Genomic DNA, 170,570 nt, shown 5'->3' with positions numbered 1-170,570 from the left:
AGTGCAGCCTCTCGGCTCAACCGCCCCTCCCGCCCCGCAATAACAGGAATACAAAATCAGCATGACTCGCTATGAAACAGGGCGAAACGCTCAGTAAGGCCCTGTCGGGGAAGCGAAGACGGCCCGCCCCACCGGACCGCACCGCACCACCCGACGCCACTCCGCTCCCCGAGCAGGTACGGGGACGGAGCCAGACACACTGATGGGGCGCACATGCCAGTACCAGACTCCACCTCGCGCGGCTTCTCCCACGAGGCAACCCAGTCCGCCAGCAGGATCGTCGAACTCCTCGACGTGATGTGGGAACACGCCAGAGGATCCGCCACCATCGCCCCCGCATCCACCTCGCAACTACGCCTGATGTACCTCGTCGACCGCGATGAGGAGATCCGCATGCGATCCCTGTGCAAACGGCTCGCCACTTCCCCTCCCTCCGTCACCCGTATGTGCGACCGCCTGCAAGCCATCGGCTTCCTGGAGCGGCGACCGCGCCCCGGCAACGGACGGGAAGTCACTCTGCGGCTGACCCTCGACGGCAAGACACACCTGCGACGCATCCGCGAGCAGCGCGAGAACACGCTGCACCACGCGATCAACGCCCTTCCCCACGCCGATCGGCGCGCTCTGGCCAAGGGACTCTCGGGACTCCACACCCAACTCACCGCCGACGCCGACGCCGACGCTGACGCTGACGCCGACAAGGGCAGCAGACCCGGCTTCGTCCCCGCAGCCTGAACCTCGGCATGTGTGACTCCGGTGTTCAGGATGTCGCCGGAACGGGCTCCTGCTTCTCCTGATCCTCGGCCGCCAGTCGGCGGCGGCGCGTGGCCGGGGCGAAGATGGCCAGCACTAGCGCTCCGACGATCCAGGTTCCGGCGATGAACATGAAGACCGCCTCGTAGCCGACGCCGTTGTAGATGCCGGCGATCATCAGCGGTCCTGCCGCGTTCGAAAGGCGGCCCAGGCCGTAGGCGATGCTGGTGCCGAGCGATCGGCCCCGGGTGTCGAAGAGTTCCGGCGAGTACGCGTAGGCCAGGGCGGTGTAGCCGCGCTCGAAGAGGTTGACCAGGAACCCGAAGACGACGATGAGGACCGGGGTGAACGTCAGTCCGTACAGCAGACCGGACGCGGCGATGATCAGCCCGAAGACCACCAGGCACCATTTGCGCTCGAACCGGTCGGTGACCATCGCCGCGAGGAAGGAGCCGAGCGGTGCGCCGACCGTCGTCAGGGCCACGTAGAAGATCGAGTCCTCCACGCTGACGCCCTCGGCGGCCAGCAGGGTCGGCGCCCAGCTGGAGTAGCCGAAGAAGCCGATGGTCTGGGTGATCCACAGGACCGACAGGAGGATCGTGGGGAACAGGAACTTCCTGTCCTTGAGCATGCCCGGACCGGTCCTGCCGACCGGCCCCTGCGGACGCGGTTCTTGCGCGGCGGGCAGCTCACCGTGCTCGGCTGCCGCGCCCGCCTCGATGCGCTTCAGGACGACGTCGGCCTCCTCGTGGCGGCCGCGGGACTCGAGCCACTGCGGAGACTCCTCGAGTTTCCGCACGAAGAACACGAACAGCACGCCGATCGAGCCCCACAGGTAGACCAGGCGCCAGGACCAGTCGGACATCGGCACCACCGCGGAGGCGATGAGGTTGGTGACAGGGGTGCCGCAGATGCCGATGACGATGGCGTACGCCTGGAACTTGCCGCGCTTGGCTCGCGGGTAGAGCTCGCTGATGTAGACGACGGCGACGACGGTCATCGCGGAAAGACCCGCCGAGGTCAGCACGCGGAAGGCGCCCAGGGACCAGATGTCCCAGGCGAAGACGCACGCGAAGGACCACACGGTGTACCAGAACGTGGTCACGATGAGCGTGCGCCGGCGTCCCAACCGGTCGGCAAGGCCGCCGGCGACCACGGCACCGAAGAACATGCCGACGAAGGACAACGAGGTCACGTAGGCGATGTGGTTGACATCGGCACCCCACTGTTCGCGCACCACCGGGGCCGTGATGGCGAAAGTGTTGATGTCCGCGAACTCGAAGAAGTAGGCGAACGCCACCGCGTAGAGAGTGGTCTTGTGGAATTTCGATATGGGCAACCGGTCGAGCCGGTTGGCCGCGTTGGTGGCGGGGATGTGCTGCACTGCACGCTCCTGGAAGGGGGACGCGGCACCGTTGCGGGGCCGGCGGTTCACGGTCAGCCGGCCTCTTCGGGCCAGTACAGACGCCGGGGGTTGTCGACCAGCAGGGCCTGCTGCCGAGCAGGGGTCGTGGCGGCGTGCGGGATGTGGTCGACGAGCAGACCATCGTCCGGCATGTGGTTCTTGAGGTTGGGGTGGGGCCAGTCGGTGCCCCACAGGGCCCGGTCGGTGAACTCGTCGACGACCTTGCGGGCGAACGGCACGACGTCCCGGTAGGCGTGGCGCTCGCCGTCCAGGGCGGGCGGTCCGGTGACGGTCAGGCGCTCGGGGCAGGAGACCTTGACCCAGACGTCGTTGGTCTCGACAAAGCGCAGGAAGCGGGCGAACTCGGGGCCGTCCGGGCTCCGGGTGACGTCGGGACGGCCCATGTGATCGATGACGAGCGGAACGGGCAGGGAGGCGAAGAACGTCTCCAGGTCGGCCAGGTCCGGAGCCTCGAAGTAGAGGACGACGTGCCATCCCAGGGGTGCGATCCTGCGGGCGATGGTCGCCAGGGCCTCGGTGGGCGGGGCGTCCACCAGGCGTCGGACGAAGTTGAAGCGCACCCCTCGCACTCCCGCGTCGTGCAGGCGCCGCAGTTGCTCGTCGCTGATGTCGGGGCGCACGGTCGCCACCCCCCGGGCCCGGTCACCGGCGCTGTGCAGGGCGTCCACCAGGGCGCTGTTGTCGGCGCCGTGGCAGGTGGCCTGCACGATGACGTTGCGCGCGATGCCGAGGTGGTCGCGGAGGGCGAACAGGTCGTGTTTGGAGGCGTCGACAGGCGTGTATTTGCGTTCGGCCGCGAAGGGAAACTCGGCGCCGGGGCCGAACACGTGGCAGTGGGCGTCCACGGCCCCCGCGGGCAGGGCGAAGGCGGGCTCGGTGGGGCCTCGGTACCAGTCGAGCCAGCCGGGGGTGACGGCGAAGGCCTGGTCAGGGTCAGTCATCGGGAGTGCTCCTCGTGCCGTGCCGTCAGTCGACGTAGGTCAGGCCGTGCTCGGCCAGGCGTCCGCGCATGGCGTACATGTCAAGGCCGAGCTCGCCCGCCTTGAACCGTTCCCGCTTGTCCTCCTCGGCGGCCTCGCGCCTTACGGCCGCCTCGGCCACCGCGGCGGCCCGGGCAGCGGGGACGACGACGACGCCGTCGGTGTCAGCGACGATCACATCACCGGGGTTGACCAGCGCGTTGGCGACGACGACGGGAACGTTGACCGAACCGAGTGTGGCCTTGACGGTTCCCTTGGCGTTGATCGCGCGGGAGAAGACGGGGAAGTCCATCTGCCGCAGCTCGTCGACGTCGCGGCAGCCGCCGTCGATGACCAGACCCTCGGCTCCACGGGCGCGGAGGGAGGTGGCGAGCAGCTCGCCGAAGAAGCCGTCCTCGCTCTCGGTGGTGCAGCCGGCGACGACGACGTCGCCTTCCCGTACCTGCTCGGCGGCCACATGCAGCATCCAGTTGTCGCCGGGCTGCAGCAGTACGGTGACGGCGGTGCCGCAGAGCTTCGCGCCCTCGTAGACGGGCCGGATGTACGGACGCATCAGGCCGAGTCGGCCCATGGCCTCGTGGACCGTGGCGACCCCGAACCGGGAAAGGGCCTCGACCGCCGCGCGGTCGGCGCGTTCTGTGTTGCGGTGGACGACTCCGAGTTCGTGCATGGTGTGGCTCCTTGCGCTGTCGTGGGTGATCGGATCGAGTGCGGACCCCGGCCGCATGGGGCTGGGCCGGGGACGGGGAGGCTCAGCGGCCCTGGGCGGTCAGGCGGGCGTCCAGACGGGGATAGACACGCCTGGCGTTCCGTTCCTCGATCGCGGTCAGTTGTTCGTCGGACAGGCCCGCGTTCTCGACGTAGCGGCGGGTGTCGTCGAAGTGGTGGCCGGTGTGCGGGTCGATGCCGCGGACGGCTCCGATCATCTCGGAGGCGAACAGGATGTTGGAGTGCGGGACCACTTCAAGGAGCAGGTTGATGCCGGGCTGGTGGTAGACGCAGGTGTCGAAGAAGACGTTGCGCATCAGTGACTCCACCGCCTCCGGCTTGCCCAGCGCCTGCGCCAGGCCCCGGAATCGGCCCCAGTGGTACGGCACGGCGCCGCCGCCGTGCGGGACGATCAGGCGCAGCTCGGGGAAATCGGCGAACAGATCCCCGGTCAGCAGCTGCATGAACGCGGTGGTGTCGGCGTTGAGGTAGTGCGCCCCGGTGGTGTGGAAGGCCGGGTTGCAGCTGGTGGAGACGTGCACCATGGCCGGCACGTCCAGCTCGGTGAGCTTTTCCCACACCGGGTACCAGGACCGGTCGGTCAGCGGTGGTGCGGTCCAGTGGCCGCCGGAGGGGTCCGGGTTGATGTTGACGGTGACAGCGCCCAGTTCAAGAACGGCGCGTTCGAGTTCGGGTATGACGGTGGCCGGATCGGTTCCCGGTGACTGCGGCAGCATCGCACCGGGGGCGAATCGCCCGGGGTACAGCTCGGCGACGCGGTGGCACAGGTCGTTGCAGATGCGGGCCCACGCGGAGGAGGTGGCGAAGTCTCCGATGTGGTGGGCCATGAACGAGGCGCGGGGGGAGAAGACGGTGACGTCGACGCCTCGCTCGTCCATGAGACGCAGTTGGTTGGTCTCGATGGACTCGCGGATCTGGTCGTCGCTGATGGCGGGCCCTACGGGGTCGGGCACCTGTGCCCGGTCGGTGAGCGCGGCGGTCTGGGCCTGACGCCACTCCCCCAGCGGGGCCGGCGCCGTCGTGTAGTGGCCGTGGACGTCGATGATCACGCGGTGTTCTCCAGAGCGGTGGGGGCGGGGTCCCAGAGGGAACGGGGTACCAGCAGGTCGCCGGCCATGATGAGGCGGGCGGTGCGAAGGAGCGCGGAGCGCGTGACCCGCCGGGGAACGTCAGGGGCGAGGCCGAGGGTGACGCTGAACTCTCCGGACGGGTGCTCGACGGAGACGGTGGGTTCCGTGCCGGACACATCGGCGGCGACGTCGCGGGCGACGCTGCCTTCAAGTACACAGGCTGTCGCGGCCGTTACAGCGGCGAGCACGCCGATGGACTCATGACACACCCGTGGGATGAGGCTGCGCGTGGCGAGGGTGCCTCCGTGCCGCGGCGGCGCCACCAGCGTCATCTTCGGGTAGTTCTTCTCCGTGACGTCGCCCAGGCCCATGGCTTCGCCGCAGATCAGGCGCAGGGCCTCGACACGGGCCTTGAGCCCGTCGTCGGCGTCTATCTGTGCCGGTGTCTCGTAGCCGGTGACGCCCAGGCGCTCGGCTGCCACGATCACCAGGGGCTGGCCGTTGTCGATCAAAGTGACATCGACGTCGCCGCTTCCAGGGACCTCGACGGTGTCGCGCGTACGCCCGGTGGGCAGCAGGGATCCTGCGACGGATCCTGCCGTGTCCAGAAAGCCGATCTCGATCGGAGCGGCGGTGCCGGGGACACCGTCGATACGGGCCTGCCCCCGGTAGTCGACGTACCGCGCCCCGTCCCTGCCCAGTGGGGTGGCGACGGTGATCTCGGCAACCATGCCGGTGTTGCGGGTGCGCACGCGAGCGGTGGTGCGGTCGGCGCCGGGGACGACCATGCCGGTCTCGACGGCGAACGGCAGCACGGCGGCCAGCATGTTGCCGCAGTTGGAGGAGGTGTCGGCGGTGTCCCCGCCGGGCTGCACCTGGACGAAGGTCCACTCCACGTCGACGCCGGGTTCCGTGCCAGGACCCACGATGCCGACCTTGCTGGTCAACGGATGCCCGCCGCCGATCCCGTCGATCTGGCGCGGGTCGGGTGATCCCATGGCGGCCAGCAGTACGGCGTCACGGAGCCCGGTGTCCTCGGGCAGCGCTCGCACATCGAAGAACGGCCCTCGCGACGTTCCGCCGCGCATGAACAGGCACGGAATCGCGGTCTGGGAGCCGTGAGGGCGCGCCCCGCGGGTCCGGGCCACTGCTTCGGCAGGCATCAGCACTCCTTCGTCGACTGGGGATACGCAGAGGAAGCTAGATCATCAACCAGATTGTTGACAAGATGTTTGAAGAAATTACAAAAGAAGTCCCCCCACGGCACGACCGGAGTCCCCACCGCTCTAGGCTTCACCTGCACAGGCCTGCCGATGAAAGAGGTCGAACGAGTTGACGGACAAGCTGACGGGCGCCGCCGCACGCCAGTACGTGGCCGACGCCATCAGGCATTCCTTGCGCTCCGGGGACCTGGTACCCGGGCAGCGACTTGTGGAGAACGACCTCGCCGAGTCCTACGGAGCGACCCGCAGCGCCGTCCGCGAGGCCCTGCAGGACCTCGCCGCCGAGGAGATCGTCGAGATCGTCCCCCGCCGCGGCGCCCGCATCCGGGCGGTCTCCGTCGACGAGGCCGTCCAGATCACCGAGTGCCGCTCCGCGCTGGAGCAACTGTGCGCCATGAAGGCCGCCACACAGGCGAACGAGGCGCAGCGTGCGGAGCTGCGCCGGATCGGCACGGAGATGCGGCAGGCCGTCGCGGACGGAGCGGTGCACACCTACTCCGCCCTCAACCAGCGCCTGCACGAACTGGTGGTCGAGGCCAGCGGTCAGGAGGTGGCCAGGCGCCAACTCGAACGACTCAACGGACCGATGGTGCGTTTCCAGTTCCGCCTTGCCCTACGTCCCGGCCGTCCCGCCCAGTCCCTGCAGCAGCACCTCGACATCATCGACGGAATCGTCAGCGGTGACGCCACAGCAGCGGCACGGGCTGTTGCCGCGCACTTGGGCGACGTGATCGAACAACTGCGGTCGTCGGCCACCACATCGTCCACACCGGTACCGACCCGCACGTGACCCCCCGGCGGGCGTGTGGGACGGGCGCGCTGGTCAATGAATGGCTGGCCAACGCAGATGACCCGCTCGACCCCGAGGAGCTGGCCGAGCGGGTCCTGCGCTTGTCGATGGTCATCGTGCGGGGCCGCCCCGCAACCGACGCGTCGTAACCGTCAGGACCACGGCACCACAAGGGCACCCCAGGCGACCACGGGGCCTGCGGCGACGATGCCGCAGGTGTAGCCGAGCACCTTGCGGTAGAAGCCGCGCCGTTCCACGCCTCGCGCGTTGCTCAGCACCAACGCCCCGTTGGTGGAGAACGGTGAGACATCGACGATCGTGGTGGAGACCGCGAGAGCGGCGATCAGCCCGGTCGAGCTGAGTTGACTGGACAGCAGCAGTGGAACCGCGATCGGGATGATCGCTGTGAGGATCGCGGTCGAGGATGCGAAAGCCGATGTGACGGCGACCGTGAAACACAGGAGCAGGGCCACGACGAGCGGGGTTCCGAAGTCGGCCGCGTGCTCCGATATCTGCTCGATGATTCCGGCGTGCTCCAGCATCGCGATGTAGGTCATCATGCCGCCGACCAGCAGCAAGGTGTGCCAGCTGATGCCGTCCACGGCTTGCTCCTGGCGCTTCATGTCCAGGAGGGCAAGGAGCGCGCCGGCGGCCAGGGCGAGGACGCCGATCTGCATCTGGAAACCCAGGGCACACACGACCAGGGCGGCGAGGGCGGCCAGAGTTGCCCACTGGTGCCAGGTGGCTCGCTCTGTGTCTGCGTCGTCGCCCGTCGAGGACTGCTCGGGCTGTGCGGTGGGGTCCACCGCCATCGTGCGGCGGCGCAGCGCGGCGAAGGTGAGCAGTGACAGAAGGAGGTTGACGGCGAAGCTGGCGAAGAACAGGGTGGCCGGGGCAACGGACAGCTCGGTGTCGTCAACCATCCCGAGTACCAACGCGCCCGAGACGGCCATGGGGGAGAAAGCCCCGGCATGGGCGCCGCTGATCACCATCATCCCGGTCATGAGCGGGTTGATGTCGTAGCGGAAGGCGAAGTTCATCGCGATGGGCACCAGGATCGCCACGGCAGCGGGAGTGAAGGTGCCCAGCGAGGTCAGTACCCCGGCCAGCAGGAAGAGCACCCACGGGATCAGGGTGGTCCTGCCCCTCACCAGGCGGACTCCGGCGGCGACCAGCAGATCGACCGTCCCGTTGCGGCGGGCCACGGCGAACAGGTAGGTCACGCCGACGATGGTGAGGAAGAGCTCCACGGGGAAGCCCTCGAATATCTGCTCCTCCGTCATGTTCAGCGCGGTCGTACCGACGGCGAACGACGCGACGAAGGCGAGGATGCCGATGTTGATCGGCAGGACAGTGCCGACGACGAACATGACAAGCAGTGCGCCGACGGAGATCAGCTCAGGAGACATCATTGTCCTCTTTGTCCTGCGGGGCGGGGCGAAATGAGGGGGGCAGGGGGCCTGATGGGCCGATGGCGTGCCAGTGAGGGAAGCACGCCGAACACGGTGAAGAACAGTCTTGAAGGACTCCGTGAGCGCCCGGCGGAAGCGGCTTGCTCGCCTGGGCGGCAGATATCAGGCAGCTGCCGGAAGGGCGAGATCGCGTACGAGAATGCGGGCCTGGCACAGGATGCGCGCGGCCCGGGCGACGGTGACCCGTTCGGGTCCGGCGGCGGTGGCACCCGAGGACTCCACAGCCAGGACGCCTGCCGGGGTGCCGATCCGCAGCACGTGGCTGCCGGGCGCAGTGGAAGCCCGGGCCACCACGGTGGCGTCGATGAGGTTGGCGGCCGCCACGGCGACGGCGGACGTGAGGCCGATGGCCGGGTGGGGGGAGTGCATGGACAGCATGCGCACGGAGACGTCGTACTCGTGGGCGGCCACGGACTCGCCCAGGGTGGTGGTGTAGGCGACGGGAGGGCCGACAAGCCCTGCCTTGGGCACCGCGTCGCCGGGCTCGGCGCCAGGTTGCACGAGGCCCATGCGGATGGCAGCGGCGTGCCGCCCCGCGCGCAGCCAGGGCACCTCGGCGCGCATCTGCTCCAGCGTCTCGGCTCCGGTCCGGTCGGCTCCCAGCGCGTCCACGAGGACGACCGGGGCCCCGGCGTCCACCATGCTCACATGCAGCAGCTGCTCGCCGACCGTCAGTTCTTGGACCGGTAGACCGGTCGGCAGAAGGAGGCCCGTCGCTGCCCCTGCGGGATGGCGGAAGGTGAGTCCCACCGGCACACCGCCGGCAAGGGTGCCCGGGACCGTACGGTCGCCGAACTCCTGGACCCGGCCACCCGGTGTGTCCACCTCGGCTTCCAGTACCGCGCCCGTGTTGATGTTGCGCATGACCACCGAGGTGCGGTCCTTCTTGAGCGGCACCAGGCCCTCGGCCACTGCGTAGAGGGCGATGGCCGTCGCGCAGTTGCCGCAGTTGCTGCCCCACTCGACCGTGCCGGTGCCGATGCCGACCTGGGCGAAGAGGTAGTCGATGTCGACGCCCTCGCAGGCACTCGCTCCCACAACGGCCGCTTTGGACGTAGTGGGCGTAGCGCCACCGATGCCGTCGAGCTGAACGGGGTCTGCCCCGCCGTAGGCGTCGACCAGGATGCGTTCGATCCGGTCACGGTCGGTGGGCATGTGGACCTGAGGGAAGAGCCAGCACTTGCTGGTCCCACCTCTTACCAGGGTTGCGGGAACGTGCATGTCAGAGCGTCTTTCTCTCAGCGCGTCAGGTGTGGGGCCGCTGCGTTGCGCAGACTCTCGCAGAGCGTCTGGCTTGAGCACAATGTCTCTTTTCTTGAGTAGGGTTTAGCTGAGCTAAAGTCACTGCATGCTCAATGTTCGCCGACTGTTGCTCCTTGCTGAGGTTGCCGAGCGCGGCTCGCTGACCGCGGCCGCCGAGGCGCTGTCCATGACCACCTCAGCGGCCTCCCAGCAGATGACCCTGTTCGAGCGCGAGGCCGGACAACCGCTGATCGAGCGGCTGCCACGCGGCGTGCGCGCCACCGCGGCGGGCGCTGCGCTGGCCGAGCGAGGCCGTGCCATTCGCCGTGAAATGCAGGCGGCGGAAGCCGACTTGGAGGCTTTCGGTCATCTGGATCGGGGTGTAGTGACCCTCGGCTCCTTCCCGACCGCCAGCGCCTCCCTCCTCCCGCTGGCCCTGACCCGCTTCCGCCGAGCCCACCCGCAGGTGCGCACGGTCGTGCGTGCGGGGGTTCTCGCGCAGCTGCGGGAGATGCTGCACATCGGCGAGGTGGAGATGTCACTGCTGTGGGACTACGACTGGAACCGTGTCGACGACGACCAGTTGATCCTCACTCCGCTTCTTGAGGACCCGACGGTCCTGGTCGTGCCGGCCGGTTCCCCGCTGGTCGCCTCCGATCGCGTACGACTGTCCGACCTGGCGGACCAGGAGTGGATCATCCGCGCGGAAAATCATCCGGTCGCCGACGTGCTGCGCCGGGCCTGCGGTCAAGCGGGCTTCGAACCGCGTATCGCCTACGCCTCCCACGACTACCAGGAAGCGCAGGCCATGGTTGCCGCCGGGCTCGGCCTGGCCCTGGCCCCCCGCCTGGCCCTGACCAACCGACGCAGCGACGTACGCCTGCTTCCCCTGTCACCCGATGCCCATGCCCATGCCCATGCCCATTCGCCCCAGGAGCAGGCGGCCGGTGACGTCCCTCCGGTCCGCCGCATTCTGCTGGCCAGGCCGGCCCAGCGCGCTGGCACCCCAGCGGCCCAGGCGATGGCCCGCGTGCTGCACACCGTTGCCCACGGCTTCACCGATCCCGGCCTGGACCGCTCTCAGTTGGGCGCGGTGCGAACGAGGTGACCAACAGGTGATCGGAGCTCCGCCATCCTGAACTCCGCGAGTCACAGCGGCCGGTGTGGATTTTCAGCGGGAAGGACGGGCCGGGGCGAGTTCCGTGATGGCGAGTTCGACGCGTACCGATCTCGGAGCGAAACAAGGGGTGTATGGATCAGCGTCAAGAACGCAAGTGTCACCGATGTCATTCTTGTTGAAGGTGCCGGTTCGTGGCATCTACAGTAATGGGCGGGCCACCGGCACAAGTGGTCTCGGCGGACTGCAGTCTTCGCCCGTCGCCGGAGAGACGTCGGTGGAGGAGCGTGACCAGAACTGGACGGCCGACAGATCCTGCCTGCTGGCGAACCGTGGATAGACTGCCCGATGTGACACCCGGTGTAACCGCACGGTGCGGATGTCGTAGCAGTCGCAGTCTCTCCCCTTGAAAGGCCCGCCAGGATTCATGACCACCATGCGAGATGTCGCCGCCCGCGCCAGAGTCAGCGCGAAGACGGTGTCGCGTGTGTTCAACGACGACGTACACGTCCTGCCTGAAACACGGGCCCGGGTCGAGGCAGCACTGAGTGAGCTCAACTACGTGCCGAACTCGGTTGCGACCACCTTCCGCAAGGGGCGCGCTCCAGTGGTCGGGGTAGTGGTGCCTGACCTGCTCGACCCGTTTTTCGCCGCCGTCGCCGAGTCGGTGAACCGAGTGGCGATCGAGAACGGCATGTCCACTGTCGTGACCAGTGTGGACAACGCACAGCGCGAGCGCGAGGTCGTCGACCGCCTGCTGGGACAATCATTGAGCGGGCTGGTCATCGCGCCGGTAGCCACCGACAACTCCTACCTCGATCGCTGGTGTGACCGTCTGCCGGTGGTGTTCGTCGACCGCGGGCCGACAGGAGTGAGAGCCGACTCCTTCCTGGAAGACGACGAGGGTGGCACCCGCTTGGCCGTGGAGTACCTGATCGATCACGGCCACACCAGGATCGCGTTCATCGGTGATGTCCCGGATCTGCCGACCAGCCGTAACCGCCTGCTCGGCTACCGCGGGGTGCTGGACGAGCGCGGTCTGCCGCAGCCTGAGGCCTATGTCGTGTTCGGCGCCCTGGATCGGGAGAGCTCGAGCGACATCATTGCCGGGCTCGCGGCGCTCGATGAGCCGCCGACAGCGATCGTCTCCTCGAACGCGCGCAGCAGTATGGCGCTGGTCCCTGCCCTGCGGGATCAGCGGTTTGCCGTCGTCGGATTCGGTGATTTCCCGATGGCGGACATGATCACGCCGGCGATGACCGTGATCGACCAGAATCCGGAACTGCTCGGCGAGCATGCCGCGCACCGGGTGTTCGACAGGCTCGCCCACCCCAAGCGCCGGTTCCGCCGTCGGACAGTGCTGCCGGTACGGCTGGTCGAGCGCGGCTCCTGCCCACTCCCACTGCCTGACTGACCAGTACGGCCGGGACGACGCAAGCCGCAGGCGTAGAGGCGTAGTCGGCACATGGGGTGTGGTTTGTAGTGCGTTCGGGCCAGTGGCGGCCCACAGCCTGGTCCGGCAGCACCGGCCAACTGCGCCTCGTCCGTGCGCCTCGTCCGTGTGCCTCGCCAGGGGACTGCGACCGGGCTCGGCTCAGCTCCCCACTGCCGTCGGCTGATCGGCTGCAGAGATTCGCAGCCCGGTACGGGTGAGGTCGACCCGCAGCCGGTCCAGGCCGTCCACGATGAGGCCGACGTCTGTCAGAGCACCCGGTTCGACGGTGCCAAGCATGCCGATGACCTCGCAGCCTGCGGCCCGGGCTGCCGCGATTCCAGCCGGAGCGTCCTCCACGACCAGGCATCGGGCGGGGTCGACGCCGAGCCGCGCCGCCGCCAGGAGATAGGGCTCCGGATCGGGCTTGCCGCAGCGCACATCGTCAGCGGTGATCAGGACCGATGGGGCGGTGATTCCCACTGCGGCCAGCCGGGCGGCGGCTATGCGGCGAGTACCGGATGTGACGATGGCGCGGCGCTCGTCGGGCAGGCCGGTGATCAGTTCCCTTGCCCCGGGGGCCGGCTCCACCCGTGAGGCGTCGGCGACTTCGATGGCCTCGATCCGGCGCAGCGCGTCATCGACCCGGTCAGCCGGGAGCAGTTGCTCCACGAGCGGCCGCGCCGGGCGGCCGTGGTTGCCCTCCACCACGGCTGCGGAAAATTCCCTCTCTTTGGCGAACTGGTCCCAGCATCGCAACACCGACGCCGTCGAGTCGGCCAGGACACCGTCCAGGTCGAAGAGCACTGCGTCGAAGGAGCGGGTGAACACCGGGGAGTTGAGGTCGAGCGGAGTTCGCCTGCCAAGGGTGCGCAGCACTCGGAACTGCTGCTGTCCGGGCGCGAGTTCGGCGTCGATCGCGAGGTGCGGCACTACGGGCGCGGCGGCCGGTGCGGCATCGGTGCGGTGCGCGTCGCGGGATTCGGAGCGGCCTGCCCGGCGTCGCGCGAACAGCTCCGGGGAGCCGCGCAGGTGGATCATGTGCGGCTTGGCCGGAGCAAGGGCGTCGAGCAGGTCCGTCCACTCGGCGGTCCCGGTGAGCTCGGCCGTGAACGGGGCGACGAGCACTGCGCCGCCGGCCGTTGCGACGACCTCGGCCGCGGTGGCGCGCAGCGCCGCGTAACGGGCGGCGCGGATGGTGGCGCCGTGCGGCGGGGCCAGCCAGTGGTCGTCGAGGACCGTGCCGTGCAGCCGATCGAGCAGGGACACGGTCAGTGTGTCGAGGTCGAGCAACGGCAGCCGGAGCTTCTCCGCCAGGGCCCGGCCGAGGGTGGTCTTGCCGCTTCCGGCGACACCGGAAACAGCGATCACGAGCGGCGGATCCTCTTGACAATGCGTCGTCATGCTGCCGATGCTAACGGCTCAAGTCACCGGTGTCACGGTCCTCCATGTCACCGAAGTCATCGCTAATGATCCGAGAGGAGGCGGGCCCATGGGCGGCCGGCTCGCGGCGGGTATCGACCTGGGCAGCACGGGAATCAAGCTGCTGGTTCTCGACGAGGACGGGACCGAGGTCGCACTCGCGGAACTCCCGACGCCGTGGCGGTCCGGACCCGGCGGGACGACCGATCTCCCGGTGGAGTGGCTGGTCGATGCGGTGCACCGGCTGGTGGCCGACGCCACGGCCCGGACGGCCGCGGTCACCGACCGGCCGATCGAAGCGGTCGCGGTGTCCGGCATGGGCGAGAGCGGTGTGCTGCTCGACCCGGACGGTGCCGTGGTCGCCCCGGCCTTCGCCTGGTTCGACCCGCGCGGCGCGGAACAGGTCACCGGCTTCTCCGCGGAGATCCGCGAGACATTCGCCGGACGGACCGGCCTGCCGCTCGGCGCGCAGGTGTCGGCGGCCAAGCTTGCCTTCCTGCGCGACGGCGGGGTGCGCCTGGCCGGGCACCGCTGGCTCAACCTGCCGGAGTTCGTCGCCACCGTGCTCGGCGGGCGGCAGACCGCCGAACTCTCGCTGACCTCGCGGACCGGGCTGCTCGATCAGGACACCGGCGAGGCGTGGGACGCGATGCTCGACGAACTCGGCGCGGACCGGGACCTGCTGGCGCCGTTGGAGCCGGCGGGCGCCGACCTCGGCACGGTCCGTGATTCGTTCGGCGACCGGATCGCCGGCGCCCGGATCACCGTCGCCGGGCACGACCACCTGGTCGCGGCCGAGGCCGGCGGGCCGCTCGCCGCAAACCACTACCACGTCTCCATGGGCACAGCCGAGGTCCTGCTGCGGGTGATGGACGCCCCGCTCGGCTACGCCGCGCGGACCCGGTTGGCCGAGCATCTGGTCAACGAGGTACGCCACGTGGTGCCCGGCAAGCACGTACTTGTCGCCGGGGTCAAGACCGGCCTGCTGCTGCGGCGGGCCCTGCAGACCTGCGGGATCACCGACCGGTCCGGCCGCAACCGGCTCGATACCGCTGTGCTGGAACTGCCCCTGGAGGGAGCCCTGCCCGAGGGTGGTCTTACGGTCTCCGGCGCCCGCAACGACGACGGCGTGCTCGCCGTCACCGTACAGACCGACGGCATCGGTCCTGCCGAGCTGTTCGGCGCGGTCCTGCGCCACAGCAACGACGAGGTCGAGCGGCTGATTGCCGCGATCGACCAGGAACTCCCCCGCGCCGGCTCGGCCACTCTCACGGGCGGCTGGGCCGGCATGGGCAGCGTCCGCCGGGCCAGGGCGGCGGTCCTGCCCCACCTGACGGTCTCCGAGCGCGCCCAGGAGACCGCCTTCGGGGCCGCCCGGGCCGCGGCCCGCCTGCTTACCGCACCGATCCGCCCACTGCCCGCACCGATCCACCCGCTTCCCGCGTCGGCCCGCTGAGCCCGACGAACACCGATCCAGTCCGATCCAGTCCGATCCGGTCCGATCCAGTAGCCAGGAGCAACCCTGTGAACACCCTGACCACACCCGAGCGCCGCGGCCTGTCCGCGATCTCCACCCCGGGCGGCCGCATGTTGATCGTTGCCGCAGATCAGCGCAACTCGATGAAGGCCGTCATGGCCGACGCGCCGGGCGGCCCTGACGGCATCAGCCGGGCCGAACTCGCCGACGCCAAGGCCGACCTGGTCCGATACCTCGCCAACCATGCCCAGGCGATCCTGCTCGACCCGGAGGTCGCACTGCCCGACATCATCGACGACGGTGTGCTGGATCGCGACACCGCACTCGTCGTGGGGATGGACGCCTCCGGCTACGAGACCGTCGACGGCCTGCGCTACACCCGCTTCGTCCCGGGTATGACCGCGCGCCGGGTCCGGGACCTGGGCGGCGATGTCGCCAAGATGTTGTTCTACACCCGCCCCGACAAGCAGGGGGCTGACTCCGAGGTCGCGCGGCAGATCCGCGATGTCGTGCGGGAGTGCTCGGAGGAGGGGGTCCTGCTCATTGTCGAGCTGCTGACCTACCGGCTCGACGACGAATCCGAGGAGGACTACGCGGCCGCATTCCCCGCGCTGGTCACGGACGGGGCCAAGCTTGCCGTCGAGTGCGGGGCGAAGGTCCTCAAGCTGCAGTACCCGGGCTCGGCCGAGGCCTGTGCGGCGGTGACCGAGGCCGCTGCCGGTGTCCCGTGGGCAGTGCTGTCGGCCGGGGTCGACCATGAAACTTTCGTGGGACAGGTGGCCACGGCCGTCGCCAACGGGGCGAGCGGCGCGATGGCAGGCCGCTCACTGTGGAAGGACAGCCTCTCGATCACCACCGGCGCCCGGGAGAAGCTCCTGACCGCCCGCGCGCTTCCGCGGCTGCGGGAGCTCAAGGCTGTCCTCGACGGCTGATCCCCATCGGGTGTGCGAGCGGACCGGCACCGCACGATCCGGGCCGCTCGCACCTCACGTTCACGTCGCCGGTGCCATCGGCCGAAGCCGACACCGTAGACATTCCTCAGACATTCCTCGTGCTCCCGCTCCTGCTTCTGACCGGCCCACTCCTCAACGTGGAGGAATCCCGTGCGTGCCCTGAAAGTCCCCTCAAGCTCCCCACGCCGGGCCGAAGTGCCGGACGGCCGTCCGACCGCGGTCGGCCCCACCCTCGTCGCTGCCCTCGGCGGCCTGCTCTTCGGCTACGACACCGGCATCATCTCCGCCGCGCTGCTCTACATCGGTCCGCAGTTCGACCTCGGCGACCAGGCGCAGCAGATCGTCGTCGCCTCCCTGCTGGTCGGCGCGATCATCGGAGTCGCCGTGGGCGGCAGCCTCATGGACCGCGTAGGCCGCAAACGAACACTGATCGGCACCGCCGTCGTCTTCATCGTCGGCGCCGCCGTCTCGGCCGTCTCCGTCTCAGTGGTCGAACTGGTCGTCGCCCGCGTGGTGCTTGGCCTGGCCATCGGCTGTTCCTCGGTCGCCGTGCCCGCCTACATCGCCGAGATCGCCCCCGCCCGGCTGCGTGGACGGCTGGTCTCCGTCAACCAGTTGATGATCAGTACCGGCATCCTCAGCTCGTACCTCGTCGGCTACCTGCTCTCCGACTCCGGCGCCTGGCGCTGGATGCTCGCCATCGCCACCGTGCCTGCCATCGGCATGCTCATCGGCCTTGTCCGGCTGGGGGAAAGCCCGCGCTGGCTGCTCACCCGGGGACGGACGGACGAGGCGCGCCGCGTCCTCGCCCGGCAGCACACACCGGAGGAGGTCGACAGAGAACTGGCGGACATCGCCGAATCGATGGCCGAGGAACGGCAGTTCTCCTACCGGGACGTCCTCGGTAAACGATTCCGCCCGGGCATCATCCTCGGTGTCGGTGTGGCGGCGACCAACCAGTTGGTCGGCGTGAACGCGGTCACCTACTACACACCCACCCTCCTGACCCGGGCCGGCTTCGGTGACTCCGCCGCCATCCTGTCCTCTGTCGGCATCGGCGTCGCCAACGTCGCCTTCACCTTCCTCGGCTATCTGCTGGTCGACCGGGTCGGCCGACGCCCTCTGCTGCTGACCGGGACGGGCATCACCGTCGCCGCCCTGGTCGCCATCGGCAGCCTGTACGCCGCGACCGACCTCACCGGCATCAACCAGGTGCTGCTCGTGCTGGCGCTGATGGCCTACGAAGCCGCCTTCTCCGCCAGCCTGGGCATCTCGATGTGGCTGGTCAACAGCGAGATCTTCCCCACCGCGGTACGAGGTAAGGCCGGCTCCTTCGGCCTTGCCACACACTGGGTGCTCAATCTGCTGATCTCGCTGACCGTACTGACGACCATCCAGGCCATCACCCCCAGCGGCCTGTTCTTCACCTACGCCGTCCTCGGCGCCCTCGGGTTCGTCTTCCTCGCCCGCCGTATGCCCGAGACCCGCGGCAAGCGGCTGGAAGAGATCGAGGCCGAACTCCAGCGCCCAACGGCCCGGGTCTAGCTGGGCCTTCACATGGCCCCGGCGTGCCGAGCTGGAGCAGCTGCCGGCAGATGCCGGGCCGGTGGTTCCCGAGGTGAGCCGAAGCGGGACCCGCAAGACGGCCCCTGGGACGACCGGATACATTACGCGCGTCGCCAGTCCGGCTACTTGAGGAGGGGAAGCGTGACCGACACCAGCGAAGCACGATCCGCGGACGATTCAGCGCATGCGACCCAGCAGAGCCGACTGCGCCGCCTGATGCGCTACATCCCCTTGATCGCCCCCGTCCTGCTGTGGACCGTGCCTTGCTGGGTGCTGCTGTACGCGGGTCAGCACTGGCCGCTCCCCGTGGCGCTTGGCGGCACCGCCCTGTTCGTCCTCGGTCTGATCGGCATGCCGCTCGCGATGACGCGTGGCCACGGTCGGCGGCAGCAGGACTGGGCGGCGATCGTCGGGGACACCCTCCTTGGGGCCGGCTGGGTGCTGTTCACCTGGTCCGTCCTGCTCGGCGTCCTGCTGCGGCTCGCGCTGACCGTGGCCGACGTCGGCGACGGCCAGGACCGGGCCCGGATCGTCACCTGGGCGGTCCTCGGCACAGCCGCCGTGCTGCTCGCCTGGGGATACGCCGAGGCCCGCCGGGTGCCACGGGTACGCCGCCTCGACGTGCAACTCCCGCGCCTGGGAGCCGGATTGGACGGCACCCGCGTCGTCCTCATCACCGACACCCACTACGGCCCGCTCGACCGCGCCCGCTGGTCGGCCCGGGTCTGCGAGACGGTCAACACCCTGGAGGCCGATCTGGTCTGCCACACCGGCGACATCGCGGACGGCACGGCCGAACGCCGCCGCGCCCAGGCCGCCCCACTCGCCACCGTGCGAGCCACCCGGGCCCGGGTCTACGTCACCGGCAACCACGAGTACTACAGCGAGGCACAGGGCTGGGTCGACCTGATGGACGAGCTGGGCTGGGAGCCGCTGCGCAACCGCCATCTGCTGCTCGAACGCGGCGGCGACACCCTCGTGGTCGCCGGCGTGGATGACGTCACCGCCGAGTCCTCGGGCCTGGCCGGCCACCGCGCCCACCTCGCCGGAGCCCTCGACGGCGCCGACCCCGACCTACCCGTCCTGCTCCTCGCCCACCAGCCCAAGTTCGTCGACCGGGCAGCAGCCGACGGCATCGATCTCCAGCTCTCCGGCCACACCCACGGCGGCCAGATCTGGCCCTTCCACCACCTCGTTCGCATCGACCAGCCCGCCCTCGCCGGCCTCAGCCGCCACGGCACCCGCACCCTCCTCTACACCAGCCGCGGCACCGGCTTCTGGGGCCCGCCCTTCCGCGTCTTCGCCCCCAGCGAGATCACCCTCCTCGTACTCCGCTCCCCGCAGCTACCCCCCACGCCATGACACGGAGCGGGCCGACGATCCCGCACGGACCTAGGTCCTGCCGTCGGCGTTCAGCGGTACGCCGTCCAGGGTGGTATCCGTGAGGGTGGTGCGAACCGCGGTGATGGCCTCCGTGCGGCTGACCACGGTGCAGGTCATCTCACACAAGAGGAAACCCGTGCGGTGCTTTCCGCGCACCATGCCGGCCTCTGCGCCCTGGTTCACGCCTTCGCGGAGCCAGTCGTACAGGTCGTGGACGTCGTCGTCCTGCCAGCCCTTGAGGGCAGCCGCGCGAATGCCGAGGGCCAGTTTCTCGGCCAGGTAGTCCGGGTCGATGACGCTCCGGAAGCGAATGGCCAGACGCTCGAACTCGTGGCCTGCGCCGAACTCCCACGAAGCCCAGAGCTCGTTGATGCCCTGTGCCACGGGCCGGGCTTCGAGAAGCCACCGGTACTCATCCATGAAGGGCGCGTGACGGCGTAACCACCAGTTCTGCTCCCGTGGCGCGATCGCCCAGGGACCGGGGACCTCGGAGAAGGCCGGCCATTCGACCTCCGGGCATTCCCAACGCGCCGCCCACGACCGGACCTTCTCCCGGTTGGCGACGAACTTCGCCCGGAGTTCGTCCACGTCGTGCCGCTTCGGTCTGCGTAAGCTCATAGACCTTCGCCTCCCCGCTCCGCCCGCCAGGACATGCTCCCACGCAATCGCCATACTCAAGGGGCAAGTAAGCCTCGACCGCGCATGCCTGGACCGGGCACGGCCCAAGGAGTGAGGGCCGCACCACCGCGATGCTCCCGTGCCCCGCTGGTCGTACCGGCACACGGCCGGCAGACCAGGGCCCCGTGGAACAGCACCACGGGCAGCTGCTGGGCCGTGTCCCCCGCCTACAGAGTCACCGCGGCGAACCCGACGACTTCACGATCCGCAGCAGATACGTGTCCATGATCCAGCCGTGCCGCTCCCGGGCCTCGGCCCGTACCTGCCGGATACGGTCGGACACCTCGCGCAGCGGGCCCGCGATGAGCAGCTCGTCCGGTGTGCCCAAGTAGGCACCCCAGTAGATCCACACGTCGTCGCCCTCGACCTGGGTGAACGACTCGTGCGCGTCGAGCATGACGACGATGTCGCCGTCGTCGTTCTGGGCCACGTCGGCGAGACGGCGAGCGGGGGTGATGTGGAGCGGGCGGCCCACCTGGTTGAGCGGGATTCGGTGCCTCGCTGCGAGCGTCGAGACACTGCTGATGCCGGGAATGACTTCGACCGTCACCGAGAAGGAACCGCGGGCTTCGATGTCGGAGAGGATCCCGAGCGTGCTGTCGTAGAGCGACGGGTCGCCCCACACGAGGAACGCTCCGGTTTCCCCTTCCGACATCTCGTCGCGCATCAACCCCTCGAAGATGTCTCCGCGCCGATCACGCCAGTCCTGGACGGCCGAGGTGTAGCCGGTGCGGTCCATGGGGCGTCGGTCCCGGCTCAGGTCCTCCACCTCCACGACTCGGTACGGCGCCTTCGCGTGCTCCTCCAGCATGCTGTGGCGCAGGTCCGTCAGCGTGGACTTGTCCGATCCCTTGCCGACGATGAAGAAGACATCGGTACGCCGGATGGCTTTCACCGCTCCGAGGGTCAGGTGGTCCGGGTCGCCGGCTCCGATGCCGATCACGAGTATCCGGCGTTGCTCCGTGGTCATGGCAAGCATTGTGGCAGGTGAGCCAGGTAGCAGAGTCAGGATCCGGCGCCGACGGCATCTCGGCGGAGGGTCGACGGAACTGTCCGCTGATCTCGGCCCTAGTAGGAGGCCAGAGGGCGGATCAGCGCGTTGCGAGCATGGCGTGGCGCAGAGCTGCCCTGGAGCAACTCACCTCAACAGCACCCGAGCTGCCGGCGTCGCCCTCGACGACGCCCCCGCGGCGACACCGATCGGTCTGGGCTGCCGGATGTGCGAACGTCGTGATTGCGCCCAGCGGGCCCGGCCACCGGCCGGCGGCAGGCTCTCCATCGATCCCGACCGGCGCACGTATGTGCCGTATCCGGCTGAGACACGCACACACTGATCCGCCTGTCTTACGGAGAAATGGCGGCCCGCCCTGAGAGGCGACCTTGGTCAACCCAGGAAGCTCAACCAGACCTGACGGTCGGGTTTGCCCTGGTTCGTGTCCACCAACCTCCGTTAAGGCAACCGGCAAGGTACCTGATCCCGCCTCCACATGCTGTGCGATCGGGGGGACGTCACACGGAAGAGGAGCCGACATATCCGCAGGTCAGAATTTGCCGGGCCCTGGTGCGCGGGGTGGCGGCCGAGCAGGCTAGTTTGCTCGGATGAGTCTCCTTGATGATGTGGCCGAGCGCGACGGCTGGCAGTGCTGGGTGTGTGACGAACCGGTCGACCCCGACGAGTCGGTGAACGACCCGCGGGGGCCCAGCGTCGACAGCCGGACCGCCGACCGGAAGGCCAAGGTCGCCGAGCGGCTCGCACACCGCGGATGCAACACCCGCAAGGGCGCGGTCAAGGTGGTCATCGCCTGGCCGGACCGCCTGTACGTGGTCGAACCCGCGCCGCTGATCACCGTTGCCGAGAGGCTGGAGCGCAAGGGGGGCCGCGAGATGGTGGGCCGTTGTCCGACCGAGCGGGACGCCCAAGAGGCGGCGGATTGGCTGGTGGACCGATTCTCCCGACTGGTACCGGGACTGCCGGTGACCGCCGACATCCAGCCGGGCGGCGGCCAGTTCCTCATCACCCTGTCCACCGGCCGCCGCTGACCAGGGATCACAGCGCACACTCGCGTCGATGCCCGTTCCACGGCTGGACCTACAACAACGCTGGCAAGCTACTGAAGGCCAAGGATCCGCGGGACGCGACAGGCGCATCGCCGCCCCGGACTCGCGCAGACCGCGAAATGGCCGCAACTCCAGCCGGCGTCGCGGGTCCAAGACCACCGTCCACCGCCCCTCCGCCACCTCGAACAGAACAAGCAGCAGACTGGCGGGCTACAGCACGGTGATGTCCGGCATGGGGTGATGCCAGATGCCTGTCAGGTCACTCAAGAGGTTGCGTGCCGGCATTCGGACTTCGTTCCAGCTGGAGTCAGACTCAAGGGCTTCTGGGGCCCAACGGAGGGCTTGCCGCCACCCACTCATGTCAATGGCCTCCACCTGCGGCCATTTCCCTCATGCTGTGTGGCCGTGCTCCTCCCCGCCGGCGGCCGGGTGCCTCCCCAGGGGACGTCCAGGACAGGCCAGTGGTGAGGTGGTGTGCGGCCGCGTGCTCGACCGGCAGGGTCATCGGGGTCGAGTTCGGCGAGCCGCTGCCGGTAGGCGCCGACCTGCGTCCTGACCGCCTGGTGCCCACGAACGCCAATCTGCTGCCCCGTTACGAGCATCCTCGTCACCCGAGGAACGACAACCTCACCTGCCGACGAGGATTGTCCTGGTTCGTGTCCACCAGACACACCGACTGCCACGTCCCCAGCTCCAGACGTCCCCCAAGCACCGGCAACGTCGCATGCGGCGGCACAAGCGCCGGGAGGACGTGGTCGCGGCCATGGCCGGGGCTGCCGTGGCGGTGCTGCCAGCGGTCGTCGGCCGGAAGCAGGGTGTGCAGGGCGGCCAGCAGGTCGTTGTCGCTGCCCGCGCCCGTTTCCAGGATCGCGATGCCGGCGGTGGCATGGGGGACGAAGACGTTGAGCAGGCCGTCGCGGCCTGCTGCCGCCTCGCCCAGGAAGCTCTGGACGGCGTCGGTGAGGTCGAAGACCTTCTCGGCCGAGCCGGTGGTGACGTTCAGGACACGGGTGGTGAAAGCGTCGGACATGGGGCCATCCTCCCTCACGTCTCTCCCATTCACTGATACGTGGCGTCCACCTTCCGAGACGGCATTGACCGTACGCTGACGATCTGGCTACGTTCAGCGGCATGTTGCGTTCAGCTCTGCTCACCACGCGCGGTCACATCGACCTGCTGCGGGTGGCTTCTGCTGCGTGTCGTCACAGCTGCTGACGCTCCCCCGGCCTCAGCCCCTTTTCCCCCTTTGCACTTCTCTGCCCTGACGCCTTCGCGCGGTTGATTTCGCCGTCCCTCGCGCAGGCCTTTCGGGCATCCCTCCCTCCTGCCGTGGAGCACCATGAGCATCAGCCATGCCCCGCCGGACCCCGAGTCCGACATTTCGGGTATATCCAAGTCCGGCGATCCCGCCCGGGACGCCCAGGACGTCAGAGACAGCGATGGCGCTGAAGACGCCCGCTCGGCCGAGCCCGATCTCGTCCCCATCGTCCCCGTCTCCACCCGCCGCGCCCGCGTCCCCCGCTGGCTGCGCCGCACCTCCGGGCCCCTCGCGCTTCTCGCCCTGTGGCAACTCCTCAGCTCCACAGGGGCGTTGAGCCAGGACATCCTCGCATCGCCGGGGACCATCGCCGGAGTCGCCCGTGACCTTCTCGGCGACGGTTCGCTGACCTCCGCCATGGGGGTCTCCCTGCAGCGGGTCGCGGTGGGGATGCTGCTCGGTACCGTCGTCGGGACCGCGCTCGCGCTCATCTCGGGGCTCTTCCGCGTCGGCGAGGATCTCATCGACGCCAGCGTGCAGATGCTGCGCACCGTGCCCTTCGTCGGGCTCATCCCGCTGTTCATCATCTGGTTCGGCATCGGTGAGACGCCCAAGGTCGCCATCATCACGCTGGGCGTCTCGTTCCCGCTCTATCTGAACGTGTACGCGGGCATCCGCGGGGTCGACTCGCAGCTCATCGAGGCCGGGGAGTCCCTCGGGCTCTCACGGTGGGGGCTCGTGCGCCACGTCATCCTGCCGGGCGCTCTGCCGGGTGCGATGACCGGCCTCCGATACTCCCTCGGCATCGCCTGGCTCGCCCTCGTCTTCGCCGAGCAGATCAACGCGGACTCCGGGATCGGCTTCCTGATGGTCCAGGCGCGTGACTTCCTGCGGACCGATGTGATCGTCGTCTGCCTGATCGTCTACGCCTTCCTCGGCCTCATCGCCGACTTCATCGTCCGCACCCTCGAAAGGCTGCTGCTGCAATGGCGACCGACGTTCACCGGCCGGTGACCCCCACCGACTCCGCGACCAACGCGGCCACCGCCCCCACCGCACAGGCCACTTCGGCCGTACGTGTCGAAGGTCTTACCCGCTCCTTCGACGGGCGCGCCGTCATCAATCAGCTCGATCTCGACGTGAAACCGGGTGAGTTCGTGGCGCTGCTCGGGCGCAGCGGCTGCGGCAAGTCGACCCTCCTTCGCATCCTCGCCGGGCTCGACCGGGACATCGAGGGAACGGTCCTCGTGCCGCGCCGCAAGGCCGTCGCGTTCCAGGCACCCCGGCTCATGCCCTGGAAGCGCGTATGGCGCAACGTCCTGCTCGGACTGAAGGGCAAGCCCGAACGCGCCGTCGCCGAGCGGGCATTGGAAGAGGTCGGCCTCAAGCACCGTACGAACGCGTGGCCCAAGACCCTCTCCGGCGGCGAGGCCCAGCGCGCCTCGCTGGCCCGCGCCCTGGTGCGCGAGCCCGATCTGCTGCTGCTCGACGAGCCGTTCGGCGCGCTCGACGCGCTCACCCGCATCAAGGCCCAGCGCCTCGTCGACGAACTGTGGCAGCGGCGCGGCTGCGCCGTCCTGCTCGTCACGCACGACGTCGAGGAAGCCGTGCTCCTCGCCGACCGGGTGCTCGTCATGGACGAGGGGGTCATCGCGTACGAGACCGAGATCGACATCGAGCGGCCGCGTGGCATCTCCGATCCGCGCTTCGCCGAGCTGCGCGGCGAGCTTCTGCAGCGCCTGGGCGTCGACGCGGACGGCGCCTCTCCGGAAGCCGCCGCTGCCTGAACCTCCCCCACTCCCCCGCCCCGTGAACAGCACGAACAGACCGAACGGACTCACCATGCGACGACACCTCGCCGCCCCCGCCCTGCTCCTCCCCCTGGCCCTGCTGCTCGCCGCATGCTCCGGCTCCCCCTCCGCAAGCACCTCGTCCGCGGGTGCGGGCGGCAGGACCGACGGCAAGGGGTCGCTCACTCTCAACGTCGGGGACCAGAAGGGCGGTTCGGAGGCCGTGCTGCGCGCGGCCGGGGAGCTCGACGACCTGAAGTACAAGATCCACTGGTCCACCTTCACCTCCGGTCCGCCCCTCCTGGAGGCCATCAACGCCAAGGCCGCGGACATCGGAGCCGTCGGCAACACGCCTCCCGTCTTCGCCGCCGGAGCGAACTCGAAGATCTCCGTCGTGGCCGCGACCCACGGCACCGCGTCGGGCGAGGCGATCCTCGTCCCGAACGGCTCGCCCCTGAAGAAGGCCGAAGAGCTCAAGGGCAAGTCCATCGCCGTGACCCAGGGTTCGTCGGCGAACTATCAGCTGATCGCGTCCCTCAAGAAGGCGGGTCTTGGCCTCAAGGACGTCAAGGTCAAGTATCTGCAGCCCGCCGACGCGCTTGCCGCGTTCACCAGCGGCAAGGTGGACGCCTGGGCCGTCTGGGACCCGTACACCTCGCAGGTCCTCGAGAGCAAGAAGGGCCGCATCCTGACCGACGGCGACGGCCTGGTGAACGGCCTGAACTTCCAGGTGGCGGCCCCGGACTCGCTCAAGGACAAGAAGAAGTCCGCGGCGATCGACGACTACCTCAAGCGGCTCCAGAAGGCCCAGGCATGGGTCTACAAGCACCCGGAGGCGTGGGCGAAGGTCTGGGCGAAGGACACCGGCCTGCCCTACGAGGCCGCGCTCGCCGCCGTCAAGCGCACCAACGGCACCCGGGTCCCGGTGGCCGTCGACAAGAACGTGATCACTTCCGAGCAGGAGATCGCGGACACCTTCACCGACCAGAAGCTCATTCCGCGCCGCGTCGACTTCGGCGACTTCGTCGAGACGCGCTTCAACGGCAACCTGCCGCCCTCGACCAGCAAGCCGCGCTCGTACCACAAGGAGTCCTGACGATGACCGTCCACCTCAACTGGTTCCTGCCGACCGGCGGCGACGGTCGCACCCTCGTCGACCGGCACGCCTACACCGACGGCGGCGTCAAGCGTTCCCGTGTCACCCCGGTCAGTGGTGTGCGGGCCCCCGACATCGACTATCTGATCCAGATCGCCAAGGCGGCCGAGCAGTTGGGCTTCGAGGCGGTGCTGACCCCGACCGGCACGTGGTGCGAGGACGCCTGGCTGACGACGGTCGCACTGGCCCAGCACACGGAGCGGCTCAAGTTCCTGGTGGCGTTCCGTCCTGGCGTCATCTCCCCCGTGCTCGCCGCGCAGATGGCCGCCACGTATCAGCGCATCACGCGCGGCCGGCTGCTCCTGAACGTCGTCACGGGCGGCGACTCGACCGAGCAGAAGCGCTTCGGCGATCACCTCGACCACGATCGGCGCTACTCCCGCACGGACGAGTTCCTGTCCGTCGTACGGGGTGTGTGGGGCGGTAAGCCCTTCGACTTCAACGGCGAGCACTACGACGTGGAGGGCGGGCTCACCGCGCTGCCGCCGGACCCGCTGCCGGAGGTCTTCTTCGGTGGTTCGTCGGCGGCTGCCGGTCCTGTCGCGGCGCGGCACGCGGATGTGTATCTGACCTGGGGTGAACCGCCGGAGCAGGTCAAGCAGAAGATCGACTGGATTCGTGGGCTCGCCGAGGAGCAGGGCCGCACGGTGCGGTTCGGGATCCGGCTGCACACCATCTCGCGCGACTCCGCCGCCGATGCGTGGGCCACCGCGAACCGGCTGCTCGACGACCTCGACCCGGACACCATCGCCGCCGCGCAGCAGGCGCTCGGCCGCAGCGAGTCCGTCGGCCAGCAGCGGATGCTGGCGCTGCACGGCGGCTCCCGGGACGAGCTGGAGATCTCGCCGAACCTGTGGGCGGGTGTCGGTCTCGTACGGGGTGGCGCGGGCACCGCGCTCGTCGGCAGCCACGCGGATGTCGCCGACCGGATCGAGGAGTATCACGCGCTCGGCGTCGAGCACTTCGTGTTTTCGGGCTATCCGCATCTGGAGGAGGCGTACTGGTTCGGCGAGGGCGTGATCCCGGATCTGGCGGCGCGTGGGCTGCTGCCCCGGATTCCGGCGTCGCAGCTGGCCGGGGCGCCTTCGGCGAGCGGGCGTCCGGGATCGGCTCCGGGCGGCGCGCCGCTCCTGTTGGCCTCGGGCGGGCGCTGACCCGGACACCGGCAGACGCGGGAAGATCCCGGGCCCCGATGGAGTTAGTAGAAGCGTGAACGACATCGGGGCACGGGACGCGGCCGTAAGAGAAACGGCACACGAAGCGGCACAAGAGGTGGACGCGGTCGTCATCGGTGCCGGGCAGGCGGGCCTGTCCAGTGCCTTCCATCTGCGCAGGGTCGGCTTCGAGCCGGACCGGGACTTCGTCGTCCTCGACCACTCGCCCCGGCCCGGCGGCGCCTGGCAGTTCCGCTGGCCCTCGCTCACCTACGGGAAAGTGCACGGGATGCACTCGCTGCCCGGCATGGAGCTGACCGGCGCCGATCCCGCGCGGCCCTCGTCGGAGGTCATCCAGGAGTACTTCGACGCGTACGAGCGGCGCTTCGACCTGCGGGTGCACCGGCCCGTCGACGTACACCAGGTGCGTGCGGGCGACGGCGGGCGGCTGCTTGTCGAGACGTCGGCCGGGACCTGGGCGACGCGCACCCTGATCAATGCCACGGGTACGTGGGACCGGCCCTTCTGGCCGCGTTATCCGGGGCAGGACACCTTCCGTGGGCGGCAGTTGCACACGGCCGTCTATCCGGGGCCCGAGGCCTTCAAGGGGCAGCGGGTGATCGTCGTGGGCGGCGGGGCTTCGGGCACACAGCATCTGATGGAGATCGCTCCGTACGCCGCCGGGACCACCTGGGTCACCCGGCGGCCGCCCATCTTCCGCGAGGGACCCTTCGACGAGAACTGGGGGCGCGAGGCCGTCGCCATGGTCGAGGAGCGGGTGCGCCAGGGGCTCGCGCCGCAGAGCGTCGTGTCCGTGACCGGGCTGCCCGTCAACGACGCCATCCGGCAGGCGCGGGCCGACGGGGTGCTCGACCGGCTCCCGATGTTCGACCGCATCACGCCGAGCGGCGTGGAGTGGGACGACGGGCGGCGCGTCGATGCCGACGTCATCCTCTGGGCCACCGGATTCCGGGCGGCGATCGAGCACCTGGCGCCGCTGCGGCTGCGTGAGCCGGGCGGCGGCATCCGGATCGAGGGCACCCGGGCCGCCGCCGACCCCCGCGTCCACCTGGTGGGCTACGGGCCGTCGGCCAGCACCATCGGCGCGAACCGTGCGGGGCGCGCTGCGGTGCGGGACATCCAGCGGCTCCTGGCGGACGCGGACGCGCCGGTCGCGGTGTGACGTGAGGATGCGTCCCCCACGGTCGGCTCAGGGGGCCGGGACGTTCTCCAGGCTCCTGTACGGGCGGTAGCGCGGCACGTCGAGCCGGGAGTAGGCCGGGGTGACGCCCTCAAGGGTGCCGATCTTCGTGCGCAGCTCGTTCGTGCCGCCGTCATCGGCGAAGCGCCGCCAGGCCGCCATGTCCTGCCACTCCACGTAGTTGAGAACCCGTCGGCCGTCCTTGCTCGCATGGAAGTGCGCCCCCAGCAGCCCGGCCGGACGGATCCGCTCCAGAATGCCGATGACCGCGTCACTCAGCGCCCGCTGGCCGTGGGGACCCTGTGTATCGAAGGTGGGCGTGACGAGTGCCCCTGGACGCCGGGACGCGTTCTCCTGCGGGGCGTAGCTGCGGTACAGCGCATAGCGCACGACGCCGGGGCGCTCGATGCCCGGGAGTGTCTTGTCGATCGTGCCGATGGCCGCGGGCCGCCGCTCTCGTACCCATTCCCGGTGGGCGTCGTCGTCCGTCCACTGGGCGTAGTTGAGGACGTGAGAGCCGTCCTCGCTCAGGAACGTGGTGAGGGAGAGCATCGCGTCCGGGCGTTCCTGGCGTTCCCACTCCTCGATGACGAGGTCGGCGGCGCGCTCCTGTACGTCCGGGGCCGGCACGATCCAGGAGCTGACGAGGATCGTGCCGGCGTCCGCACGCCGGACGGCGGGGAACGGTGCGGATATCGGTGCGGGCATGGTCGGTCCTCCCGGGGCCTGCGACGCGGTCGAGTGGATGCGAGCGTCGAGACAAAGGCTCACACCTCAAGTGCGATCGAGGTCAAGGGGAGGACTCCCGGGCTCCTAGCTGTCCTGCTTCTTCTCGTCCCCGCCCCCGCCCCCGTCCCCGTCCTTGCTCTTGTTCTTGTTCTTGTTGAACTCCGCCACGTTCTTCTGCTGCTCCTCGAAGCTCGAAGTGAAGCGGGTGTCCCCCGGCTTCACCGTCACGAAGTACAGCCAGTCGCCCTGCGCCGGGCCGGTCGCCGCGCGCATCGCCTCCTCGCCGGGGTTGCCGATCGGGGTGGGGGGCAGGCCCATGCGCGTATAGGTGTTGTAGGGGCTGTTGATCTTTGTGTCGCGGTCGCGGGTGTTCAGCGTCGAACGGTTCAGGGCGTAGTTGATCGTCGAGTCCATCTGCAGGGGCATGCCCTGGTCGAGTCTGTTGTAGATGACGCGGGCCACCTTGCCCATGTCCGCCTTGGAGCCCGCCTCCGCCTCGATCATGCTGGCGATGGTGACGGTCTGGTAGACGTTCACGGCGTTGCGGTCGGCGCCCGCGGTGACCTGGTTGCCGCTGAACTTCTTGGTGGACGTGTTCACCATGTACGACAGCACGGACGCGGGAGTCGACTTGTCGCCGATGGGATACGTGGCCGGGAAGAGGTAACCCTCGGGGTTTCCGCCCGCGTCGCCGGGAAGTTTGAGATCAGCCTTGGGGATGGCCTTCTTGGTGGTGCCGGCCGGCACCCCGAGGGCCTTGTCGACGGCCCCGTACACCTGGCCCGAACGCCAGCCCTCCGGGATGGTCAGCGACTCGGGGCGTGCGCTGTCGTCCGGGAGCAGCAGCGGCACCGCCACGGCGGTGACCGCCGCGACGGCTCCGGTCGCGATCAGGGCGATCCGGCCCCGACGCGTCAGTCGAATCGTGCCCCGGCGCGGAGTCTTGGTCTGCAGCATGCAGGCACATTATCCTGCAAATCCAGACATTCCACGCATATCGTCATGTCGCAGGCTCCAGCTGGGCGTCTCGTCGAACCAGGGCGGCGTAGCGGCCGTCCCTCTCCAGGAGCTCCTCATGGGTGCCGCGCTCGACGGTCCGGCCCGCGTCCAGGACCACGATCTGGTCGGCGCCGCGGACCGTGGAGAGCCGGTGGGCGATGGTGAGCGTCGTCCGGTCGGCGGACAGGGCGTCGATGGCTTCCTGCACGGCGTGCTCGGTGTGTGTGTCCAGGGCGCTGGTCGCTTCGTCCAGGATGAGCACGGGCGGATCGCGCAGGATCGTACGGGCGATGGCGAGGCGCTGCTTCTCGCCTCCGGAGAAGCGGTGGCCGCGCTCGCCGACCACCGTGTCGTACCCGTCGGGCAGGGACGCGATGTGGTCGTGGATCTGAGCCGCTCCCGCGGCCGCGATCAGTTCCTCGTCCGTGGCATCGGGCTTGGCGAAGCGCAGGTTCTCGGCGACCGACGCGTGGAAGAGATACGTCTCCTGGGACACGACTCCGACCGCCCGGGCCAGCGTGTCGAAGTCCAGGTCGCGCACGTCGACGCCGTCGATCGTGACACGGCCGCCCGTGACGTCGTAAAGGCGCGGCACGAGATAGCTGAGGGTCGACTTTCCCGAACCGGTGGGGCCGACGACGGCCAGGCTGCCGCCGGCGGGGACGGTGATGTCGATGCCGTCGAGGATCGCCCGGTTCCGGTCGTCGTCCCCCTCGTAGCGGAACTCGACGCCCTCGAAGCGGACTTCACCCTTGACCTTGTCCAGGCGCACCGGGTGCTCGGGCTCCGTGATGTCGACGGGCAGGTCCAGATACTCGAAGATGCGCTGGAAGAGCGCCAGCGAGGTCTGGATCTGTACGCCGGTGGAGAGCAGGCTCACGGTGGGCCTGAACAGGCCCTGCTGGAGCGAGACGAAGGCGACGAGCGTGCCGATCGAGACCGTGGGACCGCCCAGCTGGAAGGCGAGGCCCGCGGTCCAGTAGATGACGGCGGGCATGGCGGCCATGACGATCGAGATGACGGCCATGCGCCAGCGCCCCGCCATGTTCGACCGGACCTCGAGGTCGACCAGTTGCTCGGACTCGTCGGCGAAAGACTTGGTGAGCGAGTCGGAGCGGCCCATCGTGCGGCCGAGCAGAATGCCGCTGACGGAGAGCGACTCGGTGACCGTCGCGGCCATCGCGGCCATCTGCTTCTGCCGCAGCGTGGCTATCTTCTTGCGCTCGCGGCCGACCCGGCGGCTGATCCACACGAACACGGGCAGCAGGAGCAGCGAGACGACCGTAAGGCGCCAGTCGAGGGCGAGCATCGCGACGATCGTGGCGATCACGCTGGTGAGGTTCGAGACCAGGGAGGTGGCGGTGGAGGTGACCGTCGCCTGCATGCCGCCGATGTCGCTGGCGATGCGGGACTGGACCTCACCGGTACGGGTCCTGGTGAAGAAGGCGAGCGACATGCTCTGCAGGCGGCCGTAGACGGCGGTGCGCAGGTCGTGCATGACGCGCTGCCCGACCGTCGTACTGATCAAGGTCTGCAGGACGCCGAAGACGCTGGTGACGACCGCGCTGAGGATCATGCCGACGGCGAGCAGGCTCAGCAGGCCCGTCCGCCCCTGCGGGATCGCGGTGTCGAGGATTTCCTGCAGCAGGAAGGGGGTGGCAACCGAGACCAGGGATGCGGCGCCGACGAGCAGGCCGACGATCGCGAGGCGGGCGCGGTAGGGACGGAAGAGGCGCAGGATGCGGCGGATCTGCCGCGGCTGTTCCTCCTGGCCGGGGGCCGGGGGCTGCGGTGTCCACTTGGGTTCGTCGTGACGCATGGGCTCCTACGGGAGGTGAGACGGCAGCCGGCGCGCTCACGGGCCGGCGAGGACGGTCGGCGGCCGCGACGACGCCGAACGTCGGGATACAGCCGATGACGATTGAGGGAGCATAGCTCACTGTTACCTATACTCACAATGCACAAGGTCCTGATAATGTTCCCGCATGAACACCCCGGACGCCGACGGACTGCTCGCCGAACAGCTGCTGCGGCTGACCCGCAGGCTGCACCGCATCCAGAAGCGCCATCTGGTGCCGACCGGGATCACCCCGGCCCAGTCCCGCCTGCTTCGCACCCTCGTCCATTACGAGACACCGCCGCGCATGGCCGACCTCGCCCAGCGCCTCGAAGTGGTCCCGCGCGCCGTGACGAGCCTGGTCGATGGCCTGGAGGCCAGTGATCTCGTGCGCCGTGTCCCTGATCCCACCAACCGCCGGGTGATCCGCATCGAGCTCACGGACGCGGGACACAAGGCTTTCGGGGAGTTGCGCAGCGCGCGTCTGGCCGCCGCGGAGGACATCCTGGCTCCACTGGACGCCGAGCAGCGCGCGCAGCTCGGCGGCCTGCTGAACGCGCTGTTCGATGTGCCGGACGTCCGCCGCTGCTGAGGAGAGTTCATGCCGTTGCTCGAGCCCACGCCGGAAGCCCTGCGTCCCGCGTCGCGACCGGAGGGCCCGGCTCCCGACCGGGTGCCGGACCGGCAGGCCAAGGGCACGCCCGAGCCGCTGCGCTCGGAGCTGTCCGCGCTGCTCGGCGCGGACAAGGTCCTGACGAAGATCTCCGACCTCGTGCGGTACGCCTCCGACGCGAGCCCCTACCGCTTCGTGCCGCAGGTCGTGGTCGTCGCACAGGACATCGACGACATCTCCGCCATCCTGTCGTACGCGCACGGCAGGAGCCGCGAGGTCGTCTTCCGTGCGGCGGGCACCTCGCTCAACGGCCAGGCCCAGGGCGAGGACATCCTGGTCGACGTGCGCAGGCATTGGGCGGGCGTCGAGGTCATCGGCGACGGCGAGCAGGCGCGCATCGCTCCCGGTACGACGGTCCTGCGGGCCAACGCCACGCTCTCCCGGCACGGGCGCGTCCTCGGCCCCGACCCGGCGAGCGCCATCGCCTGCACCATCGGCGGGGTCGTCGCGAACAACGCGTCCGGAATGACGGCGGGCACCACCCGCAACTCGTACCGCACGGTGGCCTCGCTGACCTTCGTCCTGCCGACGGGCACGGTCGTCGACACGGCCGATCCGGACGCCGACGAGCAGCTGGCACACGCCGAACCAGCCCTGTGCGAAGGCCTGTTGGCGATCAAGCGGGAGATCGAGGCGGACAAGGAGCTCACGGCCCGCATCCGCGCCAAGTACGAGATCAAGAACACGAACGGCTACCGCCTGGACGCGTTCCTGGACGGTGCGACACCCGTCGAGATCCTGCGCGGTCTGATGGTCGGCTCCGAGGGCACCTTCGGGTTCATCTCGGAGGTCGTCTTCGACACCCTTCCGCTGGACCGGCAGGTCACCACAGCTCTGCTCTTCTTCCCGTCCCTTCCTGCCGCGGCGGCGGCCGTCCCCCTGTTCAACGAGGCGGGCGCGCTGGCCGTCGAGCTGATGGACGGCAACACCCTGCGCGCTTCGACCAGTGTCGCGGGGGTGCCCGCCGACTGGGGGCGGCTCCCCAAGTCGACGGCCGCGCTCCTTGTCGAGTTCCGCGCACCGGACGCGGCGCGCCAAGAGGCGTACGAAGCGGCGGCCGCCAAGGTCGTCGAGGGGCTCGAAATCGTCGCGCCGGTCGCCTCGGTGACCAACGCCTTCACGCGTGACCCGAAGACGATCGGCGGCTACTGGAAGGCCCGTAAGGCGTTCGTGACGGCGGTCGGTGGCTCTCGGCCCTCCGGGACGACACTGATCACGGAGGACTTCGCGGTGCCGCCGTCACGGCTCGCCGACGCCTGTGAGTCCCTGCTCGAGCTCCAGACGCGGCACGGCTTCGACGCGGCCGTCGCGGGGCACGCCGCGCACGGCAATCTGCACTTCCTGCTCGCCTTCGACGCGGGTCTGCCGTCGGACGTGGAGCGCTATGCGGCGTTCATGGACGAATTCTGCAGGCTCACCGTCGAGCGTTTCGACGGCTCGCTCAAGGCCGAGCACGCGACGGGACGGAACATCGCCCCGTTCCTTGAGCTCGAATGGGGCCCGAAGGCAACGGAGTTGATGTGGCGCACCAAGCAGGTCATCGACCCGGACTGCGTGCTCGCGCCGCGCATCGTCCTCGACCGCGACCCGAAGGCCCACCTCCGCGGCCTGAAGACGATCCCCAAGGTGGAGCTGATCGCGGACCCCTGCATCGAGTGCGGCTTCTGCGAACCGACCTGCCCCAGCGAGGACCTGACGACCACTCCGCGCCAGCGGATCGTGCTGCGCCGCGAGATGATGCGCCAGGCACCCGGCTCCCCCGTCGAGGACGGACTCGTCGAGGCGTACGGATACGACGCCGTGGACACCTGCGCGGGCGACTCGACCTGCAAACTGGCCTGCCCGGTGGGCATCGACACGGGCGCCCTGATGAAGGACTTCCGCCGCGCACGGCACTCGCCGCGCGAGGAGCGGGCAGCCGCCTTCACCGCCAAGAACTTCAAGGCGGTCGAGGCCGCCGCACGGCTCGCGGTGGCCGCCTCGAGCCGGATCAACGACCGGCTCCTGACCACGGTGACGCGCGCCGCGCGCAAGGCAGTCCGCCCCGATCTGGTCCCCGAGTGGCTGCCGGACATCCCGGGAGCCGCCGCCCGCAAGCTGCCGCGCACCGCGCGTGTGGGCGCGAGCGCCGTCTACTACCCGGCGTGCGTCAATCGCATCTTCGGGAGCCCCGGTGACCGCTCCTTGCCTCAGGCCGTGGTCGCCGTCTCCGCGCGTGCCGGGCGGCCCGTCTGGATTCCGGACGATGTCGCGGGGACGTGCTGCGCCACGATCTGGCACTCCAAGGGGTACGACGAGGGCAACGCGGTGATGGCCAATCGCATCGTCGAGGCGGCCTGGGCCTGGACGGCGGGCGGCAGGCTGCCCCTGGTGGTGGACGCCTCGTCCTGCACGCTCGGCATCGCGCACGAGGTCGTGCCCTATCTCACCGCCGACAACCGGCAGTTGCACCGGGAGCTGACCGTCGTCGACTCCCTCGTCTGGGCCGCGGACGAGCTGCTCCCCCACCTGACCGTGCACCGCACGGTCGGCTCCGCCGTCCTGCACCCCACCTGCTCCATGAGCCACCTCGGCGACGAGGCCCAGCTGCGCACGGTCGCCGAGGCCTGCGCGGACGAAGTGGTGGTCCCGGACGACGCGGGCTGCTGTGCCTTCGCCGGTGACCGCGGCATGCTGCACAAGGAGCTGACCGAGTCGGCCACCCGTAAGGAGGCGGCAGAGGTCACTGCCCGCTCCTTCGACGCGCACCTCTCGGCGAACCGCATGTGCGAGGTGGGCATGGACCACGCCACAGGCCACGCCTACTACTCCGTACTCCTGGAGCTGGAGCGCGCCACACGTCCGTGAGGAACAGCGCCCCGGAAAGCCCCGGAAAAGAGGCTCCCGAGACCGGGCGCGAAATAAATCCAACTCCCTGGCCACTTCGGTCCCTTGCGCCACGCCCCTCCCCCTATCAGGGTGGCATCCGTTCCAGCGCAGGCATCCAAGCCACGGAGGTCCGATGCACGACGAGCACGCGATACCGAATTTTGACGAGTCCGACGAGTCCGCGACCCCTGACGACTCCACCGACGGCACATCCCGCCGCGCCGTGCTCCGCACCGCCGGCCTCGCCGGGGCGGGGCTCGGCCTCGGCGCCCTCGCCGGCGGCACGGCCCACGCCGACGCCTCGCAGGGCGCGCCCGCCGCTGCGGCATCGGCCGCCGAGGCACCGGCACGCAAGGGCAAGACCATGGTCGGCGTACCGTTCGAGCGGCGCTCCACGGTGCGCGTCGGCATCGTCGGGCTCGGCAATCGCGGCGGCAGCATGATCGATCTGTTCCTGGCGGTCCCGGGGGTGAAGGTCGTCGCGCTCTGCGACCCGGTCAAGGACAAGACCGCGGCCGCAGCGAAGAAGGTCACCGATGCGGGCCAGCCCGCCCCGGCGACGTACACCAAGGGCGATCACGACTTCGAGAACCTGTGCAAGCGCGGTGACATCGACTTCGTGTACGTGGCGACGCCCTGGGACTGGCACTTCGACATGGCGAAGACGGCGATGCTGAACGGCAAGCACGTCGGCGTGGAGTGTCCCATTTCGCTCCAGCTCGACCAGCTGTGGGAACTGGTCGACCTCTCCGAGCGGACCCGCAGACACTGCATGCAGTTGGAGAACTGCTGTTACGGCAAGAACGAGATGCGTGTCCTGCGCATGGCCCACGCGGGCAAGTTCGGCGATCTGCTGCACGGGGCGGGCGCGTACAACCACGACCTGCGCGGCCTGATGTTCGACCCTGACTACTACGAGGGTCCGTGGCGGCGCCTGTGGCACACGCGGCTGCGCGGCGACCTTTACCCCAACCACGGCTTCGGCCCGGTCTCCAATTACATGGACATCAACCGTGGCGACCGCGTCACGCACATCTCCAGCTTCGGCACGCCCGCGCTCGGTCTCGCCGAGTACCGCAAGGCGCACATGCCCGCGGGCGACCCGAGCTGGAAGGAGACGTACATCGAGAGCGACCGCACGATCAGCCTCGTGCAGACGGCGAAGGGGCGGGTGATCCGTCTTGAGCACGACGTTTCGACCCCCCACCCCTACAGCCGCATCAACAGCCTCGGCGGCACCAAGGGCGTCTTCGAGGACTACCCCGAGCGCATCTACATCGAACCGGACCACACGAACGACGAGTGGGGCGACTTCGGCAAGTACGCCGCCGACTTCGACCACTGGCTGTGGAAGGAGCACTCCAACCCGCCGGGCGGACACGGCGGCATGGACTACATCATGGTCTTCCGTCTGATGCAGACCATGCAGCTCGGCCTCGTGCCCGACTTCGACGTCTACGACGCCGCGACCTGGACGTCGCCCGTCCCCCTGAGCCACCTGTCGATCAAGGCGAAGGGCGCGCCGCAGGCGATCCCGGACTTCACTCGCGGTCTGTGGAAGAAGCCTCGGCCGGGAGTGGACTCGGAGAAGCCGCAGGCATAAGAGACTTGGGCTCATCGGGCCCGGCGGTGCTCACGTCAGCGCTGCCGGGCTCCTCCGCCTGCTCGGGAACAAACGCGATCTCTCCGGAGAGGACCTTCTTGGCCCGCTCCGTGTCGAGCGCGCCCTCCCAGCGCGAGACCACGAAGACGGCGACGCAGTTGCCGAGCAGGTTCGTGGCGACGCGCATGGCGTCCATGATGCGGTCCACGCCGAGCAGCAGGGCGACCGCGCCCGCCGGGATGACCCCGAGCGCGGAGGCGGTCGCGGAAAGGGCGAGGAACGCCGAACCGGGCACACCCGCCATGCCCTTGCTGGTCAGCATCAGAACGAGGACCACCGTGACCTGCTGGCCCAGACTCAGGTCCACGCCGACGGCCTGCGCGATGAACAACGTACCGATGGAGAGGTAGATCGAGGCGCCGTCGAGGTTGAAGGAGTATCCCGTCGGCAGGACGAGGCCCACCGCGTCGTCGCGGCAGCCCGCCTGGCGCAGCTTCTGCATCATGCGCGGCATGACGGCCTCGCTGGAGGCCGTGCCGAGCGCGAGCAGCATCTCCTCGCGTGTGTAGCGGACGAACTTCCACAGGCTCAGGCCGGTCAGCGCCTTCAGGGCGACACCGAGCAGGACGAGGAAGATCAGGGCCACCGCGTAACAGACACCGATGAGCTTGCCGTACGTCGACAGTGCGCCGATGCCGTACTCCCCCACCAGATGCGCGGTCGCACCGAAGACGGCGAGCGGCGCCAGCTTCATGATGAAGCCGACGATCGCGAAGACGACCTCCTGGCCCTGCTCGATGGCGGGCAGGATCGCGGGGACCTTCGTGTTGCCGAGATGCAGCAGGGCCGCGCCCACCAGGCAGGACAGGACGAGGACTTGGAGCAGCGAGTTCTCGGCGAAGGCGCCGATCGCGCTGTCGGGCAGCGAGTGCAGGAGGAACTCACTGGTCGAGGGCAGCTCACCCCCGCCGGTCTTCGCGTCGACGGCGGACGCGTCGAGTTTGGAGGGGTCCACGTTCATTCCGGCGCCCGGGCTGACGAGGTTTCCGGCGAGCAGGCCCACGACGAGGGCGACCGTGGTCGCGACCTCGAACCAGATGAGGGCCTTGATCCCGATGCGGCCGAAGGCCTTGAGGTCTCCGGCCTTGGTGATTCCGGCGACGACCACACAGAAGACGAGCGGGGCGATCATCGCTTTGATGAGACGTACGAAGCCGTCGCCGAGCGGTTGGACGGCGGTGCCCGCGTCGGGCCACAGCCTTCCGACGAGGACTCCGAGCACCAACGCGCAGGCGACCTGCGCGAACAGTGAGGTTCGCAATGTGCGTGCTACGCGTCGCGGTATGGACGGTACGGACTGCGGCACGGGCACTCCTGTAGTGAGGCTTCAACTAACTTCTGCCATACGGAAATTTCTTTCCGCGAGGCGCCACTATGGCGGAGTGAATGCTTCCGCAAAAGACCTCCAGATCACATCGGCGTAAATCTTGGATCATGCTCCAAGCCGCCGGAGTGGAGTGCGAGGCTCCGGAGTGGAGGAAGGGCCCCGGAGCGCTTCAAGGGGCGGCCGGGGGCCACGAAGACGGCTCCGGAAAGCACCCTCCATCGTCGCCGCATCGTGTACGTCCGGTCGGTGCGAATCGCGCGTCCGTCCGTGGTGACCGTCTCGCGGTCCGTCCAGGTGGACTTGAGCGCGTCGGTGGATTCGCCCTCGGTCCATCGATGGACGGAAGCATTGACGAGAGTATTGACGAGCGCACGGCTGACGGTCGTCTCGACGCGGCCGTGGGAGGTGTCGACGTATCCCGAGACACTGAGCCGATGACTGCCTGGTGTCGAAACGGTGCTCACGCTCAGGCGAACCAGGCCCGTATGTCGGCTTGTTGGCCAGGTGCCCCGCCTAGTGCCCGGTCAGCTTGCCGGAGACGTGCTCACGCTTCTCGTCCCAGGAGCCCGATGCGGTCGCGCGGGCTAGGGCCCTTCTGATGGATCTCCGTGGGAGAAGGAGCGGCGTTCGGTGCGTGCCCTCGGCGTGCGGTGTGAAGGGTCATGTGGCGGAGTCACCTGTCCCTTTGCGCCGTGCGGTGAGGGTGCGTGCCGGGCGTCGCGACGCCGCGGAGATCCATCAGAAGGGCCCTAGCCCTTCAGGTTCTTCTTGTCGCCCATCACCACGACCGGGTGCTGCTTCGGGTCGAGCTTCTTCAGGAGGTACTCCATGCCCGTCTTCGACAGACTCACGCAGCCCGACGTACCGCTGCCGTGGTCCATGTGCAGCCAGATACTGCCGCCCTTGGACTGGCCCTGGGGGCGGGTCGGGTCGTTGGGCGGGGTGCCCTTGGCGCGGTTGTAGTCGATGGCGATGACGTAGTCGAAGTCGTGCCAGTGCGACTTGGACCAGTAGTGCGGCGCCTGCATCGAGGCACTCTCGGTGTACGGAAGCCCGGCACCCGGATCGGCGAGGACGCCGCCCGCGTCGGTGAGCGTGTAGACACCGACCGGACTGCGCTTGTCGTTCTCGCGATGGTCGGTGGTCCAGCCCTTCTTGCCGTTGTGCGCGGCCCAACTACGCGTCTTGTCCCATGTCGAACCGGACTTCGTGTACAGGACGACGGTGGACTTCGCCGAGTCCTCGCCCTCCCCGTAGACCGCGACGACCTGCCGGGAGTTCCCGGGAATCTTGTTCCGGAGACGGTCTCCCACATCGGGGATGCGCTTGAGATCGGTCGTCGCCGACGGCTCGGCCCTGTTCGCCTGGTCCGTGCCCGCATCGTCCTTCGCCCCGTCGTCCCCGCTTCCGCAGGACGTCAGAAGAACACCGCAGGCCGCGAAGGCAGCCACCGCTCGCACCGCACCAGCTATACGCATCCGTCCATGGTCGCACCCGGATCACGTGAGCCGTCCAGGCGCCCGGCCCCGGGCGGAGAAGGGGCCGAATCTTTACTCCCCGACGGAAAATCGTTTGCTTCGCACCACCGTCCGAGGCGAACCTTTCACCGCCTGTTACCGCTGCTCCGCTGCTTGTTGCCTGTTGTCGCTGCTTGTCACCTGTTTCGCTGTGCCCGTTCACCACCGTCCGTTCACCACCGTCCGTTCACGCCGGCGCGCTCCGCCGAACCGACGGCCCGCCTCTTTGACCCCGACCCTGGGACGTCACTCGTCATGCAGATTCGCGATCTTCCGTTCACCGACCCGGGTATGCCGGATGCCCGCTCGGGGCCTCACTTCCTGCGCTGGCTCGGACGCAACCAGCTCGGCGGCCAGCTGAAATCCCTTGCCTGGGGTCTCCTGCACTTCGGCTCCATCGCGGTGCTCCCCTACCTCGTCGGCTTGGCCGTGCAAGCCGTGATCGACCGGTCCGGAGGACGGCTGGCCATCGCGGGAGGGGTGATGGCGCTGTGCGGCATGGCCATCGCCCTGGGCGACACCATGCTCCACCGCACGGCGGTCACCAACTGGATCACCGCCGCCGCCCGCGTCCAGCAGCTCCTGGCCCGCAAGACCGCGCAGCTCGGCTCGGCGCTCACACGGCGCGTCGCCGCCGGTGAGGTGGTCGCGGTCTCCACAGGAGACGTCGAGAAGATCGGTTGGTTCGTGGAGGCGGTCTCGCGGTTCGCGGCGGCCGCGCTCACGGTCCTCCTCGTCTGTGTGGGCATCGTCATCTACCAGCCCGCTCTCGGCATCGTCGTCGCGGTGGGCGTCCCGGTGCTCGCGCTCGCCGTACTGCCGCTGCTGCCGCGCGCCACCCGGCGGGCCGACCATCAGCGGGAGAAGGCAGGGCGCGCGACCGAACTGGCCTCGGACACCGTGGCCGGGCTGCGGGTGCTGCGGGGCATCGGCGGCGAGGAACTCTTCCTCGACCGCTACCGCCGCGCCTCGCAGGAGGTGCGAACGGCCGCCGTGCGCAGCGCCCGGATGTGGGCGGTGATCTCGGCGGTCCAGGTACTGCTGCCGGGGCTGCTGCTCATCGTGGTCGTCTGGCACGGCGTGCACCTGGCCCGCGAAGGCCGGATCACCATCGGCGAGCTGGTCACCGTCTACAGCACGGTCACGCTGCTGACCTATCCCTTGCGGCACTTCGAAGAGATCGCGATGGCCTACAGCTTCTCGCGTCCCTCGGCCAAGCGCGCCGCCCGCGTGCTCTCGATCCAACGCACGACACATGCGGCAGGCGGGCTGCCGGACGGCACGGCCCCGGCCGGTGGCGGGCAGCGTCACGACGGGGAAACCCCCTCCGGTGATCTCTACGACCCGGTGACCGGGCTCCTCGCCCCCTCGGGCCGTCTGACCGCCGTCGTGTGCGGCGACCCGGACGAGGCGGGGCGGCTCGCCGAACGCCTCGGCGGGCACGCGGCGTTCGACGACGCGGAGAAGCTGCCGTCCGTGCTGCTCGGCGGGGTACCGCTCGACGAGGTGCCGCTGGCCACCGCACGCACCGCCGTCCTCGTACAGGACAAGGACCCGGTCCTGCTCTCCGGCACGCTCCGGGGGCTCCTCGACGTACCGGCGTCGGGAGCGGTGGACGCCGACGAGGCTCTGGAGGCCGCGCAGTGCGCGGACGTCCTTGACGCCCTTGCGCAGGCTTCGGTGGACGAGGCACCGCTGGACGCCCATGTCACGGAGCGCGGACGCTCCCTGTCGGGTGGGCAGCGCCAACGGCTCGCGCTGGCCCGCTCGTTGGTCACCGACCCCGGCGTACTCGTGCTCGACGAGCCGACGTCCGCCGTCGACTCGCACACCGAGGCGCGGGTCGCCGAGGGCATCAAGGGGCTGCGCAAGGGACGTACGACCGTGGTCCTCACATCGTCGCCGCTGCTCCTCGACCGGGCCGAACGCGTCGTCTTCCTCCATGAGGGCGAGGTCGTGGCGGTGGGCGAACACCGCGCGCTGGTGCACAGCGAGCCGCGCTACCGGGCGGTCGTGACGCGCGAGACGGACGAGGAACGGGCGCCTCACGCGCCCACCGACATCAAGACCGGCACAGACACAGACACCGACACCGGCACTGACACCGCCATCGAGATCGACATCGAGGAGACGGCATGATCGGCCTGGCGCCACCGGAGTACGACCCGGCGGCCCCGACCACCGCGGACACCCTGCCCGTCGGCGCGCCCGCGACGGTCGGAGCCTACGTACGCGAGCTGGTCAGGCGGCACCGCCGGGCCTTCGCCCTGCTCATCACGGTCAACACCTGCGCCGTGGTCGCCTCCATGGCCGGTCCCTACCTCCTTGGCGATCTGGTCGAGAGCGTCTCGGACGGCGCACGCGAACTCCATCTGGGGCGCACCATCGGGCTCTTCACCGTCGCCCTTGTCGTGCAGGCCCTCTTCGTCCATCAGGTGCGGCTGCGCGGCGCGATGCTCGGTGAGCGGATGCTGGCGGATCTGCGCGAGGACTTCCTCGTGCGTTCGGTCGGGCTGCCGCCGGGCGTGCTCGAGCGGGCCGGGACGGGGGATCTGCTGTCGCGGATCACCACGGACGTCGACCGCCTCGCGAACGCCATGCGGGAAGCGGTGCCGCAGCTCGCGATCGGCGTGGTGTGGGCCGCTCTGCTGATCGCCGGTCTCGCCGTGGCCGCGCCGCCGCTGGCGCCCGCCATTCTCGTCGCCGTGCCGCTCCTTGTCGTCGGCTGCCGCTGGTACTTCAAGCGCGCGCCCGCCGCCTACCGTTCGGAGGCCGCCGGGTACGCAGCTGTCGCCGCCGCCCTCGCCGAGACCATCGACGCGGGGCGCACGGTGGAGGCGCACCGGCTCGGGGACCGCCGCGTGAAGCTGTCGGAGCGCCGCATCAAGGAGTGGACGGCGTGGGAACGACACACGCTCTACTTGCGCTCCGTCCTCTTCCCGGTCGTCAACTTCACCCACACCCTCGTGCTCTGCTCCGTCCTGATGATCGGCGGCGTGTTCGTCCTGCAGGGTTGGATCGGCGTGGGCCAGCTGGCCACCGGCGCCCTGATCGCGCAGATGCTCGTCGATCCGCTGGGAATCATCCTGCGCTGGTACGACGAGCTGCAGGTCGCCCAGGTCTCGCTCGCCCGGCTCGTGGGCGTACGGGACATCGAACCGGACGCGGGCGACGGTTCCGTCACTCCGGACGGACGCGATGTGCTCGCGGACGACGTGCACTTCGGCTACCGCGCGGGCGTAGACGTCCTTCGGGAGGTGTCGCTCGCCGTGCAGCCGGGTTCGCGGGTCGCGCTGGTCGGCCCGTCCGGCGCGGGCAAGTCGACGCTCGGCAGGCTGCTCGCCGGGATCTACGCACCGCGGAACGGTCACGTGACGCTGGGCGGAGCGGAGCTGTCGGCCATGCCCGCGGAAGAGGTCCGCGCCCATGTGGCCCTGGTCAACCAGGAGCACCATGTCTTCGTGGGCTCCCTGCGCGACAACCTCCTGCTCGCCAGGACCGGGGCGCGGGACGCCGAACTGTGGGCGGCGCTCGGCGCGGTCGACGCGGACGGCTGGGCACGGGCTCTGAGCGAGGAGCTGGACACCGAGGTGGGCTCGGGCGGCTTCGCCCTCACCCCGGCGCAGGCCCAGCAGATCGCACTGGCCCGCCTGGTACTCGCCGACCCGCACACACTGGTCCTCGACGAGGCGACGTCGCTCCTCGATCCGCGCGCGGCACGCCATCTGGAGCGCTCCCTCGCCCGCGTCCTGGACGGCCGCACCGTCGTGGCCATCGCCCACCGGCTGCACACCGCGCACGACGCGGACGTCATCGCGGTGGTCGAGAACGGCCGGATCAGCGAGCTGGGCAGCCACGACGAGCTGGTGGGGGCGGGAGGTGCGTACTCGGCGCTCTGGCGGTCCTGGCATGGATGATTCGCCACCCGCGGCGGCCCCGAACCCCTCTCGCTTCGTGCCTGGCGTGACGCATCAAGCGCTGCTGAGTCGCCTGCTACCGGATGAGCCGGTGGGCGAACTGCCTGTCCTCCAGGGCCAGTTCCACCAGGTGGTGATCGCCTCGGACCGTGTGGTGCGCTTCGCCCGCACCGAGGCGGCAGCCGCCCGGCTGACCGCGCGGGCGGCTGTGCTGCGCGTGCTCGCCGGGCTCGACCTCGGCTTCCGCACTCCCGAGCCGCTGCTCACCGGCGGCGCTCACGGCACGGACGAGCCGCCGTACCTGGTGCTCAGCCGAGTCCCCGGAGCGCCACTGCCGGACAGTGCGCTGGAACGCCCCGGGATGGCCGCATCGGTTGCGGCGCAGTACGTCACCCTGCTGACCGGCCTCGCCGAGGCGGGCACCGACGAGGACGTACGGGCGGCGCTGCCGCGTGCGCCCGAGGGCGAGTGGCGGCTCTTCGCGGCGGACGTCCGCGCGGAGCTGTTCGGCCTCATGTCGGACGCCGGGCGGCTGCGCGCCGAGCGGGAACTCACGGCAGTCGACGACCTCCCCCATGTCACCGGAGCGGTGGTGCACGGTGACCTCGGCGGGGAGAACGTGCTGTGGGAGGACGCCGACGGGTGGCCGCGGCTCAGCGGAGTGGTCGACTGGGACGAGGTCGCGCTCGGCGACCCGGCGGAGGATCTCGCGGCGGTCGGCGCCGGCTACGGCGAGGAGCTGATGGGCCGGGTGCTCGCGCTGGGCGGCTGGGCAGGGGCGGCGTACGACGGGGTGGCCGCACGCGCCGCGACGATCCGCGGCACGTTCGCCTTGCAGCAGGCGCTGTCCGCGTATCGCGACGGCGACGAGGATGAGCTGGCGGAGGGTCTTGCGGGGTACGTGTAGGGGACCGCGCCGCCCCGCCGCCCTCAGATGAAGTTGAGCGCGGCCGCGCCGCCCACTCCCCCGAGCAGCATGAAGACCGGCATAAGGACCTTCAGCTCGATCCAGCTGCCCGCCCGGAACCGCATCAGCTTCGGCGGCCCGATGGGGTACCAGCGCTTGCGGCCGATGGGGATGGGCCACAGGATCGGACAGCCGGAGACCGTGAGCGCGTCCCCGATGTCGTGCACCAGGGCGCCGAGCACGATCGGAAGACCCAGCCACAGATACTCCTGGCCCGGCGCGGTGAAGAGCCAGTCCGCGCCGTTCCCGGGCTTGTCCAGGACTCCGGCGAGGATCCAGGCGCTCGTCGCGGCGAGCAGCCACACAAGGACATCGCTGCTCGAACCCCGCGCGGCCCGCCACAGCAGGCCTTCGATGGCGAGCACCATGTGGATGAAGAGCAGTGCGAGGACCGCCCAGCGGCCACCGAAGATGGCGAGGGCCGAGGAGCCCGCCCCGATGAGGACGGCCCAGAGCCAGGTGTGCGTGAGGGTGCGGTGCCCCCCGGCCCTGCGCGGGTCGCCCTGCTTGCGCGTCGCCTTGTAGACGGCTGCCGAGAGCTTGTCGACGATCTCGCACAGACCTCTGGAGACGGGTCCGAAGGCCCGCGAGATGGTCGCCGATTTGTGGTCGAGGTCGGGCGCGAGCGCGGCCCCGGCGCAGATCAAGGCTCCGACCAGGAGGACCGGCCAGGGCATCGTGTGCCCCGCGGCTGTCGCGGCCGCTCCGACGCCCAGCCAGGCCGCCGCTCCCGACAGTGAGTGTGCCGGACCCATCATGGCTTTTCCCCGCCCCATTTTCGTTGTACTGATGCCCCGTTGGCGACACAGCGTAGCGTTCGTGATCTTCGTACGGATCGCCGGTTCCCTGATCGGGAGAGAAGAAGGGCAAGATGGGGGTGTGACACTTATTGATCAGCTGCCGCCGGATGCCGACCCCGATGCCCTCTTCGAAGCCTTCTCCTCATGGGCTGAGGAGACGGGGATCACTCTCTACCCGGCTCAGGAGGAGGCGCTGATCGAGGTGGTCTCCGGAGCCAACGTGATCTTGTCCACGCCGACCGGCTCCGGAAAGAGCCTGGTCGCGGCGGGCGCGCACTTCACCGCCCTTGCCCAGGACAAGGTCACCTTCTACACGGCACCGATCAAGGCGCTGGTGTCGGAGAAGTTCTTCGACCTGTGCAAGCTCTTCGGCACCGAGAACGTCGGCATGCTGACCGGTGACGCGTCGGTCAACTCCGACGCCCCCGTCATCTGCTGCACGGCCGAGGTCCTCGCGTCGATCGCGCTGCGGGACGGCAAGAACGCCGACATCGGCCAGGTCGTGATGGACGAGTTCCACTTCTACGCGGAAGGGGACCGTGGCTGGGCCTGGCAGATCCCGATCCTGGAACTGCCGCAGGCACAGTTCATCCTCATGTCCGCGACGCTCGGCGACGTCTCGATGTTCGAGAAGGACCTGACGCGCCGTACGGGCCGCCCCACCTCCGTGGTCCGCTCCGCGACACGCCCGGTCCCCCTCTCGTACGAGTACCGTCTGACGCCCATCACGGAGACCCTCACCGAGCTCCTGGAGACCAAGCAGGCTCCGGTCTACATCGTCCACTTCACGCAGGCACAGGCCGTCGAGCGCGCGCAGTCGCTGATGAGCATCAATATGTGCACCCGTGAGGAGAAGGACAAGATCGCCGACCTCATCGGCGGCTTCCGCTTCACCACCAAGTTCGGCCGCAACCTCTCGCGATACGTACGCCACGGGATCGGCGTGCACCACGCAGGCATGCTGCCCAAGTACCGGCGGCTCGTCGAGAAGCTGGCGCAGGCCGGTCTGCTGAAGGTCATCTGCGGCACGGACACCCTCGGCGTCGGCGTCAACGTGCCGATCCGTACGGTGCTGTTCACCGCCCTCGCCAAGTACGACGGCACGCGCGTACGGACCCTGCGTGCCCGGGAGTTCCACCAGATCGCGGGCCGCGCAGGTCGTGCGGGCTTCGACACGGCGGGCCTCGTCGTGGCACAGGCGCCCGAGCACATCATCGAGAACGAGAAGGCGCTCAACAAGGCGGGCGACGACCCGAAGAAGCGCCGCAAGGTGGTGCGCAAGAAGGCACCCGAGGGCTTCGTGGGGTGGACCGAGGAAGGGTTCGACAAGCTCATCAACTCCGAGCCCGAGCCGCTGACCTCCCGCTTCCGCGTCACGCACACCATGCTCCTGTCGGTGATCGCCCGTCCGGGCAACGCCTTCGAAGCGATGCGTCACCTCCTCGAGGACAACCACGAGCCGCGCAAGCAGCAGCTGCGGCACATCCGCCGCGCCATCGCCATCTACCGTTCGCTGCTCGACGGCGGAGTGGTGGAGAAGCTCGACGAGCCGGACGCCTCGGGCCGCATCGTGCGTCTGACGGTCGACCTCCAGCAGAACTTCGCGCTCAACCAGCCGCTGTCGACGTTCGCGCTCGCCGCCTTCGACCTGCTCGACAAGGAATCGCCTTCGTACGCCCTCGACATGGTGTCCGTCGTCGAGTCCACCCTCGACGACCCGCGCCAGATCCTCGCCGCCCAGCAGAACAAGGCGCGCGGCGAGGCCGTGGCCCTGATGAAGGCGGACGGCGTCGAGTACGAGGACCGCATGGAGCGGCTCCAGGACGTCACGTATCCCAAGCCTCTGGAGGAGCTCCTCTTCCACGCCTACAACACCTACAGGACGAGCCACCCGTGGGTCGGCGACCACCCGCTCTCCCCCAAGTCCGTGATCCGCGACATGTACGAACGAGCGCTGACCTTCACGGAGTTCACGTCCTTCTACGAACTCGCCCGCACCGAGGGCATCGTCCTTCGCTACCTCGCGAGCGCGTACAAGGCTCTTGAGCACACCATCCCGGACGACCTGAAGTCCGAGGACCTGGAAGACCTCATCGCCTGGCTCGGCGAGATGGTCCGTCAGGTCGACTCCAGCCTGCTCGACGAGTGGGAGCAGCTCGCCAACCCCGAGGTCATGACGGCCGAGGAGGCCCAGGAGCGCGCCGACCAGGTCAAGCCGGTCACCGCCAACTCCCGCGCCTTCCGTGTCCTGGTCCGCAACGCGCTCTTCCGCCGCGTCGAGCTCGCCGCCCTCGACCACGTCGAGGAGCTGGGCGAACTGGACGCCGAGTCCGGCTGGGACGCGGACGCCTGGGGCGTGGCCATGGACAAGTACTGGGACGAGTACGACGATCTCGGCACCGGTCCCGACGCGCGCGGCCCCAAGCTGCTGCTCATCGAGGAGGACCCGGACCACGGTCTGTGGCGCGTCCGGCAGACGTTCGCCGACCCGAACGGCGACCATGACTGGGGTATCGGCGCGGAGGTCGATCTCGCGGCCTCCGACGAGGAAGGCCGCGCCGTCGTCCGCGTCACCGACGTCGGCCAGCTCTGACCGACGGCCGCTGACGCCGACCGCACCGAGCTTCCCCCCGGACAGGAGTCGAGGAACCCCCATGAACAACCCCGCCGAACGTCTTGTCGACCTGCTGGACCTGGAGCAGATCGAGCTCAACATCTTCCGTGGCCGCAGCCCGGAGGAGTCCCTGCAGCGGGTGTTCGGCGGGCAGGTCGCCGGGCAGGCCCTGGTGGCCGCCGGGCGTACCACCGAGGGCGAGCGCCCTGTGCACTCGCTGCACGCGTACTTCCTGCGGCCCGGCCGTCCGGGCGTGCCGATCGTGTACCAGGTCGAGCGGGTGCGGGACGGGCGCTCCTTCACCACGCGCCGTGTCACCGCGGTCCAGCAGGGGCGCACCATCTTCAATCTCACCGCTTCCTTCCATCAGCCCGAGGCAGGCGCGTTCGAGCACCAGCTGCCGCCGCGCATCACGGCTCCGGATCCCGAGTCGCTGCCGACGGTCGCCCAGGAGATCACCGAGCATCTGGGTGGGCTGCCCGAGCAGCTGGAGCGCATGGCCAGACGTCAGCCCTTCGACATCCGCTACGTGGACCGGCTGCGCTGGACCCCTGAGGAGATCAAGGACGCCGAGCCGCGCAGCGCGGTCTGGATGCGTGCGGTCGGCCCGCTCGGCGACGATCCCCTCGTCCACACCTGCGCGCTGACCTACGCGAGCGACATGACGCTCCTGGACGCCGTCCGCATCCCCGTGGAGCCGCTGTGGGGCCCACGGAGCTTCGACATGGCCTCCCTTGACCACGCCATGTGGTTCCACCGCCCCTTCCGCGCGGACGAGTGGTTCCTGTACGACCAGGAGTCCCCGATCGCGACGGGTGGCCGCGGTCTCGCACGGGGCCGTATCTACGACATCGAGGGCAGGCTGCTGGTCTCGGTCGTACAGGAAGGGCTCTTCCGGGCCTACGGGGAGCGGCACATGGACGGCCGCCCGTCGGCAGGATGAGGCAAATGGGCGCATGAGCTACTTCATGTACGACGTCCTGGGCGAGACGGTCGACGAACCTGATCCGGAGACGATGAGGCGCGTGTTGGACGGCCTCACGAACGCTGACGACGAGCATCCCGACGTGTCGCTGTCCCATGAGAGCGGGTGGTCTCTCAGCGCGTTCCGGGGCGGACTGCTGATCTGGGAGAACGCGGAGGACGGCTCGGTGGCTCCCCGCCGGATGCACGAGGTGACCCGGGAGGAGACCCTCCGGCTCTTCGGGCTTCTGGCAGCCGGTGACGTCGTATCGATCGAGGCGCTTTCGTGGCAGAGGCAGAGAGAGGGACTGGGCATGAACACGGACGAGAACATCACCGGTCACCGCGACCGCCGGCTCGCCGAGGCCGTTCGGCTGCGCGAGGCCGGTCTCCGCGAAGAGGCACGGGAGCAATTGCTCGCCCTGTGCGAGCAGTTCCCTCTGGACACGGAGGTGGCGTACCAGACCGCGTGGGTGCACGACACACTCGGCCTTGAGGCCGAGGCGGTGCCGCACTACGTACGCGCGGTCGAGAGCCCGGGCCTTTCTCCTGATGACCGTCGGGGAGCACTCCTCGGCCTGGGCAGCACCTACCGCGTCCTTGGCCGGTACCCGGAAGCCGTCACGACCTTGGGCGACGCGGTGGCCGAGTTCCCCGACGACAGCGCCCTCAAGACCTTTCTGGCCATGGCCCTCTACAACACCGGCCGGGCACACGACGCGATGGAGATCCTGCTGACCCTGCTCGCCACCACGAGCCAGGACCCGGACATCGCCGGCTACCGTCCCGCGATCGAGCACTACGCCAAGGATCTCGACGCAGCTCTGTAGCGGAGCCACCCACGAGCCGTCGCCCCTGCTTCCGTCTGGTTACGCTCCCCTGCGGCGCATCCACTTGAGCAGGCCTCGCGGCTCCGGCGCCCTCACTTTCGTCTCTTCGTCGGGAAGTGCGGCGTCGGGCAGCGCGGCGGGGAGCGCCTCGTGATCCGGCGCGGGGTGAGGGTCTGGCTGAGCGTCGGGTTCCGCCCGAGGACCAGGACCGGAACCGGGACCACCACCAGGGCCGAAGCCGGAGTCCGGCGCGGGCCTCGGCACAGGTCGCTGCCCGCGGGCCTGGGAGAGACTGATGGTCAGATTCGCCCGCAGCCAGCGGATCTCGTCCGGGTCGTCCGCGGTAGTGATCTTCTGAATGATCCGTCCCGCCGGTGACTCGGGTGCGCCCTGACCGATGGACTCGGGCATGAGCCTGCGTACGTAGGCGCGTTCATACGGGTCCTTGATGATTTCCGCGATCTGGACCGGGTCGAGCAGCGAAGCCACGGCCGCGGCACGCTCCCAGGGATCTTCGGCCTGCCGCAGCAGCGTTCCCGCATGGCGGCCCCGCCAGTTCCGTGCCCGCAGGTCGACGCCCGCTTCCAGCTGGGCGCGGATCGCGCCAGAGGCGCGGCCGGTGAGCAGACCGGCGTTGGCCTCGGACTCGGCGAACTGCCTTAGCTCCTCGGCCAGATACAGCCAGACGACTGCCCGATACCGGTTGAGATAGAACTTCACCGGCGTGACGAGACCCGCGCGCGTGAGTCGGGTGAACCGGGCCGTGGAAATGTCCATGAGCGTCGCGCCCTCGGTGGTCCCCACAGCTCTGATGCGCTCCATCCATTCCTCGGGAAAGCCCTCCCCGGCTCGGACGCGCTCGATCTCCTCGCGTGTGACGCGGCGCCGTCCACCGACTGCGTCGCTGACGGTACGGATGCACCCCAGCATCACGGCGAGTTCGAACTCTCCGCGCCGCAGCCCCAGTTCTCGTGCCGCGCGGGTCTGCGTGACCGATGTCTGCGCTGCCGCATCCGCGACTTCCTGCGTGATCGTGTGACCTGACATGGTGGTTCTCCCCCGTGAGGCGTCTTTGCTCTCGGGAAAACCGTAGCGCGATCACCGCAACTCGCGCCGAGCCTGTGGATAACTCTCGCCGCGCCGACGTTTCAGCTGATCAGAGGTCTACCACCGGTGTCCGCTCCAGCTGTCGCGCGTCCACGCCGAGGTGCTCACCGACACGATTGACGAGCAGTGTCATCTCATACGCGACCTGGCCGATGTCCGCCTCCGCGGAGCTGAGGACGCACAGGCAACTGCCGTCGCCGGCCGCGGTGACGAAGAGCACCGCGTCGTCGAACTCGATCATCGTCTGACGCACGTTGCCCGCGTGGAAGTGTCGACCTGAGCCCTTGGCCAGGCTGTGCAGACCCGACGAGACCGCGGCCAGATGTTCCGCGTCCTCCCGCCTCAGTTCGGAGCTCGCGCCGGTCACCAGTCCGTCATTGGACAGCACCAGCGCGTGGCGCACGGACTCCATGCGCTTGGTCAAGTCGTCGAGCAGCCAACCGAGCCCCGCGTTCTGCACCATGTTCCCGTCTCCCCGTCTCGCTGCTCCCCCTGGCTGGAGGAACTGACCTGCCAGCCTTCCCCACCATCGGCGCCCCGGCAAGCATGATGAGGACATGGCACAGAAGATGACCGATGACCAGTGGCGGGCTTTCGTCTCACAAGGCACCCGTACCGGCAAGCTGTCGACCGTCCGGGCTGACGGCAGCCCACATATCGCACCAATCTGGTTCCTCTTGGACGGGGACGATTTGGTGTTCAACACCGGGGCCGAGACCGTCAAGGGGCGGAATCTGGCGCGGGACGGGCGTGTCGCCCTGTGTGTGGACGACGACAGGCCTCCGTTCGCGTTCGTGGTGCTGCAAGGGCAGGCCCGCCTGAGCGACGATCCCGAGGAGGTTCGGCACTGGGCGGCTCGGCTCGGAGCCCGCTACATGGGTGAGGGGCGCGCCGAGGAGTTCGGCGAGCGCAATGGCGTGCCCGGTGAACTCCTCGTGCGCGTCAAGATCGACAAGGTCGTCGCTCTCGCCGCCGTATCCGACTGACGTCCCCGCCCGACGTGTGACGCCTCAGCCCACCGTGTCGAGCAGCCGGGCGGTATGCATCCGCCCGGCGTACTCGACAAGACGTATCAGCACCTCCTTTCCCGAATCGCGGTCCCGTGCGTCGCACAGCACCACGGGGGTGCCGCGGTCGAGGTCCAGAGCCCGTGACACTTCATGCGCACCGTACGTACGCGCGGTCGCGAAGCAGTTCACGGCCACCACGAACGGGATGTGCCGATGCTCGAAGTAGTCGACGGCGGGGAAGCAGTCCTCGAGCCGCCGTGTGTCCGCGAGGACGACGGCACCGAGCGCGCCCTGGGACAGCTCGTCCCACAGGAACCAGAAACGGTCCTGCCCCGGTGTACCGAAGAGGTACAGCGACAGGCCCGACCTGATGGTGATGCGGCCGAAGTCCATGGCGACGGTCGTCGTGGTCTTGCGGTCGACTCCGCCGGTGTCGTCCACCAACTGGCCCGCCTCGCTGAGCAGTTCCTCGGTGCGCAGCGGACGGATCTCGCTGACCGCGCCGACCAGGGTGGTCTTGCCCACCCCGAAGCCGCCCGCGACCAGAATCTTCAACGCCATGGCGGTCGTGTCGCCACCGTCGGCGTCAGAGCGCTCGGAGCCCATCGATCACCTCTCGCAGGATCTTCTCGTCGGGTAGCTGCGCGGGTGGCACGGGTCGGCTCACCTTCACGCAGCCCATTTCCAGCAGGTCGCCGAGCAGCACCCTGACCACTCCCACGGGCAGATCGGCGTCGGCAGCCAGTTCGGCGACCGACTGGGTCTCGGTGCGGCACAGTTCGATGAGCGACCGGTGTTCCGGTCCGAGCGCGGTGTCGTCCCCTGCGCCCGGCGCGTTCTCGTCCAGCGTGACGAGGGCGATCAGATCGAAGCGCACTCCACTGGGTCCCGGCTGGGTCCGCCCGCCAGTCATCGCGTAGGGACGGACCAGTGGTCCGGCGTCGCTGTCGTACCACTGGCTGCCCACATCGTGCGGGACGCCGCTTCCGTCCTCGGTCATCTGCGTAGACCGCCCGGCGTCATCCGGCGGCCGGTGGCTGCGACCCGAAGCGCGATGGCGTGTAGAGATGCTCGCCCACCCTCTTGACCAGGCGTGCCATCTCATAGGCGACCAAGCCGATGTCGGCCGTCACGGAGCTGAGGACGGCGAGGCAGGAGCCGTCGCCCGCCGCCGCCACGAACAGGAAGCCGTCGTCCATCTCGACCATGGTCTGGCGCACTCCCCCGGCTCCGAAGTGCCGGCCCGCGCCCTTGGCCAGGCTGTGAAACCCGGAGGCGACCGCGGCGAGATGCTCGGCGTCCTCACGGGTGAGGGCGGTCGAGGCGCCGACGGCGAGCCCGTCGTTGGACAGCACCACGGCGTGCCGTACCTCGGCGACGCGCAATACCAAGTCGTCCAGCAGCCAGTCGAGTTCGCCGGACCGGCCGGCGGTGATGCTCTGATCCTGGATCATGCGGGGTCTCCTTCGGTGCTGCTGTCACTGGCCGGGTCGGGCCCTGGAATGTCGGGGACCGCGCCGACGATGCCCGGCCGGCGACCGCCGCCGCGGGCCCAGCCGTCGCGGTAGGCGGTCATGCGATCCCGTACCTCGTCGGGGCTGCGATCGGTCTCTTCACGGGCGCTCACGGATCCAGCCGTGCCATCGGGGCGGCGCTCACGCAGTTGGGGGGCCAGGCTGGCCTGGCGCACGCGGCGCGGAAGGTCCTCCGAAGGCTCAGCGGCGCTATCGGGTTCCTCGGTGTCCGGGGGCTTGCGCAGGCGGAGTGTGGTGACGCCTGGGGGTGCCGTCTCCGGGGTCTTCGCCGACACTCCCAGTGCCGGGCGGGCGGCCGGGGCCGGGGCGGGGTTGCCGTCCATCGATGCGGCATCGGGCACGCGCGCGTGCCCGATCTGTTCACGGTCACGTTCCATGGTGTGGGCTCCGGGACTCTCCGGTGTGATGCTCTGCAGCAATGCGGTGGGCAGGAGGACAACCGCGGTGGTACCGCCGTAGGGGGACGTACGAAGGTGCACTTTGACCCCGTGTCGCGCGGCGAGCCTGCTGACCACGAAGAGCCCCAGTTGGTCGCTGTCGAACAGGTCGAGCGCTTCGGACTGCTCGATGCGGCGGTTGGCTTCGGCCAGGGTCTCTGCGCCCATCCCGAGGCCACGGTCCTCGACCTCCAGGGCGTAGCCGTTGCCGACCGGCTCGCCGTTGACCCGCACTTTGGTGTGGGGCGGCGAGAACTGGGCGGCGTTCTCGACGAGTTCGGCCAGGAGGTGGGTGAGGTCGGCGACGGCCGTGCCGATGACCGCGGCCGCGGGGAGCTGTCGCACCTCCACACGCGCGTAGTCCTCGACTTCGGAGACGGCCGCACGGACGACGTTCGTCAGGGCGACAGGCGTGCGCCAGGCCCGTCCCGGCGCGGCTCCGGAGAGGATGATCAGGCTCTCGGCGTGCCGCCTCATCCGGGTGGTGAGGTGGTCGAGCCGGAAGAGGTCGCTGAGTTCGTTCGGGTCGTCCGACCTGCGCTCCATGCTGTCGAGGAGGTTGAGCTGGCGGTGGACGAGGACCTGGCTCCTGCGGGCGAGGTTGACGAAGACGCCCGAGATGCCGCTGGCGAGTTCGGCGCGCTCGATGGCGGCGCGCAGGGCCGCCCGGTGCACCGTGCCGAGCGCTTCGTAGACCTGCCCCGTCTCGTCCTCCGCGGGCGGGTCGGGGGGCGCTTCGGTGTGAATGTCGATCTCCTCACCGGCCCGCAATCTCCGCATGGCGTGAGGAAGTTTGTGCCGGGCGATCTCCAGCGCGCCGTTGCGCAGGCTCACCAGTTCGACGACCAGGCCTCGCCCGATGCGTACGGAGATGACCAGTGAGGCGGCTACGGCCACGAGTCCGAGGAGCACGGCGGCGCCTGCCGGCGTGAGCAACCCGCGCGTGAACGGGTCGGCCCGATCGGCGGCGCTACGGCTCGCCCCCGCGTCGATCGCGCGGAGCTCGTCCCGCACCACGCCATGGGCGCGGTCCCATTTGGCGGCCGATGCCGCGAGGGCGGATTGTCTGTCCGGGGGTGCGACGATCACCTTGTCCTCGACCGCGCGCACGTCGGCGTACGCGGCCCCCTCCACGAGGTCCTGCCAGGCTGCTCGTTCGGGACCGCGCAGATCCGCCACCGCCGACTCGGTCAGGGTTCGCCGGGTGTCGACGGCTCCGGTGAACTGCCGCAGCCGCTCCCCGTCCAGAGACCCGTCGAGCCGGGCGCTGGACAGGACGACGTCCTCGCGCGCCAGCATCTCGGAGGCCCGGGCGAATTCGAGCAGTACGCGCGCGTCGGAGCCGAGTTCGGCCTCCTGGATGCCGGTGAGCGCACCGCCGACTCCGAAGGCTGCCGAAATGGCCCTCGTGTACTGACCGTAGGTCGTGTCCCAGGCCGTGCGGCGGTTCAGCACGTCGGTCCGCAATGCGCTCAGGCCTTCGGCTGCGGAGACGAATGTCTCGAGCCTGGACGCCACGCCGGTCGGTAGATCGCTGCCATCGGCAATCGTCCGCCCCTCGCCACGACGCAGCTTCGCCACAGCGCGGTCCGTACTTCCCGCCTGCCTCTTGAGTTCGCTGCCACGGTCCGGCGTGGGCTCGGTCGCGTAGCTCACGGCTGCCACCCGCTCGGCCTGCAACGCGGCGACGGCCGTGTCGACCGGGCCGCGCACCTCGGCGTCGACGCGCTGCAACTGCCTTAGCCGCGCCACGTCTTGAGCCGTGGAGACCGTGGCGTATCCCCACAGTGCGAGCAGCGAGACGACCGGCACCATGAGCAGGCAAAGGATCTTGGCCCGTACGGTACGGGGGCGCGGCCACCAAGATCCCCCGCGCGCGGCGGTCGTCAGCGGCGTGGGCTCCAAGGGGGCTTCCGCGTCGGGCCGTTCGTCGGCAGGCGCTCCCGCGTGTGCGCGTCGACCACGTGCCGGGTCCCCGGGCGTCGGCGGCGATGTGCCGTCGGCCGGGTCGAGGGTCCTACGGGGTGTGCGCATGGCCTCCTCGTTCGGAAAGATTTCGGGGCGTGGGTGTCCGCCCGACCGTGACCGGTCCTGATGTGCCGCTACCGGGCGGCGCCCTCCGCCGGTCGCTGGGCCGCCACGGAGGCTTCACGCTCCCCCGATGTCGGAGACAGGGCGACAAACGCCGAGGTCAGGAAGAGGTACGACCCAAGGCCGACCGCAAGAGGGAAGATGAACTGCATCGTCGTGGCCCCGGGCAGTGCCGCGCCCGACTCCGTGACCCGCACGCTCACGGCCAGCATTCCGGTGTAGTGCATGCTGCTCACGGCTCCGCCCATGACGAGCGACGCGACGGCGACCGCGAGGGGCGACTTGATGTTGAGCGCCGCCCACAGGGCCGCGGTCGCGGCTACGACGGCGATGACTACGGAGAGGCCGACCAGCACCGGGTCGTAGCGCACGTCGCCGTGCAGTCGCAGCGCGGCCATGCCCAGGTAGTGCATGCTCGCCACGCCGAGCCCGGTGGTGAGCCCGCCGAGCGCGAGCGCACGCCCGCGGTCTCGGCCGTAGCCGACGGAGAAGACGCCGACTCCGACGACGGCCATCGCGACGATCAGACTCAGGATCGTCAGGGGCACGTTGTAGTGGATCTCGGTGCCGGTGACGCCGAAGCCGAGCATGGCCACGAAGTGCATCGTCCAGATGCCCGTGCCGATGGCGGAGGCCGCTGTGATGAGCCAGTTGCGGCGCGATGTGCCCGTGGCGCCGAGCGCCCGAACGGTGCAGCGCAGCCCGAGAGCGGCGCCGATACAGGCCATCGCGTACGACAGCACGGGGGTCAGCCAGCCGAAGGTGGCGTGGTCCAGGTGTCCCATGGCTCCGGGACGCTAGTCCGAGCAGGGGCGCACAACGGGGGCGCAGTTCGAAAGGTGTTGGAATATGACAGAGAGGGGATCCTGAACGATCGCAGCACGCTCGAACGTGTGCCCCCGACGCACATGCGCGTCGTTGAGTAATCATGGCCACATGAGCGACGACCACACGCGTGTCCGTGAGTTCTTCACCGCCCGAGCGGCCGACTGGGACACCCGGTTCCCCGACGACGGGCCCGCCTATCGAGCCGCCGCGTCCGAGCTCGGCCTGCGCCCCGGCGGCCGCGTCCTCGACGCCGGGTGCGGCACCGGGCGGGCGCTGCCCGCCCTCAGGGAGGTCGTGGGAGCCTCCGGAGTCGCACTCGGGGTGGATCTGACTCCCGCCATGCTGGAGGCCGCCACACGGGCGGGCAGGGGTCGTGAAGGGCAGCTCCTGCTCGCGGACGTGACCCGGCTCCCGTTGCGCGGCGCGTCGCTCGATGCCGTGTTCGGCGCGGGCCTGATCTCCCATCTGCCCGATCCGGCGGAGAACCTGCGCGAGTTGAGGCGCGTGGTGCGGCCCGGAGGGGCCCTCGCCCTCTTCCACCCCATCGGCCGGGCGGCACTCGCGGCGCGGCAAGGCCGCCAGATCACCACGGACGATTTGCGGGCCGAGGACAATCTCCGTCCGCTGCTCGCCGGTTCCGGCTGGCGGCTGACCTCGTACGTCGACGAGGACGCGCGGTTCCTCGCTCTGGCGGTGCGACAGGACTAGGTCGGTGCCACAGGACGTCGGCGGGAAAAGCGGTTGGGCGGGATGAGGCGCAGAAGAACATTGCACGCCAACCGTTGGTTCACGGTCCTCGCCTGGCGGACGACGTTGAGCTCACTGCGCTGAGACGCCCGCCTACTCGTCCGTGTGTGCCACCGGGCAGCCACGGACGCCGGGCACCGGGAACGTGCCGAGCTCGCCGACCCGATACCCCTTCGGGTAGCCCTTGATCTCCCAGTTCTGCCGGGCGAAGTGCGGTGCGGTCCGGGGCGGCATCAGGCGCACAGCACGGCCGCGCAACCGCACCGCACGCCTGACCAGCGTACGGGTGGCGGCGCCGGCCGGTTCGTAGCGGAAGGCGCGCAGGAGGGGCTCGTCGAGCAGGGCGAGGGTCGAGGCACGCAACAAGGGCGCCAGAGGACGCGGATACCAGGAGGCCATGAGATCGAGGGTCGCGTCGGAGACCTTGCGTGCACCCTCGTCCCACGCGAAGTGGGCCTCTTCGTAGGCATCGAGACACTTCTCGAAGGCTTCGTAGGAGTCCGGGATGCCCTGGATCCCCATATGCCGCCCCAAGGTGCGGTAGTAGACGGCGGCCGCGGTCATCTCATGGCGGGACAACCTGCGCCATCCGTAGGCGTCGATCCAGCGCTTGGGCACCACGACGAACGTACACAGCACGTAGCGCATGTCTTCATTACTGATGTCGTAGCTGCGGTGCATCTGGTTGATGCGGCGGATCGCCGTGCGTCCCTCGTCCGTGCCGAAGCCGTGCTCCACGACGGCATCGAGGAGCAGGCCCGTGTCGTCGTACCGCTTCTGCGTACGATCCGTCAGTTCCGCCGTCTCGGCGAGGAGCCGACCGATGCTGGGCACGGCGTACGTGCGGTAGAGCGCCAGCTCAAGAGCGCGGGTGTAGTCCCAGGGGAACTCGTACGTCGCACTGAGCCGGTAGATCGTCAGGGCGTCCTTCTCCGGGTCGAGACGCCGAATCTCCTTGAGCCGGTCATAGCGCTTCACCGCCGCCCCCCCCTTCTGTCGTCGGGGCTCCAACTCTACGTTGGAGTACAGCAGATGAGAGATCATCAGCGGCAACCAGAACCGGGGGAAGGCGGCCCACATGTTCGACAAGCTCCGCAAGCTCTGGCGCACGGAGGACCCTGTTCGCAGCAAGCAGCAGCGCCCGCACAACCTCTTCGAGGCGGCCGCCGTCTACGTGGCCGCGTGCGCCGAGGACGACCAGGACCGCATAGACGAAGCCACGGGCTGGGTGTCACCGGAGGCCTTGTCCTTCGGCGTCAGCGAACTCGCCTGCCGAGCGGTCATCGCCCTCGCCCGGGAGCGCGACGAGTCACCGACGGACGTGGCGCGTACGCTCCTCGGCCTGCCCGCCGCCTGACGTCCGTGTGCGAGTTCCTGGTGCGTACAGGCGGGTTTCCTGATCGCGCACCCCTCGACGATCAACCGGACCTGTGGTTAGGGTGCGCCGACGGATGAAGCGATGGGGGAGGCTGGCATGGCCGGAACGGACGACGTTGTCGCCGCCGAGGACGACGCGCTGTACGTGCTGACCGCGGTGCTGCTGACACCCGCGAAGTTCCCGAGTGTGCTCGGCGACGACTATCCGGAGGCGTGCGCGGCTCTGGGGCTCGCACCTCTCGCCGCCGGGTACGGTCTCGTGCTCGGCCAGGACGGTGCGGGCGCCCGATGGACCGTCGTCGTCGACGACGTGTCTCTCGTGGCCGTCGCGATCGCTTCCTGGGACTGCGGCATGGAGTACGACCTGTCGCCCGACGAGCGTTCAGTGGTCGCCGCGCTGCCCGGCTGGCCGCTCGCGGTAGCCGTCGCGGCGCCCAACGTGCCCGCGCCCCACGACCCCGACCCCGAGGAGGCGGACCAGAAGCCGCTCTCGCCTCCTCAGTCCGATTCGTGGGGTCCGGCTCAGCGACGGCTCGGCGCCGACGAGATCGCGCTCCAATGGGCGGCCTGGCGCGAGCAGATCGACGACGCCGACTTCTTGAGCGACGGTGCCGAGAAGGGCTCAGCTCAGGGGGAAGACGCGGCTCAGGAGGGCGAGGACACCCGCCCGGAGAGCAGTGACGCCGATATCGAAGCCGATCAGGATCCGCTCACCGGCATACGCCGTGTCCTGGCGGAAGCACGGGCGTATGTGAGTACGCCGCCGCCCCTCGGCCGCGTGCGATCCTCGTTCGCCTCCGGAGAGGCCCGCACCCTGCGTGCCGACGGTCCTGGCTGGTCCATGGTCGCCAGGACCGACGACATTGCGTTCGTGCTCCTCGACGAAGAGCCGGGAGAGGTGCTGCCGGTGGGCCGCGGGCCCGAACTCCCCTGGCTCCTCGACGCGCTCGACAAGATGGCCGTACGCCCCGTCTGACCCCTGCGGTCCTGCGCCCCGTCAGTGGTTCTGCTCGGGGGCGAGCAGAAACGCGGCCACCGCCGTGTCATGGTCCGCGTGATGGCGCAGGGCGACCAGTTTCAGCCCGCGAGGTCTCGTCCCACGACGCCGCCCGGCCACCGGCGCGCACCAGGGCGAGCGCCATCGCCCCGGCCACCGGAGTCCCGCACTCGCGCGGCAGACGGGCGTCGGCAAGCAGTGCCGCTCGCGCGCGTGGCGTTGGGGTATCGAGAGGGAACCCGCTTCCCAGGGGCAGCTGCTCGAGGCGTTCTTCGACCAGGCGCAGGAGGGGGCCGAGCGCCTTCCGGGCGCCGGGTCAGCGGCCGAGCTCCTTGCGGGAGACGCGGCGCAGCCTGCGTCGCTGTCCGGGGTCGAGGGTCAGATAGGCCGCGGCCGGGACCCCGAGCACGATCAGGAGGGCGGCCCACCAGGGCAGCCAGATCAACAGGATGATGCCGGCCGCCACACCTCCTGCGGCGATCTTCGCGTTCTTAGACATGTGTGTCGCCTCCTCCGCGGCTGTTGCCGCTCTCTGTCCTGAGAAACGGGCTCGGGCCGCACACAGTTCCAGTTTGCTCCCCTGATTGATCCCTGAGGAGCAACCCTGACGCAACCCTGAGCCGTACCTCGTGTCGGCGCTGCTACTCGACCCTCAGGGGCTCGCCGACCTCGTACATGTGGCGCAGCACCTGTCGGTAGGAGTCGAGGAATGCGGCCTCCGTGTACGGCATCCCCAGCTCGGTGCAGTGGGCGCGGACCAGGGGCTGGGCGCGCCGCAGGCTGGGGCGGGGCATGCTCGGGAACAGGTGGTGCTCGATCTGGTAGTTGAGTCCGCCCAGGAACCAGTCGGTCAGGACGCTGCCGCGGATGTTGCGCGAGGTGAGGACCTGTCGGCTGAGGTGACCCCAGCGCTCACCGTCGGGGTCGGGCATCTCCATGCCCTTGTGGTTGGGCGCGAAGGCAAGGCCGAGGTGCAGGCCGAAGAGAGCCTGGTGGATGGCGGCGAAGGCAAGGGCGTGACCCACCGGCATGGTGGCGAGCAGGAGCGTCACGTATCCGACGAGGTGCGCCACCAGGAGCAGGCCCTCAAGAACGCGTTCACGCGGGGCCTGGCGGCGCAGGTCCTGGAAGCCGTAGATCTTCATGGCGATGCCCTGGAGCAGCGTCAGCGGGAAGAACAGCCAGGCCTGGTTGCGGGTGAGCCAACGCCGGAAGCCCACGCGGACCTTGGCCTGCTTGCTGGTCCAGACGAGGACGTCCGCGGCGACGTCGGGGTCCTTGTCGATGTGGTTGGGGTTGGCGTGGTGGCGGTTGTGCTTGTCGTTCCACCAGGCCGAGCTCATGCCGAGGAGGAGGTTGCCGTGGATGAGGCCGATGGCGCGGCTCACGCCGCGGTCGCCGGTGATCTGGGAGTGCCCGGCGTCATGGCCTATGAATGCCGTGCGGGCACACAGAGCGGCGAGGACGGGCGCCAGGAGCAGCACCCACCAGGAGCCGCCGATGAGGAACATGCCCGTCGCCACGGTGGCCAGCGCCAGGGCGTTGACCACGATGGTGCGCGCGTACCAGCCGGTGCGGCGCCCCAGGAGCCCCTGCTCCTTGACGGTGCGCAGGAGAGGCGCGAAATCGCTCCCGGCGGGCTGCCTTGTGGTGGTGCCTGGGGAACGCTCCGCGACTGCTGCGGCGGCCTGGGACATGGTGAGGTCTCCGGTCTCTGACTGGATCGGGCTGACGCGACACAACGTATGGGCCCGTGACCTGGGGCAACCATGGCGCCTTCACCCGTCTTCGGCGGGGGCCAGCACCGTCGGCAAGGGGGGTTAGGTACACCCCGAAATGCCGTGGTGACGGGTATCACTGCACGATCACTCACGCCTCCGCCGTGACGTGCTGTACTCTCGGCCGGTCCAGGCCCAGTAGTCAAGTTTGAGGAATGCGCCATCGCCGTGCCCAGGCCCCCTGCCGCGTCATCTTCCGAGATCTCTGAACTGTCCCGCTGTTCTGTGCTGTTCGTATCTGCCGACCCGGGCCGCACCGGCCGGGTCGCCTTCTGGCGACCCGACGGAGACGCGCCGCCCGCCTGCTCCGCGGGCGCCCTCGAAGAGCTCACCATCGCCGTGCCCGGCGACAACGGAGCACAGCTGAGCGACGTCTCCGCGATGGTGCTCCCGATGCGCGCGGCACTGCCTGTCCTGACACGCACGCGCGCCACGGCAGGGGCTCACCCGACGGCCGCCTTCTGGGGCACGGCAGGCGTGTTCGCGCTACAACTCGCCGCACGCGGGCTGCTGCTGCCCGGACTGACGCCGAGTGATCACGATGCGTGGCGCTCGGGCCCGCTGGGCGCCGACGACCTGCGACGCCTTCGTGAGCTCGCCGCCGCGATGCCGCCCGCCGCGCACGCCCTTCCACTGGACGACTCCGAACCGCTACGGCTGCCCGAACCCGAGCGGCTGCTGCGCCAGTTCCTGGACGCGGTGGCCGATACGCTGCCGCGCACCCCCGCCGCGACACTCGCCGCGGGCGCTTCGCCCTTCGCCTCTCCGCAGGCGCAGCACATCCCCGAGCAGCGTCCCTGGGCCACCGATGTCGCCGCCGGGCACGACGCCGGCGTACGGATCTCGCTGCGCGTCGAGGTGCCCGGCCTGGTGTCGGACACCTCCGAGGGGACCCGGCTGCCGTTTCGAGCCGTACTGCAGATGCACAGCGTCAGTGACCCCTCGCTCGTCGCGGACGCGGCCGAGGTCTGGGCGGGCTCCGGCGCCTCGGGACAGGCCTTCGGGCCCCGGTCGCGGATGGATGCCCTGCTCGCGCTGCGTCGCGCCACGCGCGCGTGGCCGCCACTCGCCCCGCTGCTCTCGGCCACCGTCCCCGATGCCATCGAGCTCGCCGACGAAGAGGTCACCTCGCTCCTGGGCGAGGGATCCCGCATGCTCGCCACCGCGGGAGTCGAGGTGCACTGGCCCAAGGAGCTGGCGCGCAATCTGACCGCCCGTGCGGTCATCGGCCCGCCCGACGACGAGGCGAAGGAGCCGGACAAGCCGTCGTCGGACACGCCGTCCTACCTCACCGCCGACGCGCTGCTCACCTTCAACTGGCGGTTCGCGCTGGGCGATCAGCAGTTGACCCGCGAGGAGCTCGACCGGCTGGCCGAGGCCAACCGCCCCGTGGTGCGGCTGCGCGACCAGTGGGTGCTCATCGACCCCGAAGAGGCGCGGCGGGCTCGCGCAGACCAGGACCACAAGGTCACGCCGATCGACGCCCTGAGCGCCGTTCTGACGGGCACCACCGAAGTGGCGGGGCGCCGAGTGGACGTCCAGCCGACCGGCTGGCTCGCCACGCTGCGCGAACGCCTCGCGGACCCCGAGGGCATGGAACCCGTCGGCCAGCCCGCAGCGCTCGCAGCAGACCTGCGCGACTACCAGCTGCGCGGCCTGAACTGGCTGGCCCGGATGACCTCCCTGGGCCTGGGCGGCTGTCTCGCGGACGACATGGGTCTCGGCAAGACGATCACACTCATCTCCCTCCATCTGCACCGGCAGTCGGACGGCGAGTCGGCAGGACCCACCCTCGTCGTCTGCCCCACGTCCCTCATGGGCAACTGGCAGCGCGAGATCGAGAGATTCGCCCCCGGCATCCCCGTGCGCCGCTTCCACGGCGCTCAGCGCAGCCTGGAGGGCCTCGCCGACGGCGAGTTCGTGCTCACCACGTACGGCACGATGCGACTCGACGCGGACAGCCTGGCGCACACCCCGTGGGGCATGGTCGTCGCCGACGAGGCCCAGCACGTCAAGAACCCCTACTCGGCCACCGCCAAACAGCTGCGCACCATTGGTGCACGCGCGCGCGTGGCGCTCACCGGCACCCCCGTGGAGAACAATCTCTCCGAGCTGTGGGCCATCCTCGACTGGACGACGCCTGGCCTGCTCGGCAAGCTCGGCACCTTCCGCACCCGCTACGCCCAGGCCGTCGAAGGCGGCAAAGACCCGGCAGCCGCCGAGCGGCTCGGCCAACTCGTACGCCCCTTCCTGCTGCGCAGGCGCAAGTCCGACCCTGGCATCGCACCCGAACTGCCGCCCAAGACGGAGACCGACCGGGCGGTGTCCCTCACCACCGAGCAGACAGGCCTCTACGAAGCAGTGGTGCGCGAGACCCTCGCGGAGATCTCCGGCGCCGACGGCTTCTCCCGCCGCGGCCTGATCGTCAAGCTGCTCACCGGCCTCAAGCAGATCTGCAACCACCCCGCGCAGTACCTCAAGGAGGACAAGCCGCGGATCGAGGGCCGCTCCGGAAAGCTGGAGCTCCTCGACGAACTGCTCGACACGATCCTCTCCGAAGACGCGAGCGTGCTCATCTTCACGCAGTACGTCCAGATGGCACGCCTCATCGAGCAGCACCTGGCAGCGCGTGGCACCCCGTCCCAGTTCCTGCACGGCGGTACGCCCATCGCGGCGCGCGAGACGATGGTGGAGCGCTTCCAGGGCGGCGAAGTCCCTGTCTTCCTGCTGTCGTTGAAGGCCGCGGGCACCGGCCTGAATCTGACGCGGGCCGAGCACGTCGTGCACTACGACCGCTGGTGGAACCCCGCCGTCGAGGCGCAGGCCACCGACCGGGCGTACCGCATCGGGCAGACGCAACCGGTGCAGGTGCACCGGCTGATCGCGGAGGGGACGATCGAGGACCGCATCGCCGAGATGCTGCTGCGCAAGCAGGACTTGGCGGACGCAGTCCTCGGTTCCGGCGAGGCGGCGCTCACGGAACTCACCGACACCGAGCTGTCGGATCTGGTGGAGCTGCGAGGGGGGACTCGATGAGCGACATGTACGACGAATCGAACGGCGACACGCACACGGACAGCCGTCACGGGGAGAGCGGGCACGAACGCACCTTCGCCGCACTGCCGGCCACCCACGGGCGGGGGTTCGCGCAGAGCTGGTGGGGCCAGGCCTGGCTGAAGGCGCTCGAGGACACAGCTCTGGACCTCGCGCAGTTGAAGGCCGGACGCAGGCTCGCGCGCACGGGAGCCGTGGGCGCGGTCTCCGTGCGTCCCGGTCGGATCACCGCCGTCGTCCACGACCGTGACGGCACCCCGCGCCGCTCCGACGTACTGCTGCAGCGGCTCAGCGAGGACGAGTGGGACCGTTTCCTGGGCATGGCCGTCGAGCGGGCCGGGCACATCGCGGCGCTGCTCGACCGCGAAATGCCGCCGCACCTGGTGGAGGACGCGGCGGCAGCGGGTGTCGAACTCCTGCCCGGCATCGGCGACCTGGAGCCGCAGTGCGACTGCGACGCGTGGGACCACTGCGGGCATACTGCCGCGCTCTGCTATCAGGTGGCCCGGCTGCTCGACCAGGATCCGTTCGTGCTGTTCCTGATGCGTGGCCGTGCCGAGCGTGAGCTCCTCGACGAGTTGCAAGTACGCAGCGTGGCAGAGGCGGAGGCCGAGGAGACGTCCGCGGAGGAGCAGGAAGGGGCCCAGGAGGGCGTGGGCGCCGACGAGGCGTACGCGGAGGGAGCCATCCTGCCCCCGTTGCCCGGCCTCCCTCCGCTGCCGCCAGAGCCGGGCCTGCCGCCCGCCCTCGATACGGAGGCGGAGCCCGCACCCGGTCTCGATGTGGCAGCGCTCGAGTTCCTGGCGGCGCAAGCCGCAGTGGAGGCGCACCGGATGCTGGCCGAGGCGCTCTCCCCCGGGCACGAACGGCAGCCGGTCGAGCAGGAATTGACGCAGGACGAGGATGCCGTGCGCCTGGCAGCCGCGGATCCCGCGGCGGCGGTGGCCGCGCGCCTCGCGACCGCCGCCGGCCGCGGCAAGGACGGGCTCGCGATGGCCGTACGGGCCTGGGGGTACGGGGGTCCGGCCGCGCTGTCCGTCCTGGAGGAGGAATGGACACCTGAGGCGGACGCACTGGCACGCGCGCGTGCGGCGCTGGACGCGGCCTGGGACGACGACGAGCGGCCAAGGCTGCGCGCGGCCCGCAATCGCTGGACCGTGGTCGGGGGCGACGCCCAGCTGCGGCACGGGACCGACGGCCGCTGGTGGCCCTATCGCAAGGAGCGCGGCCGCTGGACACCGGTGGGCCCCGCGGCCCATGACCCCGCGACGGCACTGGCCGTGGTGACCGGCGGCGAATAGGGCAGGCGGGGCTGGTGGGGGCCTGGCCTTCGGCCCGCACCAGGCCGAAGGCGCCACCCGATCACTACCGCGGCCGCCCAGGAAGTGTCCACACCCCCGAAGTGTTCGCGCCCTGAAACACGCCTCCCGGCCGGAATACACCCGGCGGCCACCGGCGCATCCATGCCGCTCACACACGCGCCGGGAACACGGGCTCGTGCACTCCCCCCACCCAGCGATTGAGCGCGGGCATGACATCCGGGAGTGTGGATCACACCGGTTCAGGGGGACCGACCGCGACTGGACTCCCCCGTCCCGCAGGGCCGTCCCGGACTGACTCAGTGCGTCAGCGCGATCTATACGAAGGGGGACGAGGAGGGCCAGGTGCCCGACCAGCGCTGACCGGCCTGTGGGTGACGGCGGCGCCTCCTGCCCCTCGCGGGAGGCGCCGTCAGCATGCCCCCTCACGTTCACCTTGCTGCCTCCCTGTGTTCGCGGCGACGGCGAAGTCTGATCGCTGTCACCGAACACTTGCGCCCCACAGGAGGCACTCATGTCCCCGTACGCCGCCCGTAAGCGTCGCGTCCGCCGTTCCGTCGCCGCGGGTGTGCCGTTGGCGGTGCTCGCCGCGATCGCGGTGACGGGTACCGCCACCGGCGCCCAGACCGGCGGCGGTGAGAAGGCGCCTCGGATCACTTCGACGGCGACGCTGGGCGACGTCTCTCTGGGTACGTTCAGCAACTCCCTGCTACCCGGGACGGTGAGCGATGACCGCGGTGCCGATCTCGGCGGCATCGGCAGCGACATCTATCCGGCGGGCCGCAAGGGCGAGTTCTGGACGGTCACGGATCGGGGGCCCAATGGCCAGATCAAGGTGGACGGCAAGAAGCGACGCACATTCCCCGTTCCCGGATTCGATCCGGCGATCGTGAAGGTCCGCGTCTCCGGCGACACCGTGAAGGTCATCGACGCGCTCCCGCTGACGACCTCTTCCGGGAAGCCCGTCACGGGACTGCCCAACCAGGAGGGGCGCGACGAGGCGCCGTACACATACGACGCGAAGACGGCACTGACGTACGACCCGAACGGCCTGGACACCGAGGGCATCGTGCGGGCGCACGACGGCAGCTTCTGGCTGGTCGACGAGTACGGGCCCTCGCTCGTCCACGTCTCCGCCCACGGCAAGGTGCTCAAGCGCTACGTTCCCCGAGGCCTGAAGCTGTCGGGCGCGGACTACCCGGTCGTCGAGGCGCTGCCGGGCGTGCTGCTGCACCGCAAGGGCAATCGTGGCTTCGAAGGGCTCGCCCAACTCCCGGGCGGGGACCTGGTGATGGCGGTTCAGAGCCCGCTGTCCGTCCCGGACGAGGACGCGGGTGACGCATCGCGGACGACGCGGCTGCTGCGCTTCTCGCCCAAGAAGCAGGCTGTCACCGCCGAGTACGCGTACCGCTTCGACGCGGTAGGAGTCGTCGACCCGGGCGAGGACGACACCTCCGAGCTGAAGATCTCCTCCGTAGTGGCCGTCGGTCGTGACCGCCTCCTCGTGGAGGAGCGCACCGACAGGGCCGCGCGGCTGCAGACGGTGAAGTTGGACCGCAGCGCCGACATCCTCGGCGAGCGGTGGGACGACGCCGCCACGAAGCCCTCCTTGGAGCAGCTCGACGATCCGGCGACCTCGGGAGCGCCTGTCCTGAAGAAGCGTCTCCTGGTCGACCTGGGCGGCATCGACGGCGTACCCGACAAGATCGAAGGTGTGGCCCGCGTGAACAGTCACACCCTTGCGCTGATCAACGACAACGACTTCGGGATGACGGACGGGGCGGAAGCGTTCGACAAGGACGGCCGTCTCGTGGACAGCGATGTGGAGACCACAGTCACGTATGTGCGGCTGCCGAAGGGCATCTGACCCCGCATCCGAGGCGTCCGTCAGGACAGCGGCTCGATAAAAGCTCGATAAAAGAGCGGGGCACTACATTGTTCGCGCGCTACGGGATCAGGGAGTCCAGGTCGCTCGGCAGACCGCTGGGGAGGTCCGAGGGCAGGTCGCTCGGCAGGTTCGACGGCACCTCTGTCGGCAGCTCGGAGGGGATCTCCGACGGGATGCTCAGTGACGGGGTGGGCTTGCCGTCCGAGCTCTCGCTGCTCTCGGAGGGGCCCTTCTTGCCGCTGGAGCCGTCACCGCTGGTGGCCACAAGGAACACCACGACGACGACTCCGACCGCGACGATCACGGCAAGCAGGATGAACAGCCCGCTCCTTCGCCCGGAGGGGCCTCCTGGCGGCTTCTGAGGCGGCCACCCGCCTCCACCCCCGGGCGGCACACCGCCGCCTCCTGCGGGAGGCCATCCCCCGCCGCCCGGGGGCGGCCCGTCACCTGGAGGCGGTCCGTACCCTCCGCCGGGCGGCCCGAAGCCACCGTCGCCCGGAGGGGGCGTGTCACCCGGCGGAGGGGGAGGCTGCGGCGGTACGGGCGGCATGGCCATACCGTCAAGAGTCGCCCCGAAAGGGTCACGATGCGACCCCTGTACGGAAGTTGATTGCTCCGAAGTCGGAGCCTCCGGTCAGCCCCGCGCCCCGAGGAGATGGTCCATGGCCAGTTGGTCGAGGTGCTCGAAAGCCATGCCACGGTCCGCGGCGGCCGTCACGTCGAAGTCCTCGAAGGCGCTACGGTCGGCGAGCAGACCGGAGAGGCCGTCCTCGGCGGTCGGCAGGGACAGCTCGTCCAGGCGGGACGCCCGCAGGGCCTCCTGGACCTCCGGGTCGGCGCGGAACGCGGCCGCACGCTCCCGGAGGATCAGGTAGTTGCGCATGCAGCCGGACGCCGACGCCCACACGCCCGCGTAATCCTCCGTACGCGGCGGCTTGAAGTCGAAGTGCCGCGGCCCCTCGTAACCGCCCCTCTCCAGGAGGTCGACCAGCCAGAAGGCGCTTCGCAGATCGCCTGCCCCGAAGCGCAGGTCCTGGTCGTACTTGATGCCGGTCTGGCCGTTGAGGTCGATGTGGAAGAGCTTGCCCGCCCACAGGGCCTGGGCGATGGAGTGCGGGAAGTTGAGGCCGGCCATCTGCTCGTGGCCGACTTCGGGGTTGACGCCGAACAGCTCGGAACGCTCCAAGCGCTCGATGAAGGCAAGGGCGTGCCCGACGGTGGGCAGCAGGATGTCGCCGCGCGGCTCGTTGGGCTTGGGCTCGATCGCGAAGCGCAGGTCGTACCCCTGCTCCGTGACGTAGTCGCCGAGCAGGTCGAACGCCTCCTTCATGCGGTCGAGAGCGACGCGCACGTCCTTCGCCGCACCGGACTCCGCGCCTTCCCTGCCGCCCCACGCGACGTAGGTACGGGCACCCAGTTCCACCGCGAGGTCGATGTTGCGGATCGTCTTGCGCAGCGCGTAGCGGCGCACGTCCCGGTCGTTGGCGGTGAACCCCCCGTCCTTGAAAACAGGGTGGGTGAAGAGATTCGTGGTCGCCATCGGCACGACGAGGCCCGTCACGTCGAGCGCCTGCCGGAAGCGCTTGACGTGCGACTCGCGCTCGGTGTCCGTGGCGCCGAAGGGGATCAGGTCGTCGTCGTGGAAGGTCACTCCGTAGGCACCCAGTTCAGCCAGGTGACGCACGGAGTCGGCCGGGTCGATGGCCGCCCTGGTCGCGTCGCCGAACGGGTCCCTTCCCTGCCAGCCGACGGTCCACAGGCCGAAGGTGAACTTGTCCTCAGGAGTGGGCTGGTACGTCATGTGCGGCTCCCTGGATGGCTGGTGCACGTCTGCGCGGCCGACCCGGGCACGACTGCGTGCCCGTTCATGTACGGCTGCCCCGACTATTTCGTCATGGCGCTTAACAAATTAGTATCCGAAGGCATCCCTGGGAAGGTCGGACGGAAAGAAGTCCGGGCGTGCCCGGAAAGAGCCGCGGGAACGGAGACCTCCGATGTCATCAGCGCCAGCAGCCGACGGACCCCTCGTCGTCGGCGTGGACAGCTCCACGCAGTCCACCAAGGTCCTGGTCGTCGACGCCGCCACGGGCAGGGTGGTGGCAAGCGGTCAGGCGCCGCACAGCGTCAGCTCGGGCACCGCCCGCGAGAGCGACCCCGAAGAGTGGTGGAACGCCCTGCGTTCGGCGCTCGACCAGTGCGGCGACGCTGCGCGCGAGGCCGCCGCGGTGTCTGTCGGCGGCCAGCAGCACGGGCTCGTCACGCTGGACGCGCAGTCCAGGCCGGTGCGGCCCGCGCTGCTGTGGAACGACGTGCGCTCGGCGGAGCAGGCCCGCTCGTTGGTGGACCGTCTGGGTGGCCCGAAGGCGTGGGCGGAGCGCGTGGGCAGCGTGCCGGGGCCCTCCTTCACGGTGACCAAGTGGGCCTGGCTGAGCGAGCACGAGCCCGCGGCGGCCCGTGCCACCGCGGCCGTGCGACTCCCCCACGACTACCTCACCGAACGCCTCACGGGATGCGGCACGACCGACCGGGGCGATGCCTCCGGCACGGGGTGGTGGGCGTCAGGGACGGAGGCGTACGACGAGGAGATCCTGGGACTGGTAGGCCTGGACCCCGAACTCCTGCCGCGCGTGGTCCGCCCAGGCGAGGTCGCCGGCACCGTGCGCGGAAGCGGCGAGCTGCCCTTCTCCAAGGGCACGCTGGTCGCCCCCGGCACCGGCGACAACGCGGCGGCCGCCCTCGGACTCGGCCTGCTCCCCGGCACCCCGGTGCTGAGCCTGGGAACGTCGGGCACCGTCTACGCGGTCTCCGGTAGGCGCCCAGCGGACCCGACAGGGACGGTGGCCGGGTTCGCCGATGCGCGCGGCGACTGGCTGCCGCTGGCCTGCACTCTCAACTGCACCCAGGCCGTGGATCGGGTGGCCGCGCTCCTCAGCCTCGACCGTGAGGCGGTGGAGGCGGGCGGCACCGTCACCCTGCTGCCCTATCTGGACGGCGAGCGCACCCCTGACCTTCCGCACGCCTCGGGACTGCTGCACGGGCTGCAGCACGACACGACTCCGGGCCAGCTGCTGCAGGCGGCCTACGACGGAGCCGTGCACTCGCTGCTCGGCGCCCTTGACCTCGTCCTTGACGCGGACGCGGACCGTTCGGCTCCGCTCCTGCTCATCGGCGGCGGGGCACGGGGCACGGCCTGGCAGGACACCGTGCGGCGGCTGTCCGGACGGGCCGTTCAGGTGCCCGAAGCCAAGGAACTGGTCGCGCTCGGCGCCGCCGCGCAAGCCGCGGGCCTCCTCTCGGGCGAGGATCCGGCGGCTGTCGCGCGCCGCTGGGGTACGGCCGAGGGGCCTGTACTGCCCCCTGTGGAGCGGGACGAATCGGCGCTCGCCCGGATCTCCGGGGTAGTCTCCGACGCGGCGCCACTGCTCGGCGCCACGGGCCGCGAGGACGCGCGGCCATGAGGACGGAAGAACGGGGACTGACGGGGGCATGACCGCACCACCGCACGACGGGCGCCGGGGCACGTCCGGAGCCCCGCTGCCCGACACCCAGCAGGGGATGCGCCGCCGTAACCTGTCGCGCGTCATGCACGCCGTCGCGGCGCACGGGCCGTTGTCCCGTGCCGCCGTGGCCCCCCGGATCGGTCTGACGCGGGCCGCCGTCTCCACCCTGGTGGACGAGTTGATCCGCTCCGGGCTCCTGGACGAGCTCGGCCCCGAGCGCCCCGGCAAGGTGGGGCGTCCCGGCTCCGCACTCGCGGTCAGCGGAAGCGGACCGGCCGGGATCGGTGCCGAGGTGGGCGTCGACCATCTCTCGGTGTGTGCGGTCGACCTGCGCGGAGAGGTACGCGCGCGTGCCGTGCGACAGGGCGACAACCGGGGTCGCGACCCCGAACCCGTCTTCGCCGAACTCATCGCCCTTGTGCGGCAGGTGAGCAGCGAGGCCCAGCTGGCAGGACTGCGTCCGGCGGGACTGGCCGTCGCCGTCCCCGGCCTCGTCGCCCGTGGCACAGGGGTGGTTGTCCGCGCCCCCAACCTCGACTGGCACGACGTCGACCTCGGCGCACTGCTGCCGGGCAGGCTGCCGCTGACGGTGGACAACGAGGCCAACTTCGGCGCACTGGCCGAGCTGTGGCTCGGCGACGGGGTGCCGCAGGACTTCCTCCACGTCTCGGCGGAGATCGGCATCGGCGCCGCCCTGGTCGTCGACGGGCACCTGCTGCGCGGGACGCGCGGCTTTGCGGGTGAGTTGGGGCATGTGCCGGTGTGGCCGGACGGCCCGGCATGTCCGTGCGGCGGCCGTGGCTGCCTGGAGCAGTACGCGGGCGAGGAGGCGGTGTTGCGCGCGGCGGGCCTTGATCCGGGTGCGGATCGCGTCGGGCTCCTTGCGGAGCGCGCCGCGCAGGGCGACGAGGACGTACGAAGAGCGCTGCACGGTGCCGGGACCGCACTGGGTATCGCTCTCACCGGCGCGGTGAATCTGCTGGATCCGCGCTCAGTGGTACTCGGCGGGGCCCTGTCACGGCTGGCGCCGTGGCTGCTGTCGTCGCTCGAGAGCGAGTTGGGCCGCCGCACGGCGGGCACGACGTGCGATGTTGCTGTCTCCGGGCTGGGATCCGATGGCCCCCTGCTGGGCGCCGCACACTCGGTCGTACGGGCGGTGCTGGATGATCCTGCGGGTGCGGTGGCGTAGCGTCGACGGCTCCCCGGGGACACTACGTAGCTATTCGGCTGTCTCCTTGTGGCCCGCCCCTTGAGGTCCGCTTCCGCTTCCCCTCACACTCCGGCATCCGATCGCGGCTCTGAAACTCGCGGATGCATGCACAGCAGATGCCGCACTCCGTCCCCGTCGGGGACGGGGCTTGAGTCTCCAGTAGGGGGAGACGTGAAGGTGGGGGCATGAACGGCGACACGCTCTATTCGATCGGTGATCTGGCGCGGCGGACCGGACTGACGGTCAAAACCGTCCGGTTCTACTCCGACGCGGGGATCGTGCCGCCCGCCGACCGCAGCCCGGCCGGCTACCGCCTGTACGGCACCGATGCCGTCGCCCGCCTCGATCTCGTACGCACCCTGCGCGACCTGGGTCTTGACCTTCCCACCATCCGGAAGGTCGTGGACCGGGAGGTCTCGCTGCCCGAGGTCGCTGCGGCGCACGCGGACGCGCTGGAGGTGCAGATCCGTGTGCTGCGCCTGCGGCGCGCGGTTCTGACGGCGGTGGCCAAGCGCGGGTCCACCCCCGAGGAATTGGATCTCATGCACAAGCTGGCCAAGCTCTCAGATGACGAACGCCAACATCTGATCGACGACTTCCTGGGCACTGTCTTCGACGGCCTGTACGACCACCCTTCCTTCGCGGCGGTCACCCGCTCCCTCACTCCCGAACTGCCCGACAACCCCGAGGCGGAACAGGTCGAGGCGTGGGTGGAGCTGGCCGAGTTGTTCCAGGACCCAGGGTTCCGCTCCACCATGCAGGGTATGGCCAGAGACCTGGCGGCCGATCGCGCTCCGGACGACAGCACCGGCCTGCCCCGCATTCTCGCCGAGGCGGTCCGGGCACAGGTCACGCCGGCCCTCGCGGCAGGCACGGATCCGGCGTCTCCCGAAGCTGAGCCCGTCGTCACCGCGCTCGCGGGGCATTACGCGCACATTCTCGGCCTCCCCGACGGCACCGCCCTCCGCCGACGCCTGGTGACCCGCCTGGAGACCATGGACGACCCCCGCAGGGATCGCTACCTGTCACTGCTTGCGGTGACCAACGGGTGGCCCGCGCCGGAGAGTCTGGCGCCGGTGCTCGACTGGGCCGTCCGGGCCCTGCGTGCCCGAGTGCCTCAGTAGTGCGCCGACAGAGCTCGATCTTCGCCGACCCCGCCGAGCCGACCGACACCGCCGAGCCGACCGATGCCGCGTCACGACGCTTCCTCTCCAGCTACCGGGACCTGATGGACGTACCAGGCTTCTGGCGCCTCGCCGCGATCGGCATGGCGTCGAAGCTGCCGCCCGGCATGGTCGGCCTGAGTCTGCTGCTCCTGGTCGGCCAGGACCACGCGTACGGGACCGCGGGCCTTGCGGTGAGCGCCTTGGCGGTGGGCCAAGGTGTCACCGCTCCCCTGCGCGGACGACTCATCGACCGCCACGCTCCCCGTCCGGTCCTGCTGGGCTGTCTCGCCGCGTATCTGACGACCACCCTTGTGCTGGTCCTGGCGGTCCGCGGCGGCGGGTCCGTCCCCTTCGTCCTTGCGCTCGCCGCGGCCATGGGCGCGAGCGCCCCGCCGGTCGCCGTCATGATGCGGTCGGTGTGGCACCGCTCCACGGACACCGGGACGCTGGCCACCGCGATGGCTCTCGACTCGTCGATGATGGGCACCGCGCTGATCACCGGCCCTGTCATCGCCGGCTGGCTGAGCCTTTCCGTCTCGCCGGTCGTGCCTTTCGCAGTCGTCGCGGTGCTGACGGCCGCCGCGGTCGGACTGCTGGTCAACTCGCCGGGCCCGCTGCCGTGTACGGCTCGGAACGGGCACTGGCTCGGCCCCCTGGCCTCCGCTCCCCTGCGGCGCCTGCTGGCCGCAGACGCCCTCTTCGTCATGGCGGTGACCGCGGTGGATGTGGTGCTGCCGATCCACGCACGCGCGTGCCACGCGGCCGGGTTCACCGGCTTGTACCTGGGGGCCCTGTCCGTCGGCAGTGTTCTGGGCAGCCTCGCCCTGGGCACCGTACCGAAGCTGCTGTCGCGCGGCCCGAAGGTCTCCGTACTGCTCTGCGTGTTCGCGACAGGAACCGGTGCACTGACCGCGGCCACAGGGATGTCGCCTCTGGCGGTGCTCGTGGTCTGCCCGCTGGCCGGCCTTGTGATCGGCTGCACCTTCGCGACGCTGCGCACGACCGGCGGCGACCTCGCCCCTGAAGGGCGCGTCACCGAGACGATGTCCTGGCTGAGCAGCCTCGACATGGTCGGCGGTGCGGTGGGCGCGGCGGTGTTCGCACATATTGCGGCGGCCGAGGGAAGCAGGACGGCACTGCTGCTGGTACCGGCGGTCGCTCTGCTGGCCGCGGCAATCGGCTGGAACACACGGACGCGGCAGCCGTGACGGGTCTGCGGACCAAAATCGGTAGCGGCCCGCATCGCGGCACTATGTCGTTCCGATGAACCGAGCGTCGCCCTCGTGTCGCGTGGGCAGAATCGCGAGACTGGACGGAGCCGACGGCAGAGAGGGAGAAGGGACAGCGATGGAAATGGACCGGCATGCCCACGTCCTGAGTGGCACCAGCGACGAAGCCGCGCACCACTACGAGCGGGCGCTCGACGCGCTGTTGTTCTTCCGTGGGGAAGTCGCCGACGAGGCGCAGGCGATGGCGGCGGCGTCCCCGGATTCCGCCATGGCGCACGTCTTCGGCGCCTATCTCGGGCTTCTCGGCACCGAGGAGAAGGATGCCGCCGAGGCCCGGCGGTCCTTCACCGCTTTCCGGGGCGCGGTCGATCTTGCCGGGCTCTCGCCTCGCGAGAAGATGCACACTGCGGCTGCCGAGGCATGGCTGGAGGGGGACATGCTTCGGGCCGGCGAGATCCTCGGCGAGATCAGCACCGAGTTCCCCCGAGACGCCCTCGCCCTGGCCGTCGGTCACCAGATCGACTTCTTCACGGGCGACGCCCAGCGGCTGCGCGACCGGATCGGTGGCGCGCTCTGCGCGTGGGACGGCGACGACCCGCATTTCGGCCCGCTGCTGGGGATGTACGCCTTCGGGCTCGAAGAGGCAGGGCACTACGGCCACGCAGAGGAGATCGGGCTGCAGGCGGTCGAACGTCATCCGCGGGACGTGTGGGGGATCCATGCGGTCGTCCACACGTACGAAATGCGGGGGATGTTCGGCGACGGGATCCGCTACCTGGACGCGCGGACCGAGGACTGGGCCGACGGCAACTACCTTTCCGTGCACAACGCGTGGCACTACGCCCTGTACGCGCTGGAGGCGGGGAGCATCGAACGGGTCCTCGGCGTCTACGACAGCACCCTCCACAACGAGGAGTCGCAGGCAGTCGCCATGGAACTCCTGGACGCCTCAGCCCTGTTGTGGCGGCTGCTACTCACCGACATCGACGCCGAGCCCCGGTGGGCGGCGCTCGCCCAGGCATGGGCAGGGCGCGGGGACGGCGCCCACTACGCCTTCAACGACGTCCATGCCGTGATGGCGTACGCGGGCGCCGGACGGCTCACCGATGCCGAACGGCTGGTGAAGGATCGCGAGCAATGGCTCACCCGGACCGACCCCGCCGTGTCGAACCACGCGATGACGCGCGAGATCGGGATCCCGGTGTGCCGCGCCCTCATCGCCTACCGGCAGCGGCAGTACGCCCGGGTGATCGAGCTGCTCGCCCCGATCCGGTACCACCTCAACTCCTTCGGCGGCAGCCACGCACAGCGCGACGCCATCCAGCGCACGCTGGTAGAGGCAGCCATCCGCTCCGGCCGGCACGACCTCGCCCGCACCTTGCTCAGCGAACGCATCAACCTGCGTCCCATCTGCCCCTACAACTGGCGGGCCCGAGCCCGGCTGGCCGATCGGCTCGGAGAGACGTCGCAGGCGGCGACGGCCCGCGCCCGCGCCGCGGAACAGGCCGCTGTGGGTGCGGCTGCGTTGGGCTGAGTACGGCTCGTTCGTCTCGCCTGGGTCCAGCCCCGAGCCTCCCGGGCTCCGGGGGGCTGGATTCCGGGGGTCAGGTTCCGGGGGCTCTGCTCCCCCACAAGGGTGGCCGCGTTATCCACAATCACGGTGCCGTACACAGATTCTGATCGCGCTCTTCCGCCTCAACCAGCCAGCGCCGTAACGTAATTCACGCGAGACGCTCCTCCGATCCACGTGAACACGACCCCCTCGACGTCGTGACACCCACGGCGCTCCTACCGCGCCATCCCGGCCGAATACGTCAACCTCGACGACCTCGACGACCACACCAACGCGACCACACCCGATTCCCCCCAGACTGCCCAACTCGACCTCGTGCAATGGCTGGTCCGTGACCACGGCTTCAGCGAGCTCGACGCCTATCGGTTCGCGACGCAGGCCATCGAGTCGCCGCTCGCCAATGTCTGCGACACCAACTACACATGCGTGGCCAAGCTCCGCAAAGAGTGGATGCACGCGCGCGAAACTCACCGAGGACTGCACGCGCGGCCACGAGAGACGGCCACGCTGCTGCCCCCATAGATGAAGTCCAGCTGTCCCCCCACCGAAAGGCAGGCCGGCCATGGATCGAGCGAGACGATTTCCCAGCAGGCGCAGGCTGTTGCAAGGAGCGGCTCTGGCCGCCGTCCCTGCCGCGCTCCTCCCCGCCACCCGCGCCACGGCCCGACCTCAGGCAGTCGACTATCCGCTCGCCCAGTGGGTTCCGGCAAGCACCTCCAACTACACGACCGCCAACCGCCCCAGCACCTATCCAGTCGACTACGTGATCGTCCACGTCACCCAGGAGACCTACGCCGACACGCTCGCCATCTTCCAGAACTCGGCGAAGAAGGTGTCGTCCCACTACGTGGTGCGCTCCGAGGACGGTCACATCGCCCAGTGCGTCCGCGAACGCAACGTCGGCTGGCACGCGGGCAACTGGAACTACAACACCCGCAGCATCGGCATCGAGCACGAAGGATGGGTGGATCAGCCCGAGTACTTCACCGACGCGATGTACGAGCAGTCTGCGCTGCTGACCTCGGCAATCTGCGATGCGTACGACATCCCCAAGGACCGCAAGCACATCATCGGGCACGTCGAAGTGCCCGGAACCGACCACACCGATCCAGGGCCGCACTGGGACTGGACGCGCTACATCCGACTGGTCAACTCTGCCTGACGCCGTCCGGCTCACGCCGAGGCGCTTGTCGGGGTGCTTGTCGGGGCACGCTCACGGGGGCGACGATAGCAGCACCGCATCGCTGTCCCGGGAGGCCGAATTGACCGAACCATGGGTGGCCCTGGAGGCAGGTGCCGATCCTGCCGAGCGGATGCGGATACTGCGGCGCGCCCACGAGAGGTTCACCGAGGCAGGGACGGTAGCGCGGCCGGTGCGTTCCGTGGTGGCCGACTCGTGGCGGCGTTCGGCCAGGGCCAGGGTCAGCCCGGAGGACACCGGCGCGGCGGTGGAGCTCACCGACGGTGACCTCGGCTCGTATCGGGCCGAGCATCCACTGGCCGGGGTGATGCCGCTGTTCCGTGAGTTGATGGGCACGTTCGCGATGGACGGTGAGCACCTCCTCGCGGTGTGCGACGCGCACGGCAGGCTGCTCTGGGTCGAGGGCCACTCCGCGACCCGGCAGAAGGCGGGGCGGATGAACTTCGTGCCCGGCGCGCGGTGGGCGGAGACAGCGATGGGGACAAATGCTCCCGGTACGGCGGTGGCGGTGGATCGGCCTGTGCAGGTCTTCGCCGCCGAGCACTTCATCCGGCGCGTCCAGCCGTGGACGTGCGCGGCGGCTCCGGTGCACGATCCGCGGACCGGACACCTGCTCGGAGCGGTGGATATCACCGGGGGCGACCGTCTCGCTCATCCGCACAGCCTGGCCTTCGTGCAGGCGGTCGCTCGGGCGGCGGAGTCCCAACTGGCTCTGCTGACACCGCCGGTGAAGACCAGGGACACCGTGGGACTCACCGCACTCGGCCGTGATGAGGCACTGCTACTGAATGGCGGCAACAAGATGCGGCTGAGCCGTAGGCACAGCGAGATCCTTCTCCTGCTCGCCCGGCACCCGGAGGGACTGACCGGCGACGAGCTGCTGTGCGCGCTGTACGAGGACGAGTCGGTGACGCCCGTGACACTGCGGGCCGAACTGGCCCGGCTTCGGCGGCTCCTTGGGCCGGAGCTGCTGAGGTCACGCCCGTACCGGCTCGCGGTGCCCGTCGAGTCGGATGTCGACGCCGTCGAGCGACAGCTCGGTTCGGGGGCGGTCACCGCGGCCGCCACCGCGTACGCGGGTCCGCTTCTGCCCTCTTCGCAGGCACCTGCCGTGGCGCGGCTGCGGCGCAGGGTCGCCGATCAGCTGCGGGCCGCGCTCATCGCACGCCGCGACCCCGACCTCCTGACCGACTGGGTGCACACCCCGTGGGGCGAGGACGACCTAACGGTGTGGCGCACCCTTGCGCAGGTACGGGCGACCCCGCCGGTACTGGCCCGCCTCCGCGAGCTGGACGCGGAGTTGACTGACGCGGGGTAGCAGACCTGAACCCGCCGGTCGACTTCCGCAACGTACCTGCAACGTCCGCGCTCCTACTCTCCGGGCGAGAGCTGCCCAACGGCGGGCAGCCTTCCCCGGGAGGCCAGCAAGATGACCCGTTACGCAGCGCCCGGCACCGACGGCGCAGTTGTCTCCTACCAGGCCCGCTATGACCACTTCATCGGCGGCGAGTACGTTCCGCCCGCCCGCGGCCAGTACTTCGAGAACCCGAGCCCGGTCAACGGGCAGCCCTTCACCGAGATCGCCCGGGGTACAGCCGAGGACGTGGAGCGCGCCCTGGACGCGGCGCACGCCGCCGCACCCGTCTGGGGCCGCACCTCCCCGACCGAGCGTGCGGACGTCCTGCGGAAGATCGCCGACCGCATGGAGGCGAACCTCGAACAGCTCGCGGTGGCCGAGAGCTGGGAGAACGGCAAGCCGGTCCGCGAGACACTGGCCGCCGACATCCCGCTCGCCATCGACCATTTCCGCTACTTCGCGGGGGTCCTACGCGCGCAGGAGGGGTCGCTGAGCGAGGTGGACGAAGACACCATCGCGTACCACTTCCACGAGCCGCTCGGCGTCGTCGCGCAGATCATCCCGTGGAACTTCCCCATCCTGATGGCGACATGGAAGCTCGCACCCGCTCTCGCGGCGGGCAACGCGGTCGTCCTCAAGCCCGCCGAGCAGACCCCCGCCTCCATCCACTACTGGATGAGCCTGGTGGCCGACCTGCTGCCGCCGGGTGTCGTCAACATCCTCAACGGCTTCGGCGTCGAGGCGGGCAAGCCCCTGGCCTCCAGCCCGCGCGTCGCGAAGGTCGCCTTCACCGGTGAGACCACGACGGGGCGGCTGATCATGCAGTACGCCTCGGAGAACATCAAGCCGGTGACGCTGGAGCTGGGCGGAAAGTCGCCGAACATCTTCTTCGACGACGTGTGGGCCGCCAACGACGACTTCCGCGACAAGGCACTCGAGGGCTTCACCATGTTCGCCCTCAACAACGGCGAGGTCTGTACCTGCCCGTCGCGCGCCCTGGTCCAACGAGGTCACTACAGCGAGTTCATGGAGGCGGCGGTCGCCCGCACGGAGCAGATCGTGCCGGGCCACCCGCTGGACACCGACACGATGATCGGCGCCCAGGCCTCCAACGACCAGCTGGAGAAGATCCTCTCCTATCTGGACATCGGCCAGCAGGAGGGCGCCAAGGTCCTGACGGGCGGCCACCGCATCACGTACGACGGGGAGTTGGCCGGCGGCTACTACGTACAGCCAACGATCTTCGAGGGCGACAACCGCATGCGGATCTTCCAGGAGGAGATCTTCGGCCCGGTGGTATCGGTCGCGTCGTTCAGCGACTTCGACGACGCCATCAAGACGGCCAACGACACGCTGTACGGCCTGGGCGCCGGAGTGTGGACACGCGACATGAACACCGCCTACCGAGCGGGCCGCGCGATCCAGGCGGGCCGGGTCTGGACGAACTGCTACCACGCGTATCCCGCGCACGCGGCATTCGGCGGCTACAAGCAGTCCGGGATCGGGCGCGAGACGCACAAGATGATGCTGGAGCACTATCAGCAGACGAAGAACCTCCTGGTGTCGTACTCCCCGAAGAAGCTCGGCTTCTTCTAAGCGCTGCCTCTATCTTGCAGCCGGAGGGCTATTGCCACCGCCAGACTCTCGATGCGATCCGGTGTCTCGTCAACGAAAAGATCAAGTGGCGGGCGACGCCTGCGGACTTCCCCTACTGGGGCCGTGTCTATACCTACCGCCGCTGGCGGGACAAGGCTTTGGCGAAAGAGCTGCACCGCCGGCTGCGCAGGCAGGTACGCGAGGAAGCTGGGCAGGATAGGACGTCACCGCGTTCCGTACGGCCATCGCGCGGCACGGCAAGAACCAGTGGGCAACGCCTCCGAAGGGCATCACGCTGCCCGCAAGCTAGACCCGCACCACCCCAGCCTCATCACGGCCGAGACCTGAACCGAAGGGTTCTGGACGGCGCTGGGCAGTTGGGGCCAGCGGGTGGTGGCGAAGCCGGCCGGGTTGGTGAGGTCGGGCAGCAGCAGGAGGGCCCCGGTGCGGGCAGCGTCCCGGCTGGGCCCCTGCCCCTGGGTGAGCTGCCGGTCCTCCAGCTGCCCGGCGAGCGGGCCGAAGGACTGCACCAGTTCCGGCGCCCGGTCCTGGGCCGTCAGCAGCAGCGCCAAGCCGTCCAGGCCCAGCTCCCGCGCGCAGGCGGCCAGCGGCAGCGCGGCCAGTTCCGGCCCCGACTGGGTATGCAGGCCGCGCAGGTACGCGGTCATCGCCCGATTCGACACCCCTCGTCACCTCACTCTCGTACAGCCGCCGACGGGACGGTGTTGCTCAGCCGTCGGGGGGCAGCAGCGTCGGACCGATGGTGTCCGCCAAGACCTGGCTGGCCAGTTTGGTGAGCTTCATCTGATGGGTACGGGCGTAGGCGCGCAGGGCGGTGAACGCCTCGTCGACGCCCTGCCCGCGGTGGTGCGCGAGGTAGCCCTTGGCCTGCTCGATGAGGACACGGCTGTCCAGGGCATGTTGAAGTTGCGCCGTTACGGACATCTGGTCGCTCACCGCCCGCTGGTACAGGATCCCGATGGTGGCGGTGTCCGCCAGCGCCTGCCCCAGCCGCAGCTCGGACGCCGACAGCGCACCGGGCCGGTCCCGGAACAGGTTCAATGCGCCGATGGCCTGATCGTGCAGCCGCAGCGGGGCCGCCACCACCGAGGTGAAACCCGCGTCGACGGCCCTGGGGGCGAACTGGGGCCACCGGGCGGCTGCCGCCTCGGTGTCCAGCGGCACATCGGGCACCTGCGTGCCACTGCGGAAGCAGTCGCGGCACGGGCCCTCGTCCCATTCGCTGCTGAGCCGCTCCAGCTTGCGGGTGCGTTCATCGGAGGCGGCGATGTCCACGGCCTGGCCCTTCGGGGTGGCGATCAGCACGCCGGCTGCCGCCACCTCCAGCAGGTCCACACAGTGATCCACCAGCATGTGCAGGAAGCTGATGACGTCGTAGTCCCGCACCAGGGTGTCGGCGAGTTCGACGAGCGCGGCCGCCAGCCGTTCCTCCCTCGGCAACTCAGGCATGGGACCCCACCCCCACAGCCGGGCCCGGGAAGGCGTCGCTGCCGGCGGTCGCCAGCCACTGTCCACGCGGCGCGAGCTCGATGGCCGTGGACGTGGCCGGACCCGCGAGCGTCGAGACCCGGCGGGTCGCCGAGGTCAGCACCTTCTGCAGGGCCGGGGTGACCAGCAGCCGGGCTTCGCCTCCTTCCCCGTCGTTGTGGACGTCGCCGGAGACGGGTGGATGGACCATCGTCATCGAGCTCTCCACCGAGAGGAAGTTGCAGACCAGGTGAAGGGGCGTCGCTGTCGTCCTTGTCCGGACAAGGACCACCACCTTGGCCGAAGGCTAAATCGTGGTTCCCCGTGGCACCGGCCGATCCACGTCCGTTACTAGCCAGAAAACGCGGTGAATCCTCCGTTTCGGGGGACCCGCGGTTACGGTCGGCCCGGCGGGTTAGTCGGCAAGAACGCATGCCGGCCCGCTCGCGGCGAAAGGGGCGGAGGCAAGACCATGGTGCAGGCGCCAACTTTCCGATCCTCATTCGAACAGCCTGTGCAGGTCCGCACCACCGATGTGGACGAGGCCAGGCTCGTCATCCAGCAGAACTTCTACAGCAACACCGTCCAACTGCTCCAGCCGTCGACTGCCTTCGCGGGCCGTTTCTCGGTCGCGAGACTGGGCGACATCACGGTCGGCAACCTGCGGTTCGGCACGGATGTGCGCATGGACTTCGGGGAGTTGGGGGCCTATCACGTTGACGTACCGTTGACTGGCACCCTCGCCTGGCATCAGGGCAGTCAGGAGCCGCTGCTGTCCACCAAGACCTGCGCCGCGGTCTTTCAGCCCTCGCGCAACACGGTCTTGGACCGGCTGAGCGGGGACTGCCGAGTCCTCGCGGTCAAGATCAAACGGACCGCCTTGGAAACACAGTTGGAACGGCTGCTGGACACCCCTGTCCCATCACCTTTGCAACTCGCCCCGGTCCTGGACACGTCCAGCGGCCCGGGACTCAGCTGGCTGCGGCTGCTGCGCACGCTCGCGGAGGACGCCCACACGCCCGAAGGGCTGATCCATCATGAGCTACTCTCCGACCTGCTGCACGAGTCCTTGCTCAACGGACTGTTGCTGTCGGCCGATCACCGCTACCGCGAGACCCTGACGCAGCGGATCCCCCACTGCCGCCCAGCCCTGGTCAAACGCGCCGTCGATGCCATGGAAGCGCATCCGGAGCAGCCCTTCACCGTGGCAGCCCTGGCGGAGATCGCGAATGTCAGCGTGCGACGGCTGCAGGAAGGCTTCCGGCATTACGTCGGCATGTCGCCCACGGCCTACCTGCGCCAGATCCGGCTTGCCCGTGCCCACGACGAGCTGCGCTGGAGCGACCTTGGTCAGGTCACCGTCACCGACGTCGCATACCGCTGGGGCTTCACCCACCTGAGCCGCTTCTCAGCCGCCTACCGGCAACGTTATGGCGTGGCCCCGTCGGTCACTCTCCGCATGACTTAGCCGGTGTTCCGGCACTGCGGATTCGGTTACGGCTACGGCTCGCTGTGTCGCTTCGCCCTGGCCGCCCCCTTAATTCCTGCATACCTCTTGCCTCAACTCCGCAGTGAATTGCGGCAGAGCGACAACGACGACCCTAGATTTATCCAGTTTCGGCGGCCTAACGAGCTCGTGCACGGTTAGGGACTGGGCGTCGTGAAGGAGCAGATTGATGCTGCTCACTCTGCTGCGGCCGGGTCGGTGTCAACGCCCTGAACCAGGTTCGGGAGACCAGCGAGAGTCAGTGCGGGGTCGACACCGTACAACGCGTGCAGATGCTCCCTCAGTGCCGGCAGGAGAAGAGCTCCGGCCCCACACGCCGGATCCCGCACCAGTCCGGGCAGAACCTGCTTGCCCGGCGGCAGACCCAGCGAGGTACGTGCCAGCCCCCACAAGCGTGAAGCGAGCTCGGGAGGTGTGTAGTGACGGCCATGCCGTGCACGCGTCGCTGACGAAAGCGCCTCAACGCGTGGCCTCACGCTGGGAGAAGGACCGGATCGCCGTGCAGACACGGCCCGGCCAGCGCATCGTCATCCTAGAAAGCTCGGAATCCGGCGACGGCTCGTAGAGAACCACCGGGAAGAAGAGCCCTCAAAGGGGCCCTCGCAGCACACGCCGTCCTAATAACCGTCTGCCCATAGTCCTCGGAATCGCCGCGAACCCGGCGGGCAATGTGAGTCCGTCTGGGCACCGAAGCCAGCCGCACCGCCGCAGACCAGTAGTGCATATCTAGAGCCTGCCTTCCTGCCGTCACCGAAGCCCCTACGGACCTCGCCCCTACTGGGCCTCGAATCGGTTCATAACCGGCACGACTCCACCAAGAGACAGTTAACGAAGGAGCACCGACAGACCTCAACCGGCGCACCGTCACCTGCACGAACGTGCACTGAAACTCCATCAGAACGAGCGTCAAATCGCCTTCGAGAGCATTCGACGTTAAAAATCCGCCCGTAACGCCCACAGCGCGCATCATGCACACTCGGCGAAACCGCAGGTCAGCGACCCTTTTCGGCAGGTTCAAGGATCGCAACGCACTCCACGTGATGCGTCATCGGGAACGGGTTGAGACGCCTCCGCCCTGGAAGGCGACCCAAGCACGAACGCTAGGACTCAGCGAGCGCGTAGAGTCACCAGACAATCGGGCTGCGGACCCCCAAGGCGCACCACTGGCGAGCAAGCTCACTGGGGGGGAATCTGGGGAGAACTGAGCCGCGTGGGGAGCGCCTGGGGAGAATCAGCTGCACAAGGCTGAACGAGCGCGAAAGACTCAGAAAGAAGCGTCACCCCAGTTCAGGCCACCTCCGGAGCTCAAACGCCCTGGTCAGCGAGCCGAAGTAGACGACTTCACGACGAAGGTGTCCGGGTCTGCCTTCTCCAGCCACACTCTGCGCCTGGCCGTGGGTTCGGAAGTGGCCGCCGACACGGCACTGCTGATCACCGCTGCGGGCTGTCTGGCCGTGTGTGGTCCTCGCCGTATGGATCAGGCTGCGGGAGGGCATGGTGCGGGCCGTCGAGGAAATCGGGGGGATGACTCAGTTCCGCGGACGGTACGTCGCGGAGCCGTCGCCGGACCGGGCCGCGGCCCGGCGCCCTCAAGTTCCCCCTGCGGCCATCCCCCCTTCGTGCGGGGCCGGCACTTCCTCGAACGGACCCGGCGGCCGTGCGTTGACCGGACGGTTCCATCTGCCGGTAGCACACCAAATCGGTGCTGCCCTGGCGCACGATCTGCTGCGGCGTCTGCGCTTCTTGGTTGGTCAGCCTGCACGCGCGGACAGCCTCAGCCCCAGCACCTTCAGCGGTCAGAACGGACGTCACCGCACATCCAACCGCCCGCCGACCAACCCGGCGGACCAATGAGGTTCAGAGCACTGGCACCACGGACTACCCACCAAGGTCCGGACCAGGCGCGGACCAACTCGGCCTCGCAGTGGAGGGATCCACTCTTTGTCGCAGGTCAGAAGCGAAGTCAAGCGTGTACCACCAGCAGACGAAGAACCTGCTCGTGTCGTACTCGGCACAGAAGCTCGGCTTCTTCTAGGGGCACAAATGAAGGCGCCTGACCTGGCCTTTTACCCGTCAGGCGCCTTGCTTTCTGTTCGGTCGCTACCGAGGTCGGTTTGCGAGGTACCTCCCAGTACTTCCCACGGCTGCCCCAGTCCTGACCAGCTCTTCCGGACCAGTCGCGGACCAGAACCCCTACTCACCCCGCAGGCTCCCCGCTCTGGCTGACGCGATCCCACTCCTGCATCGATTGTTCGATGAGACGGTTCGCTTGTTCCTGCACGCCGTCCAGGAACTTCGCGTAGTAGCGAAAGAGGACTTCAATGCTCTGCCCAGCCCTACGGGCGCATTCACGCCGGAGTACAACCAGAACGAGATCCCTGCGTGGCGCAGATCGTAGGGCCGCTTCACCAGTCTCGAAGCCAGTTCTGTACGGGTCAGGACGTACTCCCGGGCCCGTGACCAGGTGAGCCCATAGGCCGTCGCGTCCACATAGTTGCCCACCTGGTTCCGGAAGAGCCGGCCGTCCGGCGTGGCACCAAATCGCTCGATGTGGGAACGCAGGACGCGGACGAATTGCGGCGGGATGGGCACAGGTCGGGTAGCGGTCGCCGCGCGCCGCTTCAGGGAGTGCACCTCGTACACGGCGCCATCGTCCGACCACCTCTTGCCAGCGGCCACGACGCCACCCGACAGGTTGAGCAGGCCCCACCCAGTCTCAGGCAGATGACACTGCTCAAGTCGCAGATGAATTGCCTCCCCCGGCCGCATGGGCGCGTAGTACATACAGTCGAAGAACGCCTCCAGATGAGGGCCGCGTCCGCGCTGTTGGGCAACGCCCGTGATGAGCCGGGCGACCTGTGCCGGGTTTGGGACCGCCGTCGGATCAACCTCCTCGTTGACCGCTGGAGGTTTCCACCGAATTCCATTCAAGGGGCTGTCTGTGAAGTACCCCTTTTCCACTGCCGTGTTGAGCACCTCGCTGAAGGCGGCTCGCTTGCGACGCGCGGTCTTGGCGGCAGCTGCATTGCCATCCACCTTCCGGCATATGGCGTCCAGCGCCCGTCGGAGCACATCTGCTTCCGAGCGCGCGCTCACTGGCAGGAAGTTCCGCTTTATCCAGTCCAGCGCCTTGCGCCACTCGTCCGGCGGTCCTTGAGCCCACGCTTTCTTGGCGGGCCGGATGGCCATCGGCTCCGATCCGTCGGGCGCGGTGTTCGGCATCTGGCAGGCGGCGGAGCACCTGGGCATGGCGGTACCGGTCGTACCGGGCGCGGTGGCGTGGAACGAGCTGGTGACGCGGGAGACCGCGAGCGTCACCAAGTTCTACCGCTCGGTCTTCGGCTACGCCGAAGAGGCCGTCGTCTCGGCCGACTTCGACTGTCTGACGCTGCTCCTCAAAGACCGTCCGGTGGCCTCCGTACACGGTGTCGGGCACGCGCTGCCGCCCGAGCGGGGATCGCGCTGGATGACGTACTTCGAGGTGGCGGACGTGGACGAGGCGGTGGAGCAGGTCGCCGACCTCGGCGGTCACGCCGTCCAGGCCGCCCGGGACGGCGCGCGGGGCCGGGGTGGAGACGGCGGCGAATCCCTAAGGGGCGCAGTTCGCGCTGGTGGCGTCGGCGCCCTCGTGACCACGCGGTCCGCCGTCACCGACCAGGCGACATCAGGTGCGGGGAAAGCTTCGGCCCCGCTCAGCCACTCACCACACCGAGCAGGACCCGGACCGTCTCCGCCATCGTCTCCCGGCCCTGGGCGACGTAGGGGCGGGGGTCGGTCAGGTCGGGGCGCTCCGCCAGCGCCTCGCGGACCGCGCCGGTGAACGCGACGTTGAGAGCGGTACCGATGTTGATCTTCACGATGCCCGCCTGAACAGCTTGTCGCAGATCGTCGTCGCCGACGCCCGACGAACCGTGCAGCACCAGAGGGACGGGCACGGCCTCCCGCAGGCGTTCGATGAGCGCGTGGTCCAGGGTCGCGGAGCGTTCGGTCATCGCGTGGCTGCTGCCGACGGCGACGGCCAGGGCGTCCACGCCGGTGTCCGCGACATAGCGCGCCGCCTCCTGCGGGTCGGTGCGCACCCCGGCCGCGTGGGCGCTCGCGGGAGCGTCGGGCTTGCCGCCCACATAGCCGAGTTCGGCCTCCAGCCACAGGCCCGCGCCGTGGGCCCACTGGGCCGCGGCGCGGGTGGCGGCGAGGTTCTCGGCGTACGGCTGCGCCCCGGCGTCGAACATCGCGGAGGAGAACCCCGCGTCGGCCGCCGTACGCAGCAGCCGCATGTCCGTCACGTGGTCCATGTGCAGTGCGACGTCGACGTCACAGGCCTTGCCGACCTCGGCCGCGGCCCGCGCGATCGGCTCGACCCGGCCGCCGTGGAACCGTACGGCGTTCTCACTGATCTGCAGGATCACCCCCGGGGCGCCCGCGGCGGCCGCGCCGGCCGTGATCGCCTCGGCGTGCTCCAGCGTGATCACGTTGAACGCCGCGACGGCCCGGCCTGCGGCGGCAGCCTTCGAGACGAGTTCGCGCGTGGGAACCAGGGGCATAAAGGTGTCCCCTCGCTTTCATGTCGGTTCGGTGCGTATTCATGTCGGTTCGGTGCGTACGGGCCGGTGTCGGCCCGTACCGCTACGTGGTTCGGCCGGTACGGATATGTGGGCGATCAGGAATTCTGCGGGGCCGGACTCACGGCCGCGCCGTCGTCCGCCGCGCCCGGGGCCACGGAGTTCTCGCCGCTCTTCTCGTCGCTGTAGACCATCAGGGTCGAGCCCGCGAGGGCCAGCACGATACCGAGGGCGCCCCACACGTTCGGGAGCGTCCGGTAGATCGCCAGGGACAGCACGATGGTCAGCACCGGGGCCAGCGCGTTGGTGATGGGGGCGACGACCGTGGCCTTGCCCCGGCTGAACGCCATGACCAGGAACAACGCGCCTACCGCGTTGAGGACCTGCGTCACCGCGGTGAGTGCCGGCGCCTGCCACGGAGCGTCGGACGGGAAATCGCCCATCATCACGAACGCCACCGGAACCAGCAGCAGTCCGCTGATGGTCATCCAGCCGAAGGTCGTCGCGTCGTTGACCCCGACCACCGCGGCCTTGCGCATGCAGAACGCCTGCACACCCCAGGCAACACAGATCAGGATGGCCATCAGCAACCACGGGCCGTGCGCGTTCGAGTCGTCCTTGCCGCTGGGAATGCTGAGCAGCACGATCGCCGCCAGCGCCGCGACGACACCCACTAGGGCGAGCCGGTTGATCCGCTCCCGCAGCAGCGCCATCGCCATGAGGACGGTGACCACCGGGGAGAGCGACACCAGAGGGAAGATCAGGTACGCCGGGCCGTTGGCGAGCGCGTGGAACAGCAGGAGTTGGCCGCCGGCGCCGGTCAGTCCCGCGATCAGTCCGTACACGGCGGCGATCGGCCGGCGGTCGAACCTGTTGCCGCGCATCGCGAAGTACGCGGGTATGAGCATCGTGAAGGCCCAGATGATGTAGATCATCTCGTTGGGGTAGCCGTACCTGCTGTTCGGCTCGCTGGAGAAGGCGCCCCACACACCCCAGAACAGGACCAGCAGCGACGCGTACAGGATCCAGCTCTTCGTGCCTCTGTTCATCGGTCTTCCCCTCTTGAGGCAGAGACCCCGGAGGCCATGCGCAGCGCGTCGAGCGCGGGCTGGTCGAGCGGGGATTCGGCGATTTTCGCCGCGTACAGGGCGGCACCTACGACGGGCTCGTACAGAGGGCGTCGCAATTCGTAGTGGGTGAAACGACTCTTCAGTCCGGTGGCGAACGCCTCCAGAACCGCGTCCGCGCCGAAGGTGCCGCCCGAGTAGGAGACCGGTACGGTCTCGTCCTGGCCGAACTCCAGCCGCTCGCGGGTGACTTCGACGAGCAGGGCGAGTTCCCGGCCGGCCTCGGCGAGGATCGCCGAGGCGGCCTCGTCTCCCAGACCGGCCGCCTCGGCCACCGAGCGGCTGAGCGCGGCGATCCGGCCGCGGTCGCCCTGCCACTGGTTGTGGACGACGTCGATCACGTCGAGGTCGGACGCGAGATCCAGGTGGCGCCGGAACACCTCGGCCAGGGGGCCCTCGGGGAGCCGTCCGTCGCCCATCCGCGAGAAGGCGTTGAGGCCGCGGACCGCGATCCAGTGCGCCGATCCCTCATCGCCGAACATCTCGCTCCAGCCACCGACGCGCACGCCCCGGCCCAGCCGCTCGCCGTAGGTCATGGAGCCGGTGCCGCTGATGACGTTGATGCCGTCGACTGCGCCCAGTGAACCGGCCCAGCCGCAGACCATGTCGTTGTCGCAGGCGTAGCGGTCGTGTCCGAGCACGGCTCGCGGGGTCGCGTTCAGGGCGGGCAGATCGCGGGCCGCCTCCCCGTAACCGGGCAAGCCGAAAAAGGCGTACTCGATGTCGGCGGGGGTCAGCTCGGCCGCCGCACAGACTGCGTCGACGCCTTCCCCCAGCACACGCTCGACGAGCTCGATGCCGTGGGAGAAGTAGTACGAACTTGCCGCCTGCGCTCGCGCCACGACTTGTCCGCCCCGGTCGACCAGGCAGAATGCGGTTTTCGTACCGCCACCGTCGACACCTAGGAACATCGTTGTACCTCCGTCCGGCGCCCTGGATCCGCGCCGTTGATGCCTTTGATCAGTTGTGCAAGGAGTGCAGGGTCACGCCCTGCACGACGCGGTTGACCTCGCCCGAGGGGAACGGGTTGTCGGCCCGCAGGCCCCGGGCCTGGGCGGCGCGCAGGGCGATGAGCTGGGCGTACACCACAGCGGACAGCGCCAGGGCGACGTCCTCGACGCCATCGAGGCCCGGCAACGGCCAGGCGTCGTTGCCGTCCGCTTCCGCGTCGGGGCCCGCGGAGACTGTGACGACGCTGCCGGCGGGAAGATTTCCGCGCAGCTCCGCGGAGATGTCCTGGTCGTACTTGCGGGTGTAGGGATCGTTCGACATGTAGACCACGGCGACCGAACGGTCGTTGAGCACCGCCTTGGGGCCGTGCCGGAATCCCAGCGAGGTCTCCGAGACGGCCATGAGCCTCCCACCGGTGAGTTCGAGCACCTTCAGCGCCGACTCCTCGGCCAGGCCCTTCAGCGGGCCGCTGCCCAGGAAGACGATGCGCTCGGGCGCGCGGGCCACGAGGGCGCCGACGGTGCGGTCCACGGCGTCGCTCTCGCAGATCGACTCGACCGCCTCGGCCAGGCGTTCGGCGACCCCGTCGTAGGCGCTGCCGCCGAGAGCGAGCAGTGCCGCGAGCGTCATGCACGTGAAGCTCGACGTCATGGCGAAACCGCGGTCGTTGGACGCGGGCGGCATCAGCAGCACGTGGGACTTCGGCAGCTCCGCGTGCTCGCGGGCCAGGCGGCCCTGCTCGTTGCAGGTGATCACGAGGTGGTGCACCTCGGAGAGGACCTGGTCGGCCAGGGCGGCGGCGGCCACGGACTCGGGGCTGTCACCCGAGCGCGCGAAGGAGACCAGCAGCGTGGGAACGTCCTCGGCGAGACAGCCGCGGGGGTCGGCGACGAGGTCCGTGGTGGGGACCGCGTCGACGCGGCGTCCCAGGCGCCGGGCCAGGGCGGTCTTGAGCACCTGGCCGGCGAATGCGGAGGTGCCGGCACCGGTGAGGACGACGCGCAGGTCACCGCGGGCGACGAGCGGACGCACGAAGGCGTCCAGCGACTCCCGGGAGGCTGCGACGATCCGGTCGACCTCCCGCCACAGGGCGGGCTGCTGGGTGATCTCGCGGACGGTGTGGGCGGCGCCGTCGTCCAGGGACAGGGTGCCGGAGGGCGTGGTCACACGTGCTCCATCAGGTGGGGGTGGGAGGCGCGGTCGTAGTCGCGCAGAACGTCGCGGACGTGGTCCACGGCCAGGTCGCGCGGCCGGGCGGCGAGCTCGCCGTGGCGGACGCGGGCGTACTGGAGTGGGAGGTGGGCGCTGAGCAGCGGCAGGGGGATGTCCACGGCCGAGAGGTTGTCCATCAGCCGGGCCTGGGCCTTTTCGATCTCAGGGTCGGGCCAGTAGTAACGCATCCGGTCGCTGTAGCTGTAGCGGCGTGCGAGGCGCTGCTCGGCAGCGCTGCCCGGGTAGTAGCCCTCCCACTTGGCGGGCTCGGCGAGCATCCGCTCCTCGACGACCTCGGGAAGGCGTGACCGCTCGGCGGCCGGGACCAGTTCGGCCTCGATCGCGGCGAGGGCGAACAGCGCCTCGCGCAGGGCGAAGGTCAGCCCGGGGCCCACCTTGAGGACCGCCCAGTTGTCCTCGACCAGCGCGGTGAGCGCCTCGGCGGTCTGGTAGTCGGTCGAGTGGGCCTCGTAGACCATGGTGGGCTCGTCGTCGAGGGCCTTGCGCAGCTCCTCGGTCAGATCGCGCCGGTAGTCGACGACCTGCACATGGTCGAACTCGACGGCCGGCTGGACCACGAGGGCCATGACGCGCGGCCAGACCTCGTCGATGCCGTGCTGGGCGAACGCCTTGCGGTGCTGCTCCAGAGTGGTGCGCGCCGCCTCGGGCGTGGTCGGGACGAGCGCATCGAGCGTCTCGTGCGCGCCGCCAGGTGTGGGCACCTCAGTACCGATCACGTACCGGATCCGCTCGGCCCGCTCGGGGCCGGCCGTCTCCTCGGCCACCCGGATCAGCCGCGCGGCGCGTTCGGCGACCACGTCGTCGGTCAGCGGTACGGGGTCACCGGCGCAGGCGAAGCTGCAGTCCAGGTGGATCTTGGCGAAGTCCGCCGCCACATAGGCGGCGACCAGGGCGTCGGCCCGCTCCATCGCCTCGTCGGGCGTCAGGGACTGCCACCGGTTCGGTCCGAGGTGGTCGCCGCCGAGCATCACGCGGTCCAGTGGCAGACCACTTTCGGCGGCGATGCCGTACACGAGGTCGCGGAAGTCAGCGGGCCGCATGCCCGTGTAACCGCCGTACTGGTCGACCTGGTTCGAGGTCGCCTCCACCAGTACATGACCGCCGGTCTCCCGTGCTTGCACCACGGCTGCCTCGATGACCAGCGGATGAGCCGAACACACCGAGGTGATGCCCAGCGGCTGTCCGGCCTTCTGACGCCGGACCACCTCGCTCAATGGGCTCTGCATTGCCAACCCCTTACTCAACGTGCATATCAAGCCAATGTGCCGTCATGGCCTGCGGCTCATTCCGGACAGTACTGGTCTTATTTGGGGTCGTCAATAGTCTTATTCTGGTATGCATCTGGTATTGCTGGTATTGCACAGCCGAACCGGCAGACCCGCGGCGATCGTTTAAGTCTGGTTGGTGATGGAGGCCCGGAACCGGTAGCGGTCGCCCCGGTAGACCTGGACGGTCAGTTCGATCGGGCGTGATTCCTGGTTCGACGTCAGCTGGGTCGCGACGAGCATCGGCATGGTCTCCCCGATCTCGAACAGCTCGATCTCCCGTGGCGTCGGGTGGCGGGCCTCGACCGAATAGTCGGCGATGCGGGGCAGCTGCGGCGGGTCGGCGGCGCGCAGGGTGGCGTAGAGCGAGGCCGTATTGAAGTCGGTCTCGGCCAGAGCAGGGCAGGCCGCCAGCGGAAGCCGGTTGTGCTCGAGCACGACGAGCAGACCGTCGAGAAAGCGCAGTCGGTGGAGGTCGAACAGGTCGGCGCCCGGAGCGATCCGGAGCTGCTCGGCCTCGGACACCGTGGCCGGGCGAACGGTGGCGGAGAGCACCTTGCCAGCCGCCTTCAAGCCGTTGACCTGCGCATAGTCGGCGAACCCCTGGACCTGCGGGGCCGCCGAGGCGGACGTCATCGTCGCCTCGGGGAGCAGACCGAGCTCGGCGACGAACCACCCGCGCGACGACGACGGCCGCACGATGCCCCGCGACTCCAATTGCGCGAGGGCCGCTCGCAGCGTCACGCGCGACACGGCGTACCGGTCGACCAGAGCCCGCTCGGAGGGCAGCCGGTCACCGGGGCGGGCGGCAGCGGCGCGCAGGTCGTCGAGCAACTGCTTGGCTGTGCGCTCGTACAACGGGAGGACGTCGTCACCGAACAGGCCTCTGGGCATCGACGCGCTCGCATCTGTCATACCAGAAGCGTACCAATCCGATCGACGGCGCGAACCCTCGTCCAGGAGGCCTGCCCGTTGACATGCCACTCGAATACCGCTTACGTTCTCGAAGCAGACCACCCGATGATGAAGAAGTCGCCCGTGAGCGACCTTCCGTTTCGCCGCGCCCCGGGCAACCGCCGGTGATCGAGGCAGCGTTGTCGCAGGTCACCGAGGATGCCCGCCCGCTACCACCGGAGGCGACCTCGCACTGGGGTCCCCCGTTCGGAGGTATGCCGTCCCCCGACCCCAGCCGACCCACTGCGAAAACCGGTAGTAAGACCAGGCATCGACCAGCCTTACGGACGGTCGCTTCGTCGCGAGCGTGCGGCTCGACTTTGACGATCCACAACGACGGACAAAAGGCGGCTGCCCCAGGCGGGCACGCACGACCGAAAGAGAGTTCGACATGACGGACACGAACCGGCGAAGCGTACTGAAGGTGGCGCTGGGGGGTGCAGGCCTGGCCGCCTTCCCCGCCGTGGCCATGGGCGCCTCACCCGCGGTCGCCGTACCGAACTCGGATCCTGATCTCGTCGGAGTCGGCGACACCTCCATCACCCTGGAGTTCGACGACCAACTGCGCAGCAGAGTGGCGCTGAAGGGCATCGGCCTCACTCGCTTCGACGCAGGCGAAGCCCTGCTGGTGGGCGACAAGACCATCGAGGCGTTCGCCTACCGCGGGCACCGGACCCGCACCATCCGGCACACCCGCCACGGCGCGGGCGTCCGGGTGACGATCGAGGGCACGTCCAAGGAAGGCGTGCACAAGGCAGTCGAGCTGACCTCCTTCGAGCGTCTGGCCGGCATGATCGTGATGAAGGTGACCTACACCAACAGGTCCTCCACCGCGCTGAAGGTGACCGGGTGGCGCAACGGAGCCCACGAACTCCTGGAGACTCCCGGCGGCTTCTACACCTTCTCCGGCACCACGTACACGGACCGCCGCGACTGGGTGATGCCGGTGAAGGACGGCTACGTCCAGGAGAACTCGCTGGGGATGGACTCCTCCGACTACGGCGGCGGCACCCCGCTGGCGACCATCTGGCGCCGGGGCGCGGGCCTCTCCGTCGGACACGTCGAGCCCTTGGCGACGGTCCTGCGCATGCCGGTCCGCAAGACGGACGCCGGAGCGAGCATCGCCATCCAGGACGACACCGCCCGCACCCTGAAGCCGGGCCGTCGGCTCAGCACCGACACCACGTTCCTGACCGCCCTCCCGGGCGACCACTTCGTGCCGCTCCAGCGGTACCGCGACTACATGAGCGACATCGGCCAGCGCGCCCCCAAGGTCCCCGCCTCGGCCTTCGAACCCATCTGGTGTGCCTGGGGCTACGAGCGCGACTTCGCTACCGAGCAGGTCACCGGAGCGCTGCCGAAGGCGCACGAGGTCGGTCTGCGCTGGGCCGCGCTCGACGACGGCTGGCAGACCAACGAGGGCGACTGGGACATCAACACGGCGAAGTTCCCGCGCGGCGAAGCAGACATGCGGGCCTTCACCAAGGAGATACGGGACGCCGGTCTGCGGCCGCGCCTGTGGTGGGCCCCGCTGGCGGCGGACCCCGACAGCAACCTGTTCCGGGACCGGCCCGACATGCTGCTCCTTGACCGCGACGGCAACAAGCAGTACGTCACCTGGTGGGACGCCTACACCCTCTGTCCGGCCTACCAGCCGACGGTGGACTACTTCGTCGAGCAGGCGAAGAGGTTCATCGGCGACTGGGGTTACGAGGGGCTCAAGATCGACGGCCAGCACCTCAACAGCGTCGCGCCCTGCTACAACCCGAAGCACCGGCACGCCCGCCCCGAGGAATCCACCGAGGGCGTGGCCCTGTTCTGGAAAGCGATCCACGAAGCCGCGCACGAGGCGGACCCCGACGCCCTCGTCGAGCTCTGCCCCTGCGGCACCGCCTTCGCCTTCCACAACCTGCCCTACGTCGACCAGTACCCCAGCTCGGACCCGGAGTCCTCCTACCAGGTCCGGAGCAAGGGCAAGTCGATGAAGGCGCTGATGGGCGCGGGCAGCAGCTACGCCGGCGACCACGTCGAACTGAGCGACGGCGGGAACGACTTCGCGTCCTCTTACGGGGTCGGAGCCGTCCTGTCGACCAAGTTCACCCTCCCCGGAACCGGAGCCCCGGACAAGGCGACCGACCTCACCCCGGAGAAGGAGGTCCTCTGGCGCAAGTGGATATCCCTGTACGAGAAGAACATGCTGTCCACCGGCGAGTACCGCGGTGAGCTGTACGACATCGGCTTCGACAAGCCCGAGGCGCATGTCGTGGCCAAGAAGCGGACCCTCCACTACGCCTTCTACGCCGACCAGTGGGACGGGACGGTCGAGCTGCGCGGTCTGGGCCGCACGCGGTACCGCCTGACCGACCCGTTCACCGGCAAGTCTCTCGGAACTGCCACTGCTCAGCACAACACCGTGAAGCTGTCCTTCGAGCGGTTCCAGCTCATCGTGGCCGAGCCCATCGGCTGATCAGCCGGGGCGGCCGGGGCGGCCGGGGCAACACTCTTGATAATGCGAGTGGCGTGCCACCGGCTTGCCGGGCTCCCGCTTCTCCACCTGTGGCGTGGAGTCCCGCATGCCCCACCTGGTACCCGACACCCCGCCGCAGCGCGTCCTCGCGGCCAGGAACTTCGTCTACACCATGGGCTACGGCCTCTATCTGACGGCCGGGGTGCTCTACTTCACCGAGGCGGTCCACCTTCCGGCAGGTCAGGTGGCGCTCGGACTCGGCATGACCGGTGTGGTCGCGCTGGTCCTGGGCGTCACCGTCGGTCATCTGGCAGACCGGCACGGCGCGCGCGGCGTCTACGCGGTGACGCTCACTGTCCAGGCGCTGGCCACCAGCTGCTTCGTACTGGCGGACACCTTCTGGCTGTTCGTGGTCGCGGTCTGCGCAGCCGCCGGGGCGAGGACAGCCGGGGCAGCAGCCCGCTCCCCGCTCATCCGGCACTACGGAGGGGACCGGCCGCAGGAGTTCCGGGCCTATCTGCGTACGGTGACCAACCTCGGCATCTCCCTCGGTGCCGTGCTGGCGGGCTGGGTGGTGTAGCTCAGCACGCTCACCGCCTATCAACTGATGGTCGCCTGCAACGCGATCGTCTTCCTCGTCGCCGCGGTGATCCTGTTCCATCTGCCGCCGGTCACGCCGGTCCCCGCCCCCTCAACCGGGGACCGGACCGTCGTCAGCCTGAAAGGCTGGTCCTGTGCCGGGCGGCGACCAGGCTCTCCGCGCTGGCTCGCCTTCGCCGCCTGGCATGATGCAACCGGCCGGAGCGGCTGCGCCCGGGGAGCGGACCGCCCTCAACCGGACGGCGCAGACGAACTCCGCACGGACGGCAGGGTCGGGGGCGTCGTACGGGACACAGTCCTCGACGCCGCCAACGCCCTCATCCTCGGGGCCCGCGAGCAGACAGACGACACGATCGCCCCCCGTGGGTCGCCACGGGGCAGAGCTCAATACACAGACATTCGGGACCGATTCGCAGCAGGTGGCCGAGCAGTCATGCTGCTCGCGTTGGGCCTTCGAAGTGTCCACAGACGCCGTATCGGTGTAAACGGATCCAGCCCGCCGGCGAACGCTGAGGCCCCCTGCCAGCACCTAGCTAACGGGGGCCTCAGTGACCCTCACGTGTCACGTTGCTGTCACCAACACCGTCGACGCACCTGGACCACGAAGGCCAAACCTGCGTGAACGGCGTCGATCTGGACCACGTGGACATCAAAAGTCGGTTCTGCCTACCTGTGCCATGTGGGACCGGTGGCCCTGTCGGCACCGAAGAGCAAGATCCGGACCAGGGTCGGTCCAACACGAGTTCCTGTCTAGCACTTCCGTCCGTTTCAGCAGCTCAGAAGCGGCGAACGCCGTATACCACCAGCAGACCTCCCCGACCGTCACTCTCTGGGGGCCGAGGGGGCAACTCCCAGCGCGTCACTGCTTTGCCAGTCGCTCCCACACCGCGAAGTAGGGGTCTTCCGGAAACGCCCCCCATCCGCGACGTCTCTGTCGGGACGACAGGATTTGAACCTGCGACCCCTTGCCCCCCAGTCAAGTGCACGATTCTGGTTCGGAGTTCTGAAGCCTCGTTGGCGCCTGTACGACGCCGTAGGCGGAAGTACAGCGCCGCTTAGGCCCCTCACACCCCGCAGAGCCACCGCCTGTCGATCAGCACGTACCCGGCCCCGCTCCCTCAGTCCGCCAAGTACCCCTCCTACTCTGCGCCCCCATGCCACGCACGCCGCCAGCGCTCCACCGGCGCGTACCCGAATACAACCGGCCTACGGCAGCCGTGCAGCCCTCCCTTCCCCGTCTGACGACTGTGCCCGGCGGCTCAAGCAGGCGCACGATGGTTGCCATGAAGACCTGGGGTCGCCTGTCGAGTCCGGCATGGGTCGGGCGGCGCTATCTACTGTTCACGTCGATCGGAGCTGCGGGAGCGCTGCTGTTGGCGATCCGCTTCAATCTGGGAGCCGCAGCGATCGCCGCGGCGCTGATGACCTCACTGGGGCCGACCTATCTGGCCTGGGCCACGTTCCGCTACGCCCGCGCTGAGGCCGCCGTAGCGTTGGACCTGGACGCCATCGCCGGGGATCTGTCCCTGACAGTGCAGCGGGCATGGGAGAACGAGGCGCGTCTGCGTAGACTCCACGACCCCTACCCGCTGCCAATCGCCTGGCAAACCGGCGACCCGGACCTTTTTGAGGAGTGGTCGCTGCTCTGCACCCTGGCCCGCGCTGGCCCGGGCGGGCCGCCCTCCGATCCAGCCTTCTGGCCCGCCGACGCCGACGGGTTGGCCGGCAGCGGCCCGGACATCACAGACGTCTTCTCCCGGTGCCTCCCCACCCGACGCCTCGTCGTCCTGGGGGAACCCGGAGCGGGCAAGACCGTGCTGCTGATCCGTCTACTCTTGGGCCTCCTGCACCAACGACCCTCCCGAAGTCCCGTGCCGGTGCTGCTTTCCCTGGCTTCCTGGGACCCCTGCCGCCAGTCACTGTTCTCCTGGGTGGCCCGGCAGCTGCGACGGGCATACCCGGCGCTGACGGCAGCGGTGCCCGCCCCGCGGGCCGGCGAGGTGACCGACCTTGCACAAGCCCTGCTGAACAGCGGTCGGATCCTGCCCCTTCTGGACGGGTTCGATGAGCTGCCCGTCGCGCTGCGCGCCCGGGCCCTGGACGCCATCAACCAGGCACTCCCGCCTGGTCATCCCGTCGTGCTCTCCAGCCGCACTGCCGAATACCGCGCGGCACACCTCCGCCAGGGCACCATCGCACGACTGAACGGAGCCGCAGGCATCCGTCTGCTATCCCTGACACCCGACCAGGCGGCCACGTACCTGTGCCGGGACGCCGGCGGATCACACAGCCCGGCAGCTCACCGCTGGCACACGGTCACACGGCTACTGGGCACGGACGCCCCCGTGGGACAGGCCCTGAGCACGCCGCTCGGACTCTTCCTGGCTCGTACGATCTACAACCTCCGCCCCGGTACCGAGCCCGACCGCCGATCACATCCCGATGAACTGTGCGACACCCGGCTCTTTCCCACCCGAGCCCATGTGGAGGCCCATCTGCTCGACGCCTTCGTCCCGAGCGCCTATGCCAGCAACCCCTGTTGGTCGCCTGCGAAGGCGCGTCACACCTTCGCCTTCCTCGCCCGCCACCTGGAGGACCACCGCCTCGGCAGCCCTGACCTATCGTGGTGGGACCTGTGTTACGCCCTTTCCCCACGCGCCCGACGTCTCTTGCTCGGATCGGCCACAGGATGCGCCTTCGGCCTGCCGTTCACGCTCATCGCGGGGATCGGCTTCGGTCTCACCGTCGGCGTTGTCTCCGGGCTGGTGGCCGGCGTCGCAGGAGGAGTCGCCGGAGCAATTGTCCATCCGCCGGATGTCCCGGGCATCCGTATGGTCTGGTCATGGCCCGCGACCACGGTCGGCATCGGGTTCGGCATTGTCGTGACTCTCAGCTTCACTCCCATGGTGGGCGTTGTGGGTGGTATCGAGTTCGGAGCGGCGGCCGCCCTCTCAGCGGCGTTCCCGTTCGGGATCGGGGTGGCTCGCCCGGACTTGACGAAGACGGTGGACCCGGCCCTGCTGCTCACCCGGGATCGCCGTACATTCCGCATCATCCTGCTGCTCAGTGGAGTTCTAGGTGGACTTGTCGGCGGAATCACTGGTGGCGTGGAGGGCCGAACAGAGGCGGGGCTTGAGACCGGACTCGTTTCCGCCGTCCTGGTGGGGTTCGGAGTTGGGTTCAGTGTGGCCATCGGATCACGAGTCAGCATGCGCATCGCTGTCGGCCTCGCCTTTCTGCCGCCCTTCATAACCGGAACTGTGATCGCCTTCAACACCGGGCCAGGGATCAATACCATCGTCGGAGCCGGGTCGGGGGTCGTGAAGGGGCTCATCAGCGGACTCGTGGCCTGCCTCTCCGTCACGGCTTGGGGAGCCTTCCTCCTCACCCGGTGCTATCTGGCTGTGTCGCGCCAGGCCCCCTGGCGTCTGATGGCGTTTCTCCGGGACGCTCATCACCGCGGCGTCCTGCGGCAGGTCGGGGCCACGTACCAGTTCCGGCACATTGAGCTCCAACGTCACCTGGCTCGCCCGCCCCGCCCCCCTGGCTGACGGCGCACTGCGTCCAAGTGACCATTACAGATACCGATCCAGGGCGAGGTGAGTTGGGCGGTTGGAGTCGACCGCCGGGCTTCGACAACGTGCTGATCTCTCATTGCCGCAAATGGGTCTGGCATGGGTGGCGCACGATAGCCGGGGGATGCAAGGTCGCGCGTCCGTTGGTTGACGGGCCGCTTCACGCGCCCGCTACCGCGACTACGCCACCCACGACCTCAACCCGGCCCTCGGAAATCTGAAACTGGACGAGCTCAGCCCCCGCCACATCGCCGCCTTCGTCCACACCCAACTCGCCGCCGGCCGCAGCCAGATCACTGCGCCTGCCGAAAAAGTCGTCCACGCAGCTCAGAGCCTTGTTAAACGGTTCGGCAGGATGAGCACTCGTGTTGCTTCGTCTCGCCTACCTGACCGTCACCAACCTGTTCGCCACGCTGCGGTTGCTGCCGATGAGCGACCGCGACAAGGACGCGGAGATCCTCGCCCTGCGCCACCAGATCACCGTCCTTGAGCGACAGCTCGGTGCGGACCGGATCAAGTTCGCTCCAGAGGACCGGGCGTTGCTCGCCGCTCTGCTGGCGCCGCTGCCCCGCCATGTCCTGCGTCGACTCCGCTTACTGGTCCGGCGCCCGACACCGTGCTGCGCCGGCACCGCGACCTGATCAAACGGCGCCACGCCCACACGTGCCGACCCAAGAAGCCCGGTCGACCACCCACGGTCCGCTCAAACCGTGTGCTGATCCTGCGCCTGATCCGGGAGAACCCGTCCTGGGGCTACCGCAGAGTGCACGGCGAACACGCCACCATTGGCATCCAGATCCCCGCCTCCGCCGTCTGGGAAATCCTCACCTCCGAGGGCATCGACCCCGCGCCCGACCGAGCCGCCACCACCTGGGCCAACTTCCTGCGCCCCCAGGCCGATGCCCTCCTGGCCTGCGACTTCATTGCGACCGTCACCCTGACCGGGCAGCGTCAGTACATCCTCGCCGTCATCGAACACGCCACCCGCCGCATCCGGACCCTCGGCACCACCACACACCCCACCGCGGCCTGGGTCAGCCAAGCCGCCCGCAACCCGGCCATGGACCTGACGGACGCCCAAGCCACCCACGCGTACCTGATCCGGGACCGGGACGCGAAGTACCCCGCCCTCTTCGACCAGATCCTGAACGATGCCGGCATCCAGGTCGTGCGCACCGGCATACGAATCCCGCGCATGAACGCCATCACCGAGCGTTGGGTCCAGTACCTGCCGCCACGAACTCCTGGACCGCACCCTCATCTGGAACAAACGCCATATACGCCACGCGCTCCGCCAGTACGAACGGCACTACAACACCCACCGGCCCCACCAAGCGACAGACCAGGCAGCACCCCTGCGCACCACCCCCGAACCACTCACCCGCACACAGATCACCCACCTCGACGTCCGCCGAAGAGACCGCCTCTGCGGAATCCTCCACGAATACCAACACACCGCTTGAACTGCACGGATGGAGTTTTCGGCAGGCGCAATGACCTTGTGGGTGCCCGAAACTCGGCTATCCCTACTGACCTGGTCTTGCGGTCAAGGCCGGGCATGACGAGATCCTGAGACATGGCTCTGCGGCTGCTGTACCTGGCCTTCCTGAAGATCTTGGGATGGATCGCGCTGCTGGCGCGATCAGAGACTTCCAAGAACACAGAGATACTCGTACTGCGGCACCAGCTCGCTGTTCTCCGCCGTCAGGTCGCCCGGCCACAACCCTCGTGGGCGGACCGGGCAGTGATCACGGCACTGGCCCGGCTGCTGCCCAAGAACCTACGAGGGCACCTGTTCGTCACCCCGGGCACGCTGCTGCGCTGGCACGCCGACCTGGTCAAACTCCGCTGGACCTACAAACGGCGAGGCCTGGGCCGTCCACCGACCCGACGGACCGTACGGGAACTGGTGCTGAGTATGGCCGCAGAAAACCCGCACTGGGGATATCGCAGGATCGCAGGCGAACTGGCCCGCCTGGGCCGCCCAGTCGGCGCCTCGACGGTATGGGCGATCCTGAAAAGAGCCGGGATCGACCCGGCACCCCGCCGCTCGGGCCCGACCTGGGCAGAGTTCCTACGCAGCCAGGCCTCCGGCATCCTGGCGGTGGACTTCTTCCACGTGGACACTGTCCTGCTGCGGCGCCTCTACTGCATGGTGGCCATGGAGATCTCCACCCGGCAAGTGCACCTGCTTGGCGTCACCGCCCATCCGACCGGTAGCTGGGCAGTCCAGCAGGCCCGTGGTCTCCTCATGGCACTGGACGACCGCGTTGACCAGATGAGGTTCCTGATCCGGGACAGAGACACGAAGTTCACCGACGCCTTCGACGCCGTCCTCGCATCCGAGACCATCCAGGTACTGCTCACACCAGTCCGGGCCCCGCGGGCGAACGCCTACATCGAGCGCTGGATCGGCGGATGCCGCCGAGAACTCCTCGACCGCACACTGATCACCAACGAACGGCACCTGCGCAACGTGCTGGCCACATACGAAACGCACTTCAACACCCACCGCCCCCACCGCGCCCTCCACCAAGCAGCACCCCTGCGACCACTCCCCGACCCGGACGGCCCGGACGGCAAGGTCATCCGTCGAGATCTACTCGGTGGCGTGATCCACGAGTACACGCAGGTCGCAGAGGGCGGCCGAGTTTTGGGCACCCACAGGGCCACCTTCATGGATGAACACGGCCGCGACGCACTGGTCTGCGTATTCACGCTGATCAATGGTTCCCTGTTCCTCGAGGCTGCCACGACGTACAGCTGCGGAAACTCGACAGAACGCGGCGGAATATGCTGATGCCATCCAGATAGACAATTTCTCGGGTTGAGCGGATACCGCCATCCCGGGGATAGGCGTTCCCGACGAGCAAGAAACAGCGGCCCTCGCGAAGAATCCCTCACGAGAGTCACTGTGGATCATCTGTAATGGCCCCTCAGGGCAATGCGTCAAAATCCTCGAACTTCAGGCACTTGGCTCGGCACACCCCAGGTGACGACGCGCCTGAGCACGGTCCTGAAGTCGTTCCAGTCCTGCTCCGGCACGTTGAAGTCAACTTCGATGACCTCGTCCAGCTTGAGCGTATTTGCGACTCGAGGCGACAGCTTGAAAACGGCAGGCTGCTGGGAGAGGTCGATGGACAACACTCCGCCGTAGCTGGTCGCGCCCGCTCCCGTGGTCACACAATAGCTGTTGTTGAAGAAGTCCGTCTCGTCCTCGGAGCCTTCCCAAGGGTCGTCCGCGAAGATGTCCCGTTGGAACATGACGGCGATTCCAGTGCCGTCCTCCCGCTCGGAGAACCCGGCTTCCAGGACTTCGTCGTCCTCGTCTTCCTCCATGCCGCATGCTCGGACAGTAAGCCTCATCTACGCCTCCCAGCTTGCCAAGTGCCCGCACCTTCGGGGCCGTCCCAATTGTAAGTAACGTTGGCCCCCAGCTCGCGATGCATCCGGTTCATGGCTCCACGGCATCGAGAACAGGGGGGCAGTACAGCATCGATCACCGCATGCTCACCGGGTTGCAGCGGGATCTGGCCGTGATAAGGGTCATTAGGGATGTTGATCCGCGGGCCGGTGGATGCCCCTGAGAGCCGCGAGACCCGGTGTTCGGTGTGTGTGACCGCTTGCGCGTTATAGCCGCGCCCCAGGGCGGCTTCCTGCTGTGTCATGCGCCCGCTCCACACCCCATACTGCATCCGAACACTGCCATCTGGAGCATGGATCGTCACATCGGCGATGTGACCGTGAACAGCGTTCTGGCTCGGATCCAGAGCCTCGTCGCCGCATCCAGGGGCCAGCCCAAGAGGATCGACCCAGAAGAACGGGTTGCGCACATAGCCGTATTGGTTCGGAGCGGGAGCAAGGCCCAGCGGATCCGGACTCTGGTACCGGGCAGTTTCGGGATCGTAGTACCGGAACAGGTTGTAATGGAGCCCAGTCTCAGCGTCGTGGTACTGACCGGGAAACCTCAAGGGACAGTGAGCGGCACCGGAAGTCTCTTCTCGGGTCCTGCCCCAAATCGTGCGCCGAGGCTGCCATGCGATCTCCCCTCGCTCATCGATCAGTTCGGTTGGGGCGCCGACGAGATCGCTGACGATGGAGTAGAAACGGCTGTCGATCTCGTCTTGTGGAGCATCGGCGCGCCCGACAACCCGCTCTATCTGTGTGAGTGGTTCATAACTCTCAGGGGAGCAGTCCCAGGTCGTGACGTGATGCTCGGTGCTGGCACCTCGGGTGTACACCTGCTCGGCGATCACCGTGCCATCCCAGGCAAAGGTGACCTCTTGATCGACGCCTGTGCCATCGGCCGCAAGGCGCTGCTTCGCGATGCGGCGGCCAGTGGGATCGTAGAGATAGCGCCATCGGGCGCCATCCGGGGTTGCCACAGCGGTGAGGCGGTCGTGGGGGTCCCAGGCGAACTCCCAGATCCGTCGGCCCCCCGAAAGCAGGCGCGTAATGTGCCGCACCACGCGCCCCTGACCGTCGTACTCGTAGAAGGAGCGGCCGGCTCGCCGAAGTAGCGTGCCTGTGTACTCGCGGTCCCCACCGGTGGCTGCGCGTGGGCTGGAAGCGTTCTCGTCGGCACTACCAGTTGCCGCGGTACTGTCCCAGGCGGCGGACGTAACGTTACTGCTGGCGTCGTAGGAGTAACGCTCACTTCCTGTGGCGGAGCCGACCGCGAGAACGCGGCCCAGCTCATCGAGCTCAATAGGTTGCCGCCCCTGAAGCAGATCATTGATCTCGGTGAGATCGCCGCCGCTGTTGTACGAATAAGTGCGGTGCACTACTTCGTGCGATCGACGGGCAGCTTCGGTGGGCTGCGGGCCGTCAGCCTCTCCAGGGAAGGTGACGGCCTGCGCGACTAGCTGGCGACCTGATCCCCACGACCGGGTGAGTCGAAGTCCTGAATCAAGGATCCGCTCGGTCTGGCGATTGAGGCCGTCGTGAGTGAAGGAGAGGCCGTGTCCGCCGCTGACCAAGCGTGTCGGGCGTCCAGCCGCGTCATACTCCACCCTGCTCGCCACGCCGCTCGGGGTGTGCCTTTCCGTACGTCGCCCGAGAGCGTCGTAGCCGAATGAGGCTGTTCGATCGTTGCACGTCTCGGACAGGACACGGCCGAGCGCATCATACTGGTATGCAAGAGTGCTGTACGGATTACTGGCTTGAGTCAGTCGACCGGCCGCATCAAAGGCGAAGGTGCTCACTTCGACACCTTCGCCGTCAGCAGCACGCTGCTCAATGGCGTTCCCCATGAGGTCACGCGTGTAATGCACGGACTGGCCAGTGCCGTTCGTACGTGTGGTCAACTGTCCCACCGCATCACGACAATACGACACGGTACGGCCGTTGAAATCGTCCTCTCGCACCAGTTGGCCCGCAGCGTTATACGCGTACGTCCAGGTCAGCTCCGCTGGATTCTGCACCTGCAGCAGGCGCAGTTCCCCGTCATAGGCGTACTCGTGTCGGGTACCATCCGGGTCGATGCGTGCCGACACGAGGTCGAAGTCAGTTACCTCATACCGAGTTCTGTTGCCAGAGCCATCGATGTGAGCGGTGATGTTTCCTTCCCCATCGAACTCCCACCTTTCTCTGCCTCCATGGGAAGGAACTCGCTCAAGAAGATTTCCTTCCACTGACCAAGAGAGACGGGTGTCGTTCCCCGCAGTATCAGTGATGCGCACGACACGACCGAAGGCGTTATACGTGTAGTACGTGCTATTGCCCAGGGGATCTGTGAGACAGAGAGGAAGTCCGGCCGCGTCTGTGTCCAACCGGTGGACACCGCCAAGTGCATCGGTGATCGAACTCAGGTGGCCGAGCGAGTCGTATGCGTAGACAGTCTTGGAGCCGCCAGGGTCGGTGGTCTGGAGCAGGTTGCCACGTTCGTCGTAGGAGTGGCGCCACTCGGAACCGCTCGCATCGATGATGGTGACGGGCTGGTGGAACGCGTTGTACGAGGACCGCACAGACACGCCGTCGCGACGGACCACCTCGGCTACGTTGCCCGACTCGTCGTAGCTGTAGGACGTCGTCCGATTCAACGCGTCAGTAACGGACAGCAAACGGTTACGGCGGTCCCAGGCATAGGTGACTGTCGCCCCCAGCGGGTTGATCTCTGCCGTGAGCTGAAGCAGATCGTTGTACCTGTACTGGGTCCTGTTCCCCAGCGCATCTGTATAGACAGTGTTGCGGTCTTCCGTGTCGTAGACGACTTCACAGTCGAGGTACCCGCCAGCACCTTCGCCGCGTATGCAGCGATCGGCATCGTCGTAGTGGAGCCGGTACCAGCTGTCGTTCCGATCGATCCACGAGGTGATTCGCGACCGGTCATCGTACGTGAGTTGAAATGGGAAATCGCTCGAGTTATAGATCTCCGATAGGTTGCCATGTGTGTCGTATCCGTAGCGACGCACAACGGTGCCGTGCTCTTCATCATCCTCGACGCGAAGTCGCAGTTGCGTAACACGTCGGGCCTGCATATCAGTGTCGACACTGATGTGATAGCCACCGGAATGACGCACTGCCAATGGGGTTCCGTCAGGGGCCCGGTCGAATTTGATCCGATGGCCACCGCGATCCGAAATCTCTGCAAGAGGAAGGGAATAGTTGCCATCAGGCCCAGTGCCTTGCACCGCTGGGAAGAAGTGCCGCGTGCAACCCGACTCAGGGTCACTGATCCGAATTGATCCGGTCCGCGTGCCGTCCCACTCAAGGGGCCATCGCGGTCCGTGCTCCGGAAAGGCAGGGACTCCGGGAACTGGGACGGGATACACGAGCACCATTCCGTCTTCAGTGGCGAAGAGGATACCCTCGTCATCCAGCTCTAGGCGCTCATCGAGAGTGGACGCCCAGGACCTTCCAAACCACTGCCCTGAACGGTACGTCGAAAGGTGGGTCCGCTGGAGAATTTGCGTCAGCAGGCCAGGAAGCTCGACGTCGACCTCGGTCATCAGATACTCGCCCGAGATCATGTCAATGGGCTCACCGTTCTTACAACGGCTTTTAAAAGGCTTACCCTTCCCGATCGCGTTGTCTGCTTCTTTTCGCAGACCACGCTTCATCAGACCCTTCGCTATCCCCTTCAAACCGCCCTTGGCGAGACCTTTCACGCCCTTGGCGAGCTTGCCGACCGTGGTGAGGGCCTTGCCGCCGGGGATGCAGTCCAGCGCCGCGAAGGCGACGTCGAGTAGCCCAGCCTCGCCCTTCGCATATTTGTTGAGGGTGTCGGCAAGCACGACGAGGGCAGCGACCAGGACGATGGCGGCGAGAATGGGCCCGCCGACGATCATGGCGATGACGCCCAGGACGGCGACGACGACCTTGCAGACCTCGACGATGGTGTCCCAGTTGTCGGTGACCCAGTCGCCGACCTCCTCCCACCACTTGCGGTTCTGAACCCCGGCGTCGGAGGCGTCTTCCAGCTTCTTCTTCGCCGTGCCCGCGGCGTCCTCGCGCATCTTGCGGGCGTCCTCGGCCATCTTCTTCGCCGCGTCCAGGTTGCTCTTCGCGGCGGACACGTCGGACTTGGCGTCCGTCTGGGCCTTCTCGGCGGAGGTCGCGTTGCGGGAGGCGGCCTTGACCTTGTCCGGGTCCGGCTTCGGCACGTCCTTGGACTTGCCGGAGTCCTTGTCGTCCTTGTACTTGTCGGCTTCCTTGCCCGCCTTGTCCACCCAGGAATCGGCGGAGGTCAGCCGGGTCTGGGCGGAGCTCAAGTCGCCCTGCGCCTCGCGGCCCTTGACCAGGGCCTTGTCCGCCAGGGCCTGGGCGCGCTCCAGCTCCGGCCAGTACGTGGACAGCGCGTCGCCGGCCATCTCGTAGCTCTTCTTGAGCTTCTTCAGCTTGCCCGGCGCGTCCTCGAACTCCGCCGTGAACGATTCGGCGGTCTTGCCCGCCCAGGTGAGGATCGCGTCCTCACCCGCCATCCCCTTGATGTCACGCAACACCTTCGAGACGTCGTCGGCGAAATCGTGCAGGTTCTTCGCCAGGTTGCGGACCCGGTCCGGATCGCCCGGAGTTGGGTCCTTGTCCAAGTCAAGGACATGCCAATCCCCCGGACGATTCCCCGCCATACCACAACCCCCGCTGTACTCGTACCGTCGTCTATCGGTTGATGGACTGGATTTCCTGGACGTTCATGTCCTGGGTGGTCTCGAAGGTTCCGTCGGGCAGGTCGCCCTTAGCTCCGCCCGTGCCTTCCCAAGAGATCTCCCAGGTGACGGAGGCCTTCAGCTGGAACGGCTTACCGCTCGTGGCGCGGAGGTAGGCGATGCCACACGAAGGGTCCTGCTTGGAGGCGCCCTTGGTGTAGGGGGCGCCGATGGAGCCGTCCTCGTTGACCGGGCAGTCACCGGAGGCGGGGAAGGTCTTCGCGTCCGTAGTGCCTGGTTCCAGGTGCAGGGCCACCGGCTTCGCGGTCGTCACCGCGTACAGCGGCGTGTCCGGGAGCTCGGCGCGCACTGTGACGTCCTTGAAGAGAGCCTTGTCCAGCCACACCCAGGTGGGCATGTTCACCGTCGACTTGGCAGTGGGCTTCAGCTCCACCTCGGTGTCGGGTACGCGGATCTTGTTGTAGGCGTACGCCGCCAGCACTTCGGGGGTGGGCGCGTACGGGTCGTCGGGGACAGTGTTAGCGACCTGCCAGAACATTGTCCGCGAGCAGTCCGCCGCCTCAATGTCGTCCTCGCCCCCCTGACGCACCACGTCGCGCCAGAACATGCCCTTCTTGCCCAGGTTGTAGTTCTTGGTGCCCTCGGCCGAGTAGGTCGGCTCACCCTTGTCATATGTCTCGACGAGGAGCTCCTCCGACCAGCGGCGCTGCGAGTTGACCGTGAGAAGCTTCTCCGTCCCTTCCATCTCTTCCACCGCAGCCTTGAGCTGCTTGGAGGTCGCTACCGGTTCGTACCAGCACGTGGGGGGCTTCCAGTTGGGATCGACGGAGACGAGTGAGCCGGTGGCGGGCTTCGCCGCACCGCCGCCGGACTGCTTGACCACGATGTTGGACCGTCCCACTTGGGAGTACAGCTCCCGTCCCGAGGCACCTCCTTCTGCGTCGCCAGGTTCAGAAGGGTTCCGGCCGTCGTCCTCCCCGATCGCGTTAGCAGAGTGCGCCGTGGCCAGGCCCAGCGCCAGCGTCACGGCAGTCGCACTCACAACCATTCGGATACGGGTCTGTGGCATCACTGGCAGCCTCCTTGAGTCGTCGTCGACGACGTGGTCTGCCAGATGCCCTTACTCTTGGCCAGCTTGGTCCGATACAAGGCTTGCGCCTTGTCGGCCGGGGTTTTCGTAACCTTCTTCGTCTTGCGGTTCTGTGTGGACGCCTTGCTCTCGTCCACACAGTAGAAGAGCGTGCCCGAACCGTCCTGGCTGATCCGGGCCTGAGGTTTGTACGCTCGTGTCTTGCCGACAAGCGTCAAGTCCTTGTCAACGAAGCCGCTGATCCACTTCTTGCCCGTGAACAGGGCCTCTCCGGTGTTGTAGAACGCCATGGGCTGTGCTTCGGGATCACTCGCGATGATCGCCGCGTAGGAGCTGAGGAGTTGCTGGCCTCCGTCGTCCATGACGGCCTGCAGCTTTGGATCGCTGCTCGTCCAGCCATCGAACTGCACCTGGAACGACTTGGGCAGCTTGATCTCCGGCCGCTTGGACCCATCCGGTTGCGACGGTGCGCTGGCGGAGGCCGACGCATCCTTGTCCCCCCCGGCGCCCTTGATCTTGTCGGATGCATCGTCATCGCCACCTCCCGAGCTGCAGCCGGTCAGCAGCAGCGCGGTACTCACGGTGGTGGCGACCGCAACGGGCAGGAAACGGCGATTCACGTCTGAACTCCTGGGTGGTACGAGGTTTCTGAGCGGTACACGCTACCTACGGTGCAGATGGTTTCACGAGGGGTTTCTCCGGCATGGCGCCGGGTCCGCGGTGGCTGAGATCTTGCGCACCCGAGGCACACAACCCAGGCACCACCATGCGAACAGGACAAACGCTGGGTCCAGACCTGCCGCCACGAACTCCTGGACCCCACCCTCATCTGAAACGAACACCACCTGCGCCACGCGCTACGCCAGTTCGAACTGCACTACAACACCCACCGGCCCCACCAAGCGATAGAGCAGGCAGCACCCGTGCGCGCCGCCCCCGAACCACTCGCCCCCGCACAGACAACGCGGCTGAAGGTGCGCCGGAGAGACCGCCTCGGCGGAATCCTGCACGAGTACTAACATGCCGCTTGAACTGCACGGATGGAGTTTTCGGCAGGCGCAGGTGCCGCAGCCGTCGAGCTCGGTGTCGGATTCGTTCCCATCCGGAAGGGCGAGGGCCTCTTCCCAGGCGACAAAGTTGTGCGTCATTCGTCTCCCGACTACCGACGTCTTCGTCACACGCTGCGCCTTCAGCGATCCTCGTTGGGTCCGGGAGACCGCATCCTGCTGGTCGATGACTGGATCGAGACCGGAAGCCAGGCCGCGGCCGCCAGGAGCATGGTTGAGGCATGCGGCTCCACCTGGGTGGGGTGCGGCGTCATCGTTGATCAGCTCACCGATACGCCGACGAACGCTCTCGGCACCGTTCGAGGGCTGTTGCCTGCGGAGGAACTCCCGCCGTGCGAATCCTGAGGGCAGCAGGCCTAACCGTGCGCGGTCCAGGCCTGCTCCTCGGCGGCACGGCTCAGAAGCCTGACATGCACTTACGCATAGGCACGGTGCTTGCTGTCCCGGCCAGTTGAGGTGGGTATCGCGTCATTCTCGGCTTCCACATCAGTTTGTGATCATCGGTTTGATAGATCTTGTGCCGATCCGGGGCCAGCCCGGCCCGGTACCGAACTGAGGAGCACACCGTGACAAGACCGTGGCTGGGCATAGCCTGCCGTGGCGCCCTGGCGGCGTTACTCGCCGCCACTCTCCTGCCCGCCGCAGCCTCTTCGGCCGGCGCCGACGACAGCCCGGTGCTCAGCATGCGCACCTACGCGCTCCCGCTCGGAGCGAAGCCCACCCTCGCGCAGCTTCAGAACGAGGGGGTGATGAAGCGGCTGCAGGCCCGGGCCCAGGAGGAGCATGCACAGGCCTCGCTCGCCGCGGCCGAAACCGTGGGCCCCGCCGCGACGTACGCGGACCTCGATCAGGAACCGTCGGCCACGCCGCCCCCGCCTGCCGCTGCTGTCCGGCCGCAGCGCTCGGCGCTGGCCGCGGGAGATGCTGTCTACCCGGAACCGTCGCGCAAGATGACGCTCGACGAGTGCCGCAACGCCCTGGGCAGCACCAAGAAGTTCTACGTCAAGTCCCGGTTCGCCGTGTGCACCGGCACCTCTTTCATCCAAACCTGGTTCCGCAACAACACGCCGATCGGGCAGAGCAAGTTCAACCTGCGGGTCGTGGGCGCGATCCCCAAGAACAGCAGGAAGATCGACTACACGTTCCACTTCAGTGAGATGGCCAGCAGCCCCGACGTTCCCGCTGCCGCACTGAAGATCTCCGTGAAACCGGAGATCAAAACGAGCTGGCCCTCGACCGCCCGCTACACCTACGGCGGCACCCTGCCCGGCACGAAAACCTTCGGCGAGGCCCAACTCACCAAGTCCTACACGCACAGCATCACCGCCAAGCCCGGCCAGGGCGCCGCCGGCCTCGACACGATCTTTGCCGTGTATGAGCCGGTCGTCAGCCTCGCGCCGCCGGCCCCCTGGTCGCTGAGCCCTCCGACCAGCACGAAAATGTTCGTGCTGGCCCCGCGGTGGGAGGCGGCCAAGTACCTGGCGAACTCCACCGGCAGCGGCAACCCCGACAAGCGTGGCGCAGCCGCCTTCAGCTACGTCGTCCCGCTGATCTACCACACCAAGGACGGGGCGGTGGAGCAGGAAGTCGCCAAGCACATCAAGACCGCCTTCACCAAGCCTGAGGACACCAAGCCGTACATGTCGGCGAAGAAGGTGCCCGGGCAGCTCCCCGATGCTCCGCTGCACCGCACGCGGCACAAGGACCGGATCGAGGCCAACGGCAAGGCCGCCATCGCCCAGTGCAAGAGGTACTGGGGTGCCAACTACACCCAGGGCGGGGCGCGCGAATGCGACGAGTACCCGTTCGCCTCCACGCTGGAAGGCGCCGCCGAGCACAGCTACAACGCGGACGCCAAGAAGTTCAACTTCTCGTCCAAGCCCCTCAAAGCCGTCCACAACCGTGACGCCGGGCTCCTACTCAAGAGCTTCTACGCCAAGAACCGGATGCTCGCCGACACCGACGACGACGGCTTCCTCGTGAAGATCACATCCTGACAGCGTCGGGGCGGCCAGCGCATGCCGGCCGCCCCTGCCCCGCCCCGGTCAGCGGGCGGGGAAGAACTGCACCAGATACCGCTCGATGCCGACGACCGGCTCCTGCGACTCCCGCAGTGCAGCGAGCTCGGACCGTCCCGTGCAGTGCACCCGCACCCGCCACGGGCCCTTCCTACCGAGCTCGACCAGATCGTCGGTACGTCCCAACGACGGCGTCCACACGGCGACATCACCGCTCACCGACTCAAATCCCACCTCGCCCCGCACATCCCACGCGGCGCCCTCCTCCGCGGGCGGATCCCCGTCCCAGACCTGCACCGTCACCGCCGCAGTATGCGTGTGGCCGGCACTGCAGACATCGACGCGGCCGGGAAACGCATTCACGAACACCTCGGCATCGAAGGCATCGGGAAACTCAACCGGCAGATCAGCATCCCAGGACTCCTGAAACGAGAACGCAAAGGAGTCCACAAACACATCCAACCGCCGCTCCTGAACCAGCTCAGCCACGAAAGTCACTCCCACCCGAACGTCTGGCACAAGGAACACGATCGTAAAGCCGCAACCCCACTCGGAGGTAGCCGCCACCAAGCCGACCCGCCAGTCCGGTCAGCTGGTCATCCACCGCTTTCGCTTCCGGGAGCGGTTCATCGGTACGGAGCTCGTGGCGGCCCGGATGGAACTCAAGCAGCAGTGCGCCTGCCGAAAATGTCGTCCATGCAGCTCAGAAGCCTGGTCGGTGATACGGCAGGATGAGCACTCGTGCTGCTGCGTCTCGCCTACCTGACCGTCACCAACCTGTTCGCCGCACTGCGGCTACTGCCAATGAGCGACCGCGACAAGGACGCGGAAATCCTCGCCCTGCGACCTGCTGTAATGCGGGGGGGGGCGGAGTGTGAAGGTCCCGCAGTTTCGCAGGGGCCCCTCCCGTGAGCGGAAGATTTCGCCTCGAGAGCAGCGTCACTCACACGTGCCGACCGCTGCACAGGAAGACGGCCAAGACGATGGTCGTCGCCAAGGGCCCGAGCAGTGCGTGCCGGGCGGCGGGGGCGAGGCGCCGGACGCCGGGGGCGAAGTAGAGAGGGAGCAGTGCAGCCGCGGTGAGGCCGATCTGGATCGCTGACAATTGCACCGACGGGACCACTGAAGTCAGCGGCTGCGCCCAGGCGATGGACACCAGAGCCAGGACAAAGACGGGGCCGAATGTGATCAACGCCGTCCAGCTCCAGAAGAACAGAGCGAGGTACCAACAAGCCGGCCAGTCGGGCAGTTCACGGGGTTTGACGTTCCGGGTGACGTTCACGGATTTATTCTGTGGTCGACGATCAGGTGGCCACATGAGTACGAGTACGCAGCGAGTCCTCACGCTCTACTCAGCGAGGCACGCGCCTGTCCAGGAGGCACCAGCCTGCCGGCACCGCCCTGCGCATTCCGTCACCCTATGGGCCGCAATCCGTCAGTTCCCCCGCGTTGGGGACTGCGCTCGTTGTCGGACTCACGATCATGGTCACGCTCGTCGAGCGCCCGTCGTACTCGCCCTGGGCGCCGCGAGTGTGTACGCCGCCTGCTAGGCCCCAAGTTGAGCGCCGCGCTCGTCGCCGGGCACACGACCCTCGCCACGCTCTACTTCATCTGGGACTGTGCCCCCGCCCCCGCGGGGCACCGCCAGCGGCTGTACCGAGCCAGACCCCCTCGACGGTGATGTCCCAGGGGGCGTATCGCTGGGTGGTGTACGCCGGCGCGAATCGCAACCCCTGTGTGATGTAGACCACTTGGTGGTGTTGTTTGAGCAGCTCAACGTGGCTACCGGCGATCAATTGACCACTCAACGAACAAGTTTCTGCCCCCCATCGCTTAACTCTGAGGGGTCCCCCGAACGGTCTAGGGATGCAACCGACCAACCCCGGCACGCAAAGGACCACAGCCGGGACGACACATGTAAGGAGGGAGTCCGTGAGGCATCCCGAGTCCCGGTACACGCTGCGTCCCAGCGCCTACCGGCTGACCGCCTCGGACACGCACGCCACCCGGCTGCTGCCCCGCCCCGCCTCGCAGGTACACGCGGACCCCCGCACCGCCGTGCACCCCGCCTCCGGCCGCCGAGACCTTTGCCCGCTCGGGGACCGCATCCACCTGGAGGCCATGTGACCGGCCCCCACGAGTTGGCCGAGCCCGAGGACCAGCCCATGCGCGGCCGCGGTTAAGAAGACTTCATCCGCGACCACATGCCCGAGTTCATGCGCATCGCTCTCCAGCAGCTGCGCAACCTCCACGACGCCGACGACGCCGTCATGGAAGCCGTGCTCCAGATACACGCCAAGTGGCCACGCGTTCAGGCGCACGCCAACCCCTCAGCCCTGGCCAAGCGCATGGTCCGCCACGCCGCTGTCGACTTCTACCGCAAGCGCACCCGGCATGACGCCCGCCACACACAGATGAGCGAACAGGCCATCGACGCCGACACCCTCATGGAAATGCGCGGCTACGCCCCCCTCGACGATGCCTGGGCCGTACTCGCAGAGCGCGCGCCGCGCCAGGCCGAGTGCATCCGCCAGCGCTTCTACGAGCGCAAGACGAACACGGAGATCGCCACCGACCTGGACATCACACCCAACTCCGTTGCCACCAGCATCCACCTGGGTCTCAAGACCCTCCACACACTCATGAACCTCACCTCGGGAGACAAGGGGGACACCTGATGATCGAGGACGTCCTGCGCGCCGAAGCGCAGGTGCTTCACGACATGGTCAGCACACACGACACCGAGGACTTCATCCGTCGCCTCAAGCAGCGCATCGAGGACACCCCGCCACGCACCGCCCGGGTCCAAAGCTCCTACCGGCTCGCCCCAGTCCCCGCCCGCAACGCGCCCCCCACCCAGAACGGGGCCACTCCCCCAACCCGGCCCCCCGCGACGCCACGTCTTCGACGCCGACGTCCCACTCCGATCATGCCCAGCGACCCACACGTCCAGGGCAGCGCCGTCCTGGACTATGTTCGAAGGCTGTGCACCACGCTCCTGCGCGCCAGCGACTTCACTGCCCTGATCGCGGCCTTCGACCAGACCTACGATGCTGCGGGCGCCCGCACCTTCGCCTGCCTGCAGTACACCCGCAGCCGCAACGAGACCGCCCTGTACTGGTGGCGCTTCGCCGCCGGCGGAGGCGACCCCCTCGCCGCCCACCTCCTGGCCGCCCACCACTCCGCCCACGGCAGCCTCAGCGACGCCCGCAGCTGGCACGCCTTCTCCCGCTACCTCGGCTACAACCCCATCCGCCACCTGCCCACACCACTCGCGCTGAAAGCCGAATCCCCCCCCCGCCGCCACCACCACTGTGTCCCATCCCGCTCACCGACACGGACCTGCAGCAGTTCGATCTCCAAGACCGGCTCCCCCGCCACCTCCTCTAACACTGACCACCGTTGACCAGGAGCCAACGTCATGCACCCGTCCAGCGAACCAGCCGCCCAACCCCCGCGCACCCCTGTATGGCGCTGGCTGCGGGCTCAACAACGCCCCGCAGCCGCGCACTTCCTGCGTGGCCTCGCCTATGGCGCAGGCACCCTCGCCGCCAGCCTCGCTCTCATCTGGATACAGAAATAGCAAGAAACCCAAGGGCGAGGCGGGCCGCCGACATCAATATCTGCTCCGGGTGGCATACGGCACCAAGCGAGGATGCGCACTGCTGTGGACTCATTGCTTGACCCGGTCAAGTGCCGCCGTGCGCAGCCCGCTCAGGAGCCGGAGCTCATCAGACCAGCTCCGCAGGGCCCGGCGTTCCTCGTTCGCCGCCGCCACGGCGACGATTCGGGCCATGCCATTGTGGTGCTGGCACCGAGCGTCCGTGGTCGCGACCCGCAGCTCGTAGCGCGCGGCCTCCTTTGGGGACAGGCGCCCTGCGCTGACCTGCTCCAGCTTCTTCACGACGAGCTCGCGGCTTTGCTGTGGCGTCTTGGCTACTGCTCCCGACCGTTTCATACAGGCGGCCCACCGCCGGTATGCGGTTCGGACCGATGGGGCTTGTTCCACTGCGGTAATGACCTGATTGGACAAGGCCTGAAAGGTGTACTGGAGCGGGTCCCAGCCCGCCCCGTACAACTGAGCCCGCGCCCGCTGAACGCACCCGTCGGAGTTATAGAAGACTTCCCCGCCGCCAGGCAGCGGCACGACCTTCCGGTGGGCCCTGGTCCCGAACAGCGCGCGCTTCCAAAGGGCACGCTTCGCGCGGGGAACCGTTGCGACCTGGTCCGGAGGAGGCCCGCCTTGGCCAAGGTGCTGGCTGAGGCCGTATCCCGATAGGCGGGCCGTCTCCTTACTCAACAGGCTGTAGGGGTTGTGCGGTTCACCGGCAGCAGGCAGTGGCGGGGGAAAACGGTAGCGGAACCCTCGTGCTGCCATGCATGTGATGACGGACTGGTGCTGTGCCTGACTGAGTGCCGCCTGCTGGGTGGGCGAGAAGCGGGTCACTCCCCCGAAGGGGTAGCCGACGGCTGGCCGGGGAACGCGGCCCGGGTCATCCCGGACCGCGTTCAGGCCGACCAGCGCTATGGCGAGACAGCCAATGCCGATGACAACAGCACCAACGCGCCCTAGCGGACCCACTGGTTCGCCGCGACGTTCTGCCACAGCGCAGAGCCCTTGAGGCTCTTCCAGCCGCTGCCGGGATTCAGGTTGAAGGCCGAGCCGCTGTTACCCACACCCGACCAGACAACGGCCGTGTACCCGCTCTTGTTGTTGTACAGAGAACGCGCCTGGTCGAACTTCGCGTACCGCAGCAGGTTCTTGTTGCTGTCGCTCACCGGTCCGGGCGCTCCCGTCCAAGTCCGGGAGTTGTACGCATTGGCCGAGGACGGCTGTTCCACGGTGTAGGCGCACAGGTTGCCCGAGGGGCAGGCGGAGGCCTGGGCCGGGGCGGTGGCAAGCAGGACGCCTCCGGTGGCGAGAACCCCTGCCGTAAGGGCAGCAGCAACGCTTTTCTTGACCATTATCTCTACCTTCTTTCGCTTTCCATGGTTTCTGTGGCTTGCTGGGATGGAGCGGTCCGACCTTCATTCCCCCGTGGACACGTACGGGGGATCTAAGACGACCGACGACTTCCTTCTCATCACGACCGTCCGATCAACAGATTGGGCCGCCGATGAACAGGGCCCGAAGCCGAACCTTGCCGGTTCGCTCACGGACAAGAATGGCTGGAGTGTTGCGAGCGGATCGACGTGATTTGGTCTGGCCCGAAGATCGACATACCGGACACGCTCTTCACCATGTCGCTACGTATCCACTTCACGGCCGCAGATCTGGCCCGCACCAGGCTGGCCGACGGGCCCCGTCCGATGATGGAGCTGGATATTGCGCTGCGATTGCTGCAGGAGGGCAGTCATCCGACCCGGTTCGGGGCCTGGCGCAAGGAATCGCTGCGCCGTCTGTCACCGAGAGTGAGGCGGCTATTCGATCTGATCCCGCCGACGGGCTGGACAGTGGATTTCCTCGACCACGCGACTGCCAGCAGCATCGACGAGGCGCTTGAGCGGGTGCAGGCCACGCCCGCCGCCCGTATCCGCAAGGACATGGAGACCTGGGCCGGACGCGACCGCCAGCGCGCCGTGCCGGCCTGGACCCAGTCCCTCGGTAGCGACAGACGACTACTCAGGGAACTGGCCGATACCGCCGCCCACGCCCACCAACACGTCATCGCCCCGTACCAGCAGCACATCGATGCCCTTAGCCGCGCGGATCAGGCACTGCGCACCCGCCAGGCCGCCCACGGCGGACTCCAGGCCTTGCTGTCGGGACTCAACCCCCGCTACATCAGGTGGAAGCCACCTGTTCTGGAACTCACCATGGCCTCCGGCAGCGCAGGCGACATCCATCTCGCGGGCCGCGGCCTCCTCCTGATCCCCTCAGTCTTCGGGGCGGTATACCCCGCGCTGGACGACACAGCTGAACCCCAGCCGTGGCTGACCTACCCCGTCGGCCTTCGCGACACAGACCCCTTCCTACCGCCCACAGACACCGCACGAACCCTCAGTACCATCCCCGACTCCCTGGCCACGCTCATCGGCCACACCCGCGCAATCGTGCTGTGGACCATCGCCCACCACCCTGGCTGCACCACCACCGAGCTTGCCCGCCACGCCGGCATCTCCCCGGCCAGTGCCAGCCAGCACGCGACCGTTCTCCGCACCGCCGGTCTTTCCCACACCACCCGGCACCACAACACCGCCCTCCACACCCCGACTCCGCTCGGATCCAGCCTCCTCAACACCACCGCTTGACACCCCCAGCCCCTGCCTACCTCCGGCTTCGCCGTCTTCCTCGTTGTCGGCGAGCGTGCCGACTTCTCCGGTGCCGCCGCATTCGCCGCAGGGGAGGGTGGTTTCGTTGCCCTCGTGGTCCTTGACGGTGACGGTGCCGCCGACGCAGTTTCCGCATGCGGGCCCCTTGGCCTCCAGGAGCCGCTTCGTCAGGTTGATCAGCCTGGTGTAGCGACCCAGAGGCCGTTGACGCACGCACCAGCGCCTCATCGAGCGACGTAAGACATGCTCGGGAGCTGGTCGCGTGCGTCGATCGAGCGGCGGCACGTCGCGGCTGCACGCACGGCGGAGCAGGCGCACCCTGGAGATGTAAGCCGTTGCCGGGAGGTGCGCGATGTCGTATCACGAGGGCTCCCCCTGGAAAGAGCCCCAGCGGACAACCCGAACCCGTCGCCGAGTCGTCCTCGGTGGCGGGCTCGCCCTGGCGCTGTTCATCATCCTGGCGGTCATGGAGATCAGAGCGGCGGTCATCGTCGTTGCCCTGGCTCTCTTCACCGCGCTCGTCCTGCTCGTCGGCAGCACGGTCAGCAAGCACCGCCACCCGTAGCCCCGCGAGTCTGCCTGCCGGGTTTTGCGAGCACGGCCGGCAGTTTTCTGTAGCTCTGGGGTATCGGAGCGCTTCTAGATCCTCCAGGAGCGGATCTGATCGGCCGCGGTGTAGACATCCGCCTTGGCGGTCATCAACTGCTTGGTGAGCTCGACGAGTTCCCCGAAGGGCGCGTCCAGACCCTCTCCGGAGGCGTGCATGTAGGCGACGGTGGTCGCGCAGGCGAAGCGGACGTTGTAGGCGGGCAGGGGGCGCAGCAGGGCGAGGGTCTGCAGCAGGGCTGCCGCGCGCCAGGAGGGGTCGGAGTCGTAGCCCAGGCGGGGCGGGTCTACGCGATGGCGGGCCACGGTCGCGACGAGCGCGGAGAAGTCGGACACCAGCGGTTGGTCGGGCAGGGCCGCTTCGTGCTGCTGCAGCAGCCAGGGCACGTTGATGTGCAGGACGGGTGCCATGGGTCAGGCGGCTCGTCCTGTCGCGCTGGGGGCGGGCCCGTCGTCGAGTCCGGCGGCCGCGATGGCGTCGGCGAGGTCCGGGTTGCGGAAGGTCGCCTGGAAGACCTCGGCGGCTTCCCGCAGCGCCCGGTGGCGGGCGATCTTGTCTGCGGTGGCCTCGCGGACGACGGCCTTCATGGTGGTGCCGCGTTCCTGGGCGAGGGCGCGCAGCTCCTCAAGCTCCTGGTCGCTGAATTCCACATTGAGAGCGGGCATGCAAGAACGGTACCGCTGAGGTACCGGGGCGTAAATACATGCAGCTCAGAAGCTACAGATCGAGGTACCCAGCTGGACCATGGGGCAGTGCGGATCGCCTGGGGTGGCGCCCGCTTAACCAGGCGACGCGCGCGCCGGTGTCTCGGCACACGATGCGGGGGGGGGCTGCCGCGCCTGTGACCACCACGCGTCCGTGCGGCACGCGCTCCCAAGCGATGTCTGGCCGAATGGGGGCGTAGCGCCTGGGTCCGGCGCCGCTATCGCCGGGGGAGCTTCTTGATGTCCGCGGGGCCGGGAAGGTCGGCGGCGCACCCCATGTGAGCGACCACCTGGGAGATGGCGTGGGTGAGCGCCGTCAACCGGGTGCGCTCGCTCAGACCGAGTTCGTCCTTCAGCACGCCCTGCAGAGGTGGCTGGCCTTCTCCGCCCATCGCCACGGCCTTGTTGGCGCACCGCGCGTTGAATGTCATGGCTGATGGCCCGGTCTGTTCGATCTGGGCGTTCTCTCCGGCCTGAAAGACGGTGGTCTGCTTGCTGCTGGCTGTCTTCGCAGGTATCGGACTTGGTGCCCAGCGCACGGTGATGTTGAAGGTGCGCTTAGAGGGGTAGGGGACGTCACACCCGGGATAGATCGTGTCGACGTTTTCTTTTTCCGACAACCGGCTTGCAGCGACGGCGAAGGTGTCCAGAGGCGAGTCCCGTGGCACCCGGTCGCTGCCCAGGCGTTCGCGCAACTCCGCCTCTGCCGGGCCATCGAAGATGCCCACGCACGCCTCGCTGATCGGGTCGGTGGGCAGCGGTGTCCTGGTTGCCTTCGGATCGGCCGGGGGCCCGCTACCGCATGCCGAACCGGTCACGATGAGCACCGCGCACGCCGCGACACAGCGCCAGATGTCGGTGCCTTGGCCCACGAGTAAATCGCCTCTCCCCCACGCTGATCACACCCCACCGGAGCCTGATCGTCGCATACGCGGCGCCGCAGAACTCCGGTAGCCGGTGGGGGCTGGGCATTCTGGCCCGGAAGCATGACGCCAACGCAAACGCTTCCCACTGACACCGTGCTGCAGACGTCCCCGCCGCGGCCCGCGTGAATTGGCAGAAGCGCTGGATGGGGTGCGTGCCTACCGGTGTCGGCTTGTGACTGGATCGCCGGCCCCGTGCCGTGGTGGCGTTGCCGAGCTGCCCGGCTGCCAGCCCGGCCCCATCTCCGCCGACCTGTTCACTGCCAACTCACCACAGCTGGCGCACTTATCTCTGTACTCCGCGGCGCACTTTGAGAAGTACGCCGACACCGGGCAGAACCGGTAGGCGCTGGCCAGACCATCTGCCTCTCATGCTGCTGCCGGTCGTGGTCCGCAAAAACCCGCCGCGTTGCGTGTTCCGCGCCGCGTAGCCCCTCACTCCCGCGACGGCACCCTGGCAGCCAGGTTCGACAACAGTTCTTCGGCAGCCTGGACGTCCACCTGGCTCCCGATCACCACCGCTGCGAGCACGCCCAGGACACCGTGCGCCTCAGCCAGCGTCAGCACGGGGAGCAGCGAGGCCGACGGGTCCACGGCGATCGGAACGTCGGCAGCGAGATCCATGCCCGGCACAACGGCGTCGGCCGGAGACGGGCGCGGGAGACCTGCAATGTTGCCCGGGCGGTACCCAGCGTGAAATACAAGCGTTCGTCGTCGCATGCCTCCCCACGCTGACCACCGCCCCGAACAGTTCTTTGCTCAACTGGACGAGCACTGGACCCAGAAGAAGCTCCGGGGCCGCCGGCCACGCACCCCAGCCGCTGAGGGGAAACCTGCGGCCGCGCCGCGACGGCCTTGACTGTCATGCTCTGCAGGGCCGCAGCTGGCCCTGGCCACGTGGCATCGGGTGATGTAGCAGCGCGGGCCGCCGGGAAACAGCGAGGGAGTGATCGAGGTGCCTGAACCGCGGGACGTACGCCGCACGGTGCGCGTGCTGCCCCCCAGCCGACGAGGCTGCTGAGGCACTCAGGACGTGGAGTGGGCAAGAGAGCACCACCGTGGATCTGTGCGGTCTCGACGCGTCCGGTGTCGATCTCACCGGCGTCGACGTGGCCATGGGCCTGTTCATCGAAACCCGCCTCGAGGGCGCGGTCCTGGCCGACACTGACCTGTACCGCGCTGATTTGGGATACGCCGTCCTGGAGCGCGCCGACCTCAGCCGGGCCTGCCTGGCCAAGGCAGTACTGGACTACGCGAGCCTGCAGGCCGCCATGCTGGCCGACGCGAATCTCGGCCGCGCTGACCTCTATAAGACCGATGCCCGTGGGGCTTGTTTCCGAGGAGCAAGCCTCCGCGGCGCTTTGCTCCTGGACGCGCGGCTCGAAGGAGCGGACCTCACCGGTGCGTCGGTACAGGAAACGTCCTTCAAAGCGCACCTCGACGAGCACACCTTGGTGGACGGCCTCACCGGCAGCGTGTACGGGCCCGCGTACATCACGGCCGACGGTGCGCCCAGAGAGCTGGCGGGCCGTGACCTGGAACAGTGGCTGCAGCAGCGCGGCGCCACAGTGCAGGTCCTCAACGCCCCGTCGGCCACCACCACGTACTACGCGAAGATCAGCGAGGGATACCCGCGCAGCCACCCGCAAGGCATTGTGCGCCGCAGCACGGCTGATGGCCTCACCTCGGATCACGCGTTCACCCGGAATCTGCGCTGGGAGCCCACTGAGTACCTGCGCCTGTACGAGCTGGGACACAACGACACCGACCACGTCGAGATCAGCGAGGCTGAGGCCGCCGCGTTCATCACCCGGCTCACCAAAAACCCTCCCCTCTGACCCACCTCCAGCCGCGAACGGCCGCACTTGGGGCTTACTCACACCCGAGTGTCATCAGGGAAGTACTGCTCGCAAACTTCAGACACCGCTGCACCAGGCCAGCCCCGAAGACGGCTTCAGCCCGGCTGCGGGCAATGAGGTCTACGGCAAATGTCACACGAGCCGCATCGCCCATCATGAGCTCACCGCAGGCAACCGCGGGTGCGGGGAGCACGGAATGCGCCGCCGGTACGTCTACGACGTCCGGGGACCATCCCCGCGGGTGCGGGGAGCACACTGCTCGACCTGCTGTTTTGTCAGCCGGTAGAGCCGTTTCGGAGCAGTTTCTTCGAATCCGGCAAAAGCAGCGAAAGAGGCATGGCGTCAAGTCAGCCTTTGCCGAATCGGCGGCGTTTCGCAGCGTTGCTCCAGCCGGGCTTCGATGGGGCGGGGGCCGGTGGGGTCTGTGTGTTCGGGCGGCGGATCAGGGTCAGGCCTTCGTGGTTGACGGGGTGCCAAGCGTGGTCGTGGGTGCGGAAGGTGAAGCCCTGTTCATTGTTGGTGGTGTGGGCGAGCAGGGCGCGGCCCTGGCCTGCGTATTGCTGGACCTCGTTCCACAGGACGTCGCGGACGCGGGCGGAGGGGTTGCCGATGAAGACGCCTGCGGAGATTTCGAGGAGCCAGCGGGTGAGGAATCCTCGGAGGCCGGGTGGGCAGGTGGTGAGGACGATGACGGTCACCAGATGACCGCCTCGTCCGCGTCTGTGGCCATGTCTGCGGAGCCGTAGTTGACTCCGGCTGCCTGTGGGTGCCTGAAACTCAGCCACCGCTGCTGACCTCGGCGTGGCGGTTGAGGCCGGGCAGGGCGAGATCCTGAGGCATAGCTCTACGACCGGGGACAGGTGCGCGACCAGCGTGCCTTCTTGGTCCGGATCACCACTCGCCAGGCGCTCACCCTGCGCTGAACACCAACGGTCCCCGACGGCGGACGTCAATCCTTCCAACGCAGCGGACCTGGCCTACCTCGTCCAGGCCGCCTTCATGGCTTGGGGCCGCTTCGGCCACGAGTTCTTCACCAGCTGGCCCGCCAGGGAGATAGCCGATGAGCCATATAAGCGAGCGAAGAGGAGAAATCATGAAGGCAGTGCGTTACCACTCCTACGGCGGCAGCAACGTCCTCGTCTACGAGGAGGCAGACCGGCCGGTGCCAGGTGTGGGCCAAGTAGTGGTGCGGGTGGCCGTCACCTCGTACAACGACGCGGACTCCGGCCTCCGCGCGGGATTGCGACAGGACATGCTGCCACTGGCCTTCCCGCACATTCCCGGCCTCGACCTGGCCGGAGTCATCACCGAGGTCGGCGAGGGCGCGCCCAACTGGAGCGTGGGGGACGCGGTGGTCGCGCTGCTGCCGGCGGACGCGCCCGGCGCGGCCGCCGAATACGTCGCCGCACCTGCCGAGGCGCTGACCACCGCCCCCCGCACCCTCGAGCTGGCCGACGCCGCGGCCCTGCCCCTCGTCGGGCTGACGGCATGGCAGGCCCTGTTCGAACACGCCGACCTCAAGCCCGGGCAGAACATCCTGATCAACGGCGCAGGCAGCGCAGTGGGCGGCTACACCATCCAACTGGCCGCGCAGGCCGGTGCCACCGTGACCGCGACCGCCGGTACGCCGCGCAGCCGCGACCGTGTCCGCTCCTATGGCGCGGACCGGATCATCGACTACAACGCGACCCCCGTTGTGCAGGCGCTAGCCGGGCGACACTTCGACGTGGTGCTGCAGCTGGCTCCCGCAGGACCCGAGGAGAACGCGCAGCTGGTGGACCTGGCCGCCGACGGCGGAGCCTTCGTAAGCGTCACCACTCCCGGCCCGCAGGACCGCCGCGTGCCCGCGCCGGCCGGCGTAGACCAGGTGGACGGCGACCTGGGCGTTTTCGATCGTGCCCGCGGTGCCAGGTCCTTCTTCACGTCCACGGCCTCGTCGACCACCAGCACCGCCTGGACGCCGTGCAGGTGTCCCACTACGTAGTCGCGCAGGTCGACGCGTAGGCGGTCGGCGTCGCACTTGGCCCGCCCCAGCAGGTGCTGCAGCTCGTCCGGGGTCCTCTCTCCGGCCCACTCGACGATGGTCCAGCAGCTTTTGCCTGGTAGGGCCGACAGCAGCCCGAGCATCAATCAACTACCGTGCCCGACACCGGGGTTCGACCTGCGCGGATTGTCCTGCGAGCCGGCTCATCAGGCCCTCGAACGCTTTCTTCCAGCGGGCAGGGTCTAGGCTGCGCCCTGCGGCCACTGCATGATCTCCAGTCTTCACGCACCGATGATCAACGGTGGCCACACCCGTTCCACAACGCGTCAGGGACGCGCGGCGACCGCCTGACGTCCTGTGTCTGGAGGAGATGTGCAACGTGGCGAAGTCTGGTGGGCCGAGTTCGACGAGCGGCGGCTGGTCGTACTGCTGTCGGGAGATGAAGCGTCCGGGATCCGGGTGATGCAGGTCGTCGCTCCGGTGGGCACCGACATCAGCGGTCTGGGCATCGAAGTGGCAGTAGGAGCCGTGGAAGGACTGCCCTGTGAAGGCGTGCTGCGGTTCGCGTTCCCACGTCCGGGCTTTACCCCTTGCACGTGGCTGACCACCGTGTCCCGAGACGACCTGATCGAGCGGGCGGGCGCCCTGTCGTCCGCGAAGCTCAGCGAGATCGAGGATGCCCTCCGACTCGCTGGGCAGGAGAAGGAGTGGACCTCGGCGACGACCGCGAAGCTCAGCGAGATGAGGGACGCTCTGCGTCTCGGCGGACTCGCGTAGACGGAAAAGGGCCGGACGCCCCCGAGGACATGATCGGTCTCGTCAAAGCGATCGACGCCTCACCGCGCACCCCACCGCTCAGCGGGCGACCCAACGGGCTCGAAACCTCACCCCTGGCCTCGGCACGCGCGTCAAGTCGCTCCGATTCCTGCTTCGTGACCGCGGCAGCAAGCACACTGACGCCTTCGACGCCGTCTTCGCGGCTGAAGGCATCGATGTGCTGCGAAGCGCTGCGAAGCATCACGCATGAACGCCCACTGCGAGCGCGCCATCGGCACGATCCGACGAGAGGCGCTCGACCACGTTCTGGTCACGAACGAGGCCCACGCCCGACGCGCCCTCGCCGAACTCCAGGAGCATTACAACTCCCACCGGCCACACAGGTCGCGAGACCAACGGCCACCTGAAGCCCCGGAAGCGCCGCCGGTCCTACCCGTGGGCACGCCGTGCAAGCTCCCGCGCACACGTATCCTCGGCGGAGTCATCAACCAATACCAGTACGCGGCTTAACCTGCGGCAATGACTTTTCGAACCCCACACGGTCGGCCCGCGCCGTTCCTCGGCGGTGGGGACGTCCAGACCGAGAATGTCGCGGTGACCGTCGGCGTTGACACCGACCGCGATCAGCGCGTGGACGTCGACAATGCGACCGCCCGCACGCCCCTCCGGACACCCGCTCTGAAGCCAGGACGGACGCCCAGCTCAACGGAGAGCCCGTACGCCACACATGCACCGACTCATCGACGCACGGCGAGTCAGCCTCCGGGGGTGTTGTAGTTGACGATCCCCTCCACCATGAGAGCGGCCGCACCGGCCAACGGGTTGGTCGCTCCCATGCCCACGACGTCGGGCAGCCTGTGCGCCTCGCTCTCGGTGACGGCGACCATGCCCCAGAACGCGTTGAAGCCCGAGGGATCCGCCGGCTTGTCGGTGGCGGCCTCCACGGTCAGGACGCCTCCCGCCTCGGCCACGGTCAACGCGCCCATCTGCCGCAGGGTGTCGTAATTCCGCTCCTCGGCGGCCACTACGCTCCAACCCGCCACCTCTGCCTGCCGTATGGCGTCGAAGAGTTTGCCCGGCGCGTCCGGCCCTGCGACAACGATGTCAGGCAGGACGAGGGCCACCGGTCCCTGTGTCATCGGCAGGGCGGACCGGATCGCCCCGTCGAGACCAGGTCCGAATGATTCGCCCTGGTAGACAAAGACCATCTGGAAGGTGTCGGCATAGCGAGCAAGGTAACTCACTGTGTCCAGCTTGTGTGTTCCGAATACGACGACCAGGCGCACATTGAGACCGCTCTTGACGAGTTCGACGACGGTTTCCAGGCTGCGGTCCAGAACGGTGACTCCAGGAGCCAGACAGTGCAACTCCTTCGAGTAGGGCGCATCGAAACGGGTTCCGTAGCCGGCGCAGGGCAGGATGACCGAAACATCAGGTACGGGTGTGGACGAACTCTGCATCGCGTAGCACTCCGGTTGTCTGGACGCTGGGGGATCTTGCACACCTCGCCGAGCACAGACTGCCCAGAGCCGGCCGCCGCCGAACCTCCGGCCCCACGCGCACCATAGCCACTGGGGGGGACTGTTCCCGGTAACTCCCAAAGGCCCATGTCTGCCGCCACATAGGCGAATTGGCCTACGCGACCATGCGCGATCAGGCGCGAACAGGCGCGATGACGCCAGGGCAACCGGCGGCTGCCCCGGCCGACACGCGACCTACACTGCTGCCGATCGAGCGCGGCGAAAACTCGACGAAAGACGAAAGAGGACGCTGAATGCGGGTGCTGTTGTCTACATACGGGACACGTGGCGACGTCGAACCACTGGTGGCACTCGCGGTGCGGCTACGGGCGCTCGGCGCGGCGGTGCGCATGTGCGCCCCGCCGGACGAGGAGTTCGCCGAGCGGCTCGCGGGTATCGGCGTGCAGCTGGTGCCGGTCGGGCCACCCGTCAGGGAGTTGATGCGCGAGAAGAGCCTGCCCTCGGCAACGGATCTGGCCCGCTACAGGGACGAGTTGGTCGAGATGCAGTTCGACACCTTCCCCGCGGCGTTCGACGGATGTGACGTGGTGATGGCGGCAGGTCTGGCGCAGGTCGCCGCGCGGTCCGTGGCCGAGGCCGCGGGTATCTCCTACGTGTACGTGAGCTATGCGGCGGTCCACCTCCCGTCGCCGCACCACGCGCCACCGCCGCGGCCGGGCTGGCCGAAGCCTGAGGTCGCCGACAACCGGACACTGTGGGAGTTGGACGCCCAGAACGTCAACGCACAGTTCGGCGAGGCACTCAACAGTCACCGGGCAGCCCTCGGTCTACCGGTGGTGGACAACGTGCGCGATCACATCCTCACCGACCGTCCGTGGTTGGCGGCGGACCCGGTCCTGGGATCGTGGCGGGAGACCCCCGGTCTCGACGTCGTGCAGACGGGCGCGTGGACCCTCGCGGACGAACGGCCCCTCCCGGCGGACTTGGCGAGGTTCCTGGACGCGGGCTCCCCACCGGTCTATGTGGGCTTCGGCAGTCTGTCCCCGGCCGAAGGCACCGGCGGCATGGCCGTCAAGGCGATCCGCGCACAGGGGCACCGCGTGCTCGTGTCCCGCGGTTGGGCCGACCTGGAGCTCGTCGACGACGGGGACGACTGCTTCGCCATCGGCGAGGTCAACCATCAGAGCCTGTTCGGCAAGGTGGCCGCTGCGGTCCACCACGGTGGCGCGGGCACGACGCTGACTGCGGCCCGGGCGGGCACACCGCAAGTGGTGGTACCTCTCCCGTTGTCGGACAACCCGTACTGGGCCGGCCAGGTGGCGGCACTGGACCTCGGTGCGGCCCTCGACGCTCAGGCCACGACCGTCGATTCTCTGGGCATCGCGCTCAAGACCGCCCTGTCACCCGAGACCCGGGCGCGTGCCAAGTCCCTGGGAAGCCGGCTCCGCGCCGACGGAGCGGAGGTGGCCGCGCGCCGGTTGGTCGACGGGGCGCGGTGAACGACGCCGCCCCGTAGCGCTCGGCCCGATCCGGGCGAAGGGGCCCCGGGCAAGGCCAACCCGTCAGGAGCTTTCGGCACGTGAGGACCACCATGGCCCTCGGTCGATCGCCCTGCGGCCGGTCACGCTGCGGCCGGCACCACAACCTCGGTTGCTAGCTTTCTGGTCCATGGATGACGGCGTGTACGTAGGCAATGCGGGCAAGGACGCGGCGGTGGACCGGGGGTGGTTGCTCGGGCACTTCAAGGAGCAGGGCGATCCCCGTCACAGTGACGCCGTCGAGGTCAAGTGGGGTGTCCATCCACGCGGTGAGCAACGGGCGCAGTGGGTGAAGGGCGAGGTGCGGACAGCTCTGCTGGTTCTCATCACAGGACGCTTCCGCATGGAGTTTCCCGGCCGCAGTGTGCTCCTGGAGCAGCAGGGCGACTACGTCGTCTGGGGCCAGGGGGTGGATCACTCCTGGTTCGCCGAGGACGACTCCGTGGTCATGACCTTGCGATGGCCTTCCGTCTCCGGATACGCCGTCCCCGACGAGGAGGGCGTGGCACGACCGAAGTGAGCCATTGGCCTCATGTGGTCCGCTATCTTCAGGCAAATCCTTTAATGTCGCATGCCGGGCGCAAACAGTGTTCCGTCACCGAATGGGTGTGGCGTTGATCACGGTTGACCACTTGATCGAAGCGCATTTAGCATCAACGCCAAATACGCCACCGCGCGGTTGACTAAATGAACAAGAAGCGCCCGCACTCGTCACCCTGCATGCACCTCACGTCATTTTACGGAGTTTTGATAGACAGCTAGCGATTTCCATGAGCTTGCGCGAGGCCTCGCTGACCCCATGAAAGTTCGGTCCGACATCGTGAACGGTCCGCCGTCCATGCTGATCGCGCAGCAGCGCAACGAGCGGCCGACCCGGCCGGACGACTGATCACCCCAGCCGATCACCCCAGCTGACCACCCCAGCCGTGGTCCGCCGAAGAACCTGGATCCGCAAGCATTGTTGATCCGCAAGCATTGTTTTCAGATCGCACTTTGATTGCAACGCACACATTCTGGACGTCGGCCTGACACTCGGTCAGTCTGATACTCCGGGAACGCCGGAACTGATTTCCCACTGATTTCCGCCGCGTCCTCTTCTCGTGAAGGGTAATCCGTGTCTTTACCCCGAATCGCAGTCAGTAATCATTCCGACGAAGAGACAAAATCCGCGCCCTTGTCACTGGCGCAGGAACGCCTGTGGGTCATGGCGCGCATGGACGGCGACGCCAGCGCTGCCTACAACGAGTCGATGCCCTTCGACATCCGGGGACCCCTGGATCGGGACCTGCTCATCAGGGCGCTGCAGCTGCTCACGGCCCGACACGAGGCCCTGCGCACCCGGCTTGTCCCCTCCGGGGGTTCGGCTCTTCAAGTCGTCGATCCGCCGGACACCGGGTTCCCGGTGGCCTTCGAGGATCTGACGGGACTGCCGGACGGGGCTGAACGGTTCACACGCATACGGTGGGAGGTGGAGGGCGCCCCGTTCCGCCTGGGTGAGGAGCCCATGGCGCGCGGCTGCCTGATAGCGCTCCAACCGGACCATCACGTACTGATCCTGGTGGCGCATCACATCATCTTCGACGGCTGGTCCCGCTCCCTGCTGCTGAAAGAGCTGGGGTTGGTGTACTCCGCGCTTCAGCAGGGGCAGGACGTCTCGCTGCCCGAACCGACCTGGCAGTACAGCGATTACACGCGCTGGCAGTGGGAGTGGATGTCGGGAGCCGAGCCAGCCTCGCACGCCGACTACTGGGCCACCGCACTGGCCGACGCCCCGGCGGTGATCTCCCTGCCCACCGATCGGCCCCGCCCGCCCGAACAGGGCTTCCACGGCGACCGGTTGCCCGTGACTGTCGACGAGAACCTGACGCGGGCCCTACGCGCCCTGGCTTCTGACAACGATGTCTCCCTCTATGCGACCGTCCTCACCGGCTGGTCCATACTGCTGTCCCGGCTCTCCGGGCAGGACGACATCGTGGTCGGCGCCCCCACGTCGAACCGCCGACGCGGCGACGTCGAGGGCTTGATCGGCTTCTTCGTCAACACCCTCGCCCTGCGCGCCGACCTCTCCGGCTCACCCAGTGTCAAGGATGCCCTGAAGCGGGTGAACCAGCGGATCCGTGACGCCCTCAAGCATGTCGACCTCCCCTTCGAGCGAGTCGTCGAACTGGTCAACCCACCGCGGAGCCCCGCCTACACGGCCCTGTTCCAGACCATGTTCGCCTGGGTCCCCTCCATGCGGAAGGAACTCGAACTGCCGGGTCTGGAGGTCGGGTTGCGGGAGGACGCCGCTCACGTACCCGCCAAGTTCGACATGGTCCTGGCCCTGGCCGATGAGGGCCGGCACCTCACCGGGGAGATCGACTACGCGGTGGCGCTCTTCGACCGGACGACGGTCGAACGGCACATACGTCAATTCCTGCGCGTGCTGCGTCTGATGACCGAACAGCCCGATGCCGAGATAGCCGACCTGACGCTGCTCGACGAGGACGAGCAGCGGGCACTCCTCGCCACCTTCAGCACAGGGCCCACCGTGCCGGACCCGGCATCGACGGACCCGGCATCGGTGGGCGTGCTGGAGCGCTTCGCCGCGCAGGTCCGCCAACGACCCGGGCAGTGTGCGGTGGTGGCCGACGACGCGGAGCTGGACTACGCGACCCTCGACCGCCGGGCCAACCGTCTCGCCCATGCGCTGATCGCCCGTGGTGCCGGTCCCGATCGAGTGGTGGGCCTGCACGTCGGACGTACGGCCGAACTCGTCGTCGGCGTGCTCGCCATCCTCAAGTCCGGAGCCGCCTACCTGCCCCTCGACTCCGGCCAGCCCCCGGAGCGGCTCACCGCCATGGTGAGTGACGCCGCACCGGTCCTCGTGCTGACCGACCGGAGGGACACCGCGGACGACGACGGACAGCTGTGGAAGCACCTGGCGAAGGTGGAGGCGGAGGGGACCCACGACGAGTCGTCGGCCGTCGACATGGACCGGACTCGGCTCGCCTACGTCATCTACACCTCGGGATCGACCGGCAGGCCCAAGGGTGTGGCGGTGACGCACGGCAGCGTCGTCAATCTCCTCGACCACTGGCACGAACTCATGGGGGACTCCCCCGGCGAGGCGTCATCGGCCTGGTCGAGCATCGGCTTCGACGCGTCGGTGCACGAACTCCTCGTCCCGTTGACCACCGGCGCCGTCCTCCATCTGGTCCCCGACGAACTCCGTACCGACCCTGCGGCATTGCTGGACTGGATGCGCGAACGCAAGGTCACCCAGGCGTTTCTGCCTCCCTCCTACGTCCTGTGGATCGGCGAGGACCCTGCCACCCGCCTGGCCGGATCACATCTGCGTCAGCTCCTCACCGGAGTGGAATCCCTGCCCGAGAGCATCCTGCACCGCATGCGTGAGCTGCTGCCCGGCCTGCGCGTCTGCTTCGGCTACGGCCCGACCGAGGCCACCCTCTACGCCACGGCCTACACCGACCCACAGCCGTACGAGCGGTCGTGTCCCATCGGGCGGCCACTGCGCAACACACGCCTGTACCTGCTCGACGACCGCATGCGTCCGGTACCCGTGGGAGTCACCGGAGAGGTCTATCTCGGCGGAGCGAGTCTGGCCCGTGGATATCTGAACCGCCCCGACCTCACCGACGAACTTTTCGTGCCCGACCCGTTCGTTCCCGGTGAACGCCTCTACCGCACCGGCGACTTGGCGCGCTGGCTGTCGGACGGCAACGCCGAGTACGTCGGCCGACGCGACGACCAGCTCAAGCTGCGCGGCTTCCGTATCGAACCCGGCGAGGTCGAGGCGGCGCTCCTTGCGGTCCCCGGGGTCCGGGAGGCCGTCGCCCTGGCCGATCGCGACTCACCCGGCGGCCCCCGCCTGGTCGCCGGCGTGGGATGTGACACCGATGCCACGCGGCTGCCGTACGAGTGGCGTGCGGCCCTCGGGGCCCGTCTGCCGGACTACATGATCCCCGCCGTGGTGGTCGAGTTCCCGCGACTGCCGTTGAACCACAGCGGCAAGGTGGACCGGCCCCAGGTGCTGCGCGCCGCGGCGGGAACCCGCGCGGGGCCGGTCAACACGGCCGCGCCCCGCGACCATGTGGAGATGGCGCTGTACCGGGTCTGGCGCGGGGTGCTGCTGCACCCGGACATCGGCATCAGTGACAACTTCTTCGAGCTGGGCGGCACTTCGATATCGGCGATCAAGATGGCGTCCGCGGTGCAGGAGGAACTCGGCGTCGCCCTGCCCGTCCGGGACGTCATGCTGCACCCCACCATCGAGGCGCTCGCCGAGCGGGTGCGCGGCAGCGTGGACAACGTCGGCGAGGCCGCGCAGTCCGCGGAGCCCGGCGGCCTGGTCGAATTCCGTGCGGGCGGCGGCCGCCAGCGCGTGGTGTGTGTGCACCCCGCCGGCGGCACCGCGTTCTGCTACCTGCCACTGTCCGCCGAACTGGCCGACGACATCGGTGTGGTGGGACTTCAGGCGCCCGGCATCGATCCCGGCGGGTCCACCCTGCCCGATGTCGAGGCGATGGCCGAGGAGTATCTGCGGCTCGTCGGTCCCCGTGCCGACGAGGCACTGGTGCTGTGCGGGCTCTCCTACGGCGGTCTGATCGCGTACGAGATGGGCCGCCGCCTGGTGGCGGCCGGGCACGAGAAGGTGAGTGTCGTCCTCCTCGACACCCACGGTGCCCAGGACGACGAGCAGCGCGCCGCGATCGCGCCGGTCGGCATGGCGGAGTTCCGGGAGAAGCTGGTGCGCTTCAACGGCATGTACCCGGGTATCGACGACGACCAGGTGGCCCGGTACCTGAACGTCTACAACCACCATCGTGAGACGGCGCGCGACTACGCCGTACCCGAATCGCCCGCCCGTGTCGTGCTGGTGCAGGCGACGGCCGTGGAGGACGAAGACGAGGACGTCGAAGGTGCCGCCGCTCGTCTGCGCGCTTTCTGGCGGCGGCGCGCCAGCGGTGAGTTCGTGGTCGAGCCGGTCGCCTGCGGTCACTGGGACATGTTGGAGAGCGACGAACTGCCCCGCGTCGCCGCCGTCCTCACCGCCGAACTGCACCGGCTGGCATCCGCCCCCGGTCGGGGCGAGACGCAGCGCACAGCACCTTCAGGCACGTCGGAGGCACGATGAAACCGCATGTCGAAACGGACCTCACCGACATGGCCGAGGGCTTGAACGCCCCGGCCGGGATAGCCGATGCGATTCACCGCCGAGCCCTTCGCACGCCACACGCCGAGGCGGTCGTGGACGGCCAAGTCAGTCTCGACTACGCGACCTTGAACGTGGCAGCCGCGACCGTCGCCCAAGAGCTGGGGCGCCGGGGCGTCACCGCGGGGCAGTCGGTGGCGGTGGCGGTGCCGCGGTCGTGGCGGCTGGTCGTCGTGATGCTGGGCATTCTGCGGCTGGGAGCGCGGGTTGTGCCCCTCGACACACAGAGCCCCGCCGAACGCCGTCACTTCATCCTCCGGGACTCCGCCGCGGTCGCCCTGGTGTACGAGACGATCGAGAGCGTCACCGACCTCCCGCAGGACGTGGAGGCACTCGCCGCGGACGCCCTTCTGCCCGAACTCCCGGACGCCGCGGCCACTGCTGCCGTCACCGTTGCCGCCGACGCCGTGGAGGCGCCTGCCGCCCCCGGCGAGGTGTCCTTCCTGTTCTACACCTCCGGAACGACGGGGCAGCCCAAGGGAGTCGAGGTCCGCGACGCAGGAATCCGGCGTCTGGCACGACCCGGCTACATCCGCGTCGAGCCCGGTCTGCGCTATGCCTGCATGGCCAATCCGGCGTTCGACGCGCTGAGTTTCGAAGTCTGGGTGCCCCTGCTGACCGGTGGCTGCTGCGTGGTGCTGAGCGACCGGGAGACGCAGACTCCCGAGCGGCTCGCAGCGGCACTGCGGCACGAGCGCGTGGACACGCTCTTCGTCACCACGGCACTGTTCAACGCGATGGTCACGGCTGTGCCGCACTGCTTCGCCTCGGCCGGCGAGGTTCTTGTGGGCGGTGAGCAGCTCAACCCCCACGTGATGCGCCGCTGGTACCGGGACAATGCCGACAGTGACACCCGTCTGTTCAACGTGTACGGGCCGACGGAGTCCACCACCTTCGCCCTGTGCCATCCGATCCCGCGCGACTTCGACGGGGACGTGGTGCCGATCGGCCGGCCGCTGCCGCGGACCGGTGCGGTGCTGCTCGCGCCGGGCCAGGAGCGGGTCGCCGCGCCCGGTGAGGTCGGCGAACTCCTGTTGAGCGGAGCCGGACTCGCCGTCGGATACCGCAACCTTCCCGAGGAGACCGAGCGGCGTTTCGTACGGCTGCCGTGGCTCGACGGTGGCGAGGAGCCGTACTACCGCACCGGTGACCTCGTACGGGCCGGCGACGAGGGCCTGACGGAGTACGTCGGGCGAACCGACCGCCAGGTCAAGGTCCGTGGCTTCAGGATCGAGCCCGGCGAGGTGGAACGGCGCGTTCTCACCCACCCCGCGGTCCAGCGGGCCTACGTGTGCACGCGCCGCGCGGACCAGGAGGGACCCAACGAACTGCTGGCGTTCATCGTCCTGAGTCAGGAACTGTCGAGTCAGGAGCTGTCCTACGAGGAGTTCGACAGCCACCTGACGACCCACCTGCCCGCCTACATGCGCCCCCACCACATCCACCTCGTGGCTGAGCTGCCGCTCAACGCCAACGGCAAGGTCGACCAGACCGCCCTGCTGCGGCGGGCCGACCGCCCTTGGCGACCCGCCGCCGCCGAATCCGACGGACCGGCCACGACGGAGACGGAGACGGAGACGGAGACGGAGACGGAACGCCAGGTCGTCGAACTGGCCGAGGAGATACTCGGCACCACCGGCCTCCGGCTCGGCGACCGGTGGATCGCCAGCGGCGGTGACTCGTTGAAGGCTCTTCGGTTCTGCTTCGCCGTACGACGGCGATGGGGCCGCGAGCTGACTCAGGCGGCCGTCCTCCACGGCGACCTGGCCGCCGTCGCCCGGTCACTCGCCACGGTCCGTCCCATCGAGGAGAACGCCTTGCCGGCGCCGGTGGTCTCCGGCGCCCGCTCGGCGCCCGCCACCAGCGAACAGCAGCGGCTGTGGCTGATGGAGCGCCGCACTACGGACTCCCGGGCCTACTCCGTCAACCAGGCCTTCCGCTTGGACGGACAGGTCGACACCGTTCCCCTCCGGCGAGCTCTGCGCAGCCTGGTGGCACGCCACGAGGCGCTGCGGACGAGCTTCCGCCTCGGGCCGGACGGCCTGGAGCAGACCGTCGGCGAGCCGTACGACCCCTGGCACGAGCCGGGCCTCCAGCATGCCTGGGACGAGGAAGAGGCGCACACCTTCGCCGACACCTTCTTCGCCGAGCCCTTCGACCTCGCCGTCCCCCGCATGCTCCGAGCCTGCTGGCTGCCGCGTGGCGGCGGCGGCACGCTCCTGCTGCACCTGCACCACATCGCTGTGGACGGCTGGTCGTTGAGCATCCTGCTGCGCGACCTGTCGGCCGCCTACGCCGGAAGCGACGGGCACGAGGCACCCGCTCCGACCCCGCTGGACTTCGCCGGCTGGCAGAGCGACCGGTTCGCGAGCACCGCCTACCGGGCACAGTGCGATGAACTCCTCACGTTCTACCAGGGGTTGGAGGGGCCGCAGGAACCGCTGCCTGCCAAGGACGCGGGCCCGGCACCAGGGGCGCGTCTGCTGCATACGTCGCTCGACGTCGTTCGGCGGGCCCAAGTGGACCAACTGTGCGCCGAGTTCGGACTGACCCGGTTCCAGGTCCTGCTGAGCGTGTTCTCCTGGTGCCTGTACGGCGTGACCGGCCTCGTCCGCCCGCGCATCGCCGCCCCGACCGCGGGCCGGCCGGTGCGCGAGTTCGAGAACAGCGTGGGCATGATGGCGAACACCGTGCTGCTGCCCCTGTCCGTCGTACCCGGTGAGGACCTGCGCTCGCTCCTCGCCCGCGCGAAGAGCGACACAGGGCAGGTACTGGGACACCAGGACGTGGCGCTCACGGACGTCCTGACCCGCTGGAAGGCCGTCGGCGACAGCACACCGTTCGACTTCCTGTTCGTCCTGGAGAACACCGACTTCGGGGCGCTGCGGCTGCCCGGCTGCGCCCATCGCCCCCTGTGGTGGGCGGCACCGGAGGCCAAGTGCCCGATGACGGTCTCCGTGGTCGAGCACGCGGACGGACTCGACGTGCTGTGGGAGTACGCCGAGGACCGGTTCACCGGCGAGGACGTCGCGGCGATGGCGGAACTGTTTCGGCGGGGCGTGGACGCGCTCGCGGCCGGTGGCCGCTCCACCGCTCGTGAACTCGTCGTGCCGTACCGGCGGTCCCTCCCGGAGCACGGGCGCGGGCCCGCCCCGGAACCCGGCTTCACCACGATCGCCGAAGGCTTCGGCCGACAGGTCGCCCGCACTCCGGACGCCCCCGCCGTGGTCACGGCCGACGGCGGCACCCTGAGCTACGCGGCCATGGACGCCCGTGCCGCGGCCCTCGCCACGGAACTGGCCGACCACTACCCGATCCCGGCCGACGGCAGCCCCTGCCGGGCGGCCCTGTATCTGGATCCCTCCGCCGAACACGTCGTGGCGCTCCTGGCACTGGCACGGCTGAACGTCACCGCCGTCCCTCTGGACCCCTCCTACCCGGCCGACGTGCTGCGCCGCGTCCTGAAACAGATCGACCCACTGTGCGTCCTGGCCACGCAGGACAGCTCACCGACGCTGGACACGCTGCTCCCGGACGGTGTGGTGCGCCACCTCGTCGTACCGGGGGCGGGCCGGGCGCCACAGAAGGGCGACGACACGAGTGCGTCGCACGACGGGCAGACGTACGGCGGGCAGACGTACGACCGAGGCACCGTCGGCGTACCGACGCACGACGGCGCACGCCCCCTGTACACGCTGTTCACCTCCGGCTCCACCGGCGTCCCCAAGGGCGTGCAGATCCACGACCGCACCCTGTGCGACCTGATCAGGTGGCAGTCCGGTCCCGGCGGCCTGACCGCCCCCGCAGCCACCCAGCAGTTCTCGATGCTGGCGTTCGACGTGTCCTTCCAGGAGGTCTTCGGGACGCTGTGCACGGGTGGCACCCTCCAGCTCATACGTCCCGAGTGGCGTCAGGACGTGCCCGCGCTTCTGGACCGGCTGGACTCCGCGGGCACCGAGCGGATCTTCATGCCCTACGTGGCCCTGCAACTGCTCGCCGAGTACGCCGTCCGCCTGAACAGGTATCCCTCCCGGCTGCGCGAAGTGGTCACCGCGGGCGAGCAGTTGGTGTGCACCGACAGTATCCGGCGCTGGTTCGCCGGGCTTCCCGGCGCGCGCCTGTTCAACCACTACGGGCCGACCGAGACACATGTGGTCAGCGCCCTGTGTCTGGAAGGGGATCCTGGGCAATGGCCCGAACGGCCCTCCATCGGAGGCCCGGTGGCCGGCGCCGACCTGCGCGTGGTGGACGCCCAGGGTGACCCGGCCCCGACCGGACGCACCGGCGAGCTGCTGATCGGCGGCACCATGACCACCCGCTGCTACCTCGACGAACCGACACTCGACGACGCCCGCTTCGTCGAGCTCCCCGGCGCGGGCCTGTTCTACCGCAGCGGTGACCGGGCGTTCTTCGACCGTGAGGGCCTGCTGCACTACGCGGGCCGCGACGACCAGCAGATCAAACTGAGCGGGCACCGGCTGGAACTCGGCTCCGTCGAGGCGGCCCTGCTGCGCCATCCGGCGGTGGTCAACGCGGTCGTCACCCGTGACGGGGACCGGCTGACGGCCGGCCTGGAAATCCGTGGTGAAGCACCGTCCGCCGACGACCTGAGCGCGCATCTGTCCGCCCTTCTCCCCTCCTACGTACGTGTGGACCGCTTCCGCAGGCTGGAGAGACTGCCCCGCACACCCAGCGGCAAGCTGGATCGGCAGGCGACCGTCCGGGCACCTGGGGAGGACATTCGTCGCTCCGCGATCGCCCGCACGAGTCTGTCGGCCGAGGAGGAGCGCCTCACCGCTGTCTTCGAGGAGGTCACCGGGTCGACGATCGCACCGGACCAGACCTTCTTCGAGGCGGGTGCCTCCAGTCTCGCCCTGATGCGCTTCCACCTGCGCTGCACCACGGCACTCGGTCTGCGCTTCAACGTTGCGGATCTCTTCGAGCACGTCACCGTCCGCTCCCTGGCCCGCCACCTCACCGCCCCGCGACCACTCACCCCATCGGCAGCGAAGAACGACGGGCGCCCCGAACAGACCCCCGAACCCGGCGAGCCGATCGCGGTCGTCGGCATGGCGGTACGGGTGCCCGGCGCCCCGGACCTGGCCGCCTTCTGGGATCTTGTGGTCGCCGGCGGCACCGGAATCCGCCGTATCGACGCGCCGGAGGGAGTCGTCGGCGCGCACAGCACGCTCGACGGCATGCTCGACTTCGACCCGGGCCACTTCGGCATCAGCCCTCAAGAGGCACGTCTGATGGACCCCCAGCAGCGTCATCTGCTGATGGCCGGCGTGCAGGCCCTGGCGCACGCCGGGGTGGCGGACACCTCGTCCGCCCGGGTGGGCCTGGTGGCCGGTGCCGGGGAGAACACCTACTCCCAGTCCTTGCTGCGCGAGGCGGACCGCGGCCGACTGCCTGACGGCTTTCAGCTCGCCCTGCACCATGAGAAGGACTTCCTGGCCACCAAGGTGGCGTACCACCTCGGGCTGACCGGCCCCGTCTTCAGCGCCCAGACGGCCTGCTCCAGTTCTCTGGTCGCCGTGCACCTCGCCGCCGGTCTGCTCCGGCAGGGCGAAGCCGACGTGATGCTCGCCGGAGGAGTACTCATCGACCCCGGCCTGACCGACGGCTACCGCTACCGCCCGCAGCACATCTTCTCTGCGGACGGCGACTGCCGACCCTTCAGCGACGACGCCACCGGCACGGTCGGCGCGAGCGGCGTCGGCGTCGTGGTCCTCAAAACGCTGCGGCAGGCACGGCGCGACGGCGACACCGTCCACGCACTCATCACAGGCTCCGCGATCAACAATGACGGTACGGCGAAGATGAGTTACACCGCACCGTCCCTGGCCGGACAGCGGGAGGTGATCCGGACCGCGCTGTCCCGCGCCGGACGCACGGGCGCCGACCTCGGCTATGTGGAGGCCCACGGCACCGGCACCCGCCTTGGCGACCCGATCGAAGTGGGCGCGCTACGGCAGGCGTTCGACGTGAGTGAGTCCGGCCGCTGCGCTCTGAGCTCCGTCAAGAGTCAGCTCGGCCACCTGGGCGCGGCCGCCGGTGTGGTGGGCCTCGTACGCGCGGTCTTCGCCGTGCGCCACGGGATACTCCCGCCCAACCTCAACTTCCGCGCCTTCAACCCGGAGATCGGCCCCGATCCCACTCCCTTCCACGTCCCGGCGCACGCCATGCCCTGGCCCGAGGACCGCGACCGGGTGGCCGCGGTCAGCAGCTTCGGGATCGGCGGCACCAACGCCCACGTCATCGTGGAGCAGGACACCGCGCCCGGACCGGTGGCAACCCGCGAGGTCCCCGAGTGCCTCGTACTGTCGGCCTCCAGCGCGGGCGCCCTGGCCGCCGACGCCGCTCGCATCGCCGACTACCTCCAACTACGCCCGGAGCGATACGAGTTGGTGTTGCGCCATCTCCAGGCCGGTCGGGTCGCGCGCCGCCTGCGGACCGCGGCACCCGTGACGGACGCCGCGGCGGCCGAGCACTGGCTGCGCACGGTGGCCGCCGGAGCGGTGCGGCCCGGTGGCGCGGACCCGGACACCGTAACGGTCTCCGCGGCCGGTCGCTCGGCCCACGACCTCGCCGAGGCCTGGGCCGCCGGGCACTCTGTCGACTGGGGGGCAGGCTCCGCCCCGGCACCCTGGGACTTCCCGCCCCCGTCCTTCTCCCTCGCGGAGTACGACTTCGACCGGCTGCCCGAGGACCCGCGCGACGACCTGGCCGTCACACCCCGGCGGCTGCCCCGGGAGAACTGGCTGCACCAGCCGCTCTGGGTCCGGCTGCGCCGTGCCGCCGTCGCGGACACCACCGCGCCGACCGGCCGCGCGTCCGCCGTGGCCGTCGTGGTCGTCGTAGCCTCCGAGGACACTCCGCGGACAGCGTTCGCGCCCTTCGAGGCGGTGGCGTCGCAAGTGATACGGGTGTACCCGGCCGGCGCCTTCGCCCGCAGAGGGCCGGACTCCTACGACGTGGACCCCGCCGATCCGGCGTCTGTGCGGCAGCTGCTCGACGCACTGTCCGAGGACGGCGCCCCAGTCTCCAGCGACACGGAGTGGGTGCACGCCCTGCCCCTCGACGTGACAGGGCCGGTCGGTCCCTGCACCCTGGAACACGCCCGTCACACCTGCTTGGACAGCACGGCGGCCCTGGCCCAGGCGCTGGCCGGGCGAACCGGCTCCCCACGTGTGTGGTGGCTGTCGTACGGTGCCCGGCCCGTGACGGGAACGGTGGACAGACCTGAACTGGCGCTCCTCGCCGGGCCGGTCGAGGTCGCCCATCAGGAGTCCGTCCTGAACGGCCATTGGCTCGACCTCCCCGACGGCGACCTCACCCGCTGGGCCGGACACGTGGCCTCGGTCGTCGCCGAAACGCGTGAGGCCGGCCGTCCCGGCGAACCGGCTCTACCCCGCCAGCTCGCGCTGCGGCAGGGCTACTGGTGGCGGCCGGGCACGGTACCCGTACCGGAGCCGGAGGGTAGGCAGCCCCTCGTACCGGCCGGAGCGGACACCGTCCACCTGGTGCTCGGCGGCACGGGAGGCATGGGCCGCGCCATCACCGCCTGGCTGCTCGAACACACCCGCGGCCGGGTGCTGTTGCTGTCCCGAAGTCCGCGGCTGCCCGAGGAGTTGAACGGATGGGCCGACCGCATCGGCCTCGTCCCGGCGGATCTCGCGACCATGCCCGTTCACGAAGTGGCGGCGGCCGTCGCCGACCACACGTCACGGCTGGACGGCGTCATCCACGCGGCCGGTCTCGGACACGGCGGGCTGCTCGTACGACGTGACGCCACTGCGATGCGCGACGCCGCCGCGGTACGCGAGCGTGGCGCACTCGTCGTCGAGCACCTGATCGCAGCCTTCCGTCCGGAGATCGCGGTCTACTGCTCCTCGATGTCCGCCCTGCTCGGCGGTGTCGGCCAGAGCGACTACACGGCCGGCGCGAGCCTCCTCGACGGCTTCGCCCACCACCGGGCCACGGAAACGGAGGCAACCGTCCGGATCAGCATCGACTGGGACATATGGTGCGAGACCGGAATGGCGACCCGGGTCCTGAACACGGACGGCCGCCATCAGGCCCACCTCGCGGTCGGCCTGACCGTCGAGGAGGGCAAAGCGGTCTTCGCCCATGCCCTGGCGCTGCAACTGCCGCAACTCCTCGTGTCCACAACGGACATCGAGGCCTCCCGAGCCTTCTACGCTCCTGCCTATGCTCCTGCCGGGCTCGTGACTCGGTCCTCGGGTTCCGGACCGACGCACCCGACGGGCGGAGAGGAGGAAGCCTCCGACACCGGCGGTGCCGAAGAGCGGGCGGACGCCATGGCCCGGGTGATCCAGGATCTGCTGGGCGTGGACGAACTGGACCCCCAGGACTCCCTCTACGACCTGGGCGCCGACTCGCTGACCCTGATCGGCGTGATCGCCCAGATCGAGGACGACTACGGCGTCGAAGTCGACCTGGCCTCCTTCAGTCACCGCGTCAGCCTCACGGAGATCCTGAAACACATCGAGGCGGCCCTCACCTCCGCCGAGCCCACGACCGAGTCCACCATCAAGGCGGCCACCGAGGCGGCCGGAAGCACCTCCCGGGTCGTCCTCGACATCTGGCAGGAGGGAACCGGTTCGGCCGTCCTGTGCCTGGTGCACCCGGTGGGTGGGGACATCCAGGCCTACCGCTCCCTGGTGGCAGCCCTCGGACCCGCGCCGACGGTGTGCCTCATCGCCGACCCGGCACTCCGCGACACCGGGATGCCCGCATGGTCACTGGCCGAGCGGGCCCATCACTACGACGCGGCGCTACGTGAGCGCTTCGGTGGACCGGGCCGCCGGCTCCATCTGGCCGGGTGGTCCTACGGCGCCCGGGTGGCGATGGAGATGGCGGGTCTCGCAGAGTCGGCGGGCCGGGCGCCGGAAGCGCTCCACCTTCTGGATCCGCCACCGCCCCAGGCAGAGGCACTGGTCGCCGCCTACGACGAAACCCACCTGGAAAAGGTGTTTGCCGCCGAACTCGGTACCGGAGGCTCCTTGTTGCCGAGGTTGCCGAGCGAGCACGCACAGGCGTACGCCGAGCGGCTGGCCCGCTGCTGCCGCGCCAACCTGCGCAGCCTCGGAGAACATCGCGTACGGCCGCTCGTCTCCGTCCCCACGTATCTGTGGCTGGCCGAACACGCCACGCCGGGCATGCCCACCCCCGAGGACCCTCGGGAGTCGGACCGGCAGTGGAACGCCTGCCTGCCTCCGTCCGCCGTGCTCAGATATCTGCCCACGGACCACTACGGCATCGTCGCGGCACCCCACGTGCACACGGTGGCCGAGACCATCGGGGCGACGCTGGCGTCCTCGGGCGCCAGTACCCGCGAAACCGCCGACCTGTAAACGACCTGCACACCCCACCCCCCTCCGGAGGTTGACATGGAGTCATACGAACGCGAAGCGCTGGAAGCGGTGACCACACACCCCGGGTACTCCTACCGCACGCTCACGGTCGAACGGATCACCCCCGTCCTGGGGGCGGAAGTCTCAGGCGTCGACTTGTCGCAGGAGATCCCGGCGCAGCAACTGGAGGAGATCCGGGCCGCCTTCCGCGACCACCACGTCCTCGTCTTCCGCGATCAGACGATCACCGCCGAGCAACACAAGCGCTTCGCCGCCGCCTTCGGCGAACCGCGCCCCGTCAACCCACCGCCGCCCGAGGGTGATCCCTGCATCCTGGAGATCCGCACGACGTCGGCCGCGGCGGACGTGGCGGGCAACGGCTGGCACGCGGACGGCACAGCCGACGCCGAACCGTCACTGGGGTCGATGCTCTACATCACCGAGATACCCGAGCCGGGATGCGGCGGCGACACCCTGTTCGCCAATATGCACCTCGCCTACGACATGCTCTCACCGGCCATGCGCGCTCTGTTGGACCCGCTGACCGCGATACACGACGGCGCGCAGGCCCTGGTGGGGTACACGCCGCCCGCGGACTACGTCATCCCCAAGAGCGAACACCCGCTCATCGCCCGGCACCCCGAGACCGACCGCAAACTGCTGTACGTCAACAAGGCCTACACCAGCCGCATCCCGCAGCTCTCCGCCGACGAGAGCCGGGCCCTGCTCGACATGCTCTTCGACATCATCGCCCGCAGGCCGGTCCTGCACTGCCGCGTCCGCTGGACCCCGGGCACGCTGGTCTTCTGGGACAACCGGTGCGTCCAGCACCACGCGACGTACGACTACTACCCCTACGCCCGCTACGGCCAGCGCGTCGCCATCAACGGCGGCCCCGTCAAGGGCTGATGCCCTGAACAGGTAAGGCGTCGTGCACAAACCCCGATCCCACGCGCGACGCCTCACCGCGCTGCCTGAAGTCAGTGTCGTTCCGGATCGAACTCCAGACGGCGCGCGGGTGAGTAGCCTGTGGGGCTCGTTGAGTCATCGCTGCAGGTGGAGGCTAGGCGGGCGACCCCGACCTTGCTGTCCGTACCTGCGGTCCTGCTGCGCTCGGACTCTGCAGGTGCCGATAATTCGTCCGGCCAGGTCACGACCTCATCACTGACCTCGCCGTGCCCGTCGCTCCCCCACTGTCCCTTCACTTTGCCCGGGAACGGCATCATGACCTGCGGTACCGCCTACTACGGGTACGACCAGAGACGACCCTGCGCCGGCACCGTGACCTGCTCAAGCAGCGCCATGCAGCAACCTGCGTGCCGAAACAACGCGGCCGCCCACCCGTCCACCACGGTGCCTCCGCGTGGGCCAGAGCTTGTAGCCGCCGCTCGCCTCGATGACCGCAGGGTGGTGCTCACACCGGTAGCGTCCCCGTCGCGGCCACTTTCGCATACCAGTGGGCGCTGGCCTTGGGGGTACGGGTGCCGGTCGGATAGTCGACGTGGACCATGCCGAAACGCTTGCTGTAGCCGTAGCCCCACTCGAAGTTGTCCAGCAGTGACCACAGGAAGTAGCCGTGGACGTCCACTCCGGCGGCCATCGCCCACTGCACGGCAACCAGGTGGTCGCGAACGTAGGCGATGCGTTCCGGGTCGCTGATGTTGCCGTCGGGGCCCGCGTAGTCGTGGAACGCGGCACCGTTCTCGGTGATCACCATGGGCAGACGGGGGTGCTCGCCGCCCAGGCGGACCAGGAGTTCCTCCAGGCCCGAGGCATCGATCGTCCAGCCCATCGCGGTCTTGTCCCCGGGCGTGGCGTGGAAGGCGACGCGGTCCGCACCCACCCAGGGACTGTGTGAACTGGCGCCGTGCCCGTCGTTGCCGTGCGCCGGGTCGCCCTCGGAGACCAGGGTCGGGGAGTAGTAGTTGACGCCCAGGAAGTGCCGAGTATTCGGGCAAGGGGGCGAACAGCGCGACCCCTTGCCCCGTGCACCAGACCGGGCAGCGGAGATGCTCCCTGGGAGCGACCGGATCGGGTGACCAGACGTCGCCCCCCGGTTGACGTCGCTCCCAGACTCCCGCTCCCAGGGAGCACAGGGAGCGGCTCCCCGCTCCCAGAATTGCTCCCGAACACGAAGTAGGGGCCACCCGAAGATGGCCCCTACCTGCGACGTTTCCGTCGGGACGACAGGATTTGAACCTGCGCCCCCTTGCCACCCAGTCAAGTGCACGATTCTGGTTCGGAGTTCTGAAGGCCCACTGGCGCCCGTACGACGCCGTACGCGGAAGTACGGTGCCGCTACCGCTGGGCTCCTGCCCATCGGTCGAGGCCCTTCGGTTGAAGGCCGCGAACAGGGAAGATAGACGTGGGCCACTTGGCCCGACGTACGGGCCTGAGCTATCGCACAGTCGCGTCGTTCCTGTCCCGGACCCAACGCACACCTTGCGCCACGTGCAGTGTGCCGTGAACCTAGGGCGAAGAGGCGGAGCGGATGTGGCGTACCCCCTGTCGGCTCTCACGGGCGCGGGCACAGGCACGGGCTCCGTGTGCCGATCCGCGGCGGGCTGCGGGTCCAGACCTCTTGGGCCGCCTGCATGATCAGGCCCATGAGGCCCGCCTCGAACAGTCATCCTGTTCTTGTTGATCGCCGCCCCTCTGGTCGCCGAACGCACCCAGCTCGGCGGCCGATCCGCTCGATCGGCCTGGTCGCAGCTCTGTGCAGCGTGGTCAGGGACGGCACCGGCTACTGGAGCCACGACTGCTCGCCGTGGATCGAAGCCAGGAGATCGGAGATCGCCACCTGCCGGGGGTCGGAATCCACAACAATTCGACCACAGCCATCACCCTCACGCCCCCGCTCCAACAGCACCGACCAGGCTGCCCTGCACGAAGGGATTCACAAGATCAGCACTGGACTTTCCGCGGTGGGTCGGTGCAGGGTGTGCCGACCCGCAATTTCACCCGGCCGAAGGCCGCAACCATGGCTCTGACCTGCACAGTTGCCCCTGTTCGGGTGATTGCCGCGACTCATGGCCGTATGTCCCTCCCACTCCCTAAGGGGTAGCAGCGTGCCGTTCCACGGAAGTCTCCTGCGCCGTACCGTCCCGTTCGCCCTGGCCGTGAGCACGGCCCTCAGCGTCACCGCATGCAGCAAGGGCGGTGAGGCCGCCACCACCGCGGACGGCGTCCGCCTCGTCACCGCCGACAAGCTCACCACTTGCACGCATCTGCCGTATGCGCCTTTCCAGTCGGAGAAGAACGGCAAAGTCGTCGGCTTCGACGTCGACATGATCGATCTCGTCGCCAAGGACCTCGGCGTGAAGCAGCAGATCGTCGACAAGTCCTTCGAGACCATCAAGACCGGCGCGGACCTCAACGCCGGTGTCTGCGATGTGGCCGCCGCCGGCATGACCATCACCGACGAGCGCAAGAAGCATCTCGACTTCTCGGCCCCCTACTTCGATGCAGACCAGGCACTCCTTGCCCGCAAGGGTGTCAAGGCGAAGAGCCTCGGCGACATCAAGTCCAAGAAGCTGAAGCTGGGTTCGCAGTCCTCCACCACCGGCGAGGAGACCGCGCACGGCAAAGGCCTCGACCCGCAGTCCTTCGAGAGCTCGGACGCCGAGCTCAACGGCCTGCGCACCGGCCAGGTGGACGTGATCATCCAGGACTATCCGGTCGTCGCGAACTGGCTCAAGGACCCTGCGAACGCGGCCAAGTTCGAGCTGGCCGGCACCGTCGCCACCGGTGAGCACTACGGCTTCGCCGTGAAGAAGGGCGGCAACCCGAAGCTGCTGACCGCGATCGACAAGGCCATCACGCGGTCCAAGAAGGACGGGACGTACAAGAAGCTCTACGAGCAGTGGATCGGCCCGATGCCCGAAGGGGCCGATGCCCGGTGAGTACCCAGACCCCCCTTAAGGACGCGAAGCCACCCACCTTCACAGCCCGGCGCCGCCTCTCGCCGCGGCGCCGGCGCAGTCTGTCGCGTGCGGCGCAGTACGTGGTCCTCCTCGCCGCCGTGGCGGCCGCCGCCGGACTCGCCGACTGGCACCAGCTCCAGGAGCAGTTCCTGCAACTGTCCGTGGCTGAGCGCATGTTCCCCGAGCTGCTCACCGTGGCACTGGCCAACACAGTGATGTACACCCTGTCCGGATTCGGCGTCGGTCTCGTCCTTGGCCTGGTCATCGCCTTGATGCGGCTGTCGTCGGTCGCCCCCTACCGTTGGCTCGCGGCACTGTACATCGAGGTCTTCCGCGGCCTGCCCGCGCTGCTCATCTTCATCTTCATCGGCGTCGGGGTGCCGCTTGCCTTCCCCGGGGTGGTGATACCGGGCGGGGCGTACGGTCAAGTTGCCGTCGCCCTGGGCCTGGTGGCCGCCGCGTACATGGCCGAGACGATCAGGGCCGGCATCCAGGCGGTGCCCCGCGGCCAGTTGGAGGCCGCCCGGACGCTCGGCATGTCGCAAGGCCTGGCCATGCGATCGATCGTGATCCCGCAGGCCTTCCGGATCATCGTGCCGCCCCTCACCAACGAATTGGTGCTGCTGTTCAAGGATTCCTCTCTGGTGTTGTTCCTCGGGGTGTCCCTGCAGACCCGTGAACTGACCAAGTTCGGCCGTGACCTGGCGAGCGAGACGGCCAACACGACGCCGATCTTCGTGGCCGGCCTGTGCTATCTGCTGGTCACCGTCCCGCTCGGCTTCCTGGTGCGCCGTCTTGAGGCACGCCATGCCCAGGCGAGGTGAACGATGAGCGGGACCACATCAACACCACCACAGGCAGTCACGGACAGGACGCAGACATGACGACGACCAGCAAGACCGATCCCGCCGCCGACGCCCCGGCCGCCGCGATCGACATCCGGGGTCTGCACAAGTCCTTCGGTGACCTGGAAGTCCTGCGGGGTGTGGACTTCACCATCCTGCCCGCCGAAGTGGTGTGCATCATCGGTCCGTCGGGCTCGGGTAAGTCGACACTGCTGCGCTGCGCAAACCTCCTCGAACAGCCCACGGCGGGAACAGTGTCCGTCGCCGGAACGGACATCACCGACCCGGACACGGACATCGACCAGGTGCGCCGCCGCATCGGAATGGTCTTCCAGCAGTTCAACCTCTTCGCGCATCTGAACGTGCTGGAGAACCTGACCATCGCTCAGCGCCGGGTACTTGGCCGCAGCAAGGTCGAGGCCGCGCGGGTGGCCCGGGAAAACCTGGCCCGGGTCGGACTCGTGGACAAGGAGAGCAGCTACCCGGCCAAGCTCTCCGGCGGCCAGCAACAGCGCGTGGCCATCGCCAGGGCCCTGTCCATGGGGCCGCAGCTCATGCTGTTCGACGAGCCGACCAGCGCGCTCGACCCGGAACTCGTGGGCGACGTACTGGCCGTCATGCGCTCCCTCGCAGACGAAGGCATGACCATGATGGTCGTCACCCACGAGATGGCCTTCGCCCGTGAAGTCGCCGACCGCGTCGTCTTCATGGACGACGGCGTGATCGTCGAGGAGGGCACCCCCGCCGAGGTCCTGGGCAGCCCCCGGCACCCGCGCACCCGCGCCTTCCTCGCGCGCGTGCTCGCACCCGCGGGCGGCAGCACGCCCGACGACTCCCCGGGCACCGACTGACCAGGCCGACCGGATGGCATGGGCGAGGTCCGGACGTGGCGATCCCGCGCTGCACCGGCAGAGCCTGCCCGGCTCCTCGGCAACGTCGAGACCCCGCGCCGAGCTCCGACTGCGGGCCTATCTCAACGCAGGGGTGCACCTCGCCGCCTGCTTGCCAGGCCGGTGTCGCCGCGGACGGACCGCTGCCTATGGCTGCCCTACTGACGGGTCAGTAGGGCAGCCCAACCCTGTGGGTGCCTGAAACTCGGCTACCGCTGCTGACCTCGGCCTTGCAATCGAGGCCAGGCGTGGCGAGATCCTGAGGCATGGCTCTGCGGCTGCTGTATCTGACCTTCCTGAAGGTCTTGGGGTGGATTGCGTTGCTGGCGCGATCGGGGGCTTCCAAGGATGCGGAGATACTCGTGCTGCGGCACCAGCTCGCTGTCCTGCGCCGTCAGGTTGGCCGACCACGGCTGTCATGGGCGGACCGGGCAGTGATCGCGGCACTTGTTCGACTGCTGCCCAAGGTCCTGCGAGGGCATCTGTTCGTCACCCCGGGCACGCTGCTGCGCCGGCACGCCGACCTGGTCAAGCGCCGCTGGACCTACAAACGCCGCGGACCAGGCAGACCACCAACCCGTCCACCGTGCGAGAGCTGGTACTGCGGATGGCCGCAGAAAACGCGCACTGGGGATACCGCAGGATCGCAGGCGAACTGGCCCGCCTGGGCCGCCCAGTCGGCGCCTCGACGGTATGGGCGATCCTGAGAAGGGCCGGGGTCGACCCGGTACCGCGCCGCTCGGGCCCGACCTGGGCACAGTTCCTGCGCAGCCAGGCCTCCGGGATCCTCGCGGTGGACTTCTTCCACGTGGACACCGTCCTGCTGCGGCGCCTGTACTGCATGGTGGCCATGGCGATCTCCACCCGGCAAGTGCACCTGATGGGCGTCACCACCCACCCGACCGGCAGTTGGGCAATCCAGCAGGCACGTGAGCTTGCCATGGCACTGGACGACCGCGTCGACCGATTTAGGGTTCTGATCCGGGCCAGGGACGCGAAGTTCACCGACGCCTTCGACGCCGTCCTCGCATCCGAGACCATCCAGGTACTGCTCATTCCTGTGCGGGCCCCGCGGGCGAACGCGTACATCGAGCGTTGGATCGGTGGATGTCGGCGGGAACTCCTCGACCGCACACTGATCGTCAACGAGCGACACCTGCGCAACGTGCTGGCCACGTACGAGAATCATTTCAATACCCATCGCCCACACCGCGCCCTACGCCAAGCAGCGCCCCTGCGGCCGCTCCCCGACCCGGTCGACCCGGACGGCAAGGTCATCCGTCGTGGTCTACTCGGTGGCGTGATCCACGAATACACGCAGGTCGCATAGGGCGACCGAGTTTCGGGCGCCTACAGGCTTCACGGAGTATCTGGCCCGTCTGCTCCACACCTCCCAAACCCCCGGCGCCCGCTGAGGCAGACGTGCCTGTGCCCCCGGATCAGCGGATCCGGGGGCACAGGGGGTGGCGTCGTGTTCAGAGCCCCATGGAGGCCCGGAACTCGTCGAACGAGACCTTCCGGTCACCGTCGCTGTCAATGGTGTCGATGAGGTCCTGCGCGGCCTCCGCGGTGATACCCGTGTCGCCGAGCTCCACGACGACCTGCCGGTACTCCTCGGCCGTCAACTGTCCGTCCCCGTCGACGTCGTACCGCTCGAAGACCTTCCGCGCCGCGGCTGTCATGTCGACCACTTGATCCCCATTTCCTTGCTGTTTCAAGACCGCCCCCACTCTAGGACCTCCAGGCACCCGCTCCTGTCCACGAACGGGGCCAGCGCTCTCTCCCGGAACAGCCCGAAGAAGCTTGGGTTCATCTAGAGCCTGACGTCGGGTTATCCGGGGCCTTGCTCGTCCCCGGACCTCCCCCTCAGGCGGCCGCGGCCTGTCAGATGCTGCCGAGGTCGGAAGAGATCCAGTGCTCAGGGCGGATAGTGATGACGACGCCTTCACCATGGTTCGCCTGGGCGAACTCGATGTAGCCGTCGACCTTCTCGGGCGGAAGGTAGCGCGAGGTCATCTCGGTCAGGTGCGCGCGTGTGGCGGGGACCGTGGAGATCACCGGGCCCTCGACGGACACGTAACGGACGGTCGGCTCGAGGCGTTCCACCATGAGCGTGAACCGGCCCGTCTTCTGGATGAGTTCATGCTTGCGTGAGCCCTTGGCGGTGTGGATCCAGATGTCGCCGCCGGGCGCGTACTGGTACCAGATCGGCACGGTCAGCGGCGCCCTCCCTTCGCCTGCGTCGACGGCCAGGGCCGCGATGTGCGGCTCGGCGAGGAACTGCTCGCGCTCTTCACGGGTAAGAGCCATGGAACTACTCCTTCGGAGGTGGATGCCACTGCGGTCACGTCGTCAGGCGGTTCGATCCAGCACTCCGCACAAGACGTTGGGCGGCGGTCCTATTCCGCCGTCGCCCAAGTCCGGACGCCGCTGAGCATGCGCCGACGCGCGCGACGTCGATACCGCTTCGCCCCGAACATCCTGCACGCCCCGCCCCTCCGACGCGTGCATGAACGTGCCCGCACGTGTGGGCACCCCGGGGCTACCACCAATTCGACGCCAACGAGCGCCGGCCGGACCACAGGCTCACGTACCGGGCCGCGCCCCGCTGCACACGAGCGTGGTCTCCGTCGGGCCGGGGAGAGGGTCAGATCCGCCCTGCACAGCTGACGTTCCCGCTGATCGTGGTATCAGCGGCGTACCGCGAGCTGGGGCGGGCAAGGCTGATCGCGACGGTCTCACTCAGCGAACCCTCGAGCCCGGCTTGTCGGCACTGTGGATTCGCCACCCCCTGAAGGGTGTCTTAACTCCGCATGGGCCTTGATCTGGTGCTTCGGTGAGGCCTGCGGACCCGGCATGCTCGCCTCTTATGGCTCTGCGACTGCTGTACATGTTCCTCTGCCAGATGCTCGGCTGGCTCGTTCTCTGCGGCCGGTCCAGTCGATCCAAGGACGCAGAGATACTCGTGCTCAGGCACGAGGTCGCCGTGCTGCACCGTCACGCCCCGCGCCCTCGACTGTCGTGGGCCGACCGCGCGATCCTGTCCGCCATGACCCGGCGCCTGCCCGCACTGCTGCGCCGGCGACGACTGGTCACCCCCGCCACCCTCCTGGCCTGGCACCGCCGTCTGGTGCGCCGCAAGTGGCGACAGCCGCCGGCCAGGCCGGGCCGTCCACCGTTGGCCGATGACCTCACCACGCTGATCCTGCGCCTGGCGAAGGACAATCCGACCCGGGGCTACATCAGGATCCAGGGCGAACTGCGCCGCCTGGGCCATCGCGTCGCGGCAGCGACCATCCGCCGGGTCCTGCGCCGCAACAAGATCCCACCCGCGTCGGTCCGCGCCACCGAGCAGAGTTGGCGCGCCTTCCTGCACACCCAGGCCAACACGCTACTGGCAACCGACTCCTTCCACATAGACTGCACGATCACCCTCAAGCGCTTGTACGTCTTCTTCGTCATGGAGACTGGCACCAGGACCGTCTACGTCCTCGGTGTCACCGCACATCCCACGGGAGACTGAATAACCCAGCAGGCCCGCAACCTTTACCTGCAGCTCAAGGACCGAGCACGCCTGTTCCGCATTCTCATCAGGGACCGCGACTCGAAGTTCACCGCCGCCTTCGACGCGGTGTTCACCAGCAACAGCACTCAGGTCCTGAAGACCGCACCGCAGGCACCGAAGATGAACGCCTTCGCGGAACGGTGGGTGCGCACGGCCCGGAGCGAGTGCACCAACCGGATGCTGATCTTCGGCGAAAGGCACCTGCGCACCGTGCTGGGCCAATACACGAGGCACTACAACACAGGTAGGGCTCATCGAAGTCTGAAGCTACGAGCGCCAGGAGACAACCCCACCATCGCCCCCTTCCCCGCAGACCGCATCCGACGCCGAAAGATCCTGGGCGGACTCCTCAACGAGTACCACCCAGCCTCCTGACGAACCATCACCCAAGAGCCACTAACACCCAGCCACAGCACATACGAGGGTTTTGACACCTTTCAGGGGTCGATGCCGGCGGCGTGCAGGATTTCCCAGACCGTGGAGGGCGCGATCGCATAGCCCAGGCCGCCGAGTTCGCCCTGGATCCGGCGGTGGCCCCACGTGCTGTTCTCCCGAGCCTGGCGCAGGATGAGCTGCTTGATGACGGCTGCGGTGGCGGGTCTGCCTGGACGGCGCGACTGTGCGAAGGCCCACTTGCGAACCACGAGCCGACGGTGCCAACGCAACAGTGTGGTGGGGGTAACCGCGAAGACTTGCCGTCAACGGCCGCGAGGAATGAGCCGGGAGAGTGCGGCGAGCCAGATCCGGTCGGCCGGCTCGTAGCGGACCCGGGCGATCTGCCGGCGCAGCACCGCGTTCTCATGTCGTAGCGCCAGCACTTCCGCATCCTTGGCCACGCGGCTACGCAGCACGGCAACGGGCACTCCGACCAGATTCCAGACCGCGCGGCGGCGTCCGGCAACCATCGCAGTTTCCCTCCATTTCAGGCCGGTGTGGGAGACGTTGTGGTGTTCTGCATGACACGCAGCGCGACCTGACATGCAGCTCACGCGCGGTGATCAGCCGCTTGAACCGCGGATACGCCGTCCGCTCGATCAAGGTCACGCCCCACCCAACCTACGTGCCACAAGCCGTTGTCGCTCCAACGACCTCAGGCCAGGGCTCCGAAACCTCAGACACCCCCGACCTCACCGTTGTGGCTCTTAACCTCACCTTGGCTGAACCCCCCTAGCCAGCCGTCACTCCTATAGGCAGGCGGCTACCCCATCGTTTCCGCCGGCGCTGAAGGCGTTGATGCGCTGATTGGCGTCGCCGTGGTCCTGCGAGTCGGTCCACGGGGTGTCGTCGGCCAGCTCCGTGAGCGCCTGCCCCAGCTCGTCCGAGTCGCCGTCTTCGAACTGCAGGTCGTCGGAGCCAAAGAGGGTCGCTCCCGCCAGACAGTCGGCCTGGAGTTCCGCCGCCTCGCTGGCCAGTCCGTCCACCCGGTTCTGTACGGCATGTGCCCATTCATGAGCGATCACCAGGTAGATCCAGGCGTCTCCCTTCTCGTAGCCCCTGCTCATCAACGCGGCATCCCACGCGATGAAGTCATCGACCGTGCAGTAGAAGGCATTGTCGGCTACGGCCGGTTGGCCACCGCAGCTAGGAGACTCGGCGGTACCGGGTGTGTACGTCCCGAACACCGTCGGCGACGCATAGGTACCGGTGAAGTGGGCGTTCCAGTGCTCGCTCCAGAAGCTGTCCACTACGGAGACGGCGTCCTCGGCTTCGGCCTCCCAGCCCCTGTCCGGTGTCTGCCCGCCATCGGCAGGGATCTCCGCGGACTCCGCGGGCTCGAACGACTCTGTCTCCTCCGAGCCACCATCAGGGTCTCCACCCACGTCGCCCCCTGCGGTGCCGGTGTCTTCCTGCCCTTCTTCCGGACTGCTCTTGTTCTGCGCCGGTGCGGTGTCACTGCGCGCCGGGGCGCCGGTCGGCTCAGCGCTGCCGCCGTTTCCGCATCCCCCCGCGAGGAGAGCCGCAGAAGCGACCAGGGCAAGGGGCCAACTGCGGTGCGGCCTACATCGTTTGCGGTTCATCTAGGTCTCCGTTCCCCGGCCCAAGCCATCTGCCTCCGCTCGGCCAGTCTGCTCGCTGCCCTAAGATCGAGGTGCGGGTTCAGGTGAAGGCGACGGCTGCGAGAGCCGTTGAGGCTGACACGCCGATGGCCGGCCACCACAGCCAGCGGCGACGACCGCCACGGCTGTGGCCGCGGAGAGCAGCAGTGAACGGCGGCCCGCCTGCCCGGCAAGGTCCAGTGACAGTTCTGTTCGGCCCGGACAACCCCCACTATCCTCAGGGTTGTCCCAGCGCGTCAGCGGACAACTCCGGTGCAGGGCCACCGTTCTCAAGGAAACCTGGGACGTTCCGCGTGGGGCACGGACTACTCAGGAGCCGGGGCCATCGAGCGGACCCGGCGAAGCCCCTGATCATGCCTGCCGAGTTGATCGCGCCGATGCCCGCATGGCTCGACTCCCTGTGCCGCTGGCCGAATTGGACGGAGAGGGGCACCAGCAACTTCACGCACAAAACGCGACCCCGCATCTCATAAAGTGATCAGTGGAGGCACGTTCCTTCAATAGAAAATATAGACACTTAGCAAGCGACTCCCCTTTCGGCCTTGAAGGGCCTAATCTTGGACTGCATCCAAGGGGAGATCTTCGGGGGAGCTATGGCCAATGCTTCAGACGGTGCGCCACAGGGGCAACGGGGCGCCTTCAGTAGAGCCTGGTCAGAGCATCCGGCAACGATGCTGGCGGCTGTCATCGGCGCACTCGCAGTCCTGGTAGCCGCACTTTTCCCTCTTCTCACCAAAGAAGAATCCGATGTAAATAACGCAACCGCCGGGTCTGGCGATACGATCCCCGCGTCACCTCCTGATTCCTCCAGCGATCCCCAGACGGAACCAACAGCTGATCGGACGAACTCAACTGCAGCTGAGTCGCCGGCCAAGTCGCCACCGCCCTCAGCAGCCAAGCCGCGCTGGAAGGGACCGATCAAAATTCCCGTAAACCTCAATTCCGTTTCTGGTACGGGAGCTGAGCTTGATGATGATGAACCGGGAAACCTCGTCGGCATCGATGATGACTTGCGGGGAGACTACTCGACGACTCCAGCAGTATTGGTGATGACGGGACGCGCTGCGGAAGTAGGTAAGCCTCTGGAAAAGATCACCAAAGAGATATGCGAACAAAGAATTCCCGTCAAACCCAGCGACCCGAAAGGAATCACGGCCTACCGTACGGGAACGTATTGCTTCGCCACATCCGAAGGGGATGTCGCAGCATTTGCGGTGACATCGACGCCGAGCATTCAAGATATTCCCAGCGAACTTACGATTCAGGTGGTCTTGTGGGAATAGCACCACTTGAGGAGCTCGCAATAGGATCATGAGCGGGTCTTCTTGTGGCGTCGCCAGCAGACAAGGGCGACGGCCAACGAGACGAAGGCGTCGTGGAGTTCGGTTCGGCGTCCCCAGAGGACAGCGAGGCGCTTGAACTGATGGAGCAGGGCAAAGGTCTGCTCCAGGACGAGGTAGCTCGCGGCGCAGGCGCGGATGTCCCACGAGCGTTCCGAGGCCCCTGGGGTTGGAGGTGGTCTCGGCTGCGCGGCCCTGCGCCCGCCAGACCCCCAGCACCCCCAGCACCCCCAGGCGGCATATCGGCGCACGGCGCCGACGGCGACCATGTACAGGCCAAGGACCGCGGTCCGCATCAGCACCGCGAGATCCTGCGCGCAGGCCCGCACGATCGCCGCATGGGCCAGGCCGCCCATCAGCACCAGCGTGATCAGGATCAGCAGTTTCAACCCGTACGCGGAAAGATTCGTGCGCACCGCCCGTGCGGAGTGCACCGACCGCATTCTTGTCCACGACGAGCAGCATCCGCGCCGCGTCCTCGACCGCTACACCGCGCACTACAACACCGGCCGAGCCCACCGGACACTGCAACTTCGCGCCCCACTCGACGACCCGAACATCCTCCCCTCCCCCGCCCACCGAATCCGACGCTGCAAGATCCTCGGCGGACTCCTCAACGAGCACCACCCAGCGGCCTGACGCAACATCAGCCTCTCGCAAGAAAGGAGCAGGTCAACACCTATACGGGGGTTATGGAACCCCGCAGGCGGGCTACGCTTTGGGTTGCCCGGTAGTCGGCTGGGGAACGGGCGGCGGACCGGAACGGCGATCGCCACCAACGCCGAGGGAACGCCGCATTGTCATGAGTTGCGTGACAGTGCCGACGGCCGACGCGGGAGACCCCGTCGGCCGCGGACTGCCACCACACATGGCTGCTACGACTTCCCGGAGACCTTCAGCCCACGGATCCTGCCGGCGTTGTCGAACGAACCGAAGCCGATCCGCCCGTCGCCCGGTCGCGTGCTCACCGCTGTCATCAAGGGGTACGACGAGCCGTCCAGGTACACGGCCGTCTCCCCGGTGTCCCCGCAGCGCACCACTCTGACCTGGTGCCAGGCCGCGTCGCTGATCGCGGGCGGGGCGCCAGTGGTGCCGTCCCACTGGTCCTCCACCCGCAGCCGGTCGGCGTCGTCCACCGTGAAGACGCCGTTGTGCGGATAGATGGAGTTGTCCTGTGAGAGATGCGCGTAGCCGAACCTGGTGTCCGACTCATGGCCGAAGATGACGATCACGTCCCGATTGTCGATGTCGGTCGGCGTATCGATGCGGACTTCGGCGTCGATGCGGACATTGCGGTAAGTGGGGCCGGTGGTGAGCACTGCGTACTCGTAGGGGCGGCGAGGTCCGGGCCGCTCGACGCCCGGCTCGGTCATCACCGCCTGGCGGCCCTTGAACTGCCACTTGGACGGGGTGACGGGCGCCCAGTTCTTCGCGCCCATCACGTCGGTGAGGGTGGTCCCGTCGGTGTCGCAGCTCGCGAACGTGCGCGTCCCTGTCACCTTCCAGATCTTGCCGTTGGCCTTGGAGAGGATGTACAACTCGCCCTTCGCGTCCTGCCCGAACCGCAGGTCGACCCGCTTGTCACCGGCGAGTTCCTGCATGGAGACGCGCTTGCCGGACTTCGCGTCATAGACCATGAGGCTGTACATCTGCGCCAGGCGCTGTTCGGCACCCGGCTTCGCTCGGCGCATGTCGGCGGCATCCGTGTAGAGGAGACGGCCGTCGACGATGTCGCCGAGAACGTACTTGCCCCGCAGCCCGTGCAGGTCGTGGCCGCGGTAGACGTAGCCGCCGGAGATGCCGCGGCCCACGTCGGACTTGCAGTTCCAGTTGGCCGGCGGATCGTGGTCGTAGGCGGCGACCGGGTAGGTGTAGCCGTACTTCGCGTCATCGGCGGGTAGCGGAAGGATCTTGGCGCACGGGTCGGTGGCCTTCTTGTCGAAGACGAAGGCGCCCTCGCGTTCGCTCCAGCCGTAGTTGTCGCCGGCCCGCACTTCGTAGACGGACTCGATGGCGTGCTCGCCGACGTGGGAGAGGAACATGCGGTGGCTGCCGCGCGTGTCCCAGCTGAAGCGGTGCGGGTCGCGCATGCCGATCGCGTAGGTCTCCCCGAGGGTGCCGGGCTCGCCGGCGAACGGGTTGGCGGGCGGGATGCCGTACTTGCCGTTCGCGCTGTCGTGGCCGCGCGGGTCGATGCGCAGGAGCTTGCCGTGCGGGAGGGCCCGGTTTTGCGGGTCGCCGGTGGTGGAGCCCTTGCCGCCGTCACCGACCGCGATGTAGAGCAGTCCGTGGTCCGCGTCGCCGGGCTTGGCAGTCGGGTTGAAGTCGATCTGTTGGATGCCGTGGACCTGGCCGTTGAAGCCGATGCGGAGCAGCTCTCGGTGGGTGCCGGAGAAGACGGGGGCGCTCGGGTCGTCGGCCGTCCACTCGGTGACGATGCCGTGGAACCCGTTTCCGCTGGGCTGGCTGAAGTCCGGCTTGGCTTCGGTCAGTTCGGGCTTCTCGGTGTGGACCGTGTAGAAGCGGCCGTTATGCCGGAAATCCGGGTCGAAGGTGACGTAGCCGAAGCCGGTGCCCAGGCCCCGGCTGGCGTAGAAGGCAGCGGAGAACTCCTTGTACAGGTCCAGGTAGGGGCGCTGCCCGGAGCCGTCTTTCTTTAGGGAGTACAGGGTGCCGTTCTGGTCCGCGACGGCCAGGCGGCCGGACCCGCCGGGGAACGGGGTCAGGTAGTTGATCCGGTTGTGCCGGATGAGACGGCTGTCCTCGACCGGGCCCGGGCGCGGCTCGGACTTCGGGAGCTGGGCGAACTCCTGGACCTCGAGGCCGAGACCGGAGGTGACCGGCTTGCCGGGGATGGGGTCGGTGACAGCGGCCGCCGCGGCGTCGGCGGCGGGCGCTTCGACCGCGCCCGCCGGTGCCGCGGTGAGCACTGCGGCGAGCAGGGAGCCGGTGAGGACTTGGACCAGGAGGGATCTCTTACGGAGCCGGACGTGCGGGGCCGACGGGGACAAGGGGGCTCCCTTCGTGTGGCGTGCCCAGGAGGTGCGTTCGGAGTGTTCGGGCGGCGTGCGCAGGACACGTGTTCAGGACGTGTGCACTTGGACGTGTGCACTGGACGCAGACTCTGGACGCGGGCTCTGGACATGGGTCCCTCGGACAAGTGGGTCCGGGAAGCACGTCAAGCACGTGAACTCAGGACGCGGGTTGCCCACCGGTGCGGCGATACTCGGCCCTCACCTGGCCCGGGGTGGCGGCGCGGTCCAGGAACAGCAGGTCGTCCATGCGGCAGTTGCAGGGGTTGGCTTCGCGGGTGTTCTGCGGGAAACTCCCGCCGATTTTGATGCCTCGCGGGTCGGTCGGTGAGGCGAAGTCGGGTTCCGGCTCTCCGGCAAGAGCCCACGGATCGTCGTCGCGTACGTAACTGCCGGCCAGCGCACGGCCGTTGCGGTACAGCGCCATCTCACCCGTGTCGAAGTCGAAGGTCGCGGCCAGGTGGACCCACTTGCCGTCCGGCAGATGGGTACGCCAGTCCCCGTACGCGGCAAAGGTCTGGGACGCGGAGCCGTCCAGGCGGCGTCCGAGCGCAACAAGGCGCAACTCACCGTCCACATCGATCAGTTCCAGGAGAGCCCGCACGTCGTGCCCGTTCGAGTCCCCGGTCAGGACGCCCGCGAGACCGATGGCGTTGTAGAGGTCGGAGGCGTCGGCCGAACCTGAATTCGGGCTCGGGTTCTGCCCGGTGGTACGGAACCAGCCCATAACAGTGGCCTGGCGGGCTCCGTTGAACGCGTGCAGCGAGGCCGCGCCGTCCGAGTCGTACACGCCCGCCTTCCAGTCGTCGTTCCCCGCCGCGTCCGGACTCACCTGCCGGGTCCGCAGGACGTGCCCACGCCGAGGATCGGCGTCGCGCACGCGCATCGCGGCGCCGCCGTTGACGAGCGACAGGCTGGTGCCGGACGGGCCCACGTCACGTTCGCGCCCGGCGTCCACGGGGTCCGGATGCTCGAAGTCGTAGCCCGCGACCAGACTTCCGCGGATGCCTGCCCCAGCGACTGTGGACCGGTCGTCCGGCGCGGACGCACCGCCGGACGGAGTGACGAACGCGGCGGTGAGGAGAGCGGCCGCGGCGGCCATCACGGCAGGCCATAACCTTGACCGTGCAGATCTGCGCCGATACGACGGCATGGCGGTGCCAGGCGTCATGTCCCCTCCAGAGGGCAAGCACTGAAAGCGCTTCCTGTCATGTCTGCTGCAACGTACAAACATCGGGCGGGGGCGACAAGAGTGCGTACGCCGATTGCCGTGCCGCTCTCGCGGGAAGCATGTGGGTGCCCGGAACTCGGCTAACCCCGCTGACTTGGCCCTGCGGTCGAGGTCAGGCGTGGCGAGATCCTGGGGCATGGCTCTGCGACTGCTGTAACTGTCCTTCTTGAAGGTCTTGGGCTGGCTTGCGTTCGTCACTCTGGGCACGCTGCTGCGCTGGCACTCCCACCTGGTCAAGCGCCGCTGGACCTACAGACGGCGAGGACCAGGCCGACCGCCTGCTGCGCCTGCCGTGCGGGAGCTGGTACTGCGGATGGCCACGGAGAACCCACACTGGGGATAGCGCAGGATCGCAGGCGAACCGGCCCGCGCCGGTCCTCCAGTTGGCGCCTCCACGGTATGGGCGATCCTGAAAAGAGCCGGGATCGATCCGGCACCCCGCCGCTCGGGCCCGCCCTGGGCGCAGCACAGTTCCTACGCAGCCAGGCCTCCGGGATCCTCGCGGTGGACTTCTTCCACGTGGACACCGTGTTGCTGCGGCGCCTGTACTGCATGGTGGCCATGGAAATCTCCACCCGCCGAGTACGCCTCCTGGGCGTCACCGCCCCCGACCGGCAGTTGGGCAGTCCAGCAGGCGCGTGAGCTTCACATGGCACTGGACGATCGCACTGATCACCAACGAACGGCACCTGCGCAACGTACTGCCACATACGAAACACACTTCAATACCCATCGCCGACACCGCGCCCTCTGCGGAGCAGCACCATTGCGGCCACTCCCCGACCCGTCCGACCCGGATGGCAAGGCAATCCGTCATGATCTACTCAGTGGCGTAATCCATGAATACACGCGCATCGCATAGGGTGTCTGAGTTTCGGGCACCCACAGGCATGTTCCGAGCGGCGCCCCGCCCCGCATACCCAAAGGGACGGCCGGTGTGTGGTGGACAAGCCGGTTCCCGTCGCACGCATGCGGGGTGCACCGGAGTTCGGACACTTACGTGGTTGCCGCCCCGTACACGAGGCGAGGAAATGTCCTGCGGACCGGCGGCGTGCGAACGGAGAACCCTTTACGCAGACGGCTGCCGTTCAGGGAGCAGCGGTGGTGACGTCCACATCCGTGATGGCCGCGTCGGGATGCCGCACCCCCGTCAGTACCTGGTCCTGCCCGGTGTCGCCGAGGAGGTAGCGGCGGAAGAAGGCACCGAGGTACGTGGTGGCGACATGGCGCTGCTGCGGCTCGGTCAGCTGCTTGGCCGGCGCCGCACCCTCACGGTCAGTGCACAGCCCTGGGTGTCCTTCCACCGGCGTGGCGTCGTCGGAGGCCGCGACCTGACGGCTCTGAGGCGACCACTGCGTGTTGAAGTAGTTGTGGTTCGCCCCGTGGATCGCGAACCGATAGAAGCCGCTCCGGTTCCCCTTGGCCGCGTCGGCCGCGAACGAGAGTGCCTCACCGCCAACCTGTCCGTCGCATGTTCCCCGGAAGGTGGCGAAGGGGGTCTTGGTGATCGTGTAGTTGGACATGTCCTCCGTCATCACGTTGTAGGCGGGCGCCACAGCGGCCACCGCCTTGACCTCTACACCCTTGGGCCACTGCCCTCGATGCCTGTCGGCCGCCTGCCAGGTGACCCCGGCACCTGCCCTGGAATGCCCCATGATCCCCACGTTGGCCATGTCCACGTGGTGGGCGAAGCCGACGCGTCGCGCCGCTCCGGTCGCCGGGTCGGCGAACTTCCCAGCGAGCTCACCCTTGCCCTTGGAGCTGAGCTCCTGCCACATGCGCAGATGCCGGTTGATGAGATCCGCGCGCGCGGCAGCATTGTCATCACCCCACACGGAGGAGGCGTTGATGCCGTTGGCGCCGACCGAGACCACGACAAATCCCTGGGCGGCCAACCTGCGGCCCAGGTAGTCGTATCCGCGCTCGCTGGGCAGTGCGGGTGTTCCCGACGCGCACGGCCAGGCGGACAGCTTGGCATTGGCAGCTTCATACGCGGCGTCGTCACCATCGTGCTCGGCAGCTGTGCGGGCTGCGTCTGCCTTCCGGTCGGCGCAGGTGTCGTGCAAGCCGTGCAGCATCACGATCAGTGGATGCCGTCCCGTGCTCAGGTCGGCGGGGTAGTGCACCACCCCGGTCAGCTCGCCCGGTTGACCGGTCTGTGGCAGGCGCCAGGCCTCATTGCCCAGGTCGTAGCGAACCGTCCTGGTGACCCCGGACGAAGGTCCCGCGTTCCGTCCCGTCGCCTCGGTCGGTGCCGCGGCACCGGTTGCGGCCGTATACGTGAAGGCTGCCGCCGCGGCGGACAGCACCGCCGCCGACAGGCCCAGCAGACGAGCCGAAGTCCTCGTGCGTTTGTGTCGCTTCATCATGTCTCTCTCGGTGAGTACAGGGGCCGGCGCGGACCGTCCGGTCCCGCTCGTGGCTGTTGCCCGGGGTGAAGGTGAAGGCCGTCCTCAGCGGGCGGCGGCGTAGGAGTCCACCACGAACTGGATGACCCGGTCCTGCAACGTGACCCCTGAAGCACCTGCTCGCCTGATCATGTCCGTTCCGTGGAAACCGCTCTTGTCGATGACCAGTTCCTTCTTGCGGGAGACGGAGGCCGCATAGACCTCACGAACCTGCTTCTCCACCGCGCCCTCCATGTCGCCGGGCGACACCACGAGAAGCGTCGGAACGCTCAGCTTCCTCACCGCCGCCACGGCGTCCGCCCCGATGCACCGGGCAGGCGAGGACATCATCAACAGGCCCGTCACCCGCAAGGGCGTGTCAACCCCGGCGACCGCTGCCGTCGTCCCCCCGCACGACGCCCCCGCCAGGAACACCCTCTTCGCGCCGACACGTCGCAGTTCCGCCAGTCCGGCACGGGCATCTCGGTCAATGTGCTCGTTGACGGCCGTTTTCTGGGACGCACCGTGATTGCGGTACTCGGGGATCACCACGTGATAGCCACGCTTCGCCAGCTGCCGTCCGATGTCGACGAACGAGCAGATGCTGTAGCCCTGCTCGTGATCCAGAAGAACACCGTCGGGCCCATCCCCCAGGACCAGCGCCGACAGATGCACCCCGTCGCTGGTCGTCAGCGTGGTGGCTTTGCTCCTCAGATCCTTGGGCACGCACGTGTTGACGCGATGCCCCCGCGCCGTGCGCACCGTGCGGTCGGGAGAGCTCGGCTCGTACGAGACCGGCTCATGATCCGGCGGTGCCGCGGGAGCACTGCTCCGTGGCCCGGAGGGCGTCGGCGCGGCGGACGTCGCAGCTTCCGCTTTCGGGTCATGCCCGGACCCGCCGGCCGGGCTCGCGCAGCCCGACACCAGGCCCAGGCACACCAACGCGGCGGCGGCAGCTCTGACTTTCAGCACAGTCTTCCTCAGGTCTCACATCCGACGGCGACGTGTCCTGCGCATGCCGGACACGCACGTCCGCACCGGATCGGAACATGCCTTACGCCTTGACAGACGTGCGGACCTGCCCGAGGTTGCAGGCCGCGACGATCAATGTTCCGGAAGCGGGAGACGGGCGGGCCACGCCACAGCCGCACACCCGCACCGCGCGGTGAACTGCAACCTGTCGGCGCCCCGCACGTCCTTCCCAGTAGAGGGCGCCCCCCTTGAAAGCCCTGAACCGCTCGATTCACGCCCTAGGTTGACGCATATGCCAGAAATAGCCTGCGGGGGAAACCCTCCGTGGCGGCATCCGCCCGACGTCCCCACGGCGCCCCAGACCGGATGTCGGCCGACACACACAGCGTCAGGACGTCACCACCCCGCCCGTGGGGAAAAGGCGCTGATGGCTGCCGTTTCCGCCTGGGCCGGCTGTCCGGCACAGCGTCGGAAGAAATCGACATGCTGTACCGCCACCGCAGGCTCGACCTCGTGCGCCTGGCCGTCCTCCTGGTCGACGACATCCCCACAGCCGAGGACGTCGTCCAGGAAGCCTTCGCAGCCCTCTCCCGACGACACGGCAACGCGCTCGACCACATCGCCGACCCCGGAGCCCGCGCGCGGATGGTCATCCACCCCGCACTGCGCAAGGCCGCGGTAGTCCTTCTGACCGCAGCCCTGGCAGCAGTCCTCCTCGTGCTGCCACGGCTCCTCTCTCGGGACGACCCATCAGCCCCCGCCGACACTCCCCCACCCGCAAGGCCGAGCAGCAGCACGTCACCTTCACCCGCCTCCTCCCCATCGGACGAGACACCTGGACCTGTCGCACCGTAGAGCAGCCGCGGCCGGGACTGCGGCTGTCTGCCTCACTCTCTCCAGGGTATGGATCGCGTTGATCTTCTCCTGGGGCGAGACGCGTTGGGCGACCTGGTGGCCGACTCGTCGGTTGGCCTGGCCGGGCGGCGTCCGCGGTGAATCGCTCGTCCTCGTCCTCGGTGTGCGCCAGGGGCCTATGGATCGCTTTTTGTTCACCGCTTCCCGCAGCTGGCGCGACATGCGCCGACGACCGCCCCTCAACTACTTGCCCGATTGGCCTGACCGGTCTGGTCGCCCCTTGATCAGACCGGCGCGTTGAATCCAGTGGCCCAATAGCGGCCGTGGAGTCCCAGGTCGAGCAGCATCCGCACCACTTCCTCGACCGGCAGGGGCGGTACCTCCTGTTCCGTCCACCACCGCAGTACGGCGACCTGTTCTCCTACCCAGACACGGGCGAGCAGGTCGGGGTCGATGCGGGGCGTGACCTCGTTGCGCTCGGCCCGGTCGCGGAATTCATCGGCCGTGGCGCGGGCCAGGGCGTCCGTGAAGGTCTGGAGCGGCTTTCCGTCGCCTTCGCCGCGCAGCACGATCCGGTAGACGTCGCGCCGCTCGCGGGCGTGGCGGAGCATTTCCAGGACGGGTTTGCCGGTGAAGCCGACGTAGCTGTCGGAGACGACGGGCCGCAGCCGCTCGGTGAGTTCCTCCAGCAGGTCGGCGGTGACCCGGGCGAACAGGTCCTCCCGGTCGCGGAAGTGACTGTAGAAGGTGGCGCGGCCCACGTCGGCACGCTCGGTGATGTCTTCCACGGTCAGCGAACTGAACCCGCGCTCAAGAACCAGAGCCACCAATGCGTCGCTCAGGTTCCGGCGTGTTCTCCGTGTGCGCCGGTCCTCGGCCATGCAGCCCCCTCGAGTCTCCTGCTGTCCGTCTTGAGCTCTTGAGTCTACTTCAGTCTTGACAGGCGATCGCTTACTGAACAAGCTGTCTCTAAATGTTCATCATGCCTCACATCAGGGGCATGCACCCTGCTCGGCTTCTGGAGAACGTCCATGAACCTCGGCATCTATCTCGCCCGCAGTGCCCGCTACTGGCCGGGCCAGGAGGCGCTCGTCTGCGGGAAGCGGTCCTGGACCTATGCGCAGCTCGGTGAGGCCGCCCATCGCCTGGCGTCCGCGCTCCTTGCCCGCGGGCTGCGCCCCGGTGACGCCGTCGCCTCGTTGGCCTGGAACCGCGGTGAGCTGGTGGAGGTCGAGTTCGCGCTCTACAAGGCCGGTTTGATGCGCGCGCCGATCAACGCCCGGCTGGGGCGCGGGGAGATCGCCCATGTCCTTCGCTACGCCCCGGTACGTGTCCTGATCTTCGATGCCGCGCATCGGGAGGACGCCCTCGCTGCGATCGCCGAGGCGGGCACGGACTGCTTGCCCGTAGAGCTCGACGGCGCACCGGATGCCGGTACGGCGAGCCTGTCCTACACCGGGCTGCTCGCCGAGGGAGGCGATGCCCCGGTCGCCGTCGAGGTCGGTGAGGACGATCCGTGCGTTCTGAACTTCACCTCGGGCTCGACCGGTGCGCTCAAGGCCGCCGTGCAGACCTTCGGCAACCGCCTTGCCAACATGCGCAAGCTGCTGATGAGCGACGAGTCGAGGCCAGGACCCGGTACCCGCTACCTCGCCTGCGGCCCCATCACCCACGCCACCGGCATGGGCCTGCTCGCCGGTGTGTTCGGCGGCTCCACCACGCACATCCTGCCGACCTGGAGCGCCGAGGCGTTCCTGGACACAGTGGAGAAGGAACGGATCACCACCACGTTCCTGGTGCCCGCCATGCTCAACATGGTGCTTGCCCAACCGGGCGTGGCAGGGCGGGACTTGTCCAGCCTCACCAGCGTCCGGATAGGCGGAGCGCCCATCTCGCCGCAGCGGCTGCGCGATGCCGTGGCACTGTTCGGTCCTGTGGTCGCCCAGGGGTACGGGCTCGGGGAGACCACCAGCGTCGTCGCCGGTCTTACGAGCCAGGACATCGCACGCGCCGTCGCCGACGACCCGGAGCTGCTGCAGTCGTGCGGCCGCGCTTCGTACGACACCGAGATCCGCGTCGTGGACGAGGACGGCCATGAGCGCGCGCCGCGCGAGGTCGGCGAGGTCATCGTGCGCGGCCCCGACTGCGTACGGGAGTACTGGCAGGACCCGGAGCTGTCCGCTGCGACCTTCCGCGACGGCTGGGTGCACACCGGTGACCTGGCGTGGATGCGCGAGGACGGTTTCCTGTTCCTCGTCGACCGCATGAAAGACATGATCATCTCGGGGGGCTTCAACATCTACTGCACCGAGGTCGAGGCCGCCCTCTACGAACACCCGGCCGTGCGGGAAGCCTGCGTCGTCGGTGTGCCCGACGAGCAGTGGGGCGAAGCGGTAAAAGCCGTGATCGTGCCGCGCGAGCAGGGCGCGGCCACCGAGGCCGAGCTGATCGAGTTCTGCGCCGAGCGCCTGGACCGCCTCAAGAAGCCCCGCTCGGTCGACTTCACCGACGAACTGCCTCACAACCGCAACGGAAAGCTCGACCGCAAGGCCGTGCGCGAACCGTTCTGGGCCGACGCCACCCGACGCGTCAACTGACCCCCCGCCCCGGAACGAGGAGAGAAACCATGACCTTTTCCCTGCGCCCCACCTACCAGGACCCGCGCCTGGCCGACCTCGTCGACCAGCTGCGCACGTACCTGGACGGCGAGCTGGCCGACTACGAACACGAACGAGGCATCACCCCGGCCACCCGCCTTACCCGCGCCGACCTCGAACCCGTCTGGCAGCGCAGCCGCGAACTCGGCTTCTACGGCATCCACCTCGCCAAGGAGCACGGCGGCCAAGAGCTCACGTACACCGAACTCGCCGCGCTCAAGGAGGAGATCGGTGCGAGCGGCCGGGTCCTCGGCCACAGCGTGCTCGGCGACATGGGCGGCCCGCTGCGCGCGGGCGACATCCTCAAGCACGCCACCGACCACCAACTGACCACCTACTTCCTGCCCGTGATCCGCGGCGAGCGCGCCTGTTGCTTCTCGCTCACCGAGACCGACGCGGGCTCCGACGTGCGCTCCATGCGTACGACAGCCGTCCGCGACGGCGACGGCTACCGGCTCACCGGGCACAAGGTGTTCTCATCGGCCGGGCCGTTCGCGGACTTCGCCATCGTGGTGGCCCGCATGGCGGGGACCGGTGAACAGGCGGGCGACAAGCCGCGGTTCTCCGCCTTCCTCGTCGACCTCGACAGCCCCGGCTGCCGCGTCGAGGACGGCGCGACCCCGATGTCCGGCGAACACATCGAGAGCGACATCGTCCTGGACGACTGCCACGTCCCCGCCGCCAACCTCCTGGGCGAGGAGGGCAAGGGCATGCGCATCGCGCTCGGCCGCGTCACCACCAACCGGCTGCTGCACTGCCCCACCGCCCTGGGCGCCGCCCGCCGCGCAATCGACCTCACCCTGGACCGCACCCGGCACCGCAAAGTCGCGGGCGGACAGCCCCTGCTCGCCCTTCAGGCCATCCAGCACAAGGTCGCCGACATGGCCACGGAGTTCTACGCGGCGCGCTCCATGACGTACGCGGCCCTCGCGGCGCTCGACCGCGGCGAGGACGTGCGCACCGAGGCCTTCATGTGCAAGCTCTTCGTCGCCGAGTCCGCCTTCCGCATCCTCGACGAGGCCGTCCAGATCCACGGCAAGGAGGGCCTGACGCAGGGCAACGAGATCGAGTTCCTCTTCCGCAAGATCCGTATGTTCCGCATCCTGACCGGCACATCCGAGATCCAGCGCAACGGCATAGCCCATGGCCTGGCATTCCTCGGCTGAACCGGCGCGCCCGCCCGCCGTGACCCGCTGGAAACCCATCGGCGTGATCGGCGGCCTCGGGCCGTTGGCCTGCGCCCGCTTCTACTCCCGCCTGGTCGAACTCACGGACGCGGACTCGGACGACGCGCACCCCGAGGTGATTCTGCTGTCGAGCCCGGCCGTTCCCAGCCGCCTCGACCACCTCCTGCGCGGCGGGCCGAGCCCGGTTCCGGCACTGCGGAAGGTGGCCCGTCGTCTCCAGGCGGCGGGGGCCGAGCTGATCGCCCTGCCCTCGCTCACCTCGCAGACCTACCGGTACGAGATCGCGACGGCAGTCGACATCCCCGTCGTCGACATGCTCACCGCCCTCAGCAGCCGGCTGCACGCCGCTGGTGTGCGCCGCCCGGCACTTGCCGTGACCGACGGCACGCGCCGGGTGGGACACCTGCACCGTGCGCTGACCGCTGAGGGCCTCGATCCCGTCCTTCCCGGCCCTGGAGATCAGGAACGTATCCAAGGGTGCGTGGACCTGGTCAAGTCAGGGCAGGTCGTCGCGGCGCGCGAGCTGTTCCGGTCGGTCGTCGGCGCGTCCTGGGCCTCCTCGGCAGGCGATGCGTTCGTCATCGGCTGTACGGACCTGTCGGACCTGTCCCCGCTCGCGGAGGAACTGCCGCCCCATACCCATGACATCGGTGCCATCTACGCACGCGCCGTCCTGTCGGACGCCCGCCCCAGCCGGTAGCGGCCGCACTCATTGAGAGGGACCTCATGACAGCGGATACAGCACGCGGCCCCCGCGGAAAGAACCTGACGCTCCTGACGGCGTCCACGGCGATGGACAACGCCGAAAGCAGCGTGACCACCGTCCTCTTCCCCCTCATGCGCGACGCGATGGGCCTCACCTCATCGGCGCTCGGCACCCTGGTGGCCGTGGCCAAGGTGGTGGGGATGTTCGCGGGCATCCCGTGGGTGCTGCTGGCCCGCAAGTTCCGGCGCAAGGTCGTGCTGGCCGTATGCTCCGGCTTCTGGGGCATCTGGATCATCCTGGCCGCCATGGCAGGCGACTTCACGCAGTTCGTGGTGCTCTACGGCATCGCGGCCGCCGGATTCGCCGGGGCCGGACCCATCGCCCTGGAAATTCTCGGCGACCTCTACGAGGACAACCGCCGTGGCCGGGTGACGGGCCTGCTGTATGGCGGCGTCGCCCTCATCGCAGGGGTGAGCGCGCCGCTGTTCGGCCGCCTCTCCGGTCTGGAGAACGGATGGCGGTACGGCTATCTGGCCTCGGGCGTGATGTGCCTGATCGTGGGCGTGCTCATCCTGGTGTTCCTGGACGACCCGCGGCCGGCCGCACCACAGCAGCTCACCGCGGCGGTGGCCATCGAGGACAAGGCCCGCACCGTGCGCAGCGGACTGCGGGAACTGGCCGGTATCCAGACCTTCCGGCTCATCCTCTTGCAACGGCTGTGTTCGGGCCAGAACGTCATGATGAGTTTCGGCGTGGTCTTCCTGGTCGAGGAGCGCGGCTTCTCGACGGCCACCGCGTCGGTCGTCGCGCTCCCGTTCTCGCTCGGGTATCTGGGCGGAACTCTCGTGGGCGGACGCGTCAACGACCGTCTGCATCAGCTGCGGCCGCTGAGCGGCCGGGTCGTCATGCTCCAGATCAGCCAGCTGGCCTTCGCGGGTGTCGCGCTGATCTGTATCCAGGCGGCCTGGCACAGCATCGGGTTCTTCGTCCTGGTCTTCGCCTTCCTCGGCTTCCTGCAAGGACAGGTCCCCGTCGTCAACCGGCCGCTGATCATGGCCGTGGTCCGTCCCGAGCTGCGGGCCCTCGCCTTCGCCGTGTCGGTCTCGACCGTCGAAGCCTTCGCGTACGCCGGCTAC

Annotated in this window: 138 protein-coding genes and 10 pseudogenes (1 of these 148 only partly in view); 79 read left to right on the top strand and 69 right to left on the bottom strand. The window is 68.6% G+C overall.

All coding sequences use genetic code 11. The annotated features are described in order from the left end of the window. The first annotated feature begins 213 nt into the window (after positions 1-213). The gene (locus tag ACFQ7F_RS01225) at positions 214-735 is read left to right on the top strand and encodes a MarR family winged helix-turn-helix transcriptional regulator (RefSeq protein ID WP_383264208.1); all 522 of its coding nucleotides are present in this window, start codon (positions 214-216) and stop codon (positions 733-735) included. A gap of 25 nt (positions 736-760) precedes the next feature. On the opposite strand, the gene ACFQ7F_RS01220 is transcribed toward ACFQ7F_RS01225, so the two are convergent. The 5 genes from ACFQ7F_RS01220 to ACFQ7F_RS01200 all read right to left on the bottom strand — a co-directional run bounded on the left by ACFQ7F_RS01220 (position 761) and on the right by ACFQ7F_RS01200 (position 6,121). Next, entirely contained in the window at positions 761-2,137 is a 1,377-nt protein-coding gene (locus ACFQ7F_RS01220) for an MFS transporter (RefSeq protein WP_383264205.1), read from the bottom strand. Between the two features lie 53 nt (positions 2,138-2,190). Then, positions 2,191-3,120 (bottom strand): amidohydrolase family protein, encoded by a 930-nt coding sequence (locus ACFQ7F_RS01215; protein WP_383264202.1) that lies wholly within the window; start codon positions 3,118-3,120, stop codon positions 2,191-2,193. A 25-nt stretch (positions 3,121-3,145) separates the two neighbouring features. Then, positions 3,146-3,829, bottom strand: coding sequence for a 4-carboxy-4-hydroxy-2-oxoadipate aldolase/oxaloacetate decarboxylase (gene ligK, locus ACFQ7F_RS01210; protein WP_383264199.1), 684 nt, complete (start codon positions 3,827-3,829; stop codon positions 3,146-3,148). Positions 3,830-3,911: 82 nt separating this feature from the next. Next, positions 3,912-4,937: an amidohydrolase family protein gene (locus ACFQ7F_RS01205; RefSeq protein ID WP_383264196.1), complete on the bottom strand. Its 1,026-nt coding sequence runs from the start codon at positions 4,935-4,937 to the stop codon at positions 3,912-3,914. Continuing rightward, positions 4,934-6,121, bottom strand: coding sequence for a 4-oxalomesaconate tautomerase (locus ACFQ7F_RS01200; RefSeq protein WP_383264193.1), 1,188 nt, complete (start codon positions 6,119-6,121; stop codon positions 4,934-4,936). Before ACFQ7F_RS01200 ends, ACFQ7F_RS01205 begins: the two co-directional genes overlap by 4 nt. 169 nt (positions 6,122-6,290) lie before the next feature. On the opposite strand from ACFQ7F_RS01200, the gene ACFQ7F_RS01195 reads away from it, so the two are divergent. Continuing rightward, complete coding sequence (locus ACFQ7F_RS01195) at positions 6,291-6,971, top strand: GntR family transcriptional regulator (RefSeq protein WP_383264190.1); 681 nt, start codon at positions 6,291-6,293, stop codon at positions 6,969-6,971. Next, positions 6,968-7,120 (top strand): hypothetical protein, encoded by a 153-nt coding sequence (locus ACFQ7F_RS01190; RefSeq protein WP_383264187.1) that lies wholly within the window; start codon positions 6,968-6,970, stop codon positions 7,118-7,120. Before ACFQ7F_RS01195 ends, ACFQ7F_RS01190 begins: the two co-directional genes overlap by 4 nt. A 3-nt stretch (positions 7,121-7,123) precedes the next feature. Here ACFQ7F_RS01190 and ACFQ7F_RS01185 read toward each other — a convergent pair whose 3' ends face one another. Beyond that, positions 7,124-8,380 carry an SLC13 family permease gene (locus ACFQ7F_RS01185; RefSeq protein WP_383264232.1) on the bottom strand — a complete coding sequence of 419 codons (1,257 nt, stop codon included), beginning with the start codon at positions 8,378-8,380 and terminating at the stop codon, positions 7,124-7,126. A 165-nt stretch (positions 8,381-8,545) separates the two neighbouring features. Further along, the gene (locus ACFQ7F_RS01180) at positions 8,546-9,664 is read right to left on the bottom strand and encodes a PrpF domain-containing protein (RefSeq protein WP_383264184.1); all 1,119 of its coding nucleotides are present in this window, start codon (positions 9,662-9,664) and stop codon (positions 8,546-8,548) included. 127 nt (positions 9,665-9,791) lie between these two features. On the opposite strand from ACFQ7F_RS01180, the gene ACFQ7F_RS01175 reads away from it, so the two are divergent. Both ACFQ7F_RS01175 and ACFQ7F_RS01170 read left to right on the top strand, forming a co-directional pair. Further along, entirely contained in the window at positions 9,792-10,793 is a 1,002-nt protein-coding gene (locus ACFQ7F_RS01175) for a LysR family transcriptional regulator (RefSeq protein ID WP_383264180.1), read from the top strand. Positions 10,794-11,229: 436 nt separating this feature from the next. Beyond that, a complete protein-coding gene (locus tag ACFQ7F_RS01170; RefSeq protein WP_383264177.1) occupies positions 11,230-12,216 on the top strand; it encodes a LacI family DNA-binding transcriptional regulator in 987 nt (328 codons plus the stop codon). A gap of 180 nt (positions 12,217-12,396) precedes the next feature. Here the strand turns inward: ACFQ7F_RS01170 and ACFQ7F_RS01165 are convergent, their stop codons facing one another. Beyond that, on the bottom strand, positions 12,397-13,638 hold the full coding sequence (locus tag ACFQ7F_RS01165; protein WP_383264174.1) for an HAD-IA family hydrolase: 1,242 nt from the start codon (positions 13,636-13,638) through the stop codon (positions 12,397-12,399). An 88-nt stretch (positions 13,639-13,726) separates the two neighbouring features. On the opposite strand from ACFQ7F_RS01165, the gene ACFQ7F_RS01160 reads away from it, so the two are divergent. From ACFQ7F_RS01160 to ACFQ7F_RS01145, 4 genes are all read left to right on the top strand, one after another. Further along, positions 13,727-15,112 (top strand): L-fuculokinase, encoded by a 1,386-nt coding sequence (locus ACFQ7F_RS01160; RefSeq protein ID WP_383264172.1) that lies wholly within the window; start codon positions 13,727-13,729, stop codon positions 15,110-15,112. 68 nt (positions 15,113-15,180) lie between these two features. Further along, the gene (locus tag ACFQ7F_RS01155; protein WP_383264170.1) at positions 15,181-16,065 is read left to right on the top strand and encodes a hypothetical protein; all 885 of its coding nucleotides are present in this window, start codon (positions 15,181-15,183) and stop codon (positions 16,063-16,065) included. A gap of 171 nt (positions 16,066-16,236) precedes the next feature. Next, entirely contained in the window at positions 16,237-17,631 is a 1,395-nt protein-coding gene (locus ACFQ7F_RS01150) for a sugar porter family MFS transporter (protein WP_383264167.1), read from the top strand. Positions 17,632-17,793: 162 nt separating this feature from the next. Next, complete coding sequence (locus ACFQ7F_RS01145) at positions 17,794-19,014, top strand: metallophosphoesterase (RefSeq protein ID WP_383264165.1); 1,221 nt, start codon at positions 17,794-17,796, stop codon at positions 19,012-19,014. Positions 19,015-19,044: 30 nt separating this feature from the next. On the opposite strand, the gene ACFQ7F_RS01140 is transcribed toward ACFQ7F_RS01145, so the two are convergent. After that, on the bottom strand, positions 19,045-19,653 hold the full coding sequence (locus ACFQ7F_RS01140) for a hypothetical protein (RefSeq protein ID WP_383264163.1): 609 nt from the start codon (positions 19,651-19,653) through the stop codon (positions 19,045-19,047). A 235-nt stretch (positions 19,654-19,888) separates the two neighbouring features. Then, entirely contained in the window at positions 19,889-20,683 is a 795-nt protein-coding gene (cobF, locus tag ACFQ7F_RS01135) for a precorrin-6A synthase (deacetylating) (RefSeq protein WP_383264160.1), read from the bottom strand. 127 nt (positions 20,684-20,810) lie between these two features. Here cobF and ACFQ7F_RS01130 point away from each other — a divergent pair. Together ACFQ7F_RS01130 and ACFQ7F_RS01125 are read left to right on the top strand one after the other, a co-directional pair. Beyond that, a pseudogene (locus tag ACFQ7F_RS01130) lies at positions 20,811-21,047 on the top strand (short-chain fatty acyl-CoA regulator family protein); the annotation flags it as partial. A gap of 265 nt (positions 21,048-21,312) precedes the next feature. Further along, on the top strand, positions 21,313-21,753 hold the full coding sequence (locus tag ACFQ7F_RS01125) for a hypothetical protein (RefSeq protein WP_383264158.1): 441 nt from the start codon (positions 21,313-21,315) through the stop codon (positions 21,751-21,753). Between the two features lie 625 nt (positions 21,754-22,378). On the opposite strand, the gene ACFQ7F_RS01120 is transcribed toward ACFQ7F_RS01125, so the two are convergent. Then, positions 22,379-22,801: a secondary thiamine-phosphate synthase enzyme YjbQ gene (locus ACFQ7F_RS01120; protein ID WP_383264156.1), complete on the bottom strand. Its 423-nt coding sequence runs from the start codon at positions 22,799-22,801 to the stop codon at positions 22,379-22,381. Positions 22,802-22,902: 101 nt separating this feature from the next. On the opposite strand from ACFQ7F_RS01120, the gene ACFQ7F_RS01115 reads away from it, so the two are divergent. From ACFQ7F_RS01115 to ACFQ7F_RS01090, 6 genes are all read left to right on the top strand, one after another. Next, a complete protein-coding gene (locus ACFQ7F_RS01115; protein ID WP_383264229.1) occupies positions 22,903-22,986 on the top strand; it encodes a putative leader peptide in 84 nt (27 codons plus the stop codon). A 124-nt stretch (positions 22,987-23,110) separates the two neighbouring features. Next, complete coding sequence (locus ACFQ7F_RS01110; protein ID WP_383264154.1) at positions 23,111-24,043, top strand: ABC transporter permease; 933 nt, start codon at positions 23,111-23,113, stop codon at positions 24,041-24,043. Further along, complete coding sequence (locus tag ACFQ7F_RS01105; RefSeq protein WP_383264151.1) at positions 24,016-24,816, top strand: ABC transporter ATP-binding protein; 801 nt, start codon at positions 24,016-24,018, stop codon at positions 24,814-24,816. Before ACFQ7F_RS01110 ends, ACFQ7F_RS01105 begins: the two co-directional genes overlap by 28 nt. 55 nt (positions 24,817-24,871) lie before the next feature. Beyond that, a complete protein-coding gene (locus ACFQ7F_RS01100) occupies positions 24,872-25,915 on the top strand; it encodes an ABC transporter substrate-binding protein (RefSeq protein ID WP_383264149.1) in 1,044 nt (347 codons plus the stop codon). A gap of 2 nt (positions 25,916-25,917) precedes the next feature. Beyond that, entirely contained in the window at positions 25,918-27,129 is a 1,212-nt protein-coding gene (locus ACFQ7F_RS01095) for an LLM class flavin-dependent oxidoreductase (protein ID WP_383264146.1), read from the top strand. 55 nt (positions 27,130-27,184) lie between these two features. Beyond that, complete coding sequence (locus ACFQ7F_RS01090; protein ID WP_383264144.1) at positions 27,185-28,312, top strand: NAD(P)-binding domain-containing protein; 1,128 nt, start codon at positions 27,185-27,187, stop codon at positions 28,310-28,312. Between the two features lie 27 nt (positions 28,313-28,339). Here ACFQ7F_RS01090 and ACFQ7F_RS01085 read toward each other — a convergent pair whose 3' ends face one another. The 3 genes from ACFQ7F_RS01085 to ACFQ7F_RS01075 all read right to left on the bottom strand — a co-directional run bounded on the left by ACFQ7F_RS01085 (position 28,340) and on the right by ACFQ7F_RS01075 (position 31,877). Beyond that, on the bottom strand, positions 28,340-29,038 hold the full coding sequence (locus ACFQ7F_RS01085) for an antibiotic biosynthesis monooxygenase (RefSeq protein WP_383264142.1): 699 nt from the start codon (positions 29,036-29,038) through the stop codon (positions 28,340-28,342). Between the two features lie 105 nt (positions 29,039-29,143). Beyond that, a complete protein-coding gene (gene mltG / locus ACFQ7F_RS01080) occupies positions 29,144-30,013 on the bottom strand; it encodes an endolytic transglycosylase MltG (protein ID WP_383264226.1) in 870 nt (289 codons plus the stop codon). Between the two features lie 46 nt (positions 30,014-30,059). Continuing rightward, complete coding sequence (locus tag ACFQ7F_RS01075) at positions 30,060-31,877, bottom strand: ABC transporter ATP-binding protein (protein ID WP_383264139.1); 1,818 nt, start codon at positions 31,875-31,877, stop codon at positions 30,060-30,062. Positions 31,878-32,043: 166 nt separating this feature from the next. On the opposite strand from ACFQ7F_RS01075, the gene ACFQ7F_RS01070 reads away from it, so the two are divergent. From ACFQ7F_RS01070 to ACFQ7F_RS01060, 3 genes are all read left to right on the top strand, one after another. Then, complete coding sequence (locus ACFQ7F_RS01070; RefSeq protein WP_383264137.1) at positions 32,044-32,487, top strand: MarR family winged helix-turn-helix transcriptional regulator; 444 nt, start codon at positions 32,044-32,046, stop codon at positions 32,485-32,487. A gap of 9 nt (positions 32,488-32,496) precedes the next feature. After that, entirely contained in the window at positions 32,497-35,415 is a 2,919-nt protein-coding gene (locus tag ACFQ7F_RS01065) for an FAD-binding and (Fe-S)-binding domain-containing protein (protein ID WP_383264134.1), read from the top strand. Between the two features lie 154 nt (positions 35,416-35,569). Beyond that, the gene (locus ACFQ7F_RS01060; protein ID WP_383264132.1) at positions 35,570-37,039 is read left to right on the top strand and encodes a Gfo/Idh/MocA family protein; all 1,470 of its coding nucleotides are present in this window, start codon (positions 35,570-35,572) and stop codon (positions 37,037-37,039) included. Here the strand turns inward: ACFQ7F_RS01060 and ACFQ7F_RS01055 are convergent. The 3 genes and pseudogenes from ACFQ7F_RS01055 to ACFQ7F_RS01045 all read right to left on the bottom strand — a co-directional run bounded on the left by ACFQ7F_RS01055 (position 36,978) and on the right by ACFQ7F_RS01045 (position 39,904). Further along, complete coding sequence (locus ACFQ7F_RS01055) at positions 36,978-38,405, bottom strand: cation:dicarboxylate symporter family transporter (protein ID WP_383264130.1); 1,428 nt, start codon at positions 38,403-38,405, stop codon at positions 36,978-36,980. The genes ACFQ7F_RS01060 and ACFQ7F_RS01055 overlap by 62 nt on opposite strands. A gap of 248 nt (positions 38,406-38,653) precedes the next feature. Next, positions 38,654-38,984: pseudogene (locus ACFQ7F_RS01050) on the bottom strand (peptide-N4-asparagine amidase); the annotation flags it as partial. 191 nt (positions 38,985-39,175) lie between these two features. Further along, positions 39,176-39,904: a L,D-transpeptidase family protein gene (locus ACFQ7F_RS01045; RefSeq protein ID WP_383264127.1), complete on the bottom strand. Its 729-nt coding sequence runs from the start codon at positions 39,902-39,904 to the stop codon at positions 39,176-39,178. 294 nt (positions 39,905-40,198) lie between these two features. Between ACFQ7F_RS01045 and ACFQ7F_RS01040 the strand changes: the two genes are divergently transcribed. From ACFQ7F_RS01040 to vph, 3 genes are read left to right on the top strand one after another with little or no spacing between them, the layout of a single operon-like run. After that, positions 40,199-42,082, top strand: coding sequence for an ABC transporter transmembrane domain-containing protein (locus tag ACFQ7F_RS01040; protein WP_383264125.1), 1,884 nt, complete (start codon positions 40,199-40,201; stop codon positions 42,080-42,082). After that, positions 42,079-43,860, top strand: coding sequence for an ABC transporter ATP-binding protein (locus ACFQ7F_RS01035; RefSeq protein WP_383264122.1), 1,782 nt, complete (start codon positions 42,079-42,081; stop codon positions 43,858-43,860). The genes ACFQ7F_RS01040 and ACFQ7F_RS01035 overlap by 4 nt, the downstream gene beginning before the upstream one ends. A 46-nt stretch (positions 43,861-43,906) precedes the next feature. Next, positions 43,907-44,767: a viomycin phosphotransferase gene (vph, locus tag ACFQ7F_RS01030; RefSeq protein ID WP_383264120.1), complete on the top strand. Its 861-nt coding sequence runs from the start codon at positions 43,907-43,909 to the stop codon at positions 44,765-44,767. Between the two features lie 23 nt (positions 44,768-44,790). Here vph and ACFQ7F_RS01025 read toward each other — a convergent pair whose 3' ends face one another. After that, on the bottom strand, positions 44,791-45,585 hold the full coding sequence (locus tag ACFQ7F_RS01025; RefSeq protein ID WP_383264118.1) for a metal-dependent hydrolase: 795 nt from the start codon (positions 45,583-45,585) through the stop codon (positions 44,791-44,793). A gap of 31 nt (positions 45,586-45,616) precedes the next feature. Here ACFQ7F_RS01025 and ACFQ7F_RS01020 point away from each other — a divergent pair, with 31 nt between their 5' ends. From ACFQ7F_RS01020 to ACFQ7F_RS01010, 3 genes are all read left to right on the top strand, one after another. Then, positions 45,617-48,220, top strand: a complete 2,604-nt coding sequence (locus ACFQ7F_RS01020; protein WP_383264115.1) for a DEAD/DEAH box helicase — start codon at positions 45,617-45,619, stop codon at positions 48,218-48,220. Positions 48,221-48,281: 61 nt separating this feature from the next. After that, entirely contained in the window at positions 48,282-49,184 is a 903-nt protein-coding gene (locus ACFQ7F_RS01015) for an acyl-CoA thioesterase (protein WP_383264113.1), read from the top strand. Between the two features lie 334 nt (positions 49,185-49,518). Then, on the top strand, positions 49,519-50,034 hold the full coding sequence (locus ACFQ7F_RS01010) for a tetratricopeptide repeat protein (protein ID WP_383264224.1): 516 nt from the start codon (positions 49,519-49,521) through the stop codon (positions 50,032-50,034). A 39-nt stretch (positions 50,035-50,073) separates the two neighbouring features. On the opposite strand, the gene ACFQ7F_RS01005 is transcribed toward ACFQ7F_RS01010, so the two are convergent. Together ACFQ7F_RS01005 and ACFQ7F_RS01000 are read right to left on the bottom strand one after the other, a co-directional pair. Next, positions 50,074-51,081 carry a DUF6397 family protein gene (locus ACFQ7F_RS01005; RefSeq protein ID WP_383264111.1) on the bottom strand — a complete coding sequence of 336 codons (1,008 nt, stop codon included), beginning with the start codon at positions 51,079-51,081 and terminating at the stop codon, positions 50,074-50,076. Between the two features lie 109 nt (positions 51,082-51,190). Then, positions 51,191-51,604 carry a roadblock/LC7 domain-containing protein gene (locus tag ACFQ7F_RS01000; RefSeq protein ID WP_383264108.1) on the bottom strand — a complete coding sequence of 138 codons (414 nt, stop codon included), beginning with the start codon at positions 51,602-51,604 and terminating at the stop codon, positions 51,191-51,193. Positions 51,605-51,698: 94 nt separating this feature from the next. Between ACFQ7F_RS01000 and ACFQ7F_RS00995 the strand changes: the two genes are divergently transcribed. Beyond that, positions 51,699-52,127, top strand: a complete 429-nt coding sequence (locus tag ACFQ7F_RS00995; RefSeq protein ID WP_383264106.1) for a PPOX class F420-dependent oxidoreductase — start codon at positions 51,699-51,701, stop codon at positions 52,125-52,127. A 24-nt stretch (positions 52,128-52,151) separates the two neighbouring features. Here ACFQ7F_RS00995 and ACFQ7F_RS00990 read toward each other — a convergent pair whose 3' ends face one another. The 5 genes from ACFQ7F_RS00990 to ACFQ7F_RS00970 form a co-directional block, all read right to left on the bottom strand. Next, positions 52,152-52,757 (bottom strand): ATP/GTP-binding protein, encoded by a 606-nt coding sequence (locus ACFQ7F_RS00990; RefSeq protein WP_383264104.1) that lies wholly within the window; start codon positions 52,755-52,757, stop codon positions 52,152-52,154. Continuing rightward, the gene (locus ACFQ7F_RS00985) at positions 52,738-53,151 is read right to left on the bottom strand and encodes a DUF742 domain-containing protein (RefSeq protein ID WP_383264101.1); all 414 of its coding nucleotides are present in this window, start codon (positions 53,149-53,151) and stop codon (positions 52,738-52,740) included. The genes ACFQ7F_RS00990 and ACFQ7F_RS00985 overlap by 20 nt, the downstream gene beginning before the upstream one ends. Before the next feature lie 19 nt (positions 53,152-53,170). Then, the gene (locus tag ACFQ7F_RS00980) at positions 53,171-53,605 is read right to left on the bottom strand and encodes a roadblock/LC7 domain-containing protein (RefSeq protein WP_383264099.1); all 435 of its coding nucleotides are present in this window, start codon (positions 53,603-53,605) and stop codon (positions 53,171-53,173) included. Continuing rightward, positions 53,602-56,157: a nitrate- and nitrite sensing domain-containing protein gene (locus tag ACFQ7F_RS00975; protein ID WP_383264096.1), complete on the bottom strand. Its 2,556-nt coding sequence runs from the start codon at positions 56,155-56,157 to the stop codon at positions 53,602-53,604. The genes ACFQ7F_RS00980 and ACFQ7F_RS00975 overlap by 4 nt, the downstream gene beginning before the upstream one ends. A gap of 68 nt (positions 56,158-56,225) precedes the next feature. Further along, the gene (locus ACFQ7F_RS00970; RefSeq protein ID WP_383264093.1) at positions 56,226-56,999 is read right to left on the bottom strand and encodes an MHYT domain-containing protein; all 774 of its coding nucleotides are present in this window, start codon (positions 56,997-56,999) and stop codon (positions 56,226-56,228) included. A gap of 151 nt (positions 57,000-57,150) precedes the next feature. Here ACFQ7F_RS00970 and ACFQ7F_RS00965 point away from each other — a divergent pair, with 151 nt between their 5' ends. Then, positions 57,151-57,750: a class I SAM-dependent methyltransferase gene (locus ACFQ7F_RS00965; protein ID WP_383264090.1), complete on the top strand. Its 600-nt coding sequence runs from the start codon at positions 57,151-57,153 to the stop codon at positions 57,748-57,750. 132 nt (positions 57,751-57,882) lie between these two features. Here the strand turns inward: ACFQ7F_RS00965 and ACFQ7F_RS00960 are convergent, their stop codons facing one another. Further along, positions 57,883-58,767 (bottom strand): oxygenase MpaB family protein, encoded by an 885-nt coding sequence (locus tag ACFQ7F_RS00960; RefSeq protein WP_383264088.1) that lies wholly within the window; start codon positions 58,765-58,767, stop codon positions 57,883-57,885. 100 nt (positions 58,768-58,867) lie between these two features. Here ACFQ7F_RS00960 and ACFQ7F_RS00955 point away from each other — a divergent pair, with 100 nt between their 5' ends. Then, the gene (locus tag ACFQ7F_RS00955) at positions 58,868-59,146 is read left to right on the top strand and encodes a hypothetical protein (RefSeq protein ID WP_383264086.1); all 279 of its coding nucleotides are present in this window, start codon (positions 58,868-58,870) and stop codon (positions 59,144-59,146) included. A 117-nt stretch (positions 59,147-59,263) separates the two neighbouring features. Next, on the top strand, positions 59,264-60,142 hold the full coding sequence (locus tag ACFQ7F_RS00950; protein ID WP_383264084.1) for a hypothetical protein: 879 nt from the start codon (positions 59,264-59,266) through the stop codon (positions 60,140-60,142). A 337-nt stretch (positions 60,143-60,479) separates the two neighbouring features. Here the strand turns inward: ACFQ7F_RS00950 and ACFQ7F_RS00945 are convergent, their stop codons facing one another. After that, positions 60,480-60,662 carry a hypothetical protein gene (locus ACFQ7F_RS00945; protein ID WP_383264082.1) on the bottom strand — a complete coding sequence of 61 codons (183 nt, stop codon included), beginning with the start codon at positions 60,660-60,662 and terminating at the stop codon, positions 60,480-60,482. A gap of 142 nt (positions 60,663-60,804) precedes the next feature. Continuing rightward, positions 60,805-61,860: a fatty acid desaturase family protein gene (locus ACFQ7F_RS00940; RefSeq protein ID WP_383264079.1), complete on the bottom strand. Its 1,056-nt coding sequence runs from the start codon at positions 61,858-61,860 to the stop codon at positions 60,805-60,807. A gap of 249 nt (positions 61,861-62,109) precedes the next feature. On the opposite strand from ACFQ7F_RS00940, the gene ACFQ7F_RS00935 reads away from it, so the two are divergent. The 3 genes from ACFQ7F_RS00935 (at position 62,110) to ACFQ7F_RS00925 (ending at position 68,181) form a co-directional block, all read left to right on the top strand. Further along, entirely contained in the window at positions 62,110-64,977 is a 2,868-nt protein-coding gene (locus ACFQ7F_RS00935) for a DEAD/DEAH box helicase (RefSeq protein ID WP_383264076.1), read from the top strand. Further along, positions 64,974-66,296: an SWF or SNF family helicase gene (locus ACFQ7F_RS00930; RefSeq protein WP_383264073.1), complete on the top strand. Its 1,323-nt coding sequence runs from the start codon at positions 64,974-64,976 to the stop codon at positions 66,294-66,296. Before ACFQ7F_RS00935 ends, ACFQ7F_RS00930 begins: the two co-directional genes overlap by 4 nt. Positions 66,297-66,828: 532 nt before the next feature. Then, positions 66,829-68,181 carry an esterase-like activity of phytase family protein gene (locus tag ACFQ7F_RS00925; protein WP_383264070.1) on the top strand — a complete coding sequence of 451 codons (1,353 nt, stop codon included), beginning with the start codon at positions 66,829-66,831 and terminating at the stop codon, positions 68,179-68,181. Positions 68,182-68,260: 79 nt separating this feature from the next. Here the strand turns inward: ACFQ7F_RS00925 and ACFQ7F_RS00920 are convergent, their stop codons facing one another. Together ACFQ7F_RS00920 and xylA are read right to left on the bottom strand one after the other, a co-directional pair. After that, entirely contained in the window at positions 68,261-68,506 is a 246-nt protein-coding gene (locus ACFQ7F_RS00920; protein ID WP_383264068.1) for a hypothetical protein, read from the bottom strand. Between the two features lie 330 nt (positions 68,507-68,836). Further along, positions 68,837-70,003, bottom strand: a complete 1,167-nt coding sequence (xylA, locus tag ACFQ7F_RS00915; protein WP_383264065.1) for a xylose isomerase — start codon at positions 70,001-70,003, stop codon at positions 68,837-68,839. Positions 70,004-70,196: 193 nt separating this feature from the next. On the opposite strand from xylA, the gene xylB reads away from it, so the two are divergent. The 9 genes and pseudogenes from xylB to ACFQ7F_RS00870 all read left to right on the top strand — a co-directional run bounded on the left by xylB (position 70,197) and on the right by ACFQ7F_RS00870 (position 81,034). Then, positions 70,197-71,660, top strand: coding sequence for a xylulokinase (gene xylB / locus ACFQ7F_RS00910; protein WP_383264063.1), 1,464 nt, complete (start codon positions 70,197-70,199; stop codon positions 71,658-71,660). A gap of 28 nt (positions 71,661-71,688) precedes the next feature. Continuing rightward, on the top strand, positions 71,689-72,891 hold the full coding sequence (locus ACFQ7F_RS00905; RefSeq protein WP_383264061.1) for an ROK family protein: 1,203 nt from the start codon (positions 71,689-71,691) through the stop codon (positions 72,889-72,891). A 206-nt stretch (positions 72,892-73,097) separates the two neighbouring features. Beyond that, positions 73,098-74,036: a MerR family transcriptional regulator gene (locus tag ACFQ7F_RS00900; protein WP_383264058.1), complete on the top strand. Its 939-nt coding sequence runs from the start codon at positions 73,098-73,100 to the stop codon at positions 74,034-74,036. Then, on the top strand, positions 74,036-75,286 hold the full coding sequence (locus ACFQ7F_RS00895; RefSeq protein WP_383264055.1) for an MFS transporter: 1,251 nt from the start codon (positions 74,036-74,038) through the stop codon (positions 75,284-75,286). The genes ACFQ7F_RS00900 and ACFQ7F_RS00895 overlap by 1 nt, the downstream gene beginning before the upstream one ends. Positions 75,287-75,425: 139 nt before the next feature. Further along, positions 75,426-76,841 carry a tetratricopeptide repeat protein gene (locus ACFQ7F_RS00890; RefSeq protein WP_383264052.1) on the top strand — a complete coding sequence of 472 codons (1,416 nt, stop codon included), beginning with the start codon at positions 75,426-75,428 and terminating at the stop codon, positions 76,839-76,841. 339 nt (positions 76,842-77,180) lie between these two features. Beyond that, positions 77,181-77,402: pseudogene (locus ACFQ7F_RS00885) on the top strand (acetamidase); the annotation flags it as partial. A gap of 40 nt (positions 77,403-77,442) precedes the next feature. After that, positions 77,443-78,042, top strand: a complete 600-nt coding sequence (locus ACFQ7F_RS00880; RefSeq protein ID WP_383264049.1) for an N-acetylmuramoyl-L-alanine amidase — start codon at positions 77,443-77,445, stop codon at positions 78,040-78,042. Between the two features lie 100 nt (positions 78,043-78,142). After that, on the top strand, positions 78,143-79,399 hold the full coding sequence (locus ACFQ7F_RS00875) for a GAF domain-containing protein (RefSeq protein ID WP_383264046.1): 1,257 nt from the start codon (positions 78,143-78,145) through the stop codon (positions 79,397-79,399). Between the two features lie 111 nt (positions 79,400-79,510). Beyond that, positions 79,511-81,034 (top strand): aldehyde dehydrogenase family protein, encoded by a 1,524-nt coding sequence (locus ACFQ7F_RS00870; protein ID WP_383264044.1) that lies wholly within the window; start codon positions 79,511-79,513, stop codon positions 81,032-81,034. Positions 81,035-81,324: 290 nt separating this feature from the next. On the opposite strand, the gene ACFQ7F_RS00865 is transcribed toward ACFQ7F_RS00870, so the two are convergent. The 3 genes from ACFQ7F_RS00865 to ACFQ7F_RS00855 all read right to left on the bottom strand — a co-directional run bounded on the left by ACFQ7F_RS00865 (position 81,325) and on the right by ACFQ7F_RS00855 (position 82,739). Further along, positions 81,325-81,702: a hypothetical protein gene (locus ACFQ7F_RS00865; RefSeq protein ID WP_383264041.1), complete on the bottom strand. Its 378-nt coding sequence runs from the start codon at positions 81,700-81,702 to the stop codon at positions 81,325-81,327. Positions 81,703-81,763: 61 nt separating this feature from the next. Continuing rightward, a complete protein-coding gene (locus ACFQ7F_RS00860) occupies positions 81,764-82,504 on the bottom strand; it encodes an ANTAR domain-containing protein (RefSeq protein WP_383264038.1) in 741 nt (246 codons plus the stop codon). Beyond that, positions 82,497-82,739 carry a hypothetical protein gene (locus ACFQ7F_RS00855; protein ID WP_383264036.1) on the bottom strand — a complete coding sequence of 81 codons (243 nt, stop codon included), beginning with the start codon at positions 82,737-82,739 and terminating at the stop codon, positions 82,497-82,499. The genes ACFQ7F_RS00860 and ACFQ7F_RS00855 overlap by 8 nt, the downstream gene beginning before the upstream one ends. A gap of 255 nt (positions 82,740-82,994) precedes the next feature. Here ACFQ7F_RS00855 and ACFQ7F_RS00850 point away from each other — a divergent pair, with 255 nt between their 5' ends. Then, on the top strand, positions 82,995-83,990 hold the full coding sequence (locus ACFQ7F_RS00850) for an AraC family transcriptional regulator (RefSeq protein WP_383264034.1): 996 nt from the start codon (positions 82,995-82,997) through the stop codon (positions 83,988-83,990). A gap of 2,232 nt (positions 83,991-86,222) precedes the next feature. Here the strand turns inward: ACFQ7F_RS00850 and ACFQ7F_RS00845 are convergent. Next, positions 86,223-87,218: a hypothetical protein gene (locus ACFQ7F_RS00845; RefSeq protein ID WP_383264031.1), complete on the bottom strand. Its 996-nt coding sequence runs from the start codon at positions 87,216-87,218 to the stop codon at positions 86,223-86,225. On the opposite strand from ACFQ7F_RS00845, the pseudogene ACFQ7F_RS00840 reads away from it, so the two are divergent. Continuing rightward, positions 87,211-87,531 (top strand): annotated as a pseudogene (locus tag ACFQ7F_RS00840) (VOC family protein); the annotation flags it as partial. The gene ACFQ7F_RS00845 and the pseudogene ACFQ7F_RS00840 overlap by 8 nt on opposite strands. A gap of 190 nt (positions 87,532-87,721) precedes the next feature. Here ACFQ7F_RS00840 and ACFQ7F_RS00835 read toward each other — a convergent pair. The 6 genes from ACFQ7F_RS00835 to ACFQ7F_RS00810 all read right to left on the bottom strand — a co-directional run bounded on the left by ACFQ7F_RS00835 (position 87,722) and on the right by ACFQ7F_RS00810 (position 94,082). Next, positions 87,722-88,573: a ketose-bisphosphate aldolase gene (locus ACFQ7F_RS00835; RefSeq protein WP_383264028.1), complete on the bottom strand. Its 852-nt coding sequence runs from the start codon at positions 88,571-88,573 to the stop codon at positions 87,722-87,724. A 116-nt stretch (positions 88,574-88,689) separates the two neighbouring features. Beyond that, positions 88,690-89,640 (bottom strand): DMT family transporter, encoded by a 951-nt coding sequence (locus tag ACFQ7F_RS00830; protein WP_383264026.1) that lies wholly within the window; start codon positions 89,638-89,640, stop codon positions 88,690-88,692. Further along, positions 89,637-90,629, bottom strand: a complete 993-nt coding sequence (locus ACFQ7F_RS00825) for a BadF/BadG/BcrA/BcrD ATPase family protein (RefSeq protein WP_383264023.1) — start codon at positions 90,627-90,629, stop codon at positions 89,637-89,639. The genes ACFQ7F_RS00830 and ACFQ7F_RS00825 overlap by 4 nt, the downstream gene beginning before the upstream one ends. A gap of 49 nt (positions 90,630-90,678) precedes the next feature. Further along, a complete protein-coding gene (locus ACFQ7F_RS00820; protein WP_383264020.1) occupies positions 90,679-91,836 on the bottom strand; it encodes an SIS domain-containing protein in 1,158 nt (385 codons plus the stop codon). Then, a complete protein-coding gene (locus ACFQ7F_RS00815; RefSeq protein WP_383264017.1) occupies positions 91,833-93,128 on the bottom strand; it encodes a D-tagatose-bisphosphate aldolase, class II, non-catalytic subunit in 1,296 nt (431 codons plus the stop codon). Before ACFQ7F_RS00815 ends, ACFQ7F_RS00820 begins: the two co-directional genes overlap by 4 nt. A gap of 165 nt (positions 93,129-93,293) precedes the next feature. Then, positions 93,294-94,082 (bottom strand): GntR family transcriptional regulator, encoded by a 789-nt coding sequence (locus ACFQ7F_RS00810; RefSeq protein WP_383264014.1) that lies wholly within the window; start codon positions 94,080-94,082, stop codon positions 93,294-93,296. Positions 94,083-94,512: 430 nt separating this feature from the next. Here ACFQ7F_RS00810 and ACFQ7F_RS00805 point away from each other — a divergent pair, with 430 nt between their 5' ends. The 3 genes from ACFQ7F_RS00805 (at position 94,513) to ACFQ7F_RS00795 (ending at position 100,739) form a co-directional block, all read left to right on the top strand. Further along, positions 94,513-96,588 carry a glycoside hydrolase family 36 protein gene (locus tag ACFQ7F_RS00805; protein ID WP_383264012.1) on the top strand — a complete coding sequence of 692 codons (2,076 nt, stop codon included), beginning with the start codon at positions 94,513-94,515 and terminating at the stop codon, positions 96,586-96,588. Between the two features lie 106 nt (positions 96,589-96,694). Beyond that, a complete protein-coding gene (locus ACFQ7F_RS00800) occupies positions 96,695-97,168 on the top strand; it encodes an MFS transporter (RefSeq protein WP_383264009.1) in 474 nt (157 codons plus the stop codon). Positions 97,169-98,471: 1,303 nt separating this feature from the next. Continuing rightward, positions 98,472-100,739 carry an NACHT domain-containing protein gene (locus ACFQ7F_RS00795; protein WP_383264006.1) on the top strand — a complete coding sequence of 756 codons (2,268 nt, stop codon included), beginning with the start codon at positions 98,472-98,474 and terminating at the stop codon, positions 100,737-100,739. A 184-nt stretch (positions 100,740-100,923) separates the two neighbouring features. Here ACFQ7F_RS00795 and ACFQ7F_RS00790 read toward each other — a convergent pair whose 3' ends face one another. Next, positions 100,924-101,085, bottom strand: coding sequence for a hypothetical protein (locus ACFQ7F_RS00790; protein WP_383264004.1), 162 nt, complete (start codon positions 101,083-101,085; stop codon positions 100,924-100,926). A 43-nt stretch (positions 101,086-101,128) separates the two neighbouring features. Between ACFQ7F_RS00790 and ACFQ7F_RS00785 the strand changes: the two are divergent. After that, positions 101,129-102,226, top strand: a pseudogene (locus ACFQ7F_RS00785) (integrase core domain-containing protein). Positions 102,227-102,339: 113 nt separating this feature from the next. Further along, on the top strand, positions 102,340-103,563 hold the full coding sequence (locus ACFQ7F_RS00780; RefSeq protein ID WP_383264001.1) for an integrase core domain-containing protein: 1,224 nt from the start codon (positions 102,340-102,342) through the stop codon (positions 103,561-103,563). 149 nt (positions 103,564-103,712) lie between these two features. Here the strand turns inward: ACFQ7F_RS00780 and ACFQ7F_RS00775 are convergent, their stop codons facing one another. The 4 genes from ACFQ7F_RS00775 to ACFQ7F_RS00760 all read right to left on the bottom strand — a co-directional run bounded on the left by ACFQ7F_RS00775 (position 103,713) and on the right by ACFQ7F_RS00760 (position 110,581). Next, a complete protein-coding gene (locus tag ACFQ7F_RS00775; protein ID WP_383263998.1) occupies positions 103,713-104,102 on the bottom strand; it encodes an Imm10 family immunity protein in 390 nt (129 codons plus the stop codon). 23 nt (positions 104,103-104,125) lie between these two features. Beyond that, positions 104,126-108,793 (bottom strand): RHS repeat-associated core domain-containing protein, encoded by a 4,668-nt coding sequence (locus ACFQ7F_RS00770; RefSeq protein ID WP_383263995.1) that lies wholly within the window; start codon positions 108,791-108,793, stop codon positions 104,126-104,128. Between the two features lie 70 nt (positions 108,794-108,863). After that, positions 108,864-109,919, bottom strand: coding sequence for a hypothetical protein (locus tag ACFQ7F_RS00765; RefSeq protein ID WP_383264220.1), 1,056 nt, complete (start codon positions 109,917-109,919; stop codon positions 108,864-108,866). Positions 109,920-109,939: 20 nt separating this feature from the next. Beyond that, positions 109,940-110,581, bottom strand: a complete 642-nt coding sequence (locus tag ACFQ7F_RS00760) for a hypothetical protein (RefSeq protein ID WP_383263992.1) — start codon at positions 110,579-110,581, stop codon at positions 109,940-109,942. Positions 110,582-111,001: 420 nt separating this feature from the next. Here ACFQ7F_RS00760 and ACFQ7F_RS00755 point away from each other — a divergent pair, with 420 nt between their 5' ends. Together ACFQ7F_RS00755 and ACFQ7F_RS00750 are read left to right on the top strand one after the other, a co-directional pair. Next, positions 111,002-111,373, top strand: coding sequence for a hypothetical protein (locus tag ACFQ7F_RS00755; protein WP_383263990.1), 372 nt, complete (start codon positions 111,002-111,004; stop codon positions 111,371-111,373). 221 nt (positions 111,374-111,594) lie between these two features. Continuing rightward, on the top strand, positions 111,595-113,025 hold the full coding sequence (locus ACFQ7F_RS00750; protein WP_383263987.1) for a hypothetical protein: 1,431 nt from the start codon (positions 111,595-111,597) through the stop codon (positions 113,023-113,025). Positions 113,026-113,073: 48 nt separating this feature from the next. On the opposite strand, the gene ACFQ7F_RS00745 is transcribed toward ACFQ7F_RS00750, so the two are convergent. Beyond that, entirely contained in the window at positions 113,074-113,535 is a 462-nt protein-coding gene (locus ACFQ7F_RS00745; RefSeq protein WP_383263985.1) for a hypothetical protein, read from the bottom strand. Positions 113,536-113,989: 454 nt separating this feature from the next. After that, positions 113,990-114,328 (bottom strand): hypothetical protein, encoded by a 339-nt coding sequence (locus tag ACFQ7F_RS00740; protein ID WP_383263982.1) that lies wholly within the window; start codon positions 114,326-114,328, stop codon positions 113,990-113,992. A 650-nt stretch (positions 114,329-114,978) separates the two neighbouring features. Here ACFQ7F_RS00740 and ACFQ7F_RS00735 point away from each other — a divergent pair. The 3 genes from ACFQ7F_RS00735 to ACFQ7F_RS00725 all read left to right on the top strand — a co-directional run bounded on the left by ACFQ7F_RS00735 (position 114,979) and on the right by ACFQ7F_RS00725 (position 116,452). Continuing rightward, positions 114,979-115,173 (top strand): hypothetical protein, encoded by a 195-nt coding sequence (locus ACFQ7F_RS00735; RefSeq protein WP_383263979.1) that lies wholly within the window; start codon positions 114,979-114,981, stop codon positions 115,171-115,173. Positions 115,174-115,238: 65 nt separating this feature from the next. Continuing rightward, entirely contained in the window at positions 115,239-115,724 is a 486-nt protein-coding gene (locus ACFQ7F_RS00730) for an RNA polymerase sigma factor (RefSeq protein ID WP_383264217.1), read from the top strand. Beyond that, complete coding sequence (locus ACFQ7F_RS00725; RefSeq protein WP_383263976.1) at positions 115,724-116,452, top strand: hypothetical protein; 729 nt, start codon at positions 115,724-115,726, stop codon at positions 116,450-116,452. The genes ACFQ7F_RS00730 and ACFQ7F_RS00725 overlap by 1 nt, the downstream gene beginning before the upstream one ends. A gap of 267 nt (positions 116,453-116,719) precedes the next feature. On the opposite strand, the gene ACFQ7F_RS00720 is transcribed toward ACFQ7F_RS00725, so the two are convergent. Continuing rightward, positions 116,720-117,004 carry a hypothetical protein gene (locus tag ACFQ7F_RS00720; protein ID WP_383263973.1) on the bottom strand — a complete coding sequence of 95 codons (285 nt, stop codon included), beginning with the start codon at positions 117,002-117,004 and terminating at the stop codon, positions 116,720-116,722. Positions 117,005-117,615: 611 nt separating this feature from the next. Continuing rightward, positions 117,616-118,011: a hypothetical protein gene (locus tag ACFQ7F_RS00715; protein ID WP_383263970.1), complete on the bottom strand. Its 396-nt coding sequence runs from the start codon at positions 118,009-118,011 to the stop codon at positions 117,616-117,618. A 276-nt stretch (positions 118,012-118,287) separates the two neighbouring features. On the opposite strand from ACFQ7F_RS00715, the gene ACFQ7F_RS00710 reads away from it, so the two are divergent. Both ACFQ7F_RS00710 and ACFQ7F_RS00705 read left to right on the top strand, forming a co-directional pair. Next, on the top strand, positions 118,288-119,298 hold the full coding sequence (locus ACFQ7F_RS00710) for an ArsR/SmtB family transcription factor (protein ID WP_383263967.1): 1,011 nt from the start codon (positions 118,288-118,290) through the stop codon (positions 119,296-119,298). A 373-nt stretch (positions 119,299-119,671) separates the two neighbouring features. Next, entirely contained in the window at positions 119,672-119,884 is a 213-nt protein-coding gene (locus ACFQ7F_RS00705) for a hypothetical protein (RefSeq protein ID WP_383263964.1), read from the top strand. Positions 119,885-119,958: 74 nt separating this feature from the next. On the opposite strand, the gene ACFQ7F_RS00700 is transcribed toward ACFQ7F_RS00705, so the two are convergent. From ACFQ7F_RS00700 to ACFQ7F_RS00685, 4 genes are all read right to left on the bottom strand, one after another. Then, positions 119,959-120,336 carry a toxin Doc gene (locus ACFQ7F_RS00700; RefSeq protein WP_383263961.1) on the bottom strand — a complete coding sequence of 126 codons (378 nt, stop codon included), beginning with the start codon at positions 120,334-120,336 and terminating at the stop codon, positions 119,959-119,961. A gap of 3 nt (positions 120,337-120,339) precedes the next feature. Next, positions 120,340-120,591 (bottom strand): hypothetical protein, encoded by a 252-nt coding sequence (locus ACFQ7F_RS00695; RefSeq protein ID WP_383263958.1) that lies wholly within the window; start codon positions 120,589-120,591, stop codon positions 120,340-120,342. 257 nt (positions 120,592-120,848) lie between these two features. Further along, positions 120,849-121,502, bottom strand: coding sequence for a hypothetical protein (locus ACFQ7F_RS00690; protein ID WP_383263956.1), 654 nt, complete (start codon positions 121,500-121,502; stop codon positions 120,849-120,851). Positions 121,503-121,988: 486 nt separating this feature from the next. Then, positions 121,989-122,177: a hypothetical protein gene (locus ACFQ7F_RS00685; protein ID WP_383263953.1), complete on the bottom strand. Its 189-nt coding sequence runs from the start codon at positions 122,175-122,177 to the stop codon at positions 121,989-121,991. Between the two features lie 434 nt (positions 122,178-122,611). On the opposite strand from ACFQ7F_RS00685, the gene ACFQ7F_RS00680 reads away from it, so the two are divergent. After that, positions 122,612-123,391 carry a pentapeptide repeat-containing protein gene (locus ACFQ7F_RS00680; RefSeq protein ID WP_383263951.1) on the top strand — a complete coding sequence of 260 codons (780 nt, stop codon included), beginning with the start codon at positions 122,612-122,614 and terminating at the stop codon, positions 123,389-123,391. Between the two features lie 368 nt (positions 123,392-123,759). Here ACFQ7F_RS00680 and cas2e read toward each other — a convergent pair whose 3' ends face one another. Continuing rightward, positions 123,760-124,110 (bottom strand): type I-E CRISPR-associated endoribonuclease Cas2e, encoded by a 351-nt coding sequence (gene cas2e / locus ACFQ7F_RS00675; protein ID WP_383263948.1) that lies wholly within the window; start codon positions 124,108-124,110, stop codon positions 123,760-123,762. Between the two features lie 362 nt (positions 124,111-124,472). Between cas2e and ACFQ7F_RS00670 the strand changes: the two are divergent. Next, positions 124,473-125,207 (top strand): annotated as a pseudogene (locus ACFQ7F_RS00670) (NADP-dependent oxidoreductase); the annotation flags it as partial. A gap of 30 nt (positions 125,208-125,237) precedes the next feature. Here ACFQ7F_RS00670 and ACFQ7F_RS00665 read toward each other — a convergent pair. Next, positions 125,238-125,603: pseudogene (locus ACFQ7F_RS00665) on the bottom strand (transposase); the annotation flags it as partial. A gap of 165 nt (positions 125,604-125,768) precedes the next feature. On the opposite strand from ACFQ7F_RS00665, the gene ACFQ7F_RS00660 reads away from it, so the two are divergent. Both ACFQ7F_RS00660 and ACFQ7F_RS00655 read left to right on the top strand, forming a co-directional pair. Next, positions 125,769-126,173 (top strand): type II toxin-antitoxin system PemK/MazF family toxin, encoded by a 405-nt coding sequence (locus tag ACFQ7F_RS00660; protein WP_383263945.1) that lies wholly within the window; start codon positions 125,769-125,771, stop codon positions 126,171-126,173. 246 nt (positions 126,174-126,419) lie between these two features. Next, positions 126,420-126,683 (top strand): integrase core domain-containing protein, encoded by a 264-nt coding sequence (locus ACFQ7F_RS00655; protein ID WP_383263942.1) that lies wholly within the window; start codon positions 126,420-126,422, stop codon positions 126,681-126,683. A gap of 41 nt (positions 126,684-126,724) precedes the next feature. Here the strand turns inward: ACFQ7F_RS00655 and ACFQ7F_RS00650 are convergent. Then, a pseudogene (locus tag ACFQ7F_RS00650) lies at positions 126,725-126,833 on the bottom strand (transposase); the annotation flags it as partial. A gap of 95 nt (positions 126,834-126,928) precedes the next feature. Continuing rightward, the gene (locus tag ACFQ7F_RS00645) at positions 126,929-127,633 is read right to left on the bottom strand and encodes a hypothetical protein (protein WP_383263939.1); all 705 of its coding nucleotides are present in this window, start codon (positions 127,631-127,633) and stop codon (positions 126,929-126,931) included. Positions 127,634-127,947: 314 nt separating this feature from the next. Here ACFQ7F_RS00645 and ACFQ7F_RS00640 point away from each other — a divergent pair, with 314 nt between their 5' ends. From ACFQ7F_RS00640 to ACFQ7F_RS00620, 5 genes are all read left to right on the top strand, one after another. Beyond that, positions 127,948-129,153: a glycosyltransferase gene (locus ACFQ7F_RS00640; protein ID WP_383263936.1), complete on the top strand. Its 1,206-nt coding sequence runs from the start codon at positions 127,948-127,950 to the stop codon at positions 129,151-129,153. 169 nt (positions 129,154-129,322) lie between these two features. Further along, entirely contained in the window at positions 129,323-129,712 is a 390-nt protein-coding gene (locus ACFQ7F_RS00635) for a signal peptidase I (RefSeq protein WP_383263933.1), read from the top strand. A 654-nt stretch (positions 129,713-130,366) separates the two neighbouring features. Beyond that, positions 130,367-134,329, top strand: a complete 3,963-nt coding sequence (locus tag ACFQ7F_RS00630; RefSeq protein ID WP_383263931.1) for an amino acid adenylation domain-containing protein — start codon at positions 130,367-130,369, stop codon at positions 134,327-134,329. Further along, positions 134,326-143,787, top strand: a complete 9,462-nt coding sequence (locus tag ACFQ7F_RS00625; RefSeq protein WP_383263928.1) for an amino acid adenylation domain-containing protein — start codon at positions 134,326-134,328, stop codon at positions 143,785-143,787. The genes ACFQ7F_RS00630 and ACFQ7F_RS00625 overlap by 4 nt, the downstream gene beginning before the upstream one ends. 36 nt (positions 143,788-143,823) lie before the next feature. Further along, positions 143,824-144,696, top strand: coding sequence for a TauD/TfdA dioxygenase family protein (locus tag ACFQ7F_RS00620; RefSeq protein ID WP_383263925.1), 873 nt, complete (start codon positions 143,824-143,826; stop codon positions 144,694-144,696). A 505-nt stretch (positions 144,697-145,201) separates the two neighbouring features. Here the strand turns inward: ACFQ7F_RS00620 and ACFQ7F_RS00615 are convergent. After that, a pseudogene (locus tag ACFQ7F_RS00615) lies at positions 145,202-145,726 on the bottom strand (family 1 glycosylhydrolase); the annotation flags it as partial. Between the two features lie 1,129 nt (positions 145,727-146,855). On the opposite strand from ACFQ7F_RS00615, the gene ACFQ7F_RS00610 reads away from it, so the two are divergent. The 4 genes from ACFQ7F_RS00610 (at position 146,856) to ACFQ7F_RS00595 (ending at position 150,775) form a co-directional block, all read left to right on the top strand. Beyond that, positions 146,856-147,689: a transporter substrate-binding domain-containing protein gene (locus ACFQ7F_RS00610; protein ID WP_383263923.1), complete on the top strand. Its 834-nt coding sequence runs from the start codon at positions 146,856-146,858 to the stop codon at positions 147,687-147,689. Then, a complete protein-coding gene (locus ACFQ7F_RS00605) occupies positions 147,686-148,534 on the top strand; it encodes an amino acid ABC transporter permease (protein ID WP_383263920.1) in 849 nt (282 codons plus the stop codon). The genes ACFQ7F_RS00610 and ACFQ7F_RS00605 overlap by 4 nt, the downstream gene beginning before the upstream one ends. A gap of 56 nt (positions 148,535-148,590) precedes the next feature. Continuing rightward, positions 148,591-149,406 carry an amino acid ABC transporter ATP-binding protein gene (locus ACFQ7F_RS00600; RefSeq protein WP_383263917.1) on the top strand — a complete coding sequence of 272 codons (816 nt, stop codon included), beginning with the start codon at positions 148,591-148,593 and terminating at the stop codon, positions 149,404-149,406. Between the two features lie 625 nt (positions 149,407-150,031). Next, the gene (locus ACFQ7F_RS00595; RefSeq protein WP_383263915.1) at positions 150,032-150,775 is read left to right on the top strand and encodes an integrase core domain-containing protein; all 744 of its coding nucleotides are present in this window, start codon (positions 150,032-150,034) and stop codon (positions 150,773-150,775) included. A gap of 145 nt (positions 150,776-150,920) precedes the next feature. Here ACFQ7F_RS00595 and ACFQ7F_RS00590 read toward each other — a convergent pair whose 3' ends face one another. Continuing rightward, positions 150,921-151,127: an EF-hand domain-containing protein gene (locus ACFQ7F_RS00590; RefSeq protein WP_383264214.1), complete on the bottom strand. Its 207-nt coding sequence runs from the start codon at positions 151,125-151,127 to the stop codon at positions 150,921-150,923. A 202-nt stretch (positions 151,128-151,329) separates the two neighbouring features. Then, entirely contained in the window at positions 151,330-151,755 is a 426-nt protein-coding gene (locus ACFQ7F_RS00585; RefSeq protein WP_383263912.1) for a pyridoxamine 5'-phosphate oxidase family protein, read from the bottom strand. A 559-nt stretch (positions 151,756-152,314) separates the two neighbouring features. Here ACFQ7F_RS00585 and ACFQ7F_RS00580 point away from each other — a divergent pair. Next, the gene (locus tag ACFQ7F_RS00580; RefSeq protein WP_383263909.1) at positions 152,315-152,968 is read left to right on the top strand and encodes a helix-turn-helix domain-containing protein; all 654 of its coding nucleotides are present in this window, start codon (positions 152,315-152,317) and stop codon (positions 152,966-152,968) included. 108 nt (positions 152,969-153,076) lie between these two features. Next, the gene (locus ACFQ7F_RS00575; RefSeq protein WP_383263906.1) at positions 153,077-153,385 is read left to right on the top strand and encodes an integrase core domain-containing protein; all 309 of its coding nucleotides are present in this window, start codon (positions 153,077-153,079) and stop codon (positions 153,383-153,385) included. A gap of 65 nt (positions 153,386-153,450) precedes the next feature. On the opposite strand, the pseudogene ACFQ7F_RS00570 reads toward ACFQ7F_RS00575, so the two are convergent. Next, positions 153,451-153,915: pseudogene (locus tag ACFQ7F_RS00570) on the bottom strand (integrase); the annotation flags it as partial. Positions 153,916-154,194: 279 nt separating this feature from the next. Continuing rightward, positions 154,195-155,028, bottom strand: a complete 834-nt coding sequence (locus ACFQ7F_RS00565) for a hypothetical protein (RefSeq protein WP_383263904.1) — start codon at positions 155,026-155,028, stop codon at positions 154,195-154,197. Positions 155,029-155,660: 632 nt separating this feature from the next. On the opposite strand from ACFQ7F_RS00565, the gene ACFQ7F_RS00560 reads away from it, so the two are divergent. Beyond that, positions 155,661-156,350 (top strand): hypothetical protein, encoded by a 690-nt coding sequence (locus ACFQ7F_RS00560; RefSeq protein WP_383263901.1) that lies wholly within the window; start codon positions 155,661-155,663, stop codon positions 156,348-156,350. Between the two features lie 26 nt (positions 156,351-156,376). Here the strand turns inward: ACFQ7F_RS00560 and ACFQ7F_RS00555 are convergent, their stop codons facing one another. After that, positions 156,377-156,823 (bottom strand): hypothetical protein, encoded by a 447-nt coding sequence (locus ACFQ7F_RS00555; RefSeq protein WP_383263898.1) that lies wholly within the window; start codon positions 156,821-156,823, stop codon positions 156,377-156,379. Here ACFQ7F_RS00555 and ACFQ7F_RS00550 point away from each other — a divergent pair. Further along, positions 156,816-157,046, top strand: coding sequence for a hypothetical protein (locus ACFQ7F_RS00550; RefSeq protein ID WP_383263896.1), 231 nt, complete (start codon positions 156,816-156,818; stop codon positions 157,044-157,046). The genes ACFQ7F_RS00555 and ACFQ7F_RS00550 overlap by 8 nt on opposite strands. Before the next feature lie 236 nt (positions 157,047-157,282). Here ACFQ7F_RS00550 and ACFQ7F_RS00545 read toward each other — a convergent pair whose 3' ends face one another. Further along, positions 157,283-159,418, bottom strand: coding sequence for a PQQ-dependent sugar dehydrogenase (locus ACFQ7F_RS00545; RefSeq protein WP_383263895.1), 2,136 nt, complete (start codon positions 159,416-159,418; stop codon positions 157,283-157,285). 181 nt (positions 159,419-159,599) lie between these two features. Further along, entirely contained in the window at positions 159,600-160,541 is a 942-nt protein-coding gene (locus ACFQ7F_RS00540) for a LamG-like jellyroll fold domain-containing protein (protein ID WP_383263892.1), read from the bottom strand. A gap of 528 nt (positions 160,542-161,069) precedes the next feature. On the opposite strand from ACFQ7F_RS00540, the gene ACFQ7F_RS00535 reads away from it, so the two are divergent. Next, a complete protein-coding gene (locus ACFQ7F_RS00535) occupies positions 161,070-161,312 on the top strand; it encodes a hypothetical protein (RefSeq protein ID WP_383263890.1) in 243 nt (80 codons plus the stop codon). Positions 161,313-161,758: 446 nt separating this feature from the next. Here the strand turns inward: ACFQ7F_RS00535 and ACFQ7F_RS00530 are convergent, their stop codons facing one another. Together ACFQ7F_RS00530 and ACFQ7F_RS00525 are read right to left on the bottom strand one after the other, a co-directional pair. Beyond that, positions 161,759-163,039: an alpha/beta hydrolase gene (locus ACFQ7F_RS00530; RefSeq protein ID WP_383263887.1), complete on the bottom strand. Its 1,281-nt coding sequence runs from the start codon at positions 163,037-163,039 to the stop codon at positions 161,759-161,761. Positions 163,040-163,123: 84 nt separating this feature from the next. Further along, entirely contained in the window at positions 163,124-163,819 is a 696-nt protein-coding gene (locus tag ACFQ7F_RS00525) for an alpha/beta hydrolase (protein ID WP_383263884.1), read from the bottom strand. Positions 163,820-164,512: 693 nt separating this feature from the next. Between ACFQ7F_RS00525 and ACFQ7F_RS00520 the strand changes: the two genes are divergently transcribed. Next, complete coding sequence (locus ACFQ7F_RS00520; protein WP_383263881.1) at positions 164,513-164,884, top strand: hypothetical protein; 372 nt, start codon at positions 164,513-164,515, stop codon at positions 164,882-164,884. Here the strand turns inward: ACFQ7F_RS00520 and ACFQ7F_RS00515 are convergent. Continuing rightward, complete coding sequence (locus tag ACFQ7F_RS00515) at positions 164,834-165,106, bottom strand: DUF6192 family protein (protein ID WP_383263878.1); 273 nt, start codon at positions 165,104-165,106, stop codon at positions 164,834-164,836. The genes ACFQ7F_RS00520 and ACFQ7F_RS00515 overlap by 51 nt on opposite strands. Before the next feature lie 62 nt (positions 165,107-165,168). Further along, complete coding sequence (locus ACFQ7F_RS00510; protein ID WP_383263875.1) at positions 165,169-165,765, bottom strand: TetR/AcrR family transcriptional regulator; 597 nt, start codon at positions 165,763-165,765, stop codon at positions 165,169-165,171. Between the two features lie 150 nt (positions 165,766-165,915). Here ACFQ7F_RS00510 and ACFQ7F_RS00505 point away from each other — a divergent pair, with 150 nt between their 5' ends. The 4 genes in view from ACFQ7F_RS00505 to ACFQ7F_RS00490 are tightly spaced (at most 29 nt apart) and all read left to right on the top strand, a layout consistent with a single transcriptional unit that may run on beyond the window. Beyond that, positions 165,916-167,481 (top strand): class I adenylate-forming enzyme family protein, encoded by a 1,566-nt coding sequence (locus ACFQ7F_RS00505; RefSeq protein WP_383263872.1) that lies wholly within the window; start codon positions 165,916-165,918, stop codon positions 167,479-167,481. A 29-nt stretch (positions 167,482-167,510) separates the two neighbouring features. Further along, positions 167,511-168,707, top strand: a complete 1,197-nt coding sequence (locus ACFQ7F_RS00500; RefSeq protein ID WP_383263870.1) for an acyl-CoA dehydrogenase family protein — start codon at positions 167,511-167,513, stop codon at positions 168,705-168,707. Then, positions 168,685-169,428 (top strand): aspartate/glutamate racemase family protein, encoded by a 744-nt coding sequence (locus ACFQ7F_RS00495; RefSeq protein ID WP_383263867.1) that lies wholly within the window; start codon positions 168,685-168,687, stop codon positions 169,426-169,428. Before ACFQ7F_RS00500 ends, ACFQ7F_RS00495 begins: the two co-directional genes overlap by 23 nt. A gap of 26 nt (positions 169,429-169,454) precedes the next feature. After that, positions 169,455-170,570, top strand: partial view of an MFS transporter gene (locus ACFQ7F_RS00490; protein WP_383263864.1) — the 5' portion only. Its footprint extends 198 nt past the window's final position; the window shows 1,116 of its 1,314 coding nt (coding positions 1-1,116); the start codon lies at positions 169,455-169,457; the stop codon falls past the right edge of the window.

The sequence above is a fragment of the Streptomyces sp. NPDC056486 genome, assembly GCF_042795295.1.
Classification (GTDB): domain Bacteria; phylum Actinomycetota; class Actinomycetes; order Streptomycetales; family Streptomycetaceae; genus Streptomyces.
This window is presented reverse-complemented; position numbering and strand designations above follow the sequence as displayed.

Coding starts and splice junctions, on each gene's coding strand:
- ACFQ7F_RS01225 (WP_383264208.1), top strand. CDS start 214: ATGCCAGTACCAGACTCCACCTCGCGCGGCTTCTCCCACGAGGCAACC.
- ACFQ7F_RS01215 (WP_383264202.1), bottom strand. CDS start 3,120: ATGACTGACCCTGACCAGGCCTTCGCCGTCACCCCCGGCTGGCTCGAC.
- ligK (WP_383264199.1), bottom strand. CDS start 3,829: ATGCACGAACTCGGAGTCGTCCACCGCAACACAGAACGCGCCGACCGC.
- ACFQ7F_RS01200 (WP_383264193.1), bottom strand. CDS start 6,121: ATGCCTGCCGAAGCAGTGGCCCGGACCCGCGGGGCGCGCCCTCACGGC.
- ACFQ7F_RS01185 (WP_383264232.1), bottom strand. CDS start 8,380: ATGTCTCCTGAGCTGATCTCCGTCGGCGCACTGCTTGTCATGTTCGTC.
- ACFQ7F_RS01180 (WP_383264184.1), bottom strand. CDS start 9,664: ATGCACGTTCCCGCAACCCTGGTAAGAGGTGGGACCAGCAAGTGCTGG.
- ACFQ7F_RS01175 (WP_383264180.1), top strand. CDS start 9,792: ATGCTCAATGTTCGCCGACTGTTGCTCCTTGCTGAGGTTGCCGAGCGC.
- ACFQ7F_RS01170 (WP_383264177.1), top strand. CDS start 11,230: ATGACCACCATGCGAGATGTCGCCGCCCGCGCCAGAGTCAGCGCGAAG.
- ACFQ7F_RS01165 (WP_383264174.1), bottom strand. CDS start 13,638: ATGACGACGCATTGTCAAGAGGATCCGCCGCTCGTGATCGCTGTTTCC.
- ACFQ7F_RS01160 (WP_383264172.1), top strand. CDS start 13,727: ATGGGCGGCCGGCTCGCGGCGGGTATCGACCTGGGCAGCACGGGAATC.
- ACFQ7F_RS01140 (WP_383264163.1), bottom strand. CDS start 19,653: ATGAGCTTACGCAGACCGAAGCGGCACGACGTGGACGAACTCCGGGCG.
- cobF (WP_383264160.1), bottom strand. CDS start 20,683: ATGACCACGGAGCAACGCCGGATACTCGTGATCGGCATCGGAGCCGGC.
- ACFQ7F_RS01125 (WP_383264158.1), top strand. CDS start 21,313: ATGAGTCTCCTTGATGATGTGGCCGAGCGCGACGGCTGGCAGTGCTGG.
- ACFQ7F_RS01120 (WP_383264156.1), bottom strand. CDS start 22,801: ATGTCCGACGCTTTCACCACCCGTGTCCTGAACGTCACCACCGGCTCG.
- ACFQ7F_RS01115 (WP_383264229.1), top strand. CDS start 22,903: ATGTTGCGTTCAGCTCTGCTCACCACGCGCGGTCACATCGACCTGCTG.
- ACFQ7F_RS01110 (WP_383264154.1), top strand. CDS start 23,111: ATGAGCATCAGCCATGCCCCGCCGGACCCCGAGTCCGACATTTCGGGT.
- ACFQ7F_RS01105 (WP_383264151.1), top strand. CDS start 24,016: ATGGCGACCGACGTTCACCGGCCGGTGACCCCCACCGACTCCGCGACC.
- ACFQ7F_RS01100 (WP_383264149.1), top strand. CDS start 24,872: ATGCGACGACACCTCGCCGCCCCCGCCCTGCTCCTCCCCCTGGCCCTG.
- ACFQ7F_RS01095 (WP_383264146.1), top strand. CDS start 25,918: ATGACCGTCCACCTCAACTGGTTCCTGCCGACCGGCGGCGACGGTCGC.
- ACFQ7F_RS01085 (WP_383264142.1), bottom strand. CDS start 29,038: ATGCCCGCACCGATATCCGCACCGTTCCCCGCCGTCCGGCGTGCGGAC.
- ACFQ7F_RS01075 (WP_383264139.1), bottom strand. CDS start 31,877: ATGCGTCACGACGAACCCAAGTGGACACCGCAGCCCCCGGCCCCCGGC.
- ACFQ7F_RS01070 (WP_383264137.1), top strand. CDS start 32,044: ATGAACACCCCGGACGCCGACGGACTGCTCGCCGAACAGCTGCTGCGG.
- ACFQ7F_RS01065 (WP_383264134.1), top strand. CDS start 32,497: ATGCCGTTGCTCGAGCCCACGCCGGAAGCCCTGCGTCCCGCGTCGCGA.
- ACFQ7F_RS01060 (WP_383264132.1), top strand. CDS start 35,570: ATGCACGACGAGCACGCGATACCGAATTTTGACGAGTCCGACGAGTCC.
- ACFQ7F_RS01045 (WP_383264127.1), bottom strand. CDS start 39,904: ATGCGTATAGCTGGTGCGGTGCGAGCGGTGGCTGCCTTCGCGGCCTGC.
- ACFQ7F_RS01040 (WP_383264125.1), top strand. CDS start 40,199: ATGCAGATTCGCGATCTTCCGTTCACCGACCCGGGTATGCCGGATGCC.
- ACFQ7F_RS01035 (WP_383264122.1), top strand. CDS start 42,079: ATGATCGGCCTGGCGCCACCGGAGTACGACCCGGCGGCCCCGACCACC.
- ACFQ7F_RS01025 (WP_383264118.1), bottom strand. CDS start 45,585: ATGATGGGTCCGGCACACTCACTGTCGGGAGCGGCGGCCTGGCTGGGC.
- ACFQ7F_RS01020 (WP_383264115.1), top strand. CDS start 45,617: ATGCCCCGTTGGCGACACAGCGTAGCGTTCGTGATCTTCGTACGGATC.
- ACFQ7F_RS01015 (WP_383264113.1), top strand. CDS start 48,282: ATGAACAACCCCGCCGAACGTCTTGTCGACCTGCTGGACCTGGAGCAG.
- ACFQ7F_RS01010 (WP_383264224.1), top strand. CDS start 49,519: ATGAACACGGACGAGAACATCACCGGTCACCGCGACCGCCGGCTCGCC.
- ACFQ7F_RS01005 (WP_383264111.1), bottom strand. CDS start 51,081: ATGTCAGGTCACACGATCACGCAGGAAGTCGCGGATGCGGCAGCGCAG.
- ACFQ7F_RS01000 (WP_383264108.1), bottom strand. CDS start 51,604: ATGGTGCAGAACGCGGGGCTCGGTTGGCTGCTCGACGACTTGACCAAG.
- ACFQ7F_RS00995 (WP_383264106.1), top strand. CDS start 51,699: ATGGCACAGAAGATGACCGATGACCAGTGGCGGGCTTTCGTCTCACAA.
- ACFQ7F_RS00990 (WP_383264104.1), bottom strand. CDS start 52,757: ATGGGCTCCGAGCGCTCTGACGCCGACGGTGGCGACACGACCGCCATG.
- ACFQ7F_RS00985 (WP_383264101.1), bottom strand. CDS start 53,151: ATGACCGAGGACGGAAGCGGCGTCCCGCACGATGTGGGCAGCCAGTGG.
- ACFQ7F_RS00980 (WP_383264099.1), bottom strand. CDS start 53,605: ATGATCCAGGATCAGAGCATCACCGCCGGCCGGTCCGGCGAACTCGAC.
- ACFQ7F_RS00975 (WP_383264096.1), bottom strand. CDS start 56,157: ATGCGCACACCCCGTAGGACCCTCGACCCGGCCGACGGCACATCGCCG.
- ACFQ7F_RS00970 (WP_383264093.1), bottom strand. CDS start 56,999: ATGGGACACCTGGACCACGCCACCTTCGGCTGGCTGACCCCCGTGCTG.
- ACFQ7F_RS00965 (WP_383264090.1), top strand. CDS start 57,151: ATGAGCGACGACCACACGCGTGTCCGTGAGTTCTTCACCGCCCGAGCG.
- ACFQ7F_RS00955 (WP_383264086.1), top strand. CDS start 58,868: ATGTTCGACAAGCTCCGCAAGCTCTGGCGCACGGAGGACCCTGTTCGC.
- ACFQ7F_RS00950 (WP_383264084.1), top strand. CDS start 59,264: ATGGCCGGAACGGACGACGTTGTCGCCGCCGAGGACGACGCGCTGTAC.
- ACFQ7F_RS00945 (WP_383264082.1), bottom strand. CDS start 60,662: ATGTCTAAGAACGCGAAGATCGCCGCAGGAGGTGTGGCGGCCGGCATC.
- ACFQ7F_RS00940 (WP_383264079.1), bottom strand. CDS start 61,860: ATGTCCCAGGCCGCCGCAGCAGTCGCGGAGCGTTCCCCAGGCACCACC.
- ACFQ7F_RS00930 (WP_383264073.1), top strand. CDS start 64,974: ATGAGCGACATGTACGACGAATCGAACGGCGACACGCACACGGACAGC.
- ACFQ7F_RS00925 (WP_383264070.1), top strand. CDS start 66,829: ATGTCCCCGTACGCCGCCCGTAAGCGTCGCGTCCGCCGTTCCGTCGCC.
- xylA (WP_383264065.1), bottom strand. CDS start 70,003: ATGACGTACCAGCCCACTCCTGAGGACAAGTTCACCTTCGGCCTGTGG.
- xylB (WP_383264063.1), top strand. CDS start 70,197: ATGTCATCAGCGCCAGCAGCCGACGGACCCCTCGTCGTCGGCGTGGAC.
- ACFQ7F_RS00905 (WP_383264061.1), top strand. CDS start 71,689: ATGACCGCACCACCGCACGACGGGCGCCGGGGCACGTCCGGAGCCCCG.
- ACFQ7F_RS00900 (WP_383264058.1), top strand. CDS start 73,098: ATGAACGGCGACACGCTCTATTCGATCGGTGATCTGGCGCGGCGGACC.
- ACFQ7F_RS00890 (WP_383264052.1), top strand. CDS start 75,426: ATGGAAATGGACCGGCATGCCCACGTCCTGAGTGGCACCAGCGACGAA.
- ACFQ7F_RS00880 (WP_383264049.1), top strand. CDS start 77,443: ATGGATCGAGCGAGACGATTTCCCAGCAGGCGCAGGCTGTTGCAAGGA.
- ACFQ7F_RS00870 (WP_383264044.1), top strand. CDS start 79,511: ATGACCCGTTACGCAGCGCCCGGCACCGACGGCGCAGTTGTCTCCTAC.
- ACFQ7F_RS00865 (WP_383264041.1), bottom strand. CDS start 81,702: ATGACCGCGTACCTGCGCGGCCTGCATACCCAGTCGGGGCCGGAACTG.
- ACFQ7F_RS00860 (WP_383264038.1), bottom strand. CDS start 82,504: ATGCCTGAGTTGCCGAGGGAGGAACGGCTGGCGGCCGCGCTCGTCGAA.
- ACFQ7F_RS00855 (WP_383264036.1), bottom strand. CDS start 82,739: ATGACGATGGTCCATCCACCCGTCTCCGGCGACGTCCACAACGACGGG.
- ACFQ7F_RS00850 (WP_383264034.1), top strand. CDS start 82,995: ATGGTGCAGGCGCCAACTTTCCGATCCTCATTCGAACAGCCTGTGCAG.
- ACFQ7F_RS00845 (WP_383264031.1), bottom strand. CDS start 87,218: ATGGCCATCCGGCCCGCCAAGAAAGCGTGGGCTCAAGGACCGCCGGAC.
- ACFQ7F_RS00835 (WP_383264028.1), bottom strand. CDS start 88,573: ATGCCCCTGGTTCCCACGCGCGAACTCGTCTCGAAGGCTGCCGCCGCA.
- ACFQ7F_RS00830 (WP_383264026.1), bottom strand. CDS start 89,640: ATGAACAGAGGCACGAAGAGCTGGATCCTGTACGCGTCGCTGCTGGTC.
- ACFQ7F_RS00825 (WP_383264023.1), bottom strand. CDS start 90,629: ATGTTCCTAGGTGTCGACGGTGGCGGTACGAAAACCGCATTCTGCCTG.
- ACFQ7F_RS00815 (WP_383264017.1), bottom strand. CDS start 93,128: ATGCAGAGCCCATTGAGCGAGGTGGTCCGGCGTCAGAAGGCCGGACAG.
- ACFQ7F_RS00810 (WP_383264014.1), bottom strand. CDS start 94,082: ATGACAGATGCGAGCGCGTCGATGCCCAGAGGCCTGTTCGGTGACGAC.
- ACFQ7F_RS00805 (WP_383264012.1), top strand. CDS start 94,513: ATGACGGACACGAACCGGCGAAGCGTACTGAAGGTGGCGCTGGGGGGT.
- ACFQ7F_RS00800 (WP_383264009.1), top strand. CDS start 96,695: ATGCCCCACCTGGTACCCGACACCCCGCCGCAGCGCGTCCTCGCGGCC.
- ACFQ7F_RS00795 (WP_383264006.1), top strand. CDS start 98,472: ATGAAGACCTGGGGTCGCCTGTCGAGTCCGGCATGGGTCGGGCGGCGC.
- ACFQ7F_RS00780 (WP_383264001.1), top strand. CDS start 102,340: ATGGCTCTGCGGCTGCTGTACCTGGCCTTCCTGAAGATCTTGGGATGG.
- ACFQ7F_RS00775 (WP_383263998.1), bottom strand. CDS start 104,102: ATGGAGGAAGACGAGGACGACGAAGTCCTGGAAGCCGGGTTCTCCGAG.
- ACFQ7F_RS00765 (WP_383264220.1), bottom strand. CDS start 109,919: ATGGTTGTGAGTGCGACTGCCGTGACGCTGGCGCTGGGCCTGGCCACG.
- ACFQ7F_RS00755 (WP_383263990.1), top strand. CDS start 111,002: ATGGAGTTTTCGGCAGGCGCAGGTGCCGCAGCCGTCGAGCTCGGTGTC.
- ACFQ7F_RS00725 (WP_383263976.1), top strand. CDS start 115,724: ATGATCGAGGACGTCCTGCGCGCCGAAGCGCAGGTGCTTCACGACATG.
- ACFQ7F_RS00720 (WP_383263973.1), bottom strand. CDS start 117,004: ATGAAACGGTCGGGAGCAGTAGCCAAGACGCCACAGCAAAGCCGCGAG.
- ACFQ7F_RS00715 (WP_383263970.1), bottom strand. CDS start 118,011: ATGGTCAAGAAAAGCGTTGCTGCTGCCCTTACGGCAGGGGTTCTCGCC.
- ACFQ7F_RS00710 (WP_383263967.1), top strand. CDS start 118,288: ATGTCGCTACGTATCCACTTCACGGCCGCAGATCTGGCCCGCACCAGG.
- ACFQ7F_RS00705 (WP_383263964.1), top strand. CDS start 119,672: ATGTCGTATCACGAGGGCTCCCCCTGGAAAGAGCCCCAGCGGACAACC.
- ACFQ7F_RS00700 (WP_383263961.1), bottom strand. CDS start 120,336: ATGGCACCCGTCCTGCACATCAACGTGCCCTGGCTGCTGCAGCAGCAC.
- ACFQ7F_RS00695 (WP_383263958.1), bottom strand. CDS start 120,591: ATGCCCGCTCTCAATGTGGAATTCAGCGACCAGGAGCTTGAGGAGCTG.
- ACFQ7F_RS00685 (WP_383263953.1), bottom strand. CDS start 122,177: ATGGATCTCGCTGCCGACGTTCCGATCGCCGTGGACCCGTCGGCCTCG.
- ACFQ7F_RS00655 (WP_383263942.1), top strand. CDS start 126,420: ATGAACGCCCACTGCGAGCGCGCCATCGGCACGATCCGACGAGAGGCG.
- ACFQ7F_RS00645 (WP_383263939.1), bottom strand. CDS start 127,633: ATGCAGAGTTCGTCCACACCCGTACCTGATGTTTCGGTCATCCTGCCC.
- ACFQ7F_RS00640 (WP_383263936.1), top strand. CDS start 127,948: ATGCGGGTGCTGTTGTCTACATACGGGACACGTGGCGACGTCGAACCA.
- ACFQ7F_RS00635 (WP_383263933.1), top strand. CDS start 129,323: ATGGATGACGGCGTGTACGTAGGCAATGCGGGCAAGGACGCGGCGGTG.
- ACFQ7F_RS00625 (WP_383263928.1), top strand. CDS start 134,326: ATGAAACCGCATGTCGAAACGGACCTCACCGACATGGCCGAGGGCTTG.
- ACFQ7F_RS00620 (WP_383263925.1), top strand. CDS start 143,824: ATGGAGTCATACGAACGCGAAGCGCTGGAAGCGGTGACCACACACCCC.
- ACFQ7F_RS00600 (WP_383263917.1), top strand. CDS start 148,591: ATGACGACGACCAGCAAGACCGATCCCGCCGCCGACGCCCCGGCCGCC.
- ACFQ7F_RS00590 (WP_383264214.1), bottom strand. CDS start 151,127: ATGACAGCCGCGGCGCGGAAGGTCTTCGAGCGGTACGACGTCGACGGG.
- ACFQ7F_RS00585 (WP_383263912.1), bottom strand. CDS start 151,755: ATGGCTCTTACCCGTGAAGAGCGCGAGCAGTTCCTCGCCGAGCCGCAC.
- ACFQ7F_RS00580 (WP_383263909.1), top strand. CDS start 152,315: ATGGCTCTGCGACTGCTGTACATGTTCCTCTGCCAGATGCTCGGCTGG.
- ACFQ7F_RS00565 (WP_383263904.1), bottom strand. CDS start 155,028: ATGAACCGCAAACGATGTAGGCCGCACCGCAGTTGGCCCCTTGCCCTG.
- ACFQ7F_RS00560 (WP_383263901.1), top strand. CDS start 155,661: ATGGCCAATGCTTCAGACGGTGCGCCACAGGGGCAACGGGGCGCCTTC.
- ACFQ7F_RS00540 (WP_383263892.1), bottom strand. CDS start 160,541: ATGGCCGCCGCGGCCGCTCTCCTCACCGCCGCGTTCGTCACTCCGTCC.
- ACFQ7F_RS00535 (WP_383263890.1), top strand. CDS start 161,070: ATGGGCGATCCTGAAAAGAGCCGGGATCGATCCGGCACCCCGCCGCTC.
- ACFQ7F_RS00530 (WP_383263887.1), bottom strand. CDS start 163,039: ATGATGAAGCGACACAAACGCACGAGGACTTCGGCTCGTCTGCTGGGC.
- ACFQ7F_RS00520 (WP_383263881.1), top strand. CDS start 164,513: ATGCTGTACCGCCACCGCAGGCTCGACCTCGTGCGCCTGGCCGTCCTC.
- ACFQ7F_RS00515 (WP_383263878.1), bottom strand. CDS start 165,106: ATGTCGCGCCAGCTGCGGGAAGCGGTGAACAAAAAGCGATCCATAGGC.
- ACFQ7F_RS00510 (WP_383263875.1), bottom strand. CDS start 165,765: ATGGCCGAGGACCGGCGCACACGGAGAACACGCCGGAACCTGAGCGAC.
- ACFQ7F_RS00505 (WP_383263872.1), top strand. CDS start 165,916: ATGAACCTCGGCATCTATCTCGCCCGCAGTGCCCGCTACTGGCCGGGC.
- ACFQ7F_RS00500 (WP_383263870.1), top strand. CDS start 167,511: ATGACCTTTTCCCTGCGCCCCACCTACCAGGACCCGCGCCTGGCCGAC.
- ACFQ7F_RS00495 (WP_383263867.1), top strand. CDS start 168,685: ATGGCCTGGCATTCCTCGGCTGAACCGGCGCGCCCGCCCGCCGTGACC.